The sequence below is a fragment of the Agreia bicolorata genome (assembly GCF_000938265.1).
Taxonomy (GTDB): Bacteria; Actinomycetota; Actinomycetes; order Actinomycetales; family Microbacteriaceae; genus Agreia; species Agreia bicolorata.
Genome location: NZ_JYFC01000002.1, coordinates 1 through 227,801 on the forward strand (window position 1 = coordinate 1; position 227,801 = coordinate 227,801).

Annotated in this window: 208 protein-coding genes, 1 tRNA gene and 1 pseudogene (1 of these 210 running past the window's edge); 101 read left to right on the plus strand and 109 right to left on the minus strand. The window is 66.3% G+C overall.

Annotation, left to right across the window (positions count from 1 at the left end; translation table 11 throughout):
• Positions 1–303 precede the first annotated feature (303 nt).
• Together TZ00_RS20480 and TZ00_RS03560 are read left to right on the plus strand one after the other, a co-directional pair.
• On the plus strand, positions 304–2,478 hold the full coding sequence (locus tag TZ00_RS20480) for an Ig-like domain-containing protein (protein WP_052521249.1): 2,175 nt from the start codon (positions 304–306) through the stop codon (positions 2,476–2,478).
• Positions 2,479–2,708: 230 nt separating this feature from the next.
• Positions 2,709–3,911, plus strand: a complete 1,203-nt coding sequence (locus tag TZ00_RS03560) for a Fic family protein (protein WP_044439430.1) — start codon at positions 2,709–2,711, stop codon at positions 3,909–3,911.
• A gap of 35 nt (positions 3,912–3,946) precedes the next feature.
• Here TZ00_RS03560 and TZ00_RS03565 read toward each other — a convergent pair whose 3' ends face one another.
• The 7 genes from TZ00_RS03565 to TZ00_RS03595 all read right to left on the minus strand — a co-directional run bounded on the left by TZ00_RS03565 (position 3,947) and on the right by TZ00_RS03595 (position 11,138).
• A complete protein-coding gene (locus TZ00_RS03565; protein WP_044439431.1) occupies positions 3,947–4,153 on the minus strand; it encodes a hypothetical protein in 207 nt (68 codons plus the stop codon).
• Positions 4,154–4,210: 57 nt separating this feature from the next.
• Complete coding sequence (locus TZ00_RS03570; RefSeq protein WP_044439432.1) at positions 4,211–4,705, minus strand: hypothetical protein; 495 nt, start codon at positions 4,703–4,705, stop codon at positions 4,211–4,213.
• A 407-nt stretch (positions 4,706–5,112) separates the two neighbouring features.
• Complete coding sequence (locus TZ00_RS03575) at positions 5,113–6,201, minus strand: LacI family DNA-binding transcriptional regulator (protein ID WP_238579568.1); 1,089 nt, start codon at positions 6,199–6,201, stop codon at positions 5,113–5,115.
• Positions 6,202–6,302: 101 nt separating this feature from the next.
• On the minus strand, positions 6,303–7,790 hold the full coding sequence (locus TZ00_RS03580) for a GH1 family beta-glucosidase (RefSeq protein WP_044439433.1): 1,488 nt from the start codon (positions 7,788–7,790) through the stop codon (positions 6,303–6,305).
• A 1-nt stretch (position 7,791) separates the two neighbouring features.
• Positions 7,792–8,703, minus strand: coding sequence for a carbohydrate ABC transporter permease (locus TZ00_RS03585; protein ID WP_044439434.1), 912 nt, complete (start codon positions 8,701–8,703; stop codon positions 7,792–7,794).
• A complete protein-coding gene (locus TZ00_RS03590; RefSeq protein WP_044439435.1) occupies positions 8,700–9,704 on the minus strand; it encodes a carbohydrate ABC transporter permease in 1,005 nt (334 codons plus the stop codon). The genes TZ00_RS03585 and TZ00_RS03590 overlap by 4 nt, the downstream gene beginning before the upstream one ends.
• 132 nt (positions 9,705–9,836) lie before the next feature.
• The gene (locus TZ00_RS03595) at positions 9,837–11,138 is read right to left on the minus strand and encodes an ABC transporter substrate-binding protein (protein ID WP_044440200.1); all 1,302 of its coding nucleotides are present in this window, start codon (positions 11,136–11,138) and stop codon (positions 9,837–9,839) included.
• Between the two features lie 147 nt (positions 11,139–11,285).
• On the opposite strand from TZ00_RS03595, the gene TZ00_RS03600 reads away from it, so the two are divergent.
• Positions 11,286–12,188: an ABC transporter ATP-binding protein gene (locus tag TZ00_RS03600; protein ID WP_084605899.1), complete on the plus strand. Its 903-nt coding sequence runs from the start codon at positions 11,286–11,288 to the stop codon at positions 12,186–12,188.
• Complete coding sequence (locus TZ00_RS03605) at positions 12,185–13,741, plus strand: hypothetical protein (RefSeq protein WP_044439436.1); 1,557 nt, start codon at positions 12,185–12,187, stop codon at positions 13,739–13,741. Before TZ00_RS03600 ends, TZ00_RS03605 begins: the two co-directional genes overlap by 4 nt.
• Before the next feature lie 3 nt (positions 13,742–13,744).
• On the opposite strand, the gene TZ00_RS03610 is transcribed toward TZ00_RS03605, so the two are convergent.
• A complete protein-coding gene (locus TZ00_RS03610) occupies positions 13,745–14,359 on the minus strand; it encodes a TetR/AcrR family transcriptional regulator (RefSeq protein WP_044440203.1) in 615 nt (204 codons plus the stop codon).
• 100 nt (positions 14,360–14,459) lie between these two features.
• Here TZ00_RS03610 and TZ00_RS03615 point away from each other — a divergent pair, with 100 nt between their 5' ends.
• Entirely contained in the window at positions 14,460–15,764 is a 1,305-nt protein-coding gene (locus tag TZ00_RS03615) for an MFS transporter (protein ID WP_044439438.1), read from the plus strand.
• Positions 15,765–15,787: 23 nt separating this feature from the next.
• Positions 15,788–18,064 carry a glycoside hydrolase family 3 C-terminal domain-containing protein gene (locus TZ00_RS03620; RefSeq protein WP_044439440.1) on the plus strand — a complete coding sequence of 759 codons (2,277 nt, stop codon included), beginning with the start codon at positions 15,788–15,790 and terminating at the stop codon, positions 18,062–18,064.
• A gap of 75 nt (positions 18,065–18,139) precedes the next feature.
• On the opposite strand, the gene TZ00_RS03625 is transcribed toward TZ00_RS03620, so the two are convergent.
• Complete coding sequence (locus tag TZ00_RS03625; RefSeq protein WP_044439441.1) at positions 18,140–18,592, minus strand: VOC family protein; 453 nt, start codon at positions 18,590–18,592, stop codon at positions 18,140–18,142.
• A 172-nt stretch (positions 18,593–18,764) separates the two neighbouring features.
• Here TZ00_RS03625 and TZ00_RS03630 point away from each other — a divergent pair, with 172 nt between their 5' ends.
• Complete coding sequence (locus tag TZ00_RS03630; protein WP_044439442.1) at positions 18,765–20,234, plus strand: HNH endonuclease signature motif containing protein; 1,470 nt, start codon at positions 18,765–18,767, stop codon at positions 20,232–20,234.
• 96 nt (positions 20,235–20,330) lie between these two features.
• Here TZ00_RS03630 and TZ00_RS03635 read toward each other — a convergent pair whose 3' ends face one another.
• Positions 20,331–20,897, minus strand: a complete 567-nt coding sequence (locus TZ00_RS03635) for a TetR/AcrR family transcriptional regulator (RefSeq protein ID WP_044439443.1) — start codon at positions 20,895–20,897, stop codon at positions 20,331–20,333.
• Between the two features lie 71 nt (positions 20,898–20,968).
• Here TZ00_RS03635 and TZ00_RS03640 point away from each other — a divergent pair, with 71 nt between their 5' ends.
• Entirely contained in the window at positions 20,969–21,553 is a 585-nt protein-coding gene (locus tag TZ00_RS03640) for a dihydrofolate reductase family protein (RefSeq protein ID WP_044439444.1), read from the plus strand.
• Positions 21,554–21,655: 102 nt separating this feature from the next.
• Here TZ00_RS03640 and TZ00_RS03645 read toward each other — a convergent pair whose 3' ends face one another.
• On the minus strand, positions 21,656–22,312 hold the full coding sequence (locus TZ00_RS03645; RefSeq protein ID WP_044439445.1) for a response regulator: 657 nt from the start codon (positions 22,310–22,312) through the stop codon (positions 21,656–21,658).
• Positions 22,309–24,090, minus strand: coding sequence for a sensor histidine kinase (locus tag TZ00_RS03650; protein WP_238579569.1), 1,782 nt, complete (start codon positions 24,088–24,090; stop codon positions 22,309–22,311). The genes TZ00_RS03645 and TZ00_RS03650 overlap by 4 nt, the downstream gene beginning before the upstream one ends.
• Before the next feature lie 148 nt (positions 24,091–24,238).
• Between TZ00_RS03650 and TZ00_RS03655 the strand changes: the two genes are divergently transcribed.
• Positions 24,239–25,780, plus strand: coding sequence for a CitMHS family transporter (locus TZ00_RS03655; protein WP_044439446.1), 1,542 nt, complete (start codon positions 24,239–24,241; stop codon positions 25,778–25,780).
• A 173-nt stretch (positions 25,781–25,953) separates the two neighbouring features.
• Here TZ00_RS03655 and TZ00_RS03660 read toward each other — a convergent pair whose 3' ends face one another.
• Together TZ00_RS03660 and TZ00_RS03665 are read right to left on the minus strand one after the other, a co-directional pair.
• The gene (locus tag TZ00_RS03660) at positions 25,954–26,484 is read right to left on the minus strand and encodes a gluconokinase (RefSeq protein WP_044439447.1); all 531 of its coding nucleotides are present in this window, start codon (positions 26,482–26,484) and stop codon (positions 25,954–25,956) included.
• The gene (locus tag TZ00_RS03665; RefSeq protein ID WP_044439448.1) at positions 26,484–26,801 is read right to left on the minus strand and encodes a putative quinol monooxygenase; all 318 of its coding nucleotides are present in this window, start codon (positions 26,799–26,801) and stop codon (positions 26,484–26,486) included. The genes TZ00_RS03660 and TZ00_RS03665 overlap by 1 nt, the downstream gene beginning before the upstream one ends.
• Before the next feature lie 119 nt (positions 26,802–26,920).
• On the opposite strand from TZ00_RS03665, the gene TZ00_RS03670 reads away from it, so the two are divergent.
• On the plus strand, positions 26,921–28,411 hold the full coding sequence (locus TZ00_RS03670) for a DUF1593 domain-containing protein (protein WP_044439449.1): 1,491 nt from the start codon (positions 26,921–26,923) through the stop codon (positions 28,409–28,411).
• A gap of 24 nt (positions 28,412–28,435) precedes the next feature.
• On the opposite strand, the gene TZ00_RS03675 is transcribed toward TZ00_RS03670, so the two are convergent.
• The 6 genes from TZ00_RS03675 to TZ00_RS03700 form a co-directional block, all read right to left on the minus strand.
• Positions 28,436–29,689 carry an MFS transporter gene (locus TZ00_RS03675; protein WP_052521250.1) on the minus strand — a complete coding sequence of 418 codons (1,254 nt, stop codon included), beginning with the start codon at positions 29,687–29,689 and terminating at the stop codon, positions 28,436–28,438.
• 32 nt (positions 29,690–29,721) lie between these two features.
• Positions 29,722–30,354 carry a cysteine hydrolase family protein gene (locus TZ00_RS03680; protein ID WP_044439451.1) on the minus strand — a complete coding sequence of 211 codons (633 nt, stop codon included), beginning with the start codon at positions 30,352–30,354 and terminating at the stop codon, positions 29,722–29,724.
• Between the two features lie 43 nt (positions 30,355–30,397).
• Positions 30,398–31,396: an ABC transporter permease gene (locus TZ00_RS03685; protein ID WP_044439453.1), complete on the minus strand. Its 999-nt coding sequence runs from the start codon at positions 31,394–31,396 to the stop codon at positions 30,398–30,400.
• Between the two features lie 81 nt (positions 31,397–31,477).
• Positions 31,478–32,347, minus strand: a complete 870-nt coding sequence (locus TZ00_RS03690; RefSeq protein ID WP_202965818.1) for an ABC transporter permease — start codon at positions 32,345–32,347, stop codon at positions 31,478–31,480.
• Complete coding sequence (locus TZ00_RS03695; protein ID WP_044439455.1) at positions 32,344–33,993, minus strand: ATP-binding cassette domain-containing protein; 1,650 nt, start codon at positions 33,991–33,993, stop codon at positions 32,344–32,346. Before TZ00_RS03695 ends, TZ00_RS03690 begins: the two co-directional genes overlap by 4 nt.
• A gap of 9 nt (positions 33,994–34,002) precedes the next feature.
• Positions 34,003–35,610: an ABC transporter substrate-binding protein gene (locus tag TZ00_RS03700; protein ID WP_044439457.1), complete on the minus strand. Its 1,608-nt coding sequence runs from the start codon at positions 35,608–35,610 to the stop codon at positions 34,003–34,005.
• A gap of 186 nt (positions 35,611–35,796) precedes the next feature.
• Between TZ00_RS03700 and TZ00_RS03705 the strand changes: the two genes are divergently transcribed.
• From TZ00_RS03705 to TZ00_RS03720, 4 genes are all read left to right on the plus strand, one after another.
• The gene (locus TZ00_RS03705; RefSeq protein WP_044439458.1) at positions 35,797–37,038 is read left to right on the plus strand and encodes a metal-dependent hydrolase family protein; all 1,242 of its coding nucleotides are present in this window, start codon (positions 35,797–35,799) and stop codon (positions 37,036–37,038) included.
• Positions 37,035–37,778, plus strand: a complete 744-nt coding sequence (locus tag TZ00_RS03710; protein WP_052521253.1) for a TetR/AcrR family transcriptional regulator — start codon at positions 37,035–37,037, stop codon at positions 37,776–37,778. Before TZ00_RS03705 ends, TZ00_RS03710 begins: the two co-directional genes overlap by 4 nt.
• A 104-nt stretch (positions 37,779–37,882) precedes the next feature.
• Positions 37,883–38,308 carry a DUF805 domain-containing protein gene (locus TZ00_RS03715; protein WP_052521254.1) on the plus strand — a complete coding sequence of 142 codons (426 nt, stop codon included), beginning with the start codon at positions 37,883–37,885 and terminating at the stop codon, positions 38,306–38,308.
• Positions 38,309–38,452: 144 nt separating this feature from the next.
• Positions 38,453–39,094, plus strand: a complete 642-nt coding sequence (locus tag TZ00_RS03720) for a G5 domain-containing protein (RefSeq protein WP_238579570.1) — start codon at positions 38,453–38,455, stop codon at positions 39,092–39,094.
• A 20-nt stretch (positions 39,095–39,114) separates the two neighbouring features.
• Here the strand turns inward: TZ00_RS03720 and TZ00_RS03725 are convergent, their stop codons facing one another.
• Both TZ00_RS03725 and TZ00_RS03730 read right to left on the minus strand, forming a co-directional pair.
• The gene (locus TZ00_RS03725; protein WP_044439460.1) at positions 39,115–39,609 is read right to left on the minus strand and encodes a nucleoside deaminase; all 495 of its coding nucleotides are present in this window, start codon (positions 39,607–39,609) and stop codon (positions 39,115–39,117) included.
• A gap of 55 nt (positions 39,610–39,664) precedes the next feature.
• Positions 39,665–40,690: an NADPH:quinone reductase gene (locus tag TZ00_RS03730; RefSeq protein WP_044439462.1), complete on the minus strand. Its 1,026-nt coding sequence runs from the start codon at positions 40,688–40,690 to the stop codon at positions 39,665–39,667.
• Between the two features lie 147 nt (positions 40,691–40,837).
• Here TZ00_RS03730 and TZ00_RS03735 point away from each other — a divergent pair, with 147 nt between their 5' ends.
• Positions 40,838–42,370, plus strand: coding sequence for a PucR family transcriptional regulator (locus TZ00_RS03735; RefSeq protein ID WP_044439464.1), 1,533 nt, complete (start codon positions 40,838–40,840; stop codon positions 42,368–42,370).
• Here TZ00_RS03735 and TZ00_RS03740 read toward each other — a convergent pair.
• Positions 42,367–43,875 (minus strand): CoA-acylating methylmalonate-semialdehyde dehydrogenase, encoded by a 1,509-nt coding sequence (locus tag TZ00_RS03740; protein ID WP_044439466.1) that lies wholly within the window; start codon positions 43,873–43,875, stop codon positions 42,367–42,369. The two genes, TZ00_RS03735 and TZ00_RS03740, sit on opposite strands and share 4 nt — an antisense overlap.
• Positions 43,876–44,111: 236 nt before the next feature.
• Here TZ00_RS03740 and TZ00_RS19595 point away from each other — a divergent pair, with 236 nt between their 5' ends.
• The gene (locus TZ00_RS19595) at positions 44,112–46,406 is read left to right on the plus strand and encodes an ATP-binding protein (protein ID WP_044439467.1); all 2,295 of its coding nucleotides are present in this window, start codon (positions 44,112–44,114) and stop codon (positions 46,404–46,406) included.
• A 21-nt stretch (positions 46,407–46,427) separates the two neighbouring features.
• Here the strand turns inward: TZ00_RS19595 and TZ00_RS03750 are convergent, their stop codons facing one another.
• The 5 genes from TZ00_RS03750 to TZ00_RS03770 all read right to left on the minus strand — a co-directional run bounded on the left by TZ00_RS03750 (position 46,428) and on the right by TZ00_RS03770 (position 50,156).
• Positions 46,428–47,117 carry a Crp/Fnr family transcriptional regulator gene (locus tag TZ00_RS03750; protein WP_044439469.1) on the minus strand — a complete coding sequence of 230 codons (690 nt, stop codon included), beginning with the start codon at positions 47,115–47,117 and terminating at the stop codon, positions 46,428–46,430.
• Positions 47,118–47,223: 106 nt separating this feature from the next.
• On the minus strand, positions 47,224–47,514 hold the full coding sequence (locus TZ00_RS03755) for a DUF6510 family protein (RefSeq protein WP_044439471.1): 291 nt from the start codon (positions 47,512–47,514) through the stop codon (positions 47,224–47,226).
• Between the two features lies 1 nt (position 47,515).
• Entirely contained in the window at positions 47,516–48,241 is a 726-nt protein-coding gene (locus TZ00_RS03760; RefSeq protein ID WP_338010785.1) for a ferredoxin reductase, read from the minus strand.
• On the minus strand, positions 48,241–48,834 hold the full coding sequence (locus TZ00_RS03765) for a sulfite oxidase-like oxidoreductase (RefSeq protein WP_044439472.1): 594 nt from the start codon (positions 48,832–48,834) through the stop codon (positions 48,241–48,243). Before TZ00_RS03765 ends, TZ00_RS03760 begins: the two co-directional genes overlap by 1 nt.
• A gap of 107 nt (positions 48,835–48,941) precedes the next feature.
• A complete protein-coding gene (locus tag TZ00_RS03770; protein ID WP_084605949.1) occupies positions 48,942–50,156 on the minus strand; it encodes an MFS transporter in 1,215 nt (404 codons plus the stop codon).
• 137 nt (positions 50,157–50,293) lie between these two features.
• Here TZ00_RS03770 and TZ00_RS03775 point away from each other — a divergent pair, with 137 nt between their 5' ends.
• The 4 genes from TZ00_RS03775 (at position 50,294) to TZ00_RS03790 (ending at position 54,452) form a co-directional block, all read left to right on the plus strand.
• Positions 50,294–51,613: a sensor histidine kinase gene (locus TZ00_RS03775; RefSeq protein ID WP_238579571.1), complete on the plus strand. Its 1,320-nt coding sequence runs from the start codon at positions 50,294–50,296 to the stop codon at positions 51,611–51,613.
• On the plus strand, positions 51,610–52,338 hold the full coding sequence (locus TZ00_RS03780; protein WP_044439477.1) for a response regulator: 729 nt from the start codon (positions 51,610–51,612) through the stop codon (positions 52,336–52,338). Before TZ00_RS03775 ends, TZ00_RS03780 begins: the two co-directional genes overlap by 4 nt.
• 135 nt (positions 52,339–52,473) lie before the next feature.
• The gene (locus tag TZ00_RS03785; RefSeq protein ID WP_044439478.1) at positions 52,474–53,358 is read left to right on the plus strand and encodes an ABC transporter ATP-binding protein; all 885 of its coding nucleotides are present in this window, start codon (positions 52,474–52,476) and stop codon (positions 53,356–53,358) included.
• Entirely contained in the window at positions 53,355–54,452 is a 1,098-nt protein-coding gene (locus TZ00_RS03790; protein WP_044439480.1) for an ABC transporter permease, read from the plus strand. The genes TZ00_RS03785 and TZ00_RS03790 overlap by 4 nt, the downstream gene beginning before the upstream one ends.
• An 8-nt stretch (positions 54,453–54,460) precedes the next feature.
• Here the strand turns inward: TZ00_RS03790 and TZ00_RS03795 are convergent, their stop codons facing one another.
• From TZ00_RS03795 to TZ00_RS03815, 5 genes are all read right to left on the minus strand, one after another.
• Positions 54,461–55,654, minus strand: coding sequence for an ADP-dependent glucokinase/phosphofructokinase (locus TZ00_RS03795; RefSeq protein ID WP_044439483.1), 1,194 nt, complete (start codon positions 55,652–55,654; stop codon positions 54,461–54,463).
• A gap of 40 nt (positions 55,655–55,694) precedes the next feature.
• Entirely contained in the window at positions 55,695–56,555 is an 861-nt protein-coding gene (locus TZ00_RS03800; RefSeq protein ID WP_044439485.1) for a ketose-bisphosphate aldolase, read from the minus strand.
• 65 nt (positions 56,556–56,620) lie between these two features.
• The gene (locus TZ00_RS03805) at positions 56,621–57,538 is read right to left on the minus strand and encodes a carbohydrate ABC transporter permease (protein WP_078714669.1); all 918 of its coding nucleotides are present in this window, start codon (positions 57,536–57,538) and stop codon (positions 56,621–56,623) included.
• Position 57,539: 1 nt separating this feature from the next.
• Positions 57,540–58,475, minus strand: coding sequence for a carbohydrate ABC transporter permease (locus TZ00_RS03810; protein WP_238579572.1), 936 nt, complete (start codon positions 58,473–58,475; stop codon positions 57,540–57,542).
• Between the two features lie 108 nt (positions 58,476–58,583).
• Positions 58,584–59,876 (minus strand): ABC transporter substrate-binding protein, encoded by a 1,293-nt coding sequence (locus tag TZ00_RS03815; RefSeq protein ID WP_044439487.1) that lies wholly within the window; start codon positions 59,874–59,876, stop codon positions 58,584–58,586.
• A 204-nt stretch (positions 59,877–60,080) separates the two neighbouring features.
• Here TZ00_RS03815 and TZ00_RS03820 point away from each other — a divergent pair, with 204 nt between their 5' ends.
• From TZ00_RS03820 to bla, 3 genes are all read left to right on the plus strand, one after another.
• Positions 60,081–60,926, plus strand: coding sequence for a DeoR/GlpR family DNA-binding transcription regulator (locus TZ00_RS03820; RefSeq protein WP_044440220.1), 846 nt, complete (start codon positions 60,081–60,083; stop codon positions 60,924–60,926).
• Positions 60,927–60,930: 4 nt separating this feature from the next.
• Positions 60,931–61,338, plus strand: coding sequence for a nitroreductase/quinone reductase family protein (locus TZ00_RS03825; protein ID WP_044440222.1), 408 nt, complete (start codon positions 60,931–60,933; stop codon positions 61,336–61,338).
• Positions 61,339–61,421: 83 nt separating this feature from the next.
• The gene (bla, locus tag TZ00_RS03830; RefSeq protein ID WP_084605903.1) at positions 61,422–62,372 is read left to right on the plus strand and encodes a class A beta-lactamase; all 951 of its coding nucleotides are present in this window, start codon (positions 61,422–61,424) and stop codon (positions 62,370–62,372) included.
• Positions 62,373–62,468: 96 nt separating this feature from the next.
• Here bla and TZ00_RS03835 read toward each other — a convergent pair whose 3' ends face one another.
• Positions 62,469–63,104 carry a histidine phosphatase family protein gene (locus TZ00_RS03835; protein WP_202965819.1) on the minus strand — a complete coding sequence of 212 codons (636 nt, stop codon included), beginning with the start codon at positions 63,102–63,104 and terminating at the stop codon, positions 62,469–62,471.
• An 88-nt stretch (positions 63,105–63,192) separates the two neighbouring features.
• On the opposite strand from TZ00_RS03835, the gene fdhA reads away from it, so the two are divergent.
• On the plus strand, positions 63,193–64,404 hold the full coding sequence (gene fdhA / locus TZ00_RS03840; RefSeq protein ID WP_044439489.1) for a formaldehyde dehydrogenase, glutathione-independent: 1,212 nt from the start codon (positions 63,193–63,195) through the stop codon (positions 64,402–64,404).
• 137 nt (positions 64,405–64,541) lie between these two features.
• The gene (locus TZ00_RS03845; RefSeq protein WP_044439491.1) at positions 64,542–65,729 is read left to right on the plus strand and encodes an LLM class flavin-dependent oxidoreductase; all 1,188 of its coding nucleotides are present in this window, start codon (positions 64,542–64,544) and stop codon (positions 65,727–65,729) included.
• Between the two features lie 37 nt (positions 65,730–65,766).
• Here the strand turns inward: TZ00_RS03845 and TZ00_RS03850 are convergent, their stop codons facing one another.
• Together TZ00_RS03850 and fdhD are read right to left on the minus strand one after the other, a co-directional pair.
• On the minus strand, positions 65,767–68,064 hold the full coding sequence (locus tag TZ00_RS03850; RefSeq protein WP_044439493.1) for an FdhF/YdeP family oxidoreductase: 2,298 nt from the start codon (positions 68,062–68,064) through the stop codon (positions 65,767–65,769).
• Positions 68,061–68,972 (minus strand): formate dehydrogenase accessory sulfurtransferase FdhD, encoded by a 912-nt coding sequence (gene fdhD, locus TZ00_RS03855; RefSeq protein ID WP_084605904.1) that lies wholly within the window; start codon positions 68,970–68,972, stop codon positions 68,061–68,063. Before fdhD ends, TZ00_RS03850 begins: the two co-directional genes overlap by 4 nt.
• 83 nt (positions 68,973–69,055) lie before the next feature.
• Between fdhD and mobA the strand changes: the two genes are divergently transcribed.
• The 3 genes from mobA to TZ00_RS03870 are packed head-to-tail and all read left to right on the plus strand — an operon-like array spanning position 69,056 to position 71,213.
• Positions 69,056–69,703: a molybdenum cofactor guanylyltransferase gene (mobA, locus tag TZ00_RS03860; RefSeq protein ID WP_044439496.1), complete on the plus strand. Its 648-nt coding sequence runs from the start codon at positions 69,056–69,058 to the stop codon at positions 69,701–69,703.
• A complete protein-coding gene (locus tag TZ00_RS03865; protein WP_238579573.1) occupies positions 69,700–70,041 on the plus strand; it encodes a DUF6457 domain-containing protein in 342 nt (113 codons plus the stop codon). The genes mobA and TZ00_RS03865 overlap by 4 nt, the downstream gene beginning before the upstream one ends.
• Positions 70,038–71,213 (plus strand): molybdopterin molybdotransferase MoeA, encoded by a 1,176-nt coding sequence (locus TZ00_RS03870; RefSeq protein ID WP_044439498.1) that lies wholly within the window; start codon positions 70,038–70,040, stop codon positions 71,211–71,213. The genes TZ00_RS03865 and TZ00_RS03870 overlap by 4 nt, the downstream gene beginning before the upstream one ends.
• Positions 71,214–71,228: 15 nt before the next feature.
• Here TZ00_RS03870 and TZ00_RS03875 read toward each other — a convergent pair whose 3' ends face one another.
• Positions 71,229–72,524 carry a uracil-xanthine permease family protein gene (locus TZ00_RS03875; RefSeq protein ID WP_044439501.1) on the minus strand — a complete coding sequence of 432 codons (1,296 nt, stop codon included), beginning with the start codon at positions 72,522–72,524 and terminating at the stop codon, positions 71,229–71,231.
• Between the two features lie 123 nt (positions 72,525–72,647).
• Between TZ00_RS03875 and TZ00_RS03880 the strand changes: the two genes are divergently transcribed.
• Positions 72,648–74,309 (plus strand): ABC1 kinase family protein, encoded by a 1,662-nt coding sequence (locus TZ00_RS03880; RefSeq protein ID WP_238579574.1) that lies wholly within the window; start codon positions 72,648–72,650, stop codon positions 74,307–74,309.
• Positions 74,310–74,387: 78 nt separating this feature from the next.
• Positions 74,388–75,674, plus strand: a complete 1,287-nt coding sequence (locus TZ00_RS03885; protein WP_044439503.1) for a glycosyltransferase — start codon at positions 74,388–74,390, stop codon at positions 75,672–75,674.
• Here the strand turns inward: TZ00_RS03885 and TZ00_RS03890 are convergent.
• The 4 genes from TZ00_RS03890 to TZ00_RS03905 all read right to left on the minus strand — a co-directional run bounded on the left by TZ00_RS03890 (position 75,663) and on the right by TZ00_RS03905 (position 79,683).
• On the minus strand, positions 75,663–76,496 hold the full coding sequence (locus TZ00_RS03890) for a hypothetical protein (protein WP_044439505.1): 834 nt from the start codon (positions 76,494–76,496) through the stop codon (positions 75,663–75,665). The two genes, TZ00_RS03885 and TZ00_RS03890, sit on opposite strands and share 12 nt — an antisense overlap.
• Complete coding sequence (locus tag TZ00_RS03895) at positions 76,493–77,164, minus strand: LON peptidase substrate-binding domain-containing protein (RefSeq protein ID WP_084605905.1); 672 nt, start codon at positions 77,162–77,164, stop codon at positions 76,493–76,495. The genes TZ00_RS03890 and TZ00_RS03895 overlap by 4 nt, the downstream gene beginning before the upstream one ends.
• Positions 77,165–77,231: 67 nt before the next feature.
• The gene (locus tag TZ00_RS03900; protein WP_044439507.1) at positions 77,232–77,537 is read right to left on the minus strand and encodes a DUF1905 domain-containing protein; all 306 of its coding nucleotides are present in this window, start codon (positions 77,535–77,537) and stop codon (positions 77,232–77,234) included.
• Between the two features lie 4 nt (positions 77,538–77,541).
• Positions 77,542–79,683 carry a heavy metal translocating P-type ATPase gene (locus tag TZ00_RS03905; RefSeq protein ID WP_084605906.1) on the minus strand — a complete coding sequence of 714 codons (2,142 nt, stop codon included), beginning with the start codon at positions 79,681–79,683 and terminating at the stop codon, positions 77,542–77,544.
• Positions 79,684–79,814: 131 nt separating this feature from the next.
• Here TZ00_RS03905 and TZ00_RS03915 point away from each other — a divergent pair, with 131 nt between their 5' ends.
• Entirely contained in the window at positions 79,815–80,153 is a 339-nt protein-coding gene (locus TZ00_RS03915) for a DUF3140 domain-containing protein (RefSeq protein WP_044439511.1), read from the plus strand.
• Between the two features lie 130 nt (positions 80,154–80,283).
• Positions 80,284–80,703: a RidA family protein gene (locus TZ00_RS19210; RefSeq protein WP_044439512.1), complete on the plus strand. Its 420-nt coding sequence runs from the start codon at positions 80,284–80,286 to the stop codon at positions 80,701–80,703.
• Positions 80,704–80,713: 10 nt separating this feature from the next.
• On the opposite strand, the gene TZ00_RS03925 is transcribed toward TZ00_RS19210, so the two are convergent.
• On the minus strand, positions 80,714–81,061 hold the full coding sequence (locus TZ00_RS03925; protein WP_044439513.1) for a VOC family protein: 348 nt from the start codon (positions 81,059–81,061) through the stop codon (positions 80,714–80,716).
• A gap of 59 nt (positions 81,062–81,120) precedes the next feature.
• Here TZ00_RS03925 and TZ00_RS03930 point away from each other — a divergent pair, with 59 nt between their 5' ends.
• Both TZ00_RS03930 and TZ00_RS03935 read left to right on the plus strand, forming a co-directional pair.
• Positions 81,121–81,972, plus strand: coding sequence for an alpha/beta fold hydrolase (locus TZ00_RS03930; RefSeq protein WP_052521257.1), 852 nt, complete (start codon positions 81,121–81,123; stop codon positions 81,970–81,972).
• A gap of 2 nt (positions 81,973–81,974) precedes the next feature.
• Positions 81,975–82,394 (plus strand): DUF1761 domain-containing protein, encoded by a 420-nt coding sequence (locus TZ00_RS03935; RefSeq protein ID WP_044439515.1) that lies wholly within the window; start codon positions 81,975–81,977, stop codon positions 82,392–82,394.
• Positions 82,395–82,491: 97 nt separating this feature from the next.
• On the opposite strand, the gene TZ00_RS03940 is transcribed toward TZ00_RS03935, so the two are convergent.
• On the minus strand, positions 82,492–83,004 hold the full coding sequence (locus TZ00_RS03940; protein WP_044439517.1) for an Lrp/AsnC family transcriptional regulator: 513 nt from the start codon (positions 83,002–83,004) through the stop codon (positions 82,492–82,494).
• Between the two features lie 148 nt (positions 83,005–83,152).
• On the opposite strand from TZ00_RS03940, the gene ald reads away from it, so the two are divergent.
• The 4 genes from ald to TZ00_RS03960 all read left to right on the plus strand — a co-directional run bounded on the left by ald (position 83,153) and on the right by TZ00_RS03960 (position 89,671).
• Complete coding sequence (gene ald, locus TZ00_RS03945) at positions 83,153–84,268, plus strand: alanine dehydrogenase (RefSeq protein ID WP_044439519.1); 1,116 nt, start codon at positions 83,153–83,155, stop codon at positions 84,266–84,268.
• Positions 84,269–84,336: 68 nt separating this feature from the next.
• The gene (locus TZ00_RS03950) at positions 84,337–85,515 is read left to right on the plus strand and encodes an exonuclease SbcCD subunit D (RefSeq protein WP_044439521.1); all 1,179 of its coding nucleotides are present in this window, start codon (positions 84,337–84,339) and stop codon (positions 85,513–85,515) included.
• Positions 85,512–88,742 carry an AAA family ATPase gene (locus TZ00_RS03955; protein WP_044439523.1) on the plus strand — a complete coding sequence of 1,077 codons (3,231 nt, stop codon included), beginning with the start codon at positions 85,512–85,514 and terminating at the stop codon, positions 88,740–88,742. Before TZ00_RS03950 ends, TZ00_RS03955 begins: the two co-directional genes overlap by 4 nt.
• Positions 88,743–88,813: 71 nt before the next feature.
• Complete coding sequence (locus TZ00_RS03960; protein ID WP_044439525.1) at positions 88,814–89,671, plus strand: PhzF family phenazine biosynthesis protein; 858 nt, start codon at positions 88,814–88,816, stop codon at positions 89,669–89,671.
• 4 nt (positions 89,672–89,675) lie between these two features.
• Here the strand turns inward: TZ00_RS03960 and TZ00_RS03965 are convergent, their stop codons facing one another.
• The gene (locus TZ00_RS03965) at positions 89,676–90,263 is read right to left on the minus strand and encodes a helix-turn-helix domain-containing protein (RefSeq protein WP_044439527.1); all 588 of its coding nucleotides are present in this window, start codon (positions 90,261–90,263) and stop codon (positions 89,676–89,678) included.
• Between the two features lie 109 nt (positions 90,264–90,372).
• Between TZ00_RS03965 and TZ00_RS20055 the strand changes: the two genes are divergently transcribed.
• The gene (locus TZ00_RS20055; protein ID WP_044439528.1) at positions 90,373–90,645 is read left to right on the plus strand and encodes a hypothetical protein; all 273 of its coding nucleotides are present in this window, start codon (positions 90,373–90,375) and stop codon (positions 90,643–90,645) included.
• Positions 90,646–90,665: 20 nt separating this feature from the next.
• On the opposite strand, the gene TZ00_RS03975 is transcribed toward TZ00_RS20055, so the two are convergent.
• Both TZ00_RS03975 and TZ00_RS03980 read right to left on the minus strand, forming a co-directional pair.
• Positions 90,666–92,123: a serine hydrolase gene (locus TZ00_RS03975; RefSeq protein ID WP_084605907.1), complete on the minus strand. Its 1,458-nt coding sequence runs from the start codon at positions 92,121–92,123 to the stop codon at positions 90,666–90,668.
• 78 nt (positions 92,124–92,201) lie between these two features.
• The gene (locus TZ00_RS03980) at positions 92,202–92,570 is read right to left on the minus strand and encodes a hypothetical protein (protein ID WP_139368733.1); all 369 of its coding nucleotides are present in this window, start codon (positions 92,568–92,570) and stop codon (positions 92,202–92,204) included.
• 129 nt (positions 92,571–92,699) lie between these two features.
• On the opposite strand from TZ00_RS03980, the gene TZ00_RS03985 reads away from it, so the two are divergent.
• Complete coding sequence (locus TZ00_RS03985; RefSeq protein ID WP_238579575.1) at positions 92,700–93,578, plus strand: lysophospholipid acyltransferase family protein; 879 nt, start codon at positions 92,700–92,702, stop codon at positions 93,576–93,578.
• A 43-nt stretch (positions 93,579–93,621) separates the two neighbouring features.
• On the opposite strand, the gene TZ00_RS03990 is transcribed toward TZ00_RS03985, so the two are convergent.
• From TZ00_RS03990 to TZ00_RS04035, 10 genes are all read right to left on the minus strand, one after another.
• Positions 93,622–95,094 (minus strand): NAD-dependent succinate-semialdehyde dehydrogenase, encoded by a 1,473-nt coding sequence (locus TZ00_RS03990; RefSeq protein ID WP_044439531.1) that lies wholly within the window; start codon positions 95,092–95,094, stop codon positions 93,622–93,624.
• Positions 95,095–95,098: 4 nt separating this feature from the next.
• Entirely contained in the window at positions 95,099–95,863 is a 765-nt protein-coding gene (locus tag TZ00_RS03995) for a carboxymuconolactone decarboxylase family protein (protein ID WP_044439532.1), read from the minus strand.
• A 109-nt stretch (positions 95,864–95,972) separates the two neighbouring features.
• Positions 95,973–96,674 carry a GntR family transcriptional regulator gene (locus TZ00_RS04000; protein WP_052521260.1) on the minus strand — a complete coding sequence of 234 codons (702 nt, stop codon included), beginning with the start codon at positions 96,672–96,674 and terminating at the stop codon, positions 95,973–95,975.
• A 57-nt stretch (positions 96,675–96,731) separates the two neighbouring features.
• Complete coding sequence (locus TZ00_RS04005) at positions 96,732–97,631, minus strand: NAD(P)-dependent oxidoreductase (RefSeq protein ID WP_044439534.1); 900 nt, start codon at positions 97,629–97,631, stop codon at positions 96,732–96,734.
• Positions 97,618–98,022, minus strand: a complete 405-nt coding sequence (locus TZ00_RS04010; RefSeq protein WP_044439535.1) for a carboxymuconolactone decarboxylase family protein — start codon at positions 98,020–98,022, stop codon at positions 97,618–97,620. The genes TZ00_RS04005 and TZ00_RS04010 overlap by 14 nt, the downstream gene beginning before the upstream one ends.
• Positions 98,019–98,417: a cupin domain-containing protein gene (locus TZ00_RS04015; protein ID WP_044439536.1), complete on the minus strand. Its 399-nt coding sequence runs from the start codon at positions 98,415–98,417 to the stop codon at positions 98,019–98,021. Before TZ00_RS04015 ends, TZ00_RS04010 begins: the two co-directional genes overlap by 4 nt.
• Positions 98,414–99,316: an NAD(P)-dependent oxidoreductase gene (locus tag TZ00_RS04020; RefSeq protein WP_044439537.1), complete on the minus strand. Its 903-nt coding sequence runs from the start codon at positions 99,314–99,316 to the stop codon at positions 98,414–98,416. Before TZ00_RS04020 ends, TZ00_RS04015 begins: the two co-directional genes overlap by 4 nt.
• The gene (locus TZ00_RS04025) at positions 99,313–100,224 is read right to left on the minus strand and encodes an SDR family NAD(P)-dependent oxidoreductase (protein WP_044439538.1); all 912 of its coding nucleotides are present in this window, start codon (positions 100,222–100,224) and stop codon (positions 99,313–99,315) included. Before TZ00_RS04025 ends, TZ00_RS04020 begins: the two co-directional genes overlap by 4 nt.
• Positions 100,221–101,066: an N-acyl homoserine lactonase family protein gene (locus TZ00_RS04030; RefSeq protein WP_044439539.1), complete on the minus strand. Its 846-nt coding sequence runs from the start codon at positions 101,064–101,066 to the stop codon at positions 100,221–100,223. Before TZ00_RS04030 ends, TZ00_RS04025 begins: the two co-directional genes overlap by 4 nt.
• Positions 101,063–101,878: an N-acyl homoserine lactonase family protein gene (locus TZ00_RS04035; protein ID WP_044439540.1), complete on the minus strand. Its 816-nt coding sequence runs from the start codon at positions 101,876–101,878 to the stop codon at positions 101,063–101,065. The genes TZ00_RS04030 and TZ00_RS04035 overlap by 4 nt, the downstream gene beginning before the upstream one ends.
• A gap of 311 nt (positions 101,879–102,189) precedes the next feature.
• Between TZ00_RS04035 and TZ00_RS04040 the strand changes: the two genes are divergently transcribed.
• From TZ00_RS04040 to TZ00_RS04060, 5 genes are all read left to right on the plus strand, one after another.
• Positions 102,190–103,167 (plus strand): sugar ABC transporter substrate-binding protein, encoded by a 978-nt coding sequence (locus tag TZ00_RS04040; protein WP_044439541.1) that lies wholly within the window; start codon positions 102,190–102,192, stop codon positions 103,165–103,167.
• A gap of 152 nt (positions 103,168–103,319) precedes the next feature.
• On the plus strand, positions 103,320–104,279 hold the full coding sequence (locus tag TZ00_RS04045) for a sugar ABC transporter substrate-binding protein (RefSeq protein ID WP_052521261.1): 960 nt from the start codon (positions 103,320–103,322) through the stop codon (positions 104,277–104,279).
• A 47-nt stretch (positions 104,280–104,326) separates the two neighbouring features.
• Entirely contained in the window at positions 104,327–105,865 is a 1,539-nt protein-coding gene (locus tag TZ00_RS04050) for a sugar ABC transporter ATP-binding protein (RefSeq protein WP_044439543.1), read from the plus strand.
• Positions 105,862–106,890, plus strand: a complete 1,029-nt coding sequence (locus tag TZ00_RS04055; protein WP_084605909.1) for an ABC transporter permease — start codon at positions 105,862–105,864, stop codon at positions 106,888–106,890. Before TZ00_RS04050 ends, TZ00_RS04055 begins: the two co-directional genes overlap by 4 nt.
• A gap of 57 nt (positions 106,891–106,947) precedes the next feature.
• On the plus strand, positions 106,948–107,670 hold the full coding sequence (locus TZ00_RS04060; RefSeq protein ID WP_044439544.1) for an SDR family NAD(P)-dependent oxidoreductase: 723 nt from the start codon (positions 106,948–106,950) through the stop codon (positions 107,668–107,670).
• 7 nt (positions 107,671–107,677) lie between these two features.
• On the opposite strand, the gene TZ00_RS04065 is transcribed toward TZ00_RS04060, so the two are convergent.
• The 3 genes from TZ00_RS04065 to TZ00_RS04075 form a co-directional block, all read right to left on the minus strand.
• Positions 107,678–108,439 (minus strand): class I SAM-dependent methyltransferase, encoded by a 762-nt coding sequence (locus TZ00_RS04065; protein WP_044439545.1) that lies wholly within the window; start codon positions 108,437–108,439, stop codon positions 107,678–107,680.
• 147 nt (positions 108,440–108,586) lie between these two features.
• A complete protein-coding gene (locus TZ00_RS04070) occupies positions 108,587–109,564 on the minus strand; it encodes a zinc-binding dehydrogenase (RefSeq protein WP_044439546.1) in 978 nt (325 codons plus the stop codon).
• Positions 109,565–109,608: 44 nt separating this feature from the next.
• Positions 109,609–109,998: a DUF1304 domain-containing protein gene (locus TZ00_RS04075; RefSeq protein ID WP_044439547.1), complete on the minus strand. Its 390-nt coding sequence runs from the start codon at positions 109,996–109,998 to the stop codon at positions 109,609–109,611.
• An 80-nt stretch (positions 109,999–110,078) separates the two neighbouring features.
• Between TZ00_RS04075 and TZ00_RS04080 the strand changes: the two genes are divergently transcribed.
• The 3 genes from TZ00_RS04080 (at position 110,079) to TZ00_RS04090 (ending at position 114,561) form a co-directional block, all read left to right on the plus strand.
• A complete protein-coding gene (locus TZ00_RS04080; protein WP_044439548.1) occupies positions 110,079–110,666 on the plus strand; it encodes a TetR/AcrR family transcriptional regulator in 588 nt (195 codons plus the stop codon).
• 132 nt (positions 110,667–110,798) lie between these two features.
• Entirely contained in the window at positions 110,799–113,255 is a 2,457-nt protein-coding gene (locus tag TZ00_RS04085) for a bifunctional lysylphosphatidylglycerol flippase/synthetase MprF (RefSeq protein WP_052521262.1), read from the plus strand.
• Positions 113,239–114,561: an alpha/beta hydrolase gene (locus TZ00_RS04090; protein ID WP_044439549.1), complete on the plus strand. Its 1,323-nt coding sequence runs from the start codon at positions 113,239–113,241 to the stop codon at positions 114,559–114,561. The genes TZ00_RS04085 and TZ00_RS04090 overlap by 17 nt, the downstream gene beginning before the upstream one ends.
• A gap of 51 nt (positions 114,562–114,612) precedes the next feature.
• Here the strand turns inward: TZ00_RS04090 and TZ00_RS04095 are convergent, their stop codons facing one another.
• Genes TZ00_RS04095 through TZ00_RS04105 form a run of 3 tightly spaced genes read right to left on the minus strand, consistent with a single transcriptional unit; the run spans position 114,613 to position 117,652 of the window.
• Entirely contained in the window at positions 114,613–115,884 is a 1,272-nt protein-coding gene (locus tag TZ00_RS04095; protein WP_238579576.1) for an ABC transporter permease, read from the minus strand.
• Positions 115,881–116,600: an ABC transporter ATP-binding protein gene (locus tag TZ00_RS04100; protein ID WP_044439551.1), complete on the minus strand. Its 720-nt coding sequence runs from the start codon at positions 116,598–116,600 to the stop codon at positions 115,881–115,883. The genes TZ00_RS04095 and TZ00_RS04100 overlap by 4 nt, the downstream gene beginning before the upstream one ends.
• Positions 116,597–117,652 carry a permuted SH3 domain-containing protein gene (locus TZ00_RS04105; RefSeq protein WP_044440246.1) on the minus strand — a complete coding sequence of 352 codons (1,056 nt, stop codon included), beginning with the start codon at positions 117,650–117,652 and terminating at the stop codon, positions 116,597–116,599. Before TZ00_RS04105 ends, TZ00_RS04100 begins: the two co-directional genes overlap by 4 nt.
• A 158-nt stretch (positions 117,653–117,810) precedes the next feature.
• Here TZ00_RS04105 and TZ00_RS04110 point away from each other — a divergent pair, with 158 nt between their 5' ends.
• Positions 117,811–118,359, plus strand: coding sequence for a hypothetical protein (locus TZ00_RS04110; protein ID WP_044439552.1), 549 nt, complete (start codon positions 117,811–117,813; stop codon positions 118,357–118,359).
• Between the two features lie 29 nt (positions 118,360–118,388).
• Here TZ00_RS04110 and TZ00_RS18655 read toward each other — a convergent pair whose 3' ends face one another.
• Positions 118,389–119,639: an EAL domain-containing protein gene (locus TZ00_RS18655; RefSeq protein WP_052521264.1), complete on the minus strand. Its 1,251-nt coding sequence runs from the start codon at positions 119,637–119,639 to the stop codon at positions 118,389–118,391.
• Positions 119,640–119,803: 164 nt separating this feature from the next.
• Here TZ00_RS18655 and TZ00_RS18660 point away from each other — a divergent pair, with 164 nt between their 5' ends.
• Entirely contained in the window at positions 119,804–121,420 is a 1,617-nt protein-coding gene (locus TZ00_RS18660; protein WP_084605910.1) for a phosphatase PAP2 family protein, read from the plus strand.
• Positions 121,421–121,534: 114 nt separating this feature from the next.
• On the opposite strand, the gene TZ00_RS04130 is transcribed toward TZ00_RS18660, so the two are convergent.
• Entirely contained in the window at positions 121,535–122,332 is a 798-nt protein-coding gene (locus TZ00_RS04130; protein ID WP_044439556.1) for an alpha/beta hydrolase, read from the minus strand.
• Between the two features lie 216 nt (positions 122,333–122,548).
• On the opposite strand from TZ00_RS04130, the gene TZ00_RS04135 reads away from it, so the two are divergent.
• Positions 122,549–123,928, plus strand: a complete 1,380-nt coding sequence (locus TZ00_RS04135; protein ID WP_044439558.1) for an HNH endonuclease signature motif containing protein — start codon at positions 122,549–122,551, stop codon at positions 123,926–123,928.
• 59 nt (positions 123,929–123,987) lie between these two features.
• Here TZ00_RS04135 and TZ00_RS04140 read toward each other — a convergent pair whose 3' ends face one another.
• The 4 genes from TZ00_RS04140 to TZ00_RS04155 form a co-directional block, all read right to left on the minus strand.
• Positions 123,988–125,091: an SUR7/PalI family protein gene (locus TZ00_RS04140; protein ID WP_152631079.1), complete on the minus strand. Its 1,104-nt coding sequence runs from the start codon at positions 125,089–125,091 to the stop codon at positions 123,988–123,990.
• A 168-nt stretch (positions 125,092–125,259) separates the two neighbouring features.
• Complete coding sequence (locus TZ00_RS04145; RefSeq protein ID WP_044439560.1) at positions 125,260–126,084, minus strand: isocitrate lyase/PEP mutase family protein; 825 nt, start codon at positions 126,082–126,084, stop codon at positions 125,260–125,262.
• A 133-nt stretch (positions 126,085–126,217) separates the two neighbouring features.
• Positions 126,218–128,743 carry a phosphoketolase family protein gene (locus tag TZ00_RS04150; RefSeq protein WP_084605911.1) on the minus strand — a complete coding sequence of 842 codons (2,526 nt, stop codon included), beginning with the start codon at positions 128,741–128,743 and terminating at the stop codon, positions 126,218–126,220.
• A gap of 75 nt (positions 128,744–128,818) precedes the next feature.
• On the minus strand, positions 128,819–129,157 hold the full coding sequence (locus tag TZ00_RS04155) for a TIGR02611 family protein (RefSeq protein ID WP_044440255.1): 339 nt from the start codon (positions 129,155–129,157) through the stop codon (positions 128,819–128,821).
• Between the two features lie 181 nt (positions 129,158–129,338).
• Here TZ00_RS04155 and TZ00_RS04160 point away from each other — a divergent pair, with 181 nt between their 5' ends.
• The 4 genes from TZ00_RS04160 to TZ00_RS04175 are packed head-to-tail and all read left to right on the plus strand — an operon-like array spanning position 129,339 to position 133,508.
• Complete coding sequence (locus tag TZ00_RS04160) at positions 129,339–130,136, plus strand: DeoR/GlpR family DNA-binding transcription regulator (protein ID WP_044439562.1); 798 nt, start codon at positions 129,339–129,341, stop codon at positions 130,134–130,136.
• Positions 130,133–131,122: a 1-phosphofructokinase family hexose kinase gene (locus TZ00_RS04165; RefSeq protein WP_044439564.1), complete on the plus strand. Its 990-nt coding sequence runs from the start codon at positions 130,133–130,135 to the stop codon at positions 131,120–131,122. Before TZ00_RS04160 ends, TZ00_RS04165 begins: the two co-directional genes overlap by 4 nt.
• A 16-nt stretch (positions 131,123–131,138) precedes the next feature.
• On the plus strand, positions 131,139–133,187 hold the full coding sequence (locus TZ00_RS04170) for a PTS fructose transporter subunit IIABC (protein WP_044439566.1): 2,049 nt from the start codon (positions 131,139–131,141) through the stop codon (positions 133,185–133,187).
• A 51-nt stretch (positions 133,188–133,238) separates the two neighbouring features.
• The gene (locus TZ00_RS04175; protein WP_044439568.1) at positions 133,239–133,508 is read left to right on the plus strand and encodes an HPr family phosphocarrier protein; all 270 of its coding nucleotides are present in this window, start codon (positions 133,239–133,241) and stop codon (positions 133,506–133,508) included.
• 85 nt (positions 133,509–133,593) lie between these two features.
• On the opposite strand, the gene TZ00_RS04180 is transcribed toward TZ00_RS04175, so the two are convergent.
• The 3 genes from TZ00_RS04180 to TZ00_RS04190 form a co-directional block, all read right to left on the minus strand.
• A complete protein-coding gene (locus tag TZ00_RS04180; RefSeq protein ID WP_044439570.1) occupies positions 133,594–134,235 on the minus strand; it encodes a winged helix-turn-helix transcriptional regulator in 642 nt (213 codons plus the stop codon).
• Between the two features lie 5 nt (positions 134,236–134,240).
• Positions 134,241–134,684, minus strand: a complete 444-nt coding sequence (locus TZ00_RS04185) for a VOC family protein (RefSeq protein WP_044439572.1) — start codon at positions 134,682–134,684, stop codon at positions 134,241–134,243.
• 98 nt (positions 134,685–134,782) lie between these two features.
• A complete protein-coding gene (locus TZ00_RS04190; RefSeq protein ID WP_044439573.1) occupies positions 134,783–135,760 on the minus strand; it encodes an aldo/keto reductase in 978 nt (325 codons plus the stop codon).
• A gap of 118 nt (positions 135,761–135,878) precedes the next feature.
• On the opposite strand from TZ00_RS04190, the gene TZ00_RS18665 reads away from it, so the two are divergent.
• Positions 135,879–136,574, plus strand: coding sequence for a hypothetical protein (locus TZ00_RS18665; RefSeq protein WP_052521266.1), 696 nt, complete (start codon positions 135,879–135,881; stop codon positions 136,572–136,574).
• Here TZ00_RS18665 and TZ00_RS04200 read toward each other — a convergent pair.
• Positions 136,571–137,644 (minus strand): lactonase family protein, encoded by a 1,074-nt coding sequence (locus tag TZ00_RS04200; protein ID WP_044439576.1) that lies wholly within the window; start codon positions 137,642–137,644, stop codon positions 136,571–136,573. The genes TZ00_RS18665 and TZ00_RS04200 overlap by 4 nt on opposite strands.
• 145 nt (positions 137,645–137,789) lie before the next feature.
• Between TZ00_RS04200 and TZ00_RS04205 the strand changes: the two genes are divergently transcribed.
• The 4 genes from TZ00_RS04205 to TZ00_RS04220 all read left to right on the plus strand — a co-directional run bounded on the left by TZ00_RS04205 (position 137,790) and on the right by TZ00_RS04220 (position 141,966).
• A complete protein-coding gene (locus tag TZ00_RS04205) occupies positions 137,790–138,269 on the plus strand; it encodes a MarR family winged helix-turn-helix transcriptional regulator (RefSeq protein WP_044440257.1) in 480 nt (159 codons plus the stop codon).
• Between the two features lie 98 nt (positions 138,270–138,367).
• Positions 138,368–140,026, plus strand: a complete 1,659-nt coding sequence (locus TZ00_RS04210; RefSeq protein ID WP_044439577.1) for a CYTH and CHAD domain-containing protein — start codon at positions 138,368–138,370, stop codon at positions 140,024–140,026.
• A 41-nt stretch (positions 140,027–140,067) separates the two neighbouring features.
• Complete coding sequence (locus TZ00_RS04215) at positions 140,068–140,550, plus strand: hypothetical protein (protein ID WP_044439579.1); 483 nt, start codon at positions 140,068–140,070, stop codon at positions 140,548–140,550.
• Between the two features lie 93 nt (positions 140,551–140,643).
• Positions 140,644–141,966: a M18 family aminopeptidase gene (locus tag TZ00_RS04220; protein ID WP_044439580.1), complete on the plus strand. Its 1,323-nt coding sequence runs from the start codon at positions 140,644–140,646 to the stop codon at positions 141,964–141,966.
• Positions 141,967–142,023: 57 nt separating this feature from the next.
• On the opposite strand, the gene TZ00_RS04225 is transcribed toward TZ00_RS04220, so the two are convergent.
• Together TZ00_RS04225 and TZ00_RS04230 are read right to left on the minus strand one after the other, a co-directional pair.
• Positions 142,024–142,365 carry a hypothetical protein gene (locus tag TZ00_RS04225; RefSeq protein WP_044439581.1) on the minus strand — a complete coding sequence of 114 codons (342 nt, stop codon included), beginning with the start codon at positions 142,363–142,365 and terminating at the stop codon, positions 142,024–142,026.
• Positions 142,366–142,389: 24 nt separating this feature from the next.
• Entirely contained in the window at positions 142,390–145,878 is a 3,489-nt protein-coding gene (locus TZ00_RS04230) for a bifunctional proline dehydrogenase/L-glutamate gamma-semialdehyde dehydrogenase (RefSeq protein ID WP_044439583.1), read from the minus strand.
• Positions 145,879–145,968: 90 nt separating this feature from the next.
• Between TZ00_RS04230 and TZ00_RS04235 the strand changes: the two genes are divergently transcribed.
• Positions 145,969–146,859 carry a LysR substrate-binding domain-containing protein gene (locus tag TZ00_RS04235; RefSeq protein WP_044440259.1) on the plus strand — a complete coding sequence of 297 codons (891 nt, stop codon included), beginning with the start codon at positions 145,969–145,971 and terminating at the stop codon, positions 146,857–146,859.
• 13 nt (positions 146,860–146,872) lie between these two features.
• Here the strand turns inward: TZ00_RS04235 and TZ00_RS04240 are convergent, their stop codons facing one another.
• Complete coding sequence (locus TZ00_RS04240; RefSeq protein WP_161793723.1) at positions 146,873–147,262, minus strand: TraR/DksA family transcriptional regulator; 390 nt, start codon at positions 147,260–147,262, stop codon at positions 146,873–146,875.
• A gap of 150 nt (positions 147,263–147,412) precedes the next feature.
• Positions 147,413–148,840, minus strand: a complete 1,428-nt coding sequence (locus tag TZ00_RS04245; protein WP_044439587.1) for an aminopeptidase P family protein — start codon at positions 148,838–148,840, stop codon at positions 147,413–147,415.
• 183 nt (positions 148,841–149,023) lie between these two features.
• Here TZ00_RS04245 and TZ00_RS04250 point away from each other — a divergent pair, with 183 nt between their 5' ends.
• The gene (locus TZ00_RS04250; RefSeq protein WP_202965820.1) at positions 149,024–149,410 is read left to right on the plus strand and encodes an avidin-fold protein; all 387 of its coding nucleotides are present in this window, start codon (positions 149,024–149,026) and stop codon (positions 149,408–149,410) included.
• Here TZ00_RS04250 and TZ00_RS04255 read toward each other — a convergent pair.
• Positions 149,382–150,125 (minus strand): winged helix-turn-helix transcriptional regulator, encoded by a 744-nt coding sequence (locus tag TZ00_RS04255; RefSeq protein WP_078714728.1) that lies wholly within the window; start codon positions 150,123–150,125, stop codon positions 149,382–149,384. The two genes, TZ00_RS04250 and TZ00_RS04255, sit on opposite strands and share 29 nt — an antisense overlap.
• Before the next feature lie 88 nt (positions 150,126–150,213).
• Between TZ00_RS04255 and TZ00_RS04260 the strand changes: the two genes are divergently transcribed.
• From TZ00_RS04260 to TZ00_RS04280, 5 genes are read left to right on the plus strand one after another with little or no spacing between them, the layout of a single operon-like run.
• Entirely contained in the window at positions 150,214–151,788 is a 1,575-nt protein-coding gene (locus TZ00_RS04260) for an ABC transporter substrate-binding protein (protein ID WP_044439589.1), read from the plus strand.
• Positions 151,772–152,854 (plus strand): ABC transporter permease, encoded by a 1,083-nt coding sequence (locus tag TZ00_RS04265; RefSeq protein ID WP_238579577.1) that lies wholly within the window; start codon positions 151,772–151,774, stop codon positions 152,852–152,854. Before TZ00_RS04260 ends, TZ00_RS04265 begins: the two co-directional genes overlap by 17 nt.
• On the plus strand, positions 152,851–153,759 hold the full coding sequence (locus TZ00_RS04270) for an ABC transporter permease (RefSeq protein WP_044439591.1): 909 nt from the start codon (positions 152,851–152,853) through the stop codon (positions 153,757–153,759). The genes TZ00_RS04265 and TZ00_RS04270 overlap by 4 nt, the downstream gene beginning before the upstream one ends.
• Complete coding sequence (locus TZ00_RS04275) at positions 153,756–154,631, plus strand: ABC transporter ATP-binding protein (RefSeq protein WP_238579578.1); 876 nt, start codon at positions 153,756–153,758, stop codon at positions 154,629–154,631. The genes TZ00_RS04270 and TZ00_RS04275 overlap by 4 nt, the downstream gene beginning before the upstream one ends.
• Positions 154,628–155,407 carry an ABC transporter ATP-binding protein gene (locus TZ00_RS04280; protein ID WP_044439593.1) on the plus strand — a complete coding sequence of 260 codons (780 nt, stop codon included), beginning with the start codon at positions 154,628–154,630 and terminating at the stop codon, positions 155,405–155,407. The genes TZ00_RS04275 and TZ00_RS04280 overlap by 4 nt, the downstream gene beginning before the upstream one ends.
• A 249-nt stretch (positions 155,408–155,656) precedes the next feature.
• On the opposite strand, the gene TZ00_RS04285 is transcribed toward TZ00_RS04280, so the two are convergent.
• Complete coding sequence (locus tag TZ00_RS04285) at positions 155,657–156,424, minus strand: hypothetical protein (RefSeq protein WP_152631080.1); 768 nt, start codon at positions 156,422–156,424, stop codon at positions 155,657–155,659.
• A complete protein-coding gene (locus TZ00_RS04290) occupies positions 156,421–156,789 on the minus strand; it encodes a PadR family transcriptional regulator (RefSeq protein WP_161793725.1) in 369 nt (122 codons plus the stop codon). Before TZ00_RS04290 ends, TZ00_RS04285 begins: the two co-directional genes overlap by 4 nt.
• Positions 156,790–156,936: 147 nt before the next feature.
• On the opposite strand from TZ00_RS04290, the gene TZ00_RS04295 reads away from it, so the two are divergent.
• The 7 genes from TZ00_RS04295 (at position 156,937) to yicI (ending at position 165,568) form a co-directional block, all read left to right on the plus strand.
• A complete protein-coding gene (locus TZ00_RS04295; RefSeq protein WP_044439599.1) occupies positions 156,937–157,992 on the plus strand; it encodes a hypothetical protein in 1,056 nt (351 codons plus the stop codon).
• Positions 157,989–158,354: a GntR family transcriptional regulator gene (locus TZ00_RS04300; protein ID WP_044439600.1), complete on the plus strand. Its 366-nt coding sequence runs from the start codon at positions 157,989–157,991 to the stop codon at positions 158,352–158,354. The genes TZ00_RS04295 and TZ00_RS04300 overlap by 4 nt, the downstream gene beginning before the upstream one ends.
• Positions 158,355–158,860: 506 nt before the next feature.
• On the plus strand, positions 158,861–159,886 hold the full coding sequence (locus TZ00_RS04305) for a LacI family DNA-binding transcriptional regulator (RefSeq protein ID WP_044439602.1): 1,026 nt from the start codon (positions 158,861–158,863) through the stop codon (positions 159,884–159,886).
• A gap of 139 nt (positions 159,887–160,025) precedes the next feature.
• Complete coding sequence (locus tag TZ00_RS04310) at positions 160,026–161,321, plus strand: ABC transporter substrate-binding protein (protein WP_152631081.1); 1,296 nt, start codon at positions 160,026–160,028, stop codon at positions 161,319–161,321.
• A gap of 102 nt (positions 161,322–161,423) precedes the next feature.
• Positions 161,424–162,389 carry a carbohydrate ABC transporter permease gene (locus TZ00_RS04315; RefSeq protein ID WP_044439606.1) on the plus strand — a complete coding sequence of 322 codons (966 nt, stop codon included), beginning with the start codon at positions 161,424–161,426 and terminating at the stop codon, positions 162,387–162,389.
• Positions 162,389–163,282, plus strand: a complete 894-nt coding sequence (locus tag TZ00_RS04320; protein WP_044439608.1) for a carbohydrate ABC transporter permease — start codon at positions 162,389–162,391, stop codon at positions 163,280–163,282. The genes TZ00_RS04315 and TZ00_RS04320 overlap by 1 nt, the downstream gene beginning before the upstream one ends.
• A gap of 18 nt (positions 163,283–163,300) precedes the next feature.
• Positions 163,301–165,568, plus strand: coding sequence for an alpha-xylosidase (gene yicI / locus TZ00_RS04325; RefSeq protein ID WP_044439610.1), 2,268 nt, complete (start codon positions 163,301–163,303; stop codon positions 165,566–165,568).
• A 345-nt stretch (positions 165,569–165,913) separates the two neighbouring features.
• On the opposite strand, the gene TZ00_RS04330 is transcribed toward yicI, so the two are convergent.
• Positions 165,914–167,362, minus strand: a complete 1,449-nt coding sequence (locus TZ00_RS04330) for a cation:dicarboxylate symporter family transporter (protein ID WP_044439611.1) — start codon at positions 167,360–167,362, stop codon at positions 165,914–165,916.
• 189 nt (positions 167,363–167,551) lie between these two features.
• Between TZ00_RS04330 and TZ00_RS04335 the strand changes: the two genes are divergently transcribed.
• Together TZ00_RS04335 and TZ00_RS04340 are read left to right on the plus strand one after the other, a co-directional pair.
• Entirely contained in the window at positions 167,552–169,183 is a 1,632-nt protein-coding gene (locus TZ00_RS04335; RefSeq protein ID WP_044439612.1) for a sensor histidine kinase, read from the plus strand.
• Between the two features lie 13 nt (positions 169,184–169,196).
• Positions 169,197–169,889, plus strand: a complete 693-nt coding sequence (locus TZ00_RS04340; RefSeq protein WP_044439613.1) for a response regulator — start codon at positions 169,197–169,199, stop codon at positions 169,887–169,889.
• Positions 169,890–169,895: 6 nt separating this feature from the next.
• Here TZ00_RS04340 and TZ00_RS04345 read toward each other — a convergent pair whose 3' ends face one another.
• Together TZ00_RS04345 and TZ00_RS04350 are read right to left on the minus strand one after the other, a co-directional pair.
• Complete coding sequence (locus tag TZ00_RS04345; RefSeq protein ID WP_044439614.1) at positions 169,896–170,498, minus strand: hypothetical protein; 603 nt, start codon at positions 170,496–170,498, stop codon at positions 169,896–169,898.
• 94 nt (positions 170,499–170,592) lie between these two features.
• Positions 170,593–171,264, minus strand: a complete 672-nt coding sequence (locus TZ00_RS04350) for a GntR family transcriptional regulator (protein ID WP_044440268.1) — start codon at positions 171,262–171,264, stop codon at positions 170,593–170,595.
• A gap of 102 nt (positions 171,265–171,366) precedes the next feature.
• Here TZ00_RS04350 and TZ00_RS04355 point away from each other — a divergent pair, with 102 nt between their 5' ends.
• The gene (locus TZ00_RS04355; protein WP_044439615.1) at positions 171,367–172,647 is read left to right on the plus strand and encodes an MFS transporter; all 1,281 of its coding nucleotides are present in this window, start codon (positions 171,367–171,369) and stop codon (positions 172,645–172,647) included.
• 67 nt (positions 172,648–172,714) lie between these two features.
• On the opposite strand, the gene TZ00_RS04360 is transcribed toward TZ00_RS04355, so the two are convergent.
• From TZ00_RS04360 to TZ00_RS04375, 4 genes are all read right to left on the minus strand, one after another.
• Positions 172,715–173,683, minus strand: a complete 969-nt coding sequence (locus TZ00_RS04360) for a DMT family transporter (protein WP_044439616.1) — start codon at positions 173,681–173,683, stop codon at positions 172,715–172,717.
• A 134-nt stretch (positions 173,684–173,817) separates the two neighbouring features.
• Positions 173,818–175,296: an SPFH domain-containing protein gene (locus tag TZ00_RS04365; RefSeq protein ID WP_044439618.1), complete on the minus strand. Its 1,479-nt coding sequence runs from the start codon at positions 175,294–175,296 to the stop codon at positions 173,818–173,820.
• A 34-nt stretch (positions 175,297–175,330) separates the two neighbouring features.
• Complete coding sequence (locus TZ00_RS04370; RefSeq protein WP_044439619.1) at positions 175,331–175,819, minus strand: NfeD family protein; 489 nt, start codon at positions 175,817–175,819, stop codon at positions 175,331–175,333.
• A gap of 70 nt (positions 175,820–175,889) precedes the next feature.
• Positions 175,890–176,153: a hypothetical protein gene (locus TZ00_RS04375; RefSeq protein ID WP_044439621.1), complete on the minus strand. Its 264-nt coding sequence runs from the start codon at positions 176,151–176,153 to the stop codon at positions 175,890–175,892.
• 185 nt (positions 176,154–176,338) lie between these two features.
• On the opposite strand from TZ00_RS04375, the gene TZ00_RS04380 reads away from it, so the two are divergent.
• Together TZ00_RS04380 and TZ00_RS19895 are read left to right on the plus strand one after the other, a co-directional pair.
• The gene (locus TZ00_RS04380) at positions 176,339–176,671 is read left to right on the plus strand and encodes a DUF7882 family protein (RefSeq protein WP_044439624.1); all 333 of its coding nucleotides are present in this window, start codon (positions 176,339–176,341) and stop codon (positions 176,669–176,671) included.
• A gap of 98 nt (positions 176,672–176,769) precedes the next feature.
• Positions 176,770–176,937: a hypothetical protein gene (locus TZ00_RS19895; protein WP_161793726.1), complete on the plus strand. Its 168-nt coding sequence runs from the start codon at positions 176,770–176,772 to the stop codon at positions 176,935–176,937.
• On the opposite strand, the gene TZ00_RS04385 is transcribed toward TZ00_RS19895, so the two are convergent.
• Positions 176,938–177,351 carry a TIGR03618 family F420-dependent PPOX class oxidoreductase gene (locus tag TZ00_RS04385; RefSeq protein WP_044439626.1) on the minus strand — a complete coding sequence of 138 codons (414 nt, stop codon included), beginning with the start codon at positions 177,349–177,351 and terminating at the stop codon, positions 176,938–176,940. It abuts the gene before it with no gap.
• A 29-nt stretch (positions 177,352–177,380) separates the two neighbouring features.
• On the opposite strand from TZ00_RS04385, the gene budA reads away from it, so the two are divergent.
• Both budA and TZ00_RS04395 read left to right on the plus strand, forming a co-directional pair.
• Positions 177,381–178,133 carry an acetolactate decarboxylase gene (budA, locus tag TZ00_RS04390; protein WP_044439627.1) on the plus strand — a complete coding sequence of 251 codons (753 nt, stop codon included), beginning with the start codon at positions 177,381–177,383 and terminating at the stop codon, positions 178,131–178,133.
• Between the two features lie 402 nt (positions 178,134–178,535).
• Positions 178,536–181,601 (plus strand): dsDNA nuclease domain-containing protein, encoded by a 3,066-nt coding sequence (locus TZ00_RS04395; protein WP_044439628.1) that lies wholly within the window; start codon positions 178,536–178,538, stop codon positions 181,599–181,601.
• Positions 181,602–182,131: 530 nt separating this feature from the next.
• On the opposite strand, the gene TZ00_RS04400 is transcribed toward TZ00_RS04395, so the two are convergent.
• Both TZ00_RS04400 and TZ00_RS04405 read right to left on the minus strand, forming a co-directional pair.
• Positions 182,132–182,205 (minus strand) — tRNA-Gly (locus tag TZ00_RS04400).
• A gap of 65 nt (positions 182,206–182,270) precedes the next feature.
• Positions 182,271–183,638, minus strand: coding sequence for an RDD family protein (locus TZ00_RS04405; RefSeq protein ID WP_044439630.1), 1,368 nt, complete (start codon positions 183,636–183,638; stop codon positions 182,271–182,273).
• Between the two features lie 62 nt (positions 183,639–183,700).
• Between TZ00_RS04405 and dcd the strand changes: the two genes are divergently transcribed.
• Positions 183,701–184,285 (plus strand): dCTP deaminase, encoded by a 585-nt coding sequence (gene dcd, locus TZ00_RS04410; RefSeq protein WP_044440270.1) that lies wholly within the window; start codon positions 183,701–183,703, stop codon positions 184,283–184,285.
• An 84-nt stretch (positions 184,286–184,369) separates the two neighbouring features.
• On the opposite strand, the gene TZ00_RS04415 is transcribed toward dcd, so the two are convergent.
• Positions 184,370–185,362 carry a LacI family DNA-binding transcriptional regulator gene (locus TZ00_RS04415; protein WP_084605915.1) on the minus strand — a complete coding sequence of 331 codons (993 nt, stop codon included), beginning with the start codon at positions 185,360–185,362 and terminating at the stop codon, positions 184,370–184,372.
• Between the two features lie 220 nt (positions 185,363–185,582).
• Between TZ00_RS04415 and TZ00_RS04420 the strand changes: the two genes are divergently transcribed.
• The 5 genes from TZ00_RS04420 (at position 185,583) to TZ00_RS04440 (ending at position 192,297) form a co-directional block, all read left to right on the plus strand.
• The gene (locus TZ00_RS04420) at positions 185,583–186,518 is read left to right on the plus strand and encodes a carbohydrate ABC transporter permease (RefSeq protein WP_044439634.1); all 936 of its coding nucleotides are present in this window, start codon (positions 185,583–185,585) and stop codon (positions 186,516–186,518) included.
• Position 186,519: 1 nt separating this feature from the next.
• Positions 186,520–187,467 carry a carbohydrate ABC transporter permease gene (locus tag TZ00_RS04425; protein ID WP_044439636.1) on the plus strand — a complete coding sequence of 316 codons (948 nt, stop codon included), beginning with the start codon at positions 186,520–186,522 and terminating at the stop codon, positions 187,465–187,467.
• 63 nt (positions 187,468–187,530) lie between these two features.
• Positions 187,531–188,883 carry an ABC transporter substrate-binding protein gene (locus tag TZ00_RS04430; RefSeq protein WP_044439638.1) on the plus strand — a complete coding sequence of 451 codons (1,353 nt, stop codon included), beginning with the start codon at positions 187,531–187,533 and terminating at the stop codon, positions 188,881–188,883.
• A 71-nt stretch (positions 188,884–188,954) separates the two neighbouring features.
• Positions 188,955–190,517: an arabinosylfuranosidase ArfA gene (gene arfA, locus TZ00_RS04435; protein WP_238579580.1), complete on the plus strand. Its 1,563-nt coding sequence runs from the start codon at positions 188,955–188,957 to the stop codon at positions 190,515–190,517.
• The gene (locus TZ00_RS04440; RefSeq protein WP_044439640.1) at positions 190,510–192,297 is read left to right on the plus strand and encodes a glycoside hydrolase family 35 protein; all 1,788 of its coding nucleotides are present in this window, start codon (positions 190,510–190,512) and stop codon (positions 192,295–192,297) included. The genes arfA and TZ00_RS04440 overlap by 8 nt, the downstream gene beginning before the upstream one ends.
• Before the next feature lie 19 nt (positions 192,298–192,316).
• Here TZ00_RS04440 and mnhG read toward each other — a convergent pair whose 3' ends face one another.
• The 7 genes and pseudogenes from mnhG to idi form a co-directional block, all read right to left on the minus strand.
• Entirely contained in the window at positions 192,317–192,703 is a 387-nt protein-coding gene (gene mnhG / locus TZ00_RS04445) for a monovalent cation/H(+) antiporter subunit G (protein ID WP_044439642.1), read from the minus strand.
• On the minus strand, positions 192,700–193,035 hold the full coding sequence (locus TZ00_RS04450; protein ID WP_044439644.1) for an MrpF/PhaF family protein: 336 nt from the start codon (positions 193,033–193,035) through the stop codon (positions 192,700–192,702). Before TZ00_RS04450 ends, mnhG begins: the two co-directional genes overlap by 4 nt.
• Positions 193,032–193,682, minus strand: a complete 651-nt coding sequence (locus TZ00_RS04455) for a Na+/H+ antiporter subunit E (protein ID WP_044439645.1) — start codon at positions 193,680–193,682, stop codon at positions 193,032–193,034. Before TZ00_RS04455 ends, TZ00_RS04450 begins: the two co-directional genes overlap by 4 nt.
• Complete coding sequence (locus TZ00_RS04460; RefSeq protein WP_044440273.1) at positions 193,679–195,244, minus strand: Na+/H+ antiporter subunit D; 1,566 nt, start codon at positions 195,242–195,244, stop codon at positions 193,679–193,681. The genes TZ00_RS04455 and TZ00_RS04460 overlap by 4 nt, the downstream gene beginning before the upstream one ends.
• Before the next feature lie 8 nt (positions 195,245–195,252).
• The gene (locus TZ00_RS04465) at positions 195,253–195,702 is read right to left on the minus strand and encodes a Na(+)/H(+) antiporter subunit C (protein ID WP_044439646.1); all 450 of its coding nucleotides are present in this window, start codon (positions 195,700–195,702) and stop codon (positions 195,253–195,255) included.
• Positions 195,699–198,777 (minus strand): annotated as a pseudogene (locus TZ00_RS20575) (Na+/H+ antiporter subunit A). The gene TZ00_RS04465 and the pseudogene TZ00_RS20575 overlap by 4 nt, the downstream one beginning before the upstream one ends.
• 124 nt (positions 198,778–198,901) lie before the next feature.
• Positions 198,902–199,438: an isopentenyl-diphosphate Delta-isomerase gene (gene idi, locus TZ00_RS04475; protein WP_044439647.1), complete on the minus strand. Its 537-nt coding sequence runs from the start codon at positions 199,436–199,438 to the stop codon at positions 198,902–198,904.
• Positions 199,439–199,543: 105 nt separating this feature from the next.
• Between idi and TZ00_RS04480 the strand changes: the two genes are divergently transcribed.
• From TZ00_RS04480 to TZ00_RS04505, 6 genes are read left to right on the plus strand one after another with little or no spacing between them, the layout of a single operon-like run.
• Positions 199,544–200,614 carry a polyprenyl synthetase family protein gene (locus tag TZ00_RS04480; protein WP_084605916.1) on the plus strand — a complete coding sequence of 357 codons (1,071 nt, stop codon included), beginning with the start codon at positions 199,544–199,546 and terminating at the stop codon, positions 200,612–200,614.
• A complete protein-coding gene (locus TZ00_RS04485; protein WP_044439648.1) occupies positions 200,611–201,486 on the plus strand; it encodes a phytoene/squalene synthase family protein in 876 nt (291 codons plus the stop codon). Before TZ00_RS04480 ends, TZ00_RS04485 begins: the two co-directional genes overlap by 4 nt.
• The gene (gene crtI / locus TZ00_RS20295; protein WP_052521269.1) at positions 201,483–203,321 is read left to right on the plus strand and encodes a phytoene desaturase family protein; all 1,839 of its coding nucleotides are present in this window, start codon (positions 201,483–201,485) and stop codon (positions 203,319–203,321) included. The genes TZ00_RS04485 and crtI overlap by 4 nt, the downstream gene beginning before the upstream one ends.
• Complete coding sequence (locus TZ00_RS04495; RefSeq protein ID WP_044439650.1) at positions 203,321–203,668, plus strand: lycopene cyclase domain-containing protein; 348 nt, start codon at positions 203,321–203,323, stop codon at positions 203,666–203,668. Before crtI ends, TZ00_RS04495 begins: the two co-directional genes overlap by 1 nt.
• A complete protein-coding gene (locus tag TZ00_RS04500) occupies positions 203,665–204,003 on the plus strand; it encodes a lycopene cyclase domain-containing protein (RefSeq protein ID WP_044439652.1) in 339 nt (112 codons plus the stop codon). Before TZ00_RS04495 ends, TZ00_RS04500 begins: the two co-directional genes overlap by 4 nt.
• On the plus strand, positions 204,000–204,860 hold the full coding sequence (locus TZ00_RS04505) for a prenyltransferase (RefSeq protein ID WP_044439654.1): 861 nt from the start codon (positions 204,000–204,002) through the stop codon (positions 204,858–204,860). The genes TZ00_RS04500 and TZ00_RS04505 overlap by 4 nt, the downstream gene beginning before the upstream one ends.
• Before the next feature lie 106 nt (positions 204,861–204,966).
• Here the strand turns inward: TZ00_RS04505 and TZ00_RS04510 are convergent, their stop codons facing one another.
• Entirely contained in the window at positions 204,967–206,424 is a 1,458-nt protein-coding gene (locus TZ00_RS04510) for an MFS transporter (RefSeq protein ID WP_044440277.1), read from the minus strand.
• Between the two features lie 100 nt (positions 206,425–206,524).
• Between TZ00_RS04510 and TZ00_RS04515 the strand changes: the two genes are divergently transcribed.
• The 5 genes from TZ00_RS04515 to TZ00_RS04535 all read left to right on the plus strand — a co-directional run bounded on the left by TZ00_RS04515 (position 206,525) and on the right by TZ00_RS04535 (position 211,998).
• Positions 206,525–207,736: an ROK family protein gene (locus TZ00_RS04515; protein WP_152631082.1), complete on the plus strand. Its 1,212-nt coding sequence runs from the start codon at positions 206,525–206,527 to the stop codon at positions 207,734–207,736.
• A 187-nt stretch (positions 207,737–207,923) separates the two neighbouring features.
• Positions 207,924–209,795 (plus strand): molecular chaperone DnaK, encoded by a 1,872-nt coding sequence (dnaK, locus tag TZ00_RS04520; protein ID WP_044439657.1) that lies wholly within the window; start codon positions 207,924–207,926, stop codon positions 209,793–209,795.
• Between the two features lie 2 nt (positions 209,796–209,797).
• On the plus strand, positions 209,798–210,454 hold the full coding sequence (locus tag TZ00_RS04525) for a nucleotide exchange factor GrpE (protein ID WP_044439658.1): 657 nt from the start codon (positions 209,798–209,800) through the stop codon (positions 210,452–210,454).
• A gap of 87 nt (positions 210,455–210,541) precedes the next feature.
• The gene (locus TZ00_RS04530; protein ID WP_044439659.1) at positions 210,542–211,528 is read left to right on the plus strand and encodes a DnaJ C-terminal domain-containing protein; all 987 of its coding nucleotides are present in this window, start codon (positions 210,542–210,544) and stop codon (positions 211,526–211,528) included.
• 47 nt (positions 211,529–211,575) lie between these two features.
• The gene (locus TZ00_RS04535) at positions 211,576–211,998 is read left to right on the plus strand and encodes a heat shock protein transcriptional repressor HspR (protein ID WP_044439661.1); all 423 of its coding nucleotides are present in this window, start codon (positions 211,576–211,578) and stop codon (positions 211,996–211,998) included.
• 54 nt (positions 211,999–212,052) lie between these two features.
• On the opposite strand, the gene glpX is transcribed toward TZ00_RS04535, so the two are convergent.
• Complete coding sequence (gene glpX, locus TZ00_RS04540) at positions 212,053–212,931, minus strand: class II fructose-bisphosphatase (protein WP_052521270.1); 879 nt, start codon at positions 212,929–212,931, stop codon at positions 212,053–212,055.
• Positions 212,932–212,955: 24 nt separating this feature from the next.
• On the opposite strand from glpX, the gene TZ00_RS04545 reads away from it, so the two are divergent.
• Positions 212,956–213,423 (plus strand): GNAT family N-acetyltransferase, encoded by a 468-nt coding sequence (locus TZ00_RS04545; RefSeq protein ID WP_238579581.1) that lies wholly within the window; start codon positions 212,956–212,958, stop codon positions 213,421–213,423.
• 13 nt (positions 213,424–213,436) lie between these two features.
• Here the strand turns inward: TZ00_RS04545 and TZ00_RS04550 are convergent, their stop codons facing one another.
• Both TZ00_RS04550 and TZ00_RS04555 read right to left on the minus strand, forming a co-directional pair.
• Complete coding sequence (locus TZ00_RS04550; protein ID WP_052521271.1) at positions 213,437–214,783, minus strand: glycosyltransferase family 87 protein; 1,347 nt, start codon at positions 214,781–214,783, stop codon at positions 213,437–213,439.
• A 116-nt stretch (positions 214,784–214,899) separates the two neighbouring features.
• Positions 214,900–215,733 (minus strand): class I SAM-dependent methyltransferase, encoded by an 834-nt coding sequence (locus tag TZ00_RS04555; protein WP_044439663.1) that lies wholly within the window; start codon positions 215,731–215,733, stop codon positions 214,900–214,902.
• A 76-nt stretch (positions 215,734–215,809) separates the two neighbouring features.
• On the opposite strand from TZ00_RS04555, the gene TZ00_RS04560 reads away from it, so the two are divergent.
• Positions 215,810–216,940, plus strand: coding sequence for a class I SAM-dependent methyltransferase (locus TZ00_RS04560; protein ID WP_044439665.1), 1,131 nt, complete (start codon positions 215,810–215,812; stop codon positions 216,938–216,940).
• A 64-nt stretch (positions 216,941–217,004) separates the two neighbouring features.
• Positions 217,005–218,489 (plus strand): GntR family transcriptional regulator, encoded by a 1,485-nt coding sequence (locus TZ00_RS18670; RefSeq protein WP_052521272.1) that lies wholly within the window; start codon positions 217,005–217,007, stop codon positions 218,487–218,489.
• A gap of 91 nt (positions 218,490–218,580) precedes the next feature.
• Here the strand turns inward: TZ00_RS18670 and TZ00_RS04570 are convergent, their stop codons facing one another.
• The 8 genes from TZ00_RS04570 to TZ00_RS04605 form a co-directional block, all read right to left on the minus strand.
• A complete protein-coding gene (locus TZ00_RS04570; protein ID WP_084605918.1) occupies positions 218,581–220,173 on the minus strand; it encodes an APC family permease in 1,593 nt (530 codons plus the stop codon).
• 30 nt (positions 220,174–220,203) lie between these two features.
• The gene (locus TZ00_RS04575; RefSeq protein WP_044439667.1) at positions 220,204–221,061 is read right to left on the minus strand and encodes a universal stress protein; all 858 of its coding nucleotides are present in this window, start codon (positions 221,059–221,061) and stop codon (positions 220,204–220,206) included.
• Between the two features lie 16 nt (positions 221,062–221,077).
• On the minus strand, positions 221,078–223,063 hold the full coding sequence (locus TZ00_RS04580) for a primary-amine oxidase (protein ID WP_084605919.1): 1,986 nt from the start codon (positions 223,061–223,063) through the stop codon (positions 221,078–221,080).
• Entirely contained in the window at positions 223,060–224,412 is a 1,353-nt protein-coding gene (gene gabT / locus TZ00_RS04585) for a 4-aminobutyrate--2-oxoglutarate transaminase (protein ID WP_044439669.1), read from the minus strand. The genes TZ00_RS04580 and gabT overlap by 4 nt, the downstream gene beginning before the upstream one ends.
• Before the next feature lie 8 nt (positions 224,413–224,420).
• On the minus strand, positions 224,421–225,860 hold the full coding sequence (locus TZ00_RS04590; protein ID WP_044439670.1) for a gamma-aminobutyraldehyde dehydrogenase: 1,440 nt from the start codon (positions 225,858–225,860) through the stop codon (positions 224,421–224,423).
• Between the two features lie 155 nt (positions 225,861–226,015).
• On the minus strand, positions 226,016–226,312 hold the full coding sequence (locus TZ00_RS04595) for a hypothetical protein (RefSeq protein WP_044439672.1): 297 nt from the start codon (positions 226,310–226,312) through the stop codon (positions 226,016–226,018).
• A 113-nt stretch (positions 226,313–226,425) separates the two neighbouring features.
• Complete coding sequence (locus tag TZ00_RS18675) at positions 226,426–227,292, minus strand: C40 family peptidase (RefSeq protein ID WP_084605920.1); 867 nt, start codon at positions 227,290–227,292, stop codon at positions 226,426–226,428.
• 184 nt (positions 227,293–227,476) lie between these two features.
• Positions 227,477–227,801: the 3' portion of a DEAD/DEAH box helicase gene (locus tag TZ00_RS04605; protein ID WP_044439673.1), read on the minus strand. The gene runs 3,026 nt beyond the window's last position; 325 of the gene's 3,351 nt are visible here — the last part of the coding sequence; the start codon falls outside the window, past its right edge; the stop codon is at positions 227,477–227,479.

The following is a 227,801-nucleotide window of genomic DNA, read 5'->3' on the forward strand; positions in this document are numbered from 1 at the left end:
CTACCACCGCCGGAGGCGCCAACCCCGCCTGGGCCGTTTGACGCCCATCGAGTTCGAGACCATCATGAACACGACCGCCGCACTGGCGGCGTGACTACAACATGTCACCTACTCGTGCAGCAGACCCTATCGACATCGCGGGTGTGTCGCAACGGGAGCGGGCTCACACGGTTCGTGACGATTTGTAGCCAAACCGCCCGCAGCATCCGCTCTGTGCCCTAGTCTGAGCCCGGGGGGAGCCCGGCCATCAGGTGCTGGGCGGTTCGACTCCGTCGTTGTTGCGCTAACCAAACGGGGTTCCCGATGTCATCAGCCCAGACTCTCGATCGCACGGGCTCTCGCCGCATCGCCGTTCTGCTCGGCGCCGCAGCGATCGCCATGGCAGGTCTCGCCATGCCTGCCGGCCCCGCCTCCCCGGCCTTGGCTGACAGCGCGGGCGAGGTTGCGCACACGGTGACGTTCACGAGCGACGGATCGTGGACAGTTCCCGTGGCAGTAAGCACGGTGACCGTCACGCTGACGGGCGCGGGCGGAGGGGTCGCCGGCGATGCGGCGGTCGGCGGAATGGGCGCGACGATCACCGGAGATCTGGCGGTCGTGCCGGGTGACGTTTTCGCATTCGTGGTCGGCGGGGTGGGAGGCATCGGAAGAGAGCCCGGCTATGGCGCCAGCTATGGCGGGCAGGGCGGTGGCAGCGGAGACTGCGGGCAATCCGGAGGTGGTGGTGGCGGCTCGACGGGCTTCTGGGCGAAGCAGGCGCAGTTCGGCACACCGATCGCCGTCGCAGCTGCCGGGGGTGGCGGTGGTGGCTGGGCCGGCGGGGCCGAGGGCGGATCAGGCGGCTGGGCCGATGTCGATAATGCGGGGTCAGGCCAATCCTCTCCCGGCGGCATGGGGACGAACACCGGTGAGTTCTACGGCGAGGGCGGCCCTGGTGACAGCTCTTCGAGCTGCGCCGGTGGCGGTGGTGGCGGAGGCGGCTGGGACAGTGGCAACCACGTCGGCTTCGGCGGTGGGTCGGGCGGAAGCGCAAACTATCGCGACTCCGGTGGTGGTGGCGGCGGTGGCCAGAGCTTCATTTCGAGTGTCCTCTCCAACTCCGTGCTCGCCTCGACGACCGACGCGGGCGCCGGCGGCTCGGTTGTCATCAGCTACCTGCAGGGTCCCTACTCCACGACCGGATACGACGCCTCGGCATCGACCCTGACCGTGTCGGTGGGCAATGACTTCGTGATCAGCCCCACGGTGGTGGCATCGGCCGGCGTGGCCAGCGGAACCGTGAGCCTGATCGATTCCGCGACCGACAGCATCCTGCAGACCCAGAACCTGTCGGATGGGCCCTTCATCGTCGGCAGCCTGGCGGTGGGCACCGAAGCGGTGCATCTCGCGTTCGCCTCGGACGACGAGACGGCCATTCCGTCGTCGGTCAGCACGGACTTCACCCTGACCACGACCATGGCCGTCGCGCCGATTCTGCTCACGGGTGACACCACCATCAACGAAATCGGATTCAGCACAACAACGCTGACCGCCGAGCTCGACGGTGCCGCCGAGTGGCTGCCGATGCCCACCGGCACGGTCAACTTCTTCAACGGCACCTACCCGCTGGGCGAGGTGACCCTCGATGCCGGGTCGGAAGCGACGCTCTCGACTAACCTGCCGGACGGCGCAAACCTCATTACCGTCGTCTACGGCGGTGACTCCGTGTATACGTCGTCGACCTCCGATGTGCTGACCGTTCAGATAGCGCCCGCGCCTATTCTCGTGCCCACCTACCCCGATGGTGAGTCGCTGACGGCCGGGTCACCCTTCGACATCGTCGTCGGCGGTCCGAGCACGCCGCTTCCGAAGGGAACCGTGCGGTTCCTCTTCAACGGCGTGGTCATGGGGCAGTCCGCTCATGACGACGCCGACGGGTCGCGGCACTTCACGGTGCCGGGCAGGCTAGTGACGGCGGGCGAGCACGTCATCACCGTCGAGTATTCGCGCGACGGCGTCAACGTAGACACCGTCTCTGCACCCCTGCGCGTGGCCGTGCGCAAGGCGGTGGCACTGCACGCCCTGAGCATCTCGACCGCGGCCGACGGCGGCGCCGAGGCCGTGCACGCCCGGGTCGACGGCGGAAATTCGGCGCTTGATCCGACCGGATGGGTGACGTTCAGTGTCGACGGTGTGGCGCTGAGCCCCGTGGCTGTCGGAGCGGATGGCGCGGCCCATCTGTCGGTGGTCACACTCCCGAAGGGTCGGCATGAGATCGGGGCCGTGTACTCCGGTGACGCCGACTTCGAACCCGCCACCGCCGATGCGGTCGTGCTGACCGCAGGCTCGTCGTCAGCAGCACGCGCGTCGACGCTGGCTGCGACCGGGGTGGATACCGATGGTGCGGCGCTCGTCGCCGGTTCGGCATTGCTGGGCGGCTTCGCCCTGGTGGTGCTGGCCGGGGCGCGTAGGCGCCGGATTCCACAGGATCGCCTCTAGCGCTGCCCGGCCATCACGGCGCCATTGAAGCGGCAGAGCCTATTTCGGTACGCCGTCGGCGACGGTCTCAGTGCAGCAGACGAGCATTCGGGGCACGACTGACGGACTGAGCATCACTGCCCAGGGCCGGTGCTGAGCCCATGAGATCAGCGACCCAATAGGCCGAAAGAGAGTCGCTGTTATTTCGGCTTGTTGTTGCTAAACCGAAGTAACGCGATCATAATTTCGGTATGAACGCTTCCCCGGTCGGTTCCCCCTGGCCCGAACACGGACTTGAAAGCCTTGCGTGGCAGCAGGCGACCCGGGCCGGAACCCGCGACGACAGAATGGTGCGCTCGATCGACGCCACTGTGCCGCCGTTCATCGAACACCTCGACTATGTACCGTCGCTAGCGCTCATGTCCGCGACCGAGAGTGCGCTCATCGCAATAGCCCAAGCTGACACCGACGCAGCGGGGCACTCTGCTGCGCTCAGTAGATTCATGATCCGCACGGAGTCTGTGGCTTCTTCCAAGATCGAGCGGATAACCGCCAATGCTGAGGATTTTGCGCGAGCGATCGCCGGCAATCGAAGCAACTCGTCGGCCGTGAGTATGGTCGCTGCGAGCAACGCGCTGCATGAGCTGGTGACGACCGTCGGTGACCGCGGTGCCTTCGAGCTCGCCGATCTGCTCGCCGCACACCAAGCGCTCATGCGAGATGACCCGTTCGAGGCCCCCTACGCGGGTCGATTGCGCGACATGCAGAATTGGATCGGCGGATCGGACTACTCGCCGAGAGGAGCCCTGCATATTCCTCCGGCACTCGAACGGGTCGAGTCGTTGATGCGCGATCTTCTCGGCTATCTCAACCGCGACGACATTCCTGCCCTTGTCCAGGCCTCGATCGCCCATGCTCAGTTCGAGTCGATCCATCCCTTCACCGACGGCAACGGACGCATCGGCCGAGCACTCGTCGCGGCTTCGCTGAGGCGACGCGGAGTGACGATGCACGCGGTGATCCCGTTGGCGTCGGGGATCCTGGCGCGGAGGAATGATTACTTCGGTGCGCTGGGAACGTACCGCAGAGGCGATCCCGCTCCGATCATCGGGCTGTTCACTCGGGCGGCGCATGTCGCAGCTCTGGAGTCGCGTAGATCGATCGATCGGATCAAGGCTCTCCCCGCCGAATGGGTCGACGAGGTGAAGCCGAGGAGAGGGTCGGCGGTCGCCAGCTTGTTGCCCGTCTTTTTCGACCATCCCGTTATGACTGCCGACGACGTCGAGCGATACTCGGGCGCCAAGACGGTACAGGCGTACGCGGCAATCGGTCGGCTCGTCGAAGCGGGTGTGATCCGCGAGATCACCGGACGCAAGAGGGATCGAGTGTGGGTTGCATCCGACCTGCTCGCCGAACTCGATGAGCTCGACCGTCGCATTCAAGCGGTGATGTAGCGGGCTACGTCAATGGCCGCCGTCGGCAAACCGAATTAGACGACGAGGTCGAGGGTTGTCTTGCCTGACAACGGCTGCAGGTAACCTTCGACGTCGGTGTTGCGGTCTGCTAGCAGGTCGGGGTAGTCGGCTTGATATGCCTCGGTGAGCGGTAGAACGAGGTCGATTCTGTCGATAGCGGTGAGCCCAACGGCTTCTCTGAGGAATCGCCGGTAAGCATCGATGCGAACACCATCGCCCATCGAGGAGACCGGACCGGTGGGTGGGATGGCGGGCAGAATCGATGCCAGCCATATCGGTCACAGCGCCGTCAGCACCGCTCGCGCATCGGTCGACCAACGTTGGTTGAGGTTGTCGGCGAATTCGATGCTCTCGATCTGGTAGTCGTCCGTGTTCATATACGGCTGAAGGACTCCGGCGCAGGCCTCGACGGGGAGGGGGAAGTCCCAGATGAACTTGCCCTTCGGAGTGTGGGCGACGAAATATGTTCCCGGGGGAAGGATTTTCAAACTAATAGGCCACGGCACCCGTGTGCCGTCGATCTTGACCGTGATCTTCACGTCGTGGAACGTTGACCCCGACGAATTGGACATGACCACACCAAGAACCTTCGGGTTGTGAGTCTCGATGTCGCTGACGGTCCAAGCGGTCAGGCCGGTGGCTTGAGCCTTCGATTCGCGTGCCTCTTCGATCGCTCGCAGCCTCTTGTCGGCGGCAAACTGAAGGGCAGCAATGCCTACCGCGCCCGCAGTGATCCACGTTGGAAGATCGCCCAGCCACTGATACTGATCCATTCGGAGTCCCTTCGAGTGTCCCCCAACGGTCCGATGGTAGTTGGAATCGGGCACTTAGATCGGGTGCCAAGTGGACGCAGCGTCTCAACACGATGAGCGCCCGTCGAGTCGCGTCCTGCTGCGAATCGGATGGCCTAGGCCTCAATTGGGTCGACAGGGCACAACTCAGGGCGGAGCTGCCCAGGACGGTGTTTTCGCACGTAGGTTGTGCACTCTTCCTGAATTGTGGCGGGGCCGAGATGCGCGCTGGTGGCGGGTGGTGAGAGCGCCGTTGCGCACGGCACGGCGCTCCGGGCGCTCCTCGCGCTTCGAGCTTCACCAGGTCGCGCTGCAATTCAGGAGCAATGGTGACCTCAGCGTGTTTTCGCACGCGGTGACCCGGTCGAACCTGAGTTGCAGCGGCAGCCCTACGCCGACCCGCGCTCCACGAGTTCGATGGGAATCCACGTCTCGTGCTCGATCGCTTCTCCTGCGATCAACGCCAGCAGTGCCTTCACCATCTCGGCACCCTTGTCAGAGGTGTGCAGGTCGACGGTCGTCAGCTGAGGCTTCGTGTCTGTAGAGAAGGAGTTGTTGTCGATCGTGCTTATGGCCACATCGTGCGGAACCGAGAGCCCGTGCTCCCGCAGAACGGACAGAGCGCCCGACGCCATTTGGGCCGAGGCGACGAAGAGTCCGTCGAAGGGAACCCCGCGCGCGAGCAACCGCTCGGCGGCCGCCGCTCCGCTGGCCGGGGTGTAGTCGCCCTCTTCAACCAGCTCGAGAGCAGGATCGCCCACAAGCCCGGCCGCCTCAAGCGTGGCGCGCCACCCCGCCAGGCGATCCCGCCCGGCCGTAGCGGTGAGAGGCCCCGTGATCGTCGCGATTCGGGTGCACCCGCGGTCGATCAGACGCTGCGTTGCCAGCGCCGCGGCCGCCGCGTTGTCGACATCCACCGTGTGCGCCTCGAAGCCGATGTCGTCGAGGGGACGCACTCCGAAGACCACCGGCAGTGAGCGCGACAGCTCGAGGTAGGTCGCCGACGAGCTGTGGTGCGACAGCAGCAGGGCTCCGTCGACACTTCCGCTCTGCAGAAAGCGGTGAGTCTTCTCGGCGTCGGCCTCGCTCTCGATGAGCAGCGTGAGCGTGTAGTCGGTCGACGACGCGTACATGGCTGCGCCCTGAATCACCTCGGCGAAGTAGGGGTCGGCGAAGAACGCCGCCGTGCGCTCGGGAATTACCATCGCGATCATCTGTGTGCGCCGGCGCACGAGGTTTCGTGCCGCCCGGTTGGGCACGTAGTGCAGCTGCGCGATGGCCGCGTTCACTCGCATGATCGCCTGCTCGGTCACCCGCGGCGATCCGTTGATCACCCGCGACGCCGTCGACTTCGAGACACCGGCCAGCGCGGCCACGCCCTCGAGCGTCGCGACCGGCGCAACACGCATGCCCGGCGCAGCACCCGCGCCCGGCGCATCGCCGACGCCCGGGTCAACGCGGGGGATGTCGGTCGTCACGTGGGTGCCCTGCGATCTGTTGGTCGAGATGGTCGTTCAGCGCACACAAGAACGCTGGGATCACTTTATGTGGTGTTCCCTCGGGTGTCGCGCTGGGTGCCCTATTCAGGAATCACGTGCGAGCGAATGAGCTTCGAGAGCCATCGCCCGCTGTCCTTGACCGTGCGCTGCTGCGTCTCGTAGTCCACGTGCACGATGCCGAATCTCTTGCTGTATCCGTAGCCCCACTCGAAGTTGTCGAGTAGCGACCACACGAGGTAGCCGCGCAGATCGACCCCGCGCGCCAACGCCCGATGGGCCGCCGTGAAGTGCCGCCGCAGGTAGTCGAGCCGCTCGACGTCGTGCACCCTGGCGCCGTCGACAGCGCCCACGACTTCGCCCACGGCGCCGCCCACGACCTCGTCGTCGAACGCCGCACCGTTCTCGGTGATCATCAGCGGCAGCCCCGGGAACTGCGACGCCAGCGACACCAGCAGCTCCTCGAGACCGTCGGGGGCGATGTTCCAGCCCATCGCCGTGAACGGCCCATCCTGCTGCACGAATTCGACGTCGCGGCTGCCCGGCCAGGGCGACCCACCGACATCCTTGTGCCCGTCGGCGTTCTCGCGCGGCGACGTGCCGTTCCACATGCGCACCCTGGCCGTGGAGTAGTAGTTGACCCCCAGAAAGTCGAGCGGCTGATGAATGATCGCCGCATCGCCAGCTCGCACGAACGACCAGTCGGTGACCTCGGCGGTGTCGGCGATGAGATCGGCGGGGTAGCCGCCCGCGAGCATCGGCCCGGTGAACGAGCGGTTGGCCAGCGCATCGATACGCCGGATGGCCTGCGGCGAGGTCTCGTCGTCGCCTCGAAGAACGTGAAAGTTCAGTGTCACCGAGATCTCTGCGTTCGGCACGACCTCGCGCAATACCTGCACCGCGAGGCCGTGCGCGAGATTGAGGTGGTGCATCGCCGCGAGGGCATCGGCCCCAGACGTGCGGCCCGGCGCATGCGCACCCGAGCCATAGCCGAGAAACGCGCTGCACCACGGCTCATTCAACGTGGTCCAGACCTGCACCCGGTCGCCGAGTTCGGTCGCCACGAGCCGGGCGTACTCGGCGAAGCGATATGCGGTCTCGCGGTTCGTCCAGCCGCCCGCGTCTTCGAGCGCCTGCGGCAGATCCCAGTGATACAGCGTGGCGATGGGCCGGATGCCGCGGTCGAGCAATCCGTCGACCAGACGCCCGTAGAAGTCGAGCCCGTCTAAGTTGGCCGGCCCCGAGCCGAGAGGCTGGATGCGTGGCCAGGCGATCGAGAATCGGTAGGCCTCGAGGCCGAGATCGGCCATCAGATCGAGGTCGTCTTCGAGCCTGTTGTAGTGGTCGTCGGCCACCTCGCCGGTGTCGCCGTTCACGATGGCGCCGGGTGTCGCGCTGAACGTATCCCAGATCGAGGGGCCGCGCCCGTCGGCCGTGACTGCTCCCTCTATCTGATACGCGGCGGTGGCCGAGCCGATCACAAATGCCGTATCGAAGACGAGGCCGGAATCCCGGTAGTCGGGGTTGCCCTCGGGGCTCTGAATCGTTGTGGGCCGGATGTCGATGGTCATGTCAGCCTTTCACCGCGCCTTGCATGATTCCCGCCACGAGCTGCTTGCCCGCGACGATGAACAGAATGAGAAGAGGAATCACCGAGAGCACGGCGCCCGCGAGAACCATGGAGTTGTCGGGAGTCTGCCCGCCACTGGCGCTGAGCGCGGCGAGCGCAGTCTGCACGCTCGGATTGCGCGGGCCGAGCACGAGCAGCGGCCAGAGGAAGTCGGTCCAGGCGGCCATGAATGTGAATAAGGCCAGCACGGCCATGGCGGGCCTCGCGGCCGGAACCGCGACGTGCCAGAACGTGCCCCACATGCTCGCGCCATCCATTCGGGCGGCCTCGATGAGCTCGTCGGGAATCACGTCGACCAGGTACTGCCGCATAAAGAAAACGCCGAAGGCGGTCACGAGCCCGGGCACGATCACGGCCTGCAGGGTGCCGATCCAGTGCCACTCTGCCATCAGCATAAAGAGAGGAATGATGCCGAGCTGGGTGGGAATCGCCATGGTCGCGATCACGGCGAGCAGCAGCCCGTTGCTGGCCCTGAAGCGCAGCTTGGCGAACGAGTAGCCCGCCAGCGTCGAGAAGAACACCACCGAGATGGTGATGGCGCCCGAGATGATGATGCTGTTCGCCAGCGCCTGCCAGAACGGCACCGTCGCGAAGACCTCGGCGGCCTTGTCGAGAAAGTTCGGGCCGGGCAGGATGGCCGGGGGCACGAGATTGGTATCGGATGACTGGCGGCTGCCGATGACGAATGACCACCAGAGAGGGAACGCCGATCCGGCGAAGAATGCCGCAAGCAGCGCGTACGTGAGCATGCCGGGGCGCTCGTAGGCCTTCTTTCGACGCGACCGACGCTCGGCCTCGAGAAGCCGCGGCGTCGCATCCGGTTCTGTATTCGGCCTGCTGATGAGCGCGGTCATGACGCCGCTCCTTTCGCTCGCTGCGCGGCCGTGGGCCCGGATGCGATGGGCACGGGTTTCGCGTCGGCCGTGCGGATGGCGCGGGTGATGGCGAAGTTGATGAGCCCGGCCAGGATGATGATGAGGAAGAGAATCCAGGCGGTGGCGGATGCCCGACCGAAGTCTCGGCGGGGGAAGGCGAGCTCGTAGAGGTAGAGCACGATCGTCTGGAACTGGCGGTCGCTGCCTCCGTTCGTGCGGCCGTCGAAGAGCTTCGGCTCGGTGAAGATCTGCAGCCCGCCGATGGTAGAGGTGATGACCACGAAGATGAGCGTGGGCCTGATCATGGGAACGGTGATCGACCAGAACCGTCTGATCTTGTTGGCGCCGTCGAGCGCGGCGGATTCGTAGACGTCGCGCGGGATGGCCTGCATGGCGGCGAGCAGGATGAGGGCGTTGTAGCCCGTCCAGCGCCAGTTGACCATGCTCGCGATCGCGAAGTGCGAGGGCAGAACGTCGAACGCCCAGCGGATGGGCTCGAGCCCGAAGGCCTCGAGGAGCCCGGCGACAGGGCCGTGGTACTGGTTGAAGATCTGCGCGAAGATCACGGCGACGGCGACCGGGGCCACGATGTACGGCAACAGGATGCTCATGCGCCAGAAGGTCTTGCCGCGCAGCGCCTGGTCGAGAAGGGCCGCAAGACCCGTGGCGATGATCAGCTGGGGGATGGCGGACAGCAGGAAGATGCTGATGGTGTTGCGGAACGCGTTCCAGAAGAACGGGTCGCTGAGCACAGAGACGTAGTTGTTGAGCCCGACGAAGTCGCCCTGGCCCTTGAGTAGGTGCCAGTCGTAGAGCGAGACGTTGAGCGTGTACGCGATCGGGAAGATACCGATGAGCGCGAAGAGAATGAAGAACGGCGCTATATAGAGGTAGGGGGAGACCCTGTAGTCGAAGCGGGCGAGCTTCTGCTTGAAGGTCAGATCGACACGAGCGGGTCGTGTGAGGGTGGAGCTGGTCATCTTTGAGCCAATCCGAAAGGCGACGCGGGGTGCAGGTGGTGGATGGGGCGGCTCGACAGGCCCGCGACAGATGTGCGGTTCACCTGTCGGTCCTGTTGAGCCTGTCGAGCCGCCCCGGGGTTGAGCGGGAAGCTAGCCGACGATCTGGTTGAGCAGCTTCATGGCTTCCTTCCAGGCGGTCTCACCGTCGGTGATCTCGCCCTGGCTCACTCGGTCGAAGATCGGGCCGAACACGTTGTCTTGAATGTTCGAGTCCTCCGGTCCCTTCACCTGAGCGATGACACCCTCGGAGCGGGCGGCGAAGATCTCACCGATGGGAGCGTCGTTGAAGAATGCGCTCTTCGTGTCGGCGACGAGCTTCTGGCCCTCGACGGTGCTCGGGTAGGGGCCGGCCAGCTCGAACGATGCAGCCTGCTGCTCGGGAGCGGCGAGCCAGAGGGCCAGCTTCGCGGCCTCCTCCTTGTGCTCGCTCGACTCGGAGACGCCGAGGAAGGCGCCGCCCCAGTTGGCCGATCCGCCGGGAAGAACGTCGGCGAAGTCCCAGCCGCTGTCGGTGGTTCCCTCGTCGTAGTAGCCCTGCACGATTCCGAGCATCCAACTCGGGCACATGTACACGGCGTACTTGCCTTCCTTGGCCTCGGGGCCGACGTCCCATCCGGGAAGTCCGGCGCCGAGTCCGGCCTTCTCAGCCTCGACGATCTTCACGAACTGGTCTTTCAGAACGTCGTTGCCCTCGATGTTGAGGGTCTCGCCGTCTTTCTTGTAGTAGCCCTCCTTCTGCTGGTTCACGAAGGAGTTCCAGAAGAATCGTGGGCTGTGATAGAACGCTTTGCCGCTCTTGTCCTTGTACTCCTGGCCCACCTCGAAGAAGCGATCCCACGTGGCGTTTTCGCCGCCGAAGTATTCGGCGACTGCGGTGCGCTCGCTCGGAAGGCCCGCGGCCTCGAAGAGGTCGCCGCGGTAGCAGAGGCCCTGCGGGCCGATGTCGAGACCGGCGCCGATGACCCGGCCATCGGCATCCGTGCCCTGCTCGTACTTCCAGTCGAGCCAGGTGTCTTTTTTGTCTTCGATTCCGTAGTCGCGCAGGTCGACGAACGAGTCGGAGACCTCGGCGATCGTGCCGAGCCAGCCCTCTTCGATGGCCACGATGTCGCTGAGGCCGGTGCCGGCCGCGATCTTGGCGTAGGCGTCGTCGCGAGCCGCGCCGCCGCCCTCGAGGTTCGTGGCCTCGATGGTGACGTTGGGGTTCTCCTCCATGTACTTCTTGTAGTTGGCGTCGACGCCCATGGTGCCGAACGTGGTGATCGACAGGGTGACCTTGTCGCCCTTGTCACCGCCGTCAGACGAACCGGATGCCGCGCATCCCGTTGCGAGTAATGCCAGTGTTGCGACGCCGGCGACAGATGCGGCGATTCTTCGTCGTGAGGTTTTCACGGTCACTCCTTTGTGTGCGTGGGCAGGGCAAGAGAGCGCTCTCATTTATGGCCGTTCATAGGCCGTGGAAGCGCTCCCATGGGTTTCGAGAAACACTAGGTCGAGGTGTGCTGGGAGTCAAGAGTTTTCGTGGAACCGTTCCCATGAATGTCGAATCGTGACCTGTGCGGCGGTGGCGAAGGCGTCCGCGCCGGTTGGGAGCATCCGCGCCTGGTCGTCGGGGCGCGGGTGTGCCGAACAGCAGCGGATGCGCCCATCGACTCTGTCCTCGTGGGTGCCGCCGCTGCAACTCAGGAGCGATCGACCAGAGAGGAGGTTTTCGTGCGCCGCCTGCCTCTTTTTCATGAAGAGGAGCGCTGCGCAATACTGAAGAGCGTGACCAGCGCTGTCGAAGTCGAAGAATGTGCTCTGTCGATCGATCAGGTGGCCCTTCTTGAGCCGGTCTCGTTCTCTCTTGCGGCTGGGGAGTCCCTTGCGGTCACCGGTTCGAACGGATCAGGCAAGACCACCCTGCTGCGGATCCTCGCCGGTCTCGCGCGACCGACTTCGGGGGCGGCGCGCATCCACGGGGCGCCGATCGACGAGCGAAGCCCTGCGTTTCGGCGGGCGGTGAGCGGCTCGATCGGACGGCCTCCCGTGGCTCGCGACCTTACGCTCGAAGAGCACCTCGCACTGGTCGCGGCGTCGTGGGGATCGTCAGTCGAGAATGCACGGCAGCGCGCCGCCGCAGAGCTCGAGCGGTGGCAGCTGGGCGCGCTTCGACGGAGGTTTCCGCACGAGCTCTCGTCGGGGCAGTCGCAGCTGTTCGCGCTGGCGCTCGCGGTGGTGCGTCCGTATGAGGTGCTGGTGCTCGACGAGCCCGAGCAGCGGCTCGACCCCGACCGGCTCGGCATCGTGATCGAGGTTCTGCGCCAGGAGATCGCGGCCGGGCGCACGGTGGTGTTCGCGACGCACAGTGTGGTGCTCAGGGAGGCGGTGGCGAGTCGTTCGATTCAGCTGGGCGGCGACGCGGGAGACGCGGGCTCCGACCCTTCGGGCTTCGACGCGTGAGTCGCGAGACTGCCGTCGCCCTGCGGGCCGTGCGCTCGATCAGGCGGGAGCGCGCCGAGGGCAACTCGCGCGGCGACGTGGCCTACGCCGTCTATGCCGGAATCATGGTCGCGGCGATCGTGGTGGTGCCCATTCTGCGGGCCGTCGTTCTGTATCTGGCCGAGCCCGCGGCATCCGCTGTGCTTGTTGCCGTCGGGCCTGCCGTGAGCGGCACCGTCTTCGCGCTCGCGTGCGCCGCATTTGTGGCGCTCGGCGGCGTTCGCGGGCCGGCCCTGCTGTCGCCGTTTCTCGTGTTTGCGGTGGCTGGCAATGGGCATCCGCGGCGCCGTACCCTGCTGAGACCGGTGGCGCGAAGCGTGCTTGCGCTTGCGGTGGCTGGGGCGGGAATCGCGCTGCTCGTTGCGCTCGTTCTCGTTGCCGTGGGCACCACCTCGGTGGCCGGCGCGATCGTGTTCGCGGTTGCGGGGGCGCTCATCGGCGTGGTGTGCGGCGGATGCTGGCTGCTCGGCCAGCGCGCGTCGGCTGCGGTTCGCGCATGGATCGTCGTTGGCGTTCTGGCGACGTGGGCCGCGTGGGTGGTGGTGCCCGGGAGCGCCAGTGTGCTGCCGTGGGGATGGTTCGCTTCCCTGTTTCCGGCGGCAGCTGACGTGGCTGACGCCGGCCTCTCTCTGGGCGGACTCGGGCTTCTGGCCGCGGCGGCGCTCGCGGTGATTCCGATGCTGCTCGACGGGCTTCGCGGGCCCGCGCTGCTCGCCCAGGCTCAGCGCTGGCAGACCGCCGGAACGCTCGCCTTCACGGGAGATCTGGCGATGGCGATGGGGGAGTTCAGGGCCGTTCCGCGGCGCGGGCGCGGGCTGTCGGCGATGGGCCGAGGTGGCCGTGGTGGCGGTCGGTGGGGTGGCTTGGTGTGGGTATTCGCGCGGCGCGATCTCGTGGGCTCGCTGCGCACGCCGGCGCGCTTCGTTCTGGCGTGCGCCGGATGCCTCGGGTTCGGTCTGCTGATCGTGGTGGCGGTCGGCGCATCCGGGGTCGCGGTGTGGATCGCAGCCTGCGCCGCGGCGATCGTGGGGTTCCTCGCGCTGGGGGTGTGGAGCGACGGATTCCGCCACGTGGCCGAGGTCGCGGCGGCGCCCCCGCTGTATGGCGTCTCGACGCTGAGGCTCGTCGGGTTGCACACGGTGCTGCCGGTGGTCGGGGGCGTGGTGTTCTCCGCTGCGGGAGTCGTTGTGGGTGTTCTACTGTGGGGCGCCGTTGTGTGGCCCGCGCTCGCGGCGGCCGTGCTGAGCGTGCTGCTGCTCGTTCTCGTGCGCGTGTATGACTCGGCGAAGGGCCCGCTGCCGCTGACGTTGATGGCTCCGGTACCGACGCCCGCGGGGGATGCATCGGCTCTTGTGGTGGCCGCGTGGCAGGCCGATGCGGTGATTCTTGCTGGGGTTGCCGTCGGCTTGACCGTTGTGAGCTTCGCCGGTGGGGTGGGCGGGGGCGTGCTTGTCGCGGTGGGGCTCGGGTTAGTCGTGGTGTGGATGGCACGGCGGCGGATCCTGGCCGACTGATGCTCAGTCGGCATCCCCCGGAGCTGCGGATCCGGGAATAAGGGCGGCCAGAAGCGCGTCGATCGTACCCGCCATGTCGATCTCGGGGTCGAGCATCCATTGGGCCTGCAGACCGTCGGTCACCGCTTGGACGATCGCGGCGAACTGCTCGGGACGCATTCCTGCGGGGCCAGTCTCGCCCTCCCATGCCGTGCGCGCGATATCGGAGAGCATGCCGCGCAAGCCGACGCCCCGCTCGCGGAAGTATGCATGTGCCGGGTGTTCCGGTGATGCAGCATCGACGTTCATGCGTGCGAAGAGGTGCACGAGCCCGAGAACCTGCGCGTTGTACCGGACGACCGCAAGGTAGCTTCGTCGGAACGCCGTCGGGTCGACCATGGATTCGGGTTCGGCGAACGCTGCTTGGTCGTGCTTGTCACGTGTGCGGAGGATCTCGGCGAAGAGTTCCTCTTTGCTCGTGAAGTAGTGCAGCAGGCCGGCCTGGCTGAGACTGACCGCCTCGGCGATCTCCTTGACGGACGCTCCCTGGTAGCCGTGCTGTGCGACGACCTCCAGGGCACGCTCCAGGATCTCCTCGCGCTTGGCGACGCCCTTGGCGTACGAACCTCGTTTTGACATGCCTCGAGTAAACAGCAATCGCCACTTGTCCACGAACACCGAATGCCATATGGTTTTCACGACGTCAACGAAGACGTCCTTCACCCGAAGGCGAATACCCATGACACTGTCGTCCAATTCCGTTCCTCCACAGAGCTCGCCGATCACAAAGGGCACGTTCGTCGCCACAGCGAGTGGCTCCGACGATCCGCCCCCGCCCGTGCGAGGAACAGTGAACCGCCTCCTCTGGTGGATCATCCCCGCCAACTTCTCGATCTTCGTGATCTGGGGAGCCATTCCCGGCATCCTGCTGCCGCAGCAGATCGCCAACCTCGACTCCGAGAACAAGGTGGCCAACCTCGCCATCGCCGCCACGATCGGCGCGCTCGCCGCGATGATCGCCCAGCCGATCGCGGGGCAGCTTTCCGACCGCACCCGCTCGCGTTTCGGGCGACGTGCACCCTGGATGTTCCTCGGCGTGCTCGCGGGCGGCCTCGCGCTCGTCGGCCTCGCGTTCGCGAACTCGCTCGTCGGGATCACGATCGCGTGGACGCTCGTGCAGATCTCGTACAACTTCGCGCAGGGACCATTGAGCGCGATCATGCCCGACCGGGTGCCCGTGCGCCGACGCGGCACGTTTGCCGCGCTCAGCGGCATCGGCCTCATGGTGGGCGCGCTCGGCGGGCAGATCCTCGCGTCGATGTTCCTCGGCAGCATCGCGGCCGGCTACATCGTCTTCGCCGTCTTCGCTGTCGTGATGCTCGCCATCTTCATCGCCGTCAACCCCGACCACTCCAGTCGCGACATCGTCGTCGAGCCCTTCCGGCTGCGCGACTTTGTCGGTACGTTCTGGATCAACCCGGTTGTACACCGCGACTTCTTCTGGGCCTTCACCGGTCGCCTGCTGCTCTACACGGGCTACTTCTCCGTCACCGGCTACCAGTTCTTCCTGCTGACTGACTACTTCCACGTTGCCGACCCGGCCACGGTCATCCCGGTCTTGGGCCTGCTGAGCCTCGCCGGCATCCTCGTCTCGACGATCCTCGCGGGTCCTTTGTCGGACAAGCTCGGCCGCCGCAAGATCTTCGTGTTCGCCTCATCGACCGTTGTGGGCATCGCCCTGCTGCTGCCGTGGATCTGGCCCACTATCGAGGTCTGGATGGTGTTCTCGTTGATCTCCGGCCTCGGCTTCGGCATGTTCCAGGCCGTCGACACCGCGCTTGTCAGCGAGGTGCTGCCGTCTGCCAAGTCGTTCGCGAAAGACCTCGGCGTCGTCAACATCGCCGCGACCCTGCCGCAGACCCTCGCCCCCGGTGTCGGAGGTCTCATCGTTCTCGCATTCGGCTACGCGGGCCTGTTCCCGGTCGGCATCGCGCTGAGCGTGCTCGGTGCCTTTGCCGTATGGCCCATCAAAGCAGTCCGCTGATCCCTCCCAATGAAAGGCCCGTCGTGACCGACTCCACCTCTCCCACTGCCGCCGCCGACCTCACGCTCGAGGAGAAGGCATCGCTGACCAGCGGTGCCGACTTCTGGACAACGAAGGCCATCGAGCGCGCCGGCATCCCCTCGATCTTCGTGACCGACGGGCCCCACGGCGTGCGCAAGCAGGTCGGATCGACCGACCATCTCGGAATCGCCGAGAGCGTTCCGGCGACCTGTTTTCCGCCCGCCGTCGGGCTCGGATCCTCGTTCGATCCCGAGCTCGCCGAGCGTGTCGGCGTCGCCCTCGGGGTGGAGTCGGCCATAGAGGACGTCGCGGTGCTCCTCGGGCCTGGGGTCAACATCAAGCGCTCGCCGCTGTGCGGACGCAACTTCGAATACTTCTCGGAGGACCCCATCGTCGCCGGTGTCCTGGGGGCGGCTCTCGTGCGCGGCATCCAGTCGCAGGGGGTCGGCACCTCGCTCAAGCACTTCGCCGCGAATAACCAAGAGACCGACCGGATGCGTGTTTCCAGCGACATCGACCCTCGGCCGTTGCGCGAGATCTACCTGCGCGCGTTCCAGCGCGTCGTGGAGGACGCGCAGCCGTGGACGGTCATGTGCTCCTACAACCGCATCAACGGCGTGTACGCCTCTGAAGATCCGTGGCTGCTGACGCAGGTGCTGCGCGACGAGTGGGGTTTCGAGGGCCTTGTGGTCTCGGACTGGGGTGCGGTCAACGACCGGGTCGCCGCCCTCGCCGCCGGTCTCGACCTCGAGATGCCGGCGAGCGGCGGCGTTACAGACGCGCAACTGGTCGCGGCTGTACAGGATGGCTCCGTGCCCGAGGCGACGCTGGATGTCGCCGCGGCACGCATCCTCGATCTCGTGGGCAAGGCGCAGGTCCGTCCGGCGGCGCCCGGCCCGCTCGACGTCGACGCGCATCACGCGCTTGCGCGCGAAGCGGCGGGTCGTTCGATCGTGCTGCTGAAGAATGACGACGCGGTTTTGCCGCTGAGCAGGGATGCCCGCATCGCCGTCATCGGCGAGTTCGCTCGCACACCCCGCTACCAGGGTGCGGGATCGTCGCTCATCAACCCCACGCGCCTGGATGCCGCGCTCGATGAGATCCGTGCGCTCGCGACGGGCGAGGTCGTCTTCGCGCCGGGCTTCACGCTTGGAGGCTCGGGCGATGCCGACGCCGATGTCGACGCGCTGCGCGCGGAGGCGGTCGCTGCGGCTGCAGCTGCGGAGGTGGCCGTCGTCTTCCTCGGGCTTCCGGCCCGCGACGAGTCGGAGGGCTACGACCGCGAGCACATCGACCTGCCTGTCGAGCAGCTCGCTGTGGTCGACGCGGTGCGTGCGGTCAACCCTCGCACCGTCGTCGTCCTCTCCCACGGAGGCGCGGTCGCGCTGCCGTTCGCCTCCGAGGTGCCGGCGATCCTCGACGGGTGGCTGCTCGGGCAGGCCGGCGGCGGAGCGACGGCGGACGTTCTCTACGGTGTCGTGAACCCCTCGGCCAAGCTCACAGAGACGATCCCGCTGCGGCTTTCAGACAACCCCTCGTTCGGCAACTTCCCCGGCGAGCTCGGGCACGTGCGTTACGGCGAGGGCATTCTTGTGGGCTACCGCGCGTATGACGCCCGATCGCAGGATGTCGCGTTCCCGTTTGGGCACGGACTCTCGTACACGACGTTCGCCTATGGCCAGGTCGCCGCGAGCGAGACGGCCGATGGCGACATCGAGGTGCGCGTGCCCGTCACGAACACCGGGTCGGTTGCAGGACGCGAGGTCGTGCAGGTCTACACCTCGCTCGCCTCGTCTATCGTTCAGCGTGCACCGCGAGAGCTGAAGGCGTTCGCCAACGTCGCGCTCGAGCCCGGCGAGACGCGCGAGGTTGTGCTGCTCGTCCGCCGCGCTGACCTCGCGTACTGGGACGTGCGAGTGGATCAGTGGATCGTCGAATCGGGCGAGTACACCGTGGAGGCTGCCGCCTCCAGCCGTGACATTCGGTCGACGGCCACGCTCGCCGTTGCGGGAGACGCCGTTGTGCTGCCCCTCACGATGAACTCCTCGATCGGCGAGGTGCTTGCGCACCCCGTGGCAGGCCCGCTCGTGGCACAGGCGTTCGAGCAGCTGACCGAGACGTTGGGCGGCGCGGCCTCCGCGCTGATGCCGGACGATGAGGCGATGCAGAAGATGATGGGCGCGTTCCCGATCGGTCGGATTGCCGGATTCCCGGGGATGCCGATCGACCGGGCGATGGTCGAGGGACTCCTCGCCGCGGCGAACGCTCCCCAGCACTGAGGTGTCGGGGTCAGGCGCCAGGCGCCAGGCTTGGAGCCTGACCCCGTAACGCTCTCAGGGCGCGGGCAGAGATAGCTACTCGGTTGGTGCAGCGCTCTTCTGCAGCTCCTGCGCGAGCATCACGATGATGCCGCTGGGGCCTCGCACGTAGGTGAGCTTGTAGATGTCCGCGTAGGTCGCCACCCCGCGAAGCGGGGTGCATCCATGTTTCGCCGCGATCGCGAGCGACTCATCGATGTCGTCGACCGAGAACGCGACCCGGTGCATGCCGATCTCGTTCGGCAGGGTGGGCGACGTCTCGATGGCGTCGGGGTTGATGTACTCGAAGAGCTCGATTCGGCCGTTGCCGTCGGGGGTCTGCAGCAGTGCGATCTTCGCGTGGTTGCCGTCGAGGCCGACGGCGGTGTCGGCCCACTCCCCGCTGACCTCGTCTCGGCCGAGGAGTGTGAGGCCGAGGTCGGTGAAGAAGGCGATCGTGGCGTCGAGGTCGGTCACGGCGATGCCGACGTTCTCCAGTTTTATGGGCATGGTTCTGATGCTAGCCAGGGTCGGGCGATGTGGCTCGGCGGGCGTGCGCGTGGTTGGGCGTCCCGTACTCCACAGGGGGATGGTTGGGTGAGTTATCCACAGGTATATGTCCTGATCAAAGCTGTTTTGATGGCTCGAACCTAATGTCAGTGGCTGCTGTTTGAATTCTCGTATGGATCTTCACGACGCATCGCTCGGCGACATTGCCGCGCGTCTGCGTGAGCTGCTCGACGAGCAGCGCGGTGCGGGGTCGGCTGCCGTGTCGGGCGATGGCCTACTCGAGGCGGTGCACGCGTGGGAAGAGATTGGCCGGGCCGGTGATGCAGCCCGCATGTGGGTGGCAGCAGAGGTCGAGCACGAGTCGCGCCGTGAGCTCGAGGGCTCCGGCCTGGCATACCGACACGGGTTTGCGACTGCCAAGAAGCTGGTCGCGGCCACCGCGAACATATCTGAGCGCACGGCCGCGGGGCGCATGATTCTGGGGCGGCAGGTGCGTTCCTCGATCTCTCCTACGGGGCTATCACTGCCGAGCAGATTCCCCGAGGTCGAGCGGGCCGTGTTCTCGGGGGCTCTCGGAGTCGATGCGGCATCCATCATCTGCCGCACTCTTTCCGAGGTGGTGTCGCGTGTCACATGGTCCGAGGCGGTCGACGAGGCCGAACGATGCCTGGTCGACGCCGCCACTGAGGTTGTTGAAGGCGATAGTCACGAGATGGGCTTGCCGGCGCCCCGCCACACGGTCGACGGCCTCGCTCGCCTTGCCAGTCGCATCCGTGAGTATCTCGACCCTGACGGGGCCGAACCTCGGGATGCTGTCAAGCAGCAATTGCGCGGGTTCAGCTACCCGAAGGTGGGGGCTGATGGAATGGCTCGCGGGCGGTACGCGTTTCCCCCTCTGCAGCTGGGCATGTTCCTTGCGGCGGTCGACTCGATTCTGAGCCCGCGCACCGCTGATCCGGAGGCGCCGAGGTTCGGCGATGGCGGTGTTGGCGAACGTGACAGCGCGGTCGTGCATGGAACCACCGACCCGGATGGCCTCGTGGTGGTCGATTCGCGCACGTCAGAGCAGAAGCTTCTCGATGCGGTGATGGCTCTCATCGAGATGGCGGCTGCGTCGCCGGCGGCATCTCGACTGAACGGCTCCGCGCCCACAGCCAACGTGCACGTCACGGTGAGCGACCTCGAAGCGGGGAGCGGCGTCGGGTGGATAGACGGCAGCACAGAACCGATTCCGATGAGCACGATCCAGATGCTCGGGTGCGATGCAGACCTCACAGCGACCGTCTTCGGCTCGTCTGGTCAGGTGTTGAGCCAGGGCAAGACCAAGCGGCTGGCCAGTCGCCGACAACGAAGAGCCCTCGCCGCGCGCGACGGGGGCTGTGTGATTCCCGGATGTACGGTGCCGCCATCGCGATGTCAGGCGCACCATGTCGTGCCGTGGGTCAGCAGCACTTTTCTTCTCGGTCGTACCGATATCGACAACCTGGCGTTGCTATGCCCGTTCCATCACGCCACGATCCATACCTCGGCCTGGCAACTCGTGATGATCAACGGCAAGCCGCACGTGCGTGAGCCCGGATGGCGCGGTCGGCGGAGTCCGGCCCGGGCAGCGGGGCAGCAGAGAGCGGGGTGGGGTTGGTAATGAGCTGATACTGGAGAGTCAAACATCGATTGTTTTGGTGCAGGACTTCGCGTCGGCCGCCCTGTGATGGGTGTCGGGCGAGTGTCGCGACCATGACTACCGAATTAGGCGGTCGACGAACTCGTCAATAGCGGCGTCAATGGACAGCCCGGTGTCGATTGGTGCGGTGAGTTTGTCGAGCATCAGTCCGTCGATGGCGTAGTGGAACAAGGCGATTTCGGTCTGTCCCCCGGGCAGGCCGGAGCCTTCGTTGAATGCGACGTCATCCTGGAATGCTCGCTGTCGCCACGCCCCGAGCGCCTCGGCCACGGCGGGGCGTCGCGCAGCCTCTAGGCGCAGTTCGAAGAGAGCTAGTGACACATGCGGGTCGGCGCTGAGTCTCCGCACGACGTCACGCAGGTAGTCGGCGAACAACTTTCGGTCGGGGAGCCGGGCTGAGCGCGAAGAAACTGCCTCGGGATGAGGTGTGAGTCGCTCTCCGATGCGGTCGACCAGTGCAGAGATGAGATCGTCGCGGGTGGGGAAGTAGTTCGAAGCGGTGCCGCGTGGCGTGCCCGCCGCAGAGTCGACGGCTCGGTGGGTGAGACCCCGGGCTCCTTCCTCGGCGAGCACGCGGATCCCGGCATCGGCCAGAGCGGAGCGTCGTTCATCGTTGCGTGCCATATGAATCATGCTAGCCAAACCACGACCGCTGTTGTAGTTTAACCACAACAAATGTCGTGATTGGAGACATAATGCGAGAACTCATCTATTACATCGCCGCGAGTATCGACGGGTACATAGCCGACCCGACTGGCGGGTTCGACGCGTTCCTCGTTGAAGGCGACCACGCGTCCGTGGTGTTCGGCGAGTACGCGGATGCGCTGCCAGGCCACGCGCATGCGGCGCTGGGAATCGAGCCGCCGAAGACGCGATTCGATACGGTGATCATGGGGTGGAACACCCTCGCCCCTGCGCTTGAAATCGGTATCACCAGCCCCTACCCGCACCTGAAGCAAATTGTGGCGAGCCGCCATTCACGCGCAGTCGATCCGGCGATCACCCTCACTGATGATCCACTTGCCTTGGTTCGCAGCTTGAAACGAGAAGATGGTCTGGATATCTGGCTCTGTGGTGGTGGCGAGTTGGCAGGCACACTTCTGCCTGAGATCGACCGCCTCGTTCTGAAACGAAATCCTGTCGTCTTCGGCTCTGGAATCGACATGTTCGGCAATACTCCCTACAAGCCGCGGACCTTTACTTTGACCAGAACCCGATCGTTCGATTCAGGTGTCGTGATCGAGGAGTACACCTGCCGTAGTGGAGCGTTGCTGCCGTAGCCGTAGCCGTAGCCGTAGCCGTAGCCGTAGCCGTAGCCGGCGTTGGCGTTGTTCGTTCGTTGGCTTCGGGATGGCAGCGCGTTACTCACCGTGCGATCGGGCTCACGCGTGCACCCGCAGGTAGCGATGCTCGGGGCGACCGGTCGTGCCATAACGCAACCGCACATCGACCACTCCGCGCCCGGCCATCGCCGACAGATGCCGCTGCGCGGTGGCCCGCGAAACTCCGGCGCGGTCGGCGATCTCCGAGGCCGACGACTCGGCATCTCCGAGCGCCTCGAGAAGCACCTGCTCGGTCGCGGAACGAGAGACCGAGAGTGTGTCGCCGCCCGCTCGGAGGATCGCCAGCGCGCGATCGATGTCTTCTTGGGCGACTGGGCGGTCGTCGTCGAGAATGTTGCGAAAGCGCAGATAACGATCCAGCAAGTCGGTAAGCGCAGACCGTGCAAACGGTTTGACCAGATAACCGAGCGCACCCGAGCGCAGCGCACGCCGCACGGTGCGTGCGTCGGTCGCAGCCGAGAGCACGAACGCATCGACGCCGACATCGCGAATGAAAGCGACCCCGTCGCCATCGGGCAAAAATGCGTCGACAAGCAGCAGGTCAGGATGCTCCGCGCGAACCGTCGTCATCGCCTCGGCCAGCGTCCGGGCCGGCTCGAGGGCCAGGTAACCGGGCCGCTCGTCGACGATGTCGCGGTGCAGTCCTGCGACGCGAAAGTCGTCTTCGATAACAAGGACGCGAACAGGTGCGGTCATGGAGCAACGTCCTTTGCGGGGTGAGCGGTCTCAAGGGGTGCGGTCTCGAGCGATGTGACCTCAAGTGGTGTGGTCTCGAGCACATCGCGCAGGCGTGCTCCGAAGACGGCACCCGAGGCGACCCGGTCAGTGCCCGAGGCGCCCCGGTCAGCAGCCGAGCCCGCAGCCTGGGCGGAACCCGGGCCTGGCTGGTCGGCATCCGGTCTGCCTGATTCGATGAGCCAGACGTCGCCGCCGCGACGGCGGGCGAGCTCTCGCGACAGAGGCAGACCGACTCCCAGCCCATGGATGCGGTCTGTTTCGCCACGAGAGCTGTCGTCACGAGAGCTCTCGCGGCGATGGAAGAGGCCGACGTCGCTCGCGACGCCCGGCCCGGAGTCGGAGACGGTCAGCACGAGGTCGGGCCCGTCGCCGTAACAGCCGACGCTCACGCTGCGCGGCTCGCTCCCTGCGACCGCGGCCCGCACGGCGTTGTCGACGAGGTTGCCGAGCACGGCGGCCACGTCTTCGACCTCGCGCAGCGGTGACAGCAGCAGCGAGTCGGCAGCGACAGAGAGGCGTACGCCGCGCTCGCCCGCTTCCAGCGCATGCGCGCCGATGAGCGCGTGCAGCAGCGCGTCGCCGATCAGATCGATGTTCTCCACGGGGTAGTCAACCGGACCGCGTTGCAGCTGTTCGCCGAGGAACTCTCGCGCCTCGGGCCCGCGACCTGCGTCGAGAAGGCCGACCGCCACGTGCAGACGGTTGGCGAACTCATGTCGCTGCACCCGCAACGCGCTCGTCATCGCACGCACTGTCTCGAGGCGTTCGCTCAGCGCCATCAGGTCGGTGCGATCGCGCACGATCAGCACCGTGCCGAGATCGCGCCCATCGCGTCGCACCGGTTGCGCATCGACATAGAGCACCCGACCTCCCGACACGATGCCGTCTCCCGCCGTTCCCTCGCGCACGGCCACAAGGATGTCCGGTGCGACGCCGAGAGCGGCGAGGCTCTTGCCCTCCGGATCGGCGAGGTCGAGCAGCTCGCGGGCGGTTTCGTTGCACAGACGCACCATGCCGTCGGCGTCGAGTGCCACGACGCCGTCGCCGACGCCGTCGAGCACCGCTGCCTGATTCTGCACGAGCGCCACGAGTTCTTCGGGCTGCAGGCCGAGCGTCAGGCGCTCCCATCGTCGTCGTAAGAGCATCGCGGAGAGTGCCGCCAGCAGCAGAGCGACACCGGCCGCGGCGACGATTCCGCCGATCAGTGTAGGGAGATCGGAGAAGACGCTCGACGGCTCGAACCCCACGCTCACTTCGCCGACGGGTGCAGTGCCCTCGCCGTCGGGAGGCAGCACGGGCACCTTCGCCCGCGCCGAAACACCCAAGGTGCCTTGCTCCCAGGTCACCACCTCTTTTCCGGCGAGCACCTCGCGGTAATCGGTGCTGACGGGCTGGCCGAGAGCGTCTGCGTCGGGGTGGGCGAGGCGAATCCCGTGATCGTCGGTGATCACAACGAACAGCGTGCCGGTGCGTTCGGTCACCGCGCCGGCCAGTCGTTGCAGTTCGCCGTCTCGAAGCTCGGCCGCGCTGGGCGTGCCCGGGTCGGCGCTCATCTCGGTCACGTCGGCGCGCACCTGCGGGTCGACGGCGAGAGTGCGAGCGATGTTGAGAGCAGAAGTCTCGGCCTCGGCTCGCAACTGCTGAATGCCGAGGAGCAGGAAGACCACGGCGCAGACCGCGACCACGGCGACGGCCGTCGCCGTCTGCAACAGCACCACCCGGGTTGCGAACCTCATCATTCCTCCACCGTGAGCATAATGCGCTGAACTCGCGCTTCGCGCAGAAGGTCCGCCAATGAGAGATAGCGCGCGTGGCAGGCGAGAAGTCCCTAGATTCACTGGATCCGGTCGACGATGTGCGTAGACCGCAGACAAAGGAGTCGAGATGCCCCCGGTTCTCACTGGCCTCGCGGCCGCCGCCGCAGAGGAGGAGGGCTACGACCTGGCCTTCACTCCATCGGACGGCACGCTGGTCGCCCTCGGATTCGCGATGGTCCTCGCGTTCATGGCGCTCATCATGACCCGTCGACTGACCCCGATGGTCGCGCTGATCGTTGTGCCCACCATATTCGGCCTCTTTGCGGGCGCGGGGTTCGGACTCGGAGACATGGTGATCGACGCGATCAAGTCCATGGCGCCGACAGCCGCGTTGCTGATGTTCGCGATCATGTACTTCGGCATCATGATCGACGTCGGTCTCTTCGATCCGCTCATCCGGCTGATCACTCGCCTGCTCGGCGACGACCCGGCGAAGGTGGTGCTGGGCACCGCGCTGCTGGCAGGAGCGGTCTCTCTCGACGGCGATGGATCGACGACGTTCATCATCACGACCTCGGCCATGCTGCCCATCTACCTGAGGCTGGGAATGAGCCCGGTGGTGCTCACCTGCGTGGCGGGTCTGATGAACGGCACCCTCAACATCGTGCCCTGGGGCGGCCCGACGGTGCGCGCGGCATCCGCCCTCTCGCTGGAGCCGACGGCGATCTTCGTTCCCATGCTGCCCTCCCTGGGCGCGGGGCTCATCATCACCCTCGCCTTCGCCTGGTTCCTCGGCTTGGGCGAGCGTCGACGGCTGGCAGGGTCGATCGACACCACGCGCATCGATGGAACCCGCGGCGACGGCATCTTCGGCGCTCCCCGCCTGTTCCGCGGCGCCGGGTCGAAGCCGGGCGCGGCCGTGACACTGCACACCGGCAACTTCGTCGCCGTGCGCGGCGCCCGTGGCGCGGTCGCGGCGACGTCGCTGGTGGATGCCGCAGACACGGCCATGGCAGACACGATGCTCGACCCGAACCGGGCGACGCTGCGCCCGAAGCTCATCTGGTTCAACCTCATTCTGACGGTCGCCGTTATGGTGCTGCTCGTTCTCGATCTCTTTCCGCTGGCGTTCGTCTTCATGGTGGGTGCATCCATCGCGCTGATCGTGAACTTTCCGAAGCTCAAGAGTCAGGCCGACGAGATCGTGGCCCACGCGCCGTCGATCGTCGGCGTGGTCTCGATGGTTCTCGCGGCCGGAGTGCTGGTCGGCGTTCTCAATGGCACCGGAATGGTGACTGCGATGGCTTCCTGGATCACCGAAGGGATCCCGGCGGAGATGGGTCCCTTCCTCGCCGTCATCACCGGTGTGCTGTCGATCCCGTTCACGTTCTTTATGTCGAACGACGCGTTCTATTTCGGCATACTGCCCGTTCTCGCCGAGAGCGCGTCGCACTTCGGCATCACCCCGGTCGAAATGGCCCGCGCGTCGATCACCGGCCAGCCCGTGCATCTGCAGAGCCCGCTCGTGCCGGCGATCCTGCTGCTCGTCTCGCTCGCCAACGTCAACCTCGGCGATCACCACAAGAAAGTGCTGTGGCGGGCCGTGGTCGTCTCGCTCGCCATGCTCGCGGTCGGAGTGCTGGTGGGGTCGATCCCTCTGCGGGCCTGACCCCGGCGAGCGTCGTTCCCGGGATGCGCGCTGCTCTGCAGGAAAAACAGGCGTTATGAGCGAGTTTCGTACGCGAGAGGCTCGTTTCTCCTGAAAACGGGCGCCGGATGCCGACGGCCGGCCCTGCGGCTGGCCATCTGCGGCTGGCCGTCGGCGGCTGCGGCGCTGGAGTGTCAGGCGGGGCGCACCACGCGGAATGCCGCGGTGACGATGTCGTCGATGTCTGCGTCGACCGAGACATCGGCGCCCGTCTCGCCCGGCTCGAGCGGTTCGAACGCCGCGAGTTGCGAGTCGAGCAGGGATGCCGGCATGAAGTGCTCGGTGCGCGCGTTCATGCGGGCCGCGATCAGCTCGCGAGGCCCGGAGAGGGTGATGAAGATCGTCGACGGCTCAACCGAGCGGATGGTGTCGCGGTAGCGACGCTTGAGCGCCGAGCACGCGAGTACCAGGCCCGAGGAGTCGTGCTCCGCCAGAACCTCGCCGATGCGCACCAGCCAGGGCTCGCGGTCGATGTCATCCAGGGGCAGGCCGGCCGCCATCTTGGCGACATTCGCCTCGGGGTGCAGCGAGTCGGCGTCGATGAAGGGCACCTCGAGGCGCTGGGCGAGCAGTGCTCCGACGGTCGACTTTCCCGACCCGGAGACGCCGCCCACGATCACGAGTTCGCGGCCCGAGCCGGTGCCGCCGGCGCTCGCGCCGGCCATCAGAGCTTGCCCTGGTAGCTGCTTCCCGCAGGAATCGGCGACAGCAGGGTGATCTCGGGTGCGGACTCGAGCAGACCGACGAGCGTCGCGTTCATGCGCGCCACGATGTCGCCTTTGCTGTGGGCATCGAGATCCTCGGCCGAGCTCCACTTCTCGAGCATGATGATCGTTCCGTCGGGAGCGTCGTGAATCGCGTAGAGCTCGCATCCCGTCTCGGTGTGCACCTCGGCGATGCCCGCCGAGAGGGCCTTCACGAGTTCGTCACGCGCACCGGCGACGGGGCGGAACGTGACGGTGACGACGACTGCTTCAGACATGGTTCTCCACTGGATCGAGGGCGGTGATACAAGTCTGCCCTGCCCGAGGCCAAATGGGAGGCGGAGTACCAAGACCACATCCGCTTGCCAAAAACCGAGCGCTCGCTAGGATTTGAGCCATGACCCTCAGCGTTGATGTCTCCTCCGTCGGCCCCGCCCGCGCCCGCACCATCGTAACGGCCGACCCGGAGCTCGACGACCTCAACTCGATGATCCGCTTTCTGCTCTACACGAACGAGCTCGACGTCGCGGGCCTCGTCTACGCCAGCAGCCGCTTCCACTGGTCGGGCGACGGAAAGACGCCGTTCTTCCTGCCCGACCGCGAGTACACCGAGCCGCAGCTGTCGTGGCGCTGGGCTCCCGGCGAACGGTTCATCGACGACGCGATCGACGCCTACGAGCAGGTGCACCCGAACCTCCTCGTTCATGACCCCCGGTACCCGAGCGCCGATGCCCTGCGAGCAGTCGTGCGCATGGGCAACGTCGAGTTCGAGGGAGACGTCTCCGAAGAGACTCCGGGCTCCCGGCTGATCGCCGAAACGCTGCTCGACGACGACGACCGACCCGTTCACCTGCAGGTGTGGGCCGGAACGAGCACCATCGCGCGCGCCCTGATGTCGATCGAAGAGCAGTTCGCCGATTCACCCGAGTGGCCCGAGATCCACGCCGCCGTCTCGCGCAAGGCCGTGATCACCAAGTTCGCGTCGCAAGACGGCACCTACGACAGCTATATCCGTCCGGTCTGGCCCGACATCCGGGTCACCGATGTGGCCACCATGGCCTGGGGCTATCTCGCACGCCGGGTCATCGAGCCGCCCGAGTTGCAGTATCTCGGGGCCGAATGGATGCGCGACCACGTCACATCCGTCGGGCCGCTCGGCGCGCTCTACCGCACCTGGGGCGACGGGCGCCAGATGGTGCCGGGCGACTTCACTGACTACTTTCACCTGAGCGGACTGAGCGCCGACGAGCTGCGAGAGCTCGGCTACGCCGTGTGGGTCGACCCGCAGCCGCTCGGCGAGTGGATCTCCGAGGGCGACACGACCAACATGCTCAACCTGCTGGTTCCCGGGCTGCGCGGCCACGAGCATCCGGGGCACGGCGGATGGGGCGGCCGGGCGCGACGCGTCGACGACGGCCCCGATATGTGGGAGACGCATGGCGCGAACGACACGCGCGCCGATGGCGCGGCGCCCAATGAAGCAGCATTTGATGAGTACTCAGTGACGAGGTGGTTCGCCGATGCCCAGAACGACTTCGCGGCGCGACTGCAGTGGAGCGTTCAGCCCACTTTCGGCGGGGCGAATCATGCTCCCGTCGTGACGGTCGAGCGGGTCGATCTGAACGTACGGGCAGGTGAGCAGCTCGAGCTGTCGGCGGTTGTCTCGGATCCCGATGGCGACGCCGTGGCGGTGCGATGGTGGCACTACCGAGAGGCGGGCAGCTACGACGGAGTTGTCGAGCTCTCGCGCGAAGGCTCAACGGCGACCGTCGTCGAGATTCCCGGCGATGCGGTCGCCGGGCAGACGATCCACGCGATCGTCGAGGCGGTCGACGGCGGGGTTCCAGCGCTGAAGGGGTACCAGCGGGTCATTCTGACCGTCGTGTAGCCCTGACCGTCGTGTAGCCGCAGGTCAGGCGGCGAGCTGCTTGCTTCGCACCACGAACGTCACCAGCACGAGCGAGAGTCCCATGATCGCCGCTCCCCAGTAGGCCACGCCGAGAATTGCGCCTCCGCCGATGATGGCTCCGCCGATGATCGCGCCTGCCGCTATGCCGAGGGCGATCACCGACGAGTTGAGGGCGACGACGAGCTGGCCGAAGCGTCCGGCGAGCTGAATGAGCATTCCCTGCAGAGGGGCGTTACCTGCCCAGGCAAGAAAGCCCCACGCGGCGAAGACGATGGCGGAGCCGAGAACGGTCGCCCCGGCGACGGGAAGCAGAACGAGTGCAACCGTGCACCCGAAGAAGCACAGCCACAGGGTGCGCGCCGCCCCCAGCCGGTCGGCCATGCGGCCACCGGCGATGTTGCCGAGAACGCCAGCGACTCCATATGAGAGCAGCAGTGCGCTGAGCGAGACGCCGTCGGCACCCGAGATGGCCGTCAACAGCGGCGACGCGTACGTCTGCACCGTGAAGGCCGCGATCGTCTCGACCATCGACACGAGAAGAACGAGCGCAACGAGCGGAGAGGGCAGACCGCGTCGCCCCGACGCAGCGGCCGGTGACCGGCTCGGGGTCGAGACAGAGGTACCTGCCGGCGCCACCGTCTCGACTCCGGGCGGACTCATGCTGACCGTTGCTGGCGCATCCACCGGCCCGAGCCGAGAACGATCGACCAGCAGCATCACGGCGAGAAAGGCGATCACCGCGAGACCCGCGGTCATGAGGTAGACGCCGCGGTAGCCGATCGCCGGGCCCAGGATGTTGCCGGCCGGCGCCGCGACGACGGTCGCGGTGGTCAGCCCGCCGAACACGGTGGCCAGTGCCTGCCCGCGCATGGCGGGGGCCGAGAGCTGTGACGCCAGCACGGTGGCCGTCGGGGTGAAGCCTCCCGCGGCGATCGCGCTGAGCGCGCGGATCACGGAGAGGGTCTCGTAGTCGGTGGCCAGCGCCGTTGCGACGCTTGCAGCGGCGAAGAGGGCGAGGGCTGTGAGCATCAGCGCCCGCCGCGGCAGTCGCTCTCCGAAGAGCGCGACGAGCGGAGTCGAGATGGCGTAGGCGATGCCATAGAAACTCACCAGCCGTCCGACATCGGCGAAGCCCACGTGGAGCTCCGTCGACATCGAAGGCAGGAGGCCTGTGACGACGTTGGAACCGAAGCCGATCGCGAACGTTCCGAGAGCCAGCGGCCAGAGTCGAGGGCGCCGCTCGCGAGCGTCAGTCATGCCATAAAACGATGCGGATGTGCGGGGTCACCTCAGCGAAGCAGCTCGTGCACGAGCGGAGCGGGCTCGGGCGTCTCGAGCGTGTCGAGCCAGCCGTTCACGTCGGCAGCCGTCACCAGCGAATCCCTCTGCAGATAGTGCATCGCCTGGAGGGCGTTGTCGTGCGCCTGCTGCGTCGACCCTCCGACGCAGTCTGTGAGCACGCGGAAACGGTAGTCGTGCTGGTGCGCGTCGACGGCGGTGTAGTGCACGCACACATCGGTCAGCCCGCCGATGAGCAGAAGGGTCTCGGCCTTGTACGCCTTCAGCACGATCTCGAGCTCGGTGCCGAAGAAGGCCGAGTAGCGCCGCTTCTTGATCAGAAACTCGCCCGGCTGGGGGTCGATGCCCGGGGCGAGTTCCGTCTCTTCCCACCCCTCGATGCAGTGCGGCCCTTCGGCGCCGTCGAGCTCACGGCCGATGTCGATGAGCGAGGGCTTGTGCACCTCCTGGATGAACACCACGGGAATGCCCTTTTCGCGGCTGTGGCGAATGATCTCCCGCACGCGGGGTGCCCGCTCCGTTCGTCCTCCCATGTAGGGGATCTCGGTGCGTGACTCCTCACGCGGAATCTCGCCGCCCTGAATGTCGACGACGATGAGGACGGTGTTTCCAACGATGTTCATTATTTCCTTTCGAAGCGGGCGATGCCCGTTGTGGTGCGGCTGATCAGCTGAGGACGAGGCGGCGGTCAGCAGCCACTTGCAGCAGATCGACGAGAGTGTTGAGCACGACGTAGACGACTCCGAGGAGCAGGGCGACGCCGGCTATGCCGGGAAAGTCGCTGGCCTGCACCGACTTGTCGAGATAGCTTCCGACCCCCGGCCACGAGACGATCTTCTCGACCACCACAAGGCCGCCGAGCAGGAGGCCGGCCTGGATGCCGATCATCGAGAGGGTGGCGCCGAGGGAATTGCGCACCGCGTGCCGCAGCATCACGAGCCCCTCTGGCATGCCCGCGGAGCGCGCGGTGCGAGCGTGATCGGAGACGAGATTGATCCGCAGCCCGTCGACCAGAACGCGGCCGATAGCGACGGCCGGCGAGATCGCCACGCACGCGGCGGGCAGGATGAGGTGCCAGATCGCATCCGTCGCCACGTCGACTCGACCGGCCAGCAGCCCGTCGAGAACGAACAGCCCCGTGGGGCCGGGCGAGGTCGACCCGAACGACGAGCGTCCGCCGGAGGGCAACAGACCCAACTGGCCGTAGAAGAAGAGAAGCCCGAGCATGGTGAGGAGGAAGGTGGGCGCGGAGGCGCCCGAGAGCAGCACGACGCGCACGATGCCCGCGCCCTTCCAGCGCGTCACGGTGAGAACCGCGAAGATCGAGCCCAGAACGAGCGCGAGGCCCAGCGACCACAGAGCGAGTTCGACCGTGGCGGGGAAGGCGGTGGAGAGGCCTTCGGCGACGGGCGTGCGGGTGCGGAGCGAGTTCTGGAGATCACCGTGCAACAGGCCGCCGAGGTAGTCGAAATAGCGCACGATCGCGGGCTGGTCGAGGCCGAGCTGCACGCGGGTGCGCTCCAGAGCCTCGGCCGACGCGTTCGCTCCCACATAGGCGCGCGCGGGATCGACGCCGCTGAGCTCTTGCAGACCGAACAGGGCCACGGTGAGGGCGAACAGCACGCCGAGCATCGACGCGATGCGACGAATGATGAACATGATCATGTCAGCGACAGTCCTTCGTGCTCGATGGGGTTCGGATGCTGTGGGCGGGCCCGGCGAGTGAGCCGGCCCGGTCGTTCTCGCTCAACGTCGGCTCAGCAGATCGCGCACGGCGTCGCCGGCGAGGTTCGCCAGAAGTGCGAGCACGAGAACTCCGAGCCCCGGGATGACGGGGATCCACCAGAACTGGAGCAGATACTCCATTCCCTGTGCGGCCATGGATCCGAGCTCCGGTGCGGGAGCGGGCGAGCCCAACCCGATGAATGACAGGCCCGACATGGCGACGACGAGACCGCCGACGTCGAGGCTCGCGGTCACGATGACCGTGCTGGTCACCCCGGGCAGAAGGTGCCGGCGAACCCGGCGAGACCACGGCACACCCGCCAGGATGGCAGCCTCGAGATGCGGGCGGGCCGCCCACGATCGCACCTCGCCTCGGATCAAGCGCGCATACATGGGCCACCAGACCACGGCCACGCCGATGAGCGCGCTCGAGAAGCTGGCGCCGAGAGCGGCGGCGACGGCCATGGCGATGACGATGCCGGGGAAGGCCAGAAACAGGTCGGTGAGTCTCATGAGGCCGTTGTCGACCCAGCCGCCGAGCGAGCCGGCGAGCACTCCGACGATTCCGCCGATGATGACGCCTGACGTGATCACGATCGCGGCAGAGGCGATGCTCGACCGCAGACCGAAGAGCATGCGCGAGAGAATGTCGTAGCCGACGCCGTCCGTGCCGAGCAGGTGGCCGGGGCTGCCCGGGGGCAGGAACGTCTCGCCGGCGCGGAGGATCGGGCTGTACGGAGCGAGCATCGGGGCCAACAGGGCGATGAGCACGAGCAGGGCCAGGCCGACGAGGCCGACCATGTCGACAGCCGTGGTGTGGCGTCGCAGCTCCGTCATTCTGGCCCACTTCTTCGAGCTTCGGGCCGTGCTGGGTGTCTCGATGGCGGTCACGCGCCGCCCTCCTCGTTGTGGGTGTCGGTCAGGCTTCGCGTCGGGCGCCTGAGCTCTGTTCCGGGGATCGCCGACAGCAGTGCACGGGTGTAGTCGTTCTGCGGGTCCGCGCAGACCGCCTCCGCATCACCGATCTCCACGATGCGTCCGCCGTTCATCACCGCGACTCGATCGGCGATGAGACGGGCTGCGGCCAGGTCGTGGGTCACGAAGAGCACAGACATGCCGAGCTCCCGGCGAAGGCGACCCAGAAGGTTGAGAACGGTAGCGGCGAGCGAGACATCGAGGGCGCTGGTCGGCTCGTCGCAGAGCAGAACCGTCGGCGGCACGATGACGGCCCGACCGATCGCGACGCGCTGCCGTTGTCCGCCCGAGAGGCTTGCGCCGCGCACGCGCGCGACCTCGGGGGAGAGCCCAACGCGCTCGAGCGTCTCCGCGATCTGGCGATCGATCTGGGGTCGCGTGATCCCAGGGACTGCCGCTCTGAGCCGCTCGCCGAGTAACTCGCCGACGGTGAGCCAGGGGGTCAACGAGCTGCCGGCATCCTGAAAGATCATCTGCGGCCCGACGTCACCGGCCACGGTGACGGAGCCCGACGTCGGCGAGTCGAGGCCGGCCACCAGCCGGAGCAGCGTGGACTTGCCGCATCCGCTTTCGCCCACCAGGGCGACCGACTCGCCCTGCGCGATCTCGAGCGACACCCCGCGAACGGCCTCGAGGTGCCTCCGCTTCCAGATCGGACCGCTGCTGAACGTGCGGTGCACGTCGACCACGGAGACGGCGGGGGTACCCATGACGACGGGAGGCCAGACCTCGGGAAGATGGTCGGCCGAACCTGCGCCGTGCGCACTCGACACGGGGCGATCACGGGGTGTGTCGAGATCGATCTTCGACGCGAGCAGCCCCTTCGTGTAGTCGTGCTGGGGCTGCCCGAGAACTGCTTCGACATCGCCCGATTCGACGATGCGCCCCTGGTACATCACCGCGATCCTGTCGCAGATCTGGGCGGCCACCCCGAGGTCGTGTGTCACGAAGACCACGCTGCAGCCCCTGGTCTCGCGCAGCTCGAGGAGCAGGTCGAGTATCTGAGCCTGCACCGTCACATCGAGGGCGGTCGTCGGTTCGTCGGCGATGATGAGCGAGGGGTTGCGTGCCAGCGAGAGAGCGATCATCACGCGCTGGCGAAGGCCGCCCGAGAGCTGATGGGGGAACGCCTCCAGACGCGTCTCCGGGTCGGCGATCCCCACGTCGGCCAGCAGCTTGACGATCTCACGCTTGTCGCTCGTGACCTCGCCGAGCTGCTTGCCGATCGTCATGGTGGGGTCGAGCGAGGTCATCGGATCTTGAAAGACGGCTCCGATGTGTTTCTTGCGCAGAAGTCGATCGTCGTTCGCGCTCGTTCCCACCATGTCTGTTCCGAGAACCCGGATGCGGCCGGTCACGATCGGCCTGGCCGATGCGGGCAGCAGGGCCATCAGACTCAGGCCGAGCACGCTCTTGCCCGATCCGGATTCACCGACGATGCCGAGGATCTCGCCGCGGCCCACCTGCAGGGAGACGCCGCGAACGGCTTCTACCTCGGTGGCGCCGCGGCGGAGAGTGACTCTGAGGTCATCGACGTCGACCACGGGAACTGGAGCGCTCATCGTGTGCCGTTACGCGTTTCCGAGGGCCGCGAAGTGCAGAACGTTGTACTCGAGCAGGTTGCGGGCGTCATCGATGCCCGTGAGGCCGGAGCGTGTGATCGTCGTCGTCTGCAGCGAGCCGATGGAGTACCAGTACTTCGAGTCGATGACCTTCTTCGCGATTGCTCCGTAGGGCTCGTTGTCGCTGGCGAGGAGCGCGGCATCGAGGTCGTCGGTGAGCCCTGGAACCTCGGCGGCCATCACGTCGAGGCCGCCCTTCGGCGTGTACAGGATGCGGGCCCAGGCGTCGACGTGGGCCGCGTCGGGGAAGACCGACATCACCACGATGTCGGGGGCCGCCGCGAGGTCGTCTGCCAGTCCGTAGATCGTGCCCGCGCCGTAGGAGATCGACTCCGCCGGCAGGCCCGCGCTCGACAGGTTGGCGCCGAGCTCGTCGGCGACGGCCTTTCCGTCAGGAGAGCTGCCCGCGTATCCGATGCGGATGGTCTTGCCGGCGGCGATGCCCGAGGCGGCGAGCGAGGCGAGGGCGTTCGGGTCGTACTCCACGCCCTGGCTGTCGAGCGATTCGTCGAGCATGCCGGCGGGGAACAGCTGCGTCGTCGGCACCTCGAGCTCGCCCATCGACGACTCGAGGATCGTCTTGGTGTCGATGGCCGAGAAGAGCGCGGCCCGATTCTCGGTTGTTGTGAAGATCGCCGACTGCGGATTCATAAAGACCGTCTGGGTCGTGAAGTTCGCGAAGGTCGACGCATCGAGATCGGCGTTCGAGGAGTAGTCCTCGAAGCTCGTCTTGTTGACGTCACCGAGTACCGCGTCGATCTCGCCCCGCTCGAGCTGGAGCTGAACGGCGGATGCGTTCTCAGACAGTGTGAGGTCGACGGTCGTGAACTCAGGCTTGTCACCCCAGTACTTGTCGTAGGCGGTGAGCTGGTACGACTGGCCCGTCGTAACGGAGCCCAGTTCGTACGGCCCTGTGCCGGCATCGGCGTCGGTGAGGTAGGTCTGCGCGAAGTCGTCGCCGGCCTGCTCGGACAGAACCGTGGGGCTGATCATCTTCACACCGAAGGGCGAGGCGAGGTAGTCGAGAAAGGCCGAGTTGGGTGCGGCCAGGGTGACCTCGACGGTGTAGTCGTCGATCGCGGTGACGCCCGTGACGTCGCCGACCATGTAGGCGGGTCCGGCATCCACCGACGTGCGACGAGCGAAGGATGCGATGACCGCGTCGGCCGTGAAGTCGGTGCCGTCGTGGAAAGTCACGCCCTTGCGCAGATCGAATGTGTACGTGAGCGAGTCGTCCGAGACCGTCCAGTCGGTGGCGAGTTTCGGAACGATCGTGGCCGTCGTCGATCCGTCTTCGTAGGCGACGAGACCCTCGTAGGTGTTCTGGATGATGTTGAGGCCGGGGCCGTCGTAGTTGACGTCGGGGTCGGGCGGCGTGGAGTAGGCGCCGAGAAGAACGACCTTGAAGGTGTCGCCGGAGGCGAACGCGTCGCCGCCTGTGCTCGGCGCGCACGCCGTCAACGCCAGGGCGGATGCGGCGACGAGGGCCGCGGCGGTGAGCACTCGTGTGCGTAGTCTGGTCGGGCGGGCGCGGCGCGGGGTGGGGCTCTGGATCATCGTGGGTACGGACCTCTCGGGAGCGGACGTGTCGGCGCCGAATGAGGTGCCGTTGCGAATATCTATCGCTGACAAAAACTAACGCGCGGGTATTTCGCGCCCGTTGCCCCGTGTTACGCGAGTGTAAAATCTATCGTTGACAGGTATTTGCTACATTGGACATGTCCCGCTACGAAAGTCGAGTCCATGTCTGCACTCCTCCTCTCTCATGCACGATTGATCGACGGCCTCGGCGGAGCGCCCCGCGATGCGTGCGACGTTCTGGTAGACGACGGAGTGATCGCGGCCATCGCACCCACCGGCCGCCTTTCGCTGCCCGACGTGACGGACCGCATCCGGAGCATCGACGCCCGCGGGCTGACGCTGATGCCCGGCTTCTTCGACTGCCACATTCACGCCAGCACTGATCCCGATCAGAGTGCTCTCGAGGCGATCACCGAGGTCGAGAGCGCGAAGACACTGCGCGCGGTTCCGAACCTTCGCGCAACGCTGCTCGCGGGAGTCACGACCGCGCGCGACCTGGCCGGCGCCGACTCGGGTTTTCGGGATTCGATCGACCGGGGCGTCATCGACGGTCCGAGACTTCTGGTCGCTCTGCGCATCCTGAGCATTACGGGCGGTCATGGCGACCCGCGTGCCATCAACGGACTGGCTCTCGACTCCGGCCCCGGCGCAGGGGCCATCGCCGATTCACCAGACGGATTCGTGCGGATCACGAGGGAGGCCATTCGAGAGGGGGCCGACTGGATCAAGATCGCCGCGACGGGTGGCATGGGCAGTCCGCGCAGCCATCCCGAGGGTGGCGGGCTGAGTGAGGCCGAGATGCGCGCCGTCGTCGATGAGGCGAACAGGCACGGGATCGCGGGCGTTGCGGCTCATGCCATCGGAGCCGACGGTATCGCCGCCGCGGTGAGAGCAGGCGTGCGCAGCATCGAGCACGGCTACCTCATCGAGGACGCCACGATCGAGATGATGATCGAGCGGGGCACGGTTCTGGTTCCGACGCTCTCGACGCTCACACGTGAGGTGTCGTCGAATGCCGCGCCCTGGGTGCGTGCCAAGCGCCAGAAAACCATCGAGAGGGCGGGCGAACGGCTGCGGGCCGCGATCTCCGCCGGCGTGACTGTGGCGCTGGGAACCGACGCCGGCATCGTCACGCACGGCGGCAACCTGCGCGAACTCGGGCTCCTCGTGGACTTCGGCCTCACGCCCATGCAGGCGATTCTCGCCGGAACAGCGAACGCGGCCCGGCTCAATCGCCTCGACGATGAAGTGGGCACCATCGAGGTGGGCAAGCGCGCCGACCTCGTGGCGACGAGCGTCGATCCCCTCCTCGACATCCACGCGCTCGCGCGGCCGCGCGCGATGTCGGTGATAGTGCAAGCTGGAAATCTGATCACACAACCCACGGAGGCGTTCCCGCGATGACTGCTGACGCACACGCTCCCTTGCCCAGCGATGGCCGGCCCGCCGTGCGCCGCCGGCCAGGACGCCCGCGTTCCGCGCCTCAGGCTGAGCCGGACACGAACACGCGAGACGAGATTCTCGATGTGGCCGCGCGCCTGTTCGCGAAGCAGGGCTACGAGGGCACCACCACCCGGCAGATCGCCCAGGTCGTCGGCATCAAACAGGCCTCGCTCTACTATCACTTCGCCGACAAGAGCAGCATCGTGGTGGCGCTGCTCGATGGAACAGTGTCGCCATCGGTCAGCTTCTCTGAGTGGCTCAGGGCGGTAGCGGCGGAGCCCGAGACGAAGCTGTATGCGCTGGCCGCCTACGATCTCGACGTCATCTTGAACGATCCGTGGAGCATGCACGTGCTCTCTCGGATTCCCGATGTTGCGGCGAAAGAGGAGGAGAGCGGCCGACCCGAACTCACCACTCTTCAGGGTCGCTACCTCGAACTCGCGCGCAGCTGTGCCGAGGCCCGTGCCATCGACGGCGAGTCGCTTTCGGTGCCCGAAACAGACTTTTCCCTGGTGTTCGGTCTCGTCGAGAGCATCGTCGCGCAGCGATACTGGGGCGGTCTCGAGACGCGTGCTCAATATGCCGCGACGGTGCCCCGCGGCTGCCTGCGTTTGCTCGGAGTGCCAGAGGCCGCGATCGGGGTTGCTGCCGATCAGGCTGCGCGACTCATCGCCGACTACCCGGGGGCACAGGCGCGCTGACCGGCGCTCGTCTGCAGGAAGAACCGTGCCGGGAGGCGGTTTTCGCGCGCGATGAGCCGGTTCTTCCTGAATTGCAGCAACGCGGCTTCGGTAAGGTGCAAGTCATGAGCTTCACGACCACACCGCCGCGCATGTCTTTCGGCGCCGCCATCAGCACCGGCTTTCGCAAGTACGCAGATTTCGCCGGGCGGGCCGGTGTCGCCGAATTCTGGTGGTTCATTCTCTTCATCGTGCTGGTGAATGCCAGCGCCCAGGTTCTTGACGGCATGCTGCCGGTGCCCGTGCACTCGCTCGGGTGGACGCATTGGCGCGGCTACGGCTCGAGCGACGGCCCACTCACCACCCTGTGGGCACTCGGAACGCTCGTTCCGGTTCTGGCCGTGGCAGTGCGCCGCCTGCGCGACGGCGGCAATCGATGGACCCAGCTCTTCTGGCTCCTCCTGCCGATCGTCGGACTCATTCTCACGGCCATTCGCATGTGCGACCCGTCGAAGCCTGAGGTGTCGAATCAGGATGCGCCGGTCATCTGAACGGTAGGCCGCACGGCGTCGCCCGTTGCGCAATGCCCCGGACGGGGGACTGTTACATACCGTCACGACTTCGCTAGCCTCGGTCAACACCCCGGATCGGCATCGCATCGACGCGGATGACCGGCGTGCATCAGGGGGATTGCTGTGGCGCATTCGCGTGTTCGAACGATTGTTTTCTGTCTTGCGCTCACGGCAACCGTTTTTACGACGGTGTCGTGCGCATCCGGAACGCCCGCGAGAGGTGCAGCCGAGCCCGCGGGATTCGCGGCGAAGTCGAGCGCGAGCGCCACGCCGACCGTGACCCCAACGCCGAAGCCCGTCGTTGTCGTCAAGAACGTCGATGTGGCGGAGCCCATCCCGTTCGGCGCAGTGTCGATCGACGACGGCAATCTCGACGTCGGTCAGAGCGTGATCTCGACGAACGGGGTGAACGGCACGAAGGTCACCACCTGGGCCGTGACGACTGTCGACGGCGTGGAGACGGGCCGCACCGCGGTGTCGAGCGTGACGAGTGTCGCCCCTGTCGATCAGGTGACGTCGGTGGGCACGCGGGTGCCGCCGCCGGCGCCCGAGCCTGCTCCCGAACCGGCTCCCGTCGCCGACAGTGGTGGCGGTGGTGGCTGCGACCCGAACTACTCGGGGCCGTGCGTTCCGATCGCCTCTGACGTGGACTGCGCGGGTGGCTCGGGCAACGGGCCCGCGTACGTTGCGGGGCCGGTGTACGTGGTCGGCTCCGACATCTACGACCTCGACAGAGACGGCGACGGGGTCGCCTGCGACAAGTAGGGCCCGTCGGCTGGCGTGCGTCAGCGCCAGAAGCCTCGGTGGGGCTCGGCGGCCTGCTCTTCGAGGGCGGGCCCGGCGACCACCACAGCGCGCTGACCGCGGGCCAGCACTTCTCTGCTCGGCAGGTCGAGGGTCGGATTCTCGGGGTCGTCTCCGGTGAGTGGGATGAGCTCTTGCTCGGGCAGCGCGTAGACCATGCGCCCGATTCCGGCCCAGTAGATCGCGCCGGAACACATGGCGCAGGGCTCGCAGCTCGTGTAGAGCGTGAAGCCGCGCAGCTGCTCGAGCGAGTACTGCTTCGTGGCGAGCCGCACGAGATTGGTCTCGGCGTGCCCCGTGGCATCGGAGTGCGTGACGACCGTGTTCTCGGCGGCCAGTACCTCGGCACCGTGTTCGTCGACGAGCACGGCTCCGAACGGGTGATTTCCGTGCTGCTTCGCCTCGATCGAGACAAAGATCGCGCGGCGCAGGTGCGAGAGGTCGGAGTCGGAGACGGTGGTCGAGAAGGTCGGCATGAGATCAATGTATGGGATGTGATCTCTGTACGCGGAACGAACCGACTATCGAGACCTACTCCGCGACGTCGATGAGCACCTTGCCGACGACTCCCGACTCCACCGCGTCGTGTGCAGCGGCGGTCTCGGCCAGCGCGAAGCGCGTAATCGGCAGCCCCGTCTCTTCTCGGGCACCCAGCACACCCGCGGCCAACGCCTCGGAGACCGAGGCAATCGCATCCTGTTTCTCGTCGTCGCTCACCGTGTAGGTGAGCAGAAATCGCAGGCGCACATTGCGGCCCATGGCCGGGCCGATCGGCAGCGACACCCGGTCGTCGCCGTCGGAGGCGTAGCTCACGATGGTTCCGCCGCGCGTGATGACCTTCTCGTCGAGTTCGGCGTTGGCCTGAAGGTTCACCTCGACGATCGTGTCGACGCCCTTCGGCGCGAGCTTCTTGACGGCCGCCGCCACGTCGTCGGTCGTGTAGTTGAGAATGTGCTCTGCTCCGGCCCGGCGGGCGAGCTCGGCCTTCTCGTCGGAGGAGACGGTGGTGATGACCGTCGCGCCCGCCCAGGTGGCGAGCTGGATGGCGGCGTGGCCCACCGCGCCCGCTCCGCCCGAGACCAGGATGACGCGCCCCTCGAGCGAACCCGGCGACAGGCGGCCGGGCAGCTTCTCGTTGGCGGCGAGCGCCAGTGCCGCTGTGAGGGCCGGGATGCCGAGGCTCGCGCCGTCGTCGAACGTCGCGTTCTCGGGCAGCGCGACAGCGTGCGTCGCCGGCAGGGTCACGAACTCCTGGGCGGTGCCGATGCTCGTGCCGAAGGCCACATCCCACAGCCAGACACGGTCGCCCACCGAGAACTGCGTCACTCCCTCGCCGACCGCGTCGACGACGCCCGCGCCGTCCTGGTTCGGAACCTTCGGCTCGTCGAAGTCGCCGCTGCGTGCGCCCGCGCCCGCGCGGGACTTCCAGTCGGTGGGGTTCACGCCGGAGACGACGACTCGCACGCGCACCTCGCCGGCGCCCGGCTCGGTCTTCTCTCGTTCCGTAAGAGCGAGAACGCTCGAATCTCCGGTGCGGTCATAGGTGATTGCGCGCATGGTGTGCCTCTTTCTGTCGTAACGTCGCCACTGCGCAGGAAAAACTGGGGTGGCATCGACGAAAACCGCTCAGCTGCGACGTTATTCCTGAAAACGGGCGAGCAGTAGTCCCCTGCTGGTCGCAGCGACCACCGGTACTCTCGAGAAATGCCCACCTCGCTCCGCACTCTGCTCGCGGACGAACGCTTTCATCTGCGCCTGCTCGCGGGCTCGAGGCTCGCCCAGCTCGACGCGCCGATCTCCTGGGTGCACAGCTCCGACTTCCCCGATCCCACGCCCTGGCTCGAGGCGGGGCAGGTGCTGCTGACCGACGGCGACCAGATGCGCCCCGGCACGGCGGAGGCCGACATCGACGCCTATGTGGCCCGACTCTGTGATCGGGGGATCCTCGGCCTCGGATTCGCAACGGGCATCATTCACGACGACGTGCCCGCCGCCCTGGTGCGGTCGTGCGAGGCCCGCGGTATCCCTCTCTTCGACGTCGCCGACCGCACCCCGTTCATCGCCATCATCCGCGCCGTAGCCGACGTGATCGCCCTCGATCAGCGGGAGCGGCTCGAGTGGTCGCTCGACGCACAGCGCTCAATAGCGCTCGCGGCCCTGCGGCCTGACGGGCTCGACGCCATCCTCGCCGAGCTCGAGCGTCGACTCGGCTGCTGGGTCGTGCTGTTCGACAGCCTGGGCGACGAGGCGCGCTCGTCGCCCGACAGGCGCATGCCGGCGTCGCTGCAGCAGCGGGTTCAGGATGCGGTGGGCCAGGTTCTCGCCAAAGGATCGCGGGCGGGCGCCCGGCTGAGCGCCGCCGACGGCAGCGTGATTCTGCAGACGCTGGGAACGGGTGGCAGCCTGCGCGGGGTACTTGCTCTCGGAACGCCGGCACCGCTCGATGGAGCGGGCACCGACCTGGTGACGAGTGTGATCGCGTTGGCCTCGATCGCGCTCGAACAGAGCCGCGCGCTCGAAGGAGCTCGACGCGATCTGCGCAGCGGGCTCTTCGAGCTGCTCCTCGAGGGCAACGTGGCCGTGGCTCAGCGAACGGCCGAGCGACTGTGGGGAGAGCTGCCGGCTGAACCGCTGACCATCACGATCGCGGCGGCTGCCGACGTTCCCGAGTCTCTGCTCACGGAGTTGGAACTGATGGCCGAGCGGCGACGCGGGGCGGTCTTCTTCGCCGAGCGCGATGACGACGTCGTGCTCGTGTCTGCTGCGGGCGAAGGGGTGCTGCCCGCGCAGCTCGAACGCCGCTCGATCCGCTCGGGAACCTCCGGGCCGATCGGCTGGACGCAGCTGGGCCGCGGACTCGTCGAGGCCCGACGAGCGCTCGCCTCGACCACGCAGGAGCGCCCGAGCGTATCGTTCGTCGAGCTCGCGGGCAGCGGTGTTCTGGGCTTCCTCGCCCAGGCCGGGGCCGGGGATGTCGCGGCGCGCGTGCTCGAGCCGCTCACGGCATCCGGTCGGCCCGATGTCGAGCTGCTGCTCACGAGCGCGGCGACCTGGCTGAACGCGAACGGTGCGTGGGATCCGGCGGCCAAGGCTCTGGGTGTGCATCGGCACACACTGAGGGCGCGACTGGCAATCGTGCAGCAGCTGCTCGGGCTAGACCTCGACCGCTTCGCAGACAGGGCGGAGTTGTGGGCCGCGCTCACCTTCGCCGACGTGCGAGCGCAGCCAGAACCTTAGTTCTGCGGGAACCCCAGGTTGATTCCGCCGTGCGACGGGTCGAGCCAGCGACTGGTGACGGCCTTCTCGCGGGTGAAGAAGTCGAAGCCGTGCACTCCGTAGGCCTTGTTCGAACCGAAGATCGAGTCTTTGAATCCGCCGAACGAGTAGTACGCCACGGGAACGGGAATCGGCACGTTGATGCCGATCATGCCCACCTCGATCTCGTTCTGGAACCGACGAGCGGCGCCTCCGTCGTTCGTGAAGATCGCCGTGCCGTTGCCGAATGCGCCGTTGTTGATCAGCGCGACGCCCTCTTCGTACGACGACACACGCACCACAGACAGCACCGGGCCGAAGATCTCCTCGGTGTAGGCGCGGGATGTCACGGGCACGTTGTCGAGGAGCGTCGGGCCGAGCCAAAACCCCTCGGCAGCGCCGTCGACCTCGATGCCGCGACCGTCGACGACGACGGTCGCGCCGTCGGTGGCCGCGATGTCGATGTAGCCGGCGACCTTGTCGCGGTGCGCTTCGGTGACGAGTGGACCCATGTCACAGTTGCGGCGGCCGTCGCCCGTTTTCAAGCCCTTCATGCGCTGCGTGATCTTCTCGATCAGCTCGTCGGCCACGGGCTCGACCGCCACGACAACGGAGATGGCCATGCAGCGCTCTCCGGCCGAGCCGAAGCCTGCGTTGATCGCCGCGTCGGCCGTGAGGTCGAGGTCGGCGTCGGGCAGCACCAACATGTGGTTCTTCGCGCCGCCGAGGGCCTGAACGCGCTTGCCGTTCTTCGCGGCCGTCTCGTAGATGTACTGCGCGATCGGGGTCGATCCCACGAACGAGATGCTCTTCACGTCGGGGTGCTCGAGCAGCCCGTCGACCGCGACCTTGTCTCCGTGCAGCACGTTGATAACGCCGTCGGGCAGGCCGGCCTCGGTGAAGAGAGCCGCGAGCCAGTTCGCCGCCGAGGGGTCTTTCTCGCTCGGCTTCAGCACCACCGAGTTGCCGGCCGCGATCGCGATCGGAAAGAACCACATCGGCACCATCGCCGGAAAGTTGAAGGGGCTGATCACGCCGACGACACCGAGCGGCTGACGCAGTGAGTACACGTCGACGCCGGTAGAGACGTTCTCGGAGTACTCGCCCTTGATCAGGTGCGGAAACCCGGTCGCGAGCTCGACGACCTCGAGGCCGCGGGTGATCTCGCCCATCGCGTCGGAGAGCACCTTGCCGTGCTCGGAGGTGAGGATCTCGGCCAGCTCGGCCTTGCGAGAGGCCAGCAGCTCGCGGAACGTGAACAGAACCTGCTGCCGCTTCGTGATCGACGTGTCGCGCCAGCCCGGGAAGGCGGCCTTGGCGCTCGCCACGGCCGCGTCGATCTCGGCCTGATCGGCCAGGGCGACCTGCTTGGTCGCGATGCCGAGGGCCGGGTCGTACACGGGCGCGGTGCGACCGGATGCCGACACATACTCGGCGCCGTCGACCCAGTGCTGCACAATGGGCTGCTTCTCGGTGGTGTCGGTCATGGATCTGCTCCTCACGTCGAAAGAGGGCCGCGGCCGTAGCCGCCCCTGGAGTCACGCTACCGCTGAATCCGGCACGACCGCTGCGAAAATCTGTCTATAAAGTCGCGTGCGTCCTGACAGATTGTCGGGAGTCAGTCAGGTTGTTTGCCGCATTCCCGGGGGCGCTGACCCCCGTCAGGCACGGAGCAGCAACGAGGTGTAATCTCTGCGACTGGTGCGTGCCTAAAATGAGGGGCATGTGGTCAGAAGCCGAATCGGGGAACGTCGGCCCCTCGGTGAGCACTGGCCCGTCTGCGAGCCAGGGCCGCGGCCTCTCCTCGGCATCCGGGGCACGAATCTGCGCATCGTGCGCCACACCATCGACCGACGCCGCGAATTTCTGCTCCCAGTGCGGGGCAGCGCTGCCCGGTGTATCTGAACCCCAACGGGCCGAACGGCGCTACACCAGCATTCTGTTCGCCGACCTCGTGGGCTTCACCGAGCTTGCCGAGCGCACCGATGCCGAAGACATGCGCGAGCTGCTGTCGGGCTACTTCGCTCTCTGTCGCAGCACCATCGAGTCGCTCGGAGGGGTCGTCGAGAAGTTCATCGGCGACGCCGTGATGGCGGTCTGGGGTGCCACCCGCACCCGTGAAGACGACGCCGAACGCGCCGTTCGGGCGGCTCTTGAGCTGACGAAGGTGGTGGGCGACTACGGGCGGGCATCCGCTCTGGGGGCGTTCGCCGTGCGCGTGGGCGTCGTGACCGATGAGGTCGCTGTCGTGCTCGGAGCCGCCGGCGAGGGAATGGTCACCGGAGCCGCCGTCAACCTGGCCGCGCGCCTGCAAGCGGCAGCGGCGCCTGCAACGGTGCTCACGGATGCTCACACGCGTACGCTCACTGTCGACCGCATCGACTTCGGGCGAGAGACGCGCATCGACCTCAAGGGCATCGCCGACGAGGTTTCGGCCTACCCCGCGCTGCGCGTTATCTCCGAGACGGGGTCGGGCGCTGCTCCTGCGGCCGAGATTCTCACAAACCTCGTCGGCCGCGATGCCGAGCGTGATGTGCTCATCGAATCGTTCGACCGGGTGGTGGCCACGGGCAGGCCGCACCTTGCGGTGGTCTCGGGCAGCGCCGGTGTCGGCAAGAGCCGTCTGGTGCTCGAGCTGCGCGACCACCTCGACCACGTGCCGATGGCCATCATGTGGCACTCGGCACGCTGTCTCTCATACGGCGACGGCGTCGCGTACTCGGCGCTCTCGTCGGCCGTGCGTTCGCGCATCGGAGCCGTCGAAGGCGAGAGCGAGACTGTGGCCCTCGGCAGGCTGCGCACCAAGCTCGTGAGCTGGACCTCGGCGGGCGATGCGCAGACGGCAGACCTCGACTGGATGTGCGAGCGCATCGCCCCGCTGCTGGGCGCCGACGTGGCGGGCGCTCCTCTGCTGAATTCCAGCTCCGCCGGGTACGGGCGCCACGAGTTCTTCGCCGCGTGGTCGCTCTGGTTTGAGCGGATGTCCGCCGGCGAGAACGCTCCTGTCGTCTGGGTGATCGAAGACGCGCACTGGGCCGATGACAGCCTGCTCGACTTCGTTCAGCATCTGCAGCGCACGAATCCGGCCCCCATTCTCATCGTGATCGTCACCCGCCCCGAACTGCTCGTGCGCCGTCCAGACCTCGGAGCGGGCGATGGCGCCACGCAGCTCGAGCTCGGCCCGCTCGACGAGGAGTCGATCGTGGCGCTCATCGCGGGCCTCGCGCCCGAGCTGCCCCGCGACATCCTGCGTCTTCTGTCGGCGCGGGTCGGCGGGGTGCCGCTGTACGCGAGAGAGCTTCTGCGCAGTCTCGTCGACGATGGCCTGCTGCAGGACACCGCCGACGGACTGAGACTGGCTCCCGGGGTGAGCGCCGGCACACTCGCCATGGCGGAGCCGCCCGCCAGCCTGAGAGTGCTCATCGCGTCGCGCCTCGACTCGCTCGAGTCGGGCCCGCGGCTCGTGGCCCAGCTGGCCTCGGTGCTCGGCTTCTCGTTCTCGATGTCCGCCCTGGCGGCCGTGTCGAGGCGGTCGGCGCGAGAGCTTGCCGGCGATGTCTCCACGCTCGAGACCCGCGGCATCCTGATCTCGATCACCGACCCGCTGTCATCGGAGCGCGGCCAGTACGTGTTCAGCCACCCGCTCATTCGGCAGGTCGCCTACGAGATGCAGTCGCGCAGGTCGCGCAGCGAGCGGCACCTCGCCACGGTCGACTTTCTCGAGTCCTCGCCCGACGAGGGTTCGCGGTCTGCGGCGGTCATCGCCCAGCACCTCGTCGACGCGCTGCACTTGCAGACCGCGCCCTCGGCATCCACCGAGTCGGCGGCTCGACGTGCCGTTCACTGGCTGCTGGCCGCTGCCGATTCTGCCCGCCGACTCGGAGCTGCGACGGCGGCTCGTCGTCTGTACGAGCAGGCCATCGACATGTGGCCGCTGGCGAATCCGGCCGGCCGCGACGCCGACGGGCGAACCGTGCGCGACCTCGAGGAGCTCGCGCGCGAGGTGACCACGTCGTAGGCCGCAAGCTGACGCGCGCGGCTACGGGCCTACGTAGCTCTTCAGCGCCGCCACATCGGTGAGCGTCACGCGCCGGCCGTCGACGGTGATGCGTCCGTCGCGGGTGAGGGTGCGCAGCGCAGTGTTGAGCGACTGGCGCGCGACCCCGAGCTGAGCGGCGATGCCGGCCTGGCTCATCGGCAGCTCGACGCTGACCTGGTTCGCGTCGTGGCGCCACTCCGGAATATAGGTCAGCAGCAGCTTCGCTAGTCGCCTCGGCAGGTCGAGGAACACGAGGTCGCTCTGGGTTCCGGTGAGTCGCCGCACGATCGAGGCGAGCTCTTCGACCACCGACATCAGGGCCTCGGGCGAACTGGTCAACAGATTCCGGATGCGATCGGCTGGCACCGCGATCACCTCGGCCTCGTCGATCGACTCGGCCGTCGCCGAGCGCGCGAGGCCATCCATCACCGAGAGATCTCCGATCGTTCCTCCGCCCTCGACGACGGAGAGGCCGAGCTCGTTTCCCTCGGGCGAGCGCCGCGCGATGCGGATGCGCCCCGAGCGCACGATATAGAAATGTGCGCTGGCCGTGCCTTCTTCGAACAGCAGTTCACCGCGGCTGAGCGCCACCACGAAGCTGTGTGCGGCGAGGTCTTCAAGTTGCTCGTCGGTGAACGGCGCCATCAACGATGCGCCGCGCAGGTCGTAGATCGTTACTGCGGAGGCCATTCCGGCAGGCTACCAGCGCGGCGAGGCGCATCCGCGCCCGTCCGGCGCATCCGCCATTGGCCGTCCAGCAGCTAATGCGCCGAACAGGCGCGCACACGTGGACGTGTCAGGAGGTCGCCGCGTTCAGGCTCTTGAGGCCCGCGAACTCCAGGTACTGCCGCCCATCGCGGCTGATGTATGTGAGCAGCGTATGCCCGCAGGAGCGGCACAGCACGATCACTCCCTCGGCATCCCGCTCGACGACCGCCTCGCTCAGCGCGGCAGCGGTGCCGCAGTGCCGGCACGTGCCGATCGCCGTCGTGATGTCGAGGCGCAGAATCTCGCCGAGAGGACCTGCCGCGGCATTGCCGTCGACGCGGGTCACGGGCACGTTCACCTGATGCGCGTGCTCCGGCATGTCATTTGCCTCCAAATCGCTCGGTCTTGATGCGTTCGGCCGGATGCCCCAGGTCGACCAGGATGCGCGCGACCGCCTCGACGAAACCGGTCGGCCCGCAGACATAGACGAGCGGGTTGTCGGCGACGGGCAGGGTGGATGCCTCGATGTCGGCACGCGTGATGCGTCCGGCCGTGCGCGCGAACCCCTCCGGGGCGGTGCGGGTGTAGACCCAGTCGAGGGCGAAGCTGTCGTCGACGAGTTCTGCCAGCTCCGACGCGTAGTACGCGTCCTCCGGCGCCCGAACCGAGTACAGCATCCGGAACTTCGCTGTGCTCGCGGCCGCCCGGTGGGCCCTGGCGATCGAGACGAGCGGAACGATGCCCGAGCCTCCCGCGATGAGCTGCACCGGTTCGGTCTGGGAGTCGCGCCAGACGAAGAAGTTGCCGAGCGGCCCGCGCACCTCGAGCATGTCGCCTGGCTCGACGTCCTCGACGAGATACGGAGAGACCTCGCCATCGGGAAGCATGTCGACGGCGAGCTCGACGCTCGTGCCCTCGCCGAACGAGGCGATAGAGTACGAGCGCACGGCCTGGTAGCCGTCTTCGGCCGTGAGGCGCAGATCGAGGTGTTGCCCGGCCAGATTGCCGGGCCACTCGGGCACGTCGAGAACAAGAATCCGGCCCTGCGGCGTGACACGCATGGCCCGGGCCACCGTTCCTACAAGCCAGCCGGCGACGATCGCCACTACCAGTACCGCTGCTCTTTCCAGGGGTCGCCGTACATGTTGTAGCCGTTCTGCTCCCAGAATCCCGGGTCGTCGTCGGAGTGCATGCGGATGCCGTGCACCCACTTCGCGCTCTTCCAGAAGTACAGGTGAGGAACCAACAGGCGGGCGGGCCCACCGTGCTCGGGGTCGAGCGGCTCGCCGTCGAACTCGAACGCGATCCAGGCCTTGCCATCGAGAAGGTCTTCGAGCGGCACGTTCGTCGTGTACCCGCCGTACGACTCGATCATCGTGTACGCATCCGAGGTGTCGATGTCTGCGAAGAGGGTGTCGAGCGAGACGCCGCGCCAGCTCGTGCCGAGCTTCGACCAGCGCGTCACGCAGTGGATGTCGGTGTGCACGTCTTCGATGGGCAGAGCCATGAGCTCGTCCCAGCTCCAGGTCGTCACGGCACCGGATTCGGTGGTGATGCTGAAGCTCCAGTCGGCGGTGTCGATGCGGGGCGTGGGACCTGCCGACAGCACCGGGAAGTCTTCGGTGAGGTACTGGCCAGGAGGAAGCTCCGGGTCGGACTCGCGCCTGCGAGCCCCGAAACCGCGGGAGAAGACTGCCATGGTGTGCTCCTTGTTCTGGTGTGGGTGGGTATCGCAGGTGTCTCTATCGATTGTGCCCTAAACGCTGCGATTCGCAGCGGATGACAACTTCTATTGCCGGATCGAATCTATTGCCGGATGGATGCCCGTGCCCGCCTACGCATGAGGGTTCCGGCCGTGACGGTGGCCGCGAGCACGAGCGCCACGAACACGAGCAGCACGGTGGTGGCGGGTGCGAAGGCGAGCGCTGCACCCACGATCAGCACCGGGATCGCGAGGCCTGCGTAGGCGACGAGAAACATAAGCGCGAGCGTCTCGCCCTTTCTCTTCGGATCGGCGAGCGACGCTGCCGTGCCGATGGCCCCCTTGAAAAGCAGGCCCACCCCGAGGCCGGCCACGACGCCACCCCCGATGAACAGCACGATCTGCGGCAGCACCGCGCCGAGCGCAATGAGCAGAAGACCCGTGGCGCACGCCGTGATGGCGATAGTGAGCTGTCGGTGCATGGCTACCGGGGTGAGCAGGATCTGCCCAGCGGCCGCCGCGGCGAAGACGGCGAACGATGTGGCCCCGGCCAGAAGGTGGTCGCCGGCCTGAAAAGTCGTCGCCAGGAAGGTCGGCGCCAACGACGTGAAGAGCCCGAAGACCGCGAAGCCGGAGAATGCGCCGAACGCGGCGATCACGAACGGTCGCTTCGCCCCTGGAGGAACCGAGAGCTTCTGCGGGCGATACGGGGGACGCTCATCGGGAACCTCGACCGTTTCGGGCACGAGCATCAGGGCGACCGCGGCCACGATCAACACGAGCAGGAAGACGAGGTGGGGAAGCACGAGCGGGTTGGGCAGGAACTCGGCGAAGAGGCCGCCGATGAGCGGCCCGAGAGACAGGCCGCCCAGGTTGGCCGCGCCCGATACGGATGCCGCGACCACGGTGTTCTCGTTCGGCCTGGCCGTCGCGCGCAACTCGCCGAGATGCGCCGTGGCCGTGGCGGTGAGCATGCCGATGCTCGCGCCGTTGACGAGCCGGGCGACGATGAGCCCCGGCACCTCGGGAAAGAGGAGGAAGAGTACGGCCGACAGGGCGGAGATCAGCACCGCGACCACGAGCACGCGGCGGCGGCCCAGCCAGTCGCTGACATGCCCGGCGAGATACAGGCTCACGATCACGCCCACCGCATAGGCGGCGAAGATCATCGTGATCACGAACGCCGGGAAGCCGTCTCGTTGCTGATAAAGCGGGTACAGCGGTGTAGGAACGGTCGAGTAGGCCATGACCAGGAGAAATGTCACCGCGACGATCCAGAAACCTGCTCCGTGTCGAACGGCGGGGATGCGACGGGGCATGGGTGCGTCGGTTCCTTTCGGCGAGTGCGGCACGGCTCTTCCAGATCGTCCAGTACACGCTATCCGTTCGTCGATGCGATCGTGCCTCCCTCTGCAGGCGGAGGTGGCGCGGCGCAGCGTTCGCTAGCGTGAGTGCTGTGACGAACAGCAGGGTGGATGCGCTCGACGACGGATGGCTGCGCCCCCGACCGTCGCGGCGCGAGTACCGCGCCGACGCCATTCTTGCCATCGTGATCTTCGCGCTCAGCCTGGGCAGCCTCGAACTTTACGACTCGGCAGGCTTCTACACTGACCCGGCACCGCCCTGGCTCGGCGTGGTGATGGTGCTGCTTCAGAGCGTGGCTCTCGCGGTTCGGCGAAGGCTGCCTGTCACCGTTCTGATCGTCTGCGCCACCGTGTTCATGGGCATGCAGCTGCTGCACGTGCCCGAGATTCTCTTCACCAACATCGCCTTCTTCATCGCCATGTACACGGCGGGTGCCTGGGGCAGGAACCGGCGACTCGCGATGGTCTCGCGACTCGTGGTGATCGTCGCCATGTTCGTGTGGCTGTTCAGCGCCCTGCTGGGCGCGACGTTCGCCGCGGCCTTCGCAGACAAGGATGCCGTGGGCTCGGTCTCGCCGGCCGTCGCCGTCGGGCTCGTGACGATTCTGCAGAACCTGCTCTACTTCGGCGGCGCCTACTACTTCGGCAACAGGGCCTGGGTTGCGGCCCGCGAGCGCGCCGCTCTGCAGGTTCGAACCGAGCAGCTCGCCGAGGCGCGGGAGCGCACCGCTGCGCAGGCTGTGTCGCTCGAGCGCCTGCGCATCGCCCGCGAGCTGCACGACGTCGTCGCGCACCACGTCTCGGTGATGGGCGTTCAGGCGGGCGCCGCCCGTCGGGTGCTGCAGCGCGACCCTCAGCAGGCCGCCGAGTCGCTCTCGGCCATCGAGTCGAGCGCGCGCGAGGCCGTCGACGAGCTGCATCGTATGCTCACCACCCTGCGCGACGACAGCCGCCCGAGCAGCGGCTCGACGGTTCCGACAGACGAACCGAGCACGCACGGAGTCGAACAGCTCCACGATCTGCTCGACGATGCCCGCTCGGCGGGCCTCGCGGCACAACTCACCATCGTCGGCGAGCCGCGCCCACTGTCTGCGCTGGTCTCGATCACGGTCTATCGCGTGGTGCAGGAGGCGGTCACGAATGCCATCAAGCACGCGGGGCAGTCCGCCACCATCGACGTGCGGCTGCGCTACCGCGAGCTTTCGGTCGAGGTGGAGGTCACCGATTCCGGCGGCACGCCGGCGCGTGGCGGAGTACAGGGCTCCGGTCTCGGCATCGTGGGCATGCGCGAGCGGCTCGCGGCAGTTGGTGGCACCCTCCAGGCCGGACCTCGTGCACGCGGAGGCTATCTCGTGCGCGCCGACATCCCCGCCGGTGTGGCAGTCGCACGCTCGAGGGAGGCGGCACAGTGACTGACACCGAGATCCGAGTGCTGCTCGTCGACGATCAGGATCTGCTGCGCAGCGGCATTCGCATCATTCTCGAGAGCGAACCGGGCATCGTGGTCGTGGGCGAGGCCCGCGACGGGCACAGCGCTCTCGAGCGCATCCGGCAGGTCTCGCCCGACGTGGTCTGCCTCGACGTGCAGATGCCCGGCATGGACGGGCTCACCGCGACGCGCCTGATCACGGCCCTCGAACATCCGCCCGCCGTGCTCGTTCTCACCACCTTCGATCGCGACGACTACCTCTTCGCGGCGCTCGAGGGCGGCGCGAGTGGCTTTCTGCTCAAGAACAGCACACCCGAGCAGCTCGTCGATGCGGTGCAGATCGTTGCGCGCGGTGACGCTCTGTTGAGCCCGGATGTCACGCGGCGGGTCATCGAGCGCTTCACGCAGGGCGGCGGCGATTGGGGTTCCTCGATCGAGGGGCAGGGCTCGGATGCCGCGGGCTCGGCCTCGGAGGCCACCCGCACCGCGGCCGCCGCGAAGGTCGCAGAACTCACGGCCAGAGAGAGCGACGTTCTGGGCCTCGTCGCGCGCGGAATGAGCAACGCTGAGATCGCGTCGCAGCTGTTCCTGGGCGAGGCCACTGTGAAGACCCACGTCTCGAAGGTGCTGCAGAAGCTCGGGGTGCGCGATCGCATCCAGGCCGTGGTCTTCGCCTACGAGCACGGCATCGCGGTGCCCGGCGCCTGAGAAGCCCCGCGGTAGGCGCTACTGTCTCCACCTCGGGGTGGAGGGCCGGCAGATATGTGGCGGAGGGTGCCCGCCTCTCGGGGGATGTGACCATGCGCGGGCCTGAATAGCGTGGAGGAAACGGAAGGATCCTTCATGCTGCAGATCGACGGAGTCACCAAACGCTACGGCGACCGCACCGCCCTCGATGCGGTGACGTTCGAGGTCGGCGATGGTCGTCTCACCGGATTCGTGGGAGGCAATGGCGCCGGCAAGACCACGACCATGCGCATCATTCTGGGAGTGCTCAGCGCCGACTCCGGAACCGTGCGCCTGGGCGGCTCCACCCTTGGACCGGCCGATCGACGCCGTTTCGGATACATGCCAGAGGAGCGCGGTCTCTACGCCAAGATGAAGGTCGCCGAGCAGCTCGTCTACCTCGCCCGGCTGCACGGGGTCTCGCGGCGCGACGCCGAGGCGAGCACCGCGGATCTGCTCGAACGGCTCGAGCTGGCCGAGCGCCGCGACGACACTGTCGAAAGCCTGTCGCTCGGAAACCAGCAGCGCGCCCAGATCGCCGCGGCGCTGGTGCACTCGCCCGAGGTTCTCATTCTCGACGAGCCATTCTCGGGTCTCGACCCGATGGCCGTCGAGACGGTGCTCGGCGTGCTGCACGACGTGGCGAAGCGGGGCGCGCCCGTTCTGTTCTCGTCGCACCAGCTGGATGTCGTCGAGCGGCTCTGCGATGACGTGGTCGTGATCGCGAACGGCCAGATCAGGGCCAGCGGTTCGAAGCAGAAGCTGCACGACGACAACGCGGTGCGACAGTTCGAGCTGCTCGTCGCATCCGATGCCGCCTGGGTGCGCGAGATGCCGGGCGTCACCGTTCTCGACTTCGACGGAGGCTACGCCCTCTTCGAGGCCGACGACGACGAGGCGGCCCAGGGCGTGCTGCGGCGCGCACTGCAGCAGGGCCCGGTCGCGAGCTTCGCGCCGAAACATCGATCACTCACCGAGATCTTCAAGGAGGTCGTGAAATGACCATCGCCGACACCCGGGCCAACACCTTTGGCCAGAGCGCGGCGCTCGTCGCCGGCCGCGAAGTGAGGATGCGCCTGCGCAGCAAAGCCTTCATCATCTCGTCGGTGATTCTGCTGCTCGCGGTCATCGCCTCGATCGTTGCCGGAAGCATCTTCGGCGCATCCGCCTCGAGCGCCACGACCCGCGTGGCCGTGGTCGGTGACGCCCAGGCGCTCGCGCAGGTCTCGTCGCTCGACGTCACCGAGGTCGGCAGCGTCGACGATGCCGAGCAGCTCGTGCGAGCCGGCGATGTCGAGGCCGCGATCGTTCCCGGGGAGGGGCCTACGGGCATCCGGATTCTCGCTCTCGACGAGGCACCCGGCAACCTCGTTCAGCTGCTGAGCGCCAGCCCAGAGGTGACGCTGCTCGAGCCCGCCGACCAGAACGGATCGCTCGCCTACCTCGTGGGCCTCGGCTTCGGAATCGTGTTCTTCATGGCCGCCACCCTGTTCGGCACGACGATCGCGCAGAGCGTCGTCGAAGAGAAGTCGACGAGGGTCGTCGAGATTCTGATGTCGGCGATCTCGGCGCGCGCGCTGCTGGCCGGCAAGGTGATCGGAAACACGATCCTCGCCTTAGGCCAGATCGTGCTGATTGCCCTGGCGGCGATCGTGGGGCTGGTGGTCACGGGCCAGGATGCGCTGCTCGGCGACCTGGGACCCTCGATCGTCTGGTTCGTCGTGTTCTTCGCCGTGGGCTTTGTGCTGCTCGCAGCCCTGTTCGCATCGGCCGCAGCGCTGGTGTCGCGGCAGGAGGACATCGGATCGGTGACCACCCCGGTGATGATGCTGGTCATGATTCCGTACTTCTTGATCGTGCTCGCCTGGGACAACGATCTGATTCTCACGATCATGTCGTACGTGCCGTTCTCGGCGCCGATCGGCATGCCCATGCGCATCTATCTCGGAACGGCCGAGTGGTGGGAGCCGCTGCTGTCGCTGCTCATCATTCTCGCCACGACCGTGGTGGTCGTGCTCTTCGGGTCGAAGATCTACGCGAACTCGCTGCTGCGCACGGGTGCCAGGGTGAAGATCATGGAGGCGCTGCGCGGCTGAGGGTCGGTCTAACGACCGCGCCGTGCGATCGCCGCGATGAAGCCGCCGACGAAGGTGTCGCCCAGACCGATGGTGGTGGGTTGCGCGACCGTGAGCAGAAACGCGGGAACACAGCACACCTCGGCGCCCAGCCGGTCCCGGATGCCGTGGGCGAAGTCGGCGCCCAGCGGGTTGACCGGCAGCAGGCCCGTCTGCTCGTAGTTGCGCTCGGTGAAGCCGTCGCCGCGCACATAGCGCGTGCTGGCCATCTGGATCGCACCGCGCAGCGCATCCTCGTAGTCGTCGGCGCGTGCACCCAACGCCAGCGACCAGAACTTGGTGTGCACCACGAGGAGGGCTGCGGGAATGAGCTCGCGGAGCTCGCCGAGCGCCACGGCCATCTCGTCGACATCGAGCAGATCGAGTGCGCGACCGACGTAGGCCTGCATCTCGTCTTCGTTCATGCTGTAGACGTCGATGCGCTCGAGCAGGGCCTCGCGCACGTGGCGGCTGAGGGTGGGCACGTGGAAGCCGGCGTCTTCGTAGAAGACCAGCGCGTCGTTCGGCAGGTGGCTCAGGTGTCGACGCATGTCGTCGAGCCGTCGCAGCAGCAGTTCCTCACTCTGGATGCTGTTGAACCCCGAGATCATAAAAAGCTCGGCCCGTTCGAGGCTGGCCCCGAGGTCGTCGCTGAGCACGAGCTCGGCATTCGGAGGATCGTTCGCGAAGATCACCCGATTGGCGTGCGGTGAGCGCAGTTCGAGTTCGCCCACGCGCACCCTGCTGCCCTCGACGAACTGAACGATGAGATGAGGGTCGAGCGTGTCGCGCTCGGCGCTCGAGATGTAGGCCGACTCGCGGGGGAGGAGCCTTCGCACATTGTCATCGATGCTCACGAGGTGCAGGGTGCACGAGACCCCCACGGCCTCCATGGCGTAGGCGGCCCGCACGCCCGTTCCGCCGAGGGTGATGCGCCGCTCGAAGCGGGCGGCGAACTGCTCGACGGTGCGAGAGGAGGCGACGAATCGCTCTCCTCCCGCACCGTCTTTCACGAATGCGAGCAGCGCGATGAGCAGATCGCGTTCGCTGCGGATCGCGATGAGGCGAGAGAGCTCCGACGCCTGGATGGCGTACTCGAGAACCAGATTGTCGATCACCCGGGAGTCCCAGACAATCTCGTAGTCCACGGTTCCGCCGAGGCCCAGTACGAGCTTCTCATTCATCGTGTTATCGCATTCCTTAGCTGGAGGGCGGGCAGTTCGATCAGTACAGTTTGGCCTTTCCGGCCGCGTTGAACAGATCGATCTTCTGAGCGGCTGTGACCTTCATGGCAGCGATCGACGGCGGCTGGATGGTGTTGGGCTCGCGAACGCCCGCATCCGCCAGCACCTCCCGCATCTTGTTGTGGTAGCTCGCCTTGATGTCGGAAGAGATGTTGATCTTGTTCACGCCGAGCTTGACCGATTCGCCGATCTCATTGTCGGGGTTGTTCGATCCGCCGTGCAGCACGAGGGGGATGTTGACCTTCGCCTTGATGCGCTTGAGCAGCTCGAGCTTGAGCTCGGGCTTCATGCTCGCCGGGTAGATCCCGTGGCTGGTACCGATGGCGATGGCCAGGCTGTCGACGCCGGTGGACTCGACGAACGTCACCGCTTCGTCGGGCTCCGTGTAGATGATCGACGCGGCGCCGTCTTCAGCCTCGTTGTCGGTCTTGCCGATCGTGCCGAGCTCTCCCTCGACAGAGACGCCAACGGCGTGGGCGGTGTCGACGACCTTCTTCGTGATGGCGATGTTCTCGTCGAACGGCAGCATCGAGCCGTCGATCATGACCGACGTGAAGCCGCTCTGAATCGCGAGCAGCACCTGCTCGTAGCTCGCGCCGTGGTCGAGGTGGATGGTCACCGGCACGCTAGAGCGGTTCGCCCGAGCGATGATCGCGGGCAGCACGTCGGTGCCGAGGTGGCTCAGCTCGTCGGGGTGGATGGCGATGAGCAGGGGCGACTGCTTCTCTTCGCTGATCTCGAAGAGGCCGTTCATCATGGCGTAGTCGCTGACGTTGAACGCCGGCACAGCGAAGTTGTTCGCGTTGGCGACGTCGAGAAGGTCTTTTCCGGATACGAGCATTGTGGGTTTTCTCCTTGTTTTGTGGTGAGGCAGTGTTGGCGAGGAAGTAGTGACGAGAAAGGGGGTCAGCTCTTGACGGCGCCGGCGGTCATACCGCCGATGAAATAGCGCTGGAAGAAGAGGAAGAGGATGAGCACGGGAATGCAGCCGAGGATGCTCATCGCCATCATTTCGTTCCACTGGTAGGAGTTCTGACCCATGAGCAGCTGGATGCCGATGGGCACCGTGCGCATGTCCTCCGTGCGGGTGAGCGTGAGGGCGAAGAGATACTCGTTCCACGCGATCATGAACGTGTAGACGCCCACCGAGACGATGCCGGGAATCGAGATCGGCACCAGGATGCGCCAGAGCACGGTGAGCGGGCCGGCCCCATCCATGCGGGCTGCTTCGTCGAGTTCCTTCGGCAGGGTGTTGAAGTAGCCGGTCATCATGATGATCGCGTAGGGAAGCGTGAACACCAGATAGGTGAGAATCAGGCCCTGATAGGTGTTGTAGAGGCCCAGCACCACCATGAGTCCGAAGAACGGAATCAGCAGCGTGATCGGCGGAACCGCCTGGATGCTCACGATGATCATGTTGATCGGGCGCTTGCCCTTGAACTCGTAGCGGCTGAACGCGTACGAGGCGAGGATCGCCACGATCAGCGTCAGAGCGGTGACCGCCAGTGAGACGACGTAGCTGTTGATGAAGAAGCGCACCTTCGTCGGGTCGGTGAGGATCGTGATGTAGGCGTCGAACGAGAAGGTCGAGGTGATCAGCTGCGGCGGGTACGCGAAGATCTCGGTGTTCGGCTTGAACGAGCTCGAGGCCATCCAGAGGATCGGGAAGGCGGCGAAGGCCGCACCCGTCAGCAGCAGCAGGATGATGACGACCTTCGCGAGTCGCTCCTTCGGCCGGCGCCGCGGCTTCTGCGCGAGCGGGCGTCGGGCGCCATCCGGTGAGTTGCGTACGGCCGAAGTCTGTTTCTGGGCGAATGTCGTCATGTCAGTCACGCGCTTTCTGGTGACGCACGTAGAAGAACGCGAGCACCATGGTGAGAAGAAGGATGAGCACGGCGCTCGCGGAGGCGACGGAGAACTCGTAGCGGCTGAAGGCGAGCTTGTAGGTGTAGGTGCTGAGCATCTCGGTGACGTTGACAGGGCCGCCGCCGGTGGTCATCCAGATGAGGGCGAACTGCTGCGAGGTCCAGATGATGTCGAGCACGCTCATGCTGATGATGATCGGCTTGAGCTGCGGCAGGGTCACGTTCCAGAAACGCTGAAATGCGGATGCGCCGTCGACCCGGGCCGCCTCGTACAGGTCGGCGGGCACGCCCTGCAGACCGGCGAGGAGGGTGACCATGTAGAAGGAGTAGCCGGCCCAGATGTTGATGAACGTCACGGCGAGCAGCGCGGTCTCCGGAGACGACAGCCACTCGATGCCCTTGTCGGTCAGGCCGAGCGAGATGAGAATGTAGTTGATGACGCCGTTCGGATTCAGCATCAGGCGCCAGAGCACCGCGATGATGGCGACCGTGAACAGCCACGGCAAGATGTAGACGACTCGGAAGAGCGCCTTGGTGACGTTGCCGACGAGCGGCGAGTTCAGCAGCATGGCGAAGCCGAGGCCCAGCAGCAGGTGCGCAGCGACGCTGACAAGCGTGAAGAAGAGGGTGTTGCCGGTCGCGGTGCGGAACACCGGGTCGTTCAGCACCTCGACGTAGTTGTCGATGCCGACGAACACCGGGTTCTTGTTCGTGATCACGTTGTCCATGAACGAATAGCCGATGACCATGATCACCGGAATGAGCATGAGCACGAGCATCACGATGACGGTCGGCGAGAGGAACGCGTAGGGGGTCAGCTTGCGTGCGGTGGGGGCCCACCTGGAGGTGCTGCGCTTCGTGCTGCCCGGTCTGACGACGGTGTTAGTCGCGGCCACTGCACTTGCCTTTCTGTTGGTGGGGGTGGCCGCGCCGCGGTAGTCCCTTTCTGTAAGGGCTGGCCGCGGCGCGGCCGTCAATCGACGGGTGTTTGTGAGGCGAAGAGGCTAGAACTCCCCGACCCACGCATCCTGGGCCTTCTTGAGGCCGTCGTCGACCGATTCGTCTCCCTGCAGAATCGCCTGGAGCTGCTCATCGAAGAGGCGCATCAGCTGCTCTGCAACCGGCAATCCGACGAACTCGTTGGCGGGCTTGCCCTTGGAGTAGATGTCGAAAGCCTGCTTGAACAGCGGGTCGCTCGACGAGAAGTCGGGCACGCTCTTCGTGTTGCCGGGGAACGCGTTGGCGAGGGTCGACAGCTTGGAGTTCGTCTTCTCGTTCATCAGGAACTGAACGAGCTTCCAGGACTCGGCGGGGTGCTTGCTGCTCGCCGACACTCCAATGCCCCACGAGGCGTAGGGGATGCCTCGTTCGCCCGTGAAACCGTCTTTTGCAGGAATCGCGGAGATGCTGAACTTGAGGTCGGGGTTCGACTTGCGGATCAGATCGATGTGCGACAGCGAGTCGATCATCATGCCGACGCGGCCGTTGGTGAACTCCTCGACCTTGTCCTGTTCCTTCATCGTGGCCGAACCGGGTGCGATCACGCCGGCGTCGTTCAGGCTCTTGATGTAGTCCACGGCGCTCGTGACATCTTTGTTGGTGACGTCAGGCTTGCCGTCTTTCAGCATGGTTCCGCCCGACGACCAGACCCACGACATCACGTCGTTCTGGATGCCGTTCGGGGCCTCGCTCGAAAGTGGCAGGACCCATCCGCTCGTGTTGTCGCCGAGCGCCGTCACGGCCTTCGCGGCGGTCTCGAACTCGGTTCGGGTCGACGGCGGGGCGGTGACTCCGGCCTTCGCCAGCAGGTCGTCGTTCGTGAAGAGCGGGTAGACGAAGTTGACCACGGGGATCATCTGCGTCTTGCCATCGACCTTGATCGTGCTGGCGAGTTCACTGTCGTCGTACTTGGCGTCCTTCATCAGTGTGCTGAGGTCGGCGAGGGCGCCCTGCTTGGCGAAGTCGCTGACCCACGCGCCGTCGAGCCCGACGACGTCGGACATCGTGCCCGCCGCTGCGCCCGCGAAGAGCTGCTCTTTGGTGGAGGCGTAGGGACCGCTGAGCAGCTTGACCTTGATGCCGGGGTTCTCTGACTCGAAGGTGTCCATCAGGGCGCGCAGCGCGCCATCGGGCAGTTCCGGTTCCCACCACTGCGCGAGTTCGATGGTGACGTCGCCGCCACTCGAGGTGGACGTGTCAGTTCCGGCGCCTGACGAGCAGCCGGTGATGAGGGTGAGGGCCGCGGCGGCGGCCACGGCTGTGGTGATGCCTCTTCTAAAGCGAGCTTCTTTGCTCATGTCTCTCCTATGAGGTGCGGGATCGTGCTGTTGAATGCGCTTTTGTGCGCCTTATTGTTGTGACAGTAGTCCTATGCGAGGTTTAACGCAAGTAATCGCATCCGACTGCATTCTTGTGCGCCTTTCTCGCCTGTTATGGCAAAAGTGCCTTCGACGTCGGACAACCGGTTGCGTATTTCTGCAGTGTTCTGCTACAAATCAGACGTGGCCGACTCATTTTCTCTCTCAGACGGCGACGATCAGCCCCTTCGGCTTCCTGCCGGGCGCAAGGCCGATCTCGCAGCTTACGTAAACGAGGTGGGCGAGGTCACGGTGTCGACGCTCGCCACCCGCTTCGGTGTTTCCGCCGATACGGTCCGGCGAGACCTCGATCGACTCGACGCCGACGGCTTTCTCGTGCGAACACACGGAGGCGCGGTGAGCATCGCGGTGATGCCGTCGACCGAGAAGAAGCTCGACGTGCGCCTTCGCCTGCAGCGGTCGGCCAAGGAGAAGATCGGTGCCTTGGCGGCGGGTCTCGTTGAGAACGGGTCGGTCGTTATGATCAACGCAGGCACTACGACGCTCGCCGTGGTGAGGCATCTCGAAGATCATCGCGAGTTGACCATCGCCACGAATAACCTGCGCATCCCGACCGAGATCTCGCCCAAGGTCTGCCGAGACCTCTATGTCTTCGGCGGAGCAGTGAGACTGAGTGGGCAGGCAACGATCGGTCCGATCGGTTTTCAGTTCTCGGATTCGGGAAATGACCTCGATCTGCACTGCGACCTCGCCCTCATCTCGGTCGGCGCGGTCTCGGCCGAGAGCGGATTCTCGACCAGCAACCTTGCAGAGGCGCTGATGATGAGCGAGATGATCTCGCGGGCCACGAAGGTCGCCATTCTGGCCGACTCCTCGAAGTTCGACCGTCGGCTCTTCGCGCAGGTGGCCGATCTGGCCAGCGTCGACTATTTCGTCACTGATGTGGCGCCGGCGGCAGAACTCGGCGACGCTCTCCGCGAGAACGGCGTCGAGGTTCTTCTGCCGCCGAGCGTCGATGCCGCAGACTGAGAACATGAGCAGTTTCAACGACCAGATCATTCAGGAGTTTCGCGACAATGGCGGCCACGTCGAGACCGCTGGCTTCGGCGACAAGCTGATTCTGCTGCACACGCGGGGTGCGCGCACCGGTGAGGAACGGGTGGCACCGACGATGGCGCTGCGCGATGAAGACTCCTGGGTCGTCTACGCGTCGAAGGCCGGAGCGCCGGAGCACCCGGCCTGGTATTTCAATCTCATCGAGAACCCCGACATCACCATCGAGACCCCGCAAGGCCTGGTCGACGTCACGGCTCATGAACTGCACGGCGACGAGCGCGACGCCGCCTGGAACCAGGTCGTGGCGGTCGCACCCGGCTTCGCCGACTATCAGGTCAAGGCGGGCGAGCGCGTCATTCCGGTCTTCAGGCTCACTCCGCGGTAGCCGCCCGCGTTCCCTGAGTCTGCCGAAGAGCACCCCGCGCACCCCCATGTGACAGCGTGCGGCCGGGCTGGCACACTCGAGGAATGAGATCGAGCTCCCGACCTGCGCATCGCATCCGATCCGGCGGTCTGGGGGTCGCGGCAGGCGTGGCCGTTCTCGTGCTGCTGGGCGGATGCGCGGCATCCGAGGCCCCAGCAGCATCGCAGACCGTGTCTGCGCCCGCGACCTCGGCGTCGCCGACAGCGCCGAGCGACCCCACGCCCGCCTTCGCGCAGCTCGAGCAGGAGTTCGACGCTCGCCTCGGCATCTACGCGCTCGATCCGGACACTCGAGCCGAGGTCGCCTATCGTGCCGATGAGAGGTTCGCCTACGCCTCGACCTTCAAGGCCCTCGCGGCCGGAATCCTCCTGAAGACGGTGTCCGACGATGAACTCGACGGACTCATCACCTACGACGCGGGTGATCTGCTTCCGAACTCGCCGGTCACCGAGGCGAACGTCGACAACGGCATGACGCTGCGTGCGGTGGCCGAGGCCGCCGTGCGATTCAGTGACAACACCGCCGGCAACATCATGCTCGAACGCCTCGGCGGGCCTGAGGGATTCACCCAGGCTCTGCGTGAGCTCGGCGACACCACGAGCAGCTCCGACCGTATCGAGACAGAGCTCAACAGCGCGATCCCTGGCGACACCCGCGACACGACGACTCCGCGCGCGTTCGCGCTCGATCTCGCGACGCTCCTCACCACCGATGCTCTGGGGGCGGCGCAGCAGTCGCAGCTCATCGATTGGATGACCGGCAACGCCACCGGTGCCGAGTTGATCACCGCGGGTCTGGATGCCGGATGGTCGGTCGCAGACAAGTCGGGCGCCGGGGCGTATGGCACACGCAACGACATCGCACTTCTGTGGCCCCCGAGTGGTTCGCCGATCGTGCTCGTCGTGATGTCGAACCGCCCCACCGAAGATGCCGACTACGACAACGCTCTGATCGCACGTGCCGCGGAGGCGGCTCTCGCGGGCCTGGGCTACTGAGCCGCGCTACGAATCCGCGCCCGTTCGGTACGGATGCCGCCAGTCGGCCGGCAGCGAATGCGCCGCAGGGGCGCGGATGCCGGGTGAGGCCGGGGATCACGCCACAGGCTCGCCCTGCCAGGTCTCCACGTGCCATCCCGCGGTGGGGCTGCCGGTGAGCACCACGATGCCCGTGTTCGCCAGGCCGTGGGTCGATGTGAACTCGGGGCCGAGATTGTCTGCTCGGCCGGCCACCCACACGCGGATCGCGGCGTCGTGGTCGACGATCGCGACCGTGTCGCCATCCGGTCGGTCGCCCGATGAAGTCTGGTGAGACTGCCAGATCTCGGCGATGCCGCGGTCGAAGCGCTCGAAGAAGTGGTCGCCACTGAATCCGCCGGGAACGGTGGCCGTGAAGTCGCCCTGCGCCCAGACCTGCATTGGCAGCGCGTATGCCGACATCGCCTCGTGGTCGCTGCGGTCTTCGAGGTCGCCCGCCTCGATCTCGTGGATGCCCCCGATCACCGTCACGGACAGGCCCGTCTGGCGCGCCAGGGGCTCGGCCGTGAGCTGGGTGCGGTGAAGAGTGGATGCGTAGAGGCCGTCGAGAGGCACGTCACGCAGCGCGTCGGCGAGGGCTTCGGCCTGTTCGCGGCCACGAGCGGTGAGTTCGGGGCCGGGCTGGGTCGTCGACAGGATGCCGGATTCGTTCGCAGTGGACTCGGCGTGCCGAATGAGGAGGATTCGAATCAAGGAGTTCTCTATTGAATTCCATGTGTGCGACATAGACTCAGCCTAGCGATGCCCCTCGTTTCGGGGCACACGATCAAAGGAGATCCGCATGGCAGGAAACAGAGCAGTCGCATACAAAGGACCGGGCGAAGTCGAGGTCATCGACATCGACTATCCCGTCTTCGAGTTGAAAGACGGGCCAGGGGTGAACCCCGCGAACGTCGGTCGCAAGGTGCCGCACGGAGCGATCATCAGAACGATCGCCACGAACATCTGCGGCTCGGATCAGCACATGGTTCGAGGCCGCACGACCGCCCCCGTGAACCTCGTTCTCGGTCACGAGATCACCGGCGAAGTCGTCGAAGTCGGCCCCGGGGTCGAGTTCATCAAGGTCGGCGACATCGTGAGTGTTCCTTTCAACATCGCCTGCGGTCGCTGTCGAAACTGCAAGGAGCGCAAGACGGGCATCTGCCTCAATGTGAACCCCGACCGGCCCGGTAGCGCCTACGGCTACGTCGACATGGGCGGATGGGTCGGCGGGCAGGCAGAGTTCGTTCTGGTTCCCTATGCCGACTGGAACCTGCTGAAGTTCCCCGATCGCGATCAGGCGCTCGAGAAGATCATGGACCTCACGATGCTGTCGGACATCTTCCCGACCGGATTCCACGGAGCGGTCACGGCGGGCGTCGGAGTGGGCTCGACCGTGTACGTCGCGGGCGCCGGCCCTGTCGGGCTCGCAGCCGCGACGAGCGCTCTGCTTCTCGGAGCGGCGGCGGTGATCGTCGGCGACTTCAACGACGATCGCCTGGCGCAGGCGCGCAGCTTCGGATGCGAGACGGTCAATCTGGGCGCCGGCGAGCTCGTCGACCAGATCGAGCAGATCCTCGGCGTTCCCGAGGTCGACTGCGGTGTCGATGCGGTGGGCTTCGAGGCCAGGGGTCATGGCGGTGGTGAGGCGCCCGCGACGGTGCTGAACTCGCTGATGGATGTGACGGCTGCCGGCGGAGCGCTGGGCATTCCGGGACTGTACGTCACGGGTGACCCGGGCGGAGTGGACGAGGCGGCGAAGAAGGGTTCGCTCTCACTCAGCCTGGGAACCGGTTGGGCCAAGTCGCTGTCGTTCACCACGGGCCAGTGCCCGGTGATGAAGTACAACTACGGTCTGATGCAGGCGATCCTGCACGACCGCGTGCACATCGCCAAGAACGTGAACGCGAAAGCGATCTCGCTCGACGACGCACCTCGCGGCTACGCGGAGTTCGACGCGGGAGCGGCCACGAAGTACGTGCTCAACCCGAACGGCTACCTCGACGCGGCGTAGCTGCTGCGGATCGTTCCCTGAGCTTGTCGAAGGGCCCTTCGACAGGCTCAGGGAACGGATGGGAATAGTTTTTCGGTAGCCCGCGTTCTCACTCACATATATGCAAACGCATAGAAAAGTTTGAGGAGTGGTTGACAATGCAATTCGGAATCTTCACCGTCAGCGATGTGACGACTGACCCGACCACGGGCCGCACGCCGGACGACACCGAGCGCACCAAGGCGATTCTCACGATCGCCCAGCACGCCGACCAGGCGGGCCTCGACGTCTTCGCCACCGGTGAGCACCACAACCCGCCGTTCGTCGCCTCCTCGCCGACCACCATGCTGGGCTACCTCGCCGGCGTGACCAAAGACATCGTGCTCAGCACCTCGACGACACTGATCACCACGAACGATCCGGTGAAGATCGCCGAGGACTACGCGATGCTCCAGGTCATCAGCGACGGTCGTATGGACCTCATGATGGGCCGCGGCAACACCGGGCCGGTCTATCCCTGGTTCGGCAAGGACATTCGCAAGGGTCTCGAGCTCGCGACAGAGAACTACGCCCTGCTGCGCCGCCTCTGGGAGGAGGAGGTCGTCGACTGGGCCGGAAACTTCCGCACCCCGCTGCAGGGCTTCACGTCGACGCCGCGCCCCCTCGACGGAGTTCCTCCGTTCGTCTGGCACGGATCGATCCGCAGCCCCCAGATCGCCGAGCAGGCCGCCTATTACGGCGACGGCTTCTTCCACAACAACATCTTCTGGCCCATTCAGCACACCGAGCAGATGGTCAAGCTCTACCGCAGCCGTTACGAGAGCTACGGTCACGGCCGCGCCGACCAGGCGATCGTCGGGCTCGGCGGGCAGTTCTTCGCCCGCAAGAACTCGCAGGCGGCGAAGGATGAGTTCCGCCCGTACTTCGACAACGCGCCCGTCTATGGACACGGCCCGTCGATGGAGGACTTCACCGCGCAGACCCCGCTCACCGTGGGATCGCCGCAGGAGGTCATCGACCGCTACGCCGCCATGCGCGATCACGTGGGCGACTACCAGCGCCAGCTGTTCCTCATCGATCACGCGGGTCTGCCGCTGAAGACAGTGCTCGAGCAGATCGACATCCTCGCCGAGGAGATCGTTCCCGCGCTTCGCAAGGAGAACGACTCCAAGCGTGCCGAGGGCGTTCCTAGCAACCCGCCGAGCCACGCCGAGCGTGTCGCCGCGGCCCGCGCGAAGGGCGCCGTCGCATCCACCCACGTCGGTGGCGAAGACGAGTGGACCGGCCTCACGGCCGAGGGCGGCACGAAGCCGCTCGCCAAGGCGGGCGCAGCCTTCGGCCTGTAAGAAACCTGCGTTCCCTGAGCTTGTCGAACGGGCCGGCTCAGGGAACGAGCGCCGCCGCGGGCACCAGGCGCACCACGACGGCCTTCGACACCGGGGTGTTGCTCTCGTCGGTCACCGAGTCGAGCGGCACGAGCACGTTCGCCTCGGGGTAGTACGCCGCGGCGCAGCCCCGGGCACTCGGGTACGACACCACCCGATACGAGCGCAGCACCCTCTCGATCCCGTCGTTCCACTCGCTGAACACGTCGACCAGCTGCCCGTCTTCGAGGCCGAGCTCGTCGAGATCGAGCGGGTTCACGAACACCACGCTGCGGCCCTTCTTGATGCCGCGATAGCGGTCGTTGAGGCTGTAGATCGTGGTGTTGTACTGGTCGTGCGAGCGCAGGGTCTGCAGCAGCAGCGTTCCCTCGGGGCGCACCACGGGCTCGAGGTGGTTCACCGTGATCATGGCCCGGCCCGTGAGCGTGTTGAACGTGCGGCTGTCGCGAGGCCCGTTCGGCAGCACGAAACCGTCGATGTTGCGGATGCGCTCGTTGAAGTTCTCGAAGCCGGGAACGACGTTGGCGATGTGGTCGCGGATCAGATCGTAGTTCGCCTCGAAGCCGGCCCAGTCGATGGGCGACTCGTCTCCGAGAACGGCGCGCGCGAGCCGACTCACGATGGCCATCTCCGACAAGAGGTGGTTCGAGATCGGCTCGACCTTTCCGCTCGACGCGTGCACGGCGCAGACGGTGTCTTCGACGCTCACGAACTGAAGGCCGGATGCCTGCCGGTCGAGCTCCGTGCGCCCCTTTGTCGGCAGAATGAGCGCCTCCTCGCCGATCACAGCGTGCGAGCGGTTGAGCTTGGTCGACACCTGCACGGTGAGTCGCGTTCCGCGCATGGCGGCCTCGGCCACCTGACTGTCAGAGATGGCGGCCACGAGATTGCCGCCCATCGCGAACCACACCTTGATGTCTCCGCGGGCCATCGCCTTCATGGCGTTCACCGAGTCGAGTCCGTGCTTGCGCGGCGGATCGAATTCGAACTCCTTCTGCAGCGCATCGAGGAACGCATCCGGCATCTTCTCCCAGATGCCCATCGTGCGGTCGCCCTGCACGTTGCTGTGACCCCGGATGGGTGATGCCCCCGCACCCGGCTTGCCCATGTTGCCGCGAAGCAGCAGCAGATTCACGATCTCCTTGATCGTACTCACGGCCTTCTTCTGCTGCGTGATGCCCATGGCCCACGTGATGATCACCCGGTCGGCGGTGATGTAGCGCTCGGCCAACTCATCGATCTCGGATGCCGTCAGTCCGGTCGCCTCGAGAACGTCCGCCTCGTCGAGATGATCGATATGTGCCATGAACTCCTCGAGCCCGGAGCAGTGCTCGGCCAGGAATTCGTGGTCCAGAACCGTTCCCGGGGCCGCACGTTCGGCATCCAGAACCCGCTTCGACAGCGCCTGCATAAGCGCCATGTCGCCGCCGAGCCGGATGTGCACGAACTGGTCGGCGATCTTCGTGCCGTGGCCCACGATTCCGCGCGGGCGCTGCGGATTCTTGTAGCGCATGAGCCCGGCCTCGGGCAGTGGATTGATGGCGACGATCTTGGCACCCTTGCGCTTGGCGTCTTCGAGCGCGGTGAGCATGCGCGGATGGTTGGTGCCCGGGTTCTGGCCCATCACGATGATGAGGTCGGTGTCTTCGAAGTCGTCGTAGGCGATGGTGGACTTGCCCACGCCGAGGGTCTCGCCCATGGCGGTTCCGGTGGACTCGTGGCACATGTTCGAGCAGTCGGGCAGATTGTTGGTGCCGAAGGCGCGCACGAAGAGCTGGTAGGCGAACGCCGTCTCGTTGGCGGTGCGTCCGCTCGTGTAGAACGCCGCCTCGTCGGGGGACTCGAGTTCGTTGAGGTGCGACGCGATGATCTCGAACGCCTTCTCCCAGCTCACGGGCTCGTAGTGGTTCTTGCCCGCGGGCTTGTAGACGGGTTCCACGAGCCGGCCCTGCATTCCGAGCCAGTGCTCGGAGCGGGTGAGCAGGTCGTCGATGGAGTGCTGCCCCCAGAAGCTGCGGGGCACCGCGATGGGAGTCGCCTCCCAGGTGACCGCCTTGGCGCCGTTTTCGCAGAATTCGGCGGCCTTGCGCCTGTCGGGGTCGGGCCAGGCGCAGCTCGGGCAGTCGTACCCGTCTTTCTGGTTGAGGCCGAGCATCAGCTTCGCGGTGCGGGCCACGCCCATACCCTCGATCGCGGGAACCATCGAGTGCACGATTCCCGGAACGCCGACGGCCCAGGTCTCGCGGTGTCCGACCTCGAGCTGGCTGTCATCTTCGCGGGGAGGAGTGGTCGTCATGCGACACCGATGCTTTCACTAGGGAGGTTTTCGATAGGTGGAAGGTCGGACTCGAGAGGGGCCGATTCGAGAGGGGCCGATTCTAGGACCCGCTCGGCACCTGCGTAGATGACCATGGAGTCGCCGCGCAGGAAGCCGACGAGGGTGATGCCCAGCTCGCTCGCGAGCTCTGCGGCGAGCGACGAAGGAGCCGACACGGCGGCGAGCATCGGGACGCCCGCCATCGAGGCCTTCTGCATCAGCTCGAAGCTCGCCCGGCCCGACACCATAAGCACGGTTCCGCGTAGCGGCAGCAGGTTCTCGCGGGTGGCCCAGCCGATCACCTTGTCGACCGCGTTGTGTCGGCCCACGTCTTCGCGCAGCACGAGCAACTCGCCCGTCGCTCCGTCGAAGAGGGCGGCGGCGTGCAGCCCGCCGGTCTTGTCGAACACGGCCTGCTGCTCGCGAAGCCGATCCGGGAACGTCGTGAGCAGCGCGGCCTCGATGCGGAGGGCATCCGATTCGCTCGTGTACGCCGACGTCGTGCGCACCGCGTCGATCGACGCCTTGCCGCAGAGCCCGCACGAGCTCGTGGTGAAGAAATTGCGCTGCAGGCTCGGGTCGGGCGGTGCGACGCCCGGGGCGAGCGTGACGTCGAGAACGTTGTAGGTGTTCAGCCCCTCGTCTGTGGCGCCGGCGCAGTAGCGTGCCGCCGAGAACTGCTCTCCGCTCGAGATGACGCCCTCAGAGACGAGAAAGCCCGCGGCAAGGTCGATGTCGTCGCCCGGAGTGCGCATCGTGATCGCGAGCGACTGGCCGCCCACCCTGATCTCGAGCGGCTCCTCGGCGGCGAGTACGTCTTCACGCACACTCTTGCTGCCCCCGACCGTGAGGCGGGTGACACGACGACGTACGGTGATTCTGCCCATACAGCAGGCTTATCATCGATTCCCTGCCTCCGACAGGGCTGGCCGCAGCATCTCAGCGACTCGGTATCTCGTAGGCTGATTGAATGCTGCTCGACGCGATCGTGCTCGCGGGCGGAAGGTCCTCCCGTCTCTCGGGCGAGCCCAAGGCGCAGCTGCTCTGGCACGGCGCGACGCTGCTGCAGAACACGGTCGGCGCCTCTCTGCAGGTCGGTGCGCGGCGCGTGGTCGTCGTCGGGCCTGATGCGCCGGATGCGCCGGGCCGGGATGCGCGCGTGCGGTTCACGCGCGAAGACCCTCCGTTCGGCGGCCCCGCGGCAGCGATCGGCGCAGGCATGCGCGCCCTCGACGAGCAGCAGTCGCCCGCGGCCGATGTCGTGTTGGTGCTCGCGTGCGACATGCCCGAGGTCGCCCGCGCCGTCTCCGCGCTCGCCGAGTCGTTGCCTCTGGCCGGCTCCGACGGAGTGCTGCTGCTCGATTCCTCCGGCATGCGGCAGCCGCTCGCCGCCGTCTACGGCCGCCCGGCGCTGGCCGATGCGGTCGCGGGGCTGCGCGCATCCGGCACCCTCGACGGAGCGTCGATGCGCGCGCTCATCTCGAGCCTCGACCTGCGGGAGCTGGCAGACACGGCGGGCTCGACGCGCGACGTCGACACGTGGGCCGACGCCGCCGACTTCGGCATCGTGAACGCCGAGCACACTCCATCCACCGACGAGCAGAGGAGTCGAACATGAGCGACGACCGCCTGACCGAGAAACCCGACACCGAGAAGCCGGCGAAGCCCTCACGATCGCCGGAGGAGGTGGCCGAGATGACCGAGACCCTGGAACGCTGGAGCTCCTCCCTCGCTCGTGAGCTGGGAGTCTCCGACCTCGAGGTCGACATCGACGCGGTGCTGGCGCTCGCGGGGGTCGCGGCGCACGCGGTGCTGCGCCCGGCGGCTCCGCTCACCACCTACCTGGTGGGCTACGCCGCAGGCCGCGCCGCTGCGCTCGACGACGTGAGCGGCGAGCAGGCCACCGCGCGGGCGGCCGGGATCGCCGTCGATCTCGCGCGCAGCCTCGAAAGGTGAGCGCGGCTTCGGGCGGGCAGCGCGCCGGCTGGGCTGAGGCCCGCGAGGCCGCCTTCGCCGCCGGGTCGCCGTTGCCGCCGGTCTCCGTTCCGCTCTCCGCGGCGGTCGGGCGGGTTCTCGCCGAGCCCGTGATCGCGCTCTGCGACGTTCCGCACTACGCGTCGTCGGCGATGGATGGCTGGGCCGTTTGGGGGTCGGGTCCCTGGGTGCTGCGGGCTGCGGCTGAGGCTCGGGACGCCGCGCTCGGCGCGAATGAGGCGCGCGCGATCGTGACCGGTGGACTCATTCCCGAGGCTGCCGACGCGGTGCTGCGCAGCGAGGCGGGCGAGGTCGTCGGCGGCGAACTGCGGGCGTCGATCGAGCCGTTTGCCGGTCAGCACATCAGGCCTGCGGGCGAGGAGTTCCACCGAGGCGACGTGGCGATCGAGCCGGGCGTGCGGGTGAATCCCGCGCATATCGCGGTCGCCGCCGCGTGCGGAGCTGACGAGCTCGTCGTGCGGTCACGAGGCCGGGTGGCTCTTGTGCTCACGGGCGACGAGGTGGTGACCCACGGCATCCCGGGTCCCGGCGCCGTGCGAGACAGTTTCGGGCCGCAGCTGCCGGCATTTGTCGGCCTTCTGAGCGGCGAGGTCGTTCGCCAGGCCCGCGTGGGCGACAACCTCGAGGTGCTCGCGAGCGCTCTATCTGCAGAGCCGACCGCCAGCGACGTGGTCATCACGACGGGTGGCACGGGCTCGTCGTCGGCAGACCACCTGCGCGCGGCACTCTCGCGGCTGGGCGCGAGCATCCTGATCGGCGGGGTCGAGATGCGTCCCGGCGGTCCGAGCCTGCTGGCCCGACTCGACGACGGGCGACTGCTGATCGGGCTCCCGGGCAATCCGCTCGCGGCGATGATGGGGCTGCTCACCCTGGCCGAGCCCGTGCTGGCCGCGCTGTCGGGTGGGCGAGTCGTCGAGCCGTCGCGCATCCGGTTGGCTCAGGCCGTGCCCCCGGGTCGCGGCGAGACGCGGCTCATTCCGTTCCGCGTCGACGGCGGGCACGCGCGGCCGAGCGCGTTCATCGGGTCGGCGATGCTGCGGGGCCTCGCCGACGCATCCGGGGTGCTGGTCTGCTCGAGTGCGGGCGCCGAGGCCGGAGCCGAGCTGGAGTACCTGAGGCTTCCCTGGTCGTGACCGGCCGTCTGGTGCTCAGGCGTCGCGCGGGCCGCCATCCGTGCCGCGCAGCCGGGCAACCGCGGTCATCGCGTGGTAGATCACGATGGCGGCGACCGTGCCGAGCGCGATGCCGTTGAAGGTGACCGAGCCGGCGTTCAGGGTGAAGTCGGCGATGCCGATGATCAGCGCCGTCGCTGCCGTGAACTGGTTGACGGGCTTCGAGAAGTCGACTTTGTTGTCGAGCCAGATCTTCACGCCGATGATGCCGATCAGGCCGTAGAGGGCCGTCGTCACGCCACCGAGCACGCCGGCCGGGATCGTGTTGATGACGGCGCCGACCTTGGGCGAGAGTCCGAGGAGGATGGCGACGGCGCCGGCGATCCAGTACGCGGCGGTGGAGTAGATGCGGGTCGCGGCCATCACGCCGATGTTCTCGCCGTACGTAGTGGTTCCCGATCCGCCGCCGAAGCCGGCGAGTACCGTGCCCAGGCCATCGGCCAGCAGGGCGCGGCCAGTGAGCCTGTTCACTTCGGGCGACTCGGTCATCTGGGCGACCCCGCGGATGTGGCCCACGTTTTCGGCGACGAGCACCAGCACGACCGGGAGGAAGGCGGGGAGCACGCCCCAGACCGCGGAGTCGGCGAACGGGTTCGCCGGGAGGGCGAACTGGGGGAGTCCCACCCAGGCGGCGTCGCCGACCGTCGAGAAGTCGACCTCACCCGCGATGACGGCGGCGATGTAGCCCACAACGACGCCGATGAAGATCGACAGGCGGGCGAGCATGCCCTTGAACAGCACGGTCGAGAAGATCACCGCGGCCAGGGTGATGAGCGCCGTGAGGGGAGCGAGCTGGAAGTTGTTCTTCGCGGCGGGCGCCAGGTTGAAGCCGATGAGGGCCACGATCGCACCCGAGACGACGGGCGGCATGAGTGCGTTGATCCAGCCGATGCCGGTGATGAGAACCACCACGCCGACCAGGGCGAGAAGCGCGCCGACGGCGAGGATGCCGAAGAGAGCGCCGCCCATGCCCGTGCTCGCGACGGCCGCCGTGATCGGGGCGATGAACGCGAACGAGGAGCCCAGGTAGCTCGGAAGCCGGTTCTTCGTGATCAGCAGGAACAGCAGGGTGCCGATGCCGGAGAAGAGCAGCGTCGTCGCGGGAGGGAAGCCGGTGAGCACCGGAACCAGGAAGGTCGCGCCGAACATAGCGACGACATGCTGGCCGCCGAGGCCGATCATGCGGGGCCAGGTGAGCCGCTCACCCGGCTTGACCACGGCATCCGCTTCGACGTTCTTGCCGTCGCCGTGAAGTGTCCAGAGTTGTGCCATGTTCGTTCGTTTCCCTTGCCCGGCTGCTCGCCGGTTGTTGCGTGCCCGTCGGTGAGCTCCCTCGAGACTAGTGGCCGAGCGCATGGGAGGATGGGCGCATGACCGAGGCACAGGGAGCAGCTCGTGGCTAATCCGATCGCCGCAGCCGTCGGAACGCGGCTCGAGCGCTACCGGGAGATCGCCAGTGTGCTGAGTCGGCACGGGCTCAGCTTCATCATCGGCGCAACCGGGCTCGACCGCTTCGAGCCGGCCGCGCAGGAGCAGACGCGAGCCAGCAATCCCGAGAACCTCCGACGGGCGCTCGAAGAACTCGGCCCGACGTTCGTGAAGCTCGGTCAGGTGCTCTCGACGCGCTCCGACGTCCTGCCTCCTGCCTACCTCACCGAACTTGCGAAGCTGCAAGACAGGGCGCCGGTCGTGCCGGCCGCCGTCATCAAGCGCCTCATCGTCGAGGAGCTCGGCGATCAGCCGGACAAAGTGTTCGCGAGCTTCCAGCTCAAGCCGCTCGCCAGCGCCTCGATAGGTCAAGCACACCTGGCCACGCTGCACGACGGAACCGAGGTCGTCGTCAAGGTTCAGCGCCCCGACATCGCCACGAATATCGCCATCGACCTCGAGATTCTGCACACGCTCGCCGTGCGGGCATCGCGGCAGTGGAAGCTGGCCGCCGATTACAACATCACCGGAATCACTGACGAGTTCGCGCGAACGCTGCGCGAGGAACTCGACTACACGCACGAGGGTCGCAACGCCGAGACCTTCGCCGCGAACTTCGCGGGTGACGACACCATCCAGATTCCCCGTGTGTTCTGGGACACGAGCACGACCCGCGTACTGACTCTCGAACGCATCACCGGCATCAAGGTCGACGATCTCGTGGCTCTGGATGCGGCGGGAATCGACCGCCGCGGCATCGTCGTCCATGCGGTCGATGCGATTGCTCAGATGGTTTTCGTCGACGGCGTCTTTCACGCCGATCCGCACCCCGGCAACCTCTTCGTCGAGGCGAGCGGGCGCATCGGTCTGATCGACTTCGGCATGGTCGGCCAGATCGACGACACACTGCGCGGTCAACTCGCCGACCTGTTCATGGCGCTGAGCAGACACGACCCCGATCGCATGGCCTCCGCGCTCATGGCCCTGTCGAGTTCGAAGTCCTCGATAGATCAAGAGTCGTTGCGGGCAGACCTCGTGGGTTTCATCGACATCTATCGAGGCAAGGGTCTCGGCGAGGTCGACACGGCCGCGCTCATCAACAAGCTGCTCGCCGTTCTGCGACACAACCGGCTGCAGCTGCAACCGTCGATCGTGATGCTGTTGCGCATGCTGCTGATGGTCGAGGGCATGGGTGTGCTGCTCGATCCGACATTCAACCTGGGGGATGCGCTCAAGCCGTATGCGACGAAGCTCGCGCTGTCGAAGTTCTCGCCCGCAGCGATAGCGAGGCGTCTCGCGGCAGCAGGACTCGAGGCGGCGGAGCTCGGAATCGAGCTGCCCGACAAGATCCGCAAGGTGTTCGACGTGATCGACCGCAACGGCATCGAGGTGCACCTGCGCGCATCCGAGCTCGACCCGCTGGTGGCGCGCGTCGAGAGGGTGGGCAACCGTGTGGTGGCCGGGGTGATCGCGGCCGCGTTCATCCGGGGTATCGGCGAGCTCGCCGTGAGCGACCGCAAGCGCTTCGGCCACTGGAGCGGCCCGCTGATGGGCATCGGTCTGGGCGCGAGCGGCGCCCTGAGTGCGTACATCGCACTGACCTCAATGCGCAGGCGCCGACAGAACTGAGCCCCGCGGTGGGTTGAGGTCGGCTCAACTCACTAAAGTGGCCACATAGCCATTGGTCGCGACATCGGGGGCAAGCGCATGGCGAACTATCTGATCTGCAGCACACCGGTGCACCACCATGTGACGCCCATGATCGCGATCGGGGCGCACCTCGTGTCGCGTGGCAACCGAGTGATCATGATGACCGGCACACGATTCGCGGAGAAGATCGAGCGCGCGGGCATGGAGTTCGTCGCATTCGAGGGCCGCGCCGATTTCGACGACCGCGACGTGCCGAGCTATCTTCCCTACCGTGACCGGTACCGAGGGCTGGCTCAGACGCAGTACGACATCCAGAACATCTTCGTCAAGACGATCCCCGCGCAGTTCCGCTCGGTGCGTGACGTGATGCAGCGTGAGCGGATCGACGCAGTGCTCGTCGACGGCGCCTTCGGAGGCATCTCGCCGGTGCTCCTCTCGAGTGCGCCGAGGCCACCGATCCTGGCGATCGGAGTGGTCTCCTTCACTCAGCTGAGCCGTGACACTGCGCCCGCCGGATTCGCCATGGCGCCGTCGTCGACCTCGTTGGGTCGCGTGCGCAACCACGTTCTCAACGCCCTCGCGCGCTCCGTGCTCTTTCGCCGCACCCAGCGCGCGGCGCAGGAGGCGCTCGTCGAGATCGGCTCGCCCAAAACATCGCTGTTCGTGATGGACATCTCAAGCGCCTTCGACCGTTTTCTCCAGCTCGGCCCACCGGCCCTCGAGTATCCACGCAGCGATCTCTCGCCGAACGTGCGCTTCGTCGGTTCGCTGCCCGCCGAGGGCAGTGCCCCTCTGCCCGAGTGGTGGAGCGATCTCGACGGTTCTCGTGCCGTTGTCTACGTCAGCCAGGGAACGATAGACAACCGCAACTTCGATCGGCTCATCAGGCCCACGATCTCCGCGCTTGCGAACGACGACGTGCTCGTCGTGGTCTCGACAGGAGGCCGTGCCGCTGAGAGCCTCGGCGAGGTTCCCTCGAACGTGCGGGTCGCCGAGTCGCTGCCCTATGACAGACTGCTGCCGCTCACTGATGTCTTCGTCACGAATGGCGACTACAGCGAGGTGCTGGCCGCGGTCGCCGCCGGCACTCCCCTCGTGGTCGCGGGCGACACCGAAGACAAGCCGGAGGTCGCGGCGCGCGTCAGCTGGTCGGGTGCGGGTCTCAATCTGCGCACCGGCACTCCATCTCCGGATGCCGTAGGTTCGGCCGTGCGCGCCGTGGTGGCCGATGAGCGCTACCGTGCGCGGGTGCGCCGGTTGGCAGAGGAGTTGGCCGAGCTAGACACGCTGCGCATCATCGAGGAGGAACTGGCGACGGCTGTGGCTGGACGGTCAGCGCGCTGAGTTCGGCCTGAAGTCCACGCCGTTGTTCACTACGAAGACGAGCAGGAGGCCCACCGCGACGAGACAGAGCAGAGCGGCTGTCGGCTTGCGAAAGCGCAAGAACTCGTTGACTATGCGTACCTTTCCCTTGAATGGGTAGAACAGCGGCGCGAAGATTCCGGATGCCGCAACCCCGATGAGCGTGTCGCTCACCATCTCGATGGCATGGCTGCGTGTCGTGAACGTGAAGGTCAGTGCGTAGACGAAGACGAGCGCGGCGGTGCCCGCGGCCCACGACCCGATGCCGAGGGAGCGCATGGAGCTGACGGAGCCGTCGGCGTAGGCCGTGACCCGGGTGGCGAAGAGGCGGGCGAGCGCCACGGTTCCCGCCGCGCCGACCCCGAATCCGATCCAGTAGAGCGAGGGAGGGGCGTCGAACCAGAAAAGCAGGGTCGCCGCGTCGCCCGCACCGGTGAAGGGCGCCAGCAGTAGCGAACTGAAGACGAGTTGAACGCTGATGAAGCCGAGCCAGGTGACGAACAGGCGGGTGATGCCGGCTCCCCAGATGCGGGCCGCGAAGATGAGCGCGAGGCCCATGACGAGGCTCGTGATCGCGGCGACGGTGGAGGCGAGAATGAGCGTCTGGGTCTGCGTGATATCGAATTCGACGTAGCTCGGGTAGAGCGTCGCCCGGGATTGCAGCGCGATGGCCGTTACGAAGCGTGCCAGCTCGTGCACGGTGACGGCCACGATTCCGGCGAGCACGAAGGCCACCGCGCCGTTGAACCAGAGGGTCGTCGAGGGTGCCGGCGTATCGATGCCGGACGCTCTCGTCGAGCTCACCTGTTCTCCTCGAAGTCGTCGCCCGGAAGGCCGTCCGATCCGTTTGGACCGGGGCCGGTCGACCAGGCTGAGGCGAACGAATCGGCCGCATCCGTCGCCCGTTCGAGAACGGCCGTCAGCAGTTCCTCCATCGAGATCGCCCCGAGAAAGGAGAGTTGGTCGAGCTCGCCGACGGGCGCGATGCCCGCGAGCTGCCAGCAGGCCTCGAGCGGGTCGCTCGAAAGCTCGACGACGGATGCCCACCGCTGCTCGGTGAATTCGCTCGCCACCGCGAGGGCCCGGCGCACGGCCTGCTCGGTGTCGTCGCGTAGCGATCGCAGTGATTCGTCCCAGACGAGTGGCTCGAGAAAGCGGATCTCGGCGCGCGGATACGGATCGTCGTCGAGCCAGCCGGTCACCTCGAACCGGGAACCGCCCTCGGCATTCACTGCCACGAATCCCTCGCCGCCCGCCATCTCGCTGATCAGCGCCAGGGTTCCGAGCTGAAAGCGGTGCTCGCCGCCGCCCACCTCCTGGCCGCGCTCGATCAGAACGACGCCGAACTGCGGCTGCTCGGCCTCGAGCATGTGCGCGAGCATCACGAGGTAGCGCTCTTCGAAGAGTCGCAGCGACACCGGCATGTAGGGAAAGAGCACCGTGCCGAGAGGGAACATGGGGATCTCGGGCATGGGTCAAGACAACCACGGCGCACCTGGGTTGCCAATGGGATTGCGCCCGTCGCGATGAGCGCCAGGCTTAGTATCTGCTGAGATCTATCTCCACTGTGACCGTGGCGGTGTCTCCGACGGCGATCCCTTCTGCCAACCGCACCGTCTTCTTCACCGGCAGCACGTAGGGGCCGCCGCCGGATTCGGGAAAGATCGACGTTGTCCAGGTGGTCGAGCCGATGGTGGCCGTGACGTACACGGAGCCGAATCCCGGTCGCGGTACCGAGGTGCGTTCGCGGATCTCGTCTGAGGCATCGAGGGGCAGGCTCACGAAGACCCAGGCGTTCGTCGACGGCAACGAGTAGAGCTGCGCGTCGAAGATCACGGGCTTCATGCGGTCAGTCTTGCACGTGCCCCGGGCGCAGGTCGATGCGGCGCAGCAGCTGCGCGTTGAGCGCCACCACGATGGTCGAGAGCGACATCAGCAGCGCTCCCACCTCCATCGGCAGCACGAAGCCGATCGGCGCGAGCACCCCGGCCGCGAGCGGCACGGACAGCAGGTTGTAGCCCGCCGCCCACCACAGGTTCTGCGTCATCTTGCGGTAGCTGGCCTTCGAGAGGTCGATCACCGAGACGACCGAACGCGGGTCATCGCCGGCCAGGATGACGCCGGCCGCGGCGATGGCCACGTCGGTTCCGGCGCCGATCGCGATGCCCACATCGGCCTGGGCGAGGGCGGGGGCGTCGTTCACCCCGTCTCCGACCATGGCGACCTTCCGGCCCTCCTGCTGCAGCTCGCGAACCGTCGACGACTTGTCCTCCGGGCGCACTCCGGCGTAGACCCGCTCGATGCCGAGCTCTGCGGCCACCGAGTGCGCCACCGCCTCGGCGTCTCCCGTGATCATCACAACCTGCACCCCTCGGGCCGCGAGGTCGGCGACGGCCTGCTTCGACTCGGGGCGCACGGCGTCGGCGAGTCCGATCGCTCCGATCGGCACGCCGTCTGCGAGCACGTGCAGCACGATCGTGCCGTGCGCCGACCAGCCGTGTGTCGCATCCAATGCCGTCGCACTGGACTGTTCGAGCAGTCGCGGCCCGCCCACGGCGATGACGCGGCCGTCGACCGTTGCCTCGACGCCCACCGCGGTCGAGGCTCGGAAGTTCGTAGCGCGGGGCACGGCGAGGCCGCGCTCGGCTGCGGCGGCCACGATCGCCCGGGCCACCGGATGCTCTGAGTCGGCCTCCGCAGACGCGGCGAGTGCCAGCAGCCCGTCGTCGAGTGCCGTATCGGACGAGAGCACGTGGGTGACGGTGGGCGATCCCGTCGTGAGCGTGCCCGTCTTGTCGAACAGCACGGTGTCGACGGTGCGCATGCTCTCGAGCGCGAGCCTGTCTTTCACCAGCACGCCGGCCTTCGCCGCGCGTTCGGTCGCGATCGAGACGACCAGCGGAATGGCGAGGCCGAGCGCGTGCGGGCAGGCGATGACGAGCACGGTGATGGTGCGGATGATCGCGTCGTTCGGGCTGCCCACGAGCGACCACACGATCGCGGTGATCACGGCCGCGCCGAGGGCGAACCAGAACAGCCAAGCCGCGGCGCGGTCGGCGATGCGCTGGGCGCGACTCGACGAGTTCTGCGCGTCGGTCACCAGCTTCTGAATGCCGGCCAGGGCGGTGTCGTCGCCCGTCGCGGTGACCCGGATGCGCAGGGCCGAGTCGGTCGCGACGGTTCCGGCGACGACCGCGTCGCCCGTGCTGCGGGAGACGGGAACGGACTCACCGGTGATCATGGATTCGTCGACGTCGGCCGTGCCCTCGATCACCTCGCCGTCGGCAGGCAGGCGGCCTCCGGGGCGCACGATCACCGTGTCGCCGAGGCGCAGCTCGGCCGGGGCGACCGTGACGACCGAGCCATCGGCATCCAGTCGCTCTGCCTCGTCGGGCAGCAGAGCGGCCAGGCTGTCGAGCGCGCTTGAAGCCTGCGCGAGGGAGCGCATCTCGATCCAGTGCCCGAGCAGCATGATCACGATCAGCAGGGCGAGCTCCCACCAGAAGTCGAGCTGGTGGTCGAGCAGGCCGAGGGTGGCACCCCAGCTCGACACGAAGGCCACGCTGATCGCAAGGGCGATGAGCAGCATCATGCCCGGCTGGCGGGCCTTGATCTCGCCGAGGCCGCCGGTGAGGAAGGGGGCGCCGCCCCAGACGAACATCACCGTTCCGAGCACGGGGGAGATCGCCGTGACGACGAGGTTGTCGGGCAGCTCGTAGCCCAGGAGCATCGCGAACATCGGCGAGAACGCGACGACGGGCAGAGCGATGACCAGCATGATCCAGAACAGGCGGCGGAAGTGGGCGGCGTGGCCGCCGTGGCCGCCGTGGCCGGAGTGGTCGTGACCGGAGTGGTCGTGACCGGAGTGGTCGTGACCGGAGTGCCCCGAGTGGTCCATGTGGTCGTGGGCCTCATGACCGGAGTGGTCGTGGTCGGCAGGGTGCTCGTGGCTCGTGTGGTCGTGCTCGAGGTGCTCATGCGTGTTGCTCATACGTCGACCATATACCCCTAGGGGGTATTCGACAACCGGCCGGACGCGACAGAAAATCGTCATATTCGCATAAATGACGCCGTTTTTCAGTCCCCTGCGACGAATGTGCTCCGAGGGCGGATACTGAGGGGATGAGCGACAAAGATGACGACAATGCCGACGTCTGGACGGACTTCACCCACTCGGTGAACCTCACACCGAAATCGCTCGAGAAGTGGCTCTCGACAGACGAGTCGCGCAGTGTGGGGCAGAAGGCGGGGGGAGAAGCGATCGGTCATCGGAGCGGTCGACACATCCTCTCGATCCTCGAGAAGAAGAAGTCCGAGCTGACAGAGGCCGACTACGAGCACATGCGCACGGTGCTGGGCTACATCAAGAGGCACTCGGCGCAGCGACCGAGCGGAGACGTCAGTGAAACAGCCTGGCGATACTCGCTGATGAACTGGGGTCACGACCCCTTGAAGAAGTAGGAGCCTTCCGACAAGCGGGAGGCATCGGGCGACCGTATCGAAGTCCCCGAATCGTCATCTCGCCGGGCGCTGCTCCCGCTCTAGGATGTCTGGAGCAGGGTTGTCGATACTGAGACCGGAGGAGTGACCTGTGGAACGTAACGTGATTTTCACCCCGGATGCCCCATGGTCGCCTGGGGGCTCCAGCCAAGCGATCACATACAACGGGTTGCTCTACGTCTCTGACCAACTTCCGATCGACCCCGCTACCGGGCAGATGCTGCCTCGACCGCTGAACCCGTCGTTTGGCGGTGGTGATCAAGCGGTCGACGCTCAGATGAGACAGTGTTTGAAGAACCTGAACGCTATTTGTCTGGCGGCAGGCACCGACTTGTCGAACGCGATCAAGCTCACCATCTACACGCCGATGCTGATCCAGTTCGCACCCGTTATCGATCGTGTTTTCCGTGAATTCTTCACGGAGTTTCCCCCTGCACGCTCGATGATCGGCGTAAATGTGCTGCAGGGTAATGCCCTGGTGCAGATCGACGCCATCGTGCCGCTCGTCTGAGCTCGGGGCGTCATCTCGCCGAGAGCACGCAGAACTCGTTGCCCTCCGGATCTTCCAGTACCACCCAGGTCTGTTTTCCCTGCCCCACGTCGGCCCGGGTGGCGCCCATGGCGAGCAGGCGCTCCACTTCGGCGTCTTGATCGTCGGGCACGAAGTCGAGGTGTAGCCGGTTCTTCACGGTCTTGCCCTCGGGAACGTTCAGGAACAGCAGCGTCGGGCCGGCGCCTGTCGGGTTCTTCAGCTCGATGCCTTCCTCATCTTCGTCGACGATCTGCCAGCTGAGGGCATCCGCCCACCAGTGACCCTGTGCCACAAAATCCTCGCAGTCGACGACCAGTTCTTCCCATGTGAGTGTCATGCCTGAAACGCTACGCCGGGGCGATAGGCCTTCGAAAGCCCCTGAGTATGCTTCGTCGTATGACTGAGTTCGTGACATCGGCAGACGGCACGCGCATCGCCTACGACAGGCTCGGCAGTGGTGCGCTCGCCATCATTCTGGTCGGCAGTGCCATGAACTACCGGGCGTTCGACCCCACGACGGTGCAGATCGCCACACTGCTCGCCGATCAGGGGTTCTCTGTCATCAACTACGACAGGCGCGGTCGCGGCGAGAGCGGTGATGCGGCCGAATACGCGGTCGAGCGAGAGGTCGATGACATCGCCGCCCTGCTCGATGTGCTGGGCGGATCTGCCGCGCTCTTCGGTAACTCCTCGGGCGGGGCGCTCGCGCTCTGGGCCGCGGCCACACCCGGAGTGGGTGAGCGCATCACGAAGCTCGCCCTGTTCGAGGTGCCGCTGTCGCTCGAGGGTGAGGGCGACGGGGGTGCCGACCTGCGAGCGATGAACGACCTTGTCGCCGCCGGTGACCGGGCTGCCGTCGTCGAGTACTTCATGAAGGACATGCCTCCACAGTGGCTCGAGGGGGCGAAGAGCTCGCCAGCGTGGCCCGACATGCTCGCGATCTCGCACACGCTGGCGTACGACGAAGCCCTGCTCGAACGGGCGCAACATGCGCCGTGGGCCGAGCAGTGGGCATCCGTCACCCAGCCGGTGATCGCCATGGTGGGCGAGCCGACGGTTCCCATCTTCCCGCCCGCCGCATCCGCTCTGGAGGCCGCTCTGCCGAATGCGCGCGCTCTCGTCATCGACGCGGCCTATCACAGCGTGCGTCCCGAGGTCATGGCGGCACAGCTCGGTGGCTTCCTCACCGGGCACGAAGAACTCGCGACTTTCCCTGAGTATCCCGACGAGCCAGAACAGCAGGTGTGAGCATGATCCCTGATATCAACTACCTCGCCGTGATCGCGGCCACCTTGTCATCGATGGTGGTCGGCTCGATCTGGTACACCCCGAAGGTCTTCGGCAACTACTGGATGCGCGCGGCCGACATCACCCCGAGCGGCAAGGCATCAGACGCCGTGCGTCCCATCGTGATCACCGTGATCGTGAGTTTCATCACGGCGTGGGTGCTGGCCGGTGCGGCGTTCATCTCATGGGATTTCTACGGCGGCAGTTTCTTCGTGAACACTCTCGTGACCGCGCTGATCCTCTGGGCGGGCTTCACTGCCGCCCGCTTCATCACCCACGACGCATTCGATGGCCGCCCCACGGGCCTGACGGTGCTGAACGTGGCTCACGAACTCGTGACGATCGTGATCATGGCCATCATCATCGGAGTGTGGCCGGCCTAGCGGCTATCCGCGTCTCGGCGGCGCATCCGCTACCCGGCGTCCGGGCGCGGACGCCCCGAACGGGCGCGGATGCGGCTCCGCTCGGCTGCCGCTCAGCTCACGGCGCGATCGTCAGCCCGCTGAAGTGGTGATCGAACACGAGGCTCGTTCGAGTCGACGCGACGGCCGGATGCGCCGAGAGATTGTCGAGTACGAAGTCGCGCACGGCGGCGCTGTCGCGCACGGCAACGTGGATGATGAAGTCCTCCGCTCCTCCGAGGAAGTACAGCTGCACCACCTCGGGAAACTGCCTGATCTCCTCGCCGAGCTCCATCATCAGATTGCGGGCTCCGGCCCGGATGGTGACGCTGATCAAAGCCTGAAGGCCCAGGCCCACAGACGATGGATCAACGTTCGCGGTGAACCCGCTGATCACGCCGCGCGCGACGAGGGACTTGACCCGAGCGACGCACGTTGAGGCCGCGATGCCGACGAGCTCGGCCAGCCTGTTGTTGGGTATGCGGGCGTTGGCCCGCAGGATGCGCAGGATCTCGCGATCGATGTCGTCGAGTTCGACGGGCGCCCCCGCTGCGCGACGATCGTTCGACGCGGGGTTCGTTGCTTGGGCCATGAATGAACTATTTCACGGATTCTCCGCGATTCACCGACGATTCTGCGGTTCTTTGTCGATGCAAGTGAACTTTGGCAAGGATTGGCCCAGATGTTTCGACACGACGGCGCCTACGCGCCGCCCGGTGTCACCGACGAACGGAGTAGCCATGCACATCGGAGTGCCCACAGAGGTCAAGAACAACGAGAACAGGGTGGCGGCGACGCCGGCCGGAGTCTTCGAGCTGGTTCGGCGTGGCCACACCGTTGTGGTTCAGCGCGGCGCCGGTCTCGGCTCTCGAATCAGCGATGAGCAGTACATCGAGGCGGGAGCCCTGATCGCTGACACCGCCGACGAAGTCTGGGCTGGTGCAGAGCTGGTGCTCAAGGTGAAGGAGCCGGTCGCGGAGGAGTTCGGGCGCATGCGCGCCGGTCAGACACTCTTCACCTATCTGCACCTGGCCGCATCCAGGGCCTGCGCCGACGCTCTGCTCGCTGCCGGAACCACCGGAATCGCCTACGAGACCGTGCAACTCGCCGACCGTTCGCTGCCTCTGCTGCAGCCCATGAGCGAGGTCGCCGGGCGGCTGTCGACGCAGGTCGGCGCGTACCACCTGATGAGCGCGGTGGGCGGCCGCGGGATTCTGCTCGGGGGAGTCCCCGGAACCCCGAAGGCGAAGGTCGTGGTGATCGGCGGCGGGGTCGCGGGGGAGCACGCGGCGGCCAACGCGGTCGGCATGGGAGCGGATGTCACCATCATCGACCTCTCGATTCCGCGCTTGCGCGAGCTGGAGATCCGGTTCGGGGGAGCCGTGCAGACACGTAGCTCATCGGCCTACGAGATCGCCGCCCAGGTGAAGGAGGCCGACCTCGTGATCGGCTCGGTGCTCATTCCGGGCGCGCAGGCGCCGAAGCTCGTGACAGACGACATGGTCGCCACGATGAAGCCGGGCAGCGTCCTGGTCGACATCGCGATCGATCAGGGCGGATGCTTCGAGGGATCACACGCCACCACCCACGACGACCCCATTTTCGCGGTGCACAACAGTGTCTACTACTGCGTGGCGAACATGCCCGGGGCCGTGCCCGAGACATCCACCCGCGCGCTGACCAACGCGACATTGCCCTATGTCGTGGCGCTCGCCGACAAGGGCTGGACCCGCGCTCTGGCCGACGACCCGGCCCTAGCGAAGGGCCTCAACACGCACGACGGCCGCGTCTACAACGCGGGCGTCGCCGCGGCTCTGGATGTCGTGGGTCACGACATCGCGGAACTCCTGGTGTGACCCGCGCGGCCTGAGCCCGGAGTCGGCTCTCGTCGATGGATGTCGGCGGCCCGCTATAGCGTTGACGCATGCGCATCCTGCACACCTCCGACTGGCACATCGGGCGAACGTTTCATGGTCATTCGACCCTCGAGAACCTCGGCACGGTGCTCGACTCGATCGCCGTCATCGTGCGCGAGAAGGCGGTCGATGTCGTCGTCGTGGCGGGTGACGTCTTCGATTCGGCCACGCCGGCACGCGAGGCCTTCGACGTGCTCAGTGGCGCGATCAGGCATATCCGCGAGGCAGGTGCCTACGTCGTTATCACCAGCGGAAACCACGATTCGGCCACGAGGCTCGGCTTTCAGAGTGAGTGGGCCGGTTTAGCGGGCATCCATGTCATCACCCGCCCCGAGCAGCTCGACGAGCCCGTGATCATCGACGACGCGTACGGGCCGGTGCTGTTCTACGGAATCCCCTATCTCGAGCCGGCGCTGGTGCGGCATCTCTATCCGGGTGTCGAGATGCGTCGGCACGCCCAGGTTCTGGGCTACGCCATGCAACGAATCCGCGACGACATCGCCCGAAGAGACGGCGCTCGTTCGGTCGTCTTGTCGCACGCCTTCGTGGTCAACGTGCCAGGCGCCGGTTCGTCTGCATCGGAGGCCAGCGACGTCGAGCGAGACATCACTGCGGGCGGTCTCGACCTCGTCTCTGTCGACGTGTTCGACGGCCCCGACTACGTGGCGCTCGGGCACATTCACGGTCGATCGACGCTTGCCCCGGGCATCCGTTATTCGGGCGCGCCGCTGCACTACTCGTTCGCCGAAGCCACCAAGCCGCGCGGCGCCTGGCTCGTCGACCTCGATGCGGCCGGGCTCGACACCGTCGAGTGGGTCGACTTTCCGGTGCCGAGGCCGCTTGCGATACTGACCGGCGAGCTCGCCGAGCTGCTCGCCGACCCGTCGTATGCCGATGCCGAGGGTCATTTCGTCTCCGTCGTGCTCACCGATCAGGTGAGGCCGATCGACGGTATGCGGCGCATCCAGTCGCGGTTTCCGCACGCCGTCGCGCTCACGCATCAGCCCGCCATCGTGGCCGAGCTGCCGTTGGCCAGCTACAGCGAAAGGCTGCATGCTCGCTCCGACAGCGAGGTCGTCGCCGGCTTCCTCGAGTTCGTGCGAAACGGGGTCGGCCCCACTGACGCCGAGAGCGATTTGATCGTCGAGGTCATCGCCGAGCAGGCCGCCCAGGAGTCGACCGCGTGAGAATCAACCGCCTCACGATCGCAGGATTCGGGCCATACAAGACGGCGCAGCACATCGACTTCGATGCCTTCGCCGACGACGGCATCTTCTTGATCACGGGCAACACGGGTGCCGGCAAGTCGAGCATCCTCGACGCCATCTGCTTCGCCCTCTATGCCAGCGTTCCGCGCTATGAGGGAACGCAGCAGCAGCTGCGCAGCGACTATTGCGAGCCGGGCGACCCCACCTACGTTGAACTCTGGTTCAGCGCCGGCGGGCAGAACTACCGAGTGCGGCGCTCGCCCGACTACGAGCAGCCGAAGAAGCGCGGAGAGGGCACTACGAAGAGAGCCGCAGCGGCAGAGCTGTTCATTCGCGTGGGTGAGGCCTCGGGCGCTGCTTTGGCGGGCGCCGAGCTCGTCGATGAAGCCGAGTGGCAGGGCGTCGCCGCGATTCCCCGCGAGGTCGGCATAGCGCTCGACACAATCCTCGGGCTCAGCAAAGACCAGTTCTTGCAGGTCATTCTTCTTGCGCAGAACCGCTTTCAGAAGTTTCTTCACGCCAAGAACGACGAACGTCAGGGCGTGCTGCAGAGCCTCTTCGGCACGCGCCGCTTCGCCGACATCGAGCGCGCCCTCGTCGAGAGGCGCAAGGCGCTCGAAGTGCGCCAGCGGGAATCCGCCGACCACATCGCGCAACTCGGCGGCCAGGTCGAGGGCATTGTCGCTGCTGCTGCTGCTGCTGCTGCTGCTGCTGCCGCCGCCGCTGGTGCTGATGACGATGCAGAAGTCGATGGTGCCGCAGCCTCAGACGCACGCGATCTGACCCACGAAGTCGTCGTTCCCACTGCGCCGCGGGCCGCCGATCGCGGATACTTCGAGTCGGCACTCGCAGAGCTCGTCGAACAGCTCGATTCGGCGCAGTTGCGGGTGGTTGAGGCCGACGCTCGGTTCGCCGCGGCTGATGCTGCGCTGCGAGAGCGCGAGAGTCTTCTCCGACTTCAGACTCGCCGAGACGAGGCAGCGGCACGTCTCGTTGAGCTGGAGCACAGCGAAGAGACGATCGCAGACGACAGACGTCGGCTCGAGGCGGCAAGCAGGGCTGAGATCGTCTGGGCGCACGTGACCGCCGAGAACGCGGCTGAGGCGGCGCTCGAACGAGCTGCGGTTGACGAGAAGGCGGCCCGCACCGCCTATGACGAGGCCAGTACGCTCTCGAGTCTTGCCGAAGCCTCGTCGGGTCGATCGGCCGGCGAACCAGCGCGGGTGGGCGCGGCGAGCGGTGGGCAGGCGAGTGGTGGACCGGCGATTGAGTCGACAGATGAGTCGACTACTGCCACTCCTGACTTTCTCGCGACCAAGGCTGCCGAGACCAACCGCACGCTGGGTGGGCTCGACGTGATACTGGCCGACGAGAAGCGCATTCCTCAGCTCGCCAAGCGCATCGCAGAGTACGACGAGATCGAGACCACTCAGCAGGCCGAACTCGCCGCTTCTACGGAGCGCGCGCGATCGCTTCCCTCACAGATCGACGAGACACTCGAAAAGAGAAACACTTCCCTTCTCGAGGCATCGTCTCGATCCGAGGCCGACGAACGCGTTGCACGGTTGCGTGCCGCCCGTGAGTCCGCCGTACTCGCCGCTGCCCTGAAGTCCGAACTCGACGATGCCCGGGTTGTAGAGAAGGCGAAGAGCACAGAGAACAAAGAAGCGGCCACCCTCTACGACGAGTTGCTCACGCGCCGACTCGACGGCCACGCTGCCGAACTCGCCTCGACTCTCGTCGACGGCGAGCCGTGTGCGGTCTGCGGCTCCACGGAGCATCCGAACCCCACGGTCTGGTCTGCAGATCTCGGTGAGCCTGTCTCGGAAGACCAGATCGAGGCCCAGCGCTCGCGACTCGCCAGCGCTGGCGAGGCTCTCACCGAAGCAGGCCTGGTCGTGCGCGATCTTGTCGCGCGGCACGCGGCGGCCGAGGCATCGGGCGCCGGGCAGTCTCCGGCAGAGATCGACGAGCAGCTCGAATCCGCACAGGCCGTCTTGGCGGCGGCGGTCGCGGCCGACGCATCCGCACGTGCACTCGATTCGCAGATCGCCGAGTTGCGTGCCGAACTCGAATCGATCACCTCCACAGTGGCCGAGCTCACAGAAGCGTTGCAGTCCACGAGGAACGCCCGCGCCGCACTCATCTCGCAGCGGTCATCGATCACCGACCTCGTCGAGCAGCACAGAGGCGACCATGCCACGGTGGCCGAGCGCGTGCTCGAACTGCAGCATCTCTTCGAGGTCACCCGCGACTTCGAAGCGGCGTTGCTCGCACACAACGACAAGGAGCTCGCGCTCGACGCCGCTCGGCAGACGCTGCGAGAGCATCTCGACGAGCAGGGCTTCACTGACAAGGCCGAGGCCGTCGACGCGAGACTCGCCTCTGCTCAGCGTGCAGACGCAGCCTCCCGCCTCAGCGCGCACGACGTTGCTCGCGCCGCAACCACCAACACTCTTGCCGAGCCCGAGCTGCAGGGGCTCCCCGCCGATCCTGTCGAACTGGAGTCCGCGGTCGATGCACGCGGCCAGGCCAACGCCGACCGAGACGATGCCCGGGTCGCCGCGGGGTCGGTCTCCGATCGGCTCGCGCGGCTCCGCGCCCTCGTCGCCGACGCGCTCGAGCGGATCGACGCATCCGAAGACCTGCGTGCCGAATACGAGACGATGCGCTCGCTTGCGAACTCGGTCGAGGGCGCCGAGCCCAACACCATGCGCATGCGACTCGAGTCCTACGTGCTCGCGGCGCAGCTGGAGGAGATCATCAGGGCCGCGAATGCCCGACTCGCGGTGATGACGGGTGGCCGATACTCACTCGAGCACGACGACTCGGTGCAGTACCGCAACACGCGCTCCGGGCTCGGCATCGCGATTCTCGACCAGCACACAGGGCGGGCCAGGGCCACGCATTCGCTATCGGGAGGCGAGACGTTTCTGGCATCGCTCGCCCTCGCCCTCGGACTCGCCGAGGTCGTGTCGAATCAGGCGGGAGGCATCACCCTCGACACTCTGTTCATCGATGAGGGCTTCGGGTCGCTCGACGCCGACACACTCGCCATAGCGATGTCGACACTCGACAGTCTGCGCTCGGGCGGTAGAACGATCGGGCTCATCAGTCACGTCGAGGCGATGAAGGAGCAGATTCCGTCGCGGCTGCGCATCACGGTCACGCCCCAGGGCTTCTCCGAGATCGATCAGCGCTCGTAGCCAGAGAAGAGTGAAGAGGTGCAGACTCGCCCGGCATCGAACTCGTCGCGCGGTTCTGCCACGATGAATACATGACCGACGCGACCACGGCACTGAGATACACGGCATTCGCCGACGCACCCGGCGGTGGCAATCCGGCCGGAATCGTGCTCGACGCCTCTCTGCTCGGCGATGCCGAGATGCAGGCGATCGCAGCCGAGATCGGATTCGCCGAGACCGCATTCATCACGGAGCAGAGCGTCAGGGGCGACGACCGACGCGTGCGAGTCCGTTACTTCTCGCCGCTGGCGGAGGTTCCGTTCTGCGGCCATGCGACCGTAGCTACCGCTGTGGCGCTCGCACACCGAGATGGGCCGGGCGACTTCGTATTCGAGACTTCCGTCGGCCCGGTGACGATCACGACAGCGACAGCTGACGGGGAGGTCACGGCATCGTTCACGAGTGTGGAGCCGTCGATCGAACCGTTCGGTGAGGGCATCCTCGAAGCGTTGCTTGGCCTTCTCTCGACGTCGCTCGATCGTCTTGACCCCACCTACCCGCCGCGTGTCTCGTTCGCCGGCAACAGGCATCCGGTTCTCGTGTTCGCCGAGCGCAGCGAGTTCGACTCGTTCACATTCGACCCCGACGCGATGAGAGAGTTGATGCACGAGCAGGGGTGGACGGGCACTGTCACAACGGTCTTCCCGACGGGCGCCGCCGAGTTCGACAGCCGCAACATTTTTCCGGTGGGGGAGATCACGGAAGACCCGGCCACAGGCTCCGCGGCCGCCGCGTTCGGTGCCTATCTGCGGGTGCTCGGGCTGGTCGACGCTCCGACAGAGATCGAGATAACCCAGGGGTCGCACATCGGCAGGCCCAGCCGACTTCTTGTGCACATCCCGGCCACTGGCGGCATCGTCGTGACGGGAACGGCGACCCCGATCGCTTGACGGGTCAGGCCCGCGCCTTCTGCGCGCTCTTCGCCCGCAGGTGCATGCGCTGCCCCTGCTTGCCGAACATGCTGAGGATCTCGACGGCGCCGCTGCCGGCTGAACCGAACCAGTGCGGGTTGAGGGTGTCGAACTCGGCCGCTTCTCCTTCGTTGAGAACGAGGTCGTGCTCACCCAATACGACGCGGAGTCGGCCAGACAGAACGTAGAGCCACTCGTGTCCCGTATGCGTGTGCAACTCGACGACGCGTTCGGTGGCTGGAATGGTGATCTTGTATGCCTGTAGTTCACCCGGATGCTGCGACAGTGGCGTGAGCACACGGCCCTCGGCGCGCTTCGGCGAGATGCGCGAATCCTCCGTCTTTGGCGACCTCACGATCTCGTCGAGCGACACCGACAGTGCGGCTATTACAGGCAGAAGCAGTTCGAGACTCGGCTTTCGTTGACCCGACTCGAGTCGTGAGAGTGTGCTGCGCGAGATGCCGGTAGCCCGCGACAACTCGTCGAGCGTCATATCCTTCTTCTGTCGAGCACGACGCAGGCGCGGGGCGACCTGTTCGAGCTCTCGCAGGATGTTTTGCGTGACGCTCATATGCCCATCGAATCAGCTCGTCCCAGTTTCGGCAACAAACCACGTGACGTGCGCGCGACCGGTGTCATCGTGAGGGCATTACCGCACCCCTGTCACAGAGGAGAATCCCATGTCCGAGAGCACATCGCAGCCGTGGACCGGCCCCGTTCCGGTTCCCGTGCAGCCGCCCTCCATCCATATCCGAGCCGTGATCACCTGGATTGCGATCTTCCCCCTCGTGAGCCTCGGTTTCTTCGTCATCGCGCCCTTCTCTGGAGACTGGCATCCAGTGCTGCGCGCTTTGGTTCTGACGCTCGTGGTCGTGCCACTGGCCGTCTATCTGGTCGTGCCGCAGCTGATGCGTGCACACGGGGCCATCCAGCGCCGGCGTCGCCGCAGCTGAGCGACGAGCGCAGCGCGCGCCTACTCGCCGGCGAGGAGCGCGGCAGCGTCGGTGACGTTTCCGAAGACGAGTGCCGTGTCGGTGACGTCGGCCGGGTCGAGCGACGACGACTGCATGGTGATCACGAAGCGCTCACCGTCGGCGCGTTCGAGCAGCCAACTGCCCGCGAGGACGCCGGGCGCGCTGCCGCCCTTGAACGCGACGTAGGGGAACACCTCGGAGTCGAACTGCAGCCCGGGGTTGGCAGACAGGATGCCGCGCACCGGCTCGCCCGTCGGCGTCGCGGCCTTCTGCTGCAGGGCAAGATGGGCCGAAATCAGGTCGTCCGGGTTGGCGAACCAGTCGATTCCCTGCTGCCAGGCGCTCTTCGAGAGATCGAACGACGACAGCTCAAGTACGCCGCCTGGCATGGAACCGAGTGTTGCTCGACGCTCATCGACGGTGGCATCCGCCCACGCGGCGCGGGCGTCGCCGAAGTCGGCACCCCATCCGATCTGGAAGAACTCTCTGGTCTTCGCAAAGGGGGTGTTGAGAGCCGGATCGTGGTGACCCATGACTGCAAGCTGCGCTTCGACGGCCTCGCGTCCAACCCTGTCGATCAGCAGATCAGTGGCCGTGTTGTCGCTGATCCCGATCATCTTCGCAGCGGCATCGCGAACGCTCACGAGAGTGCCGCTGGGAAGATCCTGCAGTTCGCCCGACGGAAGGCTGCGCGTGTCATCGGAGATGATCAGGTTGTCGTCCCACGACAGAGTGCCGGCCGCCACGGCATCGGCCACGGCTCCGAGAACGTAGAGCTTGAAGATCGAACCGAGAGGCTTGGTCTCGTCGCCCGCGACGTCGACGATGCGCTCGCCGGTGCCCGCGGCATCCGCTGAACCGGCGGCATCCGCCGAGGCAGGGATGCGCGTGACGGTCATGCTCGTGTCGGCGTCGAGAGCGGCGACATTCTTCTCGAGTTCCTTCCAACTCGCTGCGGGCGTGCGGTCGGCCGGCGGCTGCTGGAACAGCAGGCCGTTGATGAGCTGCTGCTCGTCGACGGAGATCTGCATCTGCAGCTCGGCGGAGGAACTGTGCAGCAGAACGGTGAGGCCGCTCGCCGCTTCGGTCACGCTCGTCGCAATCCACGGCTTCGCATCGCCCATCTGCCCGAAGACGGCGACCATCTGACTGGCCGGCACCTGCTCGAGCATCATCGGCGCGATGTTCTCGGCGATCTCCGCCTCAGCCGTCTTTTCGTCGGCGTTGATGGACTCGAGCACCCACTGCGCCTTCTGGCCCACCGCCGTCTCGGGCAGCGCCACAGCCGTTGGCGCTGCGGATGCCTCGGGGCTACTCGAGGCACAGGCCGATACGACGAGGGTCACGGCCGTCGCGAGAGCCGCGAAGATCGAGCGCCTCCGCGAAGATGCTGCGCGAGTGGCCCTTGTGCTGCGAGACGTGGTGGAAGAAGAGGCGAGATGGCGGGTCGTCGTCATATTTTCAGTCTGACGAGAGCCCGTAGACTGCACATCCCCCGAGCGAACTACCTTCGCCCGTGCCCTCCGTCTGTCGGGCTACCTGAGTTCGTCGAAGTACGAGATGTTCGCGTCGTTGCGCTCGCGGGCGGCGGCGGCGCGCTCCTCGCGGATACGCTCCTGCTTCTCCTGCCGGCGGGCGAGTTCTTCTTGGTTCACCTCGACACGGCGAACGGTGACGCCGCCCTTGGTGGGAGGGCTCGTGCGCTTGGCTGCGGTGGCAGTGCGCGTCGTTCCGGATGCGGGGGCCTTGCGGGGTGCGGCAGCAGGGCGGCCGGCGCCCGGGCTGGTTCCTGATCCTGCGCAGCGGAATCCGGTTTTGTCTTCATGCTGCACGAGTGTCTGCGAGACGATGCCCACGGCGACAGTGCGCGAGCAGACGGGGCATTTCGATCCAGCATTAGCCATGGGGTGTGTGGTCTCCTCGGGTTTCGACCATCGTGTGGGTACCCCTTATTTTCGCACGGATCGAGGTGAAAGGAATGCCCCCGTGGCAACCCCGCCGCCACCAAATCGGGGTGGTCGTAGGCTGGTGAGATGACCCACTACGAGACCCCACGACCGAGCGTTTCGCCCGACGAGGCACGTCGTCGGCAGGTCGCAGCAGACGGGATCGCCGATCGCGCCGAGGGCGAGAACATGACGCGGCGCCCCAGCGAACCCATCTATTCGACGGCCGTCGGTGTCGGGCGCATGCTCTTCGCCGGTCTGCGCACGAAGCGCTCCGCCGTGGGCCTCGAGAACATCCCGTCGCACGGCGGTGCCGTCTTGGCCATGACCCACTTCGGCTACCTCGAGTTCGCCCTGGTCGAGTGGCAGACGTGGCTGCACAACCGACGCCGCATCCGGTTCATGGCAACCAAGCGAGCCTTCGACAAGCCCGGCGTCGGCTGGCTGCTACGTGGCATGCGGCACATCTCTGTCGACATGAAGGCGGGAGCGGCCGCATTCGAGAACGCGGTGTCGGCCCTGAAATCGGGCGAACTCGTCGGAGTCTTTCCCGAGGCGGGGGTGAGCTCGTCGTTCACCGTTCGCGAGCTCAAGTCGGGGGCCGCCCGCCTGGCGCGCGATGCCGGGGTGCCGATCATTCCCGTCGCCGTCTGGGGCGGCCAGAGGCTTCTCACGAAGAATCGCTCGATTCCCCTGAGGCAGCGCTTCGGGGTGCCGGTGCACTTCGCCTTCGGCAAGCCGATCGCGGTGGGTGAGACGGATGACATCGCCCAGGTCACAGATACTCTGCGCACGACGCTCCAGACGATGGTCGACGGACTTCAGGCGAGCTATCCCGTCGACGGAACGGGTCAGTGGTGGCAACCGCGATCGCTCGGCGGCACGGCCCCGACGGTTGCCGAGGCCGCCGAGGCCGACGCTCAGCGCGAGTTGCGCCGCGAGGCCGAGCGCGCCGCGAAGGACTGACGGCCGAACCGCAATCCTCTCGGCACTCAACGGGTGCGGAAGGTCACCTCACTCCCAGCGACACGTACTTCGTCTCCAGGTACTCGCTGATCCCCTCGTTCCCGCCTTCGCGGCCATAGCCACTGGATTTGATCCCGCCGAACGGAGCCGCGGTATTCGAGAGCACGCCGCGGTTGAGGCCGACCATTCCCGCTTGAAGTCCTTCGATCACCCGTACACCCCGGTCGAGGTCGCGAGTGAAGACGTAGGAAGCCAGGCCGAATTCGCTGGAGTTGGCGAGGTCGAGCACCTCCTTCTCGGTGTTGAACGCGACGATGGGTGCGACGGGCCCGAAGATCTCCTCGCGAACCAGCCGTGAGTTCGCAGGAACCCCGGTGACGATCATCGGCGCGCACCACGCCCCTGCCGAGTCGGGCACGTCGCCCGCGTACTCGATGCGGGCGCCGTCGTCGAGCGCCGACTCCACCAGCTCGGTCACCTTCGTTACGGCGGCAGCGTCGATGAGCGGACCCAGCGTGACGCCATCGACGGTGCCTCGGCCGACCACGATGTTTTCGAACCGGGCACTCAGGGCGGCGGTGAAGGCATCCAGTACCGAGCTGTGCACGTAGAAGCGATTTGCCGCAGTGCACGCCTCGCCGTTGTTGCGAAGCTTCGCGCGCACCGCCTCGTCGGCGGCCATCTCGATGTCGGCGTCGTCGAAGACGATGAACGGGGCGTTGCCGCCGAGTTCCAGAGACGTGCGAAGCACACCCCGTGCCGACTGTTCGGCAAGGCGGATGCCGACCTCCGTCGACCCGGTGAACGACAGTTTGCGGAGTCGGCCGTCGCCGATGATCTCTGACACGACGGCCGATGCCCTCGACGTGGGGATGACGCTCAGCACGCCCTCGGGGAGCCCTGCTTCGAGCAGGATCTCGGCCAGCGCGAGCATCGAGAGCGGCGTCTGCTTCGCGGGCTTGATGATGATCGTGCACCCGGCGGCGATCGCGGGTCCGATCTTGCGGGTGCCCATGGCCAGCGGAAAGTTCCACGGGGTGACGAGGAGGCACGGCCCGACCGGCTGCGCCATCGTGATCAGGCGGGAGCCCCCGTCAGGAGCCATTCGCCAGCCGCCGGAGATTCGCACCCCCTCTTCAGAGAACCAGCGAAAGAAGTCCGCCGCGTAGTGCACCTCGGAGAGCGACTCGGCCAGTGGCTTGCCCATTTCGAGCGTCATGAGGAGAGCCAGGTCGTCGGCACGGGCCGTCATGAGTTCGAATGCGCGGCGCAGTATCTCACCGCGCTCACGCGGCGGTACGGCGGCCCAGGTCGGCTGGGTCTCGTGCGCGATCCGGATGCTCTCCCGTGCGTCGTCGACACTGGCATCGGCGATGTGCGCGATGACCAGGCCGGTCGACGGGTCGTCGACAGCGAGCGTGGCGCCTGTGCTGGAATCCTGCCAACGGCCGCCGATGAGCAATTGCCGCGGAACAGCATCCACGATCGCCGCCTCGCGCGTGGGGGTTGAGGCCATGCGCTCAGTCCTCCTGCTCGAGGGCGGAGATCTCCTCGATGAGAATAGGCACCGCCGTGGTCGCCGCATGGATGCCGATCACACTCGCGATCTCCATCACCTCGAGGATCTCCTCCGTGGTCGCTCCGTAGCCGAGCGCGTTCTCGAGGTGCAGCTTGAGCCCTGGAACATAGAGGTGGGTCGCGGCAGTGTCGAAGGCGATGTAGACCAGCTCGCGCACCTTGGGCGAGAGTGTTCCCGTCTTCCAGGGAACGGAGGAGAACTCTGTGTAGGCCTCGAAGAGTTCGGGGTCGAGCTCGAGCATCTCATCCCAGAACGCGTGCCAGTACCCACGGTTCTCGGTGAACTCGGCCTTGATACGTTCCTGATCTGCCGTCAGGGGTGTGGGCGCCGTGCGCAGGCCCTTTTCTTCGAGCACTTTCACGAGCAGGGGCACGCCGATGTTCATCGCGTGGATTCCGAGCGTCGACGTGAGCTCGAGCACCTCCATGATCTCCTGCGGGGTCGCGCCGACTTTCAGCGCCGCCTTGATGTGCTGCCGGATGCCGGGCACATAGAGATGGGTGGCCGCGGCGTCGACCGCGATGTACATGAACTCCTTGGTCTTGTCGTCGAGGTGGTTCTTGCGCCACGGAACGGCAGAGAAGTTGAGGTAGGCGTGCAGGAACTCGGGATCGAGCTGGAGGATGCTCTCCCACGTGTCTCCCCATGCTCCGCGAACGCGGATGAATTCGGCTTTGATCTCTTCTTGGCGGGTGGTCAGGGCCACGATGTTCTCCTTTGAACTGTCTACGGTTCGAGCGGGTCGACGACGAACCCCGTGGGGTCGACGAAGACTGCCGGGTGATGAATGGATGAAACGTACTGCTGTGCGGGTGCTACTTGTCGGCGGTGAGACTGCCGAGGGCCGTCTTCGCCGCGGAGCGGACGTGGGCCGCGCAGAGCCGGGCTGCTCTCTTTGCGTCGCGGTTGGCCACCGCGTCGGTCACGGCGCGCAACTCGCGCACCACCTCGGGAATACGACCGGCCTCCGACAGCGACGTCGCCCGCAGCACCTGCACTCGAGCCTGGATGCCCTCGAGTAACTGCTGCAGGGCTGAGCTCTGCGCCCCCTCGATGAGCACGGCGTAGAAGGTGTCCTTCGCCGCGAGGATCGCGCGAACCTCGGTCGTCGACTCGGCCACCGCTGCGAGGTGATCGATGGTTGCCGCGAGTCGCACGACCTGCTCGTCTGATGCGCGCTCCACGAACCTCTGCACCACGAGCGACTCGAGAGCGGCACGAACCTCGTAGAGGTCGATCGCATCCTCGAGCGACGGAGCACTGACGATGGCGCCCTTCTGCGGAACGACGGTCACCAGGCCCTCTGAGGTGAGCTCGCGCAACGCCTCGCGAATCGTGGTGCGGGAGACGCCCAGCTGCTCGATCAGTTCGCGCTCGACGAGGCGCTGCCCGGGCTTGAGGTGAAAGTCCAGGATGGCCTGACGCAGGGCGGTGATGACCTGTTCGCGCAGCGGAGCCGCGATCCTGCCCATCGGTTCGGTGGTCCAGGACGCTGGCAGGGAGTTCGTTGAAGCCATGTCACTCAATATATGTCGGTGAAGCCGGATCGGCGGATACGTACAAAGATCGGCGAATCAGTCCATGGCTCCTCCCTGCAACGGATTCTGGCGCAGCCAGCGCGCGACCTCGGTGTGGTCGGCTCCCTGGCCAAGAGAATCGGATGCTCGCTGCCATCTCTCGACGGCAGTGCGGCCGAGCACGCTGGGCGCGCCGAGCTCCTCCGCGAGGTCGACGGCGATTCGCATGTCTTTGAGCATGAGTCCGAGTCCGAACCCGGAGTCGTAGCTGTCGGTCAAAACGAAGTTGGGCCACTTGTTCTCGGTCGATCCGCTGCGGCCGCTCGAACTGTTGAAGACCCCCAGCAGCACTGCAGGGTCGAGCCCGAAGCGCTCGCCTGCGAGAACGGCCTCGCTCGTGGCCCAGAGGTGGGTGGCCGAGAGCAGATTGTTGAGCGCCTTGGCGGCGTGGCCGGCACCCACCTCGCCCACCCGGGTGGGGCGACCCAGCGCGCTGAGAACGCCCTCCACAGCGGCAGCGTCGTCGGTCGAGCCGCCGACCATGATGGTGAGGCTGCCCGCCCGGGCTCCGGTGACGCCGCCCGACACGGGCGCATCCACGAACCGGATGCCGTCGGCGGCCAGTCTTTGGGCCAGAGCACGGCTACGCAGCGGCTCTGAGGAGCTCATGTCGACGACAATCGCTCCGGCCGCGAGCGCGGAGAGCACCGACTCGTCGCTGAGTACGGCCTCGACGACCGAGGAGTTGGGCAGCATCAAGATCACGACGTCGGAGCCGGCCACGGCATCGGCCGCCGAGGTCGCGGGAGTTCCGCCCGATTCTGCGAGAGTGTCGCGTGCGCTCTCGGCGAGGTCGAATCCTGTGACGCGGTAGCCCGCCGCGACCAGCCGCGACGCCATGGGATTTCCCATGTTGCCGAGGCCGATGAAGCTCACCGATGTATCAGGCTGCGTCATCCGGCCGCACCTCCCGTAGTACGCCCTCGGCGACCCGGAACGACTCGAGCGCGGCCGGAACGCCGACATAGATCGCCGTCTGCAGCAGGGTCTCCTGAATCTCGGAGACCGTGGCTCCGTTCGTGAGCGCACCCTTTACATGCACACCCAGCTCGTGAGAACGATTCAGGGCAGTGAGCATCGCGATATTGAGCAGACTGCGGGTCTTGCGCGGCAGACCGTCGCTCGACCAGACCATGCCCCAGCAGTACTCCGTCACGAGCTCCTGGATCGGCTTGCTGAACTCGCTGACCTGACCGAGCGAACGGTCGACGTGGGCAGCGCCGAGAACCTCGCGGCGCACCTGTAGTCCCTGCTCGTAGGTTTGGCGGTGGGTGTCGTCGCTGGTCATCGGATGCCCTTCGTGGCGGGTGGGTAGTCGGCGTCGGAAACTTCGGAATGCCATTCGGTGCTGCCGAGCGAAATGGCGGTGTGCGACATCACGGTGTCGGCGGTGGCACCGTGCCAGTGCCGCTGCCCGGGCGGAGTCCACACGGTGTCGCCCGCGCGCACTGACTGAGGTTGCTCGCCTTCGGCGCAGACCCAACCTGAGCCGGAGACGATTTCGAGGATCTGTCCACCCTCGTGTTCGTGCCAGAAGGTGTGCGCCCCTGGGGTGAAGGTCACCGTGTTGATCAGCACACCGTCGGTCAAGGGCAGAACGGGGTCAGCCCAGACGTCACCGGTGAACGTTGGTCCGCGCAAGTCGGTCGGGGTGCCGCCAGGGCGGCCCGGAATAACGATCATGAGCCGACCGCCTCGTGCAGCCGCACGCCACCGGAGACATCGCCGATCGCATCCACCACCGTATTGCTGATCTCGTCGGCATAGCCGAGGGCCTTGGCCAGGCCGAAGCTCGCGAGGGGACCCGATGCATTGAGACTGGCCACGCCGAGTGTGCTCACCAGTTCGGTGTAGAGCACCACGTCTTTCATCATGAGCGTGTTGGTGAGGCCGCCCTTGAGGTAGTCGCCGTGAATGATCTTGGGAAAGCGATTCACCGTGGCGAAGTTCACCCCCGAGCTCGCGTTGAACACGTCGAGCAGAACCGCGAGGTCGAGGCCGGCCTTTTTGCCGGCAACCATCACTTCGGCCGTGGCGGCAAGAGAGACGGCGTTGAGAAAGTTGTTGAGCAACTTGGTGGTGTGCCCAGCCCCGCTGTCGCCGACATAGAAGATGTTGCTCGCGAAGCGTTCGAGCACGGGGCGCGCGGTCTCGAGCGCGGACTGCTCTCCGCCCACCATCAGGGTGAGCGCGCCCTTCTCTGCAGCGGCTGCTCCGCCCGAGATTCCGGCGTCGAGATACGACGCGCCCTTCTCTGCCAGAAGGGCCGAGATGCGCCGAGTGGATTCCGGCGCGGCCGTCGACAGGTCGACCACGACCTGGCCGGGGCGGGCGTGAGCGAGTACTCCGTCATCGCCAAGCACAACGGCCTCGACCACGCGGCTGTCGGGCAGAGAGAGCAGCACGATGTCGCTCTGCTCTGTGAGCTGGGCCGAGTTCGTGGCGGCGCGGGCGCCGGCCAGCTCGATGTTCTCGGCCTTCGCGTCGTAGCCGAGCACGTCGATGCCCGCGCCGGTGATGCAGCGGGTCATGCGCCCGCCCATGTTGCCGAGGCCGATGAAGCCGATGTGCTTCTCCGTCATGACTGGTTCTCCTTCTCGTCGGTCTCCGGTGTGGATGGATGCGGGGTGGCTCGGGCGGGGGAGGCTTCGCCTGTGCGGCGGTAGAGCGGATCGTCGACGGTCGCGGTGTCCCAGGCGCCGGCGCCTCCCGAGGGGCGCACGGTGTTCACGATCGTCGCTCCTCCGTCGGCCGAGAGGATCTGCCCCGTCACATACGCGGAGGCATCGCTGAGCAGGAATGCCGCTACGTCGGCGATCTCCTCGGGGCTGCCGGCGCGACGCAGGGGCGTGGTGGATGCCCGGCGTTCCATGTCGTTCTTACCGCCTGTCGCTCCCGCCGCACCGGCGAACAGCTCGGTGGGCACGATGCCCGGCGCCACGCCGTTGACCCGGATGCCCAGGGGGCCGCCGTAGACCGCCGCGCCGTGCACGAGTCCCACGACCGCGTGCTTGGATGTCTGGTACGCGAGCAGGTCGGCACTGCCGGTGAGGCTGGCGATCGACGCGGTCACCACGATCGTTCCGACACTCTTTTGGGCGGAGAACTGCCGGAACGCCGCCCTCAGCCCGAGGAACTGGCCTCGCACATTCACGTTCATCACCCGATCGAAGTCGTCGACCTCGAGGTCGGGCAGCGGAGCGAAGCTGCCGAAGATGCCGGCGTTGAGGTGGTGCAGATCGACATGTCCGAATCTGGCGACCGCCGCATCGAGGTAGTGCTGAACGTCCGCCTCGTTCGATACATCGGCCTGTACGGCGATCGCGGCCACAGGCAGCGATGCCGCCACCCTGTCTGCCGCCTCGCCATCGATGTCGACGACCACGACGTTGGCTCCTGAGGCGGCGAGCCGGCGGGCGGATGCTCGGCCCAGGCCGCCACCGGCTCCGGTGACGACCGCGACCTTTCCGGCGAACTGATCGTCGCTCATCGCTGAACCTCGATCCTGCCGATGCTGGCGGCGAGGCCCGCGAACGGTCCGTCTGCGCCCCATGCCCTGAATCGGCTGAGGGTCTCTGCGTCGTGCCCCGAGACCACGTGATCCGCCTCGCCCGATCGGTTCATGTCTCGGATCAGGTCGAACGCCTCGTACATCTTCACCAGGTCGGCGACGTAAGTGAAGGGCATGTCGCGTTCGTATTCCTCGTAGAAGTGAACGGAGTCGGAGGCGAGCAGCACCGTGCCCTCGCTCGTGGCGACGCGCACCACGCTCTGGCCAGGGGTGTGGCCGCCGACCTGGATGATCTCGATTCCGGGCGCGAGGGTGTGATGAGAGTCGAAGAGGGTCAGCCTGCCCTCAGCCTTCGCCCGGTCGAGCTGGACCAGGTCGTACTCTTCGATGGAGTGGTGGAACTGGGTTCGGGATGCATGGCGGCCTGTCCAGAATTCGTACTCCGCACGTGCGAGCACGATCTCCGAGGCATCGAAGTAGTCCACGTTGCCGGTGTGGTCGTAGTGAGCGTGGGTGATGATCACCGCGGGAGCCGAGTCGGGGGTGATTCCGAGCAGTTCGAACGCCGTGGGCGGGCTGATCAGCACGGTGCGCGCGCGCACCTCGCCGCCGTGTGCGGAGTAGCCGGTGTCGACCACGACGGTGCGCTCGGCATTGCGGATCACCCAGAAGAAGTAGTCCATCTGAATCGACTCATCGGGCTCGCCGTAGAGCGGAAAATTCAGGAAGACGTCACTCTTCACAGTCTGCCGGGTGCCGTGCTTGACGATCAGCACTTCGTAGAGAGCGTGGTCGGGCGCCTCGGGCGATTCGCCGCTCACGCGAGCACGATCGCGACGTCGCCGGCGGCACCCGGGGCGGCAGGAAATCTCTGCCGAGTCCGGCCGTCGTGGCCGGGCACGACGGTGGAGCCGGTCTCTGCCGCCAGGGCGTTGATGAAGGTGAGACCGTCACGCATCTCCTGAATGTCGGTGAAGGCGAAGAACGGCCATTCGTTCTCGATCTGCTCGTAGAAGTGGGCCGCGTCGGAAGCAAGGATGAAGGAGCTGCCCGCGGTCTCGACCCGTACAACGAGTTCACCCGGGCAGTGGCCACCCACGGGGTAGACGGTGATGCCGGGGAAGATCTCGGTCTCTGCGTCGATAAGGCGAAGACGATCCTCCACCTCGGCGATGCGCACGGGAACGAGGTGTTCCTCTACGGTGAACTCACCCTCGAGCTGGCCGGCTTCCCATTTGCCGAACCAGTAGTCGTATTCGGCCCGTCCTGACACCACCTGGGCATTGGTGAAAAGCTTGAGGTAGCCGATGTGGTCGTAGTGAAAGTGCGAGGTGATCACCATGTCGACGGTGAGGGGATCGACGTCGACGAGTTCGAGCGCTCGCGGGGGCGGCGTCACGCTGATCTCCCCGAGCCAGTCGTGGGCGGGGATGTCGTAGCCCGTATCGACGAGGATCGTTGCGTCGCCCGCTCGCAGAACCCAGAAGTTGTAGTCCATGTCGAGGTCGCCGTCGGGCAGGCCGTACGACGCGTAGTCGAAGAAGACGTCGCTTTTGCGGACAACACGCTCTCCGTACTTCACCTGCCAGATCGAGATCGGCCCGTGGCTGGCTTTCGAGAGATCTTCAGACATTTTCATCCCCTTTGATGAGTGGTTCTAATCGTCAAGTCTGCTGGATCGTGGACCATTCTGCTTCTTCGTCGTACGACCCGGCACTGCCTGACTATATGATCGTCATACAAAATACGCAAGCATTTCTCCGGGCGGGAAGAAATTCCCATGATTCCGGCTTTTTGCTCTTGACATCGGCGCGATTGCGGGTCAAGAATACTCGTGATTGTCATACAATCATACGGTCATCCATTCCGCTCGACTGATCGCAGTGTCGCGATTTACCCCGACTCACCGCGCGCAGCCGGCCCATCACAGAAGGGCTATTTGCAATGAAGCGAATCGCCACAGCAGCACTCACGGCACTCGTCGCGCTCTCCCTGGTCGGCTGCGCCGGGGGCGCACCGTCGGCAGACCCGTCGTCGGGCGGGGGTGAGGGGGGAACCAAGGTGCTGGGCATCGTCGCCTACATCGGTAACAACGCGATCAATCAGCAGGCCATCCGTGGCGCACAGTCTGTTGCCGAGGAAGCCGGCTGGGAGGTCAAAGTCACCGACACTCAGGGCAGCGCAGACCAGGCGAACGCGGCCATGTCGTCGTACGCGTCGCAGGGGGTCGATGGAATCCTCACGCTCGTCTTCTCGGCCACCGCACTCGGTTCGGGGTTGGCCGCCGCGCAGGCGGCAGACGTGCCGGTCATCAACTGGGGCGGTGGGCTTGCCGACGGCATCATCGCGACGACGAGCAACGCGGCGGTCGGTGCGGCGTCGGCCAATGCCCTCGTCGACACCATGGGCGACGAGGGCGATGTTCTGGCCCTCACCTTCCACCCCGGCAAGCTCTGCCTCGACCACGGAGACGAGTTCGACGCGGCTGTGGCCAAGAAGCCTGGTCTCAAGATCACCTACAACGAGCTCGTTGTACCCGGCCAGCAGCAGTCCGCGGCAAACTTCACCAGTGCTTGGCTCGCGAGCCACCCCGCAGACGGCGGAAACTACGGAATCTGGACCTGCTGGGACGAGCCCATGGAGGGCATCATCTCGGCGCTCGCCCAGGCCGGCCGCACCGACGTCAAGACCTTCAGCACCAACGGCAGCGCGCCGGGCATCCTCGACGTGCAGGCCGGAACGGTGACCAGTGTCGTGTGGCAGCCATCCGAGGACGAGGGCTCCGCACTGATGAAGGCTCTACTCGACTACATCGCCGACCCCAGCGGGTGGGAGCAGAAGACCATCAAGATCGACGGGGTCGTGGTCGACAAGAGCAATGTCGACGACTTCATCGCCGAACATCCCGACGCCATCAAGTAGATCGCGCAGCACACCCACGGGTCTGCCCGCCTCGGCGGGCCGACCATCCACGGCGACGACGGCATCCGCCGTTCGGCGCGTCAATCAATGACGATTGCGGCCCCATCAGGGGTCGACAGCACTAGAGACAGGTGAACGCAATGAAGCGAACAATGACCATACTCGCCCTGGCGAGTGTCGCGATGCTCGGGTTGGCGGGCTGCAGCGCGCCGGCCAACGACGGCGGATCGAGCGGGCAAGCCTCCCAGAAAACCCTCGGCATCGTGGCTCTCGTCGCCACCGACGCACTCAACGCGGCGGTAATCAAGGGGGCGACGGAGGCTGCGGAGGCTGCGGGTTGGACGGTGACCGTCACAGACACCCAGGGCAGCCCCGACAAGGCGAACGCCGCCATGACGGCGTTCTCCACCACCCAGAAGGTCGATGCGATTCTCGTCTCGGCGTTTGCCAGCAGTTCCATCGGCGGCGGTCTTGCGTCGGCGAAGACAGCGGGCATTCCCGTGGTGAGCTGGGGCGGCGAGCTGGTCGATGGAATCGTCGCCACGACGAGCGCACTGAAAGTGGGCGAGGATTCGGTCGACGCCCTGCTGACCGACTTTGGCGACAGTGGTGACGTACTTGCCCTCACGTATCACACGGGCGTGCTGTGCCTCTATCGCGGCCAGGCCTTCGACGAGGCCATCAAGAAGACGGATATCTCCCTGGTGAGCAACGAGGTCGCCATCCCTGGCCAGGTCGAGGACGGCACCAACTTCACGGCCGCCTGGCTTGCGAGCCACCCAGAAGGCAGCGGCAACTACGCCGTGTGGGGAGCGTGGGACGAGCCGGCCATGGGCGCCATCGCTGCCCTGAAGCAGGCCGGACGCACCGACGTCAAGGTCTACTCGATCAACGGAAGCCCGGCGGCGCTGCAGGCAGTGAAAGACGGCACGATGACGCAGATCATCTGGCAGGACGGCTACACGGAGGGGCAGGAGCTGTTCCAGTCGGTGCTCGACTCGGATAAGGCCGGCGACTCGTGGCAGCCGAAGACGATCGATGTTCCCGGTGTGCTCGTGGACTCGGACACCATCGACGGCTTCCTCGCTGAGCACCCCGACGCGCTCACCTGATCGAGCGCTTGACCCACGTACACCCCCGAAGAAAGGAGTCTCTGCTGATGCAGAGCGAAAGCAGCAGCGCCTGGTTGCAGGTGCGCGGACTGAGTAAGAGCTTCGGGGGTGCCCGCGCTCTCTCCGAGGTGGACATCGACATCCATCGCGGGGAGGTGCACGGGCTCGTCGGGGCCAATGGAGCGGGCAAATCGACCCTCATCCGGTGTCTCGCCGGCATAACGGCGCCCGACACGGGGAGTGTAACGATCGATGGCGACGACGTTCGGATCTCCCAGCCCCGCGATGCCGAGGTGGCAGGGCTCGCGTTCATCCACCAGGAACTCAACCTGGTGCCTCATTTCACGGCCGTGCAGAACATTCTGCTCGGGGCGCCGAAGGTGACCCGTGCGGGCATCATCAACTGGAAGAAATCACGCAAGGTGGCGTACGCGGCCGCTGAACGGATCGGCGTGCAGTTCTCGCTCGAGCGCCGGGTCGAAGACCTGAGCGTGGCGGAGCGCTGGCTTGTGATGATCAGCAAGGCTTTGGTGCGCAACGCCACGATGATCGCGATGGACGAGCCCACTGCGTCACTCTCCGATCACGAGAGTGCGCAGTTGTTCCGAGTGATCCGCGACCTGTCGCGGGATGGCGTCGCCATTCTCTATGTCTCGCACCGCCTTGATGAGGTGCTCGAACTCTCTGACCGCATCACCGTCTTCCGCGACGGCCGGGTGACCGAGACCGCCGTGCGCGGCCAGCTCGACAAGCGCGGTTTGATCCGCGCGATCGTGGGACGCGAGGTCATCGCGGCCGTACGACAGGACCGAAAAGCGACCCCCGGCACCGAGCCGCTCTTCGAAGCCAAGCACGTGGCCAGGGGCTCGGCGGTCAAGGACGTGTCGTTCACGTTGTATCCCGGCGAGGTGCTCGGTCTCGGTGGTCTGGTGGGGGCGGGCCGCACAGAGCTTGCCAGGCTCGCCTTCGGCGCCGACAAGCTCGAGGCGGGCAGCTTCGAGCTGCGCGGACGCCCACTGCAGCCGAACTCGGTTCCGCGCGCCGTCGCCAACGGAATCGGCCTGGTACCCGAGGAACGCAGATCTGAGGGTCTGATGCTCGAGAAGTCGGTCTCGTACAACATGAATGTCGCCGTGCTTCGCTCGCTGCGCAGTGTCCCGGGACTACCGTTCCTCAGCTCCAGCAAGACTCGGGCCCGGTCCAACCGGCTGGTCGATCAACTGCAGATCAAGACGCAGAACATCAACGAACCGATCGGCGGCCTGTCGGGTGGCAACCAGCAGAAGGCATTGATCGCCCGCTGGCTCACGCCGGGAATCCAGGTGCTCTTTCTCGACGAGCCGTCGCGTGGCGTCGATATCGGGGCGCGGCAGGAGATCCACCAGGCCATCCGTGACCTCGCTGACAGGGGCGTGGGTGCCATCGTCATCTCTTCCGATGTGGAGGAACTCGCCGCGCTCTGCGACCGCGTCGTGGTGATGTGCGAGGGACTCGTCAGCGGCGAGGTCTCGGGCGACGAGGTCACGGAACAGAACATCATCGAGCTCAGCTACGCCCACCTGCAAACACAAGGAGAATCGGCATGAACCCCACACCCACCCTCGCGTCCGCTGCCGAGGCGAGCCCTGCGGCCGGGGCTGTCTCGCTCGAGAGGAACCGGCGACGAGTCGCCCTCGTCATCCTGTCGCGCTACGGAACCCTAATCGGATTGACAGCGATGGTCGTCGCCTTCACTATCCGCGCACCCACGACATTCCTCACGCTGCCCAACTTTCTGAACATTCTCAACCAGTCGTCGCTCACGGCGATCATCGCCGCCGGTCTCACCATGACGTTGGTCGTCGGCGAATTCGACCTGAGTATCGGCTACGTCGCCAGCTTTGCCGGCCTCATCGTGGTGGGCTTCATCGCCCGAGACGGGCTGCCCATGCTGCTCGCCGTTCCCTTGGTGCTCCTCATCGGGGCGGGAATCGGAACCACGAGCGGATTCCTCGTGACCAAAGTGCGAATAAATGCGGTGATCGCCACACTCGGAATAGGCACGATCCTGGTCGGAGCCGGCTTTGCGTACAGCGCCTTCCCCATCGCCGCGGGCGTGCCAGCCGAGTTCGTGCAGATCTCGCTCGGCAAGCCGGTCTTCGGCATTCCCAACCCGATCCTGATCATGGTGGTCGTGCTGGCCATCCTCTGGGTCATCCTGAACAAGACCGACCTCGGCCAGAAGATGCAGGCGGTCGGCGGCAACATCGAAGCCGCGAGGCTCTCGGGGATCCGGGTCGACCGCGTCAAGATGTTCGCTTTCGCCACCGCCGGCGTGTGCGCCGCACTCACCGGCACACTTCTCTCGAGCCTGCTGGGCAGCGGCACTCTTGCCGCCGCCGACGGGTACCTTTTGGATGCTTTTGCCGCCGTCTTCCTCGGATCGGCAACTCTGCGCGACGGTGAGTTCCACATTGTCGGCACCCTCGTTGGAGTGCTGATCATCGCCGTCGGATTCAACGGGCTCAGCATCTTCGGAGCGCCCACGTTCTTCCAGCCCATTTTCAAGGGCGCGATCCTCGTGCTCGCGGTCGGGCTGTCGACGCTCGCCAGGCGCTACGCCAAGGCTTAGCGCCGTTTCCCCTCACGACACCTCACCACTCACCACCACACTAAGGAGCACATCATCATGGACCGACTTCAGGGCAAGGTCGCACTGATCACCGGCGGCGCACGCGGCCAGGGCCGCGAGATGGCCGAACTCTTCACCGCGGAGGGTGCCACGGTCATCGCTGGCGACGTGCTCGACGCAGCGGACACGGAGTCGAGCGCGGTCACCTTCGTCAGACTCGACGTCACGAGCGAGGAATCGTGGAAGAGCGTTATCGACGAGATCGTGGCCACGCACGGCAAGCTCGACATTCTCGTCAACAACGCGGCGATCATCACCTACGAGTCCATTCTCGACACCACCGTCGAGATCTGGAATCGAATCATCGATGTCGACCAGAAAGGCGTCTTCCTCGGTATGCGGGAGGCGCTGCCGCACCTCATCAAGACCGGCAAGGGCGCCATCGTCAACGTCTCATCCATCTGGGGGCTGGCCGCTGTGCCCAGCGCCCACGCGTATCACGCGGCCAAGGGTGCCATTCTCAATATGACCAAGAACGTGGCCTCCGCGCACGGCGAAGACGGGGTGCGGGCCAACTCGCTGCATCCGGGCTACATCCTGTCGCCCATGAACGAGCACCAGGCACCCGAAATCAACGCCGCGCTCACGGCGGGCACGCTTCTCAAACGTCCGGGTATGCCGATCGAGACGGCGTATGCAGCCCTGTTTCTGGCGAGCGACGAGGCGAGCTACGTCACAGGAACGTCGTTGGTCGTCGATGGAGGCTACCTGGCTCCGTGAGCCTGAGTCACGCGCTCCTGAGTGCCCGCGCGATCGTGACCCGGGTCACGTAGGGCATCGGGTAGCTCGTGCGTCCGGCGAGATCCGGATGCTCGTCGAGCAGCTTTCCGAGGCGCGCGAGCATCTCGTCGCGCTCGGCATCGGCCATCGTGATCACATAGCTGCGCGAGGTGACCATGGCGAAGAACTGCTCGCGGGTCATCTCGGTCACCCAGCGGAACTCGCGGTAGGCCTGCCGCTCGAGCGGCAGGCCTACGGGCGGTGTCACGCTGTCGTACTTCTCGGCCTCGGATGCGCCCATCACCTCGCCGAGTTGCGCGACCCAGTCGACGTCAGCGTCGCGGATGTTCCACACGATCGCGAGGGCGCCACTGGGCTCGAGTACGCGGGCGACCTCGCGCGACGTCGCGTCGACATCGACCCAGTGCCACGCCTGGGCCACGGTGATGAGAGCGGCGCTCGCGTTGTCGAGCGGAAGGTGTTCGCCGCTGCCCTCGAGCGCGGTGACCGTCGGCAGATTCTGGGTGAGTCGTTCGCGCATCACCGCGTCGGGCTCGACGGCGATGACCTCGAAACCGTGGCCCACGAGCCCAGCCGTGAACTTGCCGGTTCCCGCGCCGAGATCAACCACCCGCGAGTCGGCCGGATGCGCTGGGCCGGCCTGGTCGAGGATCCACTCGACGGCATCGGCCGGGTAAGTAGGGCGCCCCCGGTCGTAGTCACCGACATTGCGGCCGAAAGACAGGGCGTGTTTGTCAGTGCGGGGCATGGGTTCGATTCTAGGGATGGCCAGACGAGGCGGGCAGTCCTCTCGAAGCCTCTCCACGCGGCAGCGGATTGACGTGGCGCAGATGGCGACTCAGTCTTGCTGAGAGACCGCCATCTGCGCCACCTCACGCTGCGCCGAGCGAGCAGGCTACGGGCGCAGCAGAACCTTGCCGCCGCGGCCGGCCACGAAGTTCGCGGCACTCGCCTTGCGGGCGTCGTCGAAGGAGTAGATCTCTTCGACGGGCAGGGTCAGAGAACCCTCGCCGATGCGTGTGATCAGCTCGCCGAGCAGTGCGGCGCGCTTCGCGCCGTCCATGCCACCCATGACCTTGCTTCCCCAGAATCCCGAGACCGAGATGCTCTTGAAGATGACCGGGCCGGAGGGGATTTCCATAACGGGGGAGTTCATCGCGCCGAAGACCACGAGGCGTCCGTTTTCGGCCAGTAGCGAGACGATGTCGCCGGCTGCGGATCCGCCGACAGAGTCCACGCCGACGCCGATGGGCGCGCCGGAAGTGATCTCGGTGACGGTCTCGCGCCATCCATCGGTGTCGGTGGCGACGATGTTGCCGATGCCCTGGGCCTTCAGCTCGTCGACGCCGGCGGCGCGGCGCACGAGGCCGAGTACGTTGATTCCGCGGGCCGTCGCGAGCTGGGCCACGAGTCGTCCGACCGCGCCGTTGGCTGCGTTCTGCACGAGCCAGTCGCCCTCGGAGAGGTCGAGGGTGTCGAGCAGGGCGATCGCGCTGAACGGCATCGATACAAGCTGCGAGGCGACCTCGTCGGAGAGCGCGTCGCTCACGGGAATGAGCGCTGCGGCCTTCGCGATGAAGTACTCGGCCCACACTCCGAAGGTTCCTCCGGTTGCGACGCGCTGGCCGATGTGGAGGGTGGTGACGCCCTCGCCGAGCGCGTCGATGACGCCGACGGCTTCGGTGCCTGCCTGGGCGGGAAGTTCGGGCTTGAACCCGTAGGTTCCGCGAATCGTCCACAGGTCGTGGTTGTGGATAGGGCTGAGGACGGTGCGGACACGCACCTCGCCCGCTCCAGGCTCCGGTGTGGGCACGTTCTCGACGGTCAGAACCTCTGCCGGTTCTCCGAATTCGTTGTGGATGATGGCGCGCATGGCGTTCTCGCCTTTCTGTTGTTCTGCGGTGGTGATGGAGTCGGTTAGACGTTGAGGGAGATGATCGTGGCGATCACGGCCAGCAGGGGCAGTGTGCCCTGCTTGATAGCTGCCGAGCGCTTGTCCGGTGTCGACGCGAACAGCACGAGGGCTGCCGCGAGCATCGACCCGGTGCCGACCAGCATGAGCGCGGGGCCAACGGCGGAGGTGCTCACGAGCACGAACACGATTCCGATGATCGTGGCGATGGCCAGGAAGAGATTGTAGAAGCCCTGGTTGTAGGCGAGGGGCCTGGTCGCCTCGACCTCTGCCGTGGATGCCGGCCCGAAGGTCTTGCGGGCAGCCGGGCCGTCCCAGGCCAGCGACTCCATCCAGAAGATGTAGACGTGCAGCAGGGCAGCGAGTGCAGCGATCACGACTGAAACGATGGCCATGAGAATCTCCTTTTTTTGAACCGACCGTTTCACTATATACTCATTCGACAGGCGCCTGCCAGTGCCGAAAGGAGAAGATCATGGGAAGAACGCGTGCGTTCACAGAAGTCGATGTTGTGCGCTCGGCCCGTGGAGTCTTCTGGAATCGGGGCTACGAAGACACGTCGCTGCCCGATCTCGAGGCGGCGACGGGCCTGAATCGCTCGAGCATCTATCACTCGTTCGGCAGCAAGCGCGGCCTCTTCGACGCCGCCGTCGAGTCGTATCTCGACGACGTCGTTCGGCCCAGGCTCGAACCGCTGCGAGTAGACGAGGTTGCGCCCGGCGCGCTCGAGACCTACTTGCGCGGACTGCGGCACGCCATGGTCGACGAAGATACGGCCCTGGCGAAGAACGGATGCCTGCTGCTCAATGCCACGGGATCATCGCTGGGGCACGAGGAAGGCCTCGCCGCGGTCGTCACGGCCTACACGACCGATCTGCGCGGGGCCGTCGCATCTGGTGTGGCCGCGCGTCGACCGGATCTCTCGCCGGAGGGCCGCGAGTTGCTCACGACGACCTGCGCGGGGCTGGTCTTTGCATCGATGGCCATCGTGCGGGTTGACCGCGCTGCAGCTGCCGCCATTCTCGATGCCGCCCTCGACGCACTGGAGTGCCCCGCTTCCTGACTGACGCCATCCTGGTCATCGACTGCGCAGTCGCTGGGCCTTGGCTGGGTGTTTCTCGCCCGTTCAGCTTCAGAGAGATTTTCTCATTCCACAGGGATACGCTTCATCAGTTCTGATGATCTGAGGTTAATCGTGCTGTTCCTTCGCTGGATTCTCCGCCATCCCTTCACGGTGGTCTGCTGTGCCATCGTCATCGTGCTGAGCATCGTCGGTTTCGCCTCGAGCACATACGACTGGGGCTGGGATGTCCTGGCTACGGGCCAGGAAGATGTTTTCCGGCACCATCGCTGGTGGGGCCTCGTCACGGCGTTCCTCGCCGTTGATGGCGGAGGCGCCCTGATCTTCGTTGTGCCGTTCATCGTGGTGGTGGTCGGAGGAGCGGAACAGCTCATGGGCACCTGGCGCACCGCGATCGCGTACATCGGCGGCAGCGCCGCATCCGGCCTCATCGGATTCGGCCTCAGTTGGGTCGAAAGCACATACCTCGGCTTCCTGCCACTGAACGCGCCATCGATCGAGGCGTTGTCGCCGGCTACCGGCGTGATCTGTGCCGCAATGGCCGCGAGCTCGTTCGCGTCTGCCCTGTGGCGGCGGCGCATACGTCTGGGCGCCTCGTTCATCGCGGTCACGCTCTTCTTGTACTCGGGCGGGGCGGGCGACTTCTATTCACTCGTCGCGGTGCCCGTGGGGCTTGTCCTCGGTTTTGCGCTGGGCGGGTCGAGGTCGAAGTTCCGGCTGATTCGCAGCTCGCACCACGAGATCCGTACCCTGCTGGCCGCTGTCGTGGCCCTCGGTTCGATTGGCCCCGTTGTTGCCGCTCTGATCGGCTCGGGCAGTGGGCTTCTCTCGATCTACGGTCTTCTGGCGGTCGATGTCGATCATCCGCGCACGGCCCTCATCGGTCTTCTGCCCGTCGCCGTGGGCATCGTCGCCGCGTGGGGAATTCTGCGGGGGAGGCGCGCCGCCCTCTGGCTGGCTGTATGCGTCCAGGTGATGATGTCGGCCGTGATGCTGGGTGTCTTCGTGGTCATTCAGCCGGAGACCATGACCGCCATTGCCGAGCAGGCCAACGAAGAGGTCGATCCCTACATCTGGCAGACACTCACAGGCAGTGCTCTGTGCGCGATTCTTCCACTGGCCGCCGCTGCGCTGCTCATCCTGCTGCGCAAGCACGTTGATATTCGGCCGTCGCGCGCGAGTGCCAAGCGATTCCTGGTGATCACCCTGAGTGCGCTCGCCGGTACCGCTCTCATCTCGTTCGTGGGAATCCTGGCCATCAGCGACCAGTTCCGACCGGTTCCGACCGCGCTGGACATTCTGCGCGCGCTGCCGCTGCGCCTCGTTCCGCCGACGTTCGTGATCTCCGACGGGCTCGCGTTCATTCCGAAGACGCACTGGGCTCACAAGCTGTGGTCGCTTCCGGCGGGCCTCTTATGGGCTGCGGTGCTCACCGCATCCTGTCTTCTTGTTCTCGGCCGCACCGCCGTCATCGACGACGACGACCGGGTGCGCGCCCGGGCGATTCTCGAGCGGGGCGGCGGGCACACGCTGTCGTTCATGTCGACCTGGCCCGGCAACTCGTTCTGGTTCGACGAGATCTCCGACGCTGCTGTCGCGTACCGGGTGCAGGGGTTCGTGGCTGTGGCGGTAGGGGGGCCCTTCGGCCCTGCATTCGCTGACCCTCAGGTGGTCGAACGATTCGTGCGTTTCTGTGGAGATCACGGGTGGACCCCCACCTTCTACGGGGTCGACGATGCCACGATCGAGACCTTCGCAGGGTTGCATTGGCAGCGCCTCAAGGTTGCAGAAGAGGCCGTGCTGCGGCCCCGGGATTGGAACCCCACTGGAAAGAAGTGGCAGGACATCCGCACGGCGGTGAACAAGGCCGGCCGCGCAGGAGTCGTGGCGCAGTGGACCTCGTGGCGTGAGTTGTCGCTGCTGCAGAGGTCGCAGATTCAGGCCATCTCCGAGGCCTGGGTCGCGGAGAAGAATCTTCCCGAGATGGGGTTCACCCTGGGAGGGCTCGACGAACTCGTCGATTCGTCTGTGCGCCTGATGCTCGCGGTCGACGCGCAGGGCACGATCGTCGCCGTCACGAGCTGGCTTCCCCTCTATGGTCCGGCTGAAGAGGGAAAGCCGCGTGTCTGCGGCTACACCCTCGATTTCATGAGGCGCCGCACCGACGCCGCCAACGGAACCATGGAGTTCGTGATCGCAGCCGCGGTCGAGCAGGCCAAGAGCGATGGACTGGAGATCTTGAGCCTCTCGGGCGCGCCGCTCGCCAACGCCGCGCCCGAATCGTCGACCCTCGACGTGCGCGGCAGCGTTGTGGCCCAGATTCTCGACTATGTCGGGCGCTCGCTCGAGCCGGCCTACGGATTCCGATCATTGCTGAACTTCAAGAAGAAGTTCCAGCCCGAGTTCGTTCCGCTCTGGATGCTCTACCCTGACACGACGGATCTCCCCTCGGTGGGTGCGGCGATCGGGCGCTGCTACCTGCCTCGACTGTCGGTGATACAGCTGAGCGGGCTGCTTCGTGATCTGAGACCGAAAACGACACAGGAGGCACACCGTGAACCTGCTGCTTGACCTGGCGATCACGGCGGGGCCGGTGGTGTATGCCGTGTACGCGGTGGCTTTCGCCGTCGTAGTGTTGCTCGTGCTCCGGCGCCCGGGCATGCGGTGGACCAGGCGTCGCTGGCTCACTGAGGCGGCCGCTGCCGCCGCCGCTGGTGCCATCGTCGGAGTGGCGCTGACCTGGATACTCTCCGACTGGCTCGACCTCTTCGGCGCCGATCTGACTCTCGTCGTGCGGGTCTGGATAGCGGTCGGCTTCGCGGCCTTCGGCATCGCGATCGTGTCGATGCGACGCGCATCCTGGATGCGTGTGGTCGGGTCAGCGCTTGCGCTCGTACTCTTCGTGCTCACCACGGCGATGGCTGTCAATATCGACTTCGGACAGTACCCCACCGTGCGCAGCGCCCTCGGAATCAGTGCCATCGTCGACGCGTCGAGCCAGCCCCTTCCGACGACCGCTCTCGTCGCGGTGCCGACGATCGCCGACTGGGTCGCGCCGGCGACCATGCCGAAGGCTGGAACCCTCACGACCGTCCCGATCCCGGCATCCGAATCGGGATTCCCGGCCAGGCCGGGTGTGGTGTACTTGCCGCCCGCCGCGCTCACGGCCAACCCGCCGAAGTTGCCGGTGATGGTCATGATGTCCGGTCAGCCGGGCAGCCCGCAGGATCCGTTCATCACCGACAAGCTGCAGCAGAGCCTCGACGCCTACGCCACGGCGCATGACGGGCTCGCCCCGATCGTGGTGGCGCCCGACCAGCTGGGAGACCCGACCGCCAACCCCATGTGTGTGGACTCGCCGCTCGGCAAGTCGCAGAGCTACCTCACCGTAGACGTGCCCAACTGGATCAAGGCGAACCTCAATGTGATCGATGACCCGCACTACTGGGCGATCGGCGGGCTGTCGCAGGGCGGAACCTGCTCTATTCAGCTGGGCGCGGCGTTTCCGAACATCTTCGGGGTGATCCTCGACGCGTCGGGCGAGCAGTACCCGCGCATCGGCGACGCCCAGATGACCGCCGACGCGGCATTCGGGGGCAGCCTCGCCCGCTACGAAGCGGCGTACCCGACGAACATCATGCAGCAGCACGGGCAGTACGCCGACACGTTCGCCGTCTTCGGCGTGGGGTCGAACGATGAGACCTTTCTGCCGCAGGTCAAGACGATCTATGCCGCGGCCCAGGCCGCCGGCATGAAGTCGACCTATATCGAGGCGCAGGGCAGCGCGCACGACTCCACGACCTGGTCGTATGTGTTCGCCCAGGGCCTGCAGCTCATCGCCGATCACTGGTCGCTCTCCGCAAACAAGACCGGGTAGCGGTCGCCGGCTGGGCCGCCGTCGGCTCGGCTCGGCGCGGCTCGGCCGAGCTCAATACCGGATGGCGTCGATCACCTTCACTCGCACTGCCACGAGTGCGGGCAGCAGGCCGGCCAAAGCTCCTACTGCTGTCGCGGCGACCAGGCCGAGGAGCGCCGCCTCCGCCGGGAACGGCGGGAAGTCGCTGACCAGGCCCTGGCCGATGAGATCCTTCGTCCAGGGGTTCTGCACGAGCAGAACGGCCGCGATCACTCCGACGGCGCCGGCGGCGATGGTCGCCACGACGCTCTCCATCATCACGGCGAAGAACACGCGCCCGGCCGTGGCCCCGAAGCTGCGTCTGATGCCGATCTCGCGCACGCGCTGCTTCACGGTGACGAGGGCGATGTTCACGAGTCCGAGAGCGCCGAGCAGCAGTACGAGCACGGCGATTCCGCCGACCACGAGCTTGGTCACGAGAAAGGGGTCGTCGCCGTACTGGGCATAGTCCTGGCGATAGACGTCGACCTGGATGCCGCCGGTTCCGCCGCCGGGTGTCGCCAGCGCTGACGAGAAGTCGCGCTTCACGACCTCCATGAGCTGGTCGGAAATGGCCGGTGGCACCCACATCTCGTATCGGGTCGAGCCTCCGCCGCCATAGGGATCCTGCACAACGGCCGATGGCCTCGCCGCCGTCATCGCCGAGAGCTGATCGGCGAGCATGAACATCGCCGGCTCTGTTTCGTAGCTCCCCACAGGATAGACACCCACGATCACCGCGGTCGTGCCGGGCCTGCCGCCCTGGGCGCCGAGTTCGACGGTCGGATGCGTTCGCAGCTCGGGGCTGCCGAGGCGCTCCCAGAAGATCTGGTTGACGATCAGCGAGGGGGCCAGACCGGCAGCGTCTTCGTCGGTGAACCACTGGCCTTCGGTGAGACGCACTCGGTGCATTTCGCCGTAGGGCTGGTCGACGGCCTGAGTCTGCACGTCGACGACGCCGGTGGTGAACGGCACGGCCTGGGCGGTCTGCATCACCCGGCTGCCATATGTGATGTCGTAACGGGCAAGAGTCTCGGCCCACGTCGCATCCATCGTTGCCGAATCGATCGCCGTGCCCTGATTGCTGTAGGCCGAGACGAACAGGCTGGCTGGCCGCCCGCTCTGCCGCTCGCTGAGCTCTTGGTTCGCCTGCTGAACGATGCCGCCGAGTGCCACGACGGTGGTGAGCGAGCACACGGCGACTGCGACGCCGATCAGCGAGAGCAGCACGCGGGTGCGGTGCACACGCAGTTCCTGCCAGGCCTCGATGACGGCCCCGACAAGACTCGTGAACGCGCGCCTCACGAGACGGCCCCGGATTCTGCTGCGAGCTCGGCGCTCTCGGCTCGCGTCAGCACGCCGCGGTCGAGTCGGAAGTGGTCGCGCGCGCGGGCGGCGATGGCTGGATCGTGGGTGATCGTCACGAGCGCTGCACCGGTTCGTGTTGCGACATCGTCGATCAGCTGCATCACCGAACTGCCGGTATCGAGGTCGAGAGCGCCGGTGGGCTCGTCGGCCAGAATCAGCCGTGGACCGCGCACGAGTGACCGCGCGATCGCAACGCGTTGCTGCTCGCCGCCCGAGAGCCTGTCGGGCATGCTTTCCATTCGGTTGCCGAGGCCGACCTCTTCGAGCATGTCGGCGGCGAGCTTCTTGCGTCGCCAGAACGATCGGCCTTCCGCATAGAGCAGGGGCATGGCCACGTTCTCGAGGGCCGTGCGGCCTGGAAGCAGATTGAACTGCTGAAAGACGAAGCCGATCTGCGCGCCGCGCACCCGATCTCGGGCGGCACTGGAATAGGACTTGACCGGTCGGTCGTCGAATGTCAGCAGCCCGCTCGTGGGCATGTCGAGAAGGCCCAGCAGATTGAGGAGGGTGGACTTGCCCGAACCGGAGCGACCCACGATAGAGATGCGGTCGCCCGACTCGACCGTGAGGTCGACGCCGTTCAGAATGGTCAGGGCCGGCTGATCGGGCGGAATCACGGTGCGCGTGACGTCACGCAGTTCAAGCAGGCTCACCGGGCGATGACCCCGCCGCAGTCCATCGCACCGGGAGGGCAACCCGACGGGTCGGCCAGCGCACCGGGTGCGAATTGCAGAATCTGATCGCCCTCGACCAGTCCGCCGGTGATCTCGACCTGGCTTCCGTCGTTCAGCCCGAGGCCCACGGCACGCTCCTCTGTGCTGCCGTCGGCCAGAGACACCCAGACGGTGCCGCTCAGGGCGGCCCCGCGCACGGCGGTGGTCGGCACGACGAGCACGTTCTCGGCCTTGCCTCCGGAGATGGTCATCTCGGCGGCGAGGCCGGAGAAGACCGTGATCTCGCCGGGGATCGCGCAGCTGACCGTGGTGGTCGACCCTCCGCCGCCTCCGGTTCCTCCGGTGCTTGCCCCGCCGACTGCTCCGCCGCCGGTCGTGTCGCCGCCCGTGTTTCCGCCTTCGCTGCCGGCCAGCGGGGTCGTGATGCGCAGGCCCGTGCAGGTGAATGCGGCGGGCCCGCCGGTGATGGCGATCGAGGCATCCGTCGGCTGGTCGACCAGTCGGTAGCGCTGCTCGGGCTGAAGCGATCCTGAGACCGAGAAGGTGGGCGGCGCGATCTGCCCGGCGACCATGCCGATCGTCACGTCTTGCCCCGAGATCACGCCGAGCGAGCTGAGCACGCCGGCCGCCGGCGCGGTGACCTGCTCGTAGCGGTAGATCTTGGGCTTTGTCTTGCCTTCTTCGTCGATGCTGTCTTCGGGCGAGCGCACGATCTCGACCTTGACGTCGAAGACGGTGTCGCCGGCCGCGACCACTGAACCCTGGGGAAAGAAGATCTCATCGACGGTTCCGGCAGCGGTCGACTTGAGCGGCGCGGCCGGATCGGCGGTCACGGTGGACTGCACCACGACATCGTTCACGATCGTGCCCAGCGCGACGGGGATGACTGGTTCGACGATCTCGCCGGTGGGAACCGCAGACACATCGTCGGTCTTGTCAGGGAAGAAGGCGAGTTTGCCCAGGGCCACGGCGATGGCGGCAATCAGCAGAATGCGCACCACGGGAAAGACCCACTTTCGAACCACGCCCACGCCCACTCCTTTGTTCATTACCCGTCGACTATTGCAGAAAGCGTCATGCCTTCGCGTGCAGTGCAGTCTCGCATGATGAGACGCGGAGTCTCATCGTGGACTCTGATGTGTGCGCGTCGCATGCGAGATTAGATACGGTCACGGAAGGAGAAGTTTCGATGGAACAGGCAGCTTATGGCGCGCGTGCCGTCGAAGACTGGATGTCGCAACACTCCGCCGAGATCGGGTGGCGGCCCTTGTCTGGCGGGCATTCTGGCGCGTTCGATCTCGGCCCAGATTCTTCACACGCTGCCGTTCTGCAGCATGTCGATGACGAGTGGTGTCTTCAGCTCGACACCGCGAAAGGGCGCAGCCTTCCCGTACTCGGCCCCGTGGACTCGCCTCTCGAGGTGCTTCTCGACGCGTTGATGTTCGCGATCTACATGCGTGCCACGGCAGAGGTCGATCGAGCTGATCGAACCGCAAGCGCGCAACTATCTCTCCTGCTTCACCGACTGGCAGAGGCCACCAACGACGCGCGCTACGGAGGCCGCGCTTCGCTGCTGCTCGCCGGTCATGCTGTTAAAGACGACCACCCTGTCGAGGCTCGTTCCCGAGCAGAAGACGCGATCCGGCTCTTCGGCATCGCACGAGATCTCACGGCGCAGGAGACTGCGCGAACCGTGCTCGCCGATCTTCCCCGATTGATGAGCCGTCAGGAACGCTGAGCGGCTCCGTCGCGTCGTGCCTGCACAGGTTAGAGTCGCGCGACGAGCGTGCGAGCCGCCTCGATCGTGAGTCGGCGATCGTGAGTGAGGATGAACTCGTAGGTGTCGTTCGTCGGTGATGGTTCACCCAGCTGACGCGCTGCCAGGGTTGCGGCGAAGTTCGGGGAGATCACGACGACATTCCATTCGGCGACCAGGGGGTCGGTCTCGTCGAGTTCGACGGCGCACACGGAGTCGCTGAGGGTCAGCTCGTCGAAGCCGTGACCGAAGGCACCGACGAAGGCCGCCGTGCGACCCAATGGGTAATACCGTTCCACCGCCCAGTCGTCGAAGTTGTCTCGATGCTGGAAGGTTGCGAACACCAGAGCTGAGTCGCCTTCGACGGCCGCGCGGGCCTCGAGGAACAGGCTGATCTGCAGAAGCAGCCCGCGGTTCGAGATGTGGGCCTCGCGTCGTTCTGCCGCAACAGAGAAGGGAGTGTCCTGGCGAAGCCCGGCGAGGCGTCCCGACGGTGCCGGCCGCACGCCGGACAGATAGGGAAGGGTTGCGGGCAGCGCGCCGGCGCCTCCGTAGAACGGCCCCTGGGCGAGCGTCGCCCCGAGCGCCCTGGCAGTGAGAACCTGCTGTTCGGTCTCGACCCCGTGGGCCAGCACCAGGCATCCGCTCGCCTCGGCGTATGCCGAGACGCCACTGAGAACGGATGCGAGTCGCTGGTCGGGGAGTTCGCTGATGATCTTCAGGTCGAGGCAGATCACATCTGGAGCCACGGCGGGCAGCAGCGCGAGGGTGTGCGGGTCGACGCCCACCTCGGTGATGGCGATCGCCCATCCCTGGTCGCGGATGTGCACAATCGCCCGGAGGAGGGGCGCGAGGTCGGTGTCGACCAGTGTGTGGCCGGCGATCTCGAGAACCATCGGATGCGCCAGGGCTGCCTCGTCGTCGGCAAGTCCGGCGATGGTCGATGGCGCCGCGCTGAAGAACAGGCTCCGTGGAGCCGAGAGGCCCGAGCGCTCCGCCGTGCTGATCGCATCGGTGCGGCTGACCGTATCGAAGTCGACCATTCTGTCGGACTCGGCGGCTGCCGCGAGAAGTGCCTCGCGCGACTCCAGAGGGGAGCCATGCGGCCCCCGAGTGTTCGTTCCGTAGGCGACGACAGACATGGAGTCGAGGTCGAAGATGGGTTGAAAACTGGTGTGAACGAGGCCGCTTTCGAGAATGCGACTGAGCTCCGCGCTCGCCGCATAACGAGCTGCGGTGTCGGATCGCTGGGACGCATTCACGGGAATTAATCATGACATCGATAGCGCTCTCAGTGGGGCCGAACGGTGCCCCCTGTTCGGGGCGAATATTCTCGCGATCTGCCACAGTGCCGGGTCGCCTCGAAAAATAGTGCGTTCACGCATCGTTCACCCACGTTCGGGGTTGATCGATCTAGCGTTACTTTGTGAACCAACGATTCCGCTTCTTTCGCCTGTCCGGAGCCGTGACGATCCCGGTTGTCACCGTTGCCCTTCTTGCCCTGAGCGCTCCTCTCGCCGCTTCGGCCGCCTCCTCCTATCCGAGTGACACGGCCAAGCCCGATCTGCCGTCGTTGCTGAGCGGTTACACCTCGCTCTGGCAGTCCGACGGCGTGAACGATCTGCACGGAACGGTCGTCGATGCCTCCACTCTCGCGCGCAACGATGAGCTCGCGGTCTGGATCAACGGGCACGCGACTCCGGCGCAGCAGTTCCTCGCCCTGCAGGACTCCGAGTACCAGCCCTCTGACAACTCGGCCTACGACCAGTCGATCACTATTTCGACGGCCCTCGGTTCGGTGCTCGGCCCGATCTACGTGACGGGAAGGCAGAACGGATCGCTGCCGCTGACGAGCGCCCTGATCAACAGCTCGAACGGCACCAGCGGCGCATATGTGAGCACCGGCGCGTCGAAGGCGGCCTTCAGCTACCCTCGACCGTTCTTGCCGACAGACCCGTCGACTCCTGCGGTGGCGGGTGACGACCCGGGATGCGCTCCGACCGTCGTGAACGCGTCGTCGCTGACCTCGAACCGCGTCGGTGCACCCTATGCCTCCTCGCAGGGGAATCTATTGATCACACGAGTGCCGTCGGTCGTCGACACCACCCACCAGTTCTCGACCAACGATGTGAGCCTTAGTGCCGCTTACAACAGCACCGGCATCTGCACGGGCGGCGCCTTTCCCAGCGGCCACACGACGACCGCCTACCAGGCGGGCATCACCCTGGCCACGCTGCTGCCGAGCCTCGCCCCCGAGATCCTGACCCGCGCATCCGAAGCCGGCAACGACCGCATCGTTCTCGGCGTGCACTACCCGCTCGACATCATGGGCGGGCGTATCAGTGGCGAGGCCGCGCTCGCGGCCCGCTGGTCTGACGCGAAGTACCGCACCGAGGTGCTCGAGCCCGCACAGAAAGAGCTGATCGACTACCTGCAGCAGCAGTGCGGCGGAACTCTCGACGCTTGCCTAGCTCGCGGCGCCGCGTACCAGTCGAACCCTTACGGGGGTCAGGCCATCCCGGGTGGCACATCGCAGATCGTGACCGACCGCTCCAGTGCGGTCGCGGTGTACGGGGAACGACTCGACTACGGCTTCACGAAGACGGGGCCGGTGGCCCAGGCGCCGTCGGTGCCCGCCGGCGCGGAGAACCTGCTGCTGAGCACGTTCCCGAGCCTGAGTGATGCCCAGCGCGCTTCCGTTCTGGCGCAGACCGAGATCTCGTCGGGCGACCCACTCGATGCCTCGGGCTCCGCGGGCGGCTCATGGCAACGGTTGAACCTCGCCGCGGCAACGAGCGCGACGGTTCAGCTGAACGCCGATGGATCTGTGACGGTCGCGTCGGTCGGTGGAAAAGCCGCCGTGCTGCCCGTCGCGGCCACGAACGTGACCGACCCTGGAGCGGCGGCTGCCGCATCCGGGTCGTCGTCGCTCGCGGCGACCGGGCTGGATGCCGAGCCGATCCTTGTCGGTTCCGTTGCGGCGACGCTGCTCGGCCTGGGTATGGTCGCGGCGCTGGGCATGCGGCGCAGACGCACTCGTTGACGTCTCGCTATCGAGCGCGGGTGTTCTCGCTGAGCGCGGTGGTCTGACCGCCGCGCTGGGCGAGAACACCCGCGTTCGCGTTCGCGGGCGCGTGTGCGCTCGCGAACTGTTGGGCTACTGCCCGAGCGATTGCTGGCGGAGCCAGACCAGAATCTCGGTGGCGAGCTGGTTCCAACCGTGGTCGATGGTTAGAGAATGACCCCGGTCGGTGAACGTGATGAGTTCGGTCACGGCGTTCGAGTTGCGATACTGCGCAAGCGTCGCGTCGACGACGGTCTCGGGAACCGTGTGATCCTGGCCGCCGGCGATCAGCAGCAGGGGAGCGCGATCGTCGTTGCCGGTGGCGACCTCGGCCTCTGAATGCACGGCGAAGTTCGCCACGGCCGCCTGAAAGAGCGGGCGCGCCGGCGACGGGATGTTCCAGGCTCTCCATAGGGCTGACGACTCCTCTTCGCTGAGGGCGTTGCCGAAGCCGAAGCGCCACTGCTCCTCGGTGAGTGACACGGCCTTGTGAAGATTGCCGGGATTGCCGAGCACCGGGAATGACGACCGCAGTTGATTGAGCGGCAGCGGAAGCACACCCTTGATCTGCGCCGGGTCGATGGCTACCCCGGCGGCCCCGTAGCCCTGCCCCAGCAGCTTCTCGACGACGAGGCCGCCGAACGAGTGACCGATGAGAATGGGCTGCACGTCGAACGAGTCGGCGATGGTCTGAAAGTGGGCGACGACATCGTCGATGGTCTTGTCTGCTGCGTCATCGGGGTGTGCGCGGGATGCCTCGACGGTGTCGTGCTCACCCGGCCAGAGCGGGGCCACAGCGGTGTATCCCTCGTTCTCGAACAGATCGATCCAGGGTTGCCAGCTGGACGCGTGCACCCAGAGACCATGGATGAAGACAACGGGCTGCGGCATGAGATTTCCTTTCGACAGAATGGAAAAGCACTGTGCTCACACCATAGGACTGCGGCTAGGGCCCTGTCGCGGGTCTCGTGCAATCGGCGGGCAGTGGAGATTTTTTCTGCTCCTCCACAGCTGTCTCCTCGTCTAGGTTATCCACAGCATAAACACCTGATCATCGGTCGGTTGCGCGTGAAACCCAATGTCGGTGGCTACTGTTTGACTTCTCGTATGGACCTCCTCGACGCATCCCTTGGCGATATCGCCGCGCGGCTGCGCGAGCTCCTCGAGACCAAGCGGGCGGCAGCGGCAGAGGTCGCGCACGAGTCCCGCCGAGAACTCGACTCCGCGGGCCTGGCGTACCGGCACGGGTTCTCGTCGGCGAAGAAGCTCCTCGCCGCCACGGCGAATGTGTCTGAGCGCACTGCGGCGACCCGCATCGGTTTGGGTCAACGACTGCGCTCGTCCGTTTCATTGTCGGGCACTCCGAATCCGAGTTTCTTCCCGGTGGTCGAGTCGGCGTTCTTCGCCGGCCGGGTCGGGGTCGATGCGGCGGCCGCGATCTGTCGCACCCTGTCGGAGGTGGTGAACCGCACCGGCTGGTCCGCTGCCATCGACCAAGCAGAGCGGCATCTGGTGGCGGCAGCGACTGCGACCGTGGGTGGCGCGATCGATTGCGACGACATCTCACCGCAACCGAGGCTGTACACGGTTGAGGAGATCGCCCGGCTGGCGGCTCGTATCAGGGAGCATCTTGATCCCGATGGTGCGGAACCCCGCGATGCGGCCAAGCAGTCTCTTCGGGGGTTCAGCTATCCCAAGGTCGGAGCCGATGGCGTGGCCCGCGGCCGCTATGCCCTCCCGCCCTTGCAGCTGGGTGTGTTCCTCGCCGCGGTCGACTCGATCCTCAGCCCGCGCACTCCCGACCACGGTGAGTCAGGCACCGATTCGAGCCCTGCGGATGAGGTGAAGAACAGGGAGGGCGCTGTCTCTACGACAGACGACGATGCCCTCATCGATATCCGCACGTTCGAGCAGAAGCTCCTCGACGCCGTTATGACCCTCATCGAGATGGCCGCCGCGTCCCCTGCTGCGTCACGTCTGAATGGTGCGGCCCCTACGGTGAACGTGCACGTCACCCTCGACGACCTGAAGGCCGGCCGTGGTGTCGGTTGGATCGATGGCAGCACCGAACCCATACCGATCAGTACCGTTACCCAACTTCAATGCGATGGCAACACCATCCCCATCCTCTTCGGCCCCCACGGTGAGGTTCTGAACCAGGGCAAGACTCAACGATTGGCGACCCGGCGACAACGCAGGGCGCTCGCCGCCCGCGACGGCGGATGCGTGATGCCGGGATGCTCGGTGCCGCCATCGCGATGTCAGGCGCACCATGTCATCCCGTGGGTCAGCATCAGTTATCTGCCGGGCAAAACCGATCTAGACAACCTGGCACTGCTCTGCCCGTTCCACCACGCCACGATCCACACCTCTGCGTGGACTCTCGTCATGATCCACGGCAGACCCCATGTGAAACCGCCAGCCTGGCAAGACCCGCGCCGCGCACCAAGACCCGCCACACGCCAACGCACAGGTCCACCGTGGTGATCCGGTTGGCAATGCTTGAGGGCCGACCGTCGGCCAGTGAGTGAGTGGCGGCCTCGGGCTTACTTGGCAGCGAAGTAGAACTTCGTGCCGTCGAGGCTCGACACGACCCAGCGTCCTTGCTCGACTCCGCTCGTCGGAATGGCCAGCGCGATGTTGCCCGACGCGGAATCTCCTGGAGTCAGTTCGGCGCCGGAATCGATGGCGCCGGGAGGGATCGCGACCGTGTCGTACGGGCTGTACGTCGTGCCGTCGGCTGCCTCGAAGCCGACCAGAACCAACACCGGGTATCCCGTGTCGGTTCCTACGTAGGTGACCGTGATGGGCAGCAGCGCGTACGACGTTCCCGCCGGGGCGGCGGCGTTGAACGAGTTCTCCGCGGCTACTGCTGCGTCGGCGTTGAGTGTGGGCGCGTTGACCGTGACCTTCCACGTCGGCTCGCCCAACTGCGAGAGTTCTACGCTCGATCCGAGCGGTGCGGGGTTCTCCTTCGATCCGACGTCTCCGGCTGCGGGGGCGCCTTGCTCGCCTGTCGATGTGTCGTCGCCCGGCACGACAGGCTCCGAGGTGACCGACGGGTAGTTGGTCTCGAGGCTGTCGCTCACGCTGGTGAAGAACAGGTTCGTGTACACGATCGACAACACGATCGAGAGCACAAGAGCAAGCAGCGACACGCTGCTTGCAACGATCGCGAGGGTCTTCTTGCGCCCCTTGAGGAAGATCGCAATGACGCCCAGAACCAGCGCTATGAAGGCGAAGAAGCCGGTGATGTAGTTGAGGAAGGGAATGAATGATCCGAGAAGGGCCAGGCTGCCGATGATCAAAGACGAGAGAGCGAGCCCGCCCGGCCCGGTTTTCGGCCGGATCGTTCCAGGTGCATACGGTGCAGCCGGGTACTGGGTGGATGCGTACTGAGCCGACGATGGGTAGGCCTGGGGTGGCTGCGGCGGCGGTGTTCCGTAGTCACTGACCGGCGGCGCGCCCTGAGCCGGGGGAGCCGGCGGAGCAGGGGGAGCAGCCGGGAACTGCGGGACAGTGGGGAACTGCGGCGTGTTCGGCGAACGCGGAGCGCTCGGTGCGTCGGGAGTCTCAGGAGCGTCGGGGCCAGTCGGAGTCTTGGGCTCGTCGGGACTTCCCGGAAATGCAGGAGGCTGTGTGTCTGGCATGCTCCGAGTGTGGCAGAGGAGGCGCCACCAGCGACACCCTCATGAGGGGCACGTACGGATCCACGCTTCACATGTCCGATGCCACTTCCAGACGGTCTGTCACGGGCCGAACGAGACCGGTAGGTCCCGCCACGCGATTCCGCACCGAATCACTGAGAGAGACACGCTCTAGCGGAGGGCGGCCCGCGCGAACAGGTCGTTCAGTGTTCCATAGTCGAGGCCGCCTGCAACGCTCTCGTAGGTGCCGACAGTGAGTAGCTCTTCTGCCGCACGCTGCGCGACGGCGTAGGCCGACTGCGCGACGCCAGAGCCGAGGCTGACACGTGCCACGCCCAACCGGCCGAGTTCGGTGACGCCGATCGATCCGGGCCCCACCATGACGTTCAGAGGAACGGCGACACCTGCCACGAGCGCGCTGACCGCGGTCTCGCTTGTCGCCCCCGGTACAAAAATGCCGTCTGCCCCTGCCTCGACATAGAGACGAGCGCGCTCAATAGCCTCGTCGATCTGCTGTGCTTCTGAACCGTTTCCTGCCAAGAAGACGTCTGTTCGGGTATTGATGAAGAGCTCCACACCGAGGCTGTCGGCTGCGTGTCTCGCGGCAGCGATTTTCAGAACGAACTGCGCCGGGTCAGAGTGGCCATCCTCGATATTGATCCCGACAGCGCCCGCCTTCAGCACAGCTGCGACCGTCGCCGCAACGCCCTCGGGCCGGTCAGAGTAGCCACCCTCGATATCAGCCGTGACCGGTAGATCGACGGCCTCGACGATCCGCGCGATGACAGCTACCGCTGACTCACGATCGAGTTTGCTTCCATCCGGCACGCCCAGCGACCATGCCACCCCTGCGCTCGTCATCGCGATGGCCCGCGCTCCCGCGCTCTCGGTGATTCTTGCGCTGGCAACGTCCCACACATTGCTGAGCCTCAGTGGCGTATGTGCCTTATGCAGTGAACGGAAGAGAGCGGCTTTGTCGGTAGCTGATGTGTGCATTGCTTCAGTACATCAAGTCTCTGAGCGACTTTCTGGCGGAAATCGGCCCTCACCAGAACGCACTGCGCTGAGGGGCTGAGTGGCTTTCGCGTCAACGCACAATGCCGAGGCCGAGGGGGAGCCGTCACGTGCACTAGGTGTTGTCGCCGCCGGTCTCGTCGAGGGCCTGCATGTTCTGCCGGTTCTGCCGGTCGAAACCGACCCCATCCTCGCCCGACCATAACCACTGGGCGACCTCGGGAATGTCCTCGCCGTGCTCGCGCGTGTACTGGCGGGCGCGCATGCGGGCATCCTGCATGTTTTGCCGCAGTGCGGCGGCCTTCGACCCCAGCCCGGGCACCCGATCGATCACGTCGATCACCAGGTGATACCGGTCGAGGTTGTTCAGCATGAGCATGTCGAACGGCGTGGTGGTCGTGCCGTTCTCGATGAAGCCGCGCACGTGCAGGTTCGCGTTCGCGGCCCGCCGGTAGGTGAGGCGATGGATGAGCCACGGGTAGCCGTGATAGGCGAAGACGATGGGCTTGTCGGTTGTGAAGATGGTGTCGAAGTCGCGGTTCGACAGGCCGTGCGGATGCTCGGTCTCGTCTTGCAGGCGCATCAGGTCGATCACGTTGACGACCCGCACGCGCAGCTCGGGCAGGTGCTTGCGCAGCAGGGATGCGGCCGCGAGTGTTTCGATGGTCGGAATGTCGCCGGCGCACGCGAGCACGATGTCGGGCTCGTCGCTCGGCCGTTCCGTGCCGGCCCAGTCCCAGATCCCGAGGCCGCGCGTGCAGTGCGCCACCGCCTCCGGCATGCTGAGCCACTGCGGCCCGGGCTGCTTGCCGGCGACGACCACGTTGATGTAGTCGACGCTGCGCAGGCAGTGGTCGTAGGTCGACAGAAGCGTGTTCGCGTCGACGGGCAGGTACACCCGAACGACGTCGGCCTTCTTGTTGACGACGTGGTCGATGAAGCCCGGGTCCTGGTGGCTGAAGCCGTTGTGGTCCTGGCGCCACACGTGGCTCGAGAGCAGGTAGTTGAGGCTCGAGACCGAGCGCCGCCACGGGATGGACCGGGCGACCTGCAGCCACTTCGCGTGCTGGTTGAACATCGAGTCGACGATGTGGATGAACGCCTCGTAGCAGTTGAACAGTCCGTGCCGACCGGTGAGAAGGTAACCCTCGAGCCAGCCCTGGCACTGGTGCTCCGACAGCATCTCCATCACACGCCCTGCACGGTTCAGGTTCAGATCGACAGGCAGGATCTCGGCGTTCCACTGCTTGTCGGTCGCCTCGTAGACCTCTTGCAGGCGATTGGATGCCGTCTCGTCGGGCCCGAAGATACGGAAATTGTCGGGGTTCAGGCGAATGACATCGGCGAGCCAGCGTCCCAGAACCTTCGTGGCCTCCGCCGTCTCGTGGCCGGGGGCCGTGACGTCGATCCCGTACTCGCGAAAGTCCGGCATCCGGAGCTCGCGTCGCAGCAGCCCGCCGTTCGAATACGGCGTGGCGCTCATGCGCAGGTAGCCCTCGGGCGCGAGACCGGTGACGAACGGCGTTGGTGCGCCCGAGGAGTCGAAGAGTTCCTCCGGCTTGTACTTCTTCATCCACGATTCGAGCAGGCGGGTGTGCGCCTCGGTGTCGCGTGCGCTCGCCAGCGGCACCTGGTGTGCGCGCCACGTGTTCTCCACGGGCAGGCCGTCGATCTCGGCAGGGCAGGTCCACCCCTTCGGCGTGCGCAGGATGATCATGGGCCAGCGCGGCGTTCCCTCGATCGTGCCGTCGGCGGCATCCTGCTTGATGGCGGCGATCTCGTTGAGCACGGTGTCGAGCGTCTCGGCCATGCGGGCGTGCACGAGCAGCGGATCCTCGCCGTCGAAGCCGCCCGACACGATGTGCGGTTTGTGTCCGTAGCCGCGCATGAGCGCGAGCAGGTCTTCCTCGGGGATTCGGGCGAGCACTGTGGGGTTGGCGATCTTGTAGCCGTTGAGGTGCAGGATCGGCAGAACGACGCCGTCTTGCAGTGGACCGATGAACTTGTTCGAGTGCCAGGCTGTGGCGAGCGGGCCGGTCTCGGCCTCGCCGTCGCCGATCACCGCGGCCACGAGCAGGTTCGGGTTGTCGAACGCCGCCCCGTAGGCGTGCGAGAGGGAGTAGCCCAGCTCGCCGCCCTCGTTGATCGATCCGGGCGTCTCGGGCGCCGCGTGGCTCGGGATGCCGCCGGGAAAGCTGAACTGGCGGAACAGGCGCCGGATGCCGTCGGTCGACTGGTCGATCGTCGAATAGATCTCTGAGTAGGTGCCGTCGAGATAGGCGTTCGCCACCATGCCGGGCCCACCGTGGCCGGGGCCCGTGATGTAGAGCGTCGGCAGGGAGCGGTGCCGGATCATGCGGTTGAGGTGGGCGTAGACGAAGTTGAGCCCCGGCGTGGTCCCCCAGTGGCCGAGCAGGCGCGGCTTTACGTCGTCGCGGCTGAGTGGCCGTTCGAGCAGAGGGTTGTCGAGCAGGTAGATCTGCCCCACCGAGAGGTAGTTGGCAGCCCGCCACCACGCGTCGACCTGAAGCAGTGCCTCGCCCTCGAGCGGTTCGGCCGGCCGCTGGTACCAGGGATTGTGCGCGTCGCGGGGAATCACGGGCGACTGAAGTCCGTCGATGGTGGATGCGGAACCGATCATGGAACGTCTCCTCTGCACTGCACGGGGCTAGTGCTGCTCATCCTAGGTGCGCGGTGTGCCCATGCGGCAGGGACTTTATGCCCGTGGAGGCCGGGATGCGCGCCACGCCTTCCAGCGAGAGACTGCCTTCGCGAGCACGCGCTTCAGCCACTGCCCCACGCGGTGCGCGGCGGGGAACTCGGTGCCGAGAATGGCGATGCCAAGGAACACGATGAGCCAGCCCGGGCCGGGCAGGGGCACGAGAATCAAGCCCACGATCGCCACGAAGGCGCCCAGCACGCCGACGGCCAGGCGATACGCGAATCGGATGCGCGGGTGCCGCTCGACCCAGGCTCGTGCACGGCGCAGAACGCGGCGCACCGGATGCTGTGGGCTTTCGCCGATCTCGATCTCTCGGGCGAGGGTGTTGGTCATCGCCTCACGGTAGGCCTCGACCCTCCCATTTGCCTGAGCGACGTGGCGTTCGCTGAGCTTGTCGAAGGGCAACCAAAATCTGTGTTTATCTTGCTTTTGCAGGAAAACAGACATAAAGTCACATCACAACACAGGCACACGCGGGTTCACGGACGAATCGAAAGACGAGGTCAACGACGACATGTACGCCATAGAGCGCCATCAGCAGATCGGCGAAAGCATCGGTGCGCGGGGCCGTGTCACCGTCGCCGAGCTCTCCGAGCGATTCGGCGTCACGCCCGAGACCGTGCGACGAGACCTTGACCTTCTCGAGCAGCAGGGTGTGCTGCAACGAGTGCACGGCGGCGCTGTCGCCGGATCGAAGATCAGCCTCGCGGAGTCGACCGTCGCTGTGCGCTCGGACAAGGCGCGCGACTCCAAACTCGTGATCGCTCGCGCGGCCCTGGGAATGATCGGGGAGTCGTTCCGCGGCTCGATCCTCATCGACGCGGGCACAACGACCGGCGCGCTGGCCGAGTTGCTGGCCGATTGGACCCCGTCGGGCGGTGTCTTGGGCGGCCATCCACTGACCATCATCACCAACTCCGTGCCCATCGCTGCGCTGCTGCACCTCAACCCGGCCATCGACCTGCACCTGCTCGGCGGCAGCGTCAGAGGCATCACGAGCGCCGCGGTCGGCGCGTCGACCATCGAACAGCTCGACCGGCTTCGCCCCGACATCGCCTTCATCGGAGCCAACGGCGTGAGTGCCGGTTTCGGCCTGAGTACTCCTGAAGAGAGGGAGGCGGCGGTCAAGGCCGCGATGATCCGCCGCTCACGCCGCTCCGTTGTGCTCGCCGACTCGACCAAGCTCGACGAAGAGGCGCTCTACCGCTTCGCGGAACTGCGCGACGTCGACACTCTCGTCTCCGACGTCGACCCCGCCGGAACGCTCTCGGCCGCTCTCGACGCAGAGGGCGTGGAGGTGATCGTGCCGTGATCGTGACCCTCACTGTGAACCCCTCGTTCGACCGCACCGTCGAGCTCGATGCTCCGCTCGAGCGCGGCCAGGTGCAGCGTGCCGTCGTCACCGGGCAGGAGCCCGGCGGCAAGGGCGTGAACGTCTCGCGGGCCCTGCATGCGGCCGGATGCGACACCCTCGCCATACTGCCCGGCGCGTCGACTGACCCGCTGGTCGTGGCGCTCGAGGCGTCGGGCATTCCGACGGCGACCGTGTCGATCGACTCGCCCATCCGCTCGAACATAACCCTGGCCGAGCCCGATGGAACGACCACCAAGCTCAACGACCCGGGCGTGCACCTCTCGGAGGCCGTCGTCGCCGAGCTCATCGATGTGGTCGTGGCGCAGTCCGCGTCTGCGTCATGGCTCGTGCTGGCCGGCTCCGTGCCGCCCGGGGTGGCCGACACGTTCTATGCGACGCTCGTGCGTGCCGTGCGAGCGTCGCGCGCCGCGCCGCGCATCGCCGTCGACAGCTCGGGTGCGCCCCTGGCGGCTCTTGTCGCCTCCGGCGAGAGGGTCGACCTGATCAAGCCCAACGCCGAGGAGCTGCTGCAGCTGGCTGAATCGCAGGGTCTCGACACCGGTTCTGCGACCCACGAGCAGCTTGAGGCCGATCCGGAACTCGCGGTCTCGCTGGCGCAGGCGCTGCTGTCTCCAGCTCTCGGCGCGGTGCTCGTGACTCTCGGTTCACACGGTGCGGTGCTGGTCGACGCTGAGGGGGCCTGGCGTGCCCCGGCTCCTCGGATCGTGGCCCGCAGCACTGTCGGGGCGGGCGACTGCTCGCTCGCGGGTTATGTACTCGCAGACCAGCGGGGTGACCTCCCTGCCGGACGCCTCGCCCAGGCGGTGGCCCATGGTGCCGCCGCTGCCTCACTCCCCGGCACGACAGTGCCGACGCTCGAACAGACACATCCAGGCGACATCGTCGTCACCACGATTCCGCGCATCGCCGCGGGGCGAATCTAAACAAAGGAGAACAAGGATGTCTTCACTCATCACCCCCGGGCTGGTGATCCTCGACGAGGATCTCGGCACCGACCGCGCCGCCGTCATCAGGCGCCTCGCCGAGTTGGTCACGGCATCCGGTCGCGCCAGCGACACCGAGGCGCTGTTCGCGGACGCCTGGGCGCGCGAAAGCAAGACCGACACCGGAATCCCGGGTGGAATCGCAATTCCGCACTGCCGTTCGACCGCGGTGCTCGAGCCGACCCTGGCCATGGCGCGACCGGCGCCCGCGGTCGACTTCGGCGCATCCGACGGCCCCGCCGACATCATCTTCTTCATCGCCGCCCCGGATGGCGCAGACCAGGCGCACCTCGTGTTGCTGTCGAAGCTTGCGCGTTCGCTCATCAAGCCCGAGTTTGTGACCGCCCTTCGCGAGGCGCCGAGCGCCGAGGCGATCGTCGAGCTTGTCGATGGTGCGCTTGCCGACGAGCCGGCCCCGGCGGCCGCACCTGCCGCGCCTGTTGCTGCGGCCACAGATGCTCCCGTTCCGGATGCTGCGGCCCGGCCCATCCTCGTGGCCGTCACCGCCTGCCCGACCGGCATCGCGCACACCTATATGGCCGCCGACTCGCTCGTGGCCGCGGCCAAGCGTGCCGGAGCGGAACTGCATGTCGAGACGCAGGGATCATCGAGCGTGACGCCGCTCGACCCGGCCGTGATCGCCAGCGCGGTAGCCGTGGTGTTCGCGGTCGACGTCGACGTGCGAGACAAGGGGCGGTTCGCGGGCAAGCCCGTCGTCCAGTCGCCGGTCAAGCGCGGCATTGACGAGCCCGACAAGATGATCGCCGAGGCCCTCGCCGCGGCCAACGACCCGCAGGCGCGACGCGTCTCGGGAGACGGCGCCGCGGCATCCACCGGCACCGCGACCGACGAGCACGTGGGCCAGAAGATCAAGCGCTGGCTGCTCACCGGCGTCAGCTACATGATCCCGTTCGTGGCGGGTGGCGGTCTGCTGATCGCCCTCGGCTTCCTGCTCGGCGGCTACCAGATCAGCGACCACGCGAAGGACATCATCCTTCAGAACAGCCTCTTCAACCTGCCGGATGGTGGGCTGGGCACGTATCTGGGCGCGGTGGCGTTCGCCATCGGAGCCGCGTCGATGGGCTTCCTAGTTCCCGCGCTCGCTGGCTACATCGCCTACGCGATCGCCGACAGACCCGGTATCGCGGTGGGCTTCACCGCCGGCGCTGTCGCTCTTCTGATGAACGCCGGATTCCTGGGCGGTCTCGTCGGAGGTCTGCTCGCCGGATTCATCGCCTGGGCGCTCGGCCGACTGCAGGTTCCTCGCTGGCTGCGCGGTCTGATGCCCGTGGTCATCATTCCGCTCGTCGGCTCGATCTTCGCATCCGGCCTCATGGTCATCGTGCTGGGCGGCCCGATCGCGCTCCTGATGACCGGCCTCAGCGATTGGCTGTCGTCTCTCACGGGTGCCAGCGCCATTATCTTGGGACTCCTCCTCGGAATCATGATGGCCGCCGACCTCGGTGGGCCCATCAACAAGGTTGCGTACGCCTTCGCCGTCGCCGGGCTCTCGGCGGGCTCGATCACGAACCAGGCGCCCTGGCAGATCATGGCGGCCGTTATGGCCGCGGGAATGGTTCCGCCGCTGGCGCTTGCCTTCGCCACCGTGCTCGACAAGAAGCTGTTCAGCCTCGCCGAGCGCGAGAATGGCAAGGCCGCGTGGCTGCTCGGCGCCGCGTTCATCTCGGAGGGCGCGATTCCGTTCGCGGCCGTCGACCCGCTGCGCGTGATCCCCGCCGGAATCGTGGGCAGCGCCCTCACCGGGGCGATCGTGATGGGCACCGGCGTGACCTCGCAGGCGCCTCACGGAGGCATCTTCGTGTTCTTCGCCATCGGCAACCTCACCATGTTCATCGTGGCGATCCTCGCCGGAACAATCGTCTCCGGCCTGCTCGTCGTCGCTCTCAAGCGCTGGGTGCGTCGCCGACCTGTCGAGGGCTCCGCTGTCGGCGACGCCGCACAGTCTTCGACCGCTCGTGTGGGCTCCCCTGTAGCGGCCCGCTGACCCCTTTTCGAATCAACACATTTTCTAATCAACACAGAAACGAGACATCGCATGCCAGAACGCAACGCAACCATCGCCAGCCGCGTCGGACTTCACGCCCGCCCCGCCTCCGTCTTCATCGAGGCGGTCAAGCGCCAGCCCGTGAAGGTGACCATCTCGAAGGGCGGCAGCACGCCGCTCGACGCCGCGAGCATCCTGTCGATCATGAGCCTGGGCGCCGCGAACGGCGACATCGTGACCCTCGCAGCCGAGGGTGACGGCGCCGAGGCCGCGCTCGAGGAACTGGCCACGCTGCTCGAGACCGACCTCGATGCCGAGTAGGCGTCACTGAATGCACTGAAGTGCGGAGAAGGGCCGCTTCGATCGAAAAGGAAGCGGCCACTCTCCGCACTTCAGTGCGTGTGGGTCAGGCAGCGAGGTGGAACGTGCTCGCGAAGCGACCGAGCAGTTCTCCACGACCGCGGAGCACCTCGACCTGGCCGGTCTCGATGGCACGCCGCGGGGCAAGCTCGCCCGAAATGAGTCGATGGATGGCCGGGCCTGTCGCGAACGCGATATCGACGGGCCCCTCGCCGCCCGAGACGTCGAGGGCTGAGCCGTTCACCCTGATGAACAGTTCTGCGTCACCCAAGCGCGCTGCATACGCTGTGGCCGGCAACTCCAGCGCCACCGCCGGCTGGAAGGCCGACCGCAGATCCATGATCATCGACGCGGGCGTGATCACTTGCTCGTCACGCGCCTCGCCCATGGCCTTGAAACCCCACGCGCCGAGTGCGAGCACCACCGGTTCGAGCTCCCGACCATAGGGCGTGAGTTCGTACACGATCACGCGCGAGCGGGGCGCCCGGCGAATCACGCCGGCCGCCTGCAGCTCTTTGAGCCTGGCCGCGAGAATGTTGCTCGGAATGCGCGGAAGCCCCGCGGCGAGTTCGCCGTAGCGGCGCGGTGCGACGAGCAGGTCACGCACGATGAGCAGCGCCCAGCGCTCGCCGATGAGTTCGACGGCGCGCGAGATGCCTGAGTACTGCCCGTAATCTCGTGCGGCCATTGACCTCAGGCCTGCTCGGCCTGCGGGTTCGCGGCGGCCTCCGGGCCCTGCTCCGCAGCGACCGGGTCCATCCAACCGAACTCGATGAGGTTGCCGTCGGGGTCGGTGATCTGGCGCTGATACATGAAGCCGTAATCGGATGCCGGCTGCGGCTCGGTGCCGCCGGCCGCGAGACCGTTCGTCACGGCTTCATCGACCGCGTCGCGGCTGTCAAGGAAGATGGCGGTCGACACTGACGGGTTGACCGCGTTGTCGCCGATCGGCAGCTTCGTGAATGTCTGGAAGAACTCGCGCACCAGGATCATGAAGTAGTTGTGGCCGTCTTCGACGACGACGCACGCGGCGTTGTGATCGGTGAACTTGGGATTGATGCTGAACCCGAGCGACGTGTAGAACGTCTTGGCGCGCTCGAGATCGGTGACAGGCAGGTTGACGAACATCGACTTCATTGTGGAGCTCCTTGAGATACGCGTGGGGTAGCAATGAGTTGATACTTGCAAAAAACAAGTAAGCCGTCAAGAGTCGATTATCGACTGCTTCGAAGAGATCAGAAGCCCTCCGGGTTTCGCGGCGTGTACGGCGAGGTGAGGTGCTCGAGCTCGGACTCGCTCAGTTCTATGTCGAGCGACGCGATGGCATCGTCGATGTGCTTCTGCTTCGTTGCGCCCACGATGGGCGCGGTAACGGCCGACTGCTGGCGAACCCAGGCGAGGGCGACCTGGGCGCGCGCGACGCCGCGCTCGCCCGCGATGCCGGCCACGGCATCCACGATCGCACGATTCGACGAATCGTCAGACGAGTAGAGGGTGGCCCCGAAGAGGTCTTTGCCCGTGCGCTCGGTCTCGGCATCCCAGTCTCGGGTGAGCCGGCCGCGCGCCAGCGGCGACCAGGGCAGCACGCCCACCTTCTCATCGATGCAGAGCGGGTGCATCTCGCGCTCCTCCTCGCGCTGCAGCAGGTTGTACTGGTCCTGCATCGAGACGAAGGGCGTGAGACTGTTCACCTCGGCGACTCGCTGCGCCTTGGCGAACTGCCACGCCCACATCGACGAGGCGCCGATGTAGCGCACCTTGCCTGACCGAACGAGGTCGTGCAGGGCGGTCATCGTCTCTTCGATCGGGGTCTCGGCGTCCCAGCGGTGGATCTGGTAGAGGTCGACGTGGTCGACGCCGAGGCGCCGCAGGCTGTCGTCGATGGCCGACATGATGTGCACCCGCGACAGGCCCCCGCGGTTGGGCGAGTCGCCCATGCGACCGTGCACCTTGGTGGCGATCACCACGTCGTCGCGCTGGGCAAAGTCGGCCAGGGCGCGGCCCACGATCTCCTCGCTCGAGCCGTCGGAGTAGACATCCGCCGTATCGAAGGTCGTGATGCCCTGTTCGATGGCCCGGCGGATGAGTGGGCGGCTCGTCTCCTCGTCGAGGGTCCAGGCGTGGTTGCCGCGATCGGGCGTGCCGAAGCTCATGCATCCGAGCACGACCTCGCTGATCTTCATTCCGGTGTTGCCGAGGCGTGTGTAGCGCATGGTTCGAGGTTACTGCGAGGGTATGGATCTGGGCCTGCGCCCCTACACTTTCACCGCCCCGAGTGAGAGACCGCGGCCGTCTGAGTGCGCTCGCCCGCCGGCCGCTAGGGTCAGTCGGATGAAGGCAGTGATTCCCAGGATCGTCGCCGTCGTGTCGATCGTCGGCGCCGCGGCGGCCGTCGGTGCGCTGCTTGTGCGGTGGATCGGTTATGCGACGGGAGGCGCCATCGACGTCTGTGGATCCGAGCGATGGACTCCCTGGACCGTGCAGTACGAATCGACCGGCTCGACTCCGGTGACGGTTGGATTCGGTCTCACCCCTCTCGGGTTGAGCTGCTCTTCGGGTGGCAACGTCACGTATCCCGACGAGCCGCTCGCCTCGCACCTTGTCGTGCTGGCGCTGATTCTCGTTGTGCTCGCCGTCGCGCTGCTTGTGAGCCCCGCTTCGTCGCACCCGCGATTCTTCGCCTGGACTGTGGCGATCTCGCTGTGCGCGGCGGGCGTCGCCGTGCCCGCCGGACTCGGCACCGCCGCGTACGCGATCTCGTTCGCGAAGGCAGGATGGATCGACTGCGGGGTTCCGCCGGTGGTTGTCGTCGGGCGTGGTGCCATCGAAGCGGTCCATGCGTGGTTGACGGTGTTCTCTGTGGTTCCGACCGGACCTCTCTGCACGTTTGCTTCCCCAGCCGGCGATGTCGCCGTGTTCGAGGGCGATGTGGCGTTCGGCTCCGTCTTTGTGGTCGCGCTTGCTGTCGCTGCGGCCTTCGCGATCCTGGCGGCCCGATCGAAGCGGAACTCGGCAGGCAGGCGCTAGCGGGCGAGCACCAGGCAGGTGGGGGAGCCGACCCCGAGTGAATCGACGGGCTCGCCGATCAGGCCGGTCGCGGCATCCAGTGCGAATGTCGTGACCTCGTTCGAGCGCTCGTGGGCCACGCGCAGCAGCCCGTCGTGAACCAGGTGGTGCCTCGGCCAGTCGCCGCCCGACGGCGATGCCTCGAGTGGGTGCGCGCCCTCGTTGTCGATGCTCAGCACGGCGATGCGGTTCGAGCCCCTCACACCCACATAAGCGCGGGTCGAATCGGCCGACAACTCGATGTGAGCCGCCGTGTCGCCCTCGGCCGCGCCGCCCTTGATCGCCGGGGTCTGGTGCACGACGTCGAATCCTGCGTCGTCGTTCGGCGCGAGCGTGAACACCTCGACCGAGTATTCGGTCACGACCAGCACTCGTCCGTCCTGGTGCAGCGCGAGGTGCCTCGGCCCGGACTCGAACGGCAGCGTCACGAAGCCCGCCCGCACGAGTCCTCGAAGGGGGTCGTGGGTCCAGATGCGCACGACGTCGAGTCCCAGGTCGGTGGTGAGGATGCGTCCGTCGGGCAGGGTGAGGCTCGCGTGGGCGCGCGAGGGTCGCGCGGTTCCGAGCGCCGGATACGCGGGGTTGCGGTGGGCGTGCGGGTCGCGCGCGGCGGGGGCGATCGTTCGCGAGACGATGCCGCCCCGGCTGTCGAGGCCGAAGAGGATGACTTGGCCGTCGCCCCAGCAGGTGACGATCGCGTAGCGTCCGCGCGGGTCGACGGCCACGTGGCATCCGGCATCGCCCGTCGACCAGGCGTCACCGAGAGGCTCGAGGGTCGGGCCGAGCCCGTCGGTCTCCGCGTCGCCCACCTTGTAGGCCTGCAGAACACCGGCGGCCTCGAATACGGCGTAGAGGACGGGCGCCGTCGGGTGTGTCGCGAGGAATGACGGCGAGGCAGCCTCGGCAGCGGTGCCGAGCGATTCGAGGGGGCGCCCCACGGCGGCGTCGAGCAGCTCTATGCCCACGCCGGAGCCACCGGAGTCGGAGGTGTAGGAGCCGGCCCAGAGGTAGGTACGCGCGTCGACGGTCACGGGACAATTCTGCCGCACCGGGGCGTGTTCGGATCGTGACCGCGCTTCGAGCTGCCTTCGCCTGCGATGTGACAATGTAGTTGTTGCTACAAGTAATGTGCGTCTACTTAGTTGTAGCGTCAACTATTCCGATAGAATGGTCGGCATGAGTGAGGATGTCTGGCTGAGCGATGATCAGCAGCGTGCCTGGGTGCGGTTCATCTCCGTGGTCGAGCGACTTCCGGGGGTGCTCGACACCCAGCTGCAACACGATGCCGATCTCACCCATTTCGACTACTTCACCCTCGCCATGCTCTCGGAGGCTCCGAACAGAACGCTCCGCATGACCGAGCTCGCCGCGGTTACGAACGCTAGCCTGCCTCGCCTCTCGCACGTCGTCTCGCGTCTCGAGAAGCGTGGTTTCATCGAGCGCACGCCGTGCCCTGGAGATCGTCGGGCGACGAACGCCCAGCTCACGGATTCGGGCTGGGAGAAGGTCGGCGCGACCGCACCAGGTCACGTCGGCACGGTGCGCGACTACGTGATCGACCCGTTGGATGAGCAGGACGTGGCAGACCTGCATCGCATTATGGGCAAGATTCTGGGGAAGCTCGACCCCGAGAACAGGTTGCGCGTGCAGCGCTGACCTCGGTCGGCGACAATGGTTACCGGTGCGGACTTCTGCGCCCGGTGTGCCGGTCGCAACTGTCCGTGCCGGCGACAGTCAGCCACGATGGAGGACCCATGAAGCACACCAGCCAGGTCGAGATCGAGCGCAAATACGACGTCGATGAGAACTCACTCGTTCCCACATTCACGAGCGTCGACGGCATCGAGAGCGTGTCTGTCGATGACGCCGTGCAGCTCGAGGCGGTGTACTACGACACCGAGACGCTCGATCTTCTTCGCAAGCGCCACATCGTGCGCCGCCGAGAGGGCGGGGGCGACGAGGGGTGGCATATCAAGCGCCCGGCGGGAGAAGGTCGCACGGAGCTGCACTGGCCGCTCGACGTCGACGCGGCCGATGCGTCGTCAGACTCGGTGCCCGATTCGGTTCTCGAGCCTGTGCGCGCGATCGTGCGCGATCGCATCCTGACCCCGCTTGCCCGCATCTCGACCCGGCGCACGGCGACGCATCTCATCGGCGCGGGCGGCGAGGCTGTGGCCGAATTCGCCGACGATCAGGTCACGGCGTCGGATGTTCGGGGCGGGGCCGTGCGGGCCTGGCGCGAGTGGGAGGTGGAGCTTCTGCCGGGCGCGCCCGACAGCGAAGAAGAGCGGACGGCCCTGCTCGACGCCATCGAGGTCGCCGTGCTCGCCGAGGCCGCCACCGTGTCGTCGTCGCCCGCCAAGATCGCACGTGCGCTCGGTCACGACTCGCTGAGCGACGCGTTGAAGGATGCCGTGGAGTCTGATGCTATCGAGGCTCAGCGCACAAGTGTCAGTTTGAGTCCCAGTGCGCGCCCAGCGCCCACCTCCGAGTTGACGTCGAAGAGTCCCGCCGCCGACGTGATCGTCGAAGCGCTGCGCGAACTGGTCGATCAGCTCGAGCAGCTCGATCCTCAGGCCAGGGCCGATCAGCCCGATTCCGTGCACCAGATGCGCTCCGTCGTTCGCCGGCTGCGCAGTGTGCTCGCGGCGTACCGTCGGCTGTTCGACGACGAGCGGGTGGCATCGCTGCGCGATCAGTTGCGCACCCTGGGGGGAGTGCTCGGCACGGCTCGCGACGCCGAAGTCCGCGCGCAGCTCGCCGACGACGAGCTCTCAGAGCTGGGGCACCGCACGAGCGACGCCTCGCACCGCCGTCTGGTCGAAGGATCGCTCGAGGACTACCGTCAGGCGCATGCCGCGGCACTGCGCATGCTCTCGAGCGCGGCCTACTATCGGCTGTTCGATGATCTCGACGACTTCGTGGCGAATCCGCCCCTGTCGGCGCTGGGCGAGAAGCGCACCTCGATCAAGGTCGTCGCCGCCAAGGTGATCGCGAGCGAACTGGCGCGCCTGCGAAAGCGAGCAGGCGCGGCCGCTTTCGCCGGGGCATCCGGATCGGGCGGCGATGTCGACGCGCGTGGTGACCGGGCGCTGCACAGCGCCCGCAAGGCGGCGCGCCGACTTCGGTTCGCCGCTGACGCGGTGTCGAAGGGAGGCACAGCCGTGCTCGGCAAGAAGTACCGGCACATCTCCCGCGAGGCCGAACGGGTGCAGGATGCGCTCGGCGATCACCGCGACAGTGCGCTGTTCGTTGAGCATCTGCTGCTGAATTCCAACCGCGCCCATGCCGCCGGCGAGGACACCTTCGTCTACGGTGCCATGACGGTTCGTGCGCAGAACAGAGGGGCGGCTGCGCTCGATGATTCTCCGAAGGCGCTCAAGCGTCTCGACAGGCGAGCCGAAAGTCTCTGACCGTCGGCTCGAACTCAGGGAGCGAGGGTTAACATGACCGCGTGCCCTTCCTGTCTGATGAAAGTCGCCTCTGGCTCGCCCGTGTGGCCGAGCTCGACGCTGCCGCTGCCGCATCGCCCCAATCGCCGCCTCCAGCCCTCGACCGCATCCGTGCTGTGCGCATGCTCGCGAGTGAACTAGAGAAAGACGCCGCCACTCTGCACGCCGTGCGCGAGGCCCGCGCATCCGGAATAACGTGGGAGGACATCTCGGGTGCCGCAGGTCTCGGTGCGGCGGCCGCGAAGTGGCGCTGGCACGGTACCGACGCCGAGATCCTCGAACGGCACGAGGCAGGCCGCAAGCGCTCGGCACGCCCGAGCAGCGTGCCCACCGACCTGCCGGGCATGTCGGTCTCGGAGGCCGCGGTGAAACTCGGCGTGAGTGCCCAGGCCGTATATCTGCGTGTCAGTCGCGGCCTGCTGCGCGCCGAGACGGTGACACTGCCCGACGGGCGCACGTACAAGAGGGTGTTCCCCGACGAGTAGAGACATCGCGTGCAGATGTGGCGGTGCGCTCGTCGCATAGCGACATGAAGAGTTCGTGACTGCACACCCTTGCTCGGGTGGTTGGATTGAGTCATGGACTCCAGCACGACCGACGCGTATATCGACGACTTCGCCCGTTTCATCGAGGCATCGCCCAGCTCGTATCACGCGGTAGCCGAGGCCGCCCGACGGCTCGACGAGGCAGGGTTCTCGCGGCTCGACGAGGCGAGCGACTGGCCCGCGGCCGGCGCCGACGGCGGGGCGGCCAGCGCCGAGCCCGCCGCATCCGCCCGGCACTATGTGGTGCGCGACGGCGCGATCATCGCGTGGCTGCGGCCTGCTGAAGCCACGGCCACGACGCCGTTCCGCGTTCTCGGATCGCACACCGACTCGCCCGCCTTCAAGCTCAAGCCGAAGCCCACGATCGCGAACCGCGGATGGCTGCAGGCCGGCGTCGAGGTCTACGGCGGCCCGCTGCTCAACTCGTGGCTAGACCGAGAACTCGAACTCGCCGGTCGGCTCGTCACCCGCGATGGCGTCGAGCATCTCGTGCGCACGGGGCCGTATCTGCGCATTCCGCAGCTGGCGATCCACCTCGACCGCGAGGTCAACTCCGGCCTCACGCTCGACAAGCAGCGGCACCTGACCCCCGTCTTCGGCGTAGGCCACGCGGGCGATCTGCTGGCCCACCTCGCGCACCTCGCCGGTGTGCCTGCGTGGGATGTCGCCGGCTACGACCTGCTGACCGCCGACACCCAGGGGCCTGCTCGCTTCGGCAAAGACGGTGAACTCTTCGCCGCCGGGCGCATGGACAACCTGTCGTCGGTGTACGCGGGACTCGTGGCGCTGATCGCGGCTGCCGATGAGACGCAGGCGGAGCAGGAGCACATCAGTGTGCTTGCCGCTTTCGATCACGAGGAGCTCGGCAGCGAGTCGCGCTCCGGCGCATCCGGCCCGCTGCTCGACGACGTGCTCAGCCGTATCGGGGCCGGTCTCGGCGCCACATCGAGCGACCGTCTGCGCGCGTACGCCGCATCCTGGTGTCTGTCTGCCGACGCGGGCCACGCGATTCACCCGAATTACCCCGAGCGGCACGATCCCGTGAACACGCCGATCGCGGGCGGCGGTCCGTTGCTGAAGATCAACGCGAATCAGCGCTACGCGACGGATGCGTTCGGTGCGGCCCTGTGGGCGCGCGCCTGCGAGCGGGCCGGTGTGAGCTACCAGGAGTTCGTCTCGAACAACGCGGTTCCGTGCGGATCGACGATCGGACCGCTGACGGCGACGAGGCTCGGAATACGCACGGTCGACGTGGGTGTTCCTCTGCTGTCGATGCACTCGGCGCGCGAGCTGTGCCACGTGAACGACCCGGTGGCGCTGTCGGCCGCGGTGGGAGCGTTCTTCGCGGGGGCGTAGTCACCGTTCCCTGAGCTTGTCGAAGGGGCTCCCTCCGACCGGCTCCCTTCGGCAAGCTCAGGAAGCGGGTGTTCCGTGTGCAGCTCGGAGGATGCGCGCTCCTCGCACGAGACGCCAGATCCCGAAGGGCACCAGAACCAGGCATAGCACCTTCACGAGCGCAGGCTCCAGTTTCACCGCACACCAGATGCCGACCGCGATGATGGCCGCTCCGGCGACCATGTTGAGCACTCCGCCGATGCTCCATTGCGCTGTCAGAAGGGCCACGGTCGCGTCGAGGATCCGGTCTGCGAAACCGAGTCCGAGTGCGCTGGCAACGATGTAGACGACGAGTGCTAACAGCGGAAGTGCCGCAGCGCAGATAAGGGCGATCAGGAGGATGGTGCCCAGCGCGTCCACGGACTCAGCGTACCCAACGGGGTGCTAGATCAGACTGTCGCTCAGGTGGTTCGGTGTGCCGAAGCGGTGCGCCGTGATCGACACCGCCTGCTCGTGCAGGAACGGCAGCAGCTCGACGCGGCCCGACTCCGTGACCTCGCCGGCGTACACGGCGAGATCGGGGCGTCCGCCCGTGGCGATCGCAAGCTCGCCGGCAGAGGCACCGACCAGCCGGATCGTCGCATCCGCCATCGTGTTCGCCCGGGCCAACCACGCCTCGTCACTCTCGATGCGCATGGAGAGGCCACACTCGGCGACGGCGGCGCGCAGCTGCGCGGGGAGCGCGACCGCGGCCGACACCTCGATCGGCGCGCCCGAGACGAACGCGGCGGCCAGCACGCGAACGACGGATGCGTCGGTCGCGTCGCTGCCGAATCTTACGGTCACGGGGCGCGGAACGTAGCGGAACACGTTGCGCTCTGCGCTGAGTCCGGAGACGTCGCGGGCGGTGCCGAACTCCGACGCCCACGCGGCGGCGTCACTGGCGGCGGCCCGACGAAGGCTGCCGAAGTCGTCGGCGCTCAGCTCGGTCGCGGCAGCGTCGATGAGTCGACGAACCGAGGCATTGGACACGGGTGCATCGGCATGGCTCACGGCCGTCTGCCACGATCCGAGGCCGAGCAGGTAGTTCGGCCCGCCGGCCTTCGAGCCGGGGCCGACGACCGACTTCTTCCAGCCGCCGAACGGCTGCCGGCGCACGATCGCACCGGTCGTTCCGCGGTTCACATAGAGATTGCCGGCCTGGATGCGCGACAGCCACACGCCCAGCTCGGCCGAGTTCAGCGAGTGCAGCCCCGCGGTGAGGCCGTAGTCGATCTCGTTCTGGATCTCGATCGCCTCCTCGAGCGTCGCTGCCGTCATGATGCCGAGGATCGGGCCGAAGTACTCGGTGAGGTGGTACTCGGATCCGCGGCGCACTCCTGCGCGAACGCCGGGGCTCCACAGCGCGCCGCTGTCGTCGAGGCGCTTCGGCTCGACGAGCCACTTCTCGCCCTCGCCCAGGGTGGTGAGGCCAGAGAGCAGCTTGCCCTTCGCCTTCTCGATGATCGGTCCCATCTGCGTGCTCGGGTCGGCCGGGTAGCCGACCGTGAGCGACGACACCGCATCCACCAGTTGGGTGCGGAATCGGCGCGAGGTCGCGACCGAGCCGACGAGGATCACGAGGGATGCGGCGGAGCACTTCTGCCCCGCGTGGCCGAACGCCGAGGCGACCACGTCTTTGACGGCGAGGTCGAGGTCGGCCGACGGCGTCACGATGATGGCGTTCTTGCCGCTGGTCTCGGCGAGCAGGGGCAGGTCGGGGCGGAACGAGCGGAACAGCTCGGCCGTCTCGTATCCGCCGGTGAGGATCACGCGGTCGACGGCGTCGTGCGCGATGAGCGAGCGGCCGAGGGACTGGTCGGCGAGCTGCACGAGGCGCAGCGCCTCGCGGGGGACTCCCGCCTTCCATAGCGCCTCGACCATCACGGCGCCGGAGCGGCGGGCCTGACGGGCGGGCTTGATGACCACGGCGGAGCCCGCCGCGAGGGCGGCGAGGGTGGAGCCGGCGGGGATCGCCACGGGGAAGTTCCACGGCGGAGCGACGACGGTCAGCGTGGCCGGCACGAAGGTGGCGCCATCGACGCTGTCGAGCTCGCGGGCGCGCTCAGCGTAGAAGTGGGCGAAGTCGATCGCTTCGGAGACCTCGGGGTCTGACTGGTCGAGGGTTTTTCCGGTCTCGCTGGCCATGACCTCCATCAGGTCGGCGCGCGACAGGGCGAGTTCGTCGCCCGCGCGATGCAGCACCTCGGCGCGCTCGGCGCCGGAGAGCCGACCCCATGCGGTGCCGGCCGTGGCAGCAGTCTGGATGACGGCATCCAGTTCGTTCTCGTCGTGCACGATCGACGCGGCGATCGTGTCATCGCCCAGCAGCGACGACGGAACGCGGCGCAGGATTTCGAGGCCCCACGCGCGGTTCTGCGGCAGCGCGGGGTCGGTGTCGGGGGTGTTGTCGAAGCCCGTGTGCGAGGTGGCGGCATCGGGAACCTGGCGGTTCTGCGTGCGGTTCGGCGCCGGCACGGCGTCGTCGAGCTCGGCCAGCGATGCCTCGAAGCGCTCGCGCTCACGGGTGAACAGTGCCTCGTTCTCGCTGAGTTCGAACACGGCCGACATGAAGTTCTGCTGGCTGGCGCCCTCCTCCAGGCGGCGGATCAAGTACGCGATCGCCACGTCGAACTCCTGCGGGTGCACGACCGGTGTGTACAGCAGCAGCGATCCGACCTCGCGGCGCACGGCCTCGGCCTGCCCCTGCGCCATGCCCAGCAGCATCTCGAATTCGAGGCCGTCGGTCACGCCGCGCTTCTGAGCGAGCAGCCAAGCGAAGGCGATGTCGAAGAGGTTGTGTCCGGCGACTCCGATGCGCACGTTGTCGATGCGGTCGGGGTGCAGGGAGTAGTTGACGACGCGCTTGTAGTTGGTGTCGCTCTGCTGCTTCGACGACCAGGTGGCAAGCGGCCAGCCGTGCAGGCTCGCCTCGACCTCCTCCATGGGCAGGTTCGCGCCCTTGACGATGCGCACCTTCACGCCGGCCCCGCCGGCGGCACGGCGAGCGGATGCCCAGTCCTGCAGGCGGATCATTGCCGACAGGGCGTCGGGCAGGTAGGCCTGCAGCACGATTCCGGCCTCGAGCTCGTGAAAGCGCGGGTCGTCGAGGATGCGCATAAAGACCGCCATGGTGAGGTCTAAGTCTTTGTACTCCTCCATGTCGAGGTTGATGAACTTGGCCGGCGTCGCCTTTGCCGCGCGTTCGAACAACGGGGTGAGGCGTTCGACGATGTGGGCGACGGCTTCGTCGAATGCCCAGGCGGAGTGCGGGGCGACGGTGGAGGAGACCTTGATCGACACGTAGTCGACGTCGTCGCGGGCGAGCAGGCGGTGGGTGCCTTCGAGGCGTCGGGCGGCCTCGGCCTCGCCGAGTACTGCCTCGCCGAGGAGATTGACGTTGAGCTTCGTTCCCTCGCCGTGGCTGCGCAGCTTCGCGATGGCCGAGCCGAGGCGCGCATCGGTGGCGTCGATGATGAGGTGGCCGACCATGCCGCGCAGCACCTTGCGGGCGATCGGGATGGCGATGGCCGGCGCGATGGGAGCTGCCAGGCCGCCGAGACGCACGGCGCTCTTCAGATACCAGGGCAGGAATGCCGGCACGTCGGGGGCGAGCGCGCGCAGATTGCGCGCGGCCACACCGAGGTCTTCGGGGCGCACGACGCCGTCGACGAAGCCGACGGTGAAGTCGAGACCCTTGGGGTCTTTGAGAACGCCGGCCAGGCGCTGTGCCGATGCGTCGGCGGGAATGACCGCGGCCTCGGTGAGCCAGCGGCGCACGAGGGCGGTGACCGCCTCGGGGGTGGGGAGGTCGGCGGTGACGTGGGCGGGTGGGCGGGTCGCGGCGTTGGGGGCCTCGATTGTCGCTTCCGGGTTAGAGGCAATGTCGGTCATGGGTTCAGTATGAGATCACAATCACATTAGATAAAGTGATCGTTTGTAACCAATAACCATTGGATTACCCGATGAATGAAAGACGAGACGATGCTCGATGCCCGGCGCCTGCGCATCCTGCGTGAACTCAAGATCCGCGGCACCCTCGCCGAGGTCGCCGTGGCCATGAATTTCAGCCCATCATCGGTGTCGCAGCAGCTCGCCCTCCTGGAGAAAGAGACGGGTGTCGAACTGCTGCGCAAGGTCGGCCGGCGCGTGCAGCTCACCCCTCAGGCGGAGATTCTCGTGGCACAGACGGCGGCCATGCTCGAGATTCTCGAGAGCGCCGAGGCCACTCTCGCAGCATCGCTCACGTCGGTCAGCGGCACCGTGCGGGTCGCCGTTTTTCAATCCGCGGCCCTGGCGCTGATGCCGGATGCGCTGAGTCTTATGCGCTCCCGGTATCCCGAGGTGCGGGTAGAGATGGTGCAGCGCGAGCCCGAGACGGCGCTTTACGAGACCTGGGCCCGCGACTTCGACATGGTGGTCGCTGAGGAATATCCGGCGCACGCGGCGCCGCGGCATCCGGAACTCGACAAGAAGTGGCTCACGAGCGATGCCGTGTCTCTCGCCGTTCCTCCCACTGATCGGCAGATCCACGGCGTCGACTCGATCGAGGACGCGCACGACCTCCCCTGGGTCATGGAACCGGCGGGCGCCGCCTCACGGCACTGGGCCTTGCAGCGCTGCCGCATCGCCGGATTCGAGCCCGACGTACGCTACGAGACCGCCGATCTGCAGGCGCAGATTCGCCTGATTGAGTCAGGCAACGCCGTTGCGCTGATGCCTGAGCTCGTCTGGGCGGGACGCGAGACGAGCTGCCGGCTCATCGAGCTGGCAGGGGATGCGCGTCGTTCGATCTTCACGTCGGTGCGCGACAGCGGCGCGCACCACCCGGCGACGCTCGCGTTTCGCGAGGTGCTCGAAGAGGTGGCGAGCTGAACCTCTGGCCAGCTCAGCGCTCCGCGGCGCGGGCGCAGATGATGCAGAGCGTGGCCTCGGGTCGTGCCTCGAGGCGGGCGAACCCGATAGGCAGGCCGCAGCGCTCGCAGACGCTGTAGTTACCCGCCGTGATGCGGTCGAGTGCCGCGTCGACCGCCTCCGATGACGCCGCGAGCTCGCCGTGTACACCGTGGATGCGCGACCACTCGCTCGACAGCGTCGGGCCCTCGGGATCGTGCTCGTCATCGACCGACTCCGCGCCGCGCGCCTCGCGAACGTCGTGGAGCGTCTGCGCGAGCCCACCGAGCTCTGAGTCGATCTCGAGCCGACGCTCGCGCAACCGAGCCTCAAGAAGCCGCAGTTCGGCATCCGAGAGCGCTGGTTCGGAGGCTCTTGATTGCACAGTATTCATGCTCGCACGGCCGCGAGACGAGGTGACCCGTGGCCGCGTAAGGGTCGAGCGCGCCGACAGCGGGCGAGCGCGCCTCCGTGCACGGCGCGCTCGCCCGCTAAGTGCGCGCTCGGCGGTCAGTCTCCCGCAACGGATGCCCCGCTACTGCGTCAGCGAGCGCACCCACGCCTCGACGTCGTCGACCTCGACGGGCAGGGCGCCCGAGAGGTTCTCGTAGCCAGATTCCGTGATCAGGAGGTCGTCTTCGATGCGCGCGCCGATGCCGCGAAGCTCCTCGGGAAGCGTGAGGTCGTTGGCGTGAAAATAGATGCCTGGCTCGACCGTGAGCACCATGCCTGCGACGAGCGGCGTGCGCAGATAGAGCTCTTCGCTCGTCTTCGCGCAGTCGTGCACGTCGAGGCCGAGGTGGTGGCCGTTGCCGCAAATGGCATAACGGCGGTGGTACTGGCCCTCGGGGCTCAGCGCCTCCTCGAGCGTTCCGGGCAGGATGCCCCAGCTGTGCAGGCCGCGGGCGATCACGTCGTGCGCAGCCTCCTGAAAGTCGGAGAACAGCGCTCCCGGCCGCAGCACGCTCAGGGCGGCCGCCCGCGCCTCGAGCACGAGTTCGTACACCCGACGCTGGGCGGGCGAGAAGGTGCCGGATGCCGGGAAGACGCGCGTGACATCCGCCGTGTAGAGGGTGTCGACCTCGACGCCCGCGTCGAGCAGAACGAGGTGATCGGCACTCACCGGGCCGTCGCAGCGCGACCAGTGCAGAGTGGCCGCGTTCGCCCCGGATCCCATGACCGTGGTGTAACCGACACCGTTCGCGCCCTGGCGGGAGTGCCGCTCGAACGTGGCCTGCAGCCAGCGCTCGCCCCGGCCGGAGATTGCGGTCGGCAGCTCCGCGACGACGGCCGCGAAGCCCTCGACCGTGGCGTCGACCGCAGCGCGCAGCTGGCCGATCTCCCACTCGTCTTTCACGAGCTTGAGATCGGAGAGGACACGCTCGAGCGCGGGCGAGCTGGCGTCGATGCCGCTCTCGACCAGCGCGGGTTCGACCGCCCCGGCGCTGAGGACCGCGCCGTCGAGTGCGCGAAGATCGTCGGGGAGCGCGGCGAGCGAGCGCACCTCGATCTGCAGCGCGGTCGCCCAATCGTCGAGACCGGGAGCGGCGCCGACCCACAGCTCGCCGCGCAGCGCGTCGGTGTAGAAGGCCTCCTCACCCGCGTAGGCGGGTTCGGTGAGGTAGAGCACGGCGTCGTGGCCGGATGCCGTGGGCCGCATGACGACGACGGCCGCCTCCGCGACGCATCCGGTGAGCCAGGCGAAGTCGCTGTGCGGCCGGAAGCCGAACTCCGTGTCGTTGGAGCGAACTGCGCTGCGGCCGCTCGCGATGACGAGAGTGTCCGAGGGGAAGCGCTCCGAGAGCCGTGCGCGATGGGAGACTGCGGCCTCGGCGGCGCCGGGGGTGACCCGGGCCGTGCGATCGGGCTCCGCCCACCCGCTCGCCATGAACTCGCGGAACGTCTCGGAGGTGGGGAGCCGAGGCATCCGGGGGTCTCGCGGGGCCGGCGAAAGAGTAGTCATGACTGCAAAGTAGCCCGATCGACGAACACGTTTCAAGCTCGTTACGACGTAGTCAGCCGTTTGTCCTATGCGTGATGAGTAAAACGACTATTCGTCCACTGATGTCATGTGGCTGACATCTCGCGACGGACTTTCTGCACGGGAATTGACGAGCCGAGCCGCACTCCGCAACAGTGGGCGATCATGAGCACCCCCTCCGACGCATCCACTGCCGCAGCCCACAGCACCTTCGACGAGTCGATCGACGACACGGTGTTCGATATGGTCTCGTCGACGGCCAGCGCGGTCTCGACGACGTCGCCGTCACGCTTTCACTACCGTGAGGATCGTGGCGTCATCTGGGGTGAGTACACCGGCGACACGGTGTCGGTGGGGCGCTTCAGTGGCTACCGGGAACGCGACGTGCTGCACGTGTCATTCGTGCACCTGGGCGTCGACGGATCCACGACCGCGGGCTCGGCGACCTCAGTCGTCAGTCGCAACCTCGATGGTGTGCTCGAGCTGACCGAGGACTTCGTCGGACCCGACGGGGGAGACCATGTCAGCGTGTGCCGCGAGGTGCGCGCCTAGCATTCTGTGCGCTCTCGGCGCTCTTCGCCCGCTCGTCGCTTGTGCGCACGAACCGCGTCATTCCGTAGCGCTCGCCGGATTGCTGCAGTGTGTCGCTCTTCTCGGCTCCCATGCGCAGCGACACGTTCGACGCCATCTCGTCCATGATGAAGACGGTCACTGTCGCCTTGACCGAGGGCCACTGCGCCAGTCGCGTGGCGACGAGATCGTGGATGGCGGCGACTCCCGATCCGCGAACCAGCAGCATGGCGTCGTGCTCTCCGGTCATCACGGTGAACGACTCCAGTTCGTCGAGACTGGAGAGTCGACTGCGGAAATCGGACCACTGACTCTGTCGCACCGTCACGAACACCATGGCCGCCACGTTCAGGCCGACCGCGGTCGGATCGATGTCGGCGTGCACGCCGCGAATGACTCCGTTGCGCACCAGGGACTCGTAGCGCGTGTAGGCATTCGAGCGCGAGATGCCGAGTCGCTCCGACAGCGTCGCGATCGAGATGCGCCCGTTGTCTCTCAGCATTTCCAGCATGCGCACGTGTGTCTCATCAAGATCCACTTGCGACCCCCTGTTTTGTCCGTGTCTGCGCCTACAGAATCTCTTGTTTAGAGATGTTATGTCGAAATGCGAGGTGTTGTCATCAGTTTGTCCTGACATCGAACGTTCAGATTGACACTTGATCTGTGTGAGAAGTAATTTCAAGACAACATTCCACATCTGGTTGGTGCAGAATTCACCGAGACCGCACTGACCGCACTGTCACACTCGCCCAGCACCCTTCCTTACCCGATAGGAGACCACCCTCGTGTTGTCACCACTCCGCCGTATCGCAGGCATCGTCGGCATCGCCGTCGTCGCCACGCTCGGCATCACAGCCTGCAGCGCGGGCTCGAGCGACTCGAGCTCGTCCGGCGGCAAGTCCGTCGTCGTCGACTCGTCGTTCGACCTGAAGACGGCCGACCCCAACCGCGAATACGAGACGACCGGCTCGATCGTCGCCAAGGCCCTCTACGAGACCCTCCTCACCTTCAAGGGCGACGACGTCACGAAGCCGATCGACGGACTCGCGAGCTACGAGATGAACGCCGACAACACGGTGATGACCCTCACGATGGCCGACGGCCACGTCTTCTCCGATGGCACTCTGGTGACCGTCGACGACGCCGTCTTTTCGCTGCAGCGAGTACAGGGAATCAAGGGCAACCCCTCGTTCCTGCTCGAGGGAATCACCGTCGCGAAGACGAGCGACACCACGCTCACGCTCACTTCGGCCACGCCCAACCCGGCGCTTCCGTACATCCTTCCGAACCCGGCTCTCAGCGTCGTGAACAAGAAGGTCGTCGAAGAAAACGGCGGAACCGCGACCGACGCCGACGGTGCCGAGGCCTACCTGAACGGCGCATCCGCCGGCTCTGGCCCGTACATGCTCGAGTCGTTCGACGTGGCCTCGCAGGTGGTCTTCACCAAGAACCCGAAGTACACGGGCGACGCTCCCGCCTACGACCGCGTCGTTCTGCGCAACGTGCAAGGACCGACGCAGAAGCTCAACATCCAGGCCGGTGAGTCGCAGGTCGCCCTCGACCTCAACCCCGACCAGGTCGCGGAGCTCGGCGGATCCGACGTGACGGTTCTCTCGAGCCCCTCGCGCTACATGATCTTCCTGCTTCTGAACCAGGACCCGTCGGTCTCGGCGATCACCAGCAACCCCGACTTCCTCAAGGCGGTCAAGGCCGGCATCGACTACAACAAGATTGTCGACCTCGCCGGTGACGGATCTGTTCAGCCCGGTGGATTCATCCCCTCGCTGTTCGTCGGCGCGATCGACGCATCCGACGGCAACCAGCACGATGTCGCCGCCGCCAAGGCGTCGCTCGCCGCATCGGGCTACTCCGGTGAGGATGTCACGCTCAACTTCCCGAACGACATCACGGTGCAGGGTCTGTCGCTGCAGAGCGTCGCCGAGTCGGTTCAGGCCCAGCTGAAGGAGGTCGGCATCAACATCGTGCTGGCTCCTGCACCGGTCGCCACCGAGCTGGATGCCTACCGCAACGGCAAGGAGACCGTGGGTCTCTGGTACTGGGGTCCCGACTTCCCCGACCCGTCGAACTACCTCGCGTTCACGCCCGGCGAGCTCGTCGGCCTGCGCGCCGGTTGGGCTGCTGGTGCAGACCAGACGGTGACCGACCTGGCCGCCGCTGCCAAGGCTGCTGTCTCGACCGACGAGCGCCAGAGCGCCTACGCCGCGTTGCAGAAGGCGCAGAACGCGAGCGGCCCGTTCGTTCCGCTGCTGCAGCCGGCACAGAACGTGGTCACCTCGAAGAGCATCACCGCGGTCAGCCTGAACCCGGTCTGGACGATCGATCTTGCCGGAATCAAGTAACAGCGTCGCCGCGAAAGCGGAGAAGCGTAGCGCGCCGGCGGGCATCCCCCCGCTGGCGCGCTACCTCGCCATACGGCTGGGGGTGACGGCCCTGCTTATGCTGGGCGTCACCCTCGTCACCTTCATTCTCACCAACCTGGTGCCCGCCGACCCTGTGCAGGCGGCCCTCGGCGAGCAGGCGGCGGCGAACCCCGAGATCGTGGCGCAGTTCCGCGAGAACGCGGGCCTCGACAAGCCGCTGCCGGTGCAGTACTTCACGTATCTCGGCCATCTCTTCCAGGGCGACCTCGGTACCTCCACTCAGACCCGCACCTCCGTGGCGACGGAGCTGGGCAAGGCGTTTCCCGCCACCATCGAACTCGCGGTCGGCGCCATCCTGATCTCGGCCATCATCGGAATCGGCCTCGGACTCTGGGCTGCGCTGCGCCAGCGAACCTTCGTCGACCAGATCATCCGTGTCGTGAGCCTCATCGGGCTCTCGGTTCCGGCGTTCTGGATGGCCCTGCTCGTGTATTTCATCTTCTTCTTCCAGCTGCGGCTGTTCCCCGGGTCGGGGCGTCTCGACCCCGCGGCGATCGCGCCCCCGCACGTGACCGGCCTCTACACGGTCGACTCGTTGCTGGCCGGGCAGTGGGCCACATTCGGCGACGCCGTCTACCACCTCGTGCTGCCGGCATCCGTTCTCGCCCTCTACACGATCGGCCTGCTCACGCGCTTCTCGCGCTCGGCCATCCTCGAAGTGCTCGACGCCGACTACGTGCGCGGCGCCCGGGCCAAGGGGCTCACCGGTCGCACTGTTGTGCTCAAGTACGTGCTGCGCGGCGCCCTCGTGCCCATCATCACGGTGCTCGGCATCGCGTTCGGCTCGTTGCTCAGCGGAACCGTGCTGGTCGAGAAGGTCTACTCGTGGCACGGGCTCGGCGAATACGCCTTCTCCTCGGCCACCAAGCTCGACCTGCCCGCCATCATGGGCGTGGGCCTCGTCGTGGGCATCGTCTACATCGGCCTGAACTTCATCGTCGACATCGCATACGGCTTCATCGACCCGAGAGTGAGGGCCGCATGAGCCAGACAACCGCGCCCGCTTCGCAGGCCCAACCGGATGTTCTGGCTGTGGCTGCCCGACGCCGGCTCCGCTTCCCGGCGGCCCTGCGCAATCCGCTGGCCGTCACAGGAACAGCGATCATCGTCGTCTGGCTGGTGCTCGCCCTGCTCGCGCCGATGATCAGCCCCGCAGATCCCCTGGCGCAGAACTTCGACCGGCTCCAGCCTCCGAGCGCGGCGCACTGGTTCGGCACCGACCAGCTGGGCCGGGATGTGCTCGCGCGCGTTCTCGACGGCGCACGCGTGTCGATCATCCTGCCCCTGCTTCTCGTTGTGTCGTCGCTGTTGGTCGGAACGATCGCGGGCTCGATAGCCGGCTACTTCGGCAAGGTCGCCGACGAGGTCATCATGCGCATCGCCGACCTGGTCTTCGCGTTCCCCACGATCATCCTGGCGATGGTCATCGCCGCGTCGCTCGGCCCGAGCCTCACCAACGCCGTGATCGCCATGCTGATCGTGTCGTGGCCGGCCTACGCCCGCGTCACCCGATCGCTCGTGGTCGTGGCGTCGCGCTCCGAGTACGTGGTGGCCGGCCGCCTGCTCGGCAACAGCCCGTTCACCTCGCTCGGCAAAGACATCCTGCCCAACATCATCGCGCCGGTCGTCGTGCTCGCCACTCTCGATGTCGGCACGGCCATCCTGCTGCTCGCGGGCCTGTCCTTCCTGGGTCTCGGCGCCGTTCCGCCGACTCCCGACTGGGGCGCGATGGTCTCCGACGGCGTGCAGAACTTCTCGTCGTGGTGGATCTCGGTGTTCCCTGGCCTCGCCATCCTCACCGTCGTTCTCGCGTTCAACTTCCTCGGCGACGCGCTGCGAGACGGTCTCGACCCGCGCACTGCCGACGCTGTGAAGGGACGCGCACTGTGAGCACAATCCCTGAAGGTGCATCTTTTGTAGGCAAGCCCAAGGCATCCGGCGGTCTCAGCATTCGCGACCTGACGCTGTCGATCGGTCGCGGTTCCTCGGCCAAGAACATTCTTCGGGGCATCTCGTTGGATGTTCCGAGCGGCCAGATCACCGGCCTGGCCGGCGAATCCGGATCGGGTAAAACCATGACGGGCATGACCGTTCTCGGCCTGCAGCCCGCCCAGGCGAAGGTCACCGGAACGATCGAGTTCGACGGGCGCAATCTGCTCGAGCTGCCCACGAAGAAGCTCAACACCCTGCGCGGAAACGACATCGCGATGGTGTTCCAAGACCCGACGTCGAGCCTGCACCCCATGCTCTCGATCGGATCGCAGCTCACCGACCACCTGCGCCAGCACACCGGCATGTCGAAGCGCGAGGCACTCGAACGCGCGCGCGTGGTGCTCGAGCAGGTCAAGGTTCCCGACCCGGCCGGCGCGCTGAAGAAGTACCCGCACCAGTTCTCGGGCGGACAGCTGCAGAGAGTGGCCATCGCCTCGGCGATCATGTGCAGCCCCAGCGTGCTCATCGCCGACGAGCCCACCACGGCGCTCGACGTGACCGTACAGGCGGGAATTCTGCGGCTGCTGCGCGAACTCTGCGACGACCTCGGCCTCGCCATTCTTCTCGTGACCCACGACCTCGGAGTGATGAGCGCCCTCGCCGACACCATCGCGGTCATGCGACAGGGCGAGATCGTGGAGCACGGAGACCGGTTCCAGGTGATCACTGCGCCGCGCGACCCGTACACGAAGGCGCTGATCGACGCTCTGCCGCACGACGGCTCTGCCGGCTCGGCCCCGGATTCAGCCTCGACAGGAGATGCGTCATGACGTCGTTGCTCGAACTCGACAGTGTCAAGGTGAGCTATCGCGTGGCGGGCAAACCCCGGCTCGTGGCGGTGGATGACGTGAGCCTCTCGCTCGGCACCCGTCAGGTGCTCGGTCTCGTCGGCGAGTCGGGCTGCGGAAAGTCCACGCTCGCACGAGCCATCTGCGGCCTCGAGGGCCTCGACAGCGGCTCGATCACGTTCGACGGCACGCCCGTGAAACGCCTCGGAATGCGCACCCGCGATCGCAAGCTGTTGCGCATCCAGATGGTCTTTCAGAACCCCTACGCCTCGCTGAACCCGCGACGCACGATCGGTAAGCAGATCGAAGACGGCCTGCGCGTCAACCCCGATCGCACGGCGTGGACGGTTCCCGATCTGCTCGCGCACGTCGAATTGGATGCGTCGGCCCGGTCGCGCTTCCCGCACCAGTTCTCGGGCGGGCAGCGCCAGCGCATCGCGATCGCCCGGGCGATCGCCTCGGGACCGGACCTGCTTGTCGGCGACGAGCCCATCGCATCCCTCGACGCGTCTCTGCAGGCGCGGGTCGCCGGGCTCATGCGCAACCTGGCGCTCGAGACCGGGGCATCGCTGCTGTTCATCAGCCACGATCTCTCGGTGGTGAGGGTCATCGCCGACGACGTGGCCGTGATGAGCAAGGGCAAGATCGTGGAGCGCGGCGACGTGAACGAGGTGTGGTCGAATCCGCAGCAGCCGTACACGCAGCAGCTGCTGTCGGCGATTCCGAAGGTCGACGGGCTGGGCATCCTGCCGGGTTGACCCCTGCCGTTCCCTGAGCCCCGCCGTTCCCTGAGCCTGTCGAAGGGCCGGTTCCGTGCCTCCCGTCGACTCGGCGCACAAGCGCCCAAACCGCCGGGGATGGGTGCATGTGCGCCGGCTCGATCACGATGCCCCGATCCACTCGGCGCAGATGCATGTTCCCGGGGTTCTGAGGGTGCATGTGCGGCGAGTGGATGCGCGGTCCCGTGGGTGCCCGGATCAAGTTCGTCTACCTGCTGCGGCGCGATACTAGTAAAGCGTCGAGGTTTCGTGAGCGGGGGTACATGCCTCTACTCGTATGCGTCGGTGAAGGGTGCGCAGCCTCACTGCGATCGTGGTGAAAACGGCGACGAGTAGATACGCGGGGATGAACAGAACGGCGAAAGCCAGGTAGTACGACGTCGCCGCGAACGGGGCGAGAGCCGATTGCATGACCTGGGTGAACGTCAGACTGATGTACATCGTGTTCTGGGCAACCGTGAGGCAGAGTGGCAGCGATAGTGCGGCGAAGGACACGGCCCCGAGGATGCGGCTGCTCGAGCGCAGCAGTGCCAGCAGCGCCAGAAGCAGGCCGAGGGTCACGGCGATCAGGCCCGTGAACGACGAAACTCCCCACGCGGTGGGAACGTTTGTCAGCACTCTGACCGTGGAGGCCAGGGTCAGGATGGCGACCGCAGCGCCCAGAGCCACCGCGACCGCGCTGAGTCGGGAGTATCGAGTCCGCAGTGCAGGCGAGGCCGCGGACAGCTGTCGGCGGTGCTCCTGCTGCAGTTGGCGTTCTCTCCAGAGCACATCGGCGCCCATTCCGGTGAGTGCTCGAGTCAGGATGCTCACTGTGGTGGCGCGGTTCGACTGTTCGGCTGCGACCGCGGCGGCGTTGTGCTCGAAGAGGTCTGATGCGATCTCGTCCGCGCGGTCCCGCGCTGCAGCCTCAGGCAGGCCTCGTGTGTAGAGAGCGACCCAGCGCAGCACCCAGACGGCCAGACCGGGGTTCAACAATCCAGGGCGGCCCTTCACGATGTGGCCAATCGGCCGGGCGCTGGGTTGAAAGCGGCTTTCGCGGCGAGCTTCTCGTTCGCGTGTGCCTGGAGCGCTCGAGCGCCCGCCGCCGTCACCTCGTAGAGTCGGCGCCGTGGGCGGCCATCACTCTCGGCCGTTTCCGGCGCCTCCCAGACGGCCACGAGCATCCCGCCCTCGACCAATCGGCCGAGGGTCTTGTAGAGGGTGCCGTGGGCGGTCAGCCCCCGGCTCTCGTCTGATCTCGCGATCGAGGCTGCAATCGTGTACCCGTAGGGGTCCGTCTCTGATGCGGACAGCTCGACGACTGCAGACAGGATCGAATACTCCATCGGCAGGATCACCCCCGCTTTGCGTCTAGGCATGCTCAAAGAATAGGAAGATAGCTTCCTTTTTGTCAACATCGGATTCCGTCTCGACTTCTTGTGCTTTCTATCCAGTACAAGTTTGTGCTACCTTGCCAGTACAAGTAGGCGGCCCGCACGGGCCTGCTCCCTGTCGCTGGAGGTCGAATGTTCCTGTCTCTGCTCATCACGATCAAGAACCTTATTCCGCCGCCGGAGATAGCGCTGACTCTGGGTGTCGTACTGTTCGCGCTGTCGTGGATTCGACCTCGACGGATCATCTCTCTGCCGCGAGCCGGTGCCCGCACGGTACTGCTCGCATGGGTCGGGATAGCGGGATCGCTGCTCGTCGTCGTCATCGCGACCATCGTGAGTGCCATCGCCGTCGCATCGTACGCACACCCGACATCCGGTTTCGATGGATGGTGGCGCCGCCCGGTCCCGCTCTTCATCGCGACCGTCGTGGTGGCCATCGCGGCGCTCGCCCTGCGCCGGATGCCGCTGCCCGCCCCGGGCGAGCGGGCGATCGCTCCTCGTCGACCGTGGCATTCCTTCGTGTCGAGGATGTTGCTCTGGATCTCGGGCATCGCGGCCGCTCTCCTGGCTGTCACGGCGCTCTGGCAGGGCGCCATCGGGGTGTCCGCACCCAAGGGTGCTCAATTTCTCGGAAATGTTCCCGTGCCGACCGACTTGCCTATTTTCATGACATTCAACAGCGGGTACGGCTTTGTCGCAGGCACGGGCTGGCCCAATTACCTGCCCACTCTCGTCGTCTTGGCTGTTGCCGCGGTGGTCTTCGTCGTCGCCCTGCGTACGGACGCCAATCGTCCGCTGTTTGCCCGGTCGTGGGCATCCAGTGTTCGTGCAGAGCGGGAGCTGACGGCTCGTGTGCTCACGTTCATCCTTCTGGGAGGCCTGATCACGACCCTGGGTGCGGTGTGGATGCACGCGGGGTCGATCGGACAGGGCATGATCGGGCTGACTGACGTGAGGCTGAATGAGGGGCTCGATGGGTCTGATCCGTCTGCGGAGCCCGTACTTATCGGGAGTGGCTACTATGCGATCGCCCGGCCCATGAACCTGATCGGCCACTTTCTGCAGGCGGCCGGCGTGGCATTTCTGCTGCGACTCGCGGTCGACACGGCTCGAGCCTTGGTCGCGTCGCGTCGCGTCGCTGCCGACACCTCGAACCGCGAGGCGACATCCACGGGCGTTCGCCGATGACCGGCACGACCCCGAGTTCCGCCGACGAGATCGCGGCGCTGTTCCGAGGGGCGATCCGCTCGGGCCGCCTCGGCGATGGCGAGCGCCTCCCCACCGTGCGCCAGACGGCAAAAGACTTCGACGTCGCTCAGGCAACAGCCGCGAAAGCCTATAAAGCCCTCGAGCACGAGGGTCTCGTCGTGACCCGCACCGCGGCAGGAACTCGCGTTGCACCCGGAGCATCACGAGCTCCGCAGGTGGTCATCGAACGTGCTCGGGCCCTTGCGGAGGCGGGTGAAGGCGCGGGGGTGCCTTTGGATGACGTTGTGGCCATTCTTCGCGCCGTCTGGATGGCGGACGATGCGGAGCCCGAGAGTCACTGAACGGTCGAGCGCCGGTATCGGATGGGCGCTGATGCGTGCCGTTCCCTGGGTTCCGCCGTTCCCCGCCGTTCCCTGAGTCTGTCGAAGGACCCGGCGGGTTGCGGCGACTCGGCTCACAAGCACCCAAAACGCCGCCGATGGGTGCATGTGCGCCGACTCGATCGGGCGGCGCGCATCCACCCGGCGCAGATGCACGTTCCCGGGGTCCTGAGAGTGCACTTGCGGCGAGTGGATGCGCGGTCGCGTGGATGCGAGGTCCCGTGGATGCGCGGAACAGTGCTGCTCCGGCCGGATGCGCCGAGCGCGGGTGTTCGGACGCGCCGCGGTGGCGCGGCCACCGCGCTCGGCGAGAACTCCCGCGTTGGAATCCGGGCTGCGACGCGATTTGTTGGGGGAGTCGGCAATATCTGTTGCGTCGAAGTGCTTCGCGTCGTACTCTGCTGAGAGCGCGTTCACAATCGAAGCGCTTAAACAGACCGCACCACCCCAGACACCGGAGTCTTCTGATGGCGACAATCAACGACGTGGCGCAGGCCGCGGGTGTGTCGATCTCCACGGTGTCTTACGCTCTGTCGGGCAAGCGCTCCATCGCTGCGTCCACGCGCCAGCGCATCATGCGCGCCATCGACGAGCTCGAGTACGAGCCAAACGCAGGGGCCCGGATGCTTGCGGGTGCCCGCACGAACATCCTCGCCCTGAGCGCGCCCCTCGGCCCCGACGGTCACCTGCCCACGCACATGCGATTCGTGACGAGCGTGGTCGAGGCGGCGCGGGCGCACGACTACGACGTGCTGTTGCTGGCGACCGACGACGAGGTGTCGGGCATCCGCCGTGCCGCATCGCGGTCGTTGATCGACGGTGTCGTTGTTATGGGCGTTGCCACCATCGACGAGCGTGTGCCCCTGGTGCGCCGCCTCGGTCTTCCGTCGGCCTTCATTGGAATCCCTCCGGGCGTCGACGATATGTCATGCATCGACCTCGACTTCGATCGGGCGGGGCGCGACGCGGTGGCCATGCTCGCCGACGCCGGTCACACCTCGATCGGTGTGATCGGACATCCGCACAGCTACGTCGACCGCGACACCAACTTCATCCGCCGCTTCACGCACGGATTCGATGAGGAGTGCCGGCAGCGCGGTGTGCGCACGGCGACCCAGTGGCCGGAGATCGGTCGAACGGGCGGGCAGCAGGCATACGATCTGCTGCGCGAACAGCTTCCCGACATGACCGCGCTCGTCTTTCACTGCAATGAGCCGATCGTCGAAGGGGCCCTTCGTCGTATCGCCGAGCTGGGGCTTTCGATTCCCGGTGATCTGTCGGTTCTCGCTGCCTGCGCCAGCTATGCGGCCGACGAACTCGAACCGCCGCTCAGCGCGATCCCCCTTCCTCTCGACGAGATGTGCCATTCGGCCGTCGAGAATGCCCTGGCCCTGGTCGATGCGCTCGGCGATCCGAAGGTCACGCTGATCGCTCCGACTTTCCTCGACCGCGGCTCCATCGCCGCTCCCGGCCCCGTCGCCAACCAGGCCTGATGTTCGATTCGAAGGGAGTTCTGCGCGCATTATCGAAGCGCTTCGACAGCTGTCGATAAGCGTACGCCCGACAGCACCACAGATCGTCGGCACCACCGCCGGAAGACCCGGCAACTCATCCCTACAAGGAGGTAGACACATGAAAATGAAACGCACACTCGCCGTGCTCGCCACGGTGGCCGCCGCGGGAGCACTGCTCTCCGGCTGCTCGACTGCGGCCCCGGCCGAAGACGGAAAGACCCTGAAGCTCTGGCATTTCGAGAGCGAAGACAGCGCGATGGGAATCGCGTGGAACCAGGCCATCAAGACGTTCGAGGAGGAGACCGGCGCGAAGGTCGAGTTCGAGGCGAAGAGCTTCGAGCAGATCCGCTCGACGTCGAGCCAGGTGCTCAACTCCAATGAGGCCCCCGACATCCTCGAATACAACAAGGGCAACGCCACCGCGGGACTTCTCGCGAGCCAGGGTCTGCTCTCGCCGCTCGATGACGCCGTGAAACAGTACGGCTGGGCAGACAAGCTGGCGCCGTCGCTGCAGACGACAGCCAAGTACGACGACAAGGGCGTGATGGGCTCGGGCTCCTGGTACGGAATCCCGAACTACGGCGAGTACGTCGAGGTCTACTACAACAAGGACATGTTCGCGAAGTACGGCATCGCCGTTCCAACGACCTATGACGAGTTCGAGGTGGCCCTGCAAAAGTTCACCGACAACGGCGTCACCCCGCTGGCCGAGGCCGGAGCCGAGTATCCGATCGGGCAGCTCTGGTACCAGCTGGCGCTCTCGAAGGGTGACAGGTCGTTCGTCGACGACTACCAGCTCTACAAGAACCCGGTCGACTGGCAGGGAACCGAGCTCAGCTACGCCAGCGACAAGCTCAAGGAATACGTCGACAAGGGGTACATCTCGAAAGACGTGACGGGCCTGAAGGCCGAAGACATGGGAACGTCGTTCATCTCGGGCAAGTACCCGATCATGGTCTCGGGCTCCTGGTGGTACGGCCGCATAATCAAGGAAGCGACCAGCTTCGACTGGGGAACCTTCCTCTTCCCCGGATCGGAGATGGCTCCTGGATCGAGCGGAAACCTCTGGGTGGTTCCCGAGAATGCCGCCAACAAAGACTTGGCGTACAAGTTCATCGACATCACCATGCGCCCCGAGATTCAGGCTCTCATCGGCAACAACGGTGGCGTTCCCGTCGCGGCGAACACCGCAGACATCACCGACCCGAAGAGCCAGGAATTGATTGCCAACTTCAACACGCTCACGGAGCGAGACGGACTGGCCTTCTACCCTGATTGGCCCACCTCGACGTTCTACGACCAGATCGTGGCGGCGACGCAGGAGCTGATCAACGGATCGACTACCCCCGAAGAGATGAACACGCAGCTCGGCGACGAGTACGAATCTGGCGTGGCGGACATCACCGGCAAGTAGCCCCTTCCCCTCCCTTCGACGGGCTCAGGGACCGCTCGTTCCCTGAGCCCATCGAAGGGCCCCCTCCAAGAACTCCCTCAGACCGCACGAAAGGGACTTTCCATGGCAACGCTGCCACCCGCCTCCGTCATTGCACGGAGCCGCCGAGCACCGGAGATGAGCCTGCTCCCCGGCGTGCGCAAAAGAGGCTTCTGGCTCTACTTGATTCCCGGCCTCGTGCTGTTCACGATCATCGTGCTCGTTCCCCTCATCTGGAACATCTACCTCAGCTTCACGTCGTATCGCGGCATCCGTCCGCCCGAGTGGATCGGCCTCGATAACTGGGCCAAGCTCATGGGCGACGACAAGTTCTGGGTTTCGTTCCAGAACAGCGTCGCGATGATCATCGCGATGGTGGTCGTGCCGACACTGCTCGGCCTGGTGCTTGCTGCGCTGCTCTTCGATCTCGTGGGCAAGAAGTTCGGCGGCAAGTTCGCCAGCTTTCTGCGCGCCACCTACTACCTTCCACAGATTCTGCCCGTCGCCATCGCCGCCATCGTGATCGGCTGGATCCTGCGGCCCGAGAACGGGGCGCTGAACACGGTTCTGGATGCCATCGGCCTCGGAGCTCTGCAGCACAATTGGCTGGGCAGCCCCGACACCGCACTTCTCAGCGTGATGGTCGTGATGGTCTGGGTGCAGATCGGCTACCCGGTCGTGATCTTTATGGCGGCCCTGCAACGGGTCGACCCGGAGCTGTACGAGGCCGCCGAGCTCGACGGCGCCAATTGGTTTCAGCGCTTCACGTCGATCACGGTGAGCATCATCCGGCCCGAGATCTACGTGGTCGTGCTCACCGCCACGATCGCGGCCCTCAAGGTCTTCGGGCCGATCTACGCGCTCACTCGCGGCGGGCCGGGAGACTCCACGATCGTGCCGAGCTACTACTCGTACAGCGAGTTCTTCCAGAGTCAGCAGGTGGGCTACGGGGCGACGATCGCCACTGCATTGACCGTCGTGATCGTTGCTCTGACGATCATCTTCATCCTTGCCCAGAACCGCGCAGAACGTCTGGAGAACGAACGCTGATGACTGCCACACTGCAACGCCCTTCGACGGGAGCAGGGAACGCCGTGCTCAAGCCGCACCGGCAGAAGCCGCGACGGACCGTCGGTGACTGGATTCTGCTGATCGCCGTCATCCTCGTCGCCGCCCTGATCGCCGTGCCGTTTCTCATCATTCTGGTGAACTCGTTCAAATCGCCGTCCGACTACGCCAACGGCGGCCCGCTCAGTCTGCCCTCGAACATCTACCTCGACGGCATCGTCAACTTCTGGCAGCGGGTGAACTTTCCGGAGAAGCTCTGGAACAGCTTCTTCATCAGCGGAACGGTCGCCGTTTTCGCGGTGATCGTCTCGGTCTTCAACGCCTACGCCATCGGAATCGGCCGGGTGAAGGGTCGTGTCTGGGTGCTGGTGCTGTTCATGATCGCCAACACCCTGCCGCAGGAGGCGATGCTCTACCCCCTGTACTTCATGTTCAAACAGGTGGGCCTCTACGACAACGTGTGGAGCGTGATCATCATCTTCACCGTGGTGCAGAGCGCCTTCGGCACATATCTGCTGTCGGCCGTCTTCGGCACCTTCCCGAAGGAGATCATCGAGGCTGCCTCGCTCGACGGCGCAACCCGCTGGCAGATCCTTCTGCGGGTCATCGTTCCGATCAGCCGGCCGACCCTCTCGGTGCTGCTCATCTTCTTCTTCATCTGGACCTGGAACGAGTTCCTCATTCCCCTCACGTTCCTGGTCTCGAACGCCAACCAGACGGTTCCCGTCGCGATCACCGCCCTGCAGGGAGACAGGCTCATGGATGTGACGACCACGAGTGCCTCCGCACTGCTCGGCCTCATCCCGACGCTCATCTTCTTCCTCATCTTCCAACGAACGCTGACCCGCGGCATTACCGTCGGCTCGACCAAGTAATTCCTAGTAAGGGCACACATGAAATTCACCGACGGTTTCTGGCAGGTACGGCCGGGAGTCACCCCGCTCTACGCGCAGGAGGCCTACGACATCTGGCCTGAGGGCGAGAACGGTCTCGTTGTGACAGCGCCGACCATGGCCATCGAGAAGCGGGGCGATGTACTGAACCGCCCCGTGCTCACCGTGGCGCTATCGTCACCGCTTCCGAACATCATCGGCGTCAAGGTCTCGCACTTCACCGGTGGTCGCGACGAGCGCGGCTTCGATCTCGTCGGCGCCGAAGAAGGGCACGGCATCGTCTCGATCACCGACCAAAGCGGTGTGCTCACGTCGGGCGAACTGAGCGTCACGGCGCGGAGAGGCGCGCCCTACGGTCTCGTCTTCGAGGCTGCAGGTCGGGTGCTGACAACGGCGGGCGCCAAGTCGACCGCGCACATGCAGGTGCGACCGGATGCGCAGCTCGACGGCGCCCCGGTCGGCAATGCGCGCGGCGGCACGGCCCGCGCGTTCGCGCCGAACTACACGCTTCAGCAGCTGTCGCTGGGAGTCGGCGAACTGGTCTACGGGCTCGGAGAGCGCTTCGGCCCGCTCGTGAAGAACGGCCAGACCGTCGACATCTGGAACGCGGACGGCGGAACCTCCAGCGAACAGGCCTACAAGAACGTTCCGTTCTATCTCACCAACCGAGGCTACGGCGTGCTGGTCAACCACCCCGGGCACGTGTCGTTCGAGATCGGTTCCGAGTCCGTCGAGCGCGTGCAATTCTCTGTCTCCGGCGAGAGTCTCGAGTACTTCATCATCTACGGTCAGACGCCCACCGACATCCTCGAGCGGTACACGGCGTTGACCGGCCGGCCGGCCCACGTGCCGGCCTGGTCGTTCGGGTTGTGGCTCTCGACGTCGTTCACGACCTCGTACGACGAGGAAACGGTCTCGTCGTTCATCGACCAGATGGCCGCGCGCGATCTTCCCGTGAGTGTCTTCCATTTCGATTGCTTCTGGATGCGTGAGTTCAACTGGTGCGACTTCGAATGGGATCCGCGGGTGTTCCCCGACCCTGACGGCATGCTGGAGCGACTGCACAACAAAGGCCTGCGCATGTCTGTGTGGATCAATCCGTATATCGCGCAGCGTTCTCCGCTCTTCGCCGAAGCGAAGGAGGCCGGCTTCCTTGTGAAGCGCCCCGACGGATCGGTCTGGCAGTGGGACCTATGGCAAGCGGGCATGGGACTCGTCGACTTCACGAACCCCGGCGCGACAGAGTGGTTCAAAGAGAAGCTGCGCGTGCTGCTGCGTCAGGGAGTCGATGCATTCAAGACCGACTTCGGCGAGCGCATCCCGCTCGAGGTCGACTACTTCGACGGCTCGAGCCCGGAGCGCATGCACAATTACTACGCGCAGCTCTACAACAAGGCCGTGTTCGAGGTGCTCGAAGAGGAGCGTGGTGTGGGGGATGCCGTGCTGTTCGCGCGCTCGGCGACGGTCGGCGGGCAGAGCCTTCCGGTGCACTGGGGCGGTGACTCCACGTCGAGCTACGAGTCGATGGCCGAGACGTTGCGCGGTGGGCTTTCGCTGGCGTTCAGCGGGTTCGGGTTCTGGAGCCACGACATCGGAGGCTTCGAAGGAACACCGGATGCCGGTGTCTTCAAACGCTGGACCGCGTTCGGCCTGCTGTCGAGTCACAGCCGTTTCCACGGCTCGAACTCGCATCGGGTGCCGTGGGCATTCGATGAGGAGGCTGTCGAAGTCACTCGGTTCTTCACGAAGCTGAAGCTCCAGCTGATGCCGTATCTCTACGCGGCGGGGCTCGAGGCCGGTCGGCGGGGAACGCCGATCCTGCGCCCGATGGCGCTGGAGTTCCCCGAGGACAGGGGCGCCGCCTACCTCGACACCCAGTACATGCTCGGGCACGATCTGCTGGTGGCGCCCGTGTTCTCGGAATCCGGCGAGGTCGAGTTCTATCTGCCCGCCGGTCGCTGGACGAACTACTTCACCGGCGAGGTGGTACAGGGCGGCGGCTGGCGCACCGAGCGGCACGGCTTTATGTCGCTGCCCCTCTATGTTCGCGAGTCAGCCGTGCTGCCGATCGGTGCACGCACAGACCGCCCCGACTACGACTACCTCGACGGCCTCGAGCTGCGGGTGTACCCGGGGGCAGACGGCGAGACCTCGCTCACGGTCACGAACCCGGACGGCCGCGACGCGACCTTCACGGTGACGCGCTCATCGGGCACGGCCACGGTGGCGACGGACTCTGCGGTCGAGGTCACCACCACGGTGCTCTGACCCGCCCGGCGCGCCGAACGCGGGTGTTCGCGCCCGGCGCGGTGGCGTGGCCACCGCGTCTCGCGAGAACACCCGCGCTGGGCGTGCACGCCAGGCCCGGCGCGCCGACTCGATCAGAGGCGTTCAACCGACTCGGCGCAGAAGCACCTTCCCGGGCCGCGGAGGGTGCTTCTGCGCCGAGTGGGTGCGCGTTCGAGTGGATGCGCGCCCCGGTGGCCCCCCCCGTGGATGCGAGGCCGCCCGGGAGCGGCGCAGCCCCGGCGCGCCGAACGCGGGTGTTCTCGCGCAGGGCGGTGGCGTGGCCACCGCGCCGCGCGAGAACACCCGCGCTGGGCACATCCGGCGTCAGGGGCGCGGCGCCGCCTTCGTGGGCTCGACTCCCGTGAGGGCGTGCAGTGAGGCGGTCGACGGGACCGCCGGGTCGACGTTCGACGCCGTCGAAGGCTCGGCCGGGGCGTCCGACGTGTGCGCATCCGGGTTCATGCTCTTCTCGTCGAACGGGTCGTTGCCGCCCAGGACGTTACGCACCTGACCTTTGTCGACCTCGCCGGTCCACGTGCCGACCAGGAGCGTCGCCACAGCGTTGCCGGTGAAGTTCGTCACGGCGCGGGCCTCCGACATAAAGCGGTCGATACCCACGATCACGCCCACGCCGTCGACCAGGTCGGGTCGGAACGACTGCAGCCCGCCCGCGAGGGTCGCGAGCCCGGCGCCGGTGACTCCGGCGGCTCCCTTCGAGGCGATCATCATAAACAGCAGCAGGCCGATCTGCTCGCCGATCGACATGGGGGTTCCCATGGCGCTGGCGATGAAGAGCGAGGCCATCGTCAGGTAGATGGCCGTGCCGTCGAGGTTGAACGAGTAACCGGTGGGAACCGTGATGCCGACGACGGGCTTCGAGACTCCGAGGTGCTCCATCTTGGCGATGAGGCGGGGCAGTGCGGCCTCCGACGACGAGGTGCCGACGATGAGCAGGTACTCGCGGGCCAGGTACTTCATGAGCGAGAAGATGTTCACGCCGGTGACGAGCTTCAGCAGCGTTCCGAGCACAACGATCACGAAGATCGCGCAGGTCACGTAGAAGCCGATCATCAGCGTGGCCAGTGCCACGACGGCACCCCATCCGGTCGAGCCGACCACACCCGCGATGGCGCCGAACGCACCGAGCGGGGCCACCCAGAGAACCATCGACAGAATGCGGAAGATCAGCGCCTGCAGCGACTTGATCGCGCCGAGGATCGGGGCGCCCTTGTCGCCCATCTTCTGCAGGGCGAAGCCCACGAGCAGCGCCACGAAGAGGGTCTGCAGGATGCTGCCATCGACGAGCGACGAGAACAGCGACACGGGAATGATGCCGAGGAAGAAGTCCTGCGTCGACTCCGCCACGATATTGCTGGTGTCGTAGGTCGACGCCGAGATGTCGAGGCCCTCTCCCGGATGCAGCAGATTGCCCACCACGAGGCCGATCGCCAGGGCGAACGTCGACATCACGATGAAGTAGCCGAGCGCCAGACCGCCGACCTTGCCGACTGTCGCCGCCTTCGCGATGGATCCGACGCCGATCACGATCGTGCAGAAGATGATCGGGGCGATCATCATCTTGATCAGGCCCACGAAGGCGGTGCCGATCGGGGCCAGGGTCTTCGCGAATTCGGGAACAACGAGTCCGACGACGATGCCCGCGACCACAGCGATGATCACCGCGATGTAGAGGTAGTGGTTCTTGTCGAGCTTCTTGCGAGCCTTTCGACCCGCCGGTGCCGATGAGGATGATCGTGCAGATGAGGTGCTCATGGAATGCCTGTCTTTGTGAGGGGCCGCCACAACACCGTGGCGACTCTGCCTGAACTACTGCGGCAATCCTGCGGGCGGCGGCCAGGCATCCGACGCTTGTGTTCATACTGTTCGCGCCGCGCCTCTGCGCATTCGACGTCAACGCGTGAGGCGCGTAGCGTATGTCGGCAGGGCGCAAGGGAGCATTCGATGAACGGTCGACGACGAAGGGTCAGCATCGCAGCGCGGCTGTTCGCCGTGCAGGCCGTCTTCGTGATCGTGGCCGTGGGTCTCGCCGTGGTGCTGCTGGCTCTGGATGCCCGTGGCCGGGCCACCGCAGATGCGTCGGCCCGCAGTATGGTCACCGCGCAGGCCGTCGCCCACAATCCGTTCGTGATCGAGGCCGTGCAGCAGCCGAATCCCTCCAGCGTGCTCCAGCCCTACGCCGTGACTCTTATGGATGACACCGACGTCGACTTCATCACCGTGATGGCGCCGGATCGCACGCGCTACACTCACCGCGACCCAGAAGAGATCGGCAAGCCGTTCCTCGGCACGATCGCCCCGGCGCTCGCGGGAAAGTCGTTCACCGAGACCTATACCGGCACTCTGGGACCGTCGGTGCGCGCGGTCGCGCCCATCCTGGGTGCTGACGGCAGGGTCGTGGCTCTCGTCTCGGCCGGCATCACCCTGAGCCAGGTCGACGCCGAGTTCTGGCCGCGAGTGCACCTGCTGCTGGGCGCCGGCGCCGCGATGATCGCAGTGGGAGCGCTCGTGTCGTGGCTGTTCAGCCGCTATCTGCGCCGGGTCACGGCGGGCCGCGGTGCCGAGGAGCTGGGCCAGGTATTCGCCTACTACGAGTCGGTGCTGCACTCGGTGCGCGAGGGCCTGGTGCTCGTCGACGATCGCGGGGTTCTCGTTCTCTACAACGACCATGCCGCCGACCTGCTGGGCCTCACCGCGGGCGGACCAGAGCGCCCGGTCGACGAGCTCGATATCCCGGGCTCGCTCAAGTCTCTGTTGCTGCAGGAGGGCGAGGCGCGCGACGAGGTCTTCGTGACCCGTGACCACGTGCTCGTCGTGAACCATCAGCCGGCCCTGCCGACCGAGGCGCAGCGCGGCTCGGGCCGCATCCGATCGCTGGGCACTGTCACCACACTGCGCGATCGCACCGAACTGCTGCGGGTCACGGGCGAGCTCGAGTCGATGCGAACGATGTCGGATGCGCTGCGCTCGCAGACGCACGAGTTCGCAAACAGGCTGCACACGATCGCGTCACTGCTCGAGCTCGGACGAAGCGACGAGGCGCTGCGTTTCGCCGCAGACGAACTCAACCTCAGCCAGCGCCTCACCGACCGTGTGCTGGTGTCGATCGACGAGCCCGTGATCGCCGCTCTGATGCTCGGAAAGGCGGCGCAGGCGCGCGAGCGCGGGGTGGCTCTCAAGCTCGAGACGCATCTCGACCCGGGAACGCAGGGGTTCGAACCGGTTGACGTCGTGACGATTCTCGGCAATCTCGTCGACAACGCGCTCGACGCGGCCGCATCCGGAACCGCTTCGGGAACCGAGCCGTGGGTCGAGGTCTATCTGGGTCTCGGCGACGGCGAAGACGATCTCGTCGTGCAGGTCTCGGACTCAGGGCCGGGCATCGACTACGACGCGCGCGAGCGGGTGTTCGGTCGGGGCTACTCGACGAAAGAGACGGATGCCTTCGGCCGGGGCCTCGGCCTGGCTCTCGTTCGGCAGACGGTCGCGCGTCTCGGCGGAACCATCGAACTCAGCGAGCACGTGGGCGCAGTGTTCACGGTGACGCTGCCGATGCCGGCTCGGGTCGAGTGGTGAGCGGGGGCTGCTCATGATCAGGGTGCTGATCGTCGAAGACGAGGTGATCACGGCTGAGGCGCACGCTCTCTATGTGGCACGGCTCGACGGATTCGAGGTGGGCGGCGTCGCGCACACCGGAGCCGAGGCGGTGCGGCTGCTCAAGGCGTCGCTGGGCGCGGAGGCCGAGCGCATCGACCTGATTCTGCTCGACATGAACCTGCCCGACATCGATGGGCTCGAACTGTGCCGCCGCATCCGGGCCGGCGGCGTCGACGTCGATGTGATCGCCATCACGGCGGTGCGCTCGGCTGAGGTGGTGCGGGCATCCATCGCGGCCGGCATCGTGCAGTACCTGATCAAGCCGTTCACCTTCGGCGTGTTCACCGACAAGCTCACGAGCTACCGCGACTTCCGCAGCCTGTTCGCGCAGTCGCCGACGGTGGCGAGCCAGCGGGATGTCGATGGCGCATTCGCGGCGCTGCGCACCTCGAATGACCCCGGCCTCGGAAAGGGGTTGAGCCCCGAGACGCTCAACTCCGTGTCGACACTCCTCGCGGAATCAGGCGGGGGAGTGTCGGCGCGCGAGCTGGCGGAGGAGATCCGCGCGTCGAGGGTCACGGCTCGGCGCTATCTCGAATACCTGGCCGATTCGGGACGCGCCGACCGGGTGCCTCGCTATGGAACGCCGGGCCGCCCCGAGGTGGAGTACCGCTGGCGGCAGTGACGCGGCCTACTCCCGGACCGTCGTGACGACGTCGACGATCGAGGGCGCGGGTGGAGCCGATCCGAAGCCGAATGTCACCGGGGGATCGAGCGGAGTCATCGCACCCAGGCTCTCGCCCGAACGGGTCACGACGACATCATCGAGCGCGCGAATGAGCGTCACGCCGTAGAACTCCTGCCGCCCGTTGCCGGCTGACCCGGCCGTGTGCACGCCCGCCACGAGGCGGCTCGCGACGGGATCGATGACCCGCAGCCAGGCGGGATGCGTCGCCACCAGAGACGGAACCACCCGCAGCAGCCTGCCAAGCGTCGAGAGGGCGCCCACGCGCATCCGCACCGACAGATCGCCCGCGGTCACGGCAAGACCGCCGTCGACGCGCCTGGTCGTGACGGGCAAGACCCGCACCTCGTCGAAGGAGTATGTCGCCGACACGAACTCGGCGATCTCATCGTTGGGCGCGAGAAGGGTTCGGTGCCCGGAGGCGTCTTCGAGCATCACATCGGTGAAGGGGCCGAGCGGTGACTCCGCCCAGATTCCGATGACGATGCGCGTGCCGGAGGATGTGCCGAAGCCTGCGATGCGACCCGTGAAGCGGTGTTCGGTGACCATCGGGCCAGCATAGGTCGTGAGCCTTGTACTCGATTCAGGAGGAGAGCGTGGCCTCGTGGAACGTGGCAACGGCGGCGCTCTCCTCTTGAATTGGCTACGGCACCGCCTGCGCTCGACGCCACTCGTCGGAGCTCAAGGACTCGCGAAGCCGCTCGTGGGTTCCGCGGATGTGCTCGGCGATCAGCGCGGCAGCGAGATCCGCGTTGCGCGCGCGCACGGCGTCGAGGATGCGAAGGTGCTCGTCGCGAGCATGATCGCGCGAGCCGGCCGAGCTGGCCTCGAGCCAGCGAGTGCGCTCGAGGCGACGCAGCGACGTCGCAACCGCCGTGCTGAAGAACGGATTGCCGGAGAGCTCGGCCAGACGCGAGTGGAAGTCGCCGCCCGCCCGCACGCTCTCGCCGGCAGCGTGCACGTCTGCGGTCGACTCGAGTTCATTCTCCAGCGTGTCGAGTTGCTCGTCGGATGCGCGGTGAACGGCGAGCCGCACTGCCGCCGTCTCGATAGCCTCGCGGTACTCGGCGAGCTGCGCGATCTCGGCGAGGTCGATCGGCGCGACGGCGAAGCTGCGACCGTCGCGGCGCACAAGTCCCTCGGCCTCGAGGCGCACGAGAGCCGCCCGCACCGGCGTTCTGGATGCCGCGAACCGCGCCTCGAGGCCCCGTTCGGCCAGGCTTTGGCCGGGCAGCAGGTCGAGAGTGAGGATCGCGGAGCGGAGTCGCTCATACAGCTGCGTCGTCTGTGAGGCCCGCTCGGTATCGTCTGTCATGCCTGCGCCCATCTGCCCTGAAGAAACTCGACTTGATTGGTATACCGTAATGGTATACCAATTAACGTGCGTGCTCGAGGAGCCGTACGAAGGAGCAACCCCATGACGTCCACCGCGACAACCCGCACAGCCGGTGCCATACGCATCCAACCCCGTGCCTGGCTGAACCTCGGGCTCGGTGTGGGCGCCCAGGCCGCCGGAACGGTCTTCATCAATACGCCCGCGTTCCTCATATTGCTGCTGCACACGCAGCGCGGACTCACCCTGGCGGAGGCCGGGCTGTTGGCCGCGACACCGACCGTGGGAATGGTGCTCACCCTCTTCGCCTGGGGTGCCCTCGTCGACCGCATCGGAGAGCGCTGGGTGATCACGGTCGGGTTGACTGTCACAGCGATGGCGGCGTTTGCCGCCATGACGGTCGACGGGTATGTCGCCATCGGCGCGTTTCTCCTCGTCGGTGGAATGGCTTCGGCGAGCACCAACTCTGCGAGCGGCTCGTTGGTGGTGCGCTGGTTTCCGAGCAGCCGCCGGGGGCTGGCAATGGGCATCCGCCAGATGGCCGTTCCGCTCGGAGTGACGGTGGCGGCCGTGTCGGTGCCCGTGGCCGCCGAGAGCGGCGGTGTGGCGCTGGCTCTGCTTGTTCCGGGGCTGATCGCGGCGGTGTTCGCGGTAGCCTGCGGGCTGGGCATTCGCACCGCGCCGCGGGGCGCTTCGGATGCGCGTGCGGCATCCGCCCTGCCTGCCGCTGCCGCCGGCATCCCCGGCACCGGCGGCGGCGTCGCTGCACCGGTCACGCGAGCCGCCAATCCCTATCGGGGCAGCACCTTTCTGTGGCGCATCCACGCGGTGTCGGTTCTGCTGGTCGTGCCGCAGTTCACCGTGTCGACGTTCGGCCTGGTGTGGCTGGTCACCGAGCTCGGCTGGAAGCCTCTCGCCGCGGGCGTGCTCGTGGGCGCAGCACAGTTCGTGGGCGCGATCGGGCGCATCCTCGTGGGGGTGTGGAGTGACAGGCTCGGCAGTCGCGTGCGCCCACTGCGCTGGGTCGCGATGTCGGCGGGCGTCGTGATGCTGCTGCTCGCCCTGTCGGATGCCGTGGCCTGGGGTGGCGCGGCCGTCGTCTTCGTGATCGCCACGGTCGTGGTCGTCGCAGACAACGGGCTCGCCTTCACCTCAGTGGCCGAGACCGCGGGGCCTGCGTGGAGCGGCCGGGCTCTCGGGGTGCAGAACACGGGACAGTACGTTGCCGCCTCGATCGTGGGCCCCGCGGTCGGGGCGCTCATCGGACTCGTGGGCTATCCGCTGGCCTTCGTGGCGGTGGCGCTGTTTCCGGCTGCGGCGATCGCGCTGGTGCCGCGCATCAGCGAGGAGCGAGACCACCTCTGAGTCGTCTGTTGCCCGCGACGACGGATGTTGCCGGTCGCCCGGGCACATTCGTCGCTGCCAGCAACATTCACGCGGCTCCGGTGGCCCGGTCTGTGAGGCGACGGGGCCAGCGGAGTCGACGCTGGGCGAGCAGGATGCCCAGGAACACGAGCACGGCACCCAGAGGCTCGTTCCACGAGAGCGTCTCGCCGAGAACCAGGATGCCCAGCGCGACTCCCACGATCGGGGTCAGATAGGTGACGGTGGAGGTCACGGTCGGACCCCACGTGAGGAGAACGTTGATGTTCCAGAGGTAGGCGAAGCCGGTGCCCATGATTCCCAGAACGAGAAGGCTGGCGACGATGGCCGGTGTGAGCTGCACTGCACCGATCGCCACGATCGGCGTGAGCAGCAGCATGATGGCGCCGCCCAGGCCGATCTGCAGAAACGCCGTGGTGACGCCGGATACGCCTCGGCCCGTGATGAAGCGCCGGAGGTAGCTGAAGGTGAATCCATAGCAGACCGCCGATCCGAGGCAGGCGAGCTGGCCCGCGAGTTCGGTCACGGGCGAGCCGGTGGCGGCAGCGGTGGGCACGAAGCGCCAGGGCCCGATGATGACGATCACGCCGACGATGCCCACTGCGACGCCCACGACCTGAGCGCGCGAGAGCTTCTCGACGCGGAACACCAGTGTCGCCATGATCGCGGTGGTGATCGGCGTGACGGCGTTGTAGATGCTGGCGAGGCCGCTCGACACGTACTGCTCGGCCCAGGCGAACAGCAGATAGGGCAGAACTGACCCCGAGATGGCCACGACCACGAAGTGCGCCCAGACCTTTGGGGAACGCGGCAGTGAGCTGCGAGTGATGAGCATCACGATGCCGAGGGCCAGCCCGCCGAGCACCAGACGGCTCCAGGCGACCTGACCGAACGAGGTGCCCTCGAGGGCCACCTTCATAAAGAGAAAGCTGGCACCCCACACGATACCCATGGCGGCGAACTGGATGCCGGCCGAGAGGTTCGTGGTGCCCTCGGCGGTGCGGTGCGTGGTGCTCATCCACTCACGGTAGCGGTAACCACGGACATGCCTGAGCGCCCTGGGTCGATACGAGTCGAGCGCGGGAGTTCGCGCTGGCCGCGGTGGCTGGGCCACCGCGATGGGCACGAACTCCCGCGCTCGGCGGGATGCTGCTAGATGACTGGAGACTCGGTCTCGGTCTCGGTCTCGGCCGCGGGCGGCGTGGCCGTCGCCGGGCGAACGGCGCTGCCGACTCCCGCGCTGCCGGCGCCAGCGGACTTAGCCGCGAGGCCTCCTCCGATGCCTGCGAGCAGTGCGCTGAGGTCAAGGCCCGTGGCCTGCTTGATGACCTCGGGTAGTTCTGTCATGTTCTGCGCCACAGACTTCGTGAGCGCGCTCGCGCCGTCTGTCGAGATGATCGAGATGTTGTCGACGTTCGACAGCGGCTCGGCCATACGACGTGCCACTTCGGGCATCGCGTCGATCGCTCGGGATGCGAGGGCCTCGCGACTCAACAGGTTCTGCGCCTCGGCGAGCGCCTTGACCGCGGCCGCCTCGGCCTCACCCTTCGCGCGGGTGGCGGCCGCGTTGGCGTTACCGAGAGCGGTGATCGACTCTGCCTCGTTGACGGCCGCGGTGCGTGCCGCCTCTGCCGTCTGCTGGCGACGGTAGACCTCGACGTCGACGGCGGCCTTCTCGGTGTCGCGATCAGCCTGGGCCTTCTGCACCGCGGCATAGGCCGCGGCCTCGGCGGGCTGGCGAACCTCGATGTTGAGTCGCTGCTCGGCGACCTTGGCCTGTTCGACCACGGCCTCGCGCTCCTTGCCGGCCACGAAGGTGGCCTGCTCGGCGCGGGCGAGTTCACCGGCGGCGTCGGCCTCGGCATTGGCCCGCTCGGTGTCGGCCTTGATCGAGGCGACGCGGATGTCGAGCTCGCGCTGACGCTCAGCCGTGAGCTGCTCGTTCTCAATGCGCGACAGGGCTGCGGCGCGCACAGTCTCCGCCTCGCGCACCTCGGCGATCTGGCGGGCCTGGGCGGCCTCGGCCCGACCGCGGTCGGCGAGGTATGTCGAACCCGGCGTCTCGATTTCTCGGATGTTCAGGGTCTCGATCTGCAGGCCCAGCTCGGCGAGCTCGCCCTTGGTCTCGGTGACCGCGTCTTGTGCAAGCTGGGCGAAGTTCTTCACCAGCTCGTCGACGGCTCGGCCGCCGATGAGGCCACGCAGCGATCCTTCGAGCGACTGCTGCACGATCTCGGGAAGTTTCGCCTGCTGCAACAGGTAGCGCTGGGCGGCGCGGCGCACGCCGTCTTCGCTGCCCGTGACCTTGAAGTTGACCGTGGCCTTCACCGAGGTGCGAATGAAGTTGCTGTCGATCGCGGTGACGTCGACCGAGGTCTGGTACTGCTCGAGCGAGAGCTTGAAGCCCTCCTGGAAGATCGGCCAGATGAACGTTCGCCCACCGATGATGACCTTCTGGGGCGAGGTGATTCCTTCGGCTGCGCCCTTCGCGGCGCCACGGCCGACCACGATGAGTGCCTGGTTCGGCGGAACGCGGCGGATTCGGCTGGCGATGAAGCCGAGCAACGCCACGATGATGACGATGACGACGACCACCGCGACGATGGACGTGTTGCTGCTGATGAAGTCCATGTACTGGGCTTCCTCTCTGTAGGGGACTGTGGTTCTAGGAGGCGGCGCTGTCTTCGATGATCGGCTCTACCTTGACCCGATAGCCGTCTTCTTCGACGACCCGGATGCGCGTCTGCGCCGCGATGGTCGCCTCGCTGATGGCGGGTCGCCGTTCGAGTTCGCGCACGTCGTCGAGCCGCACTTCACCGCCGGTGGGGCCGGTGCTCACCGTCGTGAATCCGACGAGGCCGACCGGCGAGTAGTGGCCACCGCTCTCTTGTTTGGCGATGTGACTGACGAACAGCTGAATGGCGACGAGTGCCACGAGTGCGAGGCCCACGGCGATGACATAGGTGAGCCAGGTGGGCAGATCATTCGACACGGTGATGACACCGGCGACACCGAAGATCGCGAGTGCCGCTCCGATCGCGATGCCCGAGACCAGGCCATCGCCGATGCCGACGAGATCGAGCAGATCGCCGATGACGATGCTCGTGAGCAGCAGAAGCAGGCCGATCGCGCCGACGATGAGAAACGGAAGCATGCGGCACCTTTCGTGTCGTAGCTCCTCTAGCATGCCCTACTCGGGGGTGGGCCTGCCAGGTCGGGTGTGCTCAGTCGTAGACCCGAACCAGCGACCACTCCCTGTCTGAGGCCGACCAGATCACGTCGAAGACGAAGCTCACGCCGAGTTCGTTGGTTGCCTGGAATCGCCACCCGCGAACTCGTGGAGGGTGCGTGACCCGAGACCAGGCGAGATCTTCGATTGGCGTGGGCCTGTCGGAGACGCGCCAGCGCCGACCGTTCCACACCATGCGCGAGGGCACGTCGTCGTCGACCCACAGGGTGACCGCTTCGGCTGTGTACGAAATGCTCATCCGCCCCACTCCTTCGAATATGTGTTCGAGTAAAACTCGAGCATACGCATCCTGCCGCGACACGCCAAGAGCGGGTTTTTTACGAATGAAGTCGTGCTTTGTCAAGTCCCCGGAGGTGGTCTTCGAATGTTCCCTACAGTGGTGCGGGCCCGCCTTCCGAGGCGTGCGCACCGAAGAAAAGAGCAATGGGAAAACTGATTTACGCGCGATCCGAACTCGAGATCGACATCGCCGACCGGGCGCTGCTGCACCTTCAACTCGTCATCGGGGCCAAGCTCCGCAGGGGCGAAAGCTTCTTCTTCTCGTGGAAAGAAGATGTCTCTGTGGGAAGTGGTCGTTCGAGCATCTGGCTGACACCCGCTCTGCCTCTCTACTTTCGCTTCATCGACTCGAACCTCGGCCCGATCAACCGAGAATGGATGGACCTCCTGGCCGCGTCGGCGAACAGCGGGCAGGGGCTCGTCTACACAGAGGAGCCGGGCGTTCCTCCCACATGGAAACCGCGTGGTCATGTCTGAGCGGATTGTCTCTCTCTGCGAAGTCGCCCACTAGGCCTGTTGCATCGGGCGTTCGGCGACGTACCCTATGCAGGGCAACGAGCAACGGGAGCGATCAGATGGACGACGCAGAGGAGCACGACGAGACTCCGCCCTCGCCGGCGCGACCTCGTCGCTCGATGAACTCGAAGGCTATCCCCTACGGAACCGAGGAGATGTCGGGCTTCTTCTCTGACGAGTGGGAGTCGGGCTGGGAGATCAACCACACGGTTGTTCCGCCGCGCTGATCAGCCCTCTGTGGGTGCCGGCGTCGCACGCAGTCCGCTGGAACCCAGAAGGCTGTCGACATCCACCCGGATCACGACCCGCGCCGGGTTGACCCGCGGCTGCCGATACCTGACCGCGTACCGGGCCACGGCATCCGCAACGGCCTCGGCCTCGCGGTCGATGCGAGCCGGCCCCGACAGGGTGAGCCAACGGATGCCGTCGACCTGGCTCACTGTGGCGTGCCCTGCGCGCTCGATGTTGCGCACCTTCTGCGTGCCGTCGCCGGTGATGATGCGCAGAACGCCGTCGGCGTAGGTGAATCCCACGGGCACAGAATGGATGCGGCCGCTCGGCGAGATGGTCGACAGGATGGCGAGATGCCGTTCCGTGACGAACTGCTGGCCCTCCTCGGTCAGGTCGGCTGAGATGCTCATGATCCACAGGCTACGTCAGGTGTGAGCGGATGCCTGACGGGCATACTGAGCGGGTGGACGATCGACGACGAACAGTGTTCCAGACCAGTCTCATGAGCGCGCTTCTCGATGGCGTGTACGACGGCGACCTGACGGTGGGTGAACTGCTCGAGCACGGGGACTTCGGTCTCGGAACGTTCAATGCGCTCGACGGCGAGATGCTCGTGCTCGACGGGGTGTGTCATCGGCTGCGGGCCGACGGATCCGTGGAGCGAGCATCCAATGATGATCTGACGCCGTTCGCCGTGGTGATGCCGTTCGAGCCGGTGACCGGATTCGACATCACCACGCGCATGTCGCGCGCAGACGTGGTGGCGCGCATCATCGAGCTCGAGGACTCGCAGAACTACCTGTTCGCGGTGCGGGTGCGCGGCCGCTTCGAATCGGTCGTGACGCGCACGGTCAGGCGGCAGGAGAAGCCGTATCCGCCGATGCGCGAGGCGGTGAAAGACGAGGCGATCGTCACCTTCGAATCGATCTCGGGAACGGTCGCGGGCTTTCGCACCCCGCTGTACGAGCGGGGGATCGGTGTTCCCGGCGGACACGTGCACTTCATCGACGACGAGTTGTCGACCGGAGGGCACGTGCTCGACTTCGTTCTGGAACACGGACGCGTCGACATCTGCAAGGGTAGTGACCTGCAGTTGAGGCTGCCGCTGAGCACGACGTTCGGGGAGGCCGACCTTGACCCTGCCGACCTCGACGACCAGGTGCGCAACGCGGAGAACCGCTCGCCTCGGTGATCTTGCCATACCCGCGCGCGGCGAATGTTGCCCGCAGCGACGGATGTGCCCGGGCGACCGGCAACATCCGTCGCCCGGGGTAACGTGCGTCGCAGCCTTGTGGAGCCTGTGTCGCAGTATCCCAGGGCCGAGGATTGCTTGGGCCAGTCAGTAGTTGTTTGGGCGAGTCAGTAGTTGTTTGGGCGAGCCGGTGGTGCTTCTACACGCGAGCGACTGCTTCTGTACACGCGGAGCGCAGATGACGAGCGGCTGCGCACGATTGCGCGGCACATTGGGGAACTGCGACGATGAGTCCTGATCTGATGCTCTCCCCAACGGATCGCCGACGCCGCCCGAGCCCTGAAAGATGAACACAGCCCGAGACGCGTCTACACGTCAACTGATCTTGAGAGGTTTCTGGTGATGATTCCTTCGGTACCGGTCGATGCGACGCAGACCGGAGCGCGAACGCGAGCCCGATTCCGGTATCAGGATCGGGTGATCGCACTCACCGTGATACGACTTTTGAACGAGGAATCCCTCGAGTCCGTTCTGGTCGAGTACGGGACCGACGTTACTCTCGAGTACATCGGCGGAGACGTCGAGCTCGTGTCCATCAAATCTCGCGATCCCCACCAACAGGGTTCCATCGGATGGACATGGGATGCATTGAAAAAACAGCATGTCCTTCATCACCTCTATCAGCTCTGGCGCACTCACCCGCAGGTGAAAACAACGGTCTATTCAGAGGCGCCGCTTCAAGGCGACGCCGTCCGACTGACCGACCCGGCGACCAAGATCTCGCCCGAGATGCTCTCCCGTGTTGCAAAGCACATCGAAGCGTCGAAAGAAGAGGCGGCAGCGTTCCTTTGCTCCTTCGCCTGGGGGCCTCCGACGCCCCGCGACTCCGATCTTCTCGTGATCGCGGAACAACAGACCCGCCGATATCTGGAAAAGGAGGGACGTGATCCGAGCGGTGCGGTCGCCGCGTGCCAAGCCCTGATCGAGGCCATCGAACATGCGAGCACAGGAGACCCGCGAAGAAATCCCTCCGGGCGCCCCACCCGCCGGCAGGTGGACGATGCGCCATCCGTTCTGGCGCAGGCACGGAGACTGACTGCCAAGTCGCTTCGGGTCATCGTGCTCTCCGCCGCTGAGGAAGCGACAAAGAAGCGCGCCCGACTGACATCCAGCCCCACGTTTGTCGGGCATCCGGAACTCATCACCGACATCGTGAATGCGCTCCGGGATGGTCAGACGTGCGCTCTGGTTGGTCCCCCCGGTGCGGGAAAGACCAGCATCGCATTCGAAGTCGCGGCGAGATCAAGTCCCCCGTGGGCAGTGCACTTTATTGACGCATCCGGCGCGACAGAACTGGCGTTGTCGCTCGCCTCCTTCACGGGTGTATCGCCGGAGTCAGACGCCCCTCTGGCACAGACGGCAGCATTCCCCGGAGATGGCGCCGACCTCCTCATCATCGATGGAGTGACCGACCCCGAGGTCATCGCCCCATACCTGCGTGCAACGGGCGCAGCCCGAGTGCTAATCACGTCGACGAGCAGCCGGCTGACGGCCAACGTGACCGTGTTTCCTGTCGAAGGCCTGTCGGCCGAGGACACCTTTGAGTACCTCTCCAAGAACTGGCCCGACGCCGTTGATCTCGCCGAGGACCTGTACAGAGAAACCCATGGAAACGCGCTAGCCCTCAGTCAAGCCTCGGGCACGGCGCGCCTTGCTGGCCTGAGCCCGGAGGTCTACCTCCAGACATTGGCGACCTCACCCGTGGCTGCACTGTCTCTGCGAGGTGAGCGCCCGTCCGATCACACCGTCGCGAAGTCGATCATGCTCGCACTTCAGGTCCTTCAGACGCACTCACCGCAAGCATTCGACCTCCTCACCGCCCTGAGCGTCTTCGGGAACGGCCCAGTGGACGTCAGTAGATTCGCCGACAACACCATCCGAGTATTCCTCCCTGGGCGAGATTTCCTCGAGAAGACGTTCCTTCAGAGCCAACCGCCCACCACCCCGCTGCTCGAGACGCTCCGCGACCCCGCCGGCCGAGCAGAACTCACCGCCGCGCTAGTCGCCGCCAGCCACGTGCGATGCGTCGGCGAATCTGTGCTTGTCCACCCGCTCGTCCGACGCCTTAACCTTGCGACGGCGGACGACCTCACAATCCCTCTGGAACTCGCGATCGGTTCGTTCGACATCTTCGGGCAAGGAACGCCTCGGCGTGGCGGCACCTTCGACGAGCTGCGACTCATCGACGGCGTCCTTGCTCGCTGCACTGAACGCGGAATCCTTGGCCCCGCCTATTACCGGGCAGCGCAGCATGCGTCGCTGCTTCTCTCGTCCATCGGTGCTCGCGATCGCGCCCTCGAACTCGCGGTCGAAGCACACGACTGGGTGCTGCGATCGATAGCCAAGGGCCAAGCGCCAGATGAAATGCGCTTCTTCGCCGATAACGCATACGCGTTGTCACTCAGCAGCATCGGCAACCACGACGAAAGCGCACAGCTACTTCTCCGGTCGGTCGAGGACATCAATCGCAAGTTGACATACCTGCTCCGCAAGCGCTGGATCACCCGCATCCCACCCAAAGATGCCAACACAACGAATGCCCTGGCACACGCCAAACTCGAAGCAGTTGCCCACCTCGTTCGTATCGCGGCTGAGTCGGGTGATGCCTCGCTTGCAGTAGCGATTCAGCTTCCCAGCGACGAAGAAGCCGAGCAATGGCCTGGCGCCACCGAAAGGGCGACGTATTGGACAGCGCGAGCGCGATGGGAATGGTTTTTTGGGGATCCTGATGCGGCCACCATTGCGGCCCACAACGCTGTCCAGCTTGTCCGGGACGGGCGGGTGCGGAGGGATGTTGCAGCCGAAGCTCTTGCAGTCGCGTCAGGCAAGTTCCACAACCAAGATCCGCAGGTGCGCGCCAGCCTCGCCGAGGAAGTCCTCAGTACATACACTCAAGAATTCGGTGACGGGGCTAAAGACACCATCGAGTACATCGTTCTACTGACCGAGTCCGCCGACGCGCACATCGACAACGGCGACACCGTCGCCGCAAGGCGAGTCGTAGAAGAAGCCCACCAGCTTTGGACCGAATCATTCGCAGACGACAAGTTCTTGTACGGACGAGTGCTCGCAGCTCGAGGACGGCTGGCCCTCACCGAGGCCATTCATGAAGCCGAATCTGTCGCTCGGGTGCTCTCATGTCTAGTCCGGGCTCGCGTAGATCTCCGCACAGCGGTGACGATAGCTGCGGAGATGCCAGGGAGATTCCCGACGGACCGCGCGTCGATCCTCATCAACTACGCCACCACCCTGGGTTACCTGGAATCCTTTCCCGAAGCAATCGAGGCGGCGGAGCTTGCCTTAGAACTGGATCGGCAGCGCTTCGCCGAAGGTCACCCCGAGATCACCACCGACAAGCAGGTGCTGGAGGGCCTCCACGCGATGCGCGCCACCGCGACACGGCTCTAGCGACCAACCTTTTTGCGCAGCATGTGATGAGCGTGTTTGAACGACCCAGCTGCTCGCTCGCTGCCACGAATGAGTCGTCCATCGACGATCACGTCACACCGATTTGAGTCTCGAGATTGAGATTGAGATTGAGATACCGCACGGTGTCGTGAACACAAAGGTCGCGGCTCGATATCGTTCTCGACGTGGTGTGCTTCGCGGCCCAACGACTCCATCGGCAACCGTCCGCTCATCCCAACGAACGCCCTGACGGTCGAAGTGGACTTCACCTCCCCGTCCTCGAGGAACCAAACGCGCCCGGCATCCGCAATACGGGATAGCCCGCATCACCGGCCGCACGACATCCCGATGCACCACCAAAGCAATCGCCCGGACACTCACATGAGCGCGGGAGCAAGTTCATGCTTGCGGGGACCAGCTTGCTCGGCGCGGGGCATCAGGGCGCGACCAAACCCGGATCACAATCACCGATTCAAGGCTGCTCAAGCCCACTCATGCGACGAGAAGCGCCGAATATTGCGACAGAACCGTGGAGCGGATGACGGGAATCGAACCCGCGCTATCAGCTTGGGAAGCTGAAGTTCTACCATTGAACTACATCCGCGTGGCCTGCGTTCCAGCGGCAGGCATCCATAGCCTAACCGACGATCGGCGGCGCGGCGCGAACCATCAGAGTCGCGCGACCTCGACCACGATGTCGTCGACAGCCTTGTCGTGCCAGCCGCGCAGCTGTTTCGTCTGATCCCAGTAGACGGATGCGTAGGGCAGCCAGGCGGTGAGGATGCTGCCGATCGTGAAGGCTGCGAGAATCACCTCGCGCAGCAGCGCTCGGCCGAATCCGATGGGGCCGGGCGACGAGAATCCGGTCACCTCGATGCGCATGATGCGCTTGCCGGGGGAGGCGCCGCGGGTGCCGACGAGCCAGACCACGACCAGGAGCCAACCGACGTTCAGCGCGGCCACGCCAATGAACGCCAGCGCGATGAGGAGTCCACCCGCGTCCGGGCTCGACGACGCCGACGACACCGCCGGCCACACGAAAAGCAGCGCGGCGGCGGCTGTGATGAGGATAGAGATGGCCCTGTCGATGAGGAACGCCCCCGCGCGTCGACCGATCGTGGCCGGCGTGCGCCCCGCGACCATCGTCGGAAGCGGGCGCCATCCCGGATCGCCCGGCGGCACCGGGTATCCGGCCGGGGCCGGGTACGTGGCAGGCACGGTAGCCGGGTATGCGGGCGTCGTGGCCAGCGGCGTCGGGGTGCGCGCCACGGTCTGTTCGTGCGGCGCTCCGGTAGGTGCCGATACCGGATGCGACGGGTCGGGTGCCCACTCGAACACCGGCACGGCCGCTGGCCGGGCGGGCGGCTCCGCCAGCGCGGGCGGCATCGAGACGACGAGTCCGGCGTCGGCGGTAAGCGCGGGAGCGGGCTCCTCGGCGACGGGCTCCGCGGCAACCTGCTCCGCGACGCGGGGCTGTGTCACGGGTTCGGGAGCCGGACCTGCATCCGACAGCGAGAACTCGATCGGCTCGGGGCGCGGATCGTCGGCGCGAACTCCGAAGCGGTCGGCGAGCTGAGTGTCGACGATCTCGCCGAGCGCTTCGAGCAGATCGACGATGCGCTCCTGCACCACAGGATCTCCGCTCGTCAAGGCGATCGACGCGCCCCGCGCATCCGACTCGACGGCAGAGGCGACGGCAGAGCCCACGGCGGCACCGGCGTCCCTCGAACCGCCGACCACGCGCATGCAGCTAACCCAGAGTTCATCGACCGTGCTCACGGTGAGCTTGTCGACGATCTCGCGCCCGATGCGCACGCGGGCGTCGCTGCCGAGTCGATCGAGAAGCGCGGGCCATGCCGAGCGCTGCGACTCGTCTGCGAGCACGGGGTATCGGCCCGCACGGATCTCGCCGAGCACCACGTTCTGCACACTCGTCAATAGAGCCGCCCAGAGCGGGTCGGATTCGAGCCCCGCGAACTCTGAAGGAAGTGTCGACCGCGCCGAGAGCACCCGGGAGAACAGGTCGACGGCATCCATTCGACCACCCTAGTGCGAGCCCTCATCAGCCCGGGAGGGTGTGCACTGGCTAGGCTATGGCCGTGCTGCTATCCGATCGTGACATCAAAGCCTCTCTCGACGAGGGCCGCATCGGCCTCGACCCCTACCAGCCCGAGCTGATCCAGCCGTCGAGCATCGATGTGCGCCTCGACCGCTTCTTCAGGCTGTTCGACAACCACAAGTACCCCTTCATCGACCCTGCCGAAGACCAGCCAGAACTCACGCGGCTCATCGAGACGAAGGCCGACGAGCCGTTCATCCTGCACCCGGGGGAGTTCGTTCTGGGCTCCACCTTCGAGCTCGTGACCCTGCCCGACGACGTGGCGGCGCGGCTCGAGGGCAAGAGTTCGCTCGGTCGGCTCGGGCTGCTCACACACTCGACCGCCGGATTCATCGACCCCGGATTCTCGGGTCACGTCACCCTCGAGCTGTCGAACGTGGCGACGCTGCCGATCAAGCTCTGGCCGGGCATGAAGATCGGCCAGCTCTGCTTCTTCCGCTTGTCGAGCCCGGCGGAGAACCCCTACGGTTCGCCAGCCTACGGCTCGCGCTACCAGGGCCAGCGCGGGCCCACGGCATCCCGCTCGCACCTGAACTTCCACCGAACAGACGTCTCGCGCGGCTAGGCCGAGGCGCGTCCGCTCCTGTTCGGGGCATCCGCTGCTGGTCGACCCGGCGCGGATGCACCTAGAAGGCGCGGATGCCTCCGGCTAGGCTCCGGAGGCAGGGGCCGCCGTGCTTTGGCGTTCGATCAGGGTCGTTGGGATGACGGCCACTCCGCGCGAGGTGCTGTTGCCGTCGATCTGATCGAGGAGCTTCTCGAGGCACAGCCGGCCCACGGCGCCGAAGTCCTGGTGAACGGTCGTCAGGGGCGGCCAGAATGAGCTGGCCTCCTGCATGTCGTCGAAGCCGACGACGCTGATGCGGCCGGGCACGGCGATGTCGTTCTCGTGAAATGCCCTCATCAGCCCAAGTGCCATCTGGTCGTTCGCCGCAAAGACCGCCGTGACGTCACCGCGTTTCGCAAGTTCGAGGCCGCAGAGGTAGCCGGAGTTCGTCGTCCAGTCGCCGATGAGAACCTCAGGTACGTCGGCGCCTGCCGCGACCAGAGTCGCCTCCCACGAGTCGCGGCGACGCGACGCACTGAAAGAGCCTTCCGGCCCTGACACGTGCCAGACGGTTCGGTGACCGAGCTCGAGCAGGTGCCGGGTGGCGTCGCGGGCTCCTGCCGCCTGGTCGGTGTCGACGACGCTGTACTTGTCGCCCGCGTCGGAGTCGACGATCACCACGGGCAGGCCCGTGGGCAGCGAGACGTCTGAGCGGTCGAGGATATGGGACTCGACGATCACGATGATGCCGTCGACGGCGTGCTCACCGAGACGATCGAACGCCCCGAGGAGTTCCACCTGGGTGGGCAGGGCGATGGGGATCAGGGTGATGGAGTAGCCGGCCTGCGCGGCGGCGGTCGCAATCGCGTCGAGAGTGCGCATGTTGCCGAAGGTCGACAGGGTGAACATGATCACGCCGATCGACTTGAACCGGCCCGTCTTGAGGGCTCGCGCTGCGCTGTTCGGGCGGTAGCCGATCTCGTTCATCGCCGCCACGACCCTGTCTTTGGTCGACGGATCGACATTGGTCAGGCCGTTCGCCACCCGCGAGACGGTCTGGGCGGAGACTCCCGCGATCGCTGCCACGTCGGCCATCGAGGGGCCGCGCGGGGGGCGCTGTTGCGCATCTAAGACGACATCGTCTGAGCGAGGGTTCACTGTTCTCCGGAATCTGCGCGATTAATCACAGCTGAGCGTGCCACTTGTTTACGTAAACATGCTAGCGTGATCGAATCGTGTTTGCGTAAACATTCCGAAGCTAGAGGATGAGCGCTCACTCCCGACGCGAGACTCAAGAGAAGAATGAGAAAGTGAAATGACGACGGTGTCACAGAATCGGCCCACGGCGGTCGCGCCGCGGTTGGGCCGAGGTTCCGCTCCGCACAAGGCAAAGCGGGATTGGACAGGCTGGAAGTTCATCGGCCCGTTCATGCTCATTTTCGCGTTCGTCCTGATCGCTCCGGTGGTGTACTCGATCTACCTGAGCTTCTTCAAGGATCAGCTCGTCGGCGGCAACTCCTTCGTCGGGTTCGCCAACTACATCCAGGTACTCGGCGACTCCAAGTTCTGGGAATCGCTCGGCCGAGTGTCGATCTTCCTCGTCGTGCAGGTGCCGATCATGCTTCTGCTGGCGCTGTTCGCCGCGCTGGCCATCGATAGCGCCCGCCTGCACTTCCCGGCGTTCTTCCGCATCAGCATCTTCTTGCCCTACGCCGTGCCGGCCGTCGTTGCGACGCTCATGTGGGGATTCATGTACGGCGTGCGCTTCGGCCTCGTCGCCAACATCAACGACTTCTTCGGCATCTCTCTGCCCGACCCGCTCTCGAACAGCTGGGTACTGGCGTCGATCGGAAACATCGTCACGTGGGAGTTCGTCGGCTACAACATGCTGCTCTTCTATGCTGCTCTTCGGGTCATTCCGACCGATCTCTACGAGGCGGCCGAACTCGACGGCGCCAACCATCTGCGCATCATCCGCAACATCAAGCTGCCGGCCCTCCGCCCCGCCATCGTGATCGGAACGATCTTCTCGATCATCGGAAGCTTCCAGCTCTTCAACGAGCCGAACATTCTGAAGCCGCTCGCGAAGAACACCATCGTCACGTCGTTCACGCCGAACATGTACGCCTACAACCTGTCGTTCTCGGGTCAGCAGTACAACTACGCGGCCACGATCGCGATCATCATGGGCGTCGCCACCGCGGTGATCGCCCTCGTCGTTCAAAACCGCGGCTCGCGAAAGGAGGTCTGAGATGACCCAGGCCACAATTTCCGTTCCGGCAGCAGATGCCCGGTCCAGCAAGCGAGCGTCGTCGCGCGCCACGAGGCACACCCGCTCGCTCAAAGGTCGTGGCGTGCACCAGCGCCGCTCGATCCTGCTCACTGTCGTCATGGCCGTTATGGTCGTGTACGCGCTCTTCCCCCTGTTCTGGCTCTTCGTCAGCTCGACCAAGACCCAGTCGGAGCTGCTCAGTTCATTCGGCCTGTGGTTCAGCGGTGACTTCTCGCTGTTCGACAACATCGCGCAGACCCTGACCTACGGCAACGGAGAATTCGTTCGCTGGTTCGGCAACACGCTGCTGTATGTCGTGGTCGGTGCGGGCGGTGCCACCCTCCTCGCTGCTCTCGGCGGCTACGGCCTCGCCAAGTTCAACTTTCCCGGCAAGAAGGTCGTCTTCGCCGTCGTGCTCGGGGCGGTCGCCATCCCGGGCACTGCCCTCGCCGTGCCGACCTTCCTGATGTTCAGTCAGCTGGGCCTGACCAACACACCCTGGTCGATCATCCTGCCCTCGCTGATCAGCCCGTTCGGTCTCTATCTGATCTGGACCTACGCCCTCGATGCCGTGCCGACCGAGGTGCTCGAGGCTGCGCGCATGGACGGAGCCGGCGAGATGCGCACGTTCTTCACGATCTCGCTGCGCCTGCTCACCCCGGGCATCGTCACGGTTCTGCTGTTCACCGTGGTGGCCACCTGGAACAACTACTTCCTGCCCTTGATCATGCTGTCGGAGCCCACCTGGTACCCGCTCACGGTCGGGCTCAATCAGTGGAACGCACAGTCCCAGACCGTGGGAGGCGACGCGATCTACAACCTCGTCGTCACCGGCTCGCTGCTCACGATCGTTCCGATCATCGTGGCGTTCCTGTTCTTGCAGAAGTACTGGCAGTCCGGCCTCTCCGCCGGAAGCGTCAAGGCGTGATCCGTATACCTACCCATCCCCAGCATCACCTGTTCAACACCACAAGGAAGTGAAAGGCACATCATGACGATTCGCAGCACACGACGCCTCCGCAGGGGCGCCGCAGCTCTCACCGGCGTTCTCGCCCTGGGCCTCGCGCTCTCGGCCTGCTCCTCGGCAGGCGGAAGCGCCGAGACCGGCAACGCCGACGACATCGCAAAGGCTCTCGACACCGAGACCACAATCACGGTGTGGGCCTGGGCGCCCGCCGTTGAGCAGATCGCCAAGGACTTCGAGAAAGAGCACCCGAAGATCACGGTCAACGTCGTGAACGCCGGTACCGGCAACGACCAGTACGTGAAGCTGCAGAACGCGATCAAGGCCGGATCGGGCGCTCCCGACGTCGCCCAGATCGAGTACTACGCCCTGCCGCAGTTCGCGCTGAGCGACTCGCTCGTCGACCTCAAGGGCTTCGGTTTCGACTCCTTCTCTGACAAGTACACCGACAGCACCTGGAATTCGGTGAACCTCGACGGCGGCGTCTACGCCCTGCCGCAGGACTCCGGCCCCATGGCGCTGTTCTACAACAAGGCCGTCTTCGACCAGTACGGCATCGCCGTGCCGACCACCTGGGATGAATACGTCGCCGCCGCCAAGCAGCTGCACGCCGCAGACCCCACGAAGTACATCACCAACGACACCGGTGACGCCGGCTTCACGACCAGCATGATCTGGCAGGCAGGCGGCCAGCCGTACAAGACCGAGAAGTCCACCGACGTCTCGATCAACCTGCAGGACGCCGGCTCGAAGAAGTTCGCCGACACCTGGAGTGAGCTCGTCGAGGGTGGCCTCGTCTCGCCCATCACCTCGTGGAGCGACGAGTGGTACAAGGGGCTCGGCGACGGCAGCATCGCCACACTCACCATCGGCGCCTGGATGCCCGGAAACCTCGAGTCGGGCGTCGCGCAGGCCTCCGGCGACTGGCGTGTAGCCCCCATGCCCACATGGGAGAAGGGCCAGGCGGCCAGTGCCGAAAACGGCGGAGGCGGCGACGCGATCCTGAAGCAGAGCAAGAACAAGCTCGCCGCAGCCGGATTCCTGCAGTACATGAACGAGGGCGACGGCACGCAGACGTCGATCGCCAAGGGCGGTTTCCCCTCCACGGTCGCCGACCTCAACAGCGACGCGTTCCTGAACTACGAGAGCCCCTACTTCGGCGGCCAGAAGATCAACCAGGTTCTGGTTCAGTCGTCGAAAGACGTGGTGAAGGGATGGCAGTACCTGCCCTTCCAGGTCTACTCGAACAGCATCTTCAACGACACCGTTGGCAAGGCCTACGCGAACAAGTCCGACCTGAACGCCGGGCTCGAGGCATGGCAGAAAGCCACGGCTGACTACGGCAATGAGCAGGGCTTCACGGTCAAGGCCGGTAGCTAGCTCCTTCTCCTGTGGCCCCCGTCAGTGCGCTGGCGGGGGCCATCCTCACGCATACCCGAAAGAGAATCTTCGTGGCCCACGCCCGCGTCATCGTCACCCCATCCGACATCATCGCCCCGGTGTCGTCCCGCCTGTTCGGCTCCTTCGTCGAACACATGGGCAGGGCCGTGTACACGGGCATCTATGAGCCGGGCCACCCCACAGCGAACGAGCAGGGGTTCCGCTCAGACGTGCTCGAACTGGTACGGGAACTCGGGGCCACCGTCATTCGTTACCCTGGCGGCAACTTCGTGTCGGGCTTTCGCTGGGAAGACAGTGTGGGGCCGGTCTCCGAACGACCCACGCGCCTCGAGGTCGCCTGGCACAGCGTCGAGAGCAACGAGGTGGGGCTCCACGAGTTCGCCGAGTGGGCCGAAACGGCCGGTGTCGAAGTGATGAACGCGGTCAATCTCGGCACCCGCGGCATCGAAGAGGCAGCCTCGCTTCTCGAATACAGCAACCACCCTGGTGGTACGGCGCTGGCGGAGCAGCGCCGAGGCAACGGACGCGACGAGCCTTTCGGCATCACCCTCTGGTGCCTCGGCAACGAGATGGACGGTCCGTGGCAGATCGGCCACAAGACAGCGGATGAATATGGCCGGCTCGCCGCCGAGACCGGCCGGGTCATGAAGTGGATCGACCCGACGATCGAGCTCGTCGCCGCCGGAAGCTCCAACGCCGACATGCCCACGTTCGGCACGTGGGAGAAGACCGTGCTCGAGCACGGCATCGACGTGTTCGACCACATCTCGTTGCACGCGTACTACGAGGAGAACGGCGACGTCGACAGCTTTCTCGCATCCGGTGTCGGACTCGACCGCTACATCCGCACCGTCGCCGACATCATTCGCGAGACCCTCGACGCGCACGGCTCCGAGCGCACGATCGGCATCAGCGTCGACGAGTGGAACGTCTGGAACCAGACCCGGTTCAACGAAGTCGACAAGCCGCCGCTCTTCGCGGGGGATTGGAACGAGCATCCGCGCATCATCGAAGACGAATACACCGTGACCGACGCTGTTGTGGTCGGCAGCCTGCTTATGTCACTGCTGCGCAACTCCGATGTCGTGAGCATGGCCAACCTCGCCCAGCTCGTGAACGTGATCGCCCCGATCCGATCCGAGCCAGGTGGGCCGGCCTGGCGACAGACGACATTCCACCCGTTCGCCTTGACCGCGCGCTTTGCGACCGGCGACGTGGTGAGCACGCGGGTCTACTCGGATCTGCAGCACACGGCCGGGTACGGTGACGTCTCCCTGCTCGACGCCGTCTCTCTGAACGATGGTGATGAGCTGACGATGCTCCTGGTGAACCGCTCGACGACCGAGCCCCTCGCGGTGGCGATCGACGTCGAGGGCGCGCCCATCGCATCCGTTCTGTATGAGCGCACGCTCGGTGTGCCGGCCGACGGAGATCGGCGCTCGAGCAACACACAGGCTCGACCGGATGCCGTGCTTCCGCTCGACCTCGGCATCGTCACGGTCGACGGCGGCGGGGCTCAGGTCGTTCTGCCCGCGCTGTCGTGGTCGATCGTGCGGTTCGCAACTCGTCGACCTTCGCTGACCGCCTCGACCCGAGGGAAAGACAATGCCTGACTTCCGCATCGGCGACGCCGACTTCCTTCTCGACGGTGAGCCGTTCCGCATTCTGTCGGGCGCGCTGCACTACTTCCGCGTGCACCCCGATTACTGGGCCGATCGCATCCACAAGGCGAAGCTCATGGGCCTCAACACCATTGAGACCTACGTGGCGTGGAACGAGCACTCGCCGCAGCGCGGCACGTTCGACACGAGCGGCGGCCTCGACCTGGGCCGCTTTCTCGACCTCGTGGCGGCGGAGGGCATGTACGCGATCGTGCGGCCCGGCCCGTTCATCTGCGCCGAGTGGGACAACGGTGGATTTCCCGGCTGGCTGTTCAGCGACCCTGACGTGGGCGTGCGCCGTGACGAGCCGCTCTACATGGCGGCTGTCGCCGAGTACTTCGCCGAGCTGCTGCCGATTGTGGCGTCGCGCCAGATCGACCGCGGCGGCCCCGTCATTCTGATGCAGATCGAAAACGAGTATGGCGCCTACGGCAACGACAAGAGCTACCTGAAGAAGCTCGTCGAGCTGACTCGAGCCGGCGGCATCACGGTGCCGTTCACCACCATCGATCAGCCCACAGACCAGATGCTGGCCGACGGCAGCCTGCCCGAACTGCACAAGACGGGATCGTTCGGCTCGCGCGCGGCCGAACGGCTCGCCACACTGCGTTCGCACCAGAAGACCGGACCACTGATGTGCGCCGAGTTCTGGGACGGCTGGTTCGATCACTGGGGCGCGCATCACCATGTGACTGACGCCCAGGATTCGGCTCGCGAACTCGACGCGCTGCTCGCGGCGGGGGCATCGGTGAACATCTACATGTTCCACGGAGGCACCAACTTCGGCTTCACGAATGGCGCGAACGACAAGGGCGTATTCCAGCCCACTGTCACGAGCTATGACTACGACGCGCCGCTTACCGAGTCGGGCGAGCCTGGCGAGAAGTTCTGGGCGTTCCGTGAGGTCATCGCGCGCTACGCTCCTGTTCCCGAGGAGGTTCCCGACGCGGCTGGCCCGGCGCCCGACATCGAGGTCGTGCTCGACGAGCGGGTGTCACTGTGGGATGCCGCGGGTCGGCTCGGCGAGACCGTCACCGTCGACGCGCTGCCCACGATGGACGAGCGCGCGCAGTTCCGAGGCTTCGCGTTGTACACGGCTGAGATCGATGCGGCGGCGGATTCGGACGCCGACGGCGGCCGAGTTCTGACCGTCGGTGAGGTGCGCGACAGGGCACAGGTTTTCGTCGATCGTGCCCCCGTCGGCGTGCTGCAGCGAGACCATCACGATGCCAGCCTCACTCTGCCCGCCGCGCCCCGCGCAGCCTCGCTCTCGATCCTTGTCGAAGACCAGGGGCGAGTGAACTACGGCCCCCGCATCGGCGAGCACAAGGGTCTCATCGGGGGAGTATCGATCAGTGGCGAGAACGTCACCGGCTGGAGCGTGCTCGAGCTCGACTTCGACGCCGTGGTGTCAGACGTGCCGACGGGCCTTTATGAACCGATCGAGAACGGCTCCGCCGTATCCGGCCCGTCGTTCGTGCGCGGCACCTTTGCCGCACCCGCCGACACCGATCTCTTCTTGAGCACCGACGGCTGGGGCAAGGGGCAGGCGTTCGTGAACGGCTTCAACCTCGGCCGCTACTGGAGCCGCGGCCCGGCGACCACTCTCTACGTTCCCGGTGCGCTCGTGCGCGAGGGTGACAACGAACTGGTGCTCTTCGAGTTGCACGGTGCCGCCAGAAACGTGGCGCGTTTCGTCGCTGCTGCCAGTCTGGGCCACACCGACTACTGACGCCGTGAGGAACGGGTCGTTACTGCGGTCTGGTGGCCGGGTCTGTCGCCAGGTCGTGGCTGGCCCGATCGACCACGTCGGCCAGCTCGTCGGTGAGCAGCAGCTCGCGGCGCAGGTGGCGGGTGCGGTAGGCGGCGCGGCCGATCATGTGCGCGGCCACGGGAGCCGTGAGCATCTGGAACAGCATCACCAGGATCAGTGTCGAGATGGTCGCCCAGTTGCGCGCCTCGAGGCCCACGGCGAGCAGGATGAACGCCAAGCCCGCGATCTGCGGCTTGGTCGCCGCGTGCATACGAGAAAGCGCATCGGGAAAACGCAGGAGCCCGATGCCGGCCGCGAGGCTCAGCAGGGCGCCGATGAGCAGGCACGCCGACGAGGCTACCTCGAACCAGGTGTCTACGGTCATTTCTCGCCTCCCGCCAGCTGGTCGAGCGAGGGATCGAGTGGTGAGGTGCCCTCTTCTGCCTTGTTCGCCTCAGCGTCTTTCTGCTTCGTCGCGAACCGGGCCACGCTGACCGAGCCGACGAAGGCGAACATGGCGAGAACCAGCGCCACGGGCAGGGTTCGCGTGTGGTGGTTGTAGACCATCTCGGTTCCCAGTACGCAGATGAGGGTCGAGAGCAGCATGTCGGCGGCCACCATGCGGTCGAGGATCGAGGGGCCGCGCCAGATGCGCACGACGGCGAAGAGGGCGGCGGCGGCGAACAGTGCGCCGGCGATATAAACGACGATGCTCATTCGGGGTAGCCTCCTTCGCTCGGATATTGTTCGACCGGAATGATCGGATGTCGCTCTTCCCACGCGCGCTGGCGCCGCCCGGAGACGATAGGACCGAGAGACCGCTCGGCTCGTGACAGATTGACGCGGCGCACATCGTCGCGCGAGCCGATCGCGCGAACGATGCGCTCTTCGACCGCGATCACGTCGGCGCGGGCCTTCTCGACGTCGGCCGGCGTCTCGGTGCCGAGAACGTGCAGATAGAGGATGTCGTCCTGCCGGTCTGCCTCGACCACCAGCGACCCGGGCACGAGCGAGACGGCCAGTGCAGTGAGCGTGAGGCTCAGATCGGATTTCGTCGACAGCTGCACAGCGACGATGGAGCTCGTGGGCACGCCGCGCGGATCGACAGCCAACCACGCCACCTGGAACGATGCGCGCACCAGATCGAACGCGAAATGCGCGATGAAGATGACAAGGCCCAGCGGATTGACCCGGTCGGGCAGCTCGACCGGCGGCAGGTAGAACACGCGGGTCACGAGCAGGGCGAGCAGGATGCCGGTGACGACGCTGAGCACGGACACCTGATCCCACAAGAGGGTCCAGAGAACGACGAGCCACAGCAGCAGCGGAACCTGCCGCCAGATCGAGCCCTTCACCCCGCTCACGAGACGCCTCCTTCGGGGAAGACCAGCGAGATGTAGTCTGCGGGACTTTCCAGGGTCTCCGCCGCGCGGGTGGCCATGGAGTAAAGGGGGCCCGCGAAGACGGTGAGGGCGACGCTCACCGTGACCATTGCCACGGTCGCTCCGATCATGATGCGGGGCGAGGCTTTCGTCTCCTGAACTGCGGAGGTCTCCTCAGGGGCCTCCTCGATGCGGTCGAGTGCCGGCGACTCCTCTTCGTGGGCCTCGCGCTTCGGCCGCCAGAAAGCGAGGCTCCACGCGCGCATCAGGGCATAGAGCGTGAGCAGCGAGGTGAGCGCGCCCGCACCGATGAGCACCCAGATGAGCGGCGATGGTGTCTGCGCTCCGGCCTCGAACAGTCCGAGTTTGCCGATGAAGCCGGAGAACGGCGGGATGCCGCCGAGGTTCAGGGCCGGAATGAAGAACAGTACGGCGATGACCGGCGATGCCTTGAGCAGACCGCCGAGTCGATTGAGAGCTGTCGTTCCGCCCTGTCGCTCGACGAGTCCGGTGGCCAAGAACAGCGTGGTCTGCACAGTGATGTGGTGGATCACGTAGTAGATGGTGGCCCCCATTCCGGCCACCGTTCCGATCGCGATGCCGAAGATCATGTAACCGATGTGACTGACCAGCGTGAATGACAGCATCCGCTTGATGTCTGATTGCGCGACGGCGCCCAGGATGCCGATGACCAGGGTGAGCAGCGCGACGACGAGAAGCACCGTCTGCAGAGTGTTGCCGGGAAAGAGGACCGTCTCTGTGCGGATGATCGCGTAGACACCGACCTTGGTGAGCAGACCCGCGAACACCGCCGTGACCGGAGCCGGAGCCGTGGGATAGGAGTCAGGAAGCCAGAAAGACAGGGGGAAGACGGCCGCCTTGATGCCGAAGGCCACGAGCAGCATGATCTGAAGCACGAGCTGGATGTCGGCCGGCAGCTCGCCGAGGCGCACCGACAGCTGGGCGATGTTCACGGTTCCGGTGGCGCCGTAGATCATGGCGATCGAGGCGAGGAACAGCATCGACGACACGAGGCTCACGATGATGTAGGTGATGCCGGCCTTGATTCGAGCCTGGGTTCCGCCGAGTGTGAGCAGCACGTAGCTCGCCACGAGCAGGATCTCGAAGCTGACGTAGAGGTTGAACAGGTCGCCCGCGATGAAGGCGTTGAACACTCCGGCGGCCAGAATCAGGTAGCTCGGGTGGTAGATCGACACCGGCGTCTCGCGATCGCCGTCGGCCATACCTTGACCCACCGAGAACACGAGAACGCACAGCAGCACGATCGACGAGATCAGCAGCATCAGGGCTGAGAGTCTGTCGACCACCAGCACGATGCCGAATGGGGCCGACCAGCCGCCGACCGTGACGGCGTGGCCCCCGGTCTGGTCGGTGAGGTAGACGAGCACGGCGCTCGTGAGCACCACGAGCGACAGCACGGTGATCGAGAACGTGACCTGCAGCTTCGGTCGGCGGCCCGCCACGAGGGCGCCGGCGGCGCCGATGAGGGGAAGGAGAACAACGAGTGGAATGAGTGAATTCATCAGTGCGTTCACGATGTCTTCGCCTCCGCTCGCCCTTCGAATTCGGTGTCTTCGCCCGAGCCGTCTTCGGCCTCGCTGCTCTCCTCGTCGTCGATGGAGCTGTCTGCGCCGCCCACGGCCACATCGGCCTCGTCGCTGGTCACGACGTCTGCCCGTGCGATGCGCCATGAGCGGTAGATGAGGGCGAGCAGGAAGGCGGAGACACCGAAGGTGATGACGATGGCGGTGAGGATGAGCGCCTCGGGCAGCGGGTCGTGCATCTCGGATGGCTCGACGCCGTCGGCCACGATCGGTGCAAGGCCCGCCGGCCCCGCGATGATCAGGATGAGCAGGTTGGTGGCGTTGCCGACGAGCAGGAAGCCCAGGAGCATGCGGGTCATGCTGCGGCCGAGAAGGAGGTAGACGCCGCCCGCGTACAGCACCGCCATCAGCAGGATCAGAACCAGGGAGGCGCTCATCGGGTGCTCCTCTCGGTGGCGTTGGCGGTGGCGGGCGTGTCGGGCGTGGGCTCGTCGGGTGTGTGGCTCAGCGTGTTGACCTTGTGGGCACCGGGGATGCCGTCGTCGGGTGAGCTTTCGTCGCCGTGATCTTCTTCTTGCTGCCTGTCGATCTCTGCGCCGAGGCTGCGGAGGATGTCGAGCGCGAGACCCACGACCACGAGATAGACGCCGATATCGAACAGGGTCGAGGTAACGAACTCGAGGTGGCCGATCACGGGCAACTCGGCCTCGAACCAGGTGGAGGTAAGCGCGTCGACGCCGAAGAAGATCGGCACGAGAGCAGTGCCGCCCGCGAACAGAACACCGAAGCCGAGCAGCTTTCCGGCATCGATGGGGGCGGCCTCACCGAGTTCGAAGCGGCCGGCCGCCAGATAGCGGGCCACGAAAGCGAGCCCGGCGACGAGGCCTCCGGCAAAACCGCCGCCGGGAATGTTGTGGCCGGCGAACAGCAGATAGACCGACACGATGATGGCCGAGTGGAACAGCAGGCGCACGACAACCTCGAGAATGATCGATCTGTTCTCGGGCGCGAGCGTCTTGCCGGCAAGCAGCCATGGCGTGCGCTGGTTGCCTTTCTCCTGTGATGGAGCCGCGCCGTCGGGAGTCACGCCGGCGCTCGCCGTCGCCTCGATCGGAGCCTGCGCCATGCGCTTGCGATGGGCGAACCAGCGCGGTCGCTCGGTCTCGGGCCCGAGCCGTGGCATGTCGCTGCTGCGGCGAGAGAGGAACACCAGGCTGGCGACACCCGTGGCGGCCACAACGAGCACGCTCATCTCGCCCAGGGTGTCCCATCCGCGGATGTCGACCAGCAGCACGTTCACGACGTTGCGCCCGTGCCCGCCCTCGTAGGCGAGCTCGGGGAATTTCAACGAGATGGGTTCGGCGATACGCGAGCCGAGCGCGACGACGGCGACGACAGACATCAGGATGCCGACACCCACGCCGATGACGGCCCGCACGATGCGGTGCCGGCGGCCGTGATCCTGGCCGATGGCCGACGGCAGTCGGCGCAGCACGAGCACGAAGGTCACCAGGGTGACGGTCTCGACGAGCGCCTGCGTCAGTGCGAGGTCGGCGGCGCCCCTGCAGGGCGAAGAGAGCGGCCATGCCATAGCCGGTGACGCCGACCAGCACCACGGCCATAAAGCGCTTGTGTGCTCGGGCGGCGGCGATCGTGGCGACGCCCATAACGATCGCGATGGGCAGCTGCGCCGGCGAATCCCAGATTCTGAACGAGCCCGGCAGCTCGCCGACCAGCGCGAGTGCCGTTCCGACGGCCGCCACGAGAACGACCAGGATCGTGGCCACGTAGATCGGCAGCGAGCCGGTCTGGGTCACCCGGGTGAGGCGCACGGCGCCGCGGTCGACGAGGTGCACAACACGGCTGTAGCCGCGGGCGGAGTCGATCAGCGACGGCACGCGGCTCTGGATGGCGGACACCCGGGTGCGTGCGGCGAAGAGTGCGAGCCCGAGAACGAGGGTGACGGCCGAGATGCCGAGGGCCGGCTCGAGACCGTGCCAGAGGGCGAGGTGGGCCGCATCCGGGGCCTCGCTCGAGACGGCCAGAGCCTCGCCGCTGAGCGGTGGAACGGTGTCGGCGTAGAGGCCGAAGAGGGGATCGAGCAGCGGGGAGGCGATGCCGAGGCCGAGGCTCGTGAGGGCCAGAATGGCCGGCGACATGAGGAAGTCGACGTGCTCGTGCACGAACTCGGCGGGCTCGACCCCGGGCTTGCGTGCGAACGCTCCCCACAGAAAACGCGCGGTGTAGGCCACAGTGAGAACGGAGCCGAGGGAGACGCCGATGAGGGCGACGAGACCGAGGGGAGCCCCGTGCTCGGCGTCTTCGAGCAGGGCCGTGAACGTGGCCTCTTTCGCGACGAAGCCCAGCAGGGGAGGTAGCCCGGCCATCGACGCAGCGGCGAGCGTCGCGACGATCGCCAGGAGCGGAGCCTGCCGCCCGAGCCCGCTGATCTTGCGCAGGTCGCGGGTGCCGAGACGGTTGTCGATGATGCCGACCACAAGGAACAGGGTGGCCTTGAACAGTGCATGCCCGGTGATGAGCGTGATGCCGGCGAGGGCGGCGTTGCGGGTGCCGTAGCCCACGACGACGGTAAGGAAGCCGAGCTGGCTGACGGTGCCGTAAGCGAGCAGCAGCTTGAGATCGTGCTGACGCAGAGCCCGCCATCCGCCGACCAGCATGGTCAGCACACCGATGCCGACGAGCAGCGGCCGCCATCCGGGAGTGTCGCCGAACGCGGGAACGAGCAGCGCGATCAGGAAGATGCCGGCCTTCACCATCGCCGCCGCGTGCAGATAGGCGCTCACCGGAGTCGGCGCGGCCATGGCGGAGGGCAGCCAGAAGTGCAGGGGGACCTGGGCCGACTTCGAGAGCGCACCGACGAGCACAAGAAGAACGGCGACAGTAATGAGACCGGATGCCTGCGGCGGGTCGGCGACGATCTGCGACACCCGCGTGGTGCCCGATTCGACGGCCAGGATGACGACGCCCACCAGCATGGCGAGGCCACCAGCCGTGGTCACCAGCAGAGCCTGCAGGGCCGCACCGCGGCTCTTGCGTTTCGCGGTGTACTGGCCGATGAGCAGGTAGGAGAAGACGGTGGTCGCCTCCCAGAACATAAAGAGCATGTAGATGTCGTCGCTGACGACGAGACCGAACATGGCGCCGGCGAAGGCGAGGAGCACGCCGCTGAAGCGGCCCAGGCCGTCTTCGCCGCGCCGGAAGTAGCGGGCGCAGTAGAGCACGACGAGTGCTCCGACGCCCGTGACGATGAGTGCCATCGTGAGCGACAGGGCATCGAGCCGGAACGCGAAGGCGAGGTCGAGCTGCGGAACCCACGGATGCAGCTCAGTGGGCGTCTCGCCTCGGGTGACAGCCGGGATCTGGAAGAGAAGCCAGGCGAAAACCGTGGCTGGAACGACCGCCGCCACCACGAACATCCGTGGGCCGAAGCGGGCGGTGAGTGACGGCAGAACGAGCCCGGCGAGTGCGAAGCCGAGGAGAGAGATGATCATTTCGGCTCCCCCAGATTATTAGCCGGGGAACGGTTCGCGCCCGGTCGCAAGCGGCCGTGTGGAGTTCCAGTCTACCGGTGCGAGGGAGTTGAATGCCCCGAACGGCATAAGTTCTGCAAGATTGTCAGCGCTGCTGCGCGGTGGCCTCGCTCAGCAAGGGAAGCTGCAGGGTCAGCCACGGGCTGAATGCCCACGGCGTGCTGGCGACGGACGTGCGCAGAGCGTCCGGGTCGACCCAGTTCCACTCGGCGACCTCGTCGGGCCTGCCCGCGACGTTGTCGCTCGTGGTGGCGGTGAAGACCGGGCAGATCTCGTATTCGACGATTCCGGATGCGTCGGTCGCCCGATACCGAAAGTCCGGCAGGGCCACGGTGACATCGTCGAGCGTGATGCCCAGTTCGCGTTCCGCGCGGCGGGCGACAGCATCGGTCATCTCCTCGCCGGGGGCGGGGTGTCCGCAGAACGAGTTGGTCCAGACGCCCGGCCATGCCACCTTGTCGAGCGAGCGTCGAGTCACCAGGATTCGGCCCTGCTCGTCGAAGACATGGCAGGAGAACGCCAGGTGCAGTGCCGTGTCGTTCGTGTGCACCGTGGCCTTGTCGGCCGTTCCGATCGGCGTCCCCTCCTCAGAAAGGAGGACCACCTGTTCGCGAGAAGACATGCCCTCATTCTGACAGAGCGAGCGAATAGTCAGCCGACTGAAGGAATTTCGCAATCCCTCGATCAGGCGAGGTACTTAGACAGTCTCGTAAGTTAGCCTCGAATTGTGGATACGCATGATCTCGTGGTGGTGACCCAGAGGCGCCGACAGCATGTCGATGCTGTCCTCGACCGCTTCTTCGGGATCGCCAAGACCCGCGCCTCGACAATCGGCCCCCGCTATGTGACTCTCTGGGAGACGCTCGAGAAGAACTCCGCAGGTGGCAAGAGATTCAGGCCGTCGATGGTGTTGGCGGCCTACGAGGCCTTCGGGGGAACCGATTCGGAGACCGCCGCATACGTGGGCGCCGCCTTCGAGTTGCTGCACACCGCGCTCATCGTGCACGACGACGTGATCGACCGCGACTTCATCCGTCGCGGCGGCCCCAACGTGTCCGGAAGCTACCGCGATTTGGCGCAGACCGCGGGAATCCCCATCCCCACCGCGGAGCATCGGGGGCTCTCCGTCGCCGTCATCGCCGGTGATCTCGCCCTCTTCAACGCCTTCCGTCTGCTTGACCGCAGTGGTGTCGCTGGCGTTCTGCGCGAGCGCCTCCACGAGATCCTCGACGAGGCCATGTTCGCATCGGCCGCCGGAGAGCTGCTCGATGTCGACTTCTCGCTTCACCCTGATCCGCCGTCCGTCGATGACATCGTCGACATGGAGCGGCTGAAGACGGCGGTCTACTCCTTCGAGACTCCGCTGCAGGCCGGGGCCGTGCTGGCAGGAGCCGACGACGAAGCCGTCGAAGCCCTCGGATCTTTCGGACGCAATCTTGGCATCGCCTATCAGATCGTCGACGATCTCCTCGGTGTCTTCGGTGACGAGGGCGATACCGGAAAGTCCACCCTCGGGGACCTCCGTGAGGGCAAGCGCACCGTGCTCATCGCCTACGCGGCGACCACCGAGCAGTGGGCCCAGATCGAGCCGTTGTTCGGCGACGCCGGCCTCGACGAGCAAGGGGCGCAGCGCATCCGTACTCTGCTCGAATCCAGCGGGGCGCGGCGCTACGCCGAGGCTCTCGCCAGCGACTTCGCCAATCGGGCGTGGGAGCACCTGGCCTCGGCTTCTCTTCCCGATTCGGTTCGCGCAGAGTTCCGCGGCTTCGTCTCGACGGTGCTGGAACGGGCCAAATGACTCAGCCTCGCTCGTTGTACGACCGCGTCGCCATGGAGGCATCGGCCGTAGTCATTCGCCGATACTCCACGTCGTTCGGGCTCGCGTCCAAGCTTCTCTCGCCGCCTGTGCGCCAGCACGTCGAGAACATCTACGCTCTTGTGCGGCTCGCGGACGAGGTCGTCGACGGCGTCGCCGCCGAGGCGTGTCTTGCGGCGGATGCCATCCGGTCGCAGCTCGACACGCTCGAGGCCGAGACGAACGAGGCGATGCGCTGCGGGTTCAGTACGAACCTGGTGGTGCACGCGTTCGCCCTGACCGCCCGCGAGACAGGGTTCGGCGAGGAACTGACAGAGCCGTTCTACGCATCGATGCGCGCCGACCTGAGTCAGACCGCACACACGCCGGAATCTTTCGACCGCTACGTCTACGGTTCCGCCGAAGTCGTGGGGCTGATGTGCCTCAAAGCCTTCCTCGTCGGCCACCGCTACTCCGATGCAGACGATGCGCGGCTCGTCGACGGAGCCCGCCATCTCGGGGCCGCTTTTCAGAAGATCAACTTCTTGCGCGACCTCGCCGCGGACTTCACCGCGCTCGGCCGCAGCTACTTTCCCGGGGTCGACGTCGACTCGTTCACCGAGGAGCAGAAGACCGCGATCATCGAAGACATTCAGAACGACCTCGACATCGCCTGCAGCACGCTCACTCTTCTGCCGGCATCATCGCGGCGTGCGGTGGTGCTCGCGCAGGGCCTCTTCGCCGAACTCACCCGCCGCCTGCGCGAAACGCCGGCGTCGGTGTTGGTGACCACCCGCATCCGCGTGCCCAACCCCGTTAAGATGCGAATCGCGGCCCTTGCTGCCGCTGGTCGTCTACCGAAGGAGCACGAGTGACAGCCTTGAACGCCGCCGGTGGAAGTACTGACCCGCAGAGCGAGCCTCGACGGGCCATCGTGATCGGGGCCGGAATCAGCGGGCTGGCGAGCGCTGCGCTCCTCTCCCGCGAGGGCTACTCGGTTACCGTGCTCGAGAAGCAGGGGGCGGTCGGCGGCCGAGCCGGAGTCTGGAAGAAGGACGGCTTCACCTTCGACACCGGCCCTTCGTGGTACCTGATGCCCGAGGTCTTCGATCACTTCTACAAGCTCATGGGAACATCGGCCGCAGAGCAGCTCGACCTCACCCGCCTCGACCCCGGATACCGCGTTTTCTTCGAGGGAGAAGAGACCACGGTCGACATCCGTAGCGATCTCGACTCGAATCTGGAACTGTTCGAATCGTTGGAGCCCGGCACGGGCGTCAAGATGGCGGGTTACCTCGACTCGGCCGCCGAGACATACGACCTGGCCAAGAAGTACTTCCTCTACTCCACCTTCGAAGACCTGAAACCGCTCGCGGTCGGCCCCGTCGTCACTCGCACGCCCCGACTGGTGCGTCTCCTTACCGAGACCCTGGCCAGCTTCGCAGGGCGCACGGTACGCGATCCGAGGCTGCAGCAGATCCTCGGCTACCCCGCTGTCTTCCTCGGATCGTCGCCGTATGCCGCGCCGAGCATGTATCACCTGATGAGCCACCTCGACATGAACGATGGTGTGCTGTACCCCCAGGGCGGCTTCGGCCAGGTGATCGCCAGCATCGAGAACATCGCCCGAGAGGCCGGCGCCGAGATTCACACGGGCGCCACCGTGACGCGCATCGTGCTCGAGCTCGACCCGGCGCTGAAGGCCCCCGAACCCGAGAAGAGCGTCTACGACTACGAGACCACCGAGTTCGACACGAATGTGATCGATCGCGACGAGCTGCGTCGGGTTCTGGCGGGCGAGGTGGATGCGCACGGCAACGGCGCGGCCGCGCCGTCGGGCGCCGCGGCCGACCCCGTGGCCGCGCCACGCGCATCCGACCGCAGCCGTGTCGGCGGCGTGCACTACCTCGACGAGGAGGGCCGGGCTCACGAGCTCGAGGCAGACCTCGTTGTCGCCACCGCAGACCTGCGCCACGTCGAGACCACCATGCTGCTGCCCGAATTGCAGACCTACCCCGAGTCGTACTGGGAGAAGAAGACGGCGGGCCCCAGCGCCGTGCTCGTCTACCTCGGTGTCGCGGGCGAGCTTCCCGAGCTCGCGCACCACTCGCTGTTCTTCACCAAAGACTGGAAGGGCGACTTCGGCAAGATCTTCGGAGCGAGCCGGTTCGGCCGCTTCGGGCCGAAGGGGGCCACCTCGGTTCCCGAGCCCGCCTCGATCTATGTCTGCCGTCCCAGCGCCACCGACGACACCGTCGCGCCGGCGGGCCACGAGAACATCTTCATCCTGGTTCCGATTCCCGCCGACCCGGCCATCGGTCACGGTGGCGAGAACGGCCAGGGGGATGCGCGGGTCGAGAAGATCGCCGATGCCGCGATCGCGCAGGTGGCCGAGTGGGCGGGCGTTCCCGACCTCGCCGACCGCATCGTCGTTCGACGCACGGTGGGGCCGGCCGACTTCGTCGACGACCTCAACTCGTGGAAGGGCACCGCTCTCGGACCTGCGCACACCCTGGGGCAGAGCGCGTTCTTCCGGGCGGGCAACGTGTCGAAGAAGGTCGACGGGCTCGTCTACGCCGGCGGATCCACGATTCCCGGAATCGGCCTGCCCATGTGCCTGATCAGCGCCGAGCTCGTGATCAAGCGACTGCGCGGCGACACGACCACGGGTGCTCTGGCGGAGCCGGTTGCGGCGGGGCCCGGCGACTGATGGGTCTGCTGTACCTGCTCGCGCTCCTCGTCTCGATCACGGGCATGGTGGTGCTCGACCGCCGTTTCATGCTGTTCTTCTTCAGGGACGCGCGGCGGGCGACCATTGTTCTCGTCGCGGGTCTCGTGTTCTTCGTCGGCTGGGATCTGGCGGGCATCGGGCTCGGCATCTTCTTTCGCGGCGAGACGTCGTTTATGACAGGCCTCCAGCTGGCTCCCGAGCTGCCGGTCGAGGAGCTCTTCTTCCTTACCCTGCTCTGCTACCTCGCGATGAATCTGTTCGGGTTCCTGACGCGTGGTCGGGCCACCGGCCACGCTCCTGCTGCTCGCGGCGAGGTACGCCCATGACCTATTGGACGCTCAACGCGATCTTCCTCGCTGTGGTCGCGCTGGTCGCGATCGTCGCAGCCCTGCGCATCCGGAGCACCCGGCCATGGGTCGCGATCGCCATCACCCTCGGCGTTCTGCTGGTGATGACCGCGGTCTTCGACAACGTGATGATCGGCGTGGGGCTCGTCGGGTACGAGCCGTCCCTTATCTCCGGCGCGTTCGTCGGCATCGCGCCGCTCGAGGACTTCGCGTACGCGGTTGCCGCCGCGATTCTGCTGCCGTCGCTCTGGATGCTGTTGCCCGCGGGCTCGCGCGCATCCGGCACCGGAGTCAGCGCGGAGCCGGGCGCATGATCCGCCAGCTGCTGCTGTCGTCGCGGCCCCTCTCGTGGGTCAACACGGCGTTCCCGTTCGCGGCCGGATACCTGCTGGTCACGCGCGAGGTCGACCTCGTGTTCGTGTTGGGAACGCTGTACTTTCTGATTCCCTACAACCTGGCGATGTACGGAATCAACGACGTCTTCGACTACGAGTCCGACATGCGCAACCCGCGCAAGGGCGGCGTCGAGGGCGCGGTGCTCGACAAGTCGCTGCATCGCATTACCCTCTGGGCCGTGGCCATCACGAATGTGCCGTTCGTGGTTTTCCTTGTCGCGGTCGGGTCTCCTCTGTCGTGGCTCGTGCTCGCCGTGAGCCTCTTCGCCGTGCTGGCGTACAGCGCGCCGAAGCTGCGGTTCAAAGAGCGCCCGTTCATCGACTCGCTCACCTCGAGCACCCACTTCGTGAGTCCGGCGGTCTACGGGCTGGTGCTGGCCGGGGCTGCGTTCACGCCCGCGCTCTGGGCCGTGTTGGCGGCGTTCTTTCTCTGGGGCGTGGCCAGCCACGCGTTCGGCGCGGTGCAAGACATCGTCGCCGACCGCGAGGGGGGCATCTCCTCGATCGCGACCGTCATCGGCGGGGCGGCCACGGTGCGTTTCGCTTTCGTCGCCTATCTGCTGGGCGGAGTGCTGATGCTCTTCACCACGTGGCCCGGCCCGCTGGGCGGACTGCTGGTGCTGCCGTACGCGCTGAGCGTTCTGCCGTACTGGTCGATCGCCGACGCGGATGCGGAGCGCGCGAACACCGGGTGGCGCCGCTTCCTGCTGTTCAACTTCGTGTGCGGATTCGTCGTGACCATGCTGCTGATCTGGCTGTGGGTGCTGGTCCCCTAGGTTCGCGCCTCACCTCGGCGCGAGTGTTGCTCGGGGCGACGGATGTGCCCGGGCGACCGGCAACATCCGTCGCCCCGAGCAACAGGCAGCGGATGCCGGAGGGCGGCTACTCGGCGAACGCCGAGGCGCGCAGGTCGGGCAGTTTCACGAAGAACATCAGCACCAGACCCACCGCCACGACGAGCACGAGCCCGAGAATTCCCCAGTACTGCGCTCCCCCCAGCGCGATGAACAGTGACCACAGCCCGGGCGAGATGAAGCTCGCCGCGCGGCCGGTCGTGGCGTAGAGACCGAAGATCTCTCCCTCGCGGCCTTCGGGGGAGACCCGGGCGAGCAGAGAACGCGACGCGGTTTGGGCAGGGCCGACGAACAGGCAGAGCGCCAGCCCACCGATCCAGAAGACGATCTTGCCGGCGTCGTGCAGGGCGAAGACGGCGGTGCCTGCCACGACGAGGCCGAGGAGCGAGATGAGGATGACGGCGCGCGGCCCGAAGCGGTCGTCGAAGCGCCCGGAGATGATCGTGCTCACGCCCGCCACGAGGTTGGCTGCGATTCCGAAGGCGACCACCTCGAGGAATTTGAAGCCGAAGATGCCCGAGGCGATGATCCCTCCGAAGGCGAAGACACCGGCGAGCCCGTCGCGGTAGACGGCGCTGGCCATCAGGAACCAGAACGTATGTCGGCTCTCGCGGTAGAGACGCGCTATGTCTTTGACGAGAACCGCGTAACTCGCGAAGAAGCCGACTTTGGGGCCGACGGATGGCGCGGACGGTGCTTCGGGAACGAACACGAAGATGGGGATGGCGAAGATGACGGTCCAAATGGCGCAGCCCACGGCGACGATGCGAAACGGCAGGCCATCTTCTTGCGGGAGTCCGAACCAGTCGGCGCTGTACGCCACGACAACGAGGACGAGTGCGACGATGCCGCCGATGTAGCCGAGTCCCCAGCCGAGTCCACTGACCCGGCCGATCGTCTTCTTCGTCGACACCTGCACGAGCATCGCGTTGTAGTTGACTCCGGCGAGTTCGCTGAAGACGCTGCCGATGGCGACGAGAGAGGCTCCGAGCACGAAGTAACTCGGCTGCCCCTGCACGAAGAAGAGTGCGCCCATGCTCGCGACGAGCAGGATCGTATAGAGCAGCAGCCCCGCCTTGCGGCTACCTGAGCGATCAGCGCGCTGGCCGAGAACGGGAGCGAGAACGAGAATCACCAGCCCCGCGATGAAGATTGCGAAACCGAAACCGCTCGCCAGATCGGCGAGGCCTGCGACCTTGACCGGATCCGTATCGGGCAGCGCAGCGACGTCGGCGGGCAGGAACACATCGGTGGTCAGGTACAGAGCCGTGAAGATGAGCGTGAGGATGACCGAGTTGTACGGCTGGGTCGCCCAGTCCCACAGCGCCCACGACCTCACCTGTCGTGCCGGAACAGGTGCGATCTGCAGGTCGAGTCCGACAGCGAGTGCGGCGCCCGTGTTGGCGACGAGGGGCATCTGAGCCGGTGTCGAGGCGTCGGCTGGGCCGGTTGCGTCACCGGCGGCGCCGCCGGAGTTCTGAGTCATGATCACACAGTAGCCGTGCAAGGCGTCGAGGCAGGAGACAATGTGTGCACGCTCAGTGAATCATGCCGACGCTGATAATTTCGGGTCTAAAATTATGGGCATGAACCGGCACCGGGGGGGCCTCTTCGACCGTGGGCGCGGCGGAGACACGGCAGATCTGCGCGAGCACAATCTCGCTCTCGTACTGCGTTATCTGCGCGACAACGGTCCCTCGTCCAGGGCTCAGATCGCGGCTTCGTCGAGCCTGGGGCTGTCGACGCTCACCGGCATGATCGGCGAACTGAAGACGCTTGATCTAGTGAATGAGGGTCTTGCCGGAACACAACCGCGGCTCGGCCGTCCCACTCACGCGGTGTCGCTGTCGGGTGATGCCTGGGTTGTGGCGGGGCTGCGAGTGGATGTCGAAGGTGTGCAGGCGAAGACGGCCACGGTGGGTGGCGATCATCTGGGCAGTTACGCCGACAGGGCCGATCTGCGCGGCGGCGATCCGGCGCCGGCGATTCGGATGCTCCGGGCCGCCATCGACTGGATCGTCGAGTCGATAGACCCGCACCGAAGACTGACGGCTATCACGATCTCGGTTCCAGGGACACTATCGCCGTGCGGTGATTCTGTTGCCCGAGCCGAGTCCCTCGGCTGGAGCGATGTCGACCTCATGACGTGTGTGCGCGAGCAGCTTCAGGCGGGCGGATGCGCCGGAGCGATCGTCGAATTCGCGCGCGACAGCGCGGTGGCAGTGCTGGGGCTCGCGCGCGGCGAATTGCGCGACCGCATCGGCGATCGCACGGCGCTGTATTTCGGGGGAGAACGAACCGTCGTCGGCGCGATCCTTCTCGCGGGCGAGCCGCTGAGCTCCGGGCCGTCGGGCGAAGCGGACTTCGCGCGCATTCCCGTGCAGGCCCCGGGGAGAGAGGCACAGAGGCTCGGCGACGTGATTGACCTGTCGGCGCTCCTGACGACATCGGGGGTGATGGCTCCCGACGATGCCGCCGAGCTCGTCGACCGCTTTCCACGAGAGGCTCTGTCAGCGTTCGTTGCCGCATTGTCGGAGGGGCAGGAGGGCGCCATCGCGGTGCTGACAGGGGCAATGGGGGCGGTCGGGCAGGCGATCGAAGCCGCCGCCGCGGTGCTCGGGGGCGAGCTGGTTGTGCTCGACGGATATCTCGGCGTACTCGGATCGCTAGTGGAGCCGCCGTTCGACGCGGCCGTCGAGGTGATCGCACTCGGGTCGCATCCCTCTCGGGTCGTCGATGGTGCTGTCTACGCGGCGCGAGACGCCCGCCTGGCGCAACCCTCGCGCATCCGGGACTGACCGCAGCGAGCGCGGCCTCGCGACGCGAAAAAGTTGAGTCAAGCAAACTCAACTTTAGCTGTGAGCGCTTGACATTGATTTCGCCCGCTGGCAAGCTTGAGTCAACAAGGCTCAACCCTTGTGAGAACTTAGACATTCTTGAAGTGAGAACGTCGGTCCCGCCAGCAAACAAGGAGAAATCACTCACATGGCTCGTGCAGTAGGAATCGACCTCGGTACCACCAACTCGGTGGTCGCGGTCCTCGAAGGTGGAGAACCCACCGTCATCGCCAACGCGGAAGGCTTCCGCACGACCCCCTCGGTGGTCGCATTCACCAAAGACGGCGAGGTTCTCGTCGGCGAGACCGCCAAGCGCCAGGCCGTCACCAACGTCGACCGCACCATCTCCTCGGTGAAGCGTCACATCGGCACCAACTGGACCGTCGACATCGACGGAAAGCCCTACACCCCGCAGGAGCTGTCGGCTCGAATCCTCGCCAAGCTCAAGCGCGATGCAGAGTCCTACCTGGGCGACACCGTCACCGATGCGGTCATCACGGTTCCCGCCTACTTCAACGACGCCGAGCGCCAGGCCACGAAGGAGGCCGGTGAGATCGCGGGCCTCAACGTGCTGCGCATCATCAACGAGCCGACCGCGGCTGCTCTGGCCTATGGCCTCGACAAGGGCAAGGAAGACGAGCTCATTCTGGTCTTCGACCTCGGTGGCGGAACGTTCGACGTGTCGCTCCTCGAAGTCGGTAAAGACGACGACTTCTCCACGATTCAGGTGCGCTCGACCTCGGGTGACAACCGCCTGGGTGGAGACGACTGGGACCAGCGCGTCGTCGACTACCTGATCAAGCGCTTCAAAGACGCCACGGGCGTCGACGTATCCGGTGACAAGATCGCCAAGCAGCGTCTCAAGGAGGCCGCAGAGCAGGCGAAGAAGGAACTGTCGTCGTCGACCTCGACCAGCATCCAGCTGCCGTACCTGTCGCTCACCGAGAACGGCCCTGCCAACCTCGACGAGACGCTCAGCCGCGCCAAGTTCGAAGAGCTCACCAGCGATCTGCTCGACCGCACCAAGAAGCCGTTCGAAGACGTGATTCGCGAGGCCGGCGTCTCGGTCAACGACATCGCCCACGTGGTGCTCGTCGGTGGATCGACTCGTATGCCCGCCGTCGTCGAGCTCGTCAAGAAGCTCACGGGTGGCAAGGAGCCCAACAAGGGCGTCAACCCCGATGAGGTCGTCGCCGTCGGCGCCGCTCTGCAGGCCGGCGTACTGAAGGGCGAGCGCAAAGACGTTCTGCTCATCGACGTCACCCCGCTGAGCCTCGGTATCGAGACCAAGGGCGGCATGATGACCACGCTCATCGAGCGCAACACGGCCATCCCGACCAAGCGCAGCGAGACCTTCACCACGGCCGACGACAACCAGCCGTCCGTGGCGATCCAGGTCTTCCAGGGAGAGCGCCAGTTCACCCGCGACAACAAGAACCTCGGAACGTTCGAGCTGACCGGCATCGCGCCGGCTCCGCGGGGCATCCCGCAGGTCGAGGTCACCTTCGACATCGACGCCAACGGCATCGTGCACGTGTCCGCAAAAGACAAGGGCACCGGCAAGGAGCAGTCGATGACGATCACGGGAGGCTCCAGCCTCTCGAAGGAAGACATCGCCCGAATGGTTCGCGAGGGTGAAGAGCACGCCGCAGAAGACAAGAAGCGTCGTGAGGCCGCCGAGGTGCGCAACAACGCCGAGCAGCTCGCCTACTCGATCGACAAGCTCATCAAAGAGAACGAGGACAAGCTGCCGGAAGACGTCAAGACGTCTGTTCAGGCCGATGTCGACGAGCTCAAGACGGCGCTTGCCGGCGAAGACAACGACGAGGCCGTGAAGGTCGCATTCGACAAGCTCAACGAGAGCCAGGGCAAGCTGGGTGAGGCCATCTACGCCTCGAGCCAGGCCGATGCAGCCGCCGAAGGCGACGCACCGACCGATGCTCCCCAGGATGCCTCGTCTGATGAAGACGTGGTCGACGCCGAGGTTGTTGAAGACGACGAGCCCAAGAAGGACAAGTAACTGTGACCGATCGCTCGAACCCCGAGAACGGGCCTGACGAGCCGGTCGACACCCCCTCGACAAGCTCAGGGAACGAATCGTTCCCTGAGCCTGCCGAAGGGCAGCCCGTCGATGGCGCCACAGCAGATGCGAACTTCATCGAGGCCGAAGGCCCTGATGTCGAGACCTCGCTGAGCGATGCCGACCTGAGCTTTCTCGAAGACGCATCGAGTGCGTCTTCGTCGACGGCCTCAGACGAGGTGCTCGCTGCAGAGCGGCTCGCCGACCTGCAGCGTGTCACGGCCGAGTACGCCAACTACCGCAAGCGCACCGAGGCGAACCGCGAGGTCGAGCGGGAGCGCACGGTCGGCGATGTCGTGAAGGTTCTCCTTCCGGTGCTCGACGACCTCGACCGCGCTGAGAAGCACGGCGATCTCGGAGACGGACCGTTCGCATCCATCGCGCAGAAGTTGCGTGGCGGCACCGAGCGGCTCGGCCTGGCGCCCTTCGGGGCGGTGGGCGACGTCTTCGACCCGCAGCTGCACGAGGCGATCTTCCAGCAGCCGTCGGCCGATGTCGAGGTCGAGACGGTCGCCGACGTCGTCGAGACCGGCTACTACCTCGGTTCCACGCTTCTGCGTGCGGCCAAGGTCGTCGTCTCGACGCCGGTCAGCGCGTAATCGCAACCTGGTAGCCCCTTCGACAAGCTCAGGGAACGGACTCGTTCCCTGAGCTTGTCGAAGGGCTGAACAAAACAAGGAAACTTCATGGCCAGCCAGGATTGGTTCGACAAAGACTTCTACAAGGTGCTCGGTGTGTCGAAGGACATCTCCGAGGCCGAACTCAAGAAGACGTACCGCAAGCTCGCACGCCAGTATCACCCTGACTCCAACCCCGGCGACCCCAAGGCCGAGGCGAAGTTCAAAGAGATCTCCGAGGCCCATTCAGTTCTCTCCGACCCTGAACAGCGCAAGGAGTACGACCAGATCCGGGCCATGGGCTCCGGAGCGCGATTCCAGGCTCCCGGCCAGCAGGGCGGAGGCTTCGAAGACGTCTTCGGCGGCATGTTCGGCGGAGGCGGCGGAGGGCGTGGCGGCCAGCAGTACACCTATACGCAGCCCGGAGCGGGGAGCCAGTACGACGATCTGCTCGGCGGGTTGTTCGGCGGCTCATCCGGAGGTTTCCGCGGTTTCGGCGGACCGACCCGTGGACGCGACGTCACAGCTCGCGCCACCATCGACTTTCTCACTGCCACCAAGGGCGACACGATCAAGCTGCAGACCGCAGACGGGCGCCCGATCACTGTGAAGATTCCGGCCGGCGTCTCCGACGGACAGAAGATCAAATTGCGCGGCAAGGGTGAGGCCAGTCCCGACGGGGGCGAGGCAGGCGATATCGTCTTGACAGTGACCGTGCGCAAACACCCCGTATTCGAACGCGACGGGTTGAACCTGCGCGTGAACGTTCCCGTGACCTTCGTTGAGGCGACGCTCGGGGCGACGATCGAGGTTCCGACCCTCGGCGGCGATCCTGTCAAGCTCAAGGTCGCGCCCGGCACGCCCTCCGGGCGCGTGCTTCGGGTCAAAGGCCGCGGCGTCGAGACCTCGAAGGGCACGGGCGACCTGCTCGCCGTCGTTCAGGTTGCGGTTCCCGCGCACCTCAGCCCCGAGGCGCGCGAGGCTCTCGAGGCCTTCCACGCGGTCGAGCCGCAAGAGAATCCCCGCCTCGAGCTGCTCTCGAAGGCGCACGAGTAACTCGACTCATCGCTTCACCCCGCAGTAGCCAGACAGGAAGGCAGGCCATGGACGAGAACTCTCCGGTGTTCGCGATCGCCATGGCCGCCGAACTGGCCGGCATGCATCCGCAGACGCTTCGCCAGTACGATCGCCTGGGGCTCGTCAGCCCGACGCGCACGCCAGGCAAGTCCAGGCGCTACTCCATGCGAAACGTCGTGCAGCTGCGCGAGATCGCGCGGCTGTCGGCCGAGGGTGTCAGTCTCGAGGGCATCGCCCGCATCCTGACGCTCGAGAACCAGGTGAACGCCCTCACCAGCCGCGTTCGCGAACTCGAGAGCGCCCTCGCCGACGAGCTGCTCAACCGCCCGAACCGCCGCGTCTTCGCGGCGGACGTGCAAGGCGATGTGGTGTCGCTGAAGCACGGAACGCGCACAGCGCGCCGCACCGAGATCGTCATCTGGCGTCCCTCCGCCGCGGATCGCGACTGACTGGAACCGCGCTGATCGACTAGGCCGCCTGCGGCCTTACAGAGACCACCTCGATCAGGTGACCGGGGTCGACACGAAGAGTACTCGGTCGCTCGCGACCAGCTCGTCGAGCGTGAATACGCGGGTGAGGTCGTGGCCCGCTGCGACGGCGGCCGCCCGCTGCGACTCCGACTGCGGCGCCATCCGGCCCTGCATAAAACCGCCGAGCGAGCGCACCGCACACGCCGCGATGATGCCCTCCGGAGTGCCGCCCGTGCCCATCACCGCATCGATGCCCGATGCTGGTGTGGCTGCGGCGATCGCGATCGACACGTCGCCCTCCGCCACACGATGCACGCGCACGCCGAGGTGGCTCAGCTCAGCGATGAGGGATGCGTGCCGCGGCTTGTCGAGAACGCCGATGACAAGCTCGTCCAGCGGCTTGCCCAGCGCCTCCGCCAGCCTCGTGGCGTTCTGCGCGGGTGCCGCGCGCACATCGAGCACGCCGATACCCGCCGGGCCGGCGATGAGCTTCTGCATGTAGAACACGTCGCGCGGGTCGAACATGCTTCCTCGCGGCGCCAGCGCGATCACGGCGACGGCGCCCGGCAGGTTCTCTGCCGCCAACCGCGTTCCGTCGAGGGGATCGACCGCGACGTCGCACGCCGGCCCCGCGCCAGTTCCTAGCCGCTCGCCATTGGCGAGCATGGGAGCCTCATCCTTCTCTCCCTCGCCGATCACGACCGTGCCGTCGAAGGGGGCCAGGCCGAGGGCATCCCGCATCGCAGCGACGGCCAGCTCGTCGGCCGCGTTCTTGTCGCCGGAGCCCACGAGGGGCAGGCATGCGGATGCCGCTGCCTCGGTCGCACGAACAACCGCGGCCACAAGCTCGGCCGGGTAATTCTGGGCGCCCACGACGGTGGTGGGGGAGAAGGGAGACGACTGCGGGGACATGGTTGAAAAGGGTAGCGTTCTCTGGTGAGCACGACTTCGTTCATCGACATCCGCGACACCGCGTTCGACCACCCCGACTCCGAGACACTGCGAGCTGCGCAACGCATCGAGATCGATGCGCGCTACGGGGGCGACACCGAACCGGGAACCAAGCCGTCGGCATCCGATGTGCCTGTCTTCGTCGTGGCCTACGACGCGGCAGGCCGGGCCGTGGGATGCGGCGGGCTGCGCAGGCTCGACGACGCGAGCGCCGAGATCAAGAGAATGTTTGTGACCCCGTATGCGCGCGGCACGGGCGTGTCGGTCGCCGTTCTGCGGGCGCTCGAAGCCCGGGCGCTGGAACGCGGCTGGAGCACGCTGCGGCTCGAGACGGGCACGGCGCAGCCCGACGCGATGCGCTTCTACGAGCGCGAGGGCTACTCGCTCATTCCGAACTTCGGCGCCTACGTTGGTGAAGCCGCGTCGCTCTGCTACGAACGGCGGCTGGGCTAGTCGCCTGGTTTGCTTAGACGGCGATGCCCGCGCTGCGCTCTTCACGCAGGCGTGCACGGCGTTCGAAGCGCGGCTCGGCTCCGGCGGCGCGGGCACCGAGATAGATCAACTCGCGCACCGCCCATCCGAGAAGCACCACGAGCAGCAGGTTGCGCCCGGTGAGCAGCATGGCCACGCCCGGGTGTCCGGCGATGAGCTGCATGTAGAGAATCGGGAACACGAAGGTGGTGAGCACCGAGATCGCGACCATCAGCAGCGCCGGGACGCGCCAAGCTCGCCAGCCCTGCGTAATGCCCACGGCGATGATCGGGGCGAGCCACAGCATGTATTGCGGTGAGCCCACCTTGTTGAAGACGACGATGGTGGTAGCCAGAGCCAGAGACGCGACGAGCAGCAGCTTCTGGGTGTCGGCACCGCGGTGCTTCGCCCAGACCACGAGGGCCAACACCCCGACAACGGCGAGCGCCATGGCCGGCGTCATCAGCGCAACGGCGATGTGATCGTAGGGCCCGACCACTTCGCGCGTGGCGATCGCGGTGTTGTTGACGATGTGGCTGCCGGGCCGGTCGAAGATCGCGAGCCAGAGCCACGGCGTCGTAACGGGCGCCTCGAGTTGAAGACCCCGCGAGGTCTGCATCTGAGCGAAGCCGAGGAGGTACTGCAGGCCGCCCATCGCCCACACGATCACTGCGACGCCGACCGAGAAGACGGCACCGGTGGCGATGGCGATGCGGCGGCGCGGGAACGCCCCCAGGATCGCGAGGAAGATCGCGGCGGGCCAGACCTTGATCCAGGTGGCCAGTGCAAGAAGAGCGGACGCGACGATGGGTCGGCGAGCGATCATAACGAGGGCGATGATCACCAGGGGAGCGGTGATGCCCTCGAGGCGAAGCAGAGCCACGGGGCTGAGAAGGGTGAGGATTCCGAGCCACCACCACGAGGCCAGGATTCCGCGACGCGAGCGACCGCGGTCGGAGAGCACAACGATAGACGCGGCGTTCAGCGCAGCGATCAGCACGAACCAGAGCAGCTGGTAGAACTGTGGGCCGGCGATGTTGGAGATGGAGATCGGGAGGATGGCGCCGATCGGGTAGACCCACTCGAAGTGGATGCCCGGCCACTGGCCGAAGGTCTCCGCGGCGACGGCCCAGCGTCGGTACAGGGGCAGATCGCCCTCGACGGTTCCGGCGAGAATGTTCGGAAGCAGGCCCAGGAAGTAGACGATGTGGAGGCCGACGAAGCCCCAGACGAGAGTGCGTGGCTTCTCGAAGACCTCGGACTCGGGGATAGCCGGTCGTACGAATCGGTCATAGAGAGTCTGCCGAGCGATGCTCGGTGCAGTTAGTTCAGTTGTCGCCACTCTATCGACCGTAGTGTCGAACGCCTGCGAATGAGCAGGGATTCACCTTGTGGTTACCTGACCGTCGCTTCCCGGACACCCTGCGGGGGCGTCCGGCATGGCGAATCGTCAGCGACTCACGGCCCCGTCTTGACCGCTTGAATCGTGTAGCTGAGGGGCGCGACGCCCGCTCGCTCGTCGAGGGCGAACTCGCCATCGGGGCGCATCAGCATCTGCCCAGGAAGGGCTCTCCACGGCACACTGTCGTGCTCGACGAGCATGGTGAGTGTGAGGCCCGCGTTCAACAGGGCTGTCACGATCTCGCCGATACCGTGATTCCACTCGTACGTCTTCGTGGCCGTGATCGGCCTGTCGGTCTCGACGTAGCTCGCCTCGTCGTTCCACTCGAGCGGGTCTGTCTGCTCGAAGTATGGGAATCGCAGGTGCAGGTCGTCGGCCAGTCGCTCGTCCATGGTCCAGAGAATCGGGTGCCCCTCGCGCATGAAGAGACGCCCTCCCGGCTTGAGCAGGCTCGCGACCACAGCCGCCCAGCGCTCGATGCTGGGCAGCCAGCACAGAGCACCGATGCCGGTGTAGACGAGATCGAACCCGTCTTCGCCGAGAGCGTCGACCGCCGAGTACACGTCGGACTCGACGAAATCGACCGCGTCGCCCGATTCCTCGACGAGGGCTCGCGCCTCGTCGAGGGCGACCGGCGAGAAGTCGAGTCCTGTGACGTGGGCGCCGAGCCGGGCGAGCGAGAGGGTGTCTGTGCCGATATGGCACTGCAGGTGAACAGTTCGCAGCCCTTCGATTGGGCCGAGGCGCTCGCGGTCGAATCTGACCACGTCGGAGATGAGGTTCCTGTCGTCGATGTAGCGCTGCACCTGGTATCCCACCCCGGTGCGCACGGCGTGCGCAGACGCGCGGTCGTTCCAGTTGTCGCGATTCGCGTTCAGATAGTCGGTCATGGTTGGCCTCTTCCTGCCGCCGGCGGGCGAGCCGACCAGGATAACAGCCGATGCCCATCCCTGTCAGGATGGGTGGATGCCCGATTTCTCGTTCGACGACCTCCGCCGTTTTCCCGACGTCGAGGCTCCCAATCTGTTCGCGGTCGACGCGAGCGACAGACTGATCCTCGACGAGGCGGCCGATGCGCTGGCGTCGGCGGCCGCCGGCGAGGTGGTCGTGATCGGCGATCGCTATGGGGCGCTGACGCTCGGCGCTGCCGGTCTGCACGGGGCCACGCGCATCCGGGTTCAGCAAGACGCGCTCACCGGTGAACGGGCGCTGGCCCGCAATGCCGACCGCGCGGGGCTCGCCGACTCGCACGAGTCGATGCCGTTCGACGCTTCGCTCGTCGAGGGTGCGACCGTTGTGCTCATGCAGCTTCCGCGCACGCTTGCCGCTCTCGACCAGGCGGCCGCGCTCATCGCGCGCCACGCGCATCCGTCGGTCGTGGTCTTCGCGGGCGGCCGCATCAAGCACCTCTCGATCAGCATGAACGAGGTGCTTTCGAAGCACTTCTCCGAGCTGCGGGTGAGCCTGGCGCGCCAGAAGTCCCGGGTGCTCGTTGCCTCGGCCCCGATCGGAACGAGCGACGCGGGCTCCGACACCGTGCGCAGCGAGTTCCACGACGAGCTCGGACTGTGGGTCGCAGCGCAGGGCACCGCGTTCGCGGGCACGAAGCTCGATATCGGCACCCGCTTTCTGCTGTCGTTCATTCCGCAGATGGCAGTGCATCCCGATGTGGCCATCGACCTCGGATGCGGCACCGGTGTTCTCGCCGCCGAGATCGCCCGGGCCCGGCCCGAGGCGCGGGTGATCGCGAGCGACCAGTCGTCGTCGGCCGTCGCATCCGCCCGCGAGACGATGCGGCTGAACGGGCTCGAGGGCCGGGTCGACGTCGTGCGCGACGACGCCTTGCGCTCGCAGCCGGATGCGTCGGCCGGGCTGATTCTCTGCAACCCGCCGTTCCACGTCGGTGCGGCCGTGCACGCGGATGCCGCCCTCGGGCTGTTCCGCGATGCGGCGCGTGTTCTGGAGTCGGGCGGTGAGCTCTGGACGGTGTTCAACAGCTCGCTGTCGCACGCGGCGACTCTGCGCAAAATCGTGGGACCGACCGACGTGGTCGGGCAGAACGCGAAATTCACGGTGACGCGCAGCAGCAGGCGCTGAGCCGCCCGCAGGCAAGGCTCAGGGAACGCCGTGATAGCGTCGAGACCGCAGCCAGGGAGGTCAGATGTCGCGTTCGCTCGGCCTCACCGCAGAGGCCCGCTCCGCCGTCTTCGCGCCCCTCGCCGGCCCCGGTCGCAGCGAGCAGGTCGAGCAGCGGATGCGCGAGGCCATCGTGCTCGGGCTCGTCGGGCACGGCGAGCGTCTGCCCCGTGAGACGGAGCTGGCGCGGCAGTTCGGTGTGGCCGTGTCGACGGTGCGCGAAGCTCTCGACGCGCTGCGCGGACAGGGGCTCGTGCGCACCACGCGCGGACGTGACGGGGGCAGCTTCATCACGTCGAGCGCGGAGGGGCAGCGCGAACTTCTCGCGGCCCGTCTCTCGCGGTTCTCACGGGCACAGCTGCACGATCTTGCCCTTCAGCTCGGGGCGATCAGCGGAACTGTCGCCGCCACGGCCGCGGCGCGGGCCACGTCGAGCGATCTCGAGAATCTGCGCTCGATCACGCAGTCGATCGATTTCGGCAACGAGGTCTCCGCCCGTCGTGGCGAGGCGCTGTTCCGTGTGGAGGTGGCGGCCGTCGCCCAGTCGCCTCGGCTGGTAGCCGAGGAGCTGCGTCTGCAGGCGGAATACGGACCCCTGCTCTGGTTCGGCATGCGCGATCAGGCTCTGCGCGATGCGGTGCACCGCGCACAGCTCGCCCTCGTCGAAGCGCTGAGCGGGCGCGACGGGGTGGTCGCCCGGGCCGTCGTCGACGAGCAGCTCTCCGCCCTGACTGCCAGCGCCATCTCGTTCTCGGATGCGCACAGCACGAGCGCGGACGACACTGCGGGCGCGCCGATCACGCTCGATGACTGCGCATCTCTCGTCGTCGACACCTTCGACGCCGTCTTCGGAACGCTGGGCCGGGCCCGCGACGCCTTCGCCACCACGCTCGCGAGCCTTGCGCATCCGATCACCAAGGCGACCCTCGACGGCAGCGTGCGCGCCCTCGCCGAGGCCGAACTGGTCGACGGCGCCCAGCTGGTGATCGGGGCGGGCTTCGTGGCCACGCCCGGATTCGTCGACGATGCCGCCTGGCACCTCGCGTGGTGGGTGCGCCAGGCGGGCGACCCGCTCGTGCAGCGGCTGCCGCCTCGGCAGTTGGCGGTGGTGGAAGACCCGGAGTCGGAGTTCTTTCGGGATTACACGCGACTCGAGTGGTGGCGGGGCGTGGCCTCGGGCGAGGCGAGCCACGTCACGGGCCCCTACGTCGACTACCTCTGTACCGACGAATTCATCCTGACCCTCACCATGCCCGTGTTCGATGCGTCGGGCACGCAACCGGGCGTCGCGGGCGTGGATGTGACGGTGTCGGCACTCGAGGCCCGGTTCCTGCCCGCGTTCGGTCGGCTCGGCGAACGCATCACGCTGGTGAACGCCCAGTCGCGGGTCGTGCTCTCCACAGATCCGGCGATCGCGGCGGGCACCCTGCTGGTCGAGAACACTGCGTCACCCGAGGACGGGGAGCGCGTGCCCTGCGGCACGCTGCCCCTCGCTCTCGTGCGTCACTGAGCGGCTCAACGAACCCACTGAAGTGCGGAAAATGGCCGCTTCCTCACACGTTGAAGCGGCCATTTTCCGCACTTCGATGCGGCGGCGAGGCTCAGTCGGTCGAGGTTCCGCGCTTCAGGGTCTGTCCGGTGAAGAAGGCGGGGTTCACCGCGCGCATCACGAACATGAGCACGACGCCCGCGAGCAGCAGGAACGCGCCCAGGATGAAGACCAGGCCGAGCCCGCCGATGTTCGATCCGCTGCCGTAGTCGGGGTTCATCGAGTCGATGAGTGTGGTCACGAAGATGACCGCGAGGATGATGCCGCCGACGAGCGGCGCGAGGAACTTGAAGAAGAACGACCGCGCGCTCGAGAACGCCTCTTTTCGGAAGTACCACACGCAGGCCAGAGCGGTGACCCCGTAGTAGAAGCAGATCATCATTCCGAGAGTGAGGATCGTGTCGGTGAGCACGTCGTTCGACAGCACGCGCATCACCGCGTAGAAGCCCCAGGCCACGACGCCGGCGATGATCGTGGCGAAGCCCGGTGACTTGAAGCGCGGGCTGATCGACGCGAAGCGCTTGGGGAACGCCTGGTAGTGGCCCATCGCCAGCATCGTGCGGGCAGGGCCGACGAAGGTCGACTGAAGCGACGCGGCCGAGCTTGACAGCACGGCAAGAGACAGCAGGATGGCGAAGGGCCCCATAATTGGTCCGGCCAGCGCCGCGAACACGTTGCCCGAGATGTCTTCGTTGCCGAGTCCGAGCTCGCCCGTTCCGATGCCGGAGAACATGAGGCTCGCGACGGCCACGAGGATGTAGAGCACAAAGATGATGCCGACGGTCAGCGTCGCGGCGCGACCCGGCGTGGTCTTCGGGTTCTTGGTCTCTTCGTTCATCGTGAGGGTCACATCCCAGCCCCAGAAGATGAAGATCGAGAGCGAGACGCCCGCGGCGAAGGCCGAGAACGAAGGAACTCCGAACGGGTTGAACCAGTCGAGGCTGAACGGCGTGGCGTCGAAGGCCGATCCGTCGGCGAAGTGAACGATGGCGGCGATGGCGAACCAGACGAGCACCACGAGCTGGAATCCCACGAGCCAGTACTGCAGGGACTTCGTCGTCTCCATGCCCCGGTACGACACGTAACAGGCGCCCACCATAAAGACCAGACAGGTGAGGATGTTGATGGGGATGTTGCCCGCGAGGTCGGCGATGTCGGGATTCTGAGTGATCTGCGCGATCGCCAGATAGAGGAAGTCGACCGCGACACCCGCGAGATTCGAGAGCACCACCACCGTGGCGACGATCAGACCCCATCCACCGAGCCAGCCGAGCCACGGCCCGAAGGCCCGCGTCGCCCAGGTGAACGACGTGCCGCTGTCGGGCATCGCGTTGTTCAGCTCGCGGTAGCCGAGGGCCACCAGCAGCATGGGCAGGAAGCCGACGAGGAAGATGCCGGGCATCTGTGTTCCCACCGCTGCGGCCGTCGGGCCGAGCGAGGCTGTGAGCGTGTATGCCGGAGCGATACACGAGATGCCGATGACGGTGGCGCCGAGCAGACCTATCGAGCCGGCGGAGAGGCCTTTGGATGAGAGACCCGTCTTCGCATCTGCGGCGTCGATGAAGTCGACTCCGGCGTCATTGCCTGAACCGCCTCCGCTCCCGTTCCCTGAGCCTGTCGAAGGGGCTGTGTTCTTGCGTGCCATGATGAAAGATCCTTCTGCAGAGGTGGGGCGCTACGCAGCGTCGTTCGGAACGACGATGAGGGGCACGGGAAGGGAGTGCAGCATGCGGTTCGCAGTGGTGCCGAGGAAGATGCGACTCGGGGATGCGAGTCGGCTCGACCCGACGAAGGCGATCTCGTCGTCTCGCCATCCGAGGGCCTCCACGGCGGCCTCGACACTCGGGCCTTCCGCGACCTCGGTCGACAGGATACCGTCGGTCTTCTCGCGTTCGGAGAAGTAGTCGAGCACGGTCAGAAGATGCTCATCGCTGGTGATGGGGCGGGAATCTCCCGCTCCGACCTCGACCAGGGTCACGAAGCGCAGCTCCACGTCGAGCCCCTCGGAGATCGCCACCATCGAGTCGAGCAGGGCCTCCCAGCCGGGACGGGTTCCGATGGCACAGGTGATGCGGCTGATGCGCTCCGGCGCCCGATAACCCCGAGGCGCGAGCGCAACGGGAACCGGCGAGGCGTGCAGCAGAGCGTTCGCGACGCTGCCGATAGAGAAGCGCTGGAGGATTCCCGTTCGGGCAGCCCCGACGACGATGCGGTCGGAGTCGAATGCCTCGGCCGCCTCGATCAGACCCTCGGAGACCGACTCGGCCCACAGCACGTGGGTGGTGGCCGTCACGTCGGCGGGCACATTCTGGATGGCCTCATCCAGCCATAGCTGCGCCTGCTGGGCGATGATGCCCTCGTAATCGGCGGCGGATGTCGGTACCTTCGCGGGCACCGCCGTGCTCTGCGGCAGAACGAGGCAGATGCGCAGCTCGGCCTCGGTGAGCCGGGCGAGCGCGATGCCGAGTTCGACGGCCTCGCGGCCGCGCTCGGTGGCCTCGTACGCCACGACGTAGTTCGCTGTGCGTGTCACTTCGGTGCTCCTTCGATCAGTGGTCGTGGGTCAGGCCGCCGTCGGTGCTCGGCGCGTGGTGGTCGTGGCCCGCGTGGTCGCCGTGGTCGTGACCTGGCATGCAGTGCGCGCCGGGACTCGGCTCCACGTCGATCGACGGATTGCGGTCGAAGAACGAGACCGGCTTCATCCAGAACGACACGGTGTCACTCGGCATGATCGGCCAGTCCTCCTGGCGCGTGATGTGGTGGATGCCGAATACATACCAGAGCACGACGTCGGTGTTGCGCACAGGGCGTTCGGCCTGAATCCATTCGGGCAGACCGTGGTCGATCGAGCTCTGGTTCACGAACTCGCCCGATGGCCAGCGCTCGTTCTCGTCGTTGGGCGTGACCCAGACGGTGTGGCCAATCACCTGGGCGCGCTCGAGCACGGCCGAGCCAGGGGCGAAGAACGAGGGGATGGCTCCGCCCGGAACCAGCTTGTACGCGACCTGGTTTCCGATCGTGTTGCGCTTGTTCTCGTTGACGACCTTCCAGGCGCGCTGCGTGTTCCAGTCGAAGTCGTCGTGACCCTCGACCTCGATCGGGGTGTTGGCCTGAACGAGCGCGAGGCCGTGCGGATTCTCGTCGGAGATCGGCACGATCTGCGTCTCGGAGCGGTACACCGTGTTCTCGGTGCCGTCGATGTCAAGGTCCATGCGTGCCACGATGAAGTGCTGGTGGAACGGCGCGTAGGTGCGGTTGTCGACCAGTGTTCCGTTGGGATGCGCCTGGCCCTCGGCGATGTGGGTGACCACCATGATGCCGGTGGCGCGCACCTCGCACTCGATGTTTCCGTCTTGATAGAAGCGCCAGTAGACGAGGTATTCGTAGTTGGCAACGGTCACGTGGAACGAGACGACGAGTCGGCGCATGCGCCGCACCTCGGCGCCGGCGTCGTGGTCGACGTGCTTCCACAGAACGGCGTTGTCCTCCTCGTGGATGCAGAAGGCGTTCGGGATCGCGTAGGGCTCGCCCTTCGAGTCGTGCATCACGGCGTCGATGTAGCGGATCTCGCCCAGGCAGTCGCATCCGAGTTCGAGAGACGTGGTCATAAAGCCGAGGCCCCACTCGCCGATGTCGAAGGCGGTGCGGCGGAAGTGGTCGACGCTCGGGTCGCGGTAGGGCACGACCATCTCGGAGAACGAGAGGCGGTTCGCGATGGAGCGCACCTCGTCGCCGTCTTTGTACGAGATGGAGTGCAGAGTCATGCCCTCGCGATAGTTGAATCCCACCCGCAGCGACCAGTTCTGCCACTCGACGAGGTTGCCGTCGACTGAGAAGCTCGGCCCCTCTGTCTGCACGATGTCGAGGGGCTTGAGCGGCGGGCGCTTGTAGTGCTCGCGGATGCGCTCCGGGATGAGGTGCGGCACGTACTCGCCCATGATTTCCGGCGTATCGATGGTGAAGCTGTCCTCGATCTCGAGCAGCTCCATGGTGTTCACGTCGATCACGCAGTGGAAGCCGTTGACCGGGCCGGCGTAGGGGTTCGCGCCGGGCTGCGACTTCACCCAGGTGTCACTCCAGCCGAGGCGGCGCCCCTTGTACTTCTCTGGGATCACGGCGGCGCCGTACGTCCACGTGTCCATAAAGACGAGGTCGAGGTCGGTGATGCCGCGCTTGGCGAGGGCGGCGACCACGTCGGGGTTCGCGCGCAGTGCCGCGTCGGCCTCCTCCCACTCATCGACGGTGAAGTTGGCCTGCACGTCGGGCACGTGGGTCCACTCCTTGAGGGCATCGGATGCGAGCGACACGACGGCGACGTAGGTCGCGTTCTCGCTGCGGTTCAGCACCACGAGGCGCGCCAGGCGCTCGGGAACCGTGCCGTCGACCTCGAACTGCCTCACGGCGGCCTTCGACGGCTCCACCATCTCGATCGAGGCGAAGCGCCAGCCGGGGCCGACACCCTTCTCGCGCTTCAGGATGGCAGAGGCCGCGCGGAATTCGTCGGCGTTCAGCGGGTCGAGCGGGTGGAAGGTCATGGGGTGTTTCCTTTCTGGGAAGCGTGGACGGCGTCTTCGAGCACGCCGATCCCCTCGAGCAGGAGGGCATCGTCGATCACGAGCGAGGGGAGCAGGCGGATCACGTTTCCGTAGGTTCCGCAGGTGAGGATGATGACGCCCGCCTCGAGGGCCGCAGCGGCCACGCGTTTCGTGATGTCGGCATCCGGTTCTGCGGTGCCGGGACGCACGAATTCGATGGCGAGCATCGCGCCGCGCCCCCGCACGTCGCCGATCACGCCCGTGGCGTCGGCCAGAGCCCGCAGCCGCGGCATCACGATCTCTTCGATGTGACGCGCACGGCCGGCCAGGTCGTGCTCGCGCATCTGGGCGATGGATGCGACGGCCGCGGCACACGCGATCGGGTTGCCCCCGTAGGTGCCGCCCAGGCCGCCGGGGTGCACGGCATCCATCAGCTCGGCGCGGCCGACGACCGCGGCCAGCGGAAGTCCGCCTGCAATACCCTTGGCGAGGGTCATGAGGTCGGGCACGATGCCCTCGTCGTCGCTGGCGAACCAGGAGCCCGTGCGGGCGAAGCCCGTCTGCACCTCGTCGGCGATGAAGACCACGCCGTTGGCCGTGGCCCAGGCGCTGAGGGTGGGGAGGAAGCCCGGAGCGGGAACGATGAAGCCGCCCTCGCCCTGGATGGGTTCGATGATGAGGGCCGCGACCTGATCGCCGCCGAGCTGCTTCTCGATGGCCAGGATGGCGCGGTTCGCGGCGTCGACACCCGAGAGGCCTGCCTCGTCGCGGAAGGGGTACGACATGGGCATGCGGTAGACCTCTGGCGCGAACGGTCCGAAGTTGGTCTTGTAGGGCATGGCCTTGGCGGTGAGCGCCATCGTGAGGTTGGTGCGCCCGTGATAGGCGTGATCGAAGGCGACGACCGCGTCGCGTCCGGTGGCGAGGCGGGCCACCTTGATGGCGTTCTCGACCGCCTCCGCTCCGGAGTTGAAGAGCGCGGAGCGCTTCTCGTGGTCGCCCGGCGTGAGCTCGGCCAGCAGCTCGGCGACTTCGACGTAGCCCTCATAAGGCGTGATCGTGAAGCAGGTGTGCGCGAAGTGCGTGGACTGCTCCGTGACGGCGGCGGCCACGGCCGGGTTGGATGCTCCAACGCTGGTGACCGCGATGCCGGCACCGAGGTCGATGAAGGAGTTGCCGTCGACGTCGACGACGACCCCGCCATCGGCATCCGCCGCATAGACGGGAACGAGCGACGAGACGCCCGCCGAGACCGCTTTGCGGCGCCGTTCGGTGAGAGCTGCCGACTTCGGCCCCGGGAAAGTGCCCGTGATGCGCCGCTCTTGCGGCAGGCGATGCGTGATGGTCATGAGAGTTCCTATTCCAGCGACGACATCACGTGCTTGATGCGCGTGTAGTCCTCGACTCCGTACATCGACAGGTCTTTTCCGTAGCCCGAGTACTTGAACCCGCCGTGCGGCATCTCGGCGGTGAGCAGGATGTGGGTGTTGATCCACACGGCGCCGAAGTCGAGGTCGCGCGAGACCCGCATCGCGGTGGCGTGGTCCTTCGTCCAGACGCTGGAGGCGAGGGCGTAGCGCACGTCGTTCGCGAGCTCGACGGCCTCCTCCTCCGTGCTGAACTTCTGCACCGTGATGACGGGACCGAACGTCTCCTCCTGCACGATGTCGTCGCTCTGCAGCACGTTCGTGATGACGGTCGGCTCGAAGAAGAAGCCGGTGTCGCCCACCTGGTGGCCGCCCGTGGCGATGACGGCGTGGTCGGGAAGCGACTCCACCTTCGTCTTCACGTCGGTGAAGTGGTTGATGTTGTTCAGCGGGCCGAAGTAGTTCTCGCTGTCGTCGGCGTTGCCTGTCTTGCGCTCTTTCGCCTCGCTCGACAGCGCGTTGACGAGCTCGTCGTGGATGGACTCGTGCACGAGCACGCGGGTGATCGCGGTGCAGTCCTGGCCGGCGTTGTAGAACGAGAAGTCCGCGATCGCCGCGGCGGTCTTGGCCACGTCGACGTCGCCAAAGACCACGGCCGGCGCCTTGCCGCCGAGCTCGAGGTGGGCGCGCTTCAGGGTCTTCGCGGCACCGGATGCGACGGCCATTCCCGCGCGCACAGATCCGGTGATCGAGACCAGCCCGGGGGTGGGGTGCTCGACGATCGCGGCGCCTGTGGCCCCGTTGCCGAGAACGATGTTGAGCACGCCGTCGGGCAGGATGCCCTGGCTGATGCGAGCGAGTTCGAGGGTCGATTCGGGGGTGGTGTCGCTGGGCTTCAGCACGATCGTGTTGCCGGTCGCGAGAGCGGGGCCGATCTTCCAGATCGCCATGAGGAAGGGGAAGTTCCACGGCGTGACCTGGCCGACCACGCCGATCGGCTCGCGGCGCACATACGACGTCGTTCCCTCGATGTACTCTCCGGCGCTCTTGCCTTCGAGCAGGCGGGCGGCCCCGGCGAAGAAGCGGATCTGATCGGCTCCTGCCTCGACCTCGTCGGTGCGGATCGTGTCGCGGGGCTGACCGGTGTTGCGGTGCTGCGCCTCGACGAGTGCATCGGCGTTCGCCTCGATCGCGTCGGCGAGCTTCAGGAGCGCCAGCTGGCGGGCGCCGGGTGTGAGCCGGGCCCAGGGCTTGAAGGCGGCTTTGGCGGCCTTCATCGCGACGTCGACGTCGTCTGCGGTGGAGACGGGCGCCTGCGCAACGGTCTCGCCCGTGGCCGGATTCACGATGTCGAGCAGCTCGGAGCCCCCTGGCGTGACGAACTGGCCGTTGATGAAGTTCTGGAGCGTGGGCGTGGACACGGATCTCATCCTCTGCGTTGAGTGGCGGAACAACCTGATCGGCTGGGGCCAGTCTGGCACTGCCCGCGCCGTCGCGGCGATCGAATCGGTAAAGATTTGATTCCGAATGTTATCACTCGGCGGCGTTGCTCCGCAGGGTCACTCGGCAGCGTCACTCCGCAACGTCACTCCGCAGCGACGGCGATCCAGCGGTTGCCGACCCTGCGGGTGAGCTCCGGCGCACTGAGCTCTGCCAACTCGCCCGCCAGGCCGAAGATGCCGAGCGCGATGCTGCGCGCATCCGGATCGTCGTCGCCGGTGAAACGGATGACGACGCGGGCCTCGCCGCGAACCACCGCGATGCTGGACGCCTCGACGATGGCGAGGGTGCGCGCGTCATCCGTCAGTTCGGGCAGCAGGCGGGCCGCAGCGACGCCTGGGCGGAGCACACCGATCGCGGCGGAGAAACGATACGAAGGCACGGGTGCGAGTATGCCACGGGGGTCGACGCCGAGCGCGGGAGTTCGCGCCGAGCGCGCGTGCGGGGCCAGCGCGCTGGGCGGGAACGCCCGCGCTCGACGGCGGCCGAACGCGCCTACAGGCGGTAGAAGACCGGGCTGCCCCAGAGGCTGTGGGCGTGCTCGACGTAGCGACCGAAGTCGGGAGAGTGGATCACGCCGCCAGCTCCGTCGTAGATGCCGATGTGCTCGCCCGGCCAGACGACGAGGTCGCCGGCCACTGCCTCGTCCTGAGTGATGCGTGTCGCGAGTGCCGCCTGGTGGTCGACGCCACGAGGCAGGGAGATGCCGAACTGGCCGTACACGTACTGGGTCAACCCATCGCATCCGAAGCTGTCGTTGGGGTCTGCGCCCCAGCCGTAGGGCACAACGCCCACGAACTGCTCGGCGTAGGCCACGACGGCCTCGCCGCTGTAGCCGCCCTGCGGCGGTGCGAACGTCTTGGGGCCCGAGGGCGTCGACGCCGTCTCGACCGCTTTGGCGGCTGCCGCGACAGCATCGGCGGCAGCCTGGGCTGCGGCAGCTTCGGCATCGCGCTGTGCCTGAAGCACGGATGCGTCGGTCGAGTTGTAGGAGTCGCGGGTTGCGGAGAGCGCCGCGACCTGAGCGTCAGCATTGACGTCGAGGGTCTGAGTGGCCGGCGCCGAGGTATCGACGAAGGTCTGCCCTGCGTTGACGGTGCTCGCCACCGGGTTGGTACCTGTCGGCATCATCGCGTAGGCGGGCAGGGCCGTGACGCTGGCCATGCCGGCTGCGACGATGAATACGCCAGCCCGAGCCAGGTTGCGGATACTGCGGCGTCGGAACGGCGAAGAGGCAGACGCTGGGCGGGCCCGCGATTGGCGAGTCGCCTCTGTGAGGGCAGCTCTCGTCGGAGCCTGAAAACTCGTGCGCTGCCCCTCGGGTAGGAGGGCAGCGGATCGTGCCGAGCGTCGTGCACTCATGCGTTAGTACCTCAAGGATCTGTAGAACGTCGGGCAGGTATTCGGGTTCCCCCCGTATGGATGCACCCACCCTGTCTCAGGTCGACGAGGCGACCGGCGGGGTGCTTTCCAACCCGGGCGACGGTACAGGGGCGTCCTGAGTACAACCTGGCAGAGGTGAGGTGTGCTCAGGTGGAGAGCGCGCTCAGCTCTCGAGCAGGCCCCGAATATCGTCTGCCGTCAGCGCCTGGCTGAACGCGGCCTCGTCGTCGAGTACCGCGTCGGTGAGCTCGGCTTTCTTGGCCTTGAGCGCCATGACTTTCTCTTCTATGGTGCCCTCGGCGACCAGCCGGTAGACCATCACGTTCTTGGTCTGTCCGATGCGATGGGTGCGGTCGATGGCCTGCGATTCGGATGCGGGGTTCCACCACGGGTCGAGCAGAAAGACGTAGTCGGCCTCCGTGAGGTTGAGGCCGAATCCGCCCGCCTTGAGGCCGATCAGAAAGACCGGGGCCTCGCCCTGCTTGAAC

Coding starts and splice junctions, on each gene's coding strand:
- TZ00_RS03715 (WP_052521254.1), top strand. CDS start 37,883: ATGAGCTTCACGACCACACCGCCGCGCATGTCTTTCGGCGCCGCCATC.
- TZ00_RS04370 (WP_044439619.1), bottom strand. CDS start 175,819: ATGCTTCCGTTTCTCATCGTCGGCGCGATCGGCCTGCTTCTGCTGCTC.
- TZ00_RS03645 (WP_044439445.1), bottom strand. CDS start 22,312: ATGACCGCACCTGTTCGCGTCCTTGTTATCGAAGACGACTTTCGCGTC.
- TZ00_RS03790 (WP_044439480.1), top strand. CDS start 53,355: ATGACCATCGCCGACACCCGGGCCAACACCTTTGGCCAGAGCGCGGCG.
- TZ00_RS03850 (WP_044439493.1), bottom strand. CDS start 68,064: ATGACGACCACTCCTCCCCGCGAAGATGACAGCCAGCTCGAGGTCGGA.
- TZ00_RS03570 (WP_044439432.1), bottom strand. CDS start 4,705: ATGGATCAGTATCAGTGGCTGGGCGATCTTCCAACGTGGATCACTGCG.
- TZ00_RS04005 (WP_044439534.1), bottom strand. CDS start 97,631: ATGACGCAGCCTGATACATCGGTGAGCTTCATCGGCCTCGGCAACATG.
- TZ00_RS03730 (WP_044439462.1), bottom strand. CDS start 40,690: ATGCGCGCAATCACCTATGACCGCACCGGAGATTCGAGCGTTCTCGCT.
- TZ00_RS04495 (WP_044439650.1), top strand. CDS start 203,321: ATGGGTCTGCTGTACCTGCTCGCGCTCCTCGTCTCGATCACGGGCATG.
- TZ00_RS03965 (WP_044439527.1), bottom strand. CDS start 90,263: ATGAGCGTCACGCAAAACATCCTGCGAGAGCTCGAACAGGTCGCCCCG.
- TZ00_RS04305 (WP_044439602.1), top strand. CDS start 158,861: ATGGCGACAATCAACGACGTGGCGCAGGCCGCGGGTGTGTCGATCTCC.
- TZ00_RS03980 (WP_139368733.1), bottom strand. CDS start 92,570: ATGGCTAATGCTGGATCGAAATGCCCCGTCTGCTCGCGCACTGTCGCC.
- TZ00_RS03905 (WP_084605906.1), bottom strand. CDS start 79,683: ATGAGCAACACGCATGAGCACCTCGAGCACGACCACACGAGCCACGAG.
- TZ00_RS03680 (WP_044439451.1), bottom strand. CDS start 30,354: ATGAACATCGTTGGAAACACCGTCCTCATCGTCGTCGACATTCAGGGC.
- TZ00_RS04180 (WP_044439570.1), bottom strand. CDS start 134,235: ATGGCCGCACGAGATTACGGGCAGTACTCAGGCATCTCGCGCGCCGTC.
- TZ00_RS03735 (WP_044439464.1), top strand. CDS start 40,838: ATGCCCACCTCGCTCCGCACTCTGCTCGCGGACGAACGCTTTCATCTG.
- TZ00_RS04440 (WP_044439640.1), top strand. CDS start 190,510: ATGCCTGACTTCCGCATCGGCGACGCCGACTTCCTTCTCGACGGTGAG.
- TZ00_RS04300 (WP_044439600.1), top strand. CDS start 157,989: ATGACCGGCACGACCCCGAGTTCCGCCGACGAGATCGCGGCGCTGTTC.
- TZ00_RS20055 (WP_044439528.1), top strand. CDS start 90,373: ATGTCCGAGAGCACATCGCAGCCGTGGACCGGCCCCGTTCCGGTTCCC.
- TZ00_RS04280 (WP_044439593.1), top strand. CDS start 154,628: ATGACGTCGTTGCTCGAACTCGACAGTGTCAAGGTGAGCTATCGCGTG.
- TZ00_RS03705 (WP_044439458.1), top strand. CDS start 35,797: ATGTCTGCACTCCTCCTCTCTCATGCACGATTGATCGACGGCCTCGGC.
- TZ00_RS04530 (WP_044439659.1), top strand. CDS start 210,542: ATGGCCAGCCAGGATTGGTTCGACAAAGACTTCTACAAGGTGCTCGGT.
- TZ00_RS03725 (WP_044439460.1), bottom strand. CDS start 39,609: ATGCCGACCTTCTCGACCACCGTCTCCGACTCCGACCTCTCGCACCTG.
- TZ00_RS04185 (WP_044439572.1), bottom strand. CDS start 134,684: ATGAAGTCGATGTTCGTCAACCTGCCTGTCACCGATCTCGAGCGCGCC.
- TZ00_RS03580 (WP_044439433.1), bottom strand. CDS start 7,790: ATGACCATCGACATCCGGCCCACAACGATTCAGAGCCCCGAGGGCAAC.
- TZ00_RS03825 (WP_044440222.1), top strand. CDS start 60,931: ATGAGCAGTTTCAACGACCAGATCATTCAGGAGTTTCGCGACAATGGC.
- TZ00_RS04415 (WP_084605915.1), bottom strand. CDS start 185,362: ATGGCCGACGTGGCAGCGATCGCGGGAGTCTCCGCCCAGACCGTCTCG.
- TZ00_RS04015 (WP_044439536.1), bottom strand. CDS start 98,417: ATGATCGTTATTCCGGGCCGCCCTGGCGGCACCCCGACCGACTTGCGC.
- TZ00_RS04380 (WP_044439624.1), top strand. CDS start 176,339: ATGGGAAAACTGATTTACGCGCGATCCGAACTCGAGATCGACATCGCC.
- TZ00_RS04460 (WP_044440273.1), bottom strand. CDS start 195,244: ATGAATTCACTCATTCCACTCGTTGTTCTCCTTCCCCTCATCGGCGCC.
- TZ00_RS04395 (WP_044439628.1), top strand. CDS start 178,536: ATGATTCCTTCGGTACCGGTCGATGCGACGCAGACCGGAGCGCGAACG.
- TZ00_RS03750 (WP_044439469.1), bottom strand. CDS start 47,117: ATGGCCTCCGCAGTAACGATCTACGACCTGCGCGGCGCATCGTTGATG.
- TZ00_RS04350 (WP_044440268.1), bottom strand. CDS start 171,264: ATGACAGACGATACCGAGCGGGCCTCACAGACGACGCAGCTGTATGAG.
- TZ00_RS03900 (WP_044439507.1), bottom strand. CDS start 77,537: ATGAAGCCCGTGATCTTCGACGCGCAGCTCTACTCGTTGCCGTCGACG.
- TZ00_RS04315 (WP_044439606.1), top strand. CDS start 161,424: ATGGCAACGCTGCCACCCGCCTCCGTCATTGCACGGAGCCGCCGAGCA.
- TZ00_RS04425 (WP_044439636.1), top strand. CDS start 186,520: ATGACCCAGGCCACAATTTCCGTTCCGGCAGCAGATGCCCGGTCCAGC.
- TZ00_RS03695 (WP_044439455.1), bottom strand. CDS start 33,993: ATGAGCGCTCCAGTTCCCGTGGTCGACGTCGATGACCTCAGAGTCACT.
- TZ00_RS03795 (WP_044439483.1), bottom strand. CDS start 55,654: ATGAATGAGAAGCTCGTACTGGGCCTCGGCGGAACCGTGGACTACGAG.
- TZ00_RS04205 (WP_044440257.1), top strand. CDS start 137,790: ATGAGTGAGGATGTCTGGCTGAGCGATGATCAGCAGCGTGCCTGGGTG.
- TZ00_RS19895 (WP_161793726.1), top strand. CDS start 176,770: ATGGACGACGCAGAGGAGCACGACGAGACTCCGCCCTCGCCGGCGCGA.
- TZ00_RS04485 (WP_044439648.1), top strand. CDS start 200,611: ATGACTCAGCCTCGCTCGTTGTACGACCGCGTCGCCATGGAGGCATCG.
- TZ00_RS03925 (WP_044439513.1), bottom strand. CDS start 81,061: ATGACACTCACATGGGAAGAACTGGTCGTCGACTGCGAGGATTTTGTG.
- TZ00_RS03990 (WP_044439531.1), bottom strand. CDS start 95,094: ATGGCCTCAACCCCCACGCGCGAGGCGGCGATCGTGGATGCTGTTCCG.
- TZ00_RS03660 (WP_044439447.1), bottom strand. CDS start 26,484: ATGGCCGGCGCGAGCGCCGGCGGCACCGGCTCGGGCCGCGAACTCGTG.
- TZ00_RS18675 (WP_084605920.1), bottom strand. CDS start 227,292: ATGAGTGCACGACGCTCGGCACGATCCGCTGCCCTCCTACCCGAGGGG.
- TZ00_RS04405 (WP_044439630.1), bottom strand. CDS start 183,638: ATGGATGCCGTCGACCTGTTCTCCCGGGTGCTCTCGGCGCGGTCGACA.
- TZ00_RS04035 (WP_044439540.1), bottom strand. CDS start 101,878: ATGTCTGAAGATCTCTCGAAAGCCAGCCACGGGCCGATCTCGATCTGG.
- TZ00_RS04020 (WP_044439537.1), bottom strand. CDS start 99,316: ATGACGGAGAAGCACATCGGCTTCATCGGCCTCGGCAACATGGGCGGG.
- TZ00_RS04330 (WP_044439611.1), bottom strand. CDS start 167,362: ATGAGCACCTCATCTGCACGATCATCCTCATCGGCACCGGCGGGTCGA.
- TZ00_RS04045 (WP_052521261.1), top strand. CDS start 103,320: ATGACCATACTCGCCCTGGCGAGTGTCGCGATGCTCGGGTTGGCGGGC.
- TZ00_RS03590 (WP_044439435.1), bottom strand. CDS start 9,704: ATGACCAGCTCCACCCTCACACGACCCGCTCGTGTCGATCTGACCTTC.
- TZ00_RS04230 (WP_044439583.1), bottom strand. CDS start 145,878: ATGACCGACATTGCCTCTAACCCGGAAGCGACAATCGAGGCCCCCAAC.
- TZ00_RS04175 (WP_044439568.1), top strand. CDS start 133,239: ATGCCAGAACGCAACGCAACCATCGCCAGCCGCGTCGGACTTCACGCC.
- mobA (WP_044439496.1), top strand. CDS start 69,056: ATGCTGCTCGACGCGATCGTGCTCGCGGGCGGAAGGTCCTCCCGTCTC.
- TZ00_RS04270 (WP_044439591.1), top strand. CDS start 152,851: ATGAGCCAGACAACCGCGCCCGCTTCGCAGGCCCAACCGGATGTTCTG.
- TZ00_RS03770 (WP_084605949.1), bottom strand. CDS start 50,156: ATGCCCCGTCGCATCCCCGCCGTTCGACACGGAGCAGGTTTCTGGATC.
- TZ00_RS03765 (WP_044439472.1), bottom strand. CDS start 48,834: ATGGCAGTCTTCTCCCGCGGTTTCGGGGCTCGCAGGCGCGAGTCCGAC.
- TZ00_RS04500 (WP_044439652.1), top strand. CDS start 203,665: ATGACCTATTGGACGCTCAACGCGATCTTCCTCGCTGTGGTCGCGCTG.
- fdhD (WP_084605904.1), bottom strand. CDS start 68,972: ATGGGCAGAATCACCGTACGTCGTCGTGTCACCCGCCTCACGGTCGGG.
- TZ00_RS03565 (WP_044439431.1), bottom strand. CDS start 4,153: ATGGGCGATGGTGTTCGCATCGATGCTTACCGGCGATTCCTCAGAGAA.
- TZ00_RS04355 (WP_044439615.1), top strand. CDS start 171,367: ATGACGTCCACCGCGACAACCCGCACAGCCGGTGCCATACGCATCCAA.
- TZ00_RS04345 (WP_044439614.1), bottom strand. CDS start 170,498: ATGGTCACCGAACACCGCTTCACGGGTCGCATCGCAGGCTTCGGCACA.
- TZ00_RS04375 (WP_044439621.1), bottom strand. CDS start 176,153: ATGAGCATTTCGTACACAGCCGAAGCGGTCACCCTGTGGGTCGACGAC.
- TZ00_RS04510 (WP_044440277.1), bottom strand. CDS start 206,424: ATGACTCAGAACTCCGGCGGCGCCGCCGGTGACGCAACCGGCCCAGCC.
- TZ00_RS04295 (WP_044439599.1), top strand. CDS start 156,937: ATGTTCCTGTCTCTGCTCATCACGATCAAGAACCTTATTCCGCCGCCG.
- TZ00_RS04430 (WP_044439638.1), top strand. CDS start 187,531: ATGACGATTCGCAGCACACGACGCCTCCGCAGGGGCGCCGCAGCTCTC.
- TZ00_RS03930 (WP_052521257.1), top strand. CDS start 81,121: ATGACTGAGTTCGTGACATCGGCAGACGGCACGCGCATCGCCTACGAC.
- TZ00_RS03670 (WP_044439449.1), top strand. CDS start 26,921: ATGACCCTCAGCGTTGATGTCTCCTCCGTCGGCCCCGCCCGCGCCCGC.
- yicI (WP_044439610.1), top strand. CDS start 163,301: ATGAAATTCACCGACGGTTTCTGGCAGGTACGGCCGGGAGTCACCCCG.
- TZ00_RS03935 (WP_044439515.1), top strand. CDS start 81,975: ATGATCCCTGATATCAACTACCTCGCCGTGATCGCGGCCACCTTGTCA.
- TZ00_RS03655 (WP_044439446.1), top strand. CDS start 24,239: ATGCCCCCGGTTCTCACTGGCCTCGCGGCCGCCGCCGCAGAGGAGGAG.
- TZ00_RS03785 (WP_044439478.1), top strand. CDS start 52,474: ATGCTGCAGATCGACGGAGTCACCAAACGCTACGGCGACCGCACCGCC.
- TZ00_RS03805 (WP_078714669.1), bottom strand. CDS start 57,538: ATGACGACATTCGCCCAGAAACAGACTTCGGCCGTACGCAACTCACCG.
- TZ00_RS04210 (WP_044439577.1), top strand. CDS start 138,368: ATGAAGCACACCAGCCAGGTCGAGATCGAGCGCAAATACGACGTCGAT.
- TZ00_RS04140 (WP_152631079.1), bottom strand. CDS start 125,091: ATGCCAGACACACAGCCTCCTGCATTTCCGGGAAGTCCCGACGAGCCC.
- TZ00_RS03675 (WP_052521250.1), bottom strand. CDS start 29,689: ATGACTGACGCTCGCGAGCGGCGCCCTCGACTCTGGCCGCTGGCTCTC.
- TZ00_RS04025 (WP_044439538.1), bottom strand. CDS start 100,224: ATGAGCGACGATCAGTTCGCCGGAAAGGTCGCGGTCGTCACCGGAGCC.
- TZ00_RS03875 (WP_044439501.1), bottom strand. CDS start 72,524: ATGGCACAACTCTGGACACTTCACGGCGACGGCAAGAACGTCGAAGCG.
- TZ00_RS04145 (WP_044439560.1), bottom strand. CDS start 126,084: ATGCACACATCAGCTACCGACAAAGCCGCTCTCTTCCGTTCACTGCAT.
- bla (WP_084605903.1), top strand. CDS start 61,422: ATGAGATCGAGCTCCCGACCTGCGCATCGCATCCGATCCGGCGGTCTG.
- TZ00_RS03560 (WP_044439430.1), top strand. CDS start 2,709: ATGAACGCTTCCCCGGTCGGTTCCCCCTGGCCCGAACACGGACTTGAA.
- TZ00_RS03640 (WP_044439444.1), top strand. CDS start 20,969: ATGCGAGAACTCATCTATTACATCGCCGCGAGTATCGACGGGTACATA.
- TZ00_RS04335 (WP_044439612.1), top strand. CDS start 167,552: ATGAACGGTCGACGACGAAGGGTCAGCATCGCAGCGCGGCTGTTCGCC.
- TZ00_RS04515 (WP_152631082.1), top strand. CDS start 206,525: ATGAACCGGCACCGGGGGGGCCTCTTCGACCGTGGGCGCGGCGGAGAC.
- TZ00_RS03600 (WP_084605899.1), top strand. CDS start 11,286: ATGTCGAATCGTGACCTGTGCGGCGGTGGCGAAGGCGTCCGCGCCGGT.
- TZ00_RS03625 (WP_044439441.1), bottom strand. CDS start 18,592: ATGCCCATAAAACTGGAGAACGTCGGCATCGCCGTGACCGACCTCGAC.
- TZ00_RS04150 (WP_084605911.1), bottom strand. CDS start 128,743: ATGATCGGTTCCGCATCCACCATCGACGGACTTCAGTCGCCCGTGATT.
- TZ00_RS04190 (WP_044439573.1), bottom strand. CDS start 135,760: ATGCGCTACACACGCCTCGGCAACACCGGAATGAAGATCAGCGAGGTC.
- TZ00_RS04040 (WP_044439541.1), top strand. CDS start 102,190: ATGAAGCGAATCGCCACAGCAGCACTCACGGCACTCGTCGCGCTCTCC.
- TZ00_RS03685 (WP_044439453.1), bottom strand. CDS start 31,396: ATGATCATGTTCATCATTCGTCGCATCGCGTCGATGCTCGGCGTGCTG.
- TZ00_RS03585 (WP_044439434.1), bottom strand. CDS start 8,703: ATGACCGCGCTCATCAGCAGGCCGAATACAGAACCGGATGCGACGCCG.
- TZ00_RS04000 (WP_052521260.1), bottom strand. CDS start 96,674: ATGGCTTCAACGAACTCCCTGCCAGCGTCCTGGACCACCGAACCGATG.
- TZ00_RS03865 (WP_238579573.1), top strand. CDS start 69,700: ATGAGCGACGACCGCCTGACCGAGAAACCCGACACCGAGAAGCCGGCG.
- TZ00_RS03635 (WP_044439443.1), bottom strand. CDS start 20,897: ATGGCACGCAACGATGAACGACGCTCCGCTCTGGCCGATGCCGGGATC.
- TZ00_RS04155 (WP_044440255.1), bottom strand. CDS start 129,157: ATGACCAACACCCTCGCCCGAGAGATCGAGATCGGCGAAAGCCCACAG.
- TZ00_RS04065 (WP_044439545.1), bottom strand. CDS start 108,439: ATGCCCCGCACTGACAAACACGCCCTGTCTTTCGGCCGCAATGTCGGT.
- TZ00_RS03610 (WP_044440203.1), bottom strand. CDS start 14,359: ATGTCAAAACGAGGTTCGTACGCCAAGGGCGTCGCCAAGCGCGAGGAG.
- TZ00_RS04535 (WP_044439661.1), top strand. CDS start 211,576: ATGGACGAGAACTCTCCGGTGTTCGCGATCGCCATGGCCGCCGAACTG.
- ald (WP_044439519.1), top strand. CDS start 83,153: ATGCACATCGGAGTGCCCACAGAGGTCAAGAACAACGAGAACAGGGTG.
- TZ00_RS04465 (WP_044439646.1), bottom strand. CDS start 195,702: ATGAGCGCCTCCCTGGTTCTGATCCTGCTGATGGCGGTGCTGTACGCG.
- mnhG (WP_044439642.1), bottom strand. CDS start 192,703: ATGACCGTAGACACCTGGTTCGAGGTAGCCTCGTCGGCGTGCCTGCTC.
- TZ00_RS03940 (WP_044439517.1), bottom strand. CDS start 83,004: ATGGCCCAAGCAACGAACCCCGCGTCGAACGATCGTCGCGCAGCGGGG.
- TZ00_RS03800 (WP_044439485.1), bottom strand. CDS start 56,555: ATGCTCGTATCCGGAAAAGACCTTCTCGACGTCGCCAACGCGAACAAC.
- TZ00_RS19595 (WP_044439467.1), top strand. CDS start 44,112: ATGTGGTCAGAAGCCGAATCGGGGAACGTCGGCCCCTCGGTGAGCACT.
- TZ00_RS03975 (WP_084605907.1), bottom strand. CDS start 92,123: ATGACGACGACCCGCCATCTCGCCTCTTCTTCCACCACGTCTCGCAGC.
- TZ00_RS03895 (WP_084605905.1), bottom strand. CDS start 77,164: ATGCCCGAGATCCCCATGTTCCCTCTCGGCACGGTGCTCTTTCCCTAC.
- TZ00_RS03710 (WP_052521253.1), top strand. CDS start 37,035: ATGACTGCTGACGCACACGCTCCCTTGCCCAGCGATGGCCGGCCCGCC.
- TZ00_RS04110 (WP_044439552.1), top strand. CDS start 117,811: ATGGAACAGGCAGCTTATGGCGCGCGTGCCGTCGAAGACTGGATGTCG.
- TZ00_RS04250 (WP_202965820.1), top strand. CDS start 149,024: ATGAGCACCCCCTCCGACGCATCCACTGCCGCAGCCCACAGCACCTTC.
- TZ00_RS03815 (WP_044439487.1), bottom strand. CDS start 59,876: ATGAGCAAAGAAGCTCGCTTTAGAAGAGGCATCACCACAGCCGTGGCC.
- TZ00_RS03700 (WP_044439457.1), bottom strand. CDS start 35,610: ATGATCCAGAGCCCCACCCCGCGCCGCGCCCGCCCGACCAGACTACGC.
- TZ00_RS04170 (WP_044439566.1), top strand. CDS start 131,139: ATGTCTTCACTCATCACCCCCGGGCTGGTGATCCTCGACGAGGATCTC.
- TZ00_RS03960 (WP_044439525.1), top strand. CDS start 88,814: ATGACCGACGCGACCACGGCACTGAGATACACGGCATTCGCCGACGCA.
- idi (WP_044439647.1), bottom strand. CDS start 199,438: ATGTCTTCTCGCGAACAGGTGGTCCTCCTTTCTGAGGAGGGGACGCCG.
- TZ00_RS04560 (WP_044439665.1), top strand. CDS start 215,810: ATGCCCGATTTCTCGTTCGACGACCTCCGCCGTTTTCCCGACGTCGAG.
- TZ00_RS04070 (WP_044439546.1), bottom strand. CDS start 109,564: ATGCGCGCCATCATCCACAACGAATTCGGAGAACCGGCAGAGGTTCTG.
- TZ00_RS04080 (WP_044439548.1), top strand. CDS start 110,079: ATGGGAAGAACGCGTGCGTTCACAGAAGTCGATGTTGTGCGCTCGGCC.
- TZ00_RS04505 (WP_044439654.1), top strand. CDS start 204,000: ATGATCCGCCAGCTGCTGCTGTCGTCGCGGCCCCTCTCGTGGGTCAAC.
- TZ00_RS03845 (WP_044439491.1), top strand. CDS start 64,542: ATGCAATTCGGAATCTTCACCGTCAGCGATGTGACGACTGACCCGACC.
- TZ00_RS04060 (WP_044439544.1), top strand. CDS start 106,948: ATGGACCGACTTCAGGGCAAGGTCGCACTGATCACCGGCGGCGCACGC.
- TZ00_RS04385 (WP_044439626.1), bottom strand. CDS start 177,351: ATGAGCATCTCAGCCGACCTGACCGAGGAGGGCCAGCAGTTCGTCACG.
- TZ00_RS04220 (WP_044439580.1), top strand. CDS start 140,644: ATGGACTCCAGCACGACCGACGCGTATATCGACGACTTCGCCCGTTTC.
- budA (WP_044439627.1), top strand. CDS start 177,381: ATGCCTGACGGGCATACTGAGCGGGTGGACGATCGACGACGAACAGTG.
- TZ00_RS20480 (WP_052521249.1), top strand. CDS start 304: ATGTCATCAGCCCAGACTCTCGATCGCACGGGCTCTCGCCGCATCGCC.
- gabT (WP_044439669.1), bottom strand. CDS start 224,412: ATGACCATCACGCATCGCCTGCCGCAAGAGCGGCGCATCACGGGCACT.
- TZ00_RS03985 (WP_238579575.1), top strand. CDS start 92,700: ATGACCCACTACGAGACCCCACGACCGAGCGTTTCGCCCGACGAGGCA.
- TZ00_RS04235 (WP_044440259.1), top strand. CDS start 145,969: ATGCTCGATGCCCGGCGCCTGCGCATCCTGCGTGAACTCAAGATCCGC.
- TZ00_RS04010 (WP_044439535.1), bottom strand. CDS start 98,022: ATGACCAGCGACGACACCCACCGCCAAACCTACGAGCAGGGACTACAG.
- TZ00_RS03665 (WP_044439448.1), bottom strand. CDS start 26,801: ATGTCTGAAGCAGTCGTCGTCACCGTCACGTTCCGCCCCGTCGCCGGT.
- TZ00_RS03755 (WP_044439471.1), bottom strand. CDS start 47,514: ATGCCGGAGCACGCGCATCAGGTGAACGTGCCCGTGACCCGCGTCGAC.
- TZ00_RS03615 (WP_044439438.1), top strand. CDS start 14,460: ATGACACTGTCGTCCAATTCCGTTCCTCCACAGAGCTCGCCGATCACA.
- TZ00_RS04320 (WP_044439608.1), top strand. CDS start 162,389: ATGACTGCCACACTGCAACGCCCTTCGACGGGAGCAGGGAACGCCGTG.
- TZ00_RS04570 (WP_084605918.1), bottom strand. CDS start 220,173: ATGGCACGCAAGAACACAGCCCCTTCGACAGGCTCAGGGAACGGGAGC.
- TZ00_RS03650 (WP_238579569.1), bottom strand. CDS start 24,090: ATGAGGTTCGCAACCCGGGTGGTGCTGTTGCAGACGGCGACGGCCGTC.
- TZ00_RS04135 (WP_044439558.1), top strand. CDS start 122,549: ATGGACCTCCTCGACGCATCCCTTGGCGATATCGCCGCGCGGCTGCGC.
- glpX (WP_052521270.1), bottom strand. CDS start 212,931: ATGTCCCCGCAGTCGTCTCCCTTCTCCCCCACCACCGTCGTGGGCGCC.
- TZ00_RS04050 (WP_044439543.1), top strand. CDS start 104,327: ATGCAGAGCGAAAGCAGCAGCGCCTGGTTGCAGGTGCGCGGACTGAGT.
- TZ00_RS04340 (WP_044439613.1), top strand. CDS start 169,197: ATGATCAGGGTGCTGATCGTCGAAGACGAGGTGATCACGGCTGAGGCG.
- TZ00_RS04245 (WP_044439587.1), bottom strand. CDS start 148,840: ATGACTACTCTTTCGCCGGCCCCGCGAGACCCCCGGATGCCTCGGCTC.
- TZ00_RS03950 (WP_044439521.1), top strand. CDS start 84,337: ATGCGCATCCTGCACACCTCCGACTGGCACATCGGGCGAACGTTTCAT.
- TZ00_RS04590 (WP_044439670.1), bottom strand. CDS start 225,860: ATGAGATCCGTGTCCACGCCCACGCTCCAGAACTTCATCAACGGCCAG.
- TZ00_RS04450 (WP_044439644.1), bottom strand. CDS start 193,035: ATGAGCATCGTCGTTTATATCGCCGGCGCACTGTTCGCCGCCGCCGCC.
- TZ00_RS03740 (WP_044439466.1), bottom strand. CDS start 43,875: ATGACCGACACCACCGAGAAGCAGCCCATTGTGCAGCACTGGGTCGAC.
- TZ00_RS18665 (WP_052521266.1), top strand. CDS start 135,879: ATGAAGGCAGTGATTCCCAGGATCGTCGCCGTCGTGTCGATCGTCGGC.
- TZ00_RS04580 (WP_084605919.1), bottom strand. CDS start 223,063: ATGACCTTCCACCCGCTCGACCCGCTGAACGCCGACGAATTCCGCGCG.
- TZ00_RS04555 (WP_044439663.1), bottom strand. CDS start 215,733: ATGACCGACTATCTGAACGCGAATCGCGACAACTGGAACGACCGCGCG.
- fdhA (WP_044439489.1), top strand. CDS start 63,193: ATGGCAGGAAACAGAGCAGTCGCATACAAAGGACCGGGCGAAGTCGAG.
- TZ00_RS03630 (WP_044439442.1), top strand. CDS start 18,765: ATGGATCTTCACGACGCATCGCTCGGCGACATTGCCGCGCGTCTGCGT.
- TZ00_RS04310 (WP_152631081.1), top strand. CDS start 160,026: ATGAAAATGAAACGCACACTCGCCGTGCTCGCCACGGTGGCCGCCGCG.
- TZ00_RS04420 (WP_044439634.1), top strand. CDS start 185,583: ATGACGACGGTGTCACAGAATCGGCCCACGGCGGTCGCGCCGCGGTTG.
- TZ00_RS04075 (WP_044439547.1), bottom strand. CDS start 109,998: ATGGCCATCGTTTCAGTCGTGATCGCTGCACTCGCTGCCCTGCTGCAC.
- TZ00_RS03915 (WP_044439511.1), top strand. CDS start 79,815: ATGAGCGACAAAGATGACGACAATGCCGACGTCTGGACGGACTTCACC.
- TZ00_RS04360 (WP_044439616.1), bottom strand. CDS start 173,683: ATGAGCACCACGCACCGCACCGCCGAGGGCACCACGAACCTCTCGGCC.
- TZ00_RS18670 (WP_052521272.1), top strand. CDS start 217,005: ATGTCGCGTTCGCTCGGCCTCACCGCAGAGGCCCGCTCCGCCGTCTTC.
- TZ00_RS04255 (WP_078714728.1), bottom strand. CDS start 150,125: ATGTGGAATGTTGTCTTGAAATTACTTCTCACACAGATCAAGTGTCAA.
- TZ00_RS03885 (WP_044439503.1), top strand. CDS start 74,388: ATGGCGAACTATCTGATCTGCAGCACACCGGTGCACCACCATGTGACG.
- TZ00_RS04160 (WP_044439562.1), top strand. CDS start 129,339: ATGTACGCCATAGAGCGCCATCAGCAGATCGGCGAAAGCATCGGTGCG.
- dnaK (WP_044439657.1), top strand. CDS start 207,924: ATGGCTCGTGCAGTAGGAATCGACCTCGGTACCACCAACTCGGTGGTC.
- TZ00_RS04130 (WP_044439556.1), bottom strand. CDS start 122,332: ATGCCGCAGCCCGTTGTCTTCATCCATGGTCTCTGGGTGCACGCGTCC.
- TZ00_RS04365 (WP_044439618.1), bottom strand. CDS start 175,296: ATGGACTTCATCAGCAGCAACACGTCCATCGTCGCGGTGGTCGTCGTC.
- TZ00_RS04290 (WP_161793725.1), bottom strand. CDS start 156,789: ATGCCTAGACGCAAAGCGGGGGTGATCCTGCCGATGGAGTATTCGATC.
- TZ00_RS04055 (WP_084605909.1), top strand. CDS start 105,862: ATGAACCCCACACCCACCCTCGCGTCCGCTGCCGAGGCGAGCCCTGCG.